The 195,000-nt window shown below is 59.8% G+C and carries 168 protein-coding genes, 2 tRNA genes, 2 rRNA genes, 1 other RNA gene and 1 riboswitch (2 of these 174 only partly in view); of the genes, 63 read left to right on the top strand and 110 right to left on the bottom strand.

What is annotated here, in order from left to right; genetic code table 11:
• The 11 genes from GXP70_RS02060 to rpoE all read right to left on the bottom strand — a co-directional run.
• Positions 1 to 72 carry the 5' portion of a YbaB/EbfC family nucleoid-associated protein gene (locus tag GXP70_RS02060; RefSeq protein WP_162354951.1) on the bottom strand. 240 nt of this gene lie to the left of the window's left edge, so the window shows 72 of its 312 coding nt (coding positions 1-72); the start codon lies at positions 70 to 72; its stop codon lies off the left edge, out of view.
• Between the two features lie 48 nt (positions 73 to 120).
• Positions 121 to 1,917: a DNA polymerase III subunit gamma/tau gene (gene dnaX, locus GXP70_RS02055; protein WP_162354950.1), complete on the bottom strand. Its 1,797-nt coding sequence runs from the start codon at positions 1,915 to 1,917 to the stop codon at positions 121 to 123.
• Between the two features lie 227 nt (positions 1,918 to 2,144).
• An RNA gene (gene ffs, locus GXP70_RS02050) (signal recognition particle sRNA large type) lies at positions 2,145 to 2,409 on the bottom strand.
• A gap of 63 nt (positions 2,410 to 2,472) precedes the next feature.
• A complete protein-coding gene (locus tag GXP70_RS02045) occupies positions 2,473 to 2,859 on the bottom strand; it encodes a hypothetical protein (RefSeq protein ID WP_162354949.1) in 387 nt (128 codons plus the stop codon).
• An 83-nt stretch (positions 2,860 to 2,942) separates the two neighbouring features.
• Positions 2,943 to 3,140, bottom strand: a complete 198-nt coding sequence (gene rpmE / locus GXP70_RS02040; protein WP_091225099.1) for a 50S ribosomal protein L31 — start codon at positions 3,138 to 3,140, stop codon at positions 2,943 to 2,945.
• Positions 3,141 to 3,279: 139 nt separating this feature from the next.
• Positions 3,280 to 4,539, bottom strand: a complete 1,260-nt coding sequence (locus tag GXP70_RS02035; RefSeq protein ID WP_162354948.1) for a radical SAM family protein — start codon at positions 4,537 to 4,539, stop codon at positions 3,280 to 3,282.
• A 52-nt stretch (positions 4,540 to 4,591) separates the two neighbouring features.
• On the bottom strand, positions 4,592 to 5,956 hold the full coding sequence (gene rho, locus GXP70_RS02030) for a transcription termination factor Rho (protein ID WP_162354947.1): 1,365 nt from the start codon (positions 5,954 to 5,956) through the stop codon (positions 4,592 to 4,594).
• 120 nt (positions 5,957 to 6,076) lie between these two features.
• On the bottom strand, positions 6,077 to 7,324 hold the full coding sequence (locus GXP70_RS02025; protein WP_162354946.1) for a UDP-N-acetylglucosamine 1-carboxyvinyltransferase: 1,248 nt from the start codon (positions 7,322 to 7,324) through the stop codon (positions 6,077 to 6,079).
• 319 nt (positions 7,325 to 7,643) lie between these two features.
• Positions 7,644 to 8,042: a response regulator gene (locus tag GXP70_RS02020; protein ID WP_162354945.1), complete on the bottom strand. Its 399-nt coding sequence runs from the start codon at positions 8,040 to 8,042 to the stop codon at positions 7,644 to 7,646.
• Positions 8,043 to 8,183: 141 nt separating this feature from the next.
• Entirely contained in the window at positions 8,184 to 9,788 is a 1,605-nt protein-coding gene (locus tag GXP70_RS02015; RefSeq protein ID WP_162354944.1) for a CTP synthase, read from the bottom strand.
• Between the two features lie 316 nt (positions 9,789 to 10,104).
• On the bottom strand, positions 10,105 to 10,677 hold the full coding sequence (rpoE, locus tag GXP70_RS02010; protein ID WP_162354943.1) for a DNA-directed RNA polymerase subunit delta: 573 nt from the start codon (positions 10,675 to 10,677) through the stop codon (positions 10,105 to 10,107).
• Positions 10,678 to 11,071: 394 nt separating this feature from the next.
• Here rpoE and GXP70_RS02005 point away from each other — a divergent pair, with 394 nt between their 5' ends.
• Entirely contained in the window at positions 11,072 to 12,205 is a 1,134-nt protein-coding gene (locus GXP70_RS02005; protein ID WP_225442635.1) for a S8 family peptidase, read from the top strand.
• A gap of 138 nt (positions 12,206 to 12,343) precedes the next feature.
• On the opposite strand, the gene argS is transcribed toward GXP70_RS02005, so the two are convergent.
• The 6 genes from argS to speE all read right to left on the bottom strand — a co-directional run bounded on the left by argS (position 12,344) and on the right by speE (position 17,939).
• On the bottom strand, positions 12,344 to 14,023 hold the full coding sequence (gene argS, locus GXP70_RS02000) for an arginine--tRNA ligase (RefSeq protein ID WP_162354941.1): 1,680 nt from the start codon (positions 14,021 to 14,023) through the stop codon (positions 12,344 to 12,346).
• A 53-nt stretch (positions 14,024 to 14,076) separates the two neighbouring features.
• Positions 14,077 to 14,526: a YwiB family protein gene (locus GXP70_RS01995; RefSeq protein ID WP_162354940.1), complete on the bottom strand. Its 450-nt coding sequence runs from the start codon at positions 14,524 to 14,526 to the stop codon at positions 14,077 to 14,079.
• 445 nt (positions 14,527 to 14,971) lie between these two features.
• Positions 14,972 to 15,475 (bottom strand): DNA-deoxyinosine glycosylase, encoded by a 504-nt coding sequence (locus GXP70_RS01990; RefSeq protein ID WP_162354939.1) that lies wholly within the window; start codon positions 15,473 to 15,475, stop codon positions 14,972 to 14,974.
• 131 nt (positions 15,476 to 15,606) lie between these two features.
• The gene (locus GXP70_RS01985) at positions 15,607 to 15,858 is read right to left on the bottom strand and encodes a DUF7667 family protein (RefSeq protein WP_162354938.1); all 252 of its coding nucleotides are present in this window, start codon (positions 15,856 to 15,858) and stop codon (positions 15,607 to 15,609) included.
• Positions 15,859 to 16,207: 349 nt separating this feature from the next.
• Positions 16,208 to 17,077 carry an agmatinase gene (speB, locus tag GXP70_RS01980; protein ID WP_162354937.1) on the bottom strand — a complete coding sequence of 290 codons (870 nt, stop codon included), beginning with the start codon at positions 17,075 to 17,077 and terminating at the stop codon, positions 16,208 to 16,210.
• Positions 17,078 to 17,111: 34 nt separating this feature from the next.
• The gene (gene speE / locus GXP70_RS01975) at positions 17,112 to 17,939 is read right to left on the bottom strand and encodes a polyamine aminopropyltransferase (protein WP_162354936.1); all 828 of its coding nucleotides are present in this window, start codon (positions 17,937 to 17,939) and stop codon (positions 17,112 to 17,114) included.
• A gap of 286 nt (positions 17,940 to 18,225) precedes the next feature.
• Here speE and GXP70_RS01970 point away from each other — a divergent pair, with 286 nt between their 5' ends.
• A complete protein-coding gene (locus GXP70_RS01970; RefSeq protein WP_162360257.1) occupies positions 18,226 to 20,256 on the top strand; it encodes a transglycosylase domain-containing protein in 2,031 nt (676 codons plus the stop codon).
• 243 nt (positions 20,257 to 20,499) lie between these two features.
• On the opposite strand, the gene GXP70_RS01965 is transcribed toward GXP70_RS01970, so the two are convergent.
• From GXP70_RS01965 to GXP70_RS01940, 6 genes are all read right to left on the bottom strand, one after another.
• Positions 20,500 to 21,801 (bottom strand): ankyrin repeat domain-containing protein, encoded by a 1,302-nt coding sequence (locus GXP70_RS01965; protein ID WP_162354935.1) that lies wholly within the window; start codon positions 21,799 to 21,801, stop codon positions 20,500 to 20,502.
• 232 nt (positions 21,802 to 22,033) lie between these two features.
• Positions 22,034 to 23,737, bottom strand: coding sequence for an ABC transporter substrate-binding protein (locus GXP70_RS01960; RefSeq protein ID WP_404822346.1), 1,704 nt, complete (start codon positions 23,735 to 23,737; stop codon positions 22,034 to 22,036).
• Positions 23,738 to 23,908: 171 nt separating this feature from the next.
• Positions 23,909 to 24,808 carry a carbohydrate ABC transporter permease gene (locus tag GXP70_RS01955; RefSeq protein ID WP_162354933.1) on the bottom strand — a complete coding sequence of 300 codons (900 nt, stop codon included), beginning with the start codon at positions 24,806 to 24,808 and terminating at the stop codon, positions 23,909 to 23,911.
• A 13-nt stretch (positions 24,809 to 24,821) separates the two neighbouring features.
• The gene (locus GXP70_RS01950) at positions 24,822 to 25,742 is read right to left on the bottom strand and encodes an ABC transporter permease (protein ID WP_162354932.1); all 921 of its coding nucleotides are present in this window, start codon (positions 25,740 to 25,742) and stop codon (positions 24,822 to 24,824) included.
• A 211-nt stretch (positions 25,743 to 25,953) separates the two neighbouring features.
• Entirely contained in the window at positions 25,954 to 28,191 is a 2,238-nt protein-coding gene (locus GXP70_RS01945) for a helix-turn-helix domain-containing protein (RefSeq protein ID WP_162354931.1), read from the bottom strand.
• Between the two features lie 70 nt (positions 28,192 to 28,261).
• Positions 28,262 to 29,665, bottom strand: coding sequence for an alpha-L-fucosidase (locus GXP70_RS01940; RefSeq protein WP_162354930.1), 1,404 nt, complete (start codon positions 29,663 to 29,665; stop codon positions 28,262 to 28,264).
• A 691-nt stretch (positions 29,666 to 30,356) separates the two neighbouring features.
• Between GXP70_RS01940 and GXP70_RS01935 the strand changes: the two genes are divergently transcribed.
• Positions 30,357 to 31,214: a class II fructose-bisphosphate aldolase gene (locus tag GXP70_RS01935; RefSeq protein ID WP_162354929.1), complete on the top strand. Its 858-nt coding sequence runs from the start codon at positions 30,357 to 30,359 to the stop codon at positions 31,212 to 31,214.
• Between the two features lie 148 nt (positions 31,215 to 31,362).
• Here the strand turns inward: GXP70_RS01935 and GXP70_RS01930 are convergent, their stop codons facing one another.
• From GXP70_RS01930 to GXP70_RS01910, 5 genes are all read right to left on the bottom strand, one after another.
• Entirely contained in the window at positions 31,363 to 33,150 is a 1,788-nt protein-coding gene (locus GXP70_RS01930; protein WP_162354928.1) for an ABC transporter ATP-binding protein, read from the bottom strand.
• On the bottom strand, positions 33,147 to 34,907 hold the full coding sequence (locus tag GXP70_RS01925) for an ABC transporter ATP-binding protein (RefSeq protein ID WP_162354927.1): 1,761 nt from the start codon (positions 34,905 to 34,907) through the stop codon (positions 33,147 to 33,149). The genes GXP70_RS01930 and GXP70_RS01925 overlap by 4 nt, the downstream gene beginning before the upstream one ends.
• A 90-nt stretch (positions 34,908 to 34,997) precedes the next feature.
• On the bottom strand, positions 34,998 to 36,200 hold the full coding sequence (locus GXP70_RS01920) for a macrolide family glycosyltransferase (protein ID WP_162354926.1): 1,203 nt from the start codon (positions 36,198 to 36,200) through the stop codon (positions 34,998 to 35,000).
• Positions 36,201 to 36,615: 415 nt separating this feature from the next.
• Positions 36,616 to 37,074 (bottom strand): flavodoxin, encoded by a 459-nt coding sequence (locus tag GXP70_RS01915; RefSeq protein WP_225442633.1) that lies wholly within the window; start codon positions 37,072 to 37,074, stop codon positions 36,616 to 36,618.
• A gap of 227 nt (positions 37,075 to 37,301) precedes the next feature.
• Positions 37,302 to 37,826 carry a YwhD family protein gene (locus GXP70_RS01910; protein ID WP_162354925.1) on the bottom strand — a complete coding sequence of 175 codons (525 nt, stop codon included), beginning with the start codon at positions 37,824 to 37,826 and terminating at the stop codon, positions 37,302 to 37,304.
• A 277-nt stretch (positions 37,827 to 38,103) separates the two neighbouring features.
• On the opposite strand from GXP70_RS01910, the gene GXP70_RS01905 reads away from it, so the two are divergent.
• The 3 genes from GXP70_RS01905 to GXP70_RS01895 all read left to right on the top strand — a co-directional run bounded on the left by GXP70_RS01905 (position 38,104) and on the right by GXP70_RS01895 (position 42,390).
• Entirely contained in the window at positions 38,104 to 40,104 is a 2,001-nt protein-coding gene (locus GXP70_RS01905) for a M1 family metallopeptidase (RefSeq protein ID WP_162354924.1), read from the top strand.
• A gap of 31 nt (positions 40,105 to 40,135) precedes the next feature.
• On the top strand, positions 40,136 to 40,954 hold the full coding sequence (locus GXP70_RS01900) for a hypothetical protein (protein ID WP_162354923.1): 819 nt from the start codon (positions 40,136 to 40,138) through the stop codon (positions 40,952 to 40,954).
• 773 nt (positions 40,955 to 41,727) lie between these two features.
• Positions 41,728 to 41,888, top strand: a riboswitch (cyclic di-AMP (ydaO/yuaA leader).
• 4 nt (positions 41,889 to 41,892) lie between these two features.
• Positions 41,893 to 42,390 carry a C40 family peptidase gene (locus tag GXP70_RS01895; protein WP_162354922.1) on the top strand — a complete coding sequence of 166 codons (498 nt, stop codon included), beginning with the start codon at positions 41,893 to 41,895 and terminating at the stop codon, positions 42,388 to 42,390.
• A gap of 121 nt (positions 42,391 to 42,511) precedes the next feature.
• Here GXP70_RS01895 and GXP70_RS01890 read toward each other — a convergent pair whose 3' ends face one another.
• Positions 42,512 to 42,931 carry a hypothetical protein gene (locus GXP70_RS01890; protein ID WP_162354921.1) on the bottom strand — a complete coding sequence of 140 codons (420 nt, stop codon included), beginning with the start codon at positions 42,929 to 42,931 and terminating at the stop codon, positions 42,512 to 42,514.
• 230 nt (positions 42,932 to 43,161) lie between these two features.
• On the opposite strand from GXP70_RS01890, the gene GXP70_RS01880 reads away from it, so the two are divergent.
• From GXP70_RS01880 to GXP70_RS01870, 3 genes are all read left to right on the top strand, one after another.
• Positions 43,162 to 48,135 (top strand): DEAD/DEAH box helicase, encoded by a 4,974-nt coding sequence (locus tag GXP70_RS01880; RefSeq protein WP_225442632.1) that lies wholly within the window; start codon positions 43,162 to 43,164, stop codon positions 48,133 to 48,135.
• 167 nt (positions 48,136 to 48,302) lie between these two features.
• Entirely contained in the window at positions 48,303 to 49,274 is a 972-nt protein-coding gene (locus GXP70_RS01875; RefSeq protein ID WP_162354920.1) for an acetylxylan esterase, read from the top strand.
• A 301-nt stretch (positions 49,275 to 49,575) separates the two neighbouring features.
• Positions 49,576 to 50,982, top strand: a complete 1,407-nt coding sequence (locus tag GXP70_RS01870) for a UDP-N-acetylmuramoyl-tripeptide--D-alanyl-D-alanine ligase (protein WP_162354919.1) — start codon at positions 49,576 to 49,578, stop codon at positions 50,980 to 50,982.
• A 559-nt stretch (positions 50,983 to 51,541) separates the two neighbouring features.
• On the opposite strand, the gene GXP70_RS01865 is transcribed toward GXP70_RS01870, so the two are convergent.
• On the bottom strand, positions 51,542 to 52,537 hold the full coding sequence (locus GXP70_RS01865) for an MBL fold metallo-hydrolase (protein WP_162354918.1): 996 nt from the start codon (positions 52,535 to 52,537) through the stop codon (positions 51,542 to 51,544).
• 155 nt (positions 52,538 to 52,692) lie between these two features.
• On the opposite strand from GXP70_RS01865, the gene GXP70_RS01860 reads away from it, so the two are divergent.
• Positions 52,693 to 53,496, top strand: coding sequence for an exodeoxyribonuclease III (locus tag GXP70_RS01860; RefSeq protein WP_162354917.1), 804 nt, complete (start codon positions 52,693 to 52,695; stop codon positions 53,494 to 53,496).
• Positions 53,497 to 53,659: 163 nt separating this feature from the next.
• Here the strand turns inward: GXP70_RS01860 and GXP70_RS01855 are convergent, their stop codons facing one another.
• Positions 53,660 to 54,319, bottom strand: coding sequence for an HD domain-containing protein (locus tag GXP70_RS01855; RefSeq protein ID WP_162354916.1), 660 nt, complete (start codon positions 54,317 to 54,319; stop codon positions 53,660 to 53,662).
• 15 nt (positions 54,320 to 54,334) lie between these two features.
• On the bottom strand, positions 54,335 to 54,841 hold the full coding sequence (locus GXP70_RS01850; RefSeq protein WP_162354915.1) for a CYTH domain-containing protein: 507 nt from the start codon (positions 54,839 to 54,841) through the stop codon (positions 54,335 to 54,337).
• Between the two features lie 238 nt (positions 54,842 to 55,079).
• On the opposite strand from GXP70_RS01850, the gene GXP70_RS01845 reads away from it, so the two are divergent.
• Entirely contained in the window at positions 55,080 to 55,892 is an 813-nt protein-coding gene (locus GXP70_RS01845) for a phytanoyl-CoA dioxygenase family protein (protein WP_162354914.1), read from the top strand.
• Between the two features lie 105 nt (positions 55,893 to 55,997).
• Positions 55,998 to 56,723 (top strand): hypothetical protein, encoded by a 726-nt coding sequence (locus tag GXP70_RS01840; protein ID WP_162354913.1) that lies wholly within the window; start codon positions 55,998 to 56,000, stop codon positions 56,721 to 56,723.
• Positions 56,724 to 56,965: 242 nt separating this feature from the next.
• On the opposite strand, the gene GXP70_RS01835 is transcribed toward GXP70_RS01840, so the two are convergent.
• The 4 genes from GXP70_RS01835 to GXP70_RS01820 all read right to left on the bottom strand — a co-directional run bounded on the left by GXP70_RS01835 (position 56,966) and on the right by GXP70_RS01820 (position 60,267).
• Positions 56,966 to 58,084, bottom strand: a complete 1,119-nt coding sequence (locus GXP70_RS01835) for a tyrosine-protein phosphatase (RefSeq protein ID WP_225442631.1) — start codon at positions 58,082 to 58,084, stop codon at positions 56,966 to 56,968.
• Between the two features lie 229 nt (positions 58,085 to 58,313).
• Positions 58,314 to 58,700 (bottom strand): ankyrin repeat domain-containing protein, encoded by a 387-nt coding sequence (locus GXP70_RS01830; protein ID WP_162354912.1) that lies wholly within the window; start codon positions 58,698 to 58,700, stop codon positions 58,314 to 58,316.
• Between the two features lie 25 nt (positions 58,701 to 58,725).
• Positions 58,726 to 59,586: an ankyrin repeat domain-containing protein gene (locus GXP70_RS01825; protein ID WP_162354911.1), complete on the bottom strand. Its 861-nt coding sequence runs from the start codon at positions 59,584 to 59,586 to the stop codon at positions 58,726 to 58,728.
• 249 nt (positions 59,587 to 59,835) lie between these two features.
• On the bottom strand, positions 59,836 to 60,267 hold the full coding sequence (locus GXP70_RS01820) for a universal stress protein (RefSeq protein ID WP_162354910.1): 432 nt from the start codon (positions 60,265 to 60,267) through the stop codon (positions 59,836 to 59,838).
• Positions 60,268 to 60,535: 268 nt separating this feature from the next.
• On the opposite strand from GXP70_RS01820, the gene GXP70_RS01815 reads away from it, so the two are divergent.
• Positions 60,536 to 62,014, top strand: a complete 1,479-nt coding sequence (locus GXP70_RS01815; RefSeq protein WP_162354909.1) for a copper amine oxidase N-terminal domain-containing protein — start codon at positions 60,536 to 60,538, stop codon at positions 62,012 to 62,014.
• A 72-nt stretch (positions 62,015 to 62,086) separates the two neighbouring features.
• Here the strand turns inward: GXP70_RS01815 and GXP70_RS01810 are convergent, their stop codons facing one another.
• Entirely contained in the window at positions 62,087 to 62,539 is a 453-nt protein-coding gene (locus GXP70_RS01810) for an SRPBCC family protein (protein ID WP_162354908.1), read from the bottom strand.
• Positions 62,540 to 62,670: 131 nt separating this feature from the next.
• Here GXP70_RS01810 and GXP70_RS01805 point away from each other — a divergent pair, with 131 nt between their 5' ends.
• Positions 62,671 to 63,495, top strand: coding sequence for a helix-turn-helix domain-containing protein (locus GXP70_RS01805; protein ID WP_162354907.1), 825 nt, complete (start codon positions 62,671 to 62,673; stop codon positions 63,493 to 63,495).
• 98 nt (positions 63,496 to 63,593) lie between these two features.
• Here GXP70_RS01805 and GXP70_RS01800 read toward each other — a convergent pair whose 3' ends face one another.
• A complete protein-coding gene (locus GXP70_RS01800) occupies positions 63,594 to 64,244 on the bottom strand; it encodes a DUF2306 domain-containing protein (protein ID WP_162354906.1) in 651 nt (216 codons plus the stop codon).
• A 473-nt stretch (positions 64,245 to 64,717) separates the two neighbouring features.
• On the opposite strand from GXP70_RS01800, the gene GXP70_RS01795 reads away from it, so the two are divergent.
• From GXP70_RS01795 to GXP70_RS01785, 3 genes are read left to right on the top strand one after another with little or no spacing between them, the layout of a single operon-like run.
• Positions 64,718 to 65,158, top strand: coding sequence for a MarR family winged helix-turn-helix transcriptional regulator (locus GXP70_RS01795; protein ID WP_162354905.1), 441 nt, complete (start codon positions 64,718 to 64,720; stop codon positions 65,156 to 65,158).
• A gap of 3 nt (positions 65,159 to 65,161) precedes the next feature.
• Entirely contained in the window at positions 65,162 to 66,937 is a 1,776-nt protein-coding gene (locus GXP70_RS01790; RefSeq protein ID WP_162354904.1) for a DHA2 family efflux MFS transporter permease subunit, read from the top strand.
• Positions 66,938 to 66,978: 41 nt separating this feature from the next.
• Positions 66,979 to 67,539 (top strand): NAD(P)H-dependent oxidoreductase, encoded by a 561-nt coding sequence (locus GXP70_RS01785; RefSeq protein ID WP_162354903.1) that lies wholly within the window; start codon positions 66,979 to 66,981, stop codon positions 67,537 to 67,539.
• Between the two features lie 73 nt (positions 67,540 to 67,612).
• On the opposite strand, the gene GXP70_RS01780 is transcribed toward GXP70_RS01785, so the two are convergent.
• The 3 genes from GXP70_RS01780 to aroC form a co-directional block, all read right to left on the bottom strand.
• Positions 67,613 to 68,170, bottom strand: coding sequence for a DUF2812 domain-containing protein (locus GXP70_RS01780; protein WP_162354902.1), 558 nt, complete (start codon positions 68,168 to 68,170; stop codon positions 67,613 to 67,615).
• Between the two features lie 4 nt (positions 68,171 to 68,174).
• The gene (locus tag GXP70_RS01775; RefSeq protein ID WP_162360253.1) at positions 68,175 to 68,495 is read right to left on the bottom strand and encodes a PadR family transcriptional regulator; all 321 of its coding nucleotides are present in this window, start codon (positions 68,493 to 68,495) and stop codon (positions 68,175 to 68,177) included.
• A gap of 291 nt (positions 68,496 to 68,786) precedes the next feature.
• On the bottom strand, positions 68,787 to 69,842 hold the full coding sequence (gene aroC / locus GXP70_RS01770; RefSeq protein ID WP_162354901.1) for a chorismate synthase: 1,056 nt from the start codon (positions 69,840 to 69,842) through the stop codon (positions 68,787 to 68,789).
• A 126-nt stretch (positions 69,843 to 69,968) separates the two neighbouring features.
• On the opposite strand from aroC, the gene GXP70_RS01765 reads away from it, so the two are divergent.
• Positions 69,969 to 70,844 (top strand): LysR family transcriptional regulator, encoded by an 876-nt coding sequence (locus GXP70_RS01765; protein ID WP_225442630.1) that lies wholly within the window; start codon positions 69,969 to 69,971, stop codon positions 70,842 to 70,844.
• A gap of 271 nt (positions 70,845 to 71,115) precedes the next feature.
• Here the strand turns inward: GXP70_RS01765 and GXP70_RS01760 are convergent, their stop codons facing one another.
• Entirely contained in the window at positions 71,116 to 71,709 is a 594-nt protein-coding gene (locus tag GXP70_RS01760; RefSeq protein WP_162354900.1) for a DUF3889 domain-containing protein, read from the bottom strand.
• 207 nt (positions 71,710 to 71,916) lie between these two features.
• Between GXP70_RS01760 and GXP70_RS01755 the strand changes: the two genes are divergently transcribed.
• The gene (locus GXP70_RS01755) at positions 71,917 to 72,381 is read left to right on the top strand and encodes a hypothetical protein (RefSeq protein ID WP_162354899.1); all 465 of its coding nucleotides are present in this window, start codon (positions 71,917 to 71,919) and stop codon (positions 72,379 to 72,381) included.
• Between the two features lie 163 nt (positions 72,382 to 72,544).
• On the opposite strand, the gene GXP70_RS01750 is transcribed toward GXP70_RS01755, so the two are convergent.
• The gene (locus GXP70_RS01750) at positions 72,545 to 73,444 is read right to left on the bottom strand and encodes a LysR family transcriptional regulator (RefSeq protein WP_162354898.1); all 900 of its coding nucleotides are present in this window, start codon (positions 73,442 to 73,444) and stop codon (positions 72,545 to 72,547) included.
• A gap of 120 nt (positions 73,445 to 73,564) precedes the next feature.
• On the opposite strand from GXP70_RS01750, the gene dapA reads away from it, so the two are divergent.
• The gene (gene dapA / locus GXP70_RS01745; RefSeq protein ID WP_162354897.1) at positions 73,565 to 74,446 is read left to right on the top strand and encodes a 4-hydroxy-tetrahydrodipicolinate synthase; all 882 of its coding nucleotides are present in this window, start codon (positions 73,565 to 73,567) and stop codon (positions 74,444 to 74,446) included.
• 1,861 nt (positions 74,447 to 76,307) lie between these two features.
• Positions 76,308 to 77,780: a methyl-accepting chemotaxis protein gene (locus GXP70_RS01740; RefSeq protein ID WP_162354896.1), complete on the top strand. Its 1,473-nt coding sequence runs from the start codon at positions 76,308 to 76,310 to the stop codon at positions 77,778 to 77,780.
• Between the two features lie 134 nt (positions 77,781 to 77,914).
• Here GXP70_RS01740 and GXP70_RS01735 read toward each other — a convergent pair whose 3' ends face one another.
• Both GXP70_RS01735 and GXP70_RS01730 read right to left on the bottom strand, forming a co-directional pair.
• Positions 77,915 to 79,015, bottom strand: a complete 1,101-nt coding sequence (locus GXP70_RS01735; RefSeq protein ID WP_162354895.1) for an ABC transporter substrate-binding protein — start codon at positions 79,013 to 79,015, stop codon at positions 77,915 to 77,917.
• A gap of 101 nt (positions 79,016 to 79,116) precedes the next feature.
• Entirely contained in the window at positions 79,117 to 80,958 is a 1,842-nt protein-coding gene (locus GXP70_RS01730) for a helix-turn-helix domain-containing protein (protein ID WP_162354894.1), read from the bottom strand.
• Positions 80,959 to 81,236: 278 nt separating this feature from the next.
• Here GXP70_RS01730 and GXP70_RS01725 point away from each other — a divergent pair, with 278 nt between their 5' ends.
• The 5 genes from GXP70_RS01725 (at position 81,237) to GXP70_RS01705 (ending at position 87,679) form a co-directional block, all read left to right on the top strand.
• Positions 81,237 to 82,316, top strand: a complete 1,080-nt coding sequence (locus GXP70_RS01725; RefSeq protein WP_162354893.1) for a FecCD family ABC transporter permease — start codon at positions 81,237 to 81,239, stop codon at positions 82,314 to 82,316.
• Positions 82,317 to 83,348: a FecCD family ABC transporter permease gene (locus GXP70_RS01720; protein WP_162354892.1), complete on the top strand. Its 1,032-nt coding sequence runs from the start codon at positions 82,317 to 82,319 to the stop codon at positions 83,346 to 83,348.
• Between the two features lie 146 nt (positions 83,349 to 83,494).
• The gene (locus GXP70_RS01715; protein ID WP_162354891.1) at positions 83,495 to 84,589 is read left to right on the top strand and encodes an iron-siderophore ABC transporter substrate-binding protein; all 1,095 of its coding nucleotides are present in this window, start codon (positions 83,495 to 83,497) and stop codon (positions 84,587 to 84,589) included.
• Between the two features lie 72 nt (positions 84,590 to 84,661).
• Complete coding sequence (locus GXP70_RS01710) at positions 84,662 to 86,335, top strand: helix-turn-helix domain-containing protein (RefSeq protein WP_162354890.1); 1,674 nt, start codon at positions 84,662 to 84,664, stop codon at positions 86,333 to 86,335.
• Positions 86,336 to 86,461: 126 nt separating this feature from the next.
• Positions 86,462 to 87,679 carry an MFS transporter gene (locus GXP70_RS01705; protein ID WP_162354889.1) on the top strand — a complete coding sequence of 406 codons (1,218 nt, stop codon included), beginning with the start codon at positions 86,462 to 86,464 and terminating at the stop codon, positions 87,677 to 87,679.
• Positions 87,680 to 87,965: 286 nt separating this feature from the next.
• Here GXP70_RS01705 and GXP70_RS01700 read toward each other — a convergent pair whose 3' ends face one another.
• The 4 genes from GXP70_RS01700 to GXP70_RS01685 all read right to left on the bottom strand — a co-directional run bounded on the left by GXP70_RS01700 (position 87,966) and on the right by GXP70_RS01685 (position 92,552).
• A complete protein-coding gene (locus GXP70_RS01700) occupies positions 87,966 to 89,177 on the bottom strand; it encodes a glycosyltransferase family 4 protein (RefSeq protein WP_162354888.1) in 1,212 nt (403 codons plus the stop codon).
• On the bottom strand, positions 89,164 to 90,171 hold the full coding sequence (locus tag GXP70_RS01695; RefSeq protein ID WP_225442819.1) for a lysylphosphatidylglycerol synthase domain-containing protein: 1,008 nt from the start codon (positions 90,169 to 90,171) through the stop codon (positions 89,164 to 89,166). Before GXP70_RS01695 ends, GXP70_RS01700 begins: the two co-directional genes overlap by 14 nt.
• A 173-nt stretch (positions 90,172 to 90,344) precedes the next feature.
• Positions 90,345 to 90,974: an acyl-CoA-like ligand-binding transcription factor gene (locus GXP70_RS01690; RefSeq protein ID WP_162354886.1), complete on the bottom strand. Its 630-nt coding sequence runs from the start codon at positions 90,972 to 90,974 to the stop codon at positions 90,345 to 90,347.
• Positions 90,975 to 91,007: 33 nt separating this feature from the next.
• Entirely contained in the window at positions 91,008 to 92,552 is a 1,545-nt protein-coding gene (locus GXP70_RS01685) for an MDR family MFS transporter (RefSeq protein ID WP_225442629.1), read from the bottom strand.
• A 248-nt stretch (positions 92,553 to 92,800) separates the two neighbouring features.
• Here GXP70_RS01685 and GXP70_RS01680 point away from each other — a divergent pair, with 248 nt between their 5' ends.
• Positions 92,801 to 93,613: a DUF6492 family protein gene (locus GXP70_RS01680; protein ID WP_225442628.1), complete on the top strand. Its 813-nt coding sequence runs from the start codon at positions 92,801 to 92,803 to the stop codon at positions 93,611 to 93,613.
• Positions 93,614 to 93,643: 30 nt separating this feature from the next.
• Entirely contained in the window at positions 93,644 to 95,050 is a 1,407-nt protein-coding gene (locus tag GXP70_RS01675; protein WP_225442818.1) for a sugar phosphate nucleotidyltransferase, read from the top strand.
• A 32-nt stretch (positions 95,051 to 95,082) separates the two neighbouring features.
• Here the strand turns inward: GXP70_RS01675 and GXP70_RS01670 are convergent, their stop codons facing one another.
• The gene (locus GXP70_RS01670) at positions 95,083 to 95,481 is read right to left on the bottom strand and encodes a VOC family protein (RefSeq protein ID WP_225442627.1); all 399 of its coding nucleotides are present in this window, start codon (positions 95,479 to 95,481) and stop codon (positions 95,083 to 95,085) included.
• A 239-nt stretch (positions 95,482 to 95,720) separates the two neighbouring features.
• Between GXP70_RS01670 and GXP70_RS01665 the strand changes: the two genes are divergently transcribed.
• Complete coding sequence (locus GXP70_RS01665; RefSeq protein ID WP_162354882.1) at positions 95,721 to 96,710, top strand: LysM peptidoglycan-binding domain-containing protein; 990 nt, start codon at positions 95,721 to 95,723, stop codon at positions 96,708 to 96,710.
• A 295-nt stretch (positions 96,711 to 97,005) separates the two neighbouring features.
• Here the strand turns inward: GXP70_RS01665 and GXP70_RS01660 are convergent, their stop codons facing one another.
• Positions 97,006 to 98,319: a hypothetical protein gene (locus GXP70_RS01660; protein WP_162354881.1), complete on the bottom strand. Its 1,314-nt coding sequence runs from the start codon at positions 98,317 to 98,319 to the stop codon at positions 97,006 to 97,008.
• Entirely contained in the window at positions 98,312 to 98,785 is a 474-nt protein-coding gene (locus GXP70_RS01655; protein WP_263864080.1) for a sigma-70 family RNA polymerase sigma factor, read from the bottom strand. The genes GXP70_RS01660 and GXP70_RS01655 overlap by 8 nt, the downstream gene beginning before the upstream one ends.
• 225 nt (positions 98,786 to 99,010) lie before the next feature.
• On the opposite strand from GXP70_RS01655, the gene GXP70_RS01650 reads away from it, so the two are divergent.
• The 4 genes from GXP70_RS01650 to GXP70_RS01635 all read left to right on the top strand — a co-directional run bounded on the left by GXP70_RS01650 (position 99,011) and on the right by GXP70_RS01635 (position 102,676).
• The gene (locus tag GXP70_RS01650) at positions 99,011 to 99,457 is read left to right on the top strand and encodes a VOC family protein (RefSeq protein WP_162354879.1); all 447 of its coding nucleotides are present in this window, start codon (positions 99,011 to 99,013) and stop codon (positions 99,455 to 99,457) included.
• Positions 99,458 to 99,752: 295 nt separating this feature from the next.
• Complete coding sequence (locus GXP70_RS01645; protein ID WP_162354878.1) at positions 99,753 to 100,691, top strand: aldo/keto reductase family protein; 939 nt, start codon at positions 99,753 to 99,755, stop codon at positions 100,689 to 100,691.
• 95 nt (positions 100,692 to 100,786) lie between these two features.
• On the top strand, positions 100,787 to 101,638 hold the full coding sequence (locus GXP70_RS01640) for an NAD-dependent epimerase/dehydratase family protein (protein WP_162354877.1): 852 nt from the start codon (positions 100,787 to 100,789) through the stop codon (positions 101,636 to 101,638).
• A gap of 66 nt (positions 101,639 to 101,704) precedes the next feature.
• A complete protein-coding gene (locus GXP70_RS01635; protein WP_162354876.1) occupies positions 101,705 to 102,676 on the top strand; it encodes an aldo/keto reductase in 972 nt (323 codons plus the stop codon).
• A gap of 1,036 nt (positions 102,677 to 103,712) precedes the next feature.
• Here GXP70_RS01635 and GXP70_RS01630 read toward each other — a convergent pair.
• From GXP70_RS01630 to GXP70_RS01610, 5 genes are all read right to left on the bottom strand, one after another.
• Positions 103,713 to 104,723, bottom strand: a complete 1,011-nt coding sequence (locus tag GXP70_RS01630; RefSeq protein ID WP_162354875.1) for a hypothetical protein — start codon at positions 104,721 to 104,723, stop codon at positions 103,713 to 103,715.
• Between the two features lie 32 nt (positions 104,724 to 104,755).
• Positions 104,756 to 105,541 carry an RNA polymerase sigma factor gene (locus GXP70_RS01625; protein ID WP_225442626.1) on the bottom strand — a complete coding sequence of 262 codons (786 nt, stop codon included), beginning with the start codon at positions 105,539 to 105,541 and terminating at the stop codon, positions 104,756 to 104,758.
• Between the two features lie 357 nt (positions 105,542 to 105,898).
• On the bottom strand, positions 105,899 to 108,175 hold the full coding sequence (locus GXP70_RS01620) for a glycoside hydrolase family 3 N-terminal domain-containing protein (protein ID WP_162354874.1): 2,277 nt from the start codon (positions 108,173 to 108,175) through the stop codon (positions 105,899 to 105,901).
• Positions 108,176 to 108,368: 193 nt separating this feature from the next.
• A complete protein-coding gene (locus tag GXP70_RS01615) occupies positions 108,369 to 108,749 on the bottom strand; it encodes a hypothetical protein (protein ID WP_162354873.1) in 381 nt (126 codons plus the stop codon).
• A 118-nt stretch (positions 108,750 to 108,867) separates the two neighbouring features.
• Positions 108,868 to 109,482 carry a hypothetical protein gene (locus GXP70_RS01610; RefSeq protein WP_162354872.1) on the bottom strand — a complete coding sequence of 205 codons (615 nt, stop codon included), beginning with the start codon at positions 109,480 to 109,482 and terminating at the stop codon, positions 108,868 to 108,870.
• Between the two features lie 168 nt (positions 109,483 to 109,650).
• Here GXP70_RS01610 and GXP70_RS01605 point away from each other — a divergent pair, with 168 nt between their 5' ends.
• A complete protein-coding gene (locus tag GXP70_RS01605; RefSeq protein ID WP_162354871.1) occupies positions 109,651 to 109,974 on the top strand; it encodes a 2Fe-2S iron-sulfur cluster-binding protein in 324 nt (107 codons plus the stop codon).
• Positions 109,975 to 110,441: 467 nt separating this feature from the next.
• On the top strand, positions 110,442 to 111,863 hold the full coding sequence (locus GXP70_RS01600) for a cytochrome P450 (protein ID WP_162354870.1): 1,422 nt from the start codon (positions 110,442 to 110,444) through the stop codon (positions 111,861 to 111,863).
• 129 nt (positions 111,864 to 111,992) lie between these two features.
• Here the strand turns inward: GXP70_RS01600 and GXP70_RS01595 are convergent, their stop codons facing one another.
• Entirely contained in the window at positions 111,993 to 112,694 is a 702-nt protein-coding gene (locus tag GXP70_RS01595) for a tyrosine-protein phosphatase (RefSeq protein ID WP_162354869.1), read from the bottom strand.
• A gap of 254 nt (positions 112,695 to 112,948) precedes the next feature.
• Between GXP70_RS01595 and GXP70_RS01590 the strand changes: the two genes are divergently transcribed.
• Positions 112,949 to 113,941, top strand: coding sequence for a DUF3895 domain-containing protein (locus GXP70_RS01590; RefSeq protein WP_162354868.1), 993 nt, complete (start codon positions 112,949 to 112,951; stop codon positions 113,939 to 113,941).
• Positions 113,942 to 114,335: 394 nt separating this feature from the next.
• Here GXP70_RS01590 and GXP70_RS01585 read toward each other — a convergent pair whose 3' ends face one another.
• The 3 genes from GXP70_RS01585 to GXP70_RS01575 all read right to left on the bottom strand — a co-directional run bounded on the left by GXP70_RS01585 (position 114,336) and on the right by GXP70_RS01575 (position 117,270).
• Positions 114,336 to 115,322, bottom strand: coding sequence for a sensor domain-containing diguanylate cyclase (locus tag GXP70_RS01585; protein WP_162354867.1), 987 nt, complete (start codon positions 115,320 to 115,322; stop codon positions 114,336 to 114,338).
• 26 nt (positions 115,323 to 115,348) lie between these two features.
• A complete protein-coding gene (locus GXP70_RS01580; protein ID WP_162354866.1) occupies positions 115,349 to 116,155 on the bottom strand; it encodes an alpha/beta fold hydrolase in 807 nt (268 codons plus the stop codon).
• 209 nt (positions 116,156 to 116,364) lie between these two features.
• Positions 116,365 to 117,270 carry an aldo/keto reductase gene (locus tag GXP70_RS01575; RefSeq protein ID WP_162354865.1) on the bottom strand — a complete coding sequence of 302 codons (906 nt, stop codon included), beginning with the start codon at positions 117,268 to 117,270 and terminating at the stop codon, positions 116,365 to 116,367.
• A 260-nt stretch (positions 117,271 to 117,530) separates the two neighbouring features.
• Here GXP70_RS01575 and GXP70_RS01570 point away from each other — a divergent pair, with 260 nt between their 5' ends.
• Positions 117,531 to 118,196 carry a phytanoyl-CoA dioxygenase family protein gene (locus GXP70_RS01570; protein WP_162354864.1) on the top strand — a complete coding sequence of 222 codons (666 nt, stop codon included), beginning with the start codon at positions 117,531 to 117,533 and terminating at the stop codon, positions 118,194 to 118,196.
• 670 nt (positions 118,197 to 118,866) lie between these two features.
• Here GXP70_RS01570 and GXP70_RS01565 read toward each other — a convergent pair.
• Positions 118,867 to 119,829, bottom strand: coding sequence for a D-2-hydroxyacid dehydrogenase (locus GXP70_RS01565; RefSeq protein ID WP_162354863.1), 963 nt, complete (start codon positions 119,827 to 119,829; stop codon positions 118,867 to 118,869).
• Between the two features lie 405 nt (positions 119,830 to 120,234).
• Between GXP70_RS01565 and GXP70_RS01560 the strand changes: the two genes are divergently transcribed.
• Entirely contained in the window at positions 120,235 to 121,785 is a 1,551-nt protein-coding gene (locus GXP70_RS01560) for a malate:quinone oxidoreductase (protein WP_162354862.1), read from the top strand.
• A 195-nt stretch (positions 121,786 to 121,980) separates the two neighbouring features.
• Here GXP70_RS01560 and GXP70_RS01555 read toward each other — a convergent pair whose 3' ends face one another.
• Entirely contained in the window at positions 121,981 to 123,552 is a 1,572-nt protein-coding gene (locus tag GXP70_RS01555) for an ABC-F family ATP-binding cassette domain-containing protein (RefSeq protein WP_162354861.1), read from the bottom strand.
• Between the two features lie 165 nt (positions 123,553 to 123,717).
• Here GXP70_RS01555 and GXP70_RS01550 point away from each other — a divergent pair, with 165 nt between their 5' ends.
• The 6 genes from GXP70_RS01550 to GXP70_RS01525 all read left to right on the top strand — a co-directional run bounded on the left by GXP70_RS01550 (position 123,718) and on the right by GXP70_RS01525 (position 129,000).
• Positions 123,718 to 124,083 (top strand): hypothetical protein, encoded by a 366-nt coding sequence (locus GXP70_RS01550; RefSeq protein ID WP_162354860.1) that lies wholly within the window; start codon positions 123,718 to 123,720, stop codon positions 124,081 to 124,083.
• Positions 124,084 to 124,122: 39 nt separating this feature from the next.
• Entirely contained in the window at positions 124,123 to 124,416 is a 294-nt protein-coding gene (locus GXP70_RS01545) for a transporter (protein ID WP_162354859.1), read from the top strand.
• 271 nt (positions 124,417 to 124,687) lie between these two features.
• Complete coding sequence (locus GXP70_RS01540) at positions 124,688 to 125,866, top strand: GGDEF domain-containing protein (RefSeq protein WP_162354858.1); 1,179 nt, start codon at positions 124,688 to 124,690, stop codon at positions 125,864 to 125,866.
• A 195-nt stretch (positions 125,867 to 126,061) separates the two neighbouring features.
• A complete protein-coding gene (locus tag GXP70_RS01535) occupies positions 126,062 to 126,826 on the top strand; it encodes a DeoR/GlpR family DNA-binding transcription regulator (RefSeq protein WP_162354857.1) in 765 nt (254 codons plus the stop codon).
• Positions 126,827 to 126,862: 36 nt separating this feature from the next.
• A complete protein-coding gene (locus tag GXP70_RS01530; RefSeq protein ID WP_162354856.1) occupies positions 126,863 to 127,639 on the top strand; it encodes an alkaline phosphatase family protein in 777 nt (258 codons plus the stop codon).
• A complete protein-coding gene (locus tag GXP70_RS01525; protein WP_162354855.1) occupies positions 127,627 to 129,000 on the top strand; it encodes an MFS transporter in 1,374 nt (457 codons plus the stop codon). Before GXP70_RS01530 ends, GXP70_RS01525 begins: the two co-directional genes overlap by 13 nt.
• Positions 129,001 to 129,744: 744 nt before the next feature.
• On the opposite strand, the gene GXP70_RS01520 is transcribed toward GXP70_RS01525, so the two are convergent.
• Positions 129,745 to 130,512, bottom strand: a complete 768-nt coding sequence (locus GXP70_RS01520; protein ID WP_162354854.1) for a YheC/YheD family protein — start codon at positions 130,510 to 130,512, stop codon at positions 129,745 to 129,747.
• A gap of 338 nt (positions 130,513 to 130,850) precedes the next feature.
• On the opposite strand from GXP70_RS01520, the gene GXP70_RS01515 reads away from it, so the two are divergent.
• Both GXP70_RS01515 and gdhA read left to right on the top strand, forming a co-directional pair.
• Complete coding sequence (locus tag GXP70_RS01515; RefSeq protein WP_162354853.1) at positions 130,851 to 131,837, top strand: diaminopimelate dehydrogenase; 987 nt, start codon at positions 130,851 to 130,853, stop codon at positions 131,835 to 131,837.
• Positions 131,838 to 132,025: 188 nt separating this feature from the next.
• Entirely contained in the window at positions 132,026 to 133,402 is a 1,377-nt protein-coding gene (gene gdhA, locus GXP70_RS01510) for an NADP-specific glutamate dehydrogenase (RefSeq protein ID WP_225442625.1), read from the top strand.
• Positions 133,403 to 133,650: 248 nt separating this feature from the next.
• Here gdhA and GXP70_RS01505 read toward each other — a convergent pair whose 3' ends face one another.
• The 5 genes from GXP70_RS01505 to GXP70_RS01485 all read right to left on the bottom strand — a co-directional run bounded on the left by GXP70_RS01505 (position 133,651) and on the right by GXP70_RS01485 (position 138,951).
• On the bottom strand, positions 133,651 to 135,453 hold the full coding sequence (locus GXP70_RS01505; protein WP_162354851.1) for an MBL fold metallo-hydrolase: 1,803 nt from the start codon (positions 135,451 to 135,453) through the stop codon (positions 133,651 to 133,653).
• A gap of 81 nt (positions 135,454 to 135,534) precedes the next feature.
• Entirely contained in the window at positions 135,535 to 136,503 is a 969-nt protein-coding gene (locus tag GXP70_RS01500; RefSeq protein ID WP_162354850.1) for a phosphotransferase family protein, read from the bottom strand.
• A 218-nt stretch (positions 136,504 to 136,721) separates the two neighbouring features.
• A complete protein-coding gene (locus GXP70_RS01495; protein WP_162354849.1) occupies positions 136,722 to 137,210 on the bottom strand; it encodes a DUF2798 domain-containing protein in 489 nt (162 codons plus the stop codon).
• 240 nt (positions 137,211 to 137,450) lie between these two features.
• Positions 137,451 to 137,954 (bottom strand): VOC family protein, encoded by a 504-nt coding sequence (locus tag GXP70_RS01490; protein ID WP_225442624.1) that lies wholly within the window; start codon positions 137,952 to 137,954, stop codon positions 137,451 to 137,453.
• An 85-nt stretch (positions 137,955 to 138,039) separates the two neighbouring features.
• Positions 138,040 to 138,951 (bottom strand): LysR family transcriptional regulator, encoded by a 912-nt coding sequence (locus GXP70_RS01485; protein WP_162354847.1) that lies wholly within the window; start codon positions 138,949 to 138,951, stop codon positions 138,040 to 138,042.
• 170 nt (positions 138,952 to 139,121) lie between these two features.
• Here GXP70_RS01485 and GXP70_RS01480 point away from each other — a divergent pair, with 170 nt between their 5' ends.
• Complete coding sequence (locus tag GXP70_RS01480) at positions 139,122 to 139,496, top strand: CidA/LrgA family protein (RefSeq protein WP_162354846.1); 375 nt, start codon at positions 139,122 to 139,124, stop codon at positions 139,494 to 139,496.
• Entirely contained in the window at positions 139,490 to 140,170 is a 681-nt protein-coding gene (locus GXP70_RS01475) for an LrgB family protein (protein ID WP_162354845.1), read from the top strand. The genes GXP70_RS01480 and GXP70_RS01475 overlap by 7 nt, the downstream gene beginning before the upstream one ends.
• Before the next feature lie 89 nt (positions 140,171 to 140,259).
• Here GXP70_RS01475 and GXP70_RS01470 read toward each other — a convergent pair whose 3' ends face one another.
• On the bottom strand, positions 140,260 to 140,574 hold the full coding sequence (locus tag GXP70_RS01470) for a TFIIB-type zinc ribbon-containing protein (RefSeq protein WP_162354844.1): 315 nt from the start codon (positions 140,572 to 140,574) through the stop codon (positions 140,260 to 140,262).
• A gap of 49 nt (positions 140,575 to 140,623) precedes the next feature.
• Positions 140,624 to 141,700, bottom strand: a complete 1,077-nt coding sequence (locus GXP70_RS01465; protein WP_162354843.1) for a hypothetical protein — start codon at positions 141,698 to 141,700, stop codon at positions 140,624 to 140,626.
• A gap of 201 nt (positions 141,701 to 141,901) precedes the next feature.
• Here GXP70_RS01465 and GXP70_RS01460 point away from each other — a divergent pair, with 201 nt between their 5' ends.
• Together GXP70_RS01460 and GXP70_RS01455 are read left to right on the top strand one after the other, a co-directional pair.
• On the top strand, positions 141,902 to 142,681 hold the full coding sequence (locus GXP70_RS01460) for a MerR family transcriptional regulator (RefSeq protein ID WP_162354842.1): 780 nt from the start codon (positions 141,902 to 141,904) through the stop codon (positions 142,679 to 142,681).
• Between the two features lie 56 nt (positions 142,682 to 142,737).
• Positions 142,738 to 143,556, top strand: a complete 819-nt coding sequence (locus GXP70_RS01455; RefSeq protein ID WP_162354841.1) for a VOC family protein — start codon at positions 142,738 to 142,740, stop codon at positions 143,554 to 143,556.
• A 128-nt stretch (positions 143,557 to 143,684) separates the two neighbouring features.
• Here GXP70_RS01455 and GXP70_RS01450 read toward each other — a convergent pair whose 3' ends face one another.
• The 6 genes from GXP70_RS01450 to GXP70_RS01425 all read right to left on the bottom strand — a co-directional run bounded on the left by GXP70_RS01450 (position 143,685) and on the right by GXP70_RS01425 (position 147,823).
• Positions 143,685 to 144,698, bottom strand: coding sequence for a hypothetical protein (locus tag GXP70_RS01450; protein WP_162354840.1), 1,014 nt, complete (start codon positions 144,696 to 144,698; stop codon positions 143,685 to 143,687).
• On the bottom strand, positions 144,698 to 145,480 hold the full coding sequence (locus GXP70_RS01445; RefSeq protein WP_162354839.1) for an RNA polymerase sigma factor: 783 nt from the start codon (positions 145,478 to 145,480) through the stop codon (positions 144,698 to 144,700). The genes GXP70_RS01450 and GXP70_RS01445 overlap by 1 nt, the downstream gene beginning before the upstream one ends.
• Before the next feature lie 274 nt (positions 145,481 to 145,754).
• A complete protein-coding gene (locus tag GXP70_RS01440) occupies positions 145,755 to 146,171 on the bottom strand; it encodes a VOC family protein (RefSeq protein WP_162354838.1) in 417 nt (138 codons plus the stop codon).
• Positions 146,172 to 146,421: 250 nt separating this feature from the next.
• Positions 146,422 to 146,724 (bottom strand): hypothetical protein, encoded by a 303-nt coding sequence (locus GXP70_RS01435; protein ID WP_162354837.1) that lies wholly within the window; start codon positions 146,722 to 146,724, stop codon positions 146,422 to 146,424.
• Positions 146,725 to 146,890: 166 nt separating this feature from the next.
• Positions 146,891 to 147,115 carry a hypothetical protein gene (locus GXP70_RS01430; protein ID WP_162354836.1) on the bottom strand — a complete coding sequence of 75 codons (225 nt, stop codon included), beginning with the start codon at positions 147,113 to 147,115 and terminating at the stop codon, positions 146,891 to 146,893.
• A 105-nt stretch (positions 147,116 to 147,220) separates the two neighbouring features.
• Positions 147,221 to 147,823 (bottom strand): hypothetical protein, encoded by a 603-nt coding sequence (locus GXP70_RS01425; RefSeq protein WP_162354835.1) that lies wholly within the window; start codon positions 147,821 to 147,823, stop codon positions 147,221 to 147,223.
• Positions 147,824 to 148,122: 299 nt separating this feature from the next.
• Here GXP70_RS01425 and GXP70_RS01420 point away from each other — a divergent pair, with 299 nt between their 5' ends.
• The 3 genes from GXP70_RS01420 (at position 148,123) to GXP70_RS01410 (ending at position 152,720) form a co-directional block, all read left to right on the top strand.
• Positions 148,123 to 149,736, top strand: coding sequence for a helix-turn-helix domain-containing protein (locus tag GXP70_RS01420; RefSeq protein ID WP_162354834.1), 1,614 nt, complete (start codon positions 148,123 to 148,125; stop codon positions 149,734 to 149,736).
• 99 nt (positions 149,737 to 149,835) lie between these two features.
• The gene (locus tag GXP70_RS01415) at positions 149,836 to 150,924 is read left to right on the top strand and encodes an ABC transporter substrate-binding protein (protein ID WP_225442623.1); all 1,089 of its coding nucleotides are present in this window, start codon (positions 149,836 to 149,838) and stop codon (positions 150,922 to 150,924) included.
• Positions 150,925 to 150,998: 74 nt separating this feature from the next.
• Positions 150,999 to 152,720: an ABC transporter ATP-binding protein gene (locus tag GXP70_RS01410; RefSeq protein WP_162354833.1), complete on the top strand. Its 1,722-nt coding sequence runs from the start codon at positions 150,999 to 151,001 to the stop codon at positions 152,718 to 152,720.
• Between the two features lie 187 nt (positions 152,721 to 152,907).
• Here GXP70_RS01410 and GXP70_RS01405 read toward each other — a convergent pair whose 3' ends face one another.
• The 3 genes from GXP70_RS01405 to GXP70_RS01395 form a co-directional block, all read right to left on the bottom strand.
• Complete coding sequence (locus GXP70_RS01405; RefSeq protein WP_263864078.1) at positions 152,908 to 153,243, bottom strand: MerR family transcriptional regulator; 336 nt, start codon at positions 153,241 to 153,243, stop codon at positions 152,908 to 152,910.
• Between the two features lie 72 nt (positions 153,244 to 153,315).
• Positions 153,316 to 154,044, bottom strand: coding sequence for an SDR family NAD(P)-dependent oxidoreductase (locus GXP70_RS01400; RefSeq protein ID WP_162354831.1), 729 nt, complete (start codon positions 154,042 to 154,044; stop codon positions 153,316 to 153,318).
• 294 nt (positions 154,045 to 154,338) lie between these two features.
• Positions 154,339 to 154,809 carry a flavodoxin gene (locus GXP70_RS01395; protein ID WP_162354830.1) on the bottom strand — a complete coding sequence of 157 codons (471 nt, stop codon included), beginning with the start codon at positions 154,807 to 154,809 and terminating at the stop codon, positions 154,339 to 154,341.
• A 259-nt stretch (positions 154,810 to 155,068) separates the two neighbouring features.
• On the opposite strand from GXP70_RS01395, the gene GXP70_RS01390 reads away from it, so the two are divergent.
• Together GXP70_RS01390 and GXP70_RS01385 are read left to right on the top strand one after the other, a co-directional pair.
• Positions 155,069 to 155,323: a hypothetical protein gene (locus tag GXP70_RS01390; RefSeq protein ID WP_162354829.1), complete on the top strand. Its 255-nt coding sequence runs from the start codon at positions 155,069 to 155,071 to the stop codon at positions 155,321 to 155,323.
• Positions 155,324 to 155,518: 195 nt separating this feature from the next.
• The gene (locus GXP70_RS01385; RefSeq protein ID WP_162354579.1) at positions 155,519 to 155,989 is read left to right on the top strand and encodes a DUF6790 family protein; all 471 of its coding nucleotides are present in this window, start codon (positions 155,519 to 155,521) and stop codon (positions 155,987 to 155,989) included.
• Positions 155,990 to 156,003: 14 nt separating this feature from the next.
• Here the strand turns inward: GXP70_RS01385 and GXP70_RS01380 are convergent, their stop codons facing one another.
• The 8 genes from GXP70_RS01380 to GXP70_RS01345 all read right to left on the bottom strand — a co-directional run bounded on the left by GXP70_RS01380 (position 156,004) and on the right by GXP70_RS01345 (position 167,316).
• Positions 156,004 to 157,374 carry an ABC transporter substrate-binding protein gene (locus GXP70_RS01380; RefSeq protein WP_162354828.1) on the bottom strand — a complete coding sequence of 457 codons (1,371 nt, stop codon included), beginning with the start codon at positions 157,372 to 157,374 and terminating at the stop codon, positions 156,004 to 156,006.
• 129 nt (positions 157,375 to 157,503) lie between these two features.
• Positions 157,504 to 158,889 carry a sensor histidine kinase gene (locus GXP70_RS01375; protein ID WP_162354827.1) on the bottom strand — a complete coding sequence of 462 codons (1,386 nt, stop codon included), beginning with the start codon at positions 158,887 to 158,889 and terminating at the stop codon, positions 157,504 to 157,506.
• A complete protein-coding gene (locus GXP70_RS01370) occupies positions 158,886 to 159,557 on the bottom strand; it encodes a response regulator transcription factor (protein WP_162354826.1) in 672 nt (223 codons plus the stop codon). The genes GXP70_RS01375 and GXP70_RS01370 overlap by 4 nt, the downstream gene beginning before the upstream one ends.
• A 258-nt stretch (positions 159,558 to 159,815) precedes the next feature.
• A complete protein-coding gene (locus GXP70_RS01365; protein ID WP_162354825.1) occupies positions 159,816 to 160,670 on the bottom strand; it encodes a sulfurtransferase in 855 nt (284 codons plus the stop codon).
• Positions 160,671 to 160,879: 209 nt separating this feature from the next.
• On the bottom strand, positions 160,880 to 162,004 hold the full coding sequence (locus tag GXP70_RS01360; RefSeq protein WP_162354824.1) for an ABC transporter substrate-binding protein: 1,125 nt from the start codon (positions 162,002 to 162,004) through the stop codon (positions 160,880 to 160,882).
• A gap of 139 nt (positions 162,005 to 162,143) precedes the next feature.
• A complete protein-coding gene (locus GXP70_RS01355) occupies positions 162,144 to 163,715 on the bottom strand; it encodes a helix-turn-helix domain-containing protein (RefSeq protein ID WP_162354823.1) in 1,572 nt (523 codons plus the stop codon).
• Positions 163,716 to 163,964: 249 nt separating this feature from the next.
• Positions 163,965 to 165,806, bottom strand: coding sequence for an alpha-galactosidase (locus tag GXP70_RS01350; protein WP_162354822.1), 1,842 nt, complete (start codon positions 165,804 to 165,806; stop codon positions 163,965 to 163,967).
• A 217-nt stretch (positions 165,807 to 166,023) separates the two neighbouring features.
• Positions 166,024 to 167,316, bottom strand: coding sequence for an MFS transporter (locus GXP70_RS01345; protein WP_162354821.1), 1,293 nt, complete (start codon positions 167,314 to 167,316; stop codon positions 166,024 to 166,026).
• Between the two features lie 191 nt (positions 167,317 to 167,507).
• On the opposite strand from GXP70_RS01345, the gene GXP70_RS01340 reads away from it, so the two are divergent.
• Both GXP70_RS01340 and GXP70_RS01335 read left to right on the top strand, forming a co-directional pair.
• Positions 167,508 to 168,020 (top strand): GNAT family N-acetyltransferase, encoded by a 513-nt coding sequence (locus tag GXP70_RS01340; RefSeq protein WP_162354820.1) that lies wholly within the window; start codon positions 167,508 to 167,510, stop codon positions 168,018 to 168,020.
• A gap of 116 nt (positions 168,021 to 168,136) precedes the next feature.
• Positions 168,137 to 168,340: a DUF378 domain-containing protein gene (locus tag GXP70_RS01335; protein ID WP_162354819.1), complete on the top strand. Its 204-nt coding sequence runs from the start codon at positions 168,137 to 168,139 to the stop codon at positions 168,338 to 168,340.
• Between the two features lie 162 nt (positions 168,341 to 168,502).
• Here GXP70_RS01335 and GXP70_RS01330 read toward each other — a convergent pair whose 3' ends face one another.
• The gene (locus tag GXP70_RS01330) at positions 168,503 to 168,817 is read right to left on the bottom strand and encodes a 4a-hydroxytetrahydrobiopterin dehydratase (RefSeq protein ID WP_192043409.1); all 315 of its coding nucleotides are present in this window, start codon (positions 168,815 to 168,817) and stop codon (positions 168,503 to 168,505) included.
• A 20-nt stretch (positions 168,818 to 168,837) separates the two neighbouring features.
• A complete protein-coding gene (locus GXP70_RS01325) occupies positions 168,838 to 169,131 on the bottom strand; it encodes a hypothetical protein (RefSeq protein ID WP_162354818.1) in 294 nt (97 codons plus the stop codon).
• A gap of 237 nt (positions 169,132 to 169,368) precedes the next feature.
• Between GXP70_RS01325 and motA the strand changes: the two genes are divergently transcribed.
• Both motA and motB read left to right on the top strand, forming a co-directional pair.
• Positions 169,369 to 170,169 (top strand): flagellar motor stator protein MotA, encoded by an 801-nt coding sequence (motA, locus tag GXP70_RS01320; RefSeq protein WP_162354817.1) that lies wholly within the window; start codon positions 169,369 to 169,371, stop codon positions 170,167 to 170,169.
• Positions 170,153 to 170,977, top strand: a complete 825-nt coding sequence (motB, locus tag GXP70_RS01315; protein WP_162354816.1) for a flagellar motor protein MotB — start codon at positions 170,153 to 170,155, stop codon at positions 170,975 to 170,977. Before motA ends, motB begins: the two co-directional genes overlap by 17 nt.
• Positions 170,978 to 171,088: 111 nt before the next feature.
• Here motB and GXP70_RS01310 read toward each other — a convergent pair whose 3' ends face one another.
• The 5 genes from GXP70_RS01310 to GXP70_RS01290 all read right to left on the bottom strand — a co-directional run bounded on the left by GXP70_RS01310 (position 171,089) and on the right by GXP70_RS01290 (position 177,491).
• Positions 171,089 to 171,757 (bottom strand): aspartate/glutamate racemase family protein, encoded by a 669-nt coding sequence (locus GXP70_RS01310; RefSeq protein ID WP_263864077.1) that lies wholly within the window; start codon positions 171,755 to 171,757, stop codon positions 171,089 to 171,091.
• Between the two features lie 81 nt (positions 171,758 to 171,838).
• Positions 171,839 to 173,341 (bottom strand): Mur ligase family protein, encoded by a 1,503-nt coding sequence (locus GXP70_RS01305; RefSeq protein WP_162354814.1) that lies wholly within the window; start codon positions 173,339 to 173,341, stop codon positions 171,839 to 171,841.
• A gap of 403 nt (positions 173,342 to 173,744) precedes the next feature.
• A complete protein-coding gene (gene rluF, locus GXP70_RS01300; RefSeq protein WP_162354813.1) occupies positions 173,745 to 174,452 on the bottom strand; it encodes a 23S rRNA pseudouridine(2604) synthase RluF in 708 nt (235 codons plus the stop codon).
• 9 nt (positions 174,453 to 174,461) lie between these two features.
• Positions 174,462 to 175,187 carry an NAD(P)H-binding protein gene (locus GXP70_RS01295; RefSeq protein ID WP_162354812.1) on the bottom strand — a complete coding sequence of 242 codons (726 nt, stop codon included), beginning with the start codon at positions 175,185 to 175,187 and terminating at the stop codon, positions 174,462 to 174,464.
• Between the two features lie 66 nt (positions 175,188 to 175,253).
• Positions 175,254 to 177,491 carry a sensor histidine kinase gene (locus GXP70_RS01290; RefSeq protein ID WP_225442622.1) on the bottom strand — a complete coding sequence of 746 codons (2,238 nt, stop codon included), beginning with the start codon at positions 177,489 to 177,491 and terminating at the stop codon, positions 175,254 to 175,256.
• 400 nt (positions 177,492 to 177,891) lie between these two features.
• Here GXP70_RS01290 and tadA point away from each other — a divergent pair, with 400 nt between their 5' ends.
• A complete protein-coding gene (gene tadA / locus GXP70_RS01285; protein WP_162360246.1) occupies positions 177,892 to 178,329 on the top strand; it encodes a tRNA adenosine(34) deaminase TadA in 438 nt (145 codons plus the stop codon).
• On the opposite strand, the gene GXP70_RS01280 is transcribed toward tadA, so the two are convergent.
• A complete protein-coding gene (locus GXP70_RS01280; protein ID WP_263864119.1) occupies positions 178,292 to 178,447 on the bottom strand; it encodes an aspartyl-phosphate phosphatase Spo0E family protein in 156 nt (51 codons plus the stop codon). The two genes, tadA and GXP70_RS01280, sit on opposite strands and share 38 nt — an antisense overlap.
• A 393-nt stretch (positions 178,448 to 178,840) precedes the next feature.
• Between GXP70_RS01280 and GXP70_RS01275 the strand changes: the two genes are divergently transcribed.
• Positions 178,841 to 178,917 (top strand) — tRNA-Arg (locus tag GXP70_RS01275).
• A 175-nt stretch (positions 178,918 to 179,092) separates the two neighbouring features.
• On the opposite strand, the gene GXP70_RS01270 is transcribed toward GXP70_RS01275, so the two are convergent.
• On the bottom strand, positions 179,093 to 179,830 hold the full coding sequence (locus GXP70_RS01270) for an Ltp family lipoprotein (protein WP_162354810.1): 738 nt from the start codon (positions 179,828 to 179,830) through the stop codon (positions 179,093 to 179,095).
• 275 nt (positions 179,831 to 180,105) lie between these two features.
• Here GXP70_RS01270 and GXP70_RS01265 point away from each other — a divergent pair, with 275 nt between their 5' ends.
• Positions 180,106 to 180,912: a class I SAM-dependent methyltransferase gene (locus tag GXP70_RS01265; protein WP_162354809.1), complete on the top strand. Its 807-nt coding sequence runs from the start codon at positions 180,106 to 180,108 to the stop codon at positions 180,910 to 180,912.
• A 192-nt stretch (positions 180,913 to 181,104) separates the two neighbouring features.
• Positions 181,105 to 182,997, top strand: a complete 1,893-nt coding sequence (locus GXP70_RS01260) for an S-layer homology domain-containing protein (protein WP_162354808.1) — start codon at positions 181,105 to 181,107, stop codon at positions 182,995 to 182,997.
• A gap of 114 nt (positions 182,998 to 183,111) precedes the next feature.
• Here the strand turns inward: GXP70_RS01260 and GXP70_RS01255 are convergent, their stop codons facing one another.
• The 13 genes from GXP70_RS01255 to GXP70_RS01200 all read right to left on the bottom strand — a co-directional run.
• Positions 183,112 to 184,026 (bottom strand): hypothetical protein, encoded by a 915-nt coding sequence (locus GXP70_RS01255; protein ID WP_162354807.1) that lies wholly within the window; start codon positions 184,024 to 184,026, stop codon positions 183,112 to 183,114.
• A 251-nt stretch (positions 184,027 to 184,277) separates the two neighbouring features.
• The gene (locus GXP70_RS01250; protein ID WP_162354806.1) at positions 184,278 to 184,430 is read right to left on the bottom strand and encodes a small acid-soluble spore protein P; all 153 of its coding nucleotides are present in this window, start codon (positions 184,428 to 184,430) and stop codon (positions 184,278 to 184,280) included.
• 24 nt (positions 184,431 to 184,454) lie between these two features.
• Positions 184,455 to 184,631, bottom strand: coding sequence for a hypothetical protein (locus tag GXP70_RS29480; RefSeq protein WP_192043408.1), 177 nt, complete (start codon positions 184,629 to 184,631; stop codon positions 184,455 to 184,457).
• A gap of 417 nt (positions 184,632 to 185,048) precedes the next feature.
• On the bottom strand, positions 185,049 to 185,396 hold the full coding sequence (locus GXP70_RS01245) for a hypothetical protein (protein ID WP_162354805.1): 348 nt from the start codon (positions 185,394 to 185,396) through the stop codon (positions 185,049 to 185,051).
• 182 nt (positions 185,397 to 185,578) lie between these two features.
• Positions 185,579 to 185,667 (bottom strand) — tRNA-Ser (locus GXP70_RS01240).
• Positions 185,668 to 185,765: 98 nt separating this feature from the next.
• Positions 185,766 to 187,046, bottom strand: coding sequence for a serine--tRNA ligase (serS, locus tag GXP70_RS01235; RefSeq protein ID WP_162354804.1), 1,281 nt, complete (start codon positions 187,044 to 187,046; stop codon positions 185,766 to 185,768).
• A gap of 173 nt (positions 187,047 to 187,219) precedes the next feature.
• Complete coding sequence (gene pdxT / locus GXP70_RS01230) at positions 187,220 to 187,804, bottom strand: pyridoxal 5'-phosphate synthase glutaminase subunit PdxT (RefSeq protein WP_162354803.1); 585 nt, start codon at positions 187,802 to 187,804, stop codon at positions 187,220 to 187,222.
• Positions 187,805 to 187,829: 25 nt separating this feature from the next.
• A complete protein-coding gene (gene pdxS / locus GXP70_RS01225; protein WP_162354802.1) occupies positions 187,830 to 188,711 on the bottom strand; it encodes a pyridoxal 5'-phosphate synthase lyase subunit PdxS in 882 nt (293 codons plus the stop codon).
• 204 nt (positions 188,712 to 188,915) lie between these two features.
• Positions 188,916 to 190,199, bottom strand: a complete 1,284-nt coding sequence (locus GXP70_RS01220; protein ID WP_225442621.1) for a D-alanyl-D-alanine carboxypeptidase family protein — start codon at positions 190,197 to 190,199, stop codon at positions 188,916 to 188,918.
• 151 nt (positions 190,200 to 190,350) lie between these two features.
• On the bottom strand, positions 190,351 to 191,808 hold the full coding sequence (gene guaB / locus GXP70_RS01215) for an IMP dehydrogenase (protein ID WP_162354801.1): 1,458 nt from the start codon (positions 191,806 to 191,808) through the stop codon (positions 190,351 to 190,353).
• Between the two features lie 138 nt (positions 191,809 to 191,946).
• Positions 191,947 to 193,260: a putative glycoside hydrolase gene (locus tag GXP70_RS01210; protein WP_225442620.1), complete on the bottom strand. Its 1,314-nt coding sequence runs from the start codon at positions 193,258 to 193,260 to the stop codon at positions 191,947 to 191,949.
• A gap of 138 nt (positions 193,261 to 193,398) precedes the next feature.
• Positions 193,399 to 193,515: ribosomal RNA gene (gene rrf, locus GXP70_RS01205) — 5S ribosomal RNA — on the bottom strand.
• Between the two features lie 106 nt (positions 193,516 to 193,621).
• Positions 193,622 to 195,000, bottom strand: a 23S ribosomal RNA gene (locus GXP70_RS01200) (it continues 1,547 nt past the right edge of the window).

Below are 195,000 nucleotides of genomic sequence, written 5' to 3'. Positions count from 1 at the left end.
CTCTTCTTGCGCTTTCAGCATTTGCTCCTGCATCTTCTTCACTTGCTTCATCATTTGATTCATGTTGTTCATTGTCTGATCACTCCTTGGGTTAGTTTATGCCGTTTACGATTAGCCGGCTTATTTGTCTTCGATGACGACAAGATCCTCGCCGAAGAGCTTGACGGCTTCTTCGACCCATTCGGGCTCCGGCGGCGGTCCGCCTCGCTCGTCTTCTTGCAGCAACGTCAATTCGTCGGCGGGAGCCGGCCCCTTCTCGGAGGCCGTCTGCCACTCCTTGAGCATGACGGTGGCGAGCCGAACCGGGCGATTATACACTTCGTGCAGAACCCGCTCGATCACTTCGCGGTTAGCGGGCTTCTCCGTCGTCTCGCGATGGATCGAGTTCTTGAACGCGACCAGAATGGTATTCTCCGCCGCGGACACGGGCTCGCCGTTCACGAACCAGGCATGCGTGGAAATATTGTGTCCTTTCACGCGCTGCAAAATATCGGCCCACTTCATGCGTACCTGCCCCGAAGCTTGACTCTCCGCCGCCGCAAGGAACGGATCCAGCTTCACCCGGGCAATCGAGCCGCCCATTCCTCCCGCGCCGCTTCGGGCTCCGAAATTGTTCGTGCCCTTGCCGCCGCCGCGCGATGCGGGGCTTGCTTGCGCCTGTCCCGCGCCGCCGCCTTCCGGGCGAACGCCGGACTGCAGCAGCTGCTCGATCTTGCGCTCCAGCGTGTCGATCCGCTGCTGCAGCCGTTGAACCTCGCCGCCGGGCGCTCCTTGCGAAGCCGCTTCGGGCGCAGGCGCATCCGCTGGCGCGGATGCCCGTCCGCCGCTCGTATCCTGCAGCGTGCAGATCTTCATCAGCGCGACTTCAAAAATCGTTTGCGGCAGCGCGGCATGGCGGATTTCCAGCTGATATTGATTCAGCACGTCAATCATCCGGAACAGCAGCTCCGAACTGAATGAAGCGGCCATCGATCGGTATTTGTCCTGATCGACTATGCGCTCGGTCGCCGCTCTCCCTTGCGGAGCCAGCTTCAGCACAAGCAAATCCCGGAAGTAGTATACGAGATTCTCCAAGCACTTGTCCGCGCTCTTGCCCGCCTGCATCAAGCCTTCGACAAGCGGCAGAATCGCGCCGGCATTGCGGTCGCGGATCGCTTCCGCCAGCTGCTCGAACTGCTCGGCCGCAAGTCCCCCCGTAACCTCTACCGCATCGCTCAGCGTGATATGTTCTCCGCCGTAAGCGGATACCTGCTCCAGCAGGCTGATGGCATCCCGCATGCCGCCGTCCGAAAGCCTCGCGATGTACGCCAGCGCATCCTCGTCCGCCGAAATGCCTTCTTCCGCGCAAATTCGACCCAGGCGCTCCGTCTGTTCCGGCAGCGAAACCTGCCGGAAATCAAAGCGCTGACAGCGCGATATGATCGTGGCGGGAAGCTTGTGCGGTTCGGTCGTGGCCAATATAAATATGACATGCGCCGGCGGCTCTTCCAGCGTCTTGAGAAGCGCGTTGAACGCTTCCGACGTAAGCATGTGAACTTCATCTATAATATACACTTTAAAACGAACTTCCGACGGGGCATACCGGACTTTGTCCCGAATATCCCGGATTTCATCGATCCCGCGGTTGGATGCGGCGTCGATCTCCACGACGTCCATCACGGTGCCTGCCGTAATTCCCCGGCACGCATCGCAGACGTTGCACGGTTCCGTCGCCGGTCCCCGTTCGCAGTTGATCGCCTTGGCCAATACTTTGGCCGTCGTCGTCTTCCCCGTCCCGCGCGGTCCGTTGAATAAATAAGCATGCGAAACCCGATCCTCGCGGATCGCGTTTTGAAGCGTTTGAATAATATGCTGCTGGCCGACCATGTCCTGGAACGTCTGCGGACGCCAGGCGCGATATAAAGCGATATGTGACATCGAGTCCGTTCCTTTCGGTGTTGATCGTCCCGGCCGTACAGGCCTTCAATCTATTATACACGATGCCGCCAGCCAAAAAAACCGTGCGCGTACCGGAATTTGCGATCTCTGCCGGCATGCCGACGCTATCGTTCCCCGCACGGGAACCCGGCATTCCGCGGCAACAAAAAAACACCCTGCATGACTCATAGAGTCAATTCGGATGTTAATGTCCTTATTAATTAGGACCGTGCACCAATCCTCGATTTAAGCGGCATGGGCGGAACGCCCGTTCCCAGCTCGGGCCAAGCACTCCTCCGGCACATGAACGGACCTGCTTATGGCTGCTTCCTTCCGGACCTGACCCGTTCACAAGCGTCCATTGCGGAGGACCCGGCCGTCAACACTGTTCCGGGGCACCAGCCCCACAACACAAAAACCTACGATTGGAATTCAACCTCGCTACAGCGGATTGCGAGTTACAGGGCACCGCTACCTCCCCGTCTAGCACGGCAGAGATAAGTATAGCTTGTTCGCCGCAAAAGTGCAACTGCCGATTCGCTGGAAGCCGCGTAATCAGCGCGTCATATTAACGTGGACGTTGTAGCGAGGCATATTCAGCCGCAAGACGGCAAGCGCTTCTTCCTTGACCTTCGCGCTCGAATAGCCCTTCTTCGGCGTAATCGTCACGTACATATCGGGTGCCTGGAAGACGATCATCACCTTGCCCACGCCCGGCACCTCCTTCACCTTCGTTTGCGCGAAATCGCCGTCGGAATCCTGATTCAAGAATTGGCCGTTGCGGTTCGGCAGATGCGGGTTGCTGTTCGATAACCCCATATATCCGTCATGTCCGTATGACTTCGCGTTGTAATTATTGGTCGCGTTCTTATTGCCGCAGCCGGCAAGCGCGACCGCCGCCGCGAGCGCGAGCGTGCCCAGCAGGAAACGTTGGCTTGACATAAAAAAACCTCCCTTTATCCAATAGGATGGCTGAGGGAGGTTCTTGTATTCTGCTAATTTCCGGCAATGAAGGCCGATTAGGCTTAGATACCGTATTTCTTCTTGAATTTGTCGACGCGACCGCCGGCATCCAGGAACTTCTGCTTACCCGTGAAGAATGGGTGACAAGCGGAGCAAATTTCTACGCGCAGGTTCTGTTTGATCGAACCGGACTCGAAGCTGTTGCCGCAAGCGCAAGTTACTGTCGTGACGTGGTATGTCGGATGAATACCTTGTTTCATCTCGTTCACCTCTTTCTGCCCTGGATCAACAGGCGGACCCAGAGTTCTGTTACAGACAAATTTGATTATAGCACGGCCGTTCCCGGGAAGCAATGACTTTTCGGTGCGTGTCCGGCCTTTGCGAATTGGCAAATAATCCTTACCGGGACTGGTTCAGCGGCGCCGGAGGCACGTGCGTGTACGATCCGATGACGACGCCCGGAAGCTCGTCCGCGAAGATCTCCAGCATCTGCTTCATGCCGTAAATTTCGCCCTGCGCCTTCGGTATAAGCGCCAGGTAGCTCTCGGGATCGATGTTCAGATTCCGCATCTGAATCAGCTTCAGCCCGGTACGCTTGACGAAGCCGAGCATCGCCTCGATTTCCTCCTCGCGGTCGGTGACGCCCGGGAAAATCAAATAGTTGATCGACGTGTAGACGCCCTTGTCCGCCGCGTAGCGCAGCGACTTCTCCACGTTCGCAAGCGTATAGCCGCGCGGCTTGTAGTAGGTGTTATAGTGGTCGTCCAGCGCGCTGATAGTGCTGACGCGCATCAGGTTAAGGCCGGCGTCCACGATGCCGCGGATATGGTCCGTCAAGCCGGCGTTCGTATTGATGTTGATATAGCCCATCGACGTGCGGCTGCGCACTTCGCGCATCGCGTCGATGATGATCCTCGCCTGCGTGGAAGGCTCGCCTTCGCAGCCCTGCCCGAAGCTGATGATGGAATCGGGCGCGTTCAAGTGCTCCATCATCACATCGACGAGCTCTTGCACGGTCGGCTTGAAATTCATGCGCGTCTGCGGCGCAGGGAATCCGCTGTCGTCCGGCTGTTCGGAGATACAGCCGTAGCAGCCGGCGTTGCAAGAGAACGAAACCGGCACGGCGCCTTCCCAGCGCTGCAGGAACGTATTGGACGCGGTCAGGCATTCATAGCCGAGCGCGCAATTCGAGAGATGCTGATACAGCCGGTTCTCCGGGTACTTGGCAAGCAGCCGCTCTACGCCGACGGTCAGCTCCTTCGGATCGCAATTGAGCGGATTCCAGCGCTCGGGATCGTCGCACTGCTGGGCGGCAACGTGAAATGCGCCGTCCTTCCATACGACGGCCGAATAGCCGAACAAAGGCAGCTTCTGCTCCTTGTCCGTCTTCATATAACCGGGAATGCACAGCCGGGTAAAGCCTTGCGGCAGCAGCGCGCCGACGGCCTGGTAATTGCCCGGCAGCGGACGCATTTCGCCTGACGCGGCATGGATGCCGATCGGCCGCGTATGCGGCAGGCCGACGAGCGTCGCGCCGTCCGGCAGCGGAATCAGCTCGTCTTCCATCAGCTCCACGACCATGTCGCCGCTGCGGCCGAGGGCGATCCAATCGGGATGATCGAACAGGTTGCCATGTTCGTCTGCATATACGAGATTCATGATGCACCTCCAGAAAACACAAACTGCAAGATCTAATTAAGTTAAATCCGTTCTAGGTCACCGTCGTGGAACGCGAGGCCGGACGCCGGGAAGTGCCGTTCGTTCCCCCGCCGGACGCGCTGCCGCCGGCGCTTGCGCCCGACCTGCCTCGCGGCGCAGGCGGCGTAGTGCCCGACGTATCGAGAGAAGCCAGAAACTCCTCGTTGTTCTTCGTATCCGCCAGCTTCTTCAGGAAGCCGTCGATAAATTCGATGGAATCGTTCATGTTCTTCCGGATCGCCCATACTTTGTCGAGCTGCTCCTTGGTCAACAGCATTTCTTCGCGGCGCGTACCCGAGCGGCGGATATCCAGCGCAGGGAAAATCCGGCGGTCCGCCAGCTTCCGGTCGAGATGCAGCTCCATGTTGCCCGTACCCTTAAATTCTTCATAAATGATATCATCCATACGGGATCCCGTCTCCACGAGCGCGGTTGCCAGAATCGTCAGGCTGCCGCCTTCTTCCACGTTCCGCGCGGAGCCGAAGAACCGTTTCGGACGATGGAACGCCGCAGGATCGATACCGCCGCTGAGCGTACGGCCCGAAGCCGGCACAACCAGGTTATAGGCACGCGCAAGCCGCGTGATGCTGTCCAGCAGGATAACGACGTCCTTCTTATGCTCGACCAGCCGCAGCGCGCGTTCCAATACCAATTCCGCTACCTTGATATGGTTCTCGGGCAGCTCGTCGAAGGTCGATGCGACAACCTCGCCTTTGACGGAACGCGACATATCCGTCACTTCCTCCGGGCGCTCGTCGATTAGCAGCACGAACAGCTCGATCTCGGGATTGTTAATCGAGATGCTGTTGGCGATTTCCTTGATGAGCTGCGTCTTGCCCGCTTTCGGCGGAGCGACGACCAGTCCGCGCTGTCCGAGACCGACCGGGGCGAGCAAATCCATGATGCGCGTCGAAAGTTTGGACTGAGCGGTTTCGAGAACGAGTTTCTTCTCGGGGTAGAGCGGAGTCAAGGCTGGAAAATGAAGGCGTTCCGCAGCATGTTCGGGGCTTTCTCCGTTAACGGCATTGACCTGGAGGAGGCCAAAATAACGTTCATTTTCTTTGGGGGCCCGGCATTTGCCGGAAACCACGTCCCCCGTGCGGAGATCGAACTTGCGAATCTGGGAAGCCGAAATATAAATATCCTCCGGGCTTGGCAAATAGTTGATCGGCCTCAGGAAGCCGAAGCCTTCCGGTAAAATCTCGAGCACGCCCTGCATAAACATAAGGCCGCTTTGTTCCGCTTGCGCACGTAAAATCGCAAAAATCAGTTCTCTCTTCTTCAGTTGGCCGTAGCCCTGAATTTGGTGCTGCTTGGCCAGCTTATAAAGCTCCGTGAGCTTCATCCCTTCAAGATCCGCGATCTGAAGTTCGGACATAATATGATCACCACTTCTTCTTATCAATATTCATGACAGTTAAGCTTCTTCCATCATTGCCGGAATCGGACCGCTCTATTCGGAGCGGCTCCGCGAATTGCTAGAAAAATAGAAACAGGACTACTCGCGCCAAACATCCCCGCCGAGCATGCGCAAGTTCTCGACCAAATTATCGTAACCGCGGTCGATGTATTCGACGCCCGTGATCTCCGTTACGCCGTCGTCGATGGTAAGCGCGGCCACGACGAGCGCGGCGCCTGCGCGCAGATCGGCGGCGCGGACTTTCGCGGCGTTCAATTTGCCGCCTTCCACGATAGCCGAACGGCCCTCGACCCGTATGTTCGCGCCCATGCGCGTTAGCTCGGGGACATGCTTGAATCGGCTGCTGTACACATAGTCGCTCAGAATGCTGACACCTGTCGTTTGCGTAAGCAGGCTGGTCATCGGAGATTGCAAATCCGTGGCGAATCCGGGGTAGACGAGGGCTTTCACGTCGATGGCTTCATATGCCGGCTGACCTACGATGCGGATGGATTCATCCATCTCGTACACATGGACGCCCATCTCTTGAAGCTTGGCCGTAATGGCCTCCAAATGCTTCGGAATGACGTTGTCGATCAGCATATCGCCGCGCGTGGCCGCGGCCATGATCATGTAAGTTCCCGCTTGAATCCGGTCGGGGATGATGGAATGGCGGCAGCCGTGCATCCGCTCGACGCCTTCAATCCGAATCGTTTCCGTCCCGGCCCCTTTGATTTTTGCGCCCATGGCGTTAAGAAGCGTAGCTACATCTATAATTTCAGGCTCTTTCGCCGCATTTTCGATAATCGTGAAGCCTTTGGCCCGCGAGGCGGCAAGCATAATATTAATGGTCGCTCCGACGCTGACGACGTCCAAATAAATTTTCGCGCCGCGAAGCTCTTCCGCTACGATGCGGATGGAGCCGTGATCGTTCGTAACCGTCGCGCCCAGCGCTTCAAAGCCTTTAATATGCTGATCGATCGGACGAGGTTCAAAGTTGCAGCCGCCGGGCAAACCGATCGTCGCTTCCCCGAAACGTCCGAGCATGGCGCCCATCAAGTAGTAAGAGGCGCGCAGCAGCTTGACTTTCCCGTTCGGCATCGGCTTCGATGCCATGGCCGATGGATCGATGACGATGGAGTCGCCGCTCCATTCCACGATTCCGCCGAGCTCTTCCAAAATCTCGCTGTACACCGCCACGTCGCTCAGATGAGGCAGGTTATCCAGCGTCACCGTTGATTCCGCCAATATCGATGCGGGCAGAAGCGCAACGGCGCTGTTCTTCGCACCGCTGATTTGCACGGTGCCGCGCAGCGGGCGTCCGCCGCGTATCATCAATTTTTCCATCGGTCTTCGTTATCCTCCCATCCGGTGAGAGCAATGAAACGATCAGCGGCGGATGCGGATGCTATAAAGCAAGCGCACCATCCTATCAAAACGTTCTTGAAAGGACGGGGCGCCTGCCCAATTACGCCTTCGCGGCTGTTCTATTCCCTTGACTATCGGAAGTTAAGCTTAGCAGCTGCTTGCAAGCGAAGCCATGCGCTTGACTACGCTTGCATCTCGCTTCTGTTCTCGCACCCGGTCATTATACCACATCCGGCATGCGTTTGGTACAAGCGTCGGCAATCCCCGGACGCCTCAATAAAAAGGCGGGACCCCGTCATTAGGATCCCACCGCGTACCAGCCGCCGGACTCTCCGCTGCGCAGCTGCATGTTGACAGCAAGACGCATTTCGTCGATGTCGAACGGCTTCGTAAAATGCATCAGCGCGCCGTGATCGGTCGCCTCTTTGATCATGTCCAGCTCGCCGTAAGCCGTCATCATGATCACCTTGATGTCTTTGTTAATCGCTTTGACATGCTTCAAAATCTCCAGTCCATCCATGCCTGGGATTTTCATATCAAGCAGCACCAGATCCGGAGACTCGTTGCGAACGATTTCCAGCGCGAGCTTGCCGTTCGGCGCCTGAAATGTCGTATACCCTTCGCTGCTGAATACTTCCATGAGCAAAATACGAATGCCGTTCTGATCATCGACAATCAAGACTTTCTTGTTTTCCAACTTGAAACCCTCCTAAGAATGCACGACAATCAATCGCCACGGTTGGATTGGAATATCAGCTTACTGAATTCGCCTCCAAGCATCCAGTTTCCTGCTTCAGCTGGAAATTTAGTCCTGACAGTCGATGTCAGTTCTGTCTTCTTAGCGCTCGGCCGTTTGAAGAGCGGCGCGAACGAAACCGCGGAACAGCGGCTGCGGACGATTCGGACGGGACGTGAATTCCGGATGGAATTGAACGGCCAGGAACCAAGGATGCTCCGGCAGCTCCACCATCTCCACGAGGTGCCCATCCGGCGACGTGCCGGTAATTCTCAAGCCCGAGGCGACGATCGTTTCCCGATACTCGTTATTAAACTCGTACCGGTGGCGATGACGCTCGTACACGAGCTCGTCGTCGTATTCGCGCTCCGCGAGCGAGCCGGGCGTCAGCTTGCACGGGTACAAGCCGAGACGCATCGTGCCGCCCATATCCTCGATATCCTTCTGGTCCGGCAGCAGATCGATGACCGGGTACGGGGTAAGCGGGTTGATCTCGGAGCTGTTCGCGTCCTTGAGTCCGGTCACGTGGCGCGCGTACTCGATCACGGCTACCTGCATGCCGAGGCAAATGCCGAAGAACGGCACCTTGTTCTCGCGCGCGTAACGGATCGCTTCGATCTTGCCTTCGATGCCGCGGTCGCCGAAGCCGCCCGGAACCAGAATGCCGTGCACGCCCTGCAGGTGGTCCGCCACGTTCTGTTCCGTCAGCTCCTCCGCGTTCACCCAGCGGATCTTCACGTCGGCGTCGGCGTCGAAGCCGGCATGGCTGAGCGATTCCACGATGCTGAGGTAGGCGTCGTGCAGCGCCACGTACTTGCCGACGATGGCGATCTCGGTCGTCCGGCTGAGCTGCTGCACGCGGCGGACAAGACTCTCCCATTCGGTCATGTCGGGCTGGTTCGTCGTCAGTTTCAGATGGTTGACGACGATTTCGTCCAAGCCTTCTTCGCGCAGGTTAAGCGGCACTTCATAGAGCGTCGACGCGTCGCGGCATTCGACGACGGCCTGCTCGTCGATGTCGCAGAAGAGGGCGATTTTGCGCTTCATGTCTTCGGCCAGCGGATATTCCGTCCGGCAGACGATGACGTTCGGCTGAATGCCGATGCTTCTGAGCTCCTTGACGCTGTGCTGGGTCGGCTTCGTCTTCACTTCGCCGGCCGCTTTGATATATGGAATAAGCGTGACGTGAATGTACATGACGTTCTCGCGTCCGATGTCGCTCTTGATTTGACGGATCGCTTCCAGGAACGGCAAGCTCTCGATGTCGCCGACCGTGCCGCCGATTTCAGTGATGACGACGTCCGCGCCGGTCTCCTTGCCCGCCCGGAACACGCGGTCCTTGATTTCGTTCGTAATGTGGGGGATAACTTGTACCGTCCCGCCCAAGTATTCGCCGCGGCGTTCCTTGGAGATGACGGTGGAATAGATTTTGCCCGTCGTGACGTTGCTATTCTTCGACAGGTTAATATCGATGAAGCGCTCGTAGTGACCCAAGTCGAGGTCCGTCTCCGCGCCGTCGTCCGTGACGAACACTTCGCCATGCTGATACGGGCTCATCGTTCCCGGGTCAACGTTAATGTACGGATCGAATTTCTGAATGGTCACTTTCAGTCCGCGGTTCTTGAGCAAGCGCCCGAGCGAAGCCGCCGTAATCCCTTTGCCAAGCGATGAAACGACACCGCCTGTTACGAAAATGTACTTAGTCACTGATGATACCCTCCACGCCTGTATGGTTATGATATAGGTTCTCCCAATTCCCGCAGAAAAATGGTCCATAAAAAAGAAAAAAGTGACACCCGTATAAACGGGGCACTTTCTAATTTTGGCTTATTGCCTTATGTCCGAACTTGAAGCCCAAACAATAGTTTAACCGCTGCGATACCGCCTGTCAAGGTGAAACGATCATGCCGCTTCGGGCGTCAAAATGCGCCCCCGGCATGGGAAATCCGGGTGTGCCGTCGGAGACGATACCGATGCCGGCCCGGGTGCCGGCGCTCCTTCGGCAGGCAGCCTGCGGCGCGGTTTACTTGCCTTCTTCCTCGTCTTCGTCGTCGAAGTCTTCTTCGCCCTCTTCTTCCGAATCGAGCTCCTCTTCTTCTTCCGCTTCGATGCCCTCTTCTTCGATTTCCTCGTCGTCGATGATGACTTCTTCGTCCACCTCGGCCTCTTCCTCGGCGTCGTCGAAGATCTCCTGATCCTCGTCGTACGAATCGAAATCGTCGTCATCGGACGTGTACGTATCCTCTTCCTCGTCCGTGTACGTGTCATCCTCGTCGTCTTCGTCGTTGATGATGCGCGAACGCTTCGCATTGCCGACCGGATCCTCGTTGCGCTCGACGGGATACCAGCGCTTCAGTCCCCACATATTGCTGCCGACGCAGGCGAAACGCCCGTCGATGTTGATTTCCGTATATACTTGCGCAATCACTTGGTTGATTTGATCTTGGGACAAGCCCCGGATTTTTGCAATTTCCATCATGATGTCGCGATAGTAAAACGGCGTATTCGCCGCTTTCAGCAATTCAAATGCCAAGTCGACCATCGGCATTTCCTTGATGCGTTCCGGATCGATTTTCAAGACGATCTCGCTGCTCATTAGGGACACTTCCTCTCATGTCAAATTGCCTGCCATTCGCAAGCAATCCATTATCAAACTATAGTAAAACCTATTTTATCTCAAAAAGCAAGCACGCCCTCCCCTAACGACGGCGACAGGCGGAATTGACGCGTTCCTCCAAAAAACAGCGCGCTTAAAAAAAAGAAAAAGCGAAGGGGAGCCCCTCGCTTCGACTGTATCCTTCCGGATTGGCGGCAAGCGCCGGCACCGGTGGCAAGAGTCCGGATGGACTCTTGATTTATACTATGTCCCCGTACGGCGAATGACACGGTTTGCAGCCTAATTCTGCGAAAAAAGGCAAGTTGCTCATACAGCTTGTTACCCTCCTTCATACAATACTTCAGCATGATTCGCCATGGAGGGGAAGCCAAATTTGGACAGATCCGCAATTCTCCGCCTGTTGCATAGCGCGACGTCTCCCGCCGCATCCGCCGCCAAACGGCGGATCGTCCGTTTCCGGCAGCACAGCGACTATGAGCGCTTCCTGCTGGAATGGTCGAACTTCGACAAGGATCCGGACGCTATGGCCGCCATCCGCCATCTGCCGTTCATTGAAGCCTTCTCTCTCCCCGTGACGAGCGAATTGCTGGCTGCCGCTCCTGCCGGCGGCATCTGGGTCGAGAACGATCCCCAGGTAGCCGTCCATGCCGTCGTCCATAAGCCCGCCTCCCGCGAGAAGGGCATTCCGTGGGGCGTGCAGGAAATCAGAGCGCCGCAAGCCTGGAGCTCCACGACGGGTCACCGCGTCAAGGTCGGCATCATCGACACCGGCGTCGATTTCAGCCATCCCGACTTGAAGCAGTCGCTTGGACGCGGCATCAACCTGCTCAACCGCGGCACGCTGCCGCATGACGATAACGGCCATGGCACGCATATCGCCGGAACGATCGCCGCCGCCAACCAGGTGCACGGCATGATCGGCGTTGCTCCCCGCGCCACGGTCCATCCGGTCAAAGCCTTCGACCATAACGGGAGCGCCTTCGTGTCCGACATCGTGCTCGGCATCGATTGGTGCGTGCGCAGCGGCATGGATATCGTCAATATGAGCTTCGGCATGAAGACCCGCAGCAAGTCGCTGCTGACCGCCGTCAACAACGCGTTCAACGCCGGCGTCATCATCGTGGCGTCCTCCGGCAACGACGGCAAACGAAAATCGATCGATTATCCCGCCCGATATCCGCAGACGATCGCGGTCGGGGCGACCAACCGGCTGCGGCGCATCGCTCCGTTCAGCAATCGCGGCATGTACATTGACGTCTACGCGCCCGGAGACAAAATCCTCTCCTCCTGGCTGCGCGGCAAATACAACGAGATGAGCGGCACGTCGATGGCCACCTCCCACGTCAGCGGCGCGATCGCGCTGCTCTTGGCGTATCGGCCCGGCATGTCGCCGACGGAAATCAAAGCGGTCGTCAAGCGCTCCATGCTGCCTTTAAGAGGCACGAAAGCCCCCCGGCTGACCGGAGAGCTTGACGTGATGCGCATGCTGCAGGCCGTGGAACGGTAGGTTCCCGGCCTCGCAGCGTTATTAGGCTTGCGGCGGACAAGCGGTCGGCTTGACGCGCGATGCGATGCGCGATGTAAGGAAAGCTTAGCTGGCGGAGGGGCCGTCTCATCGGCCTTTGGCTCCGCCGCCGCCGCTTGCTTACATGCGCTCCGGCGCGGATACGCCGACCAGCTTCAGCACGTTCGCGATCGCGACGCGCGTCGCGCCGAGCAAAGCGAAGCGCGCCTGGGTCTGCGCGGCGTCCTCGGTGATGACGCGGTCCGCGCGGTAGTAGCTGTGGAACTGCGACGCCAGCTCGTATACATAACGGATCAGGCGGTGCGGCGCGTACTGCGACGCTGCTTCCGCGATTTCAAGCGGCAGCTCGCCGATTTTGCGCAGCAGGTCGAATTCATGCTCGGTCGTCAGCTGGCTCAGATCGACTTGATCAAGCGGCAGCACGGCAATGCCCTGCTCCTCGGCCTGGCGGAAGATGCTGCAGATCCGCGCATGGGCGTACTGGACGTAGAATACCGGGTTCTCGTTCGAGGTCGAAATGGCCAAATCCATGTCGAAATCGAGATGGGAATCCATGCTGCGCATCGTGAAGAAGTAGCGGATCGCGTCCGTGCCGACTTCCTCCGTCAAATCCTCCATCGTGACCGCTTTGCCGGTTCGCTTGGACATTTTGACCTTCTCGCCGTTCTGGAACAGGCTGACCATCTGGGCGATCAGGACGACCAGCTTCCGCGGATCGTTGCCGAGCGCCTCCATCGCCGCCTTCACGCGCGGGATGTAGCCGTGGTGGTCGGCGCCCCAGATGTTGATCATTCGGTCGAAGCCGCGTCCGTATTTGTCGCGGTGGTACGCGATGTCCGGCGTCAAATACGTGTACGAGCCGTCATTCTTCACGAGCACGCGGTTCTTGTCGTCGCCGTACGGCATCGTGTTCAGCCACGTCGCGCCCTCTTCTTCGTAGACTTGGCCGCGTTCGCGAAGCGCCTCGAGCGCCTGCTCGACTTGGCCCGTCTTGTAAAGCGAGGTTTCGCTGAACCATACGTCGAAGTTGACGCGGAATTCCGAGAGGTCGCGCTTGATCTTCGCCAGCTCGCGCTCGAGGCCGTAATCGCGGAAGAACGCGAAGCGCTCTTCGTCAGACAGCGACAACAGGCGGTCGCCTTCGGACGCGGCCAATTCCTTCGCGAAGCCGACGATATCCTCGCCGTGGTAGCCGTCCTCCGGCATCTCGGCATCCAGCCCCAGCACCTGCTTGTAGCGCGCTTCGATGGAACGCGCCAGATTGGCAACCTGGTTGCCGGCGTCGTTGATGTAGTATTCGCGCGTGACGTCATAGCCTGCAAAATCGAGCAGGTTGCAGAGCGCATCGCCTACCGCCGCGCCGCGGGCATGACCGAGATGGAGACTGCCGGTCGGGTTGGCGCTGACGAACTCGACCTGGACGCGCTGTCCGCCGCCGGCGGCGACGCGGCCATAATCGGCGCCTTGCTCCGCCGTCTGGGCGACGACCGGATACAGGTAGCTGCGGTCCATGCGGAAGTTAATGAAGCCGGGACCTGCGATTTCCGCGCTCTGGATGGACGCCTTCGCCGTATCCAGGTTGGCGATGATCGCTTCCGCGACTTGACGCGGATTCTTCTTTGCCAGCTTCGTCAGCTGCATGGCCGCGTTCGTCGCGAGATCGCCGTGCGCCTTGTCCTTCGGCACTTCCAGCACGAACACCGGCAGGTCTTCGCGCGCGGCCAGCCCGGCCGCCACGGCGGCGTCGGCGATCGCGTCTCTCACTTGCTGGTGAAGCTGTTCAATTACATTCGGTTTCATTCGGAATCATGTCCCCCTGTATAATAGTAAATGATCGACTCGTCTCGTCCGGCTCAGTTCTCCTCGGCGCGAAGCCGGATCTTGAAATTGCCGATCGGCTCGCCGCCGACCAGCAGGCCGTAATGCCATTCCAGCAGAAGCGGCAGCTCCGGCTCCCGCCGTTCCTCGCCCGGACCGACGTTCAAGCCATCCCCGAACCGGACCTGCAGCAGGCTCGTATCCGTCTCCAGCGAGAACGCCGCATGCCGCGACTCGTACCGCCCGCTCCGGCGGACGCCGGTCGTGAACAGCTGCTCCGATTCCACGGCGCCGCGCCGGGTGATGCTGAGCTCGCCATCGCGCCATCGGACGATGGTCCGCACCTCGCTGCCGCCTTCGGTCTCCGCGTATTTCAGGAAGAACGCGCCGCCCTTGCGGTACCATTCCCCTTCAACGGCCGTACGCTGCTCTTCGCCGTCGATCTCGCTTTCGAGCGCAATGCTCACGTGCGCCTTGTCGTTCATCGCTTTCGTCCCCCCGTCCTTGGTTATACTTCACACTATAGCAGGCGGACTGTTAATTTCAACCGGCGCGCTCTTGCGGCAGCCCCCGTGCCGGCAGCGGCAATCGTTCCGGAGAACAAGAAAACCCCCGTCTCAATAAAGAGACGGAGGTTGGATTCCGCGGTACCACTCTTCTGGCTGCGCGATCCGGCATCATGACGGATCGAAGCGCGCCTCTCGAACACGATAACGGCGTGACCGGACCGGCCTAGCGCGGCTGCCTCGTGAAGGCTGATCGCGGTTCAGTCGATCGACTCCCGGGTGCGTTTCCCCTGCTCCGCTGCGCCGGCTTCCACCGTCCCGGCTCGCTGCTGTCAGCGCTGTGCAAGCTACTGTCCCGTTCTTCGTCTATGGCTGTTATTTTCCCTATTATATGCGACCTTGCAGAAAAAGCAAGCGGCAATTGTCACCGCAAGTACGGAAGCAGCGCGCGCCACGCCTCGATCCGGTCGGCGGTCGAACGCATCGTCTTCGTCGGGATCGGGCTCGTCGACGGCAGCTTCAGCTTCGTCAGCTCCGCCAAGGCGGGATGGGTCTTGAAATACTTCATGAACGTATCATGCGATTTCGTGCCGTTGAAGATCAAGCAGCGGATGCCGGGAAATTCCGCGATCAATCCCGGCAGGTCGTTCGGAACCTCCGCGCGGATATTGGCGTCCAGGCTGCCTTCCCGCTCGCAGGATTCGATAACGTCCCACATCGCGATGCCGTGCGAAGCCGCGAACGCAAGCCGATCCTCGTACGCCTCGTCCGGTTCCAGGCCGAACAGCCCGTAGAGCACTCCCCACATATGGTTGCGCGGATTGCCGTAATATTGGTTCGCGGCGATGGACGCCCGGCCCGGCATACTGCCAAGGACGAGAACCGCCGCGCCTTCGCGGACCATCGGCGGGAAAGAATGTACGCGCATCGGCGCATCGCCTCCTCTATCCTTCGAGCTTAACCGGAGAGCCCGCTTAAGCGCAACAGGCGCGCAATGCCGGCTATAGACTGTAGGCTTGTCCGACGCAAGCCGGCGCACCGGCCGCAGCCGAGCCGCGCTTACAATTGGGGCGAGCCCGGCGGGAGACCGCTCAGCTTCTCCAGCCGCTGGCAGATTTCATGCTGCCATTCGACGTCCCCGATCATCGAAGCGATCAAGGACAAGTTGTGCAAATTGGCGATCTGTCTGACGTGCATGGCGTTGACCGCGAGGCAATGCTCGAAATCCGCTTGTTCTTCCCCGGTCAGATGCCGGAATCCGCGAATCGTCCACAGCTCCGCAAGGCGTTCGTGTATGGGCAAAATGGTCATGCGCTTGCGCCTCCCTCTATCGTCTCACACTAGTATCCAGTATGACCAAAAAAGAAAGCTTCCAAGCGCCGTTCGAACGACTTTCGGGAACACGCGGCGAATTCGAACGGAAACAGGCGCTCTGCTCCATTCTATGTGGCGCGCGCCGGCGCGGCACGGCCGGCGGTCACAAAACTAGACGACGCTCGTATATCGCGGATCGCGATGAAGCGCCCGACAGCGAGCGTGTTCATGACGCGGGAACCGCATCGATAAAGCGCAAAGCGCGCAAAATGAGCGAAATCGAACGCAAACGGGCGCAAAAAACGCCGCAGCCGTGCATGAAGCACGACGGCGGCGATTCGCGATGTTACTTAATGAAGCCAAGCAGCATTTCGCGGATGACCTTCGCCGCGACGATCTGCGTTTGTTCGGTCGGATCGTAGGCCGGCGCGACTTCGACGAGGTCGCAGCCGATGACGTTCACGCCGGAGCGCGCGATCGCGTGAACCGCGTCGATCAGCTCCTTGGACGTGATGCCGCCGGCTTCCGCCGTACCCGTGCCCGGTGCCGCGGACGGATCCAGCACGTCGATGTCGATCGTCAGATAGACGGGACGGCCGGCCAGCTCCGGAAGCACCTTCTTCAGCGGCTCCAGCACTTCGAACGGATAGAAATGGATGTTCTCGCGGGCAAACTGCCACTCTTCGCGCGAACCGGAACGGATGCCGAACTGGTACACGTTCTTGCCGCCGATCAGATGGGCCGCTTTGCGCAGCGGCGTGGAGTGCGAGAGCGGCTCGCCTTCGTACTGCTCGCGCAGGTCGGCATGGGCGTCGAAATGGATGATCGCCATGTCCGGATACTTCTTGTACACCTCTTGGAAAATCGGCCACGAGCACAGATGCTCGCCGCCGAGGCCGATCGGCATTTTGCCGTCGGCCAGCACGCCGGAGACGAATTCGCCGATGATGTCGAGCGAGCGCGCCGCGTTGCCGAACGGCAGCAGCAGGTCGCCGGCATCGAAATAGACGATGTCTTCAAGGCTGCGGTCCAGGTAAGGGCTGTACTCTTCCAGGCCGATGGACACCTCGCGGATGCGCGGAGGGCCGAAGCGCGAGCCCGGGCGGAACGATACGGTAAAGTCCATCGGCATGCCGTAAATGACCGCTTTGGACGATTGATAGTCTTCCGAGCTTAGAATGAAGACGTTGCCGGAATATTTCTGATCTAGTTTCATGGTCGGTTGGGTTCCTCTCTTCCGCTTCGTCTGCTTACTTCACGAGGTCTTCTACAAATTTCGGCAGCACGAACGCCGCTTTGTGGAGACGCGGAGAGTAGTATTTGGTATCGATCTCAGGGATGCCGGACTCGTCGACCTCGAGCGGATCGTACTTCTTGCTGCCCATCGTGAACGTCCACAGGCCGCTCGGGTACGTCGGCACGTTCGCCCAGAACACGCGCACGATCGGGAACACTTCCTTCACGTCGCGGTTGACGTTGGCGATCAGATCCGGCGTGAACCAAGGGTTGTCCGTCTGCGCCACGAAGATGCCGTCTTCCTTCAGCGAGTCGTAGATGCCTTGGTAGAAGCCGCGCGTGAACAGGTTGACCGCCGGGCCTACCGGCTCCGTCGAGTCGACCATGACGACGTCGTATTCGTTCTTATGGTCATGGATATGCATGAAGCCGTCGTTGACGATCACTTCGACGCGCGGGTCGTCCAGGCCGCAAGCGATGTTCGGCAGATATTTCTTGGAATATTCGATGACCTTGCCGTCGATGTCGACAAGAACCGCTTTCTCCACGCTCGGGTGCTTCAGGATTTCGCGGATCACGCCGCCGTCGCCGCCGCCTACGACGAGCACCTTCTTCGGATTCGGGTGCGTGTAGAGCACGGGATGCGCCACCATTTCATGGTAGACGAACTCGTCCTTGTCGGTCGTCATGACCATGCCGTCCAGCACGAGCATCGTGCCGAACTCTTCGGTTTCGATCATATCGAGCTTCTGGAACTCCGTCTGCTCGCTTACGTACGTTTCTTTGATTTTGGCCGTGATGCCGTATGTCGGGGTTTGCTTCTCCGTGAACCACAACTCCATCGGTTAATCCCTGCTTTCTCTGTATGTATGGTTGCCTTGTTTCATAGGGTCAAATGTTTCAATCTGTATTATAAGTTAACGGGGAGAAAAAGCAACCGTCTGCCATTCCCGCACAAAAATTTCATACCCCGCTTCGTCCCGTTTGAATAGCATGCCGCTATGTTTTCCATACTAATTGGATAGCGATGGTAACTACGAGGAGGCATCAGGGATGGGCTGGTATCATTTCAGGCGGGGCGGCGGCGGTAAACGCGGGCTGCCTCTCGCCGTTTGGGCCGAGCGGTGGATGCCGCTGCTTCGCAGGCTGCGCAGAGGGCTGATCTATGCAGGCGGCATGCTGCTCGTTCTGTTCATGGCGGCCTTCGGCTTCTTATATTACTTGCGGGTGCAGGCGCTGCCCGCTTCTTCGGTCAGCCAAACGTCGCAAATGCTCGACGCGAGAGGGCAAATCATGGACACGTTCCATGCCGGGGAGAACCGGCAGTCGGTGCCGCTGAAGAACATCTCGCCGTATCTCGTCGAGGCGACGCTGGCGATCGAGGATCAGCGCTTCTACGATCATCTCGGTTTCGACCTGAAAGGCATGGCCCGCGCCGCGCTCGTCAACCTGGAGCACTTCTCGCGGCAGCAGGGGGCCAGCACGCTGACCCAGCAGCTCGCGCGGAATCTGTACCTCACGCACGAGCGGACATGGTCGCGCAAGCTGAAGGAAGCGATGTACACGGTTCAGCTGGAGATGCACTACTCCAAGGACGAGATCCTGTCCATGTATTTGAACCAAATCTATTACGGCCACGGCGCCTACGGCGCGGAGGCCGCGTCGGAGCTCTATTACGGCAAGCACGCCTCCGAGCTGACGCTGGCGGAGAGCGCCATGCTCGCCGGCATTCCGAAAGGGCCCAAGTACTATTCGCCCTACATGGACATGAAGAACGCGAAAGACCGGCAGCGGACGATTCTGCAGACGATGGCGAACCAAGGCATCATTCAGCAGAGCGACGCCAAAGCCGCGGGAGCGGAAATGCTCCAGTTCGTACCGCTCGGCTCGAGCAGGCAGACCGGCATCGCGCCCTACTTCCGCGATTACATCCGGTATGTCGCGGTCGACAAGCTCGGCATCGACGAGCGGCTGCTGAACGAGGGCGGCATCCGCATCTACACGACGCTGGATCCCGACGCGCAGCGCGCCGCCGAGGAAGCCGTCGCGGCCGGCATCCCGGAGGACTCCGAGCAGCAGGCCGCGCTTATCTCCATCGACCCCCGCACCGGCTACATCAAGGCGATGGTCGGCGGGCGCAATTACAAGACGAACCAATACAATCGCGTGTTCGCGACGACGCGGCAGCCGGGATCGTCGTTCAAGCCGATCCTGTACTTGACGGCGCTGCAGCAAGGGACGCTGACGCCGGTGTCCCAGTTCAAGAGCGCGCCGACCGTCTTCACCTACGACGACGGCCGTCTGACGTACGCGCCCAGCAACTATAACAACCAATACACGAACGGTCTCATCGACATGCGGCAGGCGATCGCGACCTCCGATAATATCTACGCGGTCAACGCCATCATGAAGGTCGGACCCGCGAACGTCATCGATATGGCGCGCAAGCTCGGCATCGACAGCTTGATGAAGCCGGTGCCGTCGCTCGCGCTCGGGACGTTCCCCGTCAGTCCGTTCGAGATGGCATCCGCCTTCGGCACGTTCGCCAACGGCGGCGTCCGCGTGGAGCCGACGGCGATCCTGCGCATCGAGGACAGCAAAGGGGAAGTAATCTACGAGGCGAAGCCGGCGCAGACCGCCGTCGTCGACGCGGCGCATGCCTACGTGCTGACGAGCCTGATGGAGAGCGTCTTCGACGCGGGCGGCACCGGCAACCGCGTCTCGGCGACGATCAAGCGGCCCGTCGCCGGCAAGACCGGCACGACCGCGACCGACGCCTGGCTCGTCGGCTACACGCCCGAGCTGGCCACGGCGGTCTGGGTCGGCTACGACAAGGGGCGCAAGCTGGCCCCGGTGGAAGCGCACCGCGCGGCGCCGATCTTCGCCTCCTACACGGAGAAGGCGCTGTCCGCGGTGCCGCCGAAGATCTTCCCGCTGCCGGACGGCGTCGTCTCCGTCTACGTCGATCCCGAGAGCGGCAAGCTGGCCGGCAAATCCTGCCCGAACCGGCGGCTGGAATCGTTCGTCAGCGGCACTCAGCCGGTGGAGGTATGCGGCGCGCACGGCGACACGGCCGCATCCGCGAACGGCGACGGCGACGCGAAGGCCGCGCAGACGAAGGGCTGGTGGAAGCAGTTCAAGCGCTGGTGGTCGAACTAGCCTATCTGCGAACGGCCGTACGTTGGCTGCTTGAAACCGACTATGCGGCGTATGAATAGGCGAATAAGGCGAATGAGCAGGCGTATGAATGGATGAAAAAGAAGGCTGCAGGCGGGATGACCGCTTGCAGCCTTCTTCGCGTCCCGGCCGTCGTCCGGCAGCCGACCCGCGATTGATCGGCATTCGCTCAGCAGCCATTCCCGGACAATGAGCGAATGCGGATCGCGCTTCGAGTCCGGCCTCTTACGCCGGCACGCCGTGCCGGACAAGGACGCGCTTCACGGATTCGCTGCCCGCCGCCTGTTCGGGCAATGGCACGCCCGCATCGACGAGAATCTCCGCCACCGCGGCGTAATCCCCTGCCGGATCTTGAAAATGAAGCGATCCCCAAATGCAGCTGTTCAGCGGCGTTCCCCCGAATTCATTGCGAATGGCGATCGAGGCGCCGCGTTCGGCCAGCAAGCGGACGATCGCCGCGTCGCCGTGCAAGGCGGCGCGATGAAGGGCGGTCATGGCGGAGCCTTCGGGACGCGCATCCGCGTCGAAACCGACATCCAGCATCAGCCGAACCGCATCCGCCCGGTGCTCCGCCGCGGCGTCCGCGAGCACGCCCCGGTCTTCCGGCTTCAAGGACCGGATGAGCTCCGGCTGCTTCCCTAGCAGGAGCCGGACGGTCTCCGCGTCCGCCTGCATGCAGGCGAACAGAAAGCGCTGCTCGTCGGAACTGTACGACAGCAGCAGCTCCGCTATCTCCTCCCGGCCGAGGCGGCCCGCAAGGAAGAGCGGCCTCGCGCCCGGGCCGATCGCGTACGCGTAGATATGCTCGCCGGGGGCGGTGAATTCCCCTTTCCCGACCTGCGCCTGAATGGCGTCCGGATCCTCCTCCAGCAGCCGGCGCACGAGCTCGGCGTCTCCCAGCTTGCACGCCATGAGCATATCCGGCTTGGCGCCGCGCGCGAGCAGATGCCTGCATTTGTCCGGCTGATTGACGGCATACTGCGCCGGCGTGCCGTTGTGATCGATATCGCGCATGTCCAGATCGGCTCCGCGTTCCAGCAGGAAGTCGATCACGTCCGGCGATACGGCCGCATGCAGCGGAACCTGTCCGTCCGGCCCGCGACGGTTGACGGCGTCCGGATCTTCATCGATCATCCGCCGCAGCGTATCCAGCAGCCCCAAGGCCGCCGCGGCATACGGATCGACGCGGGCTCCCCGCTCGATCAGGTACCGGGACAAGTCGTAATGGTCATGATGCAGCACGCCGAATCCGCCCGCCCACCAGCGGCTCCGGGCATTGATGTCCGCGCCGTGCGCCAGCAGGACGTCGACCATGGCGCGATGGCCCCCGCCCGCGGCAACGACGATGGCCGGCGCGTCGAAGCTGAACCAGGGCTCGTCAATCCGCCCGGCAAGCGGCGGATGCTGCCGCAGCAGCCGTTCAACCGCCTCCGGGTCGTTATGCTGGACGGCCTCCTTAAATTGCGCGATGACGGCGGCGTCCGGATTCTCCTGCGTAACCTTCGAGTCATCGTTCCTATCGGTCATCGTATGATCAAGCCTCCTTGTTCGGATGTCGCGCTGCGCCGAATAAAGCGGCTGCGCAGGCGTTATGTCCATGCCTGTTGTTACGTTCAATGATATGACAATTCATCCCGCAATGCCATCGAAAAGACGGACAGGCGTAATCGAGCCCTCGCTCCCATGCGGCGGCTCCGGCTCATAAATAAACGCCCCCGACCCGGTGTTCCGGTTCGGGGGCGAAGCGTACCCGCAGCGATTAGCCGTTGGCGAGCCCTTTCTGATAAATCTCGATATACTTATCCAGCTGCAGGCCGTCGAAGCCTTTCACGTAGCTGTCCCAATTCTTGTCGATTTCCTTGCTGCCCGTAATGAACTGAGCCATGTTCGAGTTCACGTAGCTCATGATCGTCGTCTTCAACTGGGCGGCCACTTCCGTATCTTCGAGCGGGATAAAGGTTCCGGTCGGGTACATTTCCTTGGATGCGTACGGTTCGTACTTCTCCGATTCCCGCTTCAGCCTTGTCTCATAGCCGCCTTCCGCGAGCGGATCCTGCTTCGACGTCCACGAATTCCGGTACTGGTACGTCCGCAGCGAAGGGCCGATTTGCTCCCAGCCGTCGTTATGCACCGTCTGGTTCGGATCTGTCGGGATGAGCGTATATTTCGCCTGCTTGCCGTCCATGTCCAGCTCGCCTTCTTTGGCCTTCACCCAACCCTTGCCCTCCACGCCGTGCTCTTCCAGCACGATTGCTTCTTCCGTATACAAGTAGTCGGCGAAACGGATCGCGGCGATCTGCTGCTCTTGCGTCGCCTTATTCGTAATCGCGAACTGCGAGTTGCCGATGCCTGCGAAGTTCGGCGTCTGCTGCACGCCGTTCGGCCCTTTCAGCGGCGGGACGGTGACGTAGTCCTTATGCCGCGGATGCTGGTCGTCCGGTCCGAAGGCATAGCTGATGAGCGCCGTCGTAATCGAGCCCATGATGTTCGGATCCTTGTTGCCGAGCTGTTGGATCGCGTCCGCGTTCTGGGTAAACGCAGCCGGATCGATCAAGCCTTCTTTGTACAATTTGTTCAGGAACGTAAGTCCTTGCTTCCACTCGTCCTTATTGGCGACGAAATCGACCTTGCCGTCCTTCACCTGCAAATAAGTGCCCGAGTCCTTGTCCGCATGGTCGTCGATAATGAAACTATCCATAATGAAGGCGGCGATATTGCCTGCCCACATCTCGTCGGAGCCGGTAAGCGGAATCTCGTCGGCTTTGCCGTTGCCGTTCGGGTCCTTCTCCTTGAACGCTTTCAGCACGGTATAGAGCTCATCCGTCGTCGTCGGCATTTTCAGGCCGAGCTTGTCGAGCCACGCCTGGTTGATCCACAGCTTCTGAGCGAAATTGCAGTGGTAGCATTCATTGATTTGCGGCAGCGCATAGATGTTGCCGTCCGGCGCCGTAACGGAGCCTTTCACGTACGGCAGCTCTTCCATGATCTTCTTGAAGTTCGGCGCGTACTTATCGATCAGGTCGTTAAGCGGCACGAGCACGCCTTGCTTGCCGTATTTCATCTGCTCGTCCTTCGTCAGGTTGCCGTTCAAGATCACTTCCGGATAATCGCCGCCGGCCAGCATCAGCTGTTTGCGGTCGTTCAGGGCATCGTTCGGAACGAGATCCCACTTGATTTGAACGCCTGTCTTGTCTTCCACGAATTTCGTGAACAGGTTGGTCTCCATATTCTCGATGCTCGGCAGCTGCGGCGCGAACATATTCAGCGTGATCGGTTTCTTCACGATCGGATAGTCGCCGACCGGATTGAACCCGTCGTCTCCGGCGCTTGCCGCCGCGTTGCCGGATGCGCCTCCGTTCGCGCTGCCGGACGCGTTCGCCGCCTTGTTCGCCGATGCGGACGAGTCATTGGATGAAGAATTCGAATTCGAGCCGCAGGCGCTTAATAAGAGTGTGCAGATCATAAGGGAAATGAGCGATACCGATACGGCGTGTTTTCCTTTTTTCAATGAAAGATCCCCTCTCTTGGTATGACAACCCATGTGCAATTGGTACTCGTCGATCCATTATTGCGGCAAGCCATCCTTCGGGCAAGCGGCCCCATCACCTCCCTTAATGGTACGGATCACGACCGATTACCCTTTGAGCGACCCGATCATGACGCCTTTGACAAAATGCTTCTGCACCAGCGGATAGATCACCAGCATCGGGCCGCTGGCGACGACGATCAGCGAATACTTGAGCAGGTCCTTCAGCCCTTGCTGCTCCAGTACCTTGTTCACGTTGCTCATCATCGACGGATCGATCGTATTGAGGATCAGAATGTTGCGCAGCACGATCTGAAGCGGGAACAGCTGCGGGTCCTTCAGGAAAATCAAGGCATCGAAATAGGCATTCCAATGTCCGACGGCGTACATCAAGGCCATGACGGCCAGGATCGGTTTAGACAGCGGCAGCACGATGCTCGCGATAAACCGCCAATCGCTGCACCCGTCCAGGCTGGCGGCTTCCGTCAGCTCGTCCGGAATCGTCGACTGGAAGAACGTGCGCGCCACGATGACCTGGAAGACCGAGAGCGCTCCGGGCACGATCATGGCCCAGCGCGTGTTCAGCAGGTGCAAGTTCTTGACGACCAAGTAATAGGGAATGAGCCCCGCGTCGAAAAGCATCGTGATCACGATCAGCACCATGATGAAGTTCCGGCCGACGAAAGTCTTCCTGGCCAGCGGATAGGCCAGCATCACCGTCATCGCGACGTTCAGCAGCGTGCCGACAGCCATATAGATGAGCGAGTTTTTGTAGCCGATCATGATATGCGGATCGCGGAAGATCGCCTTATAGCCATGCAGCGAGAAGTCGACCGGGAACAGCCAGACTTTGCCCGACGTGACCGCCAGCGGCGAACTGAAGGAGGAACTGACGATGTAGATCAGCGGCGCCACGACGATAATGAAGACGACGCTCAGGAATACGTAGATTCCGGCCAGGAACAAGCGGTCGCCCGCCGCCTCCTTGATTGCGATTTTTCGTTCCATATACTGCAACCCCTTACCATAGGCTGGAATTTGAAATCCTTCTCGCCGCGTAGTTCACTGCAACCAGCAGCACGACGTTGACGACCGAGTTGAACAAGCCGATCGCCGTCGAGAAGCTGAAGCTTGCCGTCAGCAGCCCGACCTTGTACACATAAGTGGAAATGACCTCCGAGGTGCTGAGGTTCAATGTATTTTGCATCAGATACACCTTCTCGAAACCGAGCTTCATCACGTTGCCCATATTCAGAATGAGCAGGATGACGGACACCGGAATGAGACCGGGAATATCGACATGCCGGATTTTCTGAATGCGCGAGGCGCCGTCAACCTTGGCCGCTTCGTACAGCTCCGGGTTGATGCCCGCCAAGGCCGCGATATAGATGATCGCGCCGTACCCCGTGAATTGCCATACGTCGGACCACACGTAAATCGATTTGAACAACCCCGGTATGCCCAAGAAATTGGTATCGTGCATGCCGAGCGCTTGCAAGCTCTTGCTGATCACGCCGACGTTGGGCGTGAGCGTGACGATCAGAATCGACACCATGACGACCGTCGAAATAAAGTACGGCGCGTAGGTGACGAGCTGGACCGTCTTCTTGAACTTGCCGTTGCGGATCTCGTTCAGCGCAAGCGCCAGCAGGATCGGCGCAGGAAACCCTACGAGCAGGCCGTAGAAGCTGATGCCCAGCGTGTTTTTGATCAGCAGCCAGAAGTTCGGCGAATCGAAGAACTGCTTAAAATATTTCAGCCCCGTCCATGGGCTTCCCCACACGCCCTTCACGACGTTGTAGTCCTTAAACGCGATGATGGCGCCCGTCATCGGAATGTACTTGAAGATGACGATGTAGAGCAGAGGCGGAATAACAAGCACGTACAGCTGCCAGTGGCGCGCGATCTGTTTCATCGTTTTCCAGTGAATATAGCCATGCATAGTCGATCGGCCCTCTCCTTTCAAATTCGTTTGGCCTTCCTGCGGTGCTACTCCATTAAGCCAGCAGAGATGCTGCTTGCGCAATAAACAAGAATCAGCGCTTAAACCGTATTCACAAACCTCGCAAAAAAGCGGTTCCGCTGTTGCCGGAACCGCTCGTTCACTCCCGTATCCATGCTCCCGATAAACCGTTTTCGCCCGCAAACCGTTTTCATCTGTCCGCTTGCGGCGCCAGTGCCGCCCGGAATTCGCTCGGCGTCATCCCCGTCACCCGTTTGAACACGCGGCTGAACGAAATATTGCTCGCATAGCCGACCCGTTCGGCTACGTCCTGCACGGTCGCCTGCGTCTCGGCGAGCAGCTTCTCCGACTCCTTGATGCGGATGGCGATCAGGAAGTCGACGAATTTCTGCCCCGTCTCCTCTTTGAACAGTTTGCTTAAATATTTGGCATTCAGATGGAAATGCTCGCTTAAATAATCGAGCGACAGGTCCGGATTGGCAAAATGCTGCTCCAGATATTTGCACACTTCCCGGATCGTCGCCGCATGCTGACGGCTCGTCTGGGCTTCCCGCAGGCGCTCGGCGAACGATTCGAGGATTGCCATCGACCGGTCGCGCATCTCCTCCAGCGTATGAAAGGCTTGCACGCATTCATTCATCTGCGGTAGCCCCTCCTCTTCCCACATCTGACGGTATTCGCGGCTCATCCCCGCCATTTCGCTGCCCAAGTAATAGATGCAATAATTCATCAGGCTGATGATCTCTTCTTTCGTGAGCACGTACTCCTTCATCAGGTCGAACAGTTCGCGGTAGCCGCTCTGCCAATCCTCCATCCTGCGGAACGACTGCAGGATTTTGCGGATGAAGTTCAACTGCGAGAACACGGCCTCTTGTCCGCTGCTGATTCGCTGCTCCGATGTAATGATGCGGTTCTCGCCAAGCACCGCTTTATAATTCAGCGCCCGAAGCGCTTCTTGAAACGCCTTCGGAATGTCCTGGAATTTGCAGGCTGGCTCTCCGACGCCGATGGTTACCGTGATCTTCAGATTGGTCGCCGTCCATGTCCGTATGTCGTCAAGCAGCTCCAGCGTTTGCCGCTCGTCCGGCCGGGCTTCCTCCTCCGTCCCGAACAGCATGACGCTCAGCTGCGAGGCGGACATCCATTCGCTCCACAGCCTGACGTCATGCTTCGAGGCGATTTCCTGTGCCACGCTTCGCAAAGCGAACTTCAGCAAGCTTTGATCGCGCAGGGAATAGCCGTCGTTGAACCGGTCGTATTGGTCCATCTCGATGACGAACACGCCCAGCAGCCGAGAAGGCTCGGGCAATTGCAAGTACGCCGCTTCTCTCAGCCACTCTTCGTTCGTAAGCGTGGATCCCCCTTCCATCAACCGCTGGAACAAGTAATACGCCCGCAGGGGCAGCCCTTCCTTATGCGACTGCTGGTACTGGCTGTTCTCTTCGATCATGTACTCCAGCGCCCGCTCGATGAACGAGAACTCGTCCCCGACGCCGCCTTTCGTCATCGTACCGGCGAGCGGGCTCGCAAAGGCGCGGATTTTAGCCGTCACCTGCTCGATCGGCTTGTAATTGCGCCTCGTTACATAGATCAGCCAGACAAACGCTCCGCTCAACATGATGATGCCGATCAGGAACCAGACCTTGTTCAGCTGCGATACGAGCTGAATCATCCGGCCGTGCACGACGCCGCTCTGGAACGTCCAGCCGGTATAACCCGATACGAAGCTGGCGGATAAGGCCCCTTGCCCCTGAAACCGCTTGAACACCGCGTTGCCCGCGGAGTCCTGGACCTGGATAAAGCTCGTCGTGCCGTCATATAACTCCGAAACCATCTTGGAGAGCGATTCCGTTGCCACATTAACGACGATCAGCCCTTTCTCCCCCGTTATGAACGGCGCGGACCTTACCAGGCTGACGACTTGCTTGCCCTCCTTGACGGAGAAAGGCCGGTAAATTCGCGGCCCCGTCCATTTTGGCGAAGGGCTGTTCAGGTATTGCTTGACGAACGGCTCGTCCGAGAAATCGCTTAGGCGCGCGCCCGTCGCATCGCTGAGCACCGTCTGGTCGCGAAAACGCACCAAATAGATCGAATCGATCAGCGGCTCGGACACCATCAAGTCCCGCATCGCCTCGACCGCCATCATTTTGGTATAGACGTCGGTATCGTTCGGAGCATTGAAATAGTTGAAAAACTCCCGATTGCTGTCGATCTCCATGCTTCTCAGCATCATCGTGTTGTCGATCGTTTTGAGCGACGAATCGGTCAAACGCACGGCCTGGATGGAGAGCGTTTCATTCGCCTTCAACGCCTCGTTCCGATTCTGTTCGTTCAGCAGCTGGAAAAAAATGAAGAACGTGAGCGTGACGGTGATGAACAAAATCGGCGAATACGAAAATAACAGCCGGTAGAACCATTTTTTTCGCATTGCTCCCCCCTCTTTCTGAAATGAAAGATCCTTAAGGGGCGTACGGCGACGCCCCTCAAGGATCTTTCAATTAAATCGTCGCGATTCGAAATCCGATTGCAATCGGCGTCTCTGCATCTTGATCCGGTTCCGGCAGCCGCACCCGGTATCCCTCGCTCGTGCGGGCGAAGGCAAGCGCCTCGCCGCCGCCCATGACCTCGATTCGCCGGACCTCCTCAAGGTAAGGAATCGTCAGCTCGCGGGCGGGCGTTGCCTGCGGATCGCGATAGATCCGAAACGCGTATACGGTATCCGCTTTGCGCGTGAATGCCCAGTCGCCCGTATAGTACGGAGCGCAAATCCGCGTGCCGTAGACGCCTTCCCCGTATACGTTCAGCCATGCGCCCAGCTCCCGGATACCTTTGATCGCGCCTTCCGGCAGGCGGCCGTCCGGCTGCGGGCCGACGTTCAGCGCCAGGTTCCCGCCTTTGGCCACAACCTCCAGCAGCAGACCGACAAGCTGCTGGGCCGATTTATACCGGTCCTCGTACTTGAACGAGAAGGACGTCCCCAGCGTAATGCAGCTTTCCCATGGAATGTTCATCGGTCCGTCGGGGATCGTCTGCTCCGGCGTCACGATATTCTCGTACGGGCCGCCGACCGTGCGATCCGCCGACAGCAGCCATGGCTGCCGCTCGCGGGCCCTCTCGACCAATTCCCCGAGGCGAATATCCTGGGGCACCCTGCCGCCGTCGCGAACCCATCCGGCATCCAGCCACAACACGTCGATGCGGCCGTAGTCGGTCAGCAGCTCCGTTAGCTGCCGATGCGTAAAATCAACGAATCGTTCCCACAGCTTCGGCCGCTCTGCCGGATCGTAGGATGGCCCGCGCCATGTCCGGTTTCCCCTTGCTGTCCCGGGAGCCCAGTAATGCGGAGTATGCCAGTCCGCCTTGGAGAAGTACGCCGATACGGCGAGTCCTCTGTTACGGAAGGCCTCGAACAGCGCCTTGCATATATCCGCGTTCGGATGCGCGTGAAACGGGCAGTCCGGCGACGTCACCCGGTAGTCGGTCGTCGCCGTATCCCACATGCAGAAGCCGTCATGATGCTTGGTCGTGAACAGCAAATATTTGAAGCCGTTGTCCGCGGCCAGATCGGCCCAGACATCCGGTTGGAACCGGATCGGATTAAAGGTACGGTTTAAATCGAAGTACTGCCGCTTGAACGCCTCGCCGTCCCGCTCCCAATCGATCCCTTCCCGGGACCAGTCCGCGTCGTCGTCGCTCAAGGCCCAGGACTCGACGATGCCGAGCTGCGAATACGGGCCCCAATGCATCATGAGGCCAAGCTTCTGATCCTTGAACCATTCCAGCCTCTCCAGCAGATACGCATCCGCCGGTTTCACATACTCTTCTTCCTTGCTGAAATTGTGCACGCCCGTCTGTACGACCTGCTCTTCTTGCCCGTTTGCGTGGCCTGTATTTTCGCTCATGAACGGTTATTGCCCCTTTGCCGGAATGTCGTTACGTAACCAAGGTATACCTGCCATTCCGCCCGGCGCAATAATCAATAATCGCATCGCTATCCGTTTTCATCCGACGCGCGAACTGCGGCGGTATTCGGGCCATACGCTGCGCCGCTCCCCCTAATGGAACGCGCTCGGGGGGAATTCGCAGCAGTTCGCGGCAGCCTCCGATTGAAAGCGCTTGTAGGATATGCCATATGCCGGATGTCGTATGCCGCCAGACCGGCCACGTTCATCATTGTATCAAGCAAGCTCCATTTGCACCATCACTTCTATCTAACGTACCGGCGAAATTCGACATGACCGTATTATAGCCCGGGAAGCCGGCCGGATGACGAACGGGAATGGTATGCCGGATGGCGTGACATGATAAATAAAGAAAGGCACCAAGTGGGGTGCCTGCCAGATTCCGGATTCCCGGTCGTTATGAAACGGCGATCCCTTGCAGCGCGCTCATGACGGCCTTGATGTCCGGGCAATGCATTGTCGGTAGTTGACGAATTTCGCCAAATGCGAGATTATAACATGTAGGGCTCTGAACGGGCTTGTTCCGCTCCGCCCGGGCGGAGACGGATCGGCTCCGGATCGGACCAACGGACGGCAGTACGTTGCTTTGCTATAGAGAACCAAATTGAATAGGTGTAGGAGGAAATTAAACATGGCATTGGAATCAATGAAGGGCATGCTTAACAAAGCACTCAAAGAAGGTTATGCCGTAGGCCAGTTCAACATCAATAACTTGGAGTGGACGCAAGCGATCCTCGCGGCGGCTCAAGAAGAGCAATCCCCGGTGATCCTGGGCGTATCCGAAGGCGCGGCTCGTTACATGGGCGGCTTCAAGGTCGTTACGGCCATCGTCAAATCCCTCATCGAAGAGATGAAAGTCACCGTTCCGGTTGCGATCCATCTGGACCACGGTTCAAGCGTGGACAAGTGTAAACAAGCGATTGACGCAGGCTTCACGTCCGTCATGATCGACGCGTCGCATGATCCGTTCGAAGAGAACGTTCGCATTACGAGCGAAGTCGTTGCTTACGCGCATGAGCGCGGCGTTTCAGTTGAAGCCGAGCTCGGCACTGTCGGCGGCCAAGAAGACGATGTCGTCGCGGACGGCGTTATCTACGCGGATCCGAAAGAGTGCAAAGAGCTTGTCGAGCGCACGGGCATCGATTGCCTCGCGCCTGCTCTCGGTTCGGTACACGGCCCTTACAAAGGCGAACCGAAACTGGGCTTCAAAGAAATGGAAGAGATCTGCCAAACGATCCAGCTTCCGCTCGTGCTTCACGGCGGCACTGGCATCCCAACCGAGCAAATCAAGAAATCCGTTTCGCTCGGCACGGCGAAAATCAACGTTAACACCGAGAACCAAATCGCGTTCACCAAAGCAGCTCGCGCCGCTCTGGCCGCCGACGCCGAAGTATACGATCCGCGTAAATTCATTACGCCGGGCCGCGAAGCGATCAAAGCAACGGTTATCGGCAAGATCCGCGAATTCGGTTCTTCCAACAAAGCCTAATTCAACCGCCTGCATATAAGCCCGACCGCAAGCTGCGACGGGCATGTCCAAGCCGCTTCGGCGTCATCTACGGATGACGCGGGGCGGCTTGTTTGTTAGGCCGCTCGCCGGATGGCCATGCTATCCGGTTCGTCGTGCATGACGGACCTTACGCATGCGACGGAGAGCCGTACCACAGCTCCCGGAACGTTTCGCTGGAAGCGAGCAGCTGCTCGACCGTGCCCTCGCTCTCGATCCGGCCGTCCTTCATGACGATAATACGATCGGCATTCGCCAGCGCGGAGCGGCGGTGGGAGACGACGAGGCAGGCGGCGTTCCCGCGCCCTTCGAACAGCCGCTCCCACATCTTCTGCTCCGTCTCGACGTCGAGCGCGCTCGACACGTCGTCGAATACGTAGAGCTCCGCTTCCCGCACGAGCATGCGCGCCGCGGCGGCCCGCTGCATCTGGCCGCCGGACAGCTTGACGCCCCGCGGGCCGACGACCGTCTCGAGCCCCCGATGCAGATGGGCGATGTCGTACTCCATGACGGAGTCGTGCACCGCGCGATCCAGCGCGCCTCCCTCGTCCCGGTGGCCGAGCAATATATTGTTGCGCAGCGTGTCGCTGTACAGCCGCGGGATCTGGGCGGCGTACGCGCTGTGCGCCGGCGTGAAGAACGTGCCGGGATCCTCGACCGGCTTCCCGTTCCACGTAATCGTTCCCGCGTCCTTCGGCAGCAGGCCGAGCAGCGCCCGGATGAGCGTCGTCTTGCCGGAGCCGATCGCGCCGGTCACGACGGTGAACGAGCCGCCCGCAAGCTGAAAGCTAATATCCTCGATTCCCCGGCCGGTGTCGGGGAACCGGTAGGACAAGCCCGATACTTCCAGCGCCTGCAGCGGCTCCTGATCATGCGGGCGCCGGTTCTCCGCGTCCGCCGTCTCCGCGTCCGCAGGCCGGCTGCCCTTGCGAAGCAGCAGCGTGCCCTTCGCGACGAGCGCCTTCGGAGATGCGCCCTGCAGCAGCTCCAGCATCCGCGCCAGCGCCACGGTCATCAGCTTGAAATACGTCATGAACTTGCCGACGTTGGAGATGACCTGCGTCACGAACGTCAAGTAGTACACGAACAAGGAGAAATCCCCGACCGTAAAGTCCCCGCTGCGCATCTTCGTGCCCGCGAGCAGCAGGATCAAGCCAATGCCGAGGTTGACGCTGTTCGAGAAGACGGCGTCCAGCGCTTCCCCGAACAGCTTATCCTTCAGCATCGTCTTGCGGCGGTCTTCGCCGAAGCGCCGGAACCGCTCGATCACGCGCTCCTCCGCGCCGGCGACCTGAATCGCCTGCACGTTGCTGAACATTTCGCTGATCGCGCCCGTTACGCGGGCCGTCGATTCCCGGCTGGCCCGCCGGTACTTCTGCAGCCTCGAGGTCGCCAGCTGCGCCACCGTCACGACGATGACGAGCGGCAGGAAGACGAGCAGCGTCATCTGCACGTCGATCTTCAATAGTATGTAGCTCGATACCGCCGCGAAGCAGGTCAAGCCGAACACGTCGACCGACCAGCTGACGGCTTCCTCCGTCTGATCGACATCGTCGCGGAAGTAGCTGATCGCCTCCCCCGGCGACACCGGAATCGCCCGCGCGCCGGGCTGCTTCAGGATATGCCCGAGCAGGTTGCGGCGCAGAATCATCGCCATGCGGAAGCGGTACTGCACGTCGGTAATGCAGCCGACGTAGATCATGGCGACGCGCGCCAGCGCTGCCGCAACGAGCAGCGCGATGAGGCCCCATGTGCCGATCTTCAGCGTATCGTCGCCCGTCAGCGAGTCGAAGAACTGCTGCAGGATCAGCCCGGGCGCGATCGGGATCAAATAATGAATCGTCCACGCCAGCGCGTTCAATGCATACAGCAGCGGCCGGAACGTGATGAGCCGGATCAGGAATTGAAACGTCGTCATGCGAGCACCTCCTCAAGCCCCGTCGCCAGCATCGCGCTGAAGCGCGACTTCGGATCGGCCGCCAGCGCCTCGCGCCGCCCCGACTCGATCACGACGCCGTTCTCGAGAATCGCGATCCGGTCGGCGCGCTGCACCGTCGCCAGCCGATGCGCGATAATGATGCAGGATCGGTTCGCGAGCAGCTTGCCGATCGCCTCTTCGATCCGCTGTTCCGTCAGCGGGTCCAGGCGGGACGACGCTTCGTCCATGATGATGAGCCCCGGGTCCGTCAAGAAGACGCGGGCGAAGGCGAGCAGCTGCGCTTCCCCGGCGGACAGCCTGCCGCCGCCCGAGGCCAGCATCGTGTCCAGTCCTTCGGGCAGCGAAGCATACCAGCCCCCGAGTCCGAGCTGCTCCAAGACGGCGACGATGCGCGCGTCGGGCACCGTCTCGTCGTAGAAGGTCAAATTGTCGCGGACCGTGCCTTCCATGATCTCGATATTCTGCGTCACCATGGCGACCCGCCGGCGCAGCCCGCTCAGCTTGTATGCCCGAATGTCGGTGCCGCCGAGACGAACCGTGCCCTGCTGCGGGTCGTAGAACCGCAGCAGCAGCCGCGCGATCGTCGACTTGCCGCTGCCGGTCCGCCCCAGCAGCCCCAGCACCTCGCCCGGCGCAAGCTGCAAGCGCAGCTCGCTCAGCGTCGGCTCCTCCGCGTTCTCCTCGTAGGAGAACGTGACGTCGTCGAACGCGACCGCGAGCGGCCCTTCCGGCAGCGGCGCGCCGGGGCCGTCTTCGATCCGGGAGCGCGTCTCGAACAGCGACCGGATGCGCGAAATGCTGGCGTCCGCCTTCTGGAGATCCTCCATTTGCGTGCGGATCTTCTCGATCGGCTTCGACAGCAGCTCCGTGTAGAAGAAGATCAAATACACGGTGCCGAGCGAGATCGCGTCCGTCTTCCATAGATACGCGCTGATCGCGAACGCCATCGCGTTGCCGAGCGTGAACACGATGATCGTCGTGTTCCACATGGAGGCGAAGCCGAGGAACGCCCGCTGCCGCACCCGCAGCATGCTCGGGAGCATGCCGTAGAACCGGCTCATCACGAAGCCGGCGGCGCCGTTGGCCCGGATGTCCTCCGTGCCTTCCATCTGCTCGCCGATGAACCCGTACAGCTCCGCGCTCGCCTGGCGCCAGTCCTTCCAGAACGCCCCGTTGTACTTGCGGATCTTCTGGATGATGAAGACCGCGGCAATGACGAACAGGGTCATGCCCGTTCCGATCAGCCAGCTCTCCCGGAACAGCAGCGCGATGATGCCGACCATGAGCAGCAAGTTGCCGAGCAGATGGATGATCATGCTGGAGAAGAAATTCGCGAGCGCGTTCACGTCGCCGTCAACCCGCTCGATAATGGCGCCCGACGTCTGCGACTTATGGAAAGGCATGTCAAGCGACAGGCAGTGCGCCGCCAAGTCGCTGCGCAGCTCGTTCGTCGTCTTCCAGCCGAGATTCTCGCTGAAATACGCCGCCAGCACGGAAATGCCGCCCTGCAGCACGGAGAAGCCGATGAACAGGCCGGCGGCGACGAGCAGCGGCTGGAGATCGCTGCCCGCCTGAGCCTTATCGATGAAATAGCGGATAATCTGCGGATTGACGAGCTGCAGGCCGATCATCAGGATGAGCAATGCCGCGAGAATCCATAAGGTTTGCCGCTGTGGCAGCAAATAGCGCCGGAGCAGGTCGGCGTATTGCCCGCGGACCTTCGATTGCCGGTTCATGCCGTATCCCCCTAAGTATAGAACATGCGTTCCTGTTGGATAACTATACCATAGATCGGCGTCATTCGAACAGGGGTCGCCGCGTACGCTTTACCTCCCCGGCCGGCCCGTATACGCGAATATAGCCTCCACCGCTTGACGATACCCGCCCGATCGCCGGAACGATTCCCCGATCGCCGCGGCGGCCGCCCGATAAGAAGCGCCGCTTGACACGCGATCCGCGGCCTCTCGCAGCTGTGCGGCCGTCAGGCCCTGCATCCGCAATTGAACGCCTGCCCCGGTACCGGCGACCTGCCCGGCGATGACCGGCTGATCCGCGCCTTGCGGGATGGCGACAAGCGGAACCCCGTAATACAGCCCTTCATGGACGCTGTTCATACCGCCATGCGTAATGAATGCGTCCGCGTGCCGCAGGACGTCCGTCTGCGGAACGTAACGGCTCACGATGAAGTTGGCGGGAATCTCCCCTAAATCGGATAGCCGGGTACGGCTTCCGACGGACATGACGACCGTATATGCCGTGTTCCCCAAGGCTTCGAAACAAAGCCGGTAAAAATCCGCCGCCAGGTTGAACACGGTGCCGAGCGAGATGTAGATGACGGCCTTCCCCTCGAGCGCGGACAAGTCGAACGGTTCCGGCGTGTAACGCGAAGAGATGGAGGGGCCGACGAACGCATACGACGGGTCGAACGCGTCCCCGTCGGGCTGAAACGCCCTCGTGGTATAGACGAGAGTAAGCGGCGCGGGATTGCACCACGCTTCATAGGGCGAACGGATGTCCGCGCCGTATTGCTCCTTCACCTTAGCGACAAGGCCGCGATAGGTATCATATAGAGGCTCGGCTATCGGCGCCGGGACTTCCTCCGCGAAGGATTGCATCATCGCCTCGAAGGAAGCCTCGGTCTGCGCGAACGACGTGCACGAGCAAATCGCGGGAAGCTTAAGGATTTGCGCGAGCAGGCGCCCGCAGCCGAACATGGAATCGTGGATGATGTAGTCGAACCGCTCCCCCCGGATTTGCGCAAGAACGGCCGGAATCACGATATCGGCCGTAAGCAGCAGGCCGTTGATGCGCTCGAGCACGTAATTTCTTCCGCCCGAGATGAACGCTTGAATAAACTTTTGGCCGTCAATGGTCAGCACGGAAGCGCCGGCCTTCTCCAGACGCTCCCGGAACGCCTCTATCGCCACGTACACGACCTCGTCGCCGCGCGACACAAGCTCCCGCACGACGCCGATCGTTGGATTGATATGTCCCTCCGACCCGCCGTTAATAAACAATACGCGCGCCATATCCATCACTCCTTTGGTAACAATTCGTTCTACTTAAGGTTTATACACGGGATCGCCGTTCCCTGCCATGAGAACCGGAATGGCATCCCATTCATCATAGTATACCGTTCGATTATCGCCAAACGGCCCTTGCCCGCGGCGCATCGTGCCTGCTCCTTCCAACACTTGCCGTCCCGCGGAGGCGCGCGCCGGATCTACTAATGCGCCCGGCGGCATAGCGCAAGCGAATACCCTCTTCGAAGCAAAACAAAGCCGCATCCACTGAGCGCGAAACGGATTACGCTCGATGATACGGCTGTTGCTTATCCCTGTCTATATATACCTATTGCCCGACGCGCGACTACCCGCTCCGCGATCCAGAACGAGCCGCAGCCTGCCTGGCCGGAGCGCCGGCCAGTCTCGCCTTCGCCGCTCGCTAGTTCAACTGCCGCTTGATGAAATCGGCGAATTCGATGCCGAGCTTCCTGCACGCATCGAAGTCCTCGATGCCCGGACACCGGTCCGCCTTGACGGTCCGCTGCATCACGGCGGCCCCCCGGTTCTCAAGGCGCTTGGACAGCATGTCGCCCGCCACGGCGAAATAGCGGTAAGAGGAGTCCCCGCAGCCGAATACGGCGGCCCGCTTGCCCGACAAATCCATGTCGCGCATTTCGTCGTACAAGTCCAGGAACTCATCCGGCAAATCGCCGTCGCCCCACGTGTACAAGCCGAACACGAAGTTATCGTAGACGTCCAGATCGGACGCCGAAGTATCGATCGCTTCCTTGACCTCCACGGCCACGCAGCTTTCCAGCAAGCCTTCCACGACGCTGTCCGCCATATCTCTCGTAGTGCCGGTCATGCTGGCATATACGAGCAGCACCTTAGGATCCAATTCGTTCACTCCTTCAGCAATTCTCAATTAATTGATACTGATAATCATTATCAATTAATTCATAAGCATTGTCAACGCGATCCATGCTCCGTCCTATATAAAAAAACGACTGCCCGCTCCAATCGGAGAACGGACAATCGCGTTCCTTCCTTGCCGGTAACCCCCGGGCTGCCCGCTCCGGTACAGCCGTTCCCCGGGAAGCCGCATCGTTCAAGAGCCGGCGGCCCTTATACGTTCAGCGCTTCCTTCAGCTTATCCGACGAGCGCTCCCACCATTCCGCGTTATGCGAGACGAGCAGCTTCTTGAGCGCCTGCTTCTCTTCCGCGCCCAGCTCATCGAGCATGAAGCGCCGCTTGATGGCGTAGTCGAGGTTGTTCACGTGCTGCGCGAGAATCTTCCAGCCGCGCCGCGCTTCCGAATCGACCAGCATCGGGCATGCCGTCGCCCCCGCATAGAAGGCGCCTTCCTCGTTCCGGTCCACCGCGACCCATACGATCCAGCACGGGCGGCCGTTCGGCACGTCTTCCTTGTTCGTGCTGAACTTGATGCCGCGTTCGATCTTGCTCTTCGCGTGCATCGCGCCGACGTCGATGTAGGCCTCGCCGTTATCGATCATGACGCAGGCGACGTCGCTCAGATCGATCGTCCCCGCGCCGAACCCTCTATGTTCCTTATTGCTCACCACGTTGAGGGAAAGCGACTTCTTCTCTTTCTTCTCCGGCGGCCGCTGATTATTGTCCTGCTCGCTCATCCTATCGTTCAACTCCTGTCCCAAGGTGAAACGGCTGTCGCCGTCCTGCTTGCGGCTTGCCGCGTTTCATTCCGGAGAAATACAAGCGTATCTATAAGCCGAAAACTTATAAAGGCTTATATTTCAAGCCTTCCTCGAAAGCCTTGAATTCCGCGTGCGGCGCGGCTTCCGCCATTCCTTCGAACCCGTCCGCACATTAATTCCATTTTAGCTAATAATCCCGGAAAAGCAAACATATACATGCTTTAGAAGCTTGTCAACGGGAGGGAATCATGTCATGAATCCACGTTACGCCAAACGTATTCTGCTCTTCGCCCTCGCCGCCGTCATTATCGGCGTCACGGCGAGGCAAGGGTTCGGGAATGCCTGGGTCTCGCAATATACGTTCGCTTCCGTCCCCGCGAAGCAAGATGGCGCCCCTAAGCAGGCAGCGCCGCCGGCCCCGCAGGAGCCGGACAACGTCATGCAGCCGAAGCCCGTCGCGCTCAGCAAACGCGTCACGGAGTACCACATCGACGTCACGCTGCAGGAGAGCACGCACATGCTGCAGGGCGAGCAGTCCGTCACGTGGACAAACCCCGGCAAACAGCAGGTGTCCGAGCTGTATTTTCACTTCTATCCGAACGCCTTCCGCTCCAAGGACACCACCTTCATGAAGGAGTCCGGCGGACAGCTGCGGGAGGACAAGGCTACCGCGGACAGCACGGGCTACATGAACCTGCTCTCGCTCCAGACGACGGAAGGCTACAGCCTCCTGCCGCGCCTGCACTTCGTCCAGCCCGACGACGGCAATCCGAGCGATCTTACGCTGGCCAAGCTTAAGCTGCCGACCCCAGTAGCGCCGGGAAAGAGCGTCACGCTGCGCATGAAGTTCGAGGTGAAGCTGCCCGAAGTGTTCGCGCGCATGGGCTACGCCGGCAATTTCGTCATGGCGGGCCAATGGTTTCCGAAGCTGGCCGTGTACGAGACGGCGGGCACGAGAGGCCGGACGACGGAAGGCTGGAACGTGCACCAGTACCACGGCAACTCGGAGTTCTACAGCGACTTCGGCATCTACAGCGTGAAAATCAACGTCCCTTCCGCTTACAAGGTGGCCGCGACCGGATTTCAAGCGAAGGCCTCCGTCGTGAAGGACGGCCGCAAGACGTATCAATTCTACGCCGACGACGTGCACGACTTCGGCTGGTCCGCTTCCCCGGACTTCGTCTATTACGAAGAGCCGTACTCCACGACGGGCGTACCCGGCGTGCGCATCAAGCTGTACCTCGATCCGCAGCACGCCGATTTGAAAGACCGCTACATGCACGCGGCCAAGTCGGCGTTGGCCAAATACGCGCAGTGGTACGGGGAATACCCGTATACGACGCTCTCCATCGTCGTCCCGCCCAAAGGCGGCAACGGCGCGGGCGGCATGGAATACCCGACGCTCGTCACGGCGTTCTCGGCGGAGAACAGCAACCCCGGCTACGACCTGGAGCGCACCGTCGTGCATGAGATCGGCCACCAATACTGGTACGGCATGGTCGCCTCCAACGAATTCGAAGAAGCGTGGCTCGACGAAGGCTTCACCTCCTACGCCGAAGACAAAGTGATGGAGAGCGAATACGGCGTGGCGCCGAATCTGCCCGTGGAATCGAGCTATATGACCGATCCCGCGCCGCTGAAGCAGCTGTCCTGGTCGTATCAAAGCAACAACCACTACGCCGAGAACGTGTACATCCGCGCCAAGCTCGTGCTGATCGGCATCGAGAAGCAGGTCGGCGAAGCGACGATGCGCAAGATCATGCGGACGTATTTCCAGAAGTTCAAGTTCAAGCACCCGTCCACCGCCGATTTCCAGAAAGTCGTGGAGTCGGTGACGAAGACGAAGTGGAACGACTACTTCAGCCATTTCGTCTACGGCGACGCCATGTCGGACTACTCCGTCGCTTCGATTCACGTCAATCCGGTCAAGCAGGACGGGAAGCAGCTCTTCGAGAACGTCGTGCTCATCAAGAAGAGCGGCGGCAGCGTTGGTCCCGTGACGATCATGCTCCATTTCGCGGACGGTACCGTCATGCCGAAAGTATGGGACGGCCAGGACGCCCACATTCAGATCAAGATCGTGCACAGCGCGAAGCTGCTCTGGGCCGCGGTCGATCCGCAGAACGACAACGTGCTCGACAACAAGCACATCAATAACTTCATGAAAGCCGATCTGGACGCGAAGACGCGCACCCGCTGGAGCGTCGGCCTCTCGAAGCTGCTCGAGACGCTGTTCTCCTCGCTTGCCTGGTAATCCACTATGAATGAAGGAGGTGACCTCACGAATGAAGACGCATATCAAGCAAGGCTGGCAATTGACGACCAAGCACTTCTATATCATCATCCTGCTGTTTCTATATGAGCTCATATGGGGCTTCTTCCTCTACCGGACCATCGAAGGAATCGCGGTTCCGCTGCTCAAACGGTTCCCCGACTCGTATGCGGCCAGCAGCAGCGCGATCTCCCTCTTCTTGACGGAAGCGCAGTTTCAGCTGATGAAGACCGATCTGATCCGCCCGTACGCCCTGCTGTTCTGCGGGCTGCTGGCCGGGCGGATGATCGTCACGCCGTTCCTGAACGCCGGGCTGTTCCACTCGCTGCATCATGCGAACGACGAGAAAGGAACGACCTTCCTGAAGGGCATCCGCAAAGCATGGAAGCCGGTCGCCCTGCTCTACCTGGCGGAAACGGCGCTCACGCTCGCGCCCGCCGTCTGGCTGCTGCCGAATGCGCTGAAGCTGCTCTTGTCGAGCGGATCGCTCATCCAATTCGCGCAAGCCGCCGGGCCTTGGGCAGGCGCCTGGCTCCTCTGGGCCGTTCTCGTGCACCTGCTCTTCCTCGCCATGCAGTTCGGCGCGGTGACCGGCAGCGGCTCCATGCGGGCGCTCTGGAGCGGCATCGCGAACCTCGTCCCGTTCGCCTGCATCTCGTTCCTGATGTGGGGCATCGGCGCCCTGCTGAGCGTGACGGTCGCCTCCGTCTCGCTGCTGTGGGCCGGCTTGCTTGCGCTCATCCTGCATCAAGGCTACCAGCTGCTGCGAACGATCATGAAGGTGTGGACGGTCGCCGCCCAGTACGACGTCTGGCAGTCGAAGCAATCCTGAGCGGATGCTTGCCCTCCGGGTAGCTCGCCGGACTGGCCGCCCGCAACCGCCGGCACCGCCCTTTATGCGGCTGAGCCGGCAAGCCATTATGCGTCCAACGCACCATGCGCCTATGAGCCCCTTCGGTCCCGAAGGGGCTCATTCATTGTAGAGAAATCCAGGTTTGATGACACGGAATGGCTCGTAAAACCGGAACGGCAGTCCTCGGGCTTCTGGCGGCCGCCTCCACATTCCCCAGCTTAGATTAAGGAGAGTTGGCAGCAGCACTGTCTTCGAAGCATTGCATCCGGACAGGAAATCCGCTATCGGCCCCTATTCATGGTTTTTTTATATGTTCGCGGACATAGGATCCTTTATTTCGTCAAAGAGGCAGACCTTCGATGCCCTCCGGAGACAATAACGAATTCTGTGTCCTTTCGCCAGCCCAAACCTACCGATTTCCACCAAATAACGGATTCTGTGTCCGTTGCCCATGAAGACGATCTAGACGGCATGGGCAACGTCGAAGAAACGTATACTTTCCCGACAGCCTGTAGCCCCTTCGGTCCCGAAGGGGCTATTTTGGCAGTTCGCGGAGCGGCGGCCGCAGACAAGATGCAACAGAACGTCTCCAACGATCCGACATCGTGACGAACGCTTCAAAACATCCCGAAAACGGCGCTATTATACGAAAATGAGAAATAAAAGGTTGCACTCTAATAATTTTAATTTGTGAACAAAAGGTGAACTCGGAAGGAGATGCGACAAAATGATCGAATAATTCTCCCTGTGAAATGAAAATTTTGCCGAATTCCCATATCGGGAAACGGGGGAACCATTCTGGGTGAATTGATCCCGACAGGCGCATGAGCTCGAGCGCGCCTGCCAGAGGCGATCATAGGGAGCCTTCAACCGAACCCCACAGCTAACCTCGTAGGCACTGGAAGGAGTTTCCCGTTTTGAAGAAGTTCTCCGCACTTTTGATCGGACTCGCGATGCTATTCGTATTCCAAGCTGGCAGCGTTTTCGCCAATTCGAAGATGGATGGCGTCATCAGCGATCTGATCGGCACGCCCTACGTTTACAGCGGCACGACCACGAAAGGGTTCGACTGCTCCGGATTCACGATGTACGTGTTCAAGAAACTCGGCGTCGACATTCCGCATGCGTCCCAATCGCAGGCTCGGCTGGGCAAGAAAATCGCCAAGGGCGATCTGATCCCTGGGGATCTCGTATTCTTCAATACGACAGGAAACGGCATCTCGCATGTCGGCATTTATGTCGGCGACGGCAAATTCGCGCACGCTTCTTCCAGCAAAGGCGTTACGATCAGCGGCCTGGAAGAATCTTATTATTCGAAGCGCTACGTAACCGCGCGCCGCGTCATGAGCCCGCAGACATTCGATAAATATGCCGACGATCCTTCCGACGAACCGGGCGACAACGATTCCGATTAATGCAAGACGATGAATTACATATGTTCGGCGGAAGGGCAGCCCTCTCCGCCGGCAATGCAGGCAAAGCCGCAGCCGCTTCTCTCCCGGGACAAGCAGCCGCGGCTTTGCTTGTTGACGGCGCCTAGGCCCGCTCGTAGCGGACCCACCAGAAGGTCGGGCCGACCTCGACGTCCAATGCCCTGGCGTGCGGCATGAACAAGTCGCGCAGCTGATCCGGCGTCTCGCAGCCTTCGCCCCGGCGGTCCGCCAGCACGACGGTCGCCCCGGACTCGAGCCGGTCATGCCATGCGTTCAGGAACGACGCCCGCTCCTCGCCCGTCAGCTCCCCCAGGCAGAAGCAGGCCAGACCGGCCTTGAACTTCTCCTCCACCGCACTCAATTCCGCCTGCTTAACCGCCACCGATACCGGCGTCTTCAGCCGCGGCGCCCTCGGCCCCGCGACGCGCAGCACGCGCCTGCCGGCAAGCGTATCTTCCACCGCGTCCTCCAGTCGTCTCCATTCCGTGAACCGCTTCTCCAGGCTGTCCCGCCATTTTGCCATCTTCTCGTTACCTCCCGCAGCCTCAGCACCGTCGCTGATGTAAAACTATATGTATGCGCATGAGCTTGCTTATTGACCTGTCAATTGGCTGCGTCGCGGTTTATTCGGGCGTCTAGAAAGGAATCGATTGCGACATGATGAATACTAGCATGATAGAGTAGGCACTGTGATCTCGCCCATCGGTTCTTCCCATCGGTTCTTCCATGAACAAATAAGGAGCTGTTATCCGCATGAACTCTTCTTCCGATGCCCTCGCGGGCTTCCATACGACGCTGGCCGGCTGGTTCACCCGGACCTTCGGCGAACCGACTCCCGTCCAGCAGGACGCCTGGGCGTCCATCGCCGCCGGCCGGCATACGCTGATCGCCGCTCCGACCGGCTCGGGCAAGACGCTTGCGGCGCTGCTGCCCTGCCTCAGCCGGCTCGCGCTGGCCAAGGAGCAGGCCGCGGCGCAGGACGAAGCTTGGTCCGCCGGCGTGCGCGTACTGTATATTACCCCGCTTAAGGCGCTGAATAACGACATCCAGTATCATTTGGTCGATTTTATGAACCGCATCGAAGCGTACGCCGCCGAAGAGCCGGGCGGCGCCTGGCCGGGCATGCGGACGGCCGTCCGCACCGGCGATACGCCGCCGCGCGAACGGGCCCGCATGGCCAATCGGCCGCCGGATGTGCTTGTGACGACGCCGGAGTCGCTCTACCTGCTGTTGACGTCGGACAAGGGCCGCCGCATGCTGCGGATCGTAGAGACGGTCATCGTCGACGAAATCCACAGCCTCGCCGGCGACAAGCGCGGCGCGCATCTGTCGCTCTCGCTGGAGCGGCTGGCTGCGCTGTCGCCGCATGCCGTGCAGCGCATCGGCGTATCGGCGACGCAGAAGCCGCTGTCGCGGGTCGCCCGGTTTCTGGGCGGATGGGCGCCGGAACCCCGCGGCGGGTTCGGGAACGGTACGCGGGATAGCGCTGCGCTTGAGGCCGGCGCGAAGATGAACGAAGAGACGGCATTGCAAGACGTTTCACTGGACAGTGCTGCCCGTGGAACCGGCGCGATGAGCGGCGAGAAGACAAGCTCCGGCTTGACGCGGGCGGAGACGGGCATGCGGGACGGTGAGCAGGATGACGCTGCACGCGAGGCCGCCGACATGCGGTCCGCGGCCGGGGTTATCCATCCGCTTGGCTACAAGCCGCGGCCGGTCGCCATCGTGGAGAGCGCGATGGTCAAGTCCATTCAGGTGCGCGTCACGATGCCCGACCTGAGCCAGCCCGTGCGCTCCCGCGACGGCATCTGGCAGCCGATCGTCGAGCGCATCGCCTCGCTGATGGAGGGCATGCGCTCCGTGCTGCTGTTCGTGAACAGCCGCCGGCTGTGCGAGCGGCTCGTGCTGCGCCTGAACGAGCATGCCGGCCGCGAGCTGGCCCGCGCCCACCACGGCAGCCTTGCCCGCGAGCGGCGGCTCGAGGTCGAGCGCATGCTGAAAGCCGGCGAGCTGCGCTGTCTCGTCGCCACCTCGTCGCTCGAGCTCGGCATCGACGTCGGCCACGTCGACCTCGTCATTCAGGTCGACTCGCCCAAAGCCGCCGCCGCGGGCATCCAGCGCATCGGCCGGGCGGGCCACGGCGTCGGCGACGTCAGCCGCGGCTATATCCTCGCGCGGCAGCGCAGCGAGCTGCCGGAAGCGGCCGTGCTATGCCGCAATATTACGCGCCGCGACATTGAAGCGATCGAGCTCCCGCACGAACCGCTTGACGTGCTGTCGCAGCATATCGTCTCCATGACCGCGGCGGCCGAGACGACGGCGGAGGCGCTGTACGGCCTCATCGTGCAGAGCGAATGCTACCGCACGTTCCCCCGGGAACGGCTCGTATCGGCGCTGAAGGTGCTGGCCGGCTTCTACCCGTTTGCCCGCCCGCTCGTCGACTGGGACAGCGACACGGACAGGCTGCGCAAGCGCGCCAATACGGCGATGGCTTCCGTGACCGGGGCCGGCACGATTCCGTCCACCTCCAATTACCCGGTCCATCATGCCGACAGCCGCGTCCACCTCGGCGAACTGGACGAAGAATACATCACGGAAAGCCGCCCCGGCGACGTGTTCCAGCTTGGAACGAGCTCGTGGATGATCAGCCGGATCGAGAACGACCGCGTGTACGTGCAGGAAGCGCCGAACCGGTTCAGCGAGATCCCGTTCTGGAAAGCCGAGGCGAGCAGCCGGAGCGTGGAAGTCGGCGTCCAGCTCGGCGCCTTCCTGGAGCGGCTGGCCGACCGGCTCGGGCCGGCGCTCCCGTCGGAGGAGCCGGACCCCGCGTCCGGCATGAACATGGAGCGCGAACGCGAAGAAGCCGCCATCGCCTGGCTGGATACCGAGTACGGGCTCGATCACGCTTCCGCCGGGCAGCTGATCGACCTGGCGCGGGCGCAGCAGCGGACGGTCGGTCTGCCGACCGCGCGCCGGATCGTGATCGAGCATTACCGCGACCTGTCCAACCAGACGCGCATCATCATTCACAATCCGCTCGGGCGGCGTTTGAACCGGACATGGCTGTTGGCGATCCAGCGGCATTTTCAGCGGCTGCTGCCCTATTCGATGTACGGCAACGCCAAGGACAACGGCATCGAGCTCGTCGTGCCGGAGTGGGACGCCTCCTGGCTGCAGACGCTGTGGCAAATTACCGCGGCCAGCGCGGAGCCGCTGCTGACGGAGGCGATCACGGGCTCGCCCCTGCTCGCCGTCGCGTTCCGCCGGATCGCGGAAACCTCGCTCCTGCTCTCGCGCAGCTTCACGCGCACGCCGATCTGGCTGAAGCGGCTGCGGAGCGAGGAGCTGCTGAAGCAGGCGCTGCCGTATGCGGCGCATTTTCCGTATTTGGAAGAAGCCATGCGGGAATGCCTGCATCACTACCTGGACACGAACGGACTCGTCCGGCTGCTGGCGTCCATCGCCGCGGGCGATGTCGCCGTGTCGGTCAAGGAAGTGAACGCGCCTTCGCCGTTCGCCGTCCATTACATCTCGGATTACGCGACGGCGATGGTATACGAGGGCGACGGATTAAGCGAAGCGACGCAGCTGCAGCTGCTCAGCGTCAGCAAGTCGCTGGCCGGAGAATTGTTCGGCCAGGACGCGGTACGGCAGGCGGTCGATCCCGCCGTCGCCCGCGAGGAGGAGGCGCGGCTGGAGGCGGTGCGCCAGCCGCCGGCCAGCGCGGACGAGCTGTTCGGGCTGCTCAAGCGGCGCGGCGATCTGTCGCGCGAAGAGCTGGCCGCGGCGGCAGGCCGCGATGCGGACGCCTGGCTGGCGGCGCTCGGCTCCACCGGGCGGACGCTCGAGCTCGACTTCGGACGCGGGCAGCGGCGCTGGATCTGCGCGGAAGAGCGCGAGCTGTACGCGGCCTTCCCGCAGAGCGAGGCTTCGATCGCGTTCGTCGCCGGCCGCTTCGCGGATCATCGGCTCTCCTTCACCGAAGCAGAGCTGCGGGAGCGCTACCCGCTGCTCTCCGCCGAGGACGCCGCTCGCGTCGCGGATACGCTGCTCGCGCTGGACCGCACGGAGCACGCGCCGTTCGCGGACGACGCGGAGCGGATCTGGACGAGCCGCAGCGTCGCGCGCCGGCTCATCCGGCTGACGCTGGAGCAGGCGCGGAAACAGGCGGAAGCGATCGATCCCGTGGACTGGATGGCGCATATGTCGCGGCTGCAGCATGCGCTGTCGGGGACGCAGCTGAGCGGCATCGACGGCTTGCGGCTCGTCATCGAGCGGCTGCAGGGCTTCTTCCTGCCGGCCTCGCATTGGGAAACGCTCATCTTCCCCGCGCGGGTGACGGGTTACCGCAAAGATGACCTCGACCTGCTCTGCGCCTCCGGCGAGGTCATCTGGCTCGGCCGCAAAGCGGACGGCGAGAAGGAAGGGCGGATCGCCTTCTTCCTCGCGGAAGCGAAGCCGCTCTACGCGCCGGTCATGCGGCAGGCCGACCGGCCGGACGAGGCGTCGAAGCATCCGGAGCTGCTTCGGCTGCTCCGGACGGGCGGCGCGAGCTTCCTGACGAAGCTGAGCCGCGAATACGGCAAAGTCCCGTCGGAGCTGCTGGCCGACCTGCTCGACCTCGTCTGGGAAGGCGCCGTCTCCAACGACCAGTTCGCGCCGCTGCGCCTGCAGCTCGCGACCAAGGGCAAGCAGCTCGCCCGGACGGGCTCCGGTCTCGGGCGCTGGTATTGGACGGGATCGCTGGCGGATGCCGCCGAGGAGGCCGAAGCCGAGCCGGGCCGCTTGGGCGGCATGAGCGGGCCGGGCGGGCTGGACGGCATCAACAATCCGGGCGGCAAGGCAGATGCCGCCGCCGGCTTCGGGCGGGCGGACGCCGTGACGGGCGGCAGTCCGCTCGGCACGGCGGCATCGGCGAACGGGCTGCCCGCCCCGGGCGGAAGCCCGCACGGCGCAGAGCGGGCGGACGCCGGCGGCACGTACTCGCTGGCGAGCGACGGCGGCGACGGCATGGCGGCTCGCGAGCTCGGCGCCGAAGCGCTGCGCGCCGTCAGCTCCGACCTGTCGGAGTCGGCGCTCCACTGGACGCAGCATCTGCTCGACAGCTGCGGCATCGTGTCCAAGGAGCTCGTGCAGCAGCTGTCGCCTTTCGCCTGGGACGAGCTGATGCCGGTGCTGAAGCAGCTCGAGCAGTGGGGCGTCGTGACGCGCGGCCTGCTCGTGGAAGGCGCGGGCTCGCTGCAATTCGCGAGACGCGCGGGCCTCGACGCGGCGCGCCTTCCGCCGCCGGAGCAGGATGGCGCCGCCATCACGATGCTTGCGGCGACGGACCCGGCGAACCCGTTCGGGCTGGCCGCGGACTGGCCCGCCGCGCGCGGCTCCGGCTTCGCTCGCAAGAGCGGCAGCTTCCTCGTGCTGCAGCGGGGCGAATGGCGTTACTGGCTGGAGAGCAACGGCAAGCATATCATCGAATTGACGGCCGGGCCGGAGCCGCCGGACGAGCTTCCGGCCGGGGCTTCCGCAAGCCGACGACAGGAAGAGGAAACGGCCGCGGCCCTGAGAGAGGTATTCCGCACGCTGCTGCGCCAACAGAAGCTGAGCAAGATCAAGATCGAGCGCTGGAACGGCGTGCCCGTTGCGGAATCGCCGGCATCCGGCATGCTGCGGGCGCTGGGCGCGGAGCGCGATGGCCGCTCGCTCGTCATCTGGCCGAGCGGCCTGCGGTAGCCGGACCGCCGCCAGCGCCCGGGACGGGCCATCCCCCGGCAGCCAGGCATCATCCGTACAGCGGGAAGGCTGCCTGGCCGGCCTGTTTTATACGTCTATATACGCTTATAACAACCGGGGGCATTCGCCTTAATCGCACGACTTACCAACCTAAGGAGGAATCATTCATGAATCATGCCATCGCCCAACGCAAAAGAGAGCTCGAAGCCTACCTCGCTCCGACCACGATCGATCACGCCGAGCTGAACGCCTTCTGGGACGCCGCCCTCAGCCGTTATGACGGCAAGCCGCTTGACGTGCGGCGCGAGCGAACGGAGTCGCCTTTCAACGGCGTGACGGTCGATCATCTGACGTATCAAGGCTTTGACGATACGCCGATCCATGCCTGGTTCATGGTGCCGGATGTCGGCCGCGGCGCGGACGGGGCACGGAACCCGCTCCCCTGCGTCGTTCTCTTCCCCGGCTATACGGACGACCGCGGTTACCCCGAGCGCCATGCAGGCTGGCTGCTTCAAGGCTATGCCGTCCTGGCCGTGGACGTCCGCGGGCAAGGCGGCGAAACCGGCAATCACCTGCCGCTTCGCAGCGGCGCCGTCAAAGGCTGGGTGTCCGGCAATGTGCTGGAGCCGGAGCGCTCGTACTACCACGCCATGACGATCGACGCGGTCCGCGCGGTCGACGCCGCCGCGGCGCAGCCCGAAGTCGACGGGGCGAGGCTCGCCGCCGTGGGCGCCAGCCAAGGCGGCGGCCTGGCGCTCATCTCCGCGGCGCTGAATCCCAAAGTTACGGCAATCGTCGCGGATATTCCGAACCTGTGCCATATGGATTTCGGCGTGCTCAACTCCAGCAGCTCGCTCGCGGAGCTGGCCCAGCATCTCAAGCGCTACCCCGAGCGGCTGGAGGCGGCGCTGCATACGCTCGCCCACTACGACATGCTGAATCTCGCTCCGCGGATCAAGGTTCCCGTGCTGATGTCCGTCGGCTGGAAGGATCCCGTCTGCATGCCGGAGACGGTCTATGCGGTCTACAACCGGATCGAGGCGGACAAAACGATCAAGGACTACCCGTTCAGCGGCCATGAAGTGAGCGAGGCACAGAACAGGGAACGGATTCTTTTCCTCCGCGAGCGGTTTCGCTAGAACCCGCCAAAACTAGCGATAGACGGGGTTTCCCGTTCCGCTATAATGGAAGTAATCGCCTGCCTTGCAGCGGGAAGAACCTCCGATGTCCGCCGTGCGCAGCGGGCAGCCGAGGTTCTTCGCCGCTTGATGGCAGCCGCATTAACGGCTCGCAGCGAACGGCTGTCATCCCGCCATTCTGCAATGCCATCAGCGCATGAACGGAAATGCTGAATGGCCAATGTACGGCATCGGGATGCCGATCGCGAACCAATAAAATAAGCCGGCAGCGGCCGGCAGGAGAAACGTGAGGAGGGATTCCGTGATCAAGCGCACGCTCGGCGAAATTTCATCCATGGCCGGCGGCATTCCGGCGGTTCCCGGCTCCGCGAACGTGGGCATCCAAGGCGTATCCATCGATACGAGAACGCTGCGGGCGGGCAGCTTGTTCGTGCCCATCGTGAGAATCGACGACGGCCACAACTACGTGAGGAAGGCATTCGAAGAAGGCGCGGCCGCTTCGTTGTGGCAGGCGGACCACGGACCGGCGCCTGAAGGATATCCGGTCATTGTCGTCGAGAATACGCTATCGGCCCTGCAGCGTCTTGCGCGGTCTTACCGGGAACGGCTCGGCTGCACGGTCATCGGAATTACGGGAAGCAACGGCAAGACGACGGTGAAAGACATGGCCGCTTCCCTGTTAAGCTCCGCCTTCCGCGTCCACAAAACGCAAGGGAACTTCAATGGCGAATACGGACTCCCCCTGACGCTGCTGAGCGTGAGGGAAGATGCGGAAATCGTCGTACTGGAGATGGGCATGAGCCAAGCGGGAGAGATGCGCGCGCTATCGGAAATCGCGAGGCCGGATATCGGCGTCATTACGATGATCGGCGTGTCCCATCTGTCGAACCTCGGGTCGCGGGAAGGAATCGCCGCCGCCAAGCTGGAATTGCTCGCGGGTCTGAATCCGGACGGAGCCTTGCTTATCAACGGCGACGAGCCGCTGCTGACCGGGCCCCTTGCAGGGATGGACTTGCCGGAGACGCTGTCCGTCATTCGCTTCGGCGAGTCGTCCGCCAACGATTATTACCCGCTGACGATCGACCCGCAGCCGTCCGGGTATTCGTTTACCCTGAACGACTCCGAGATGCTCTATTCCGTACCGCTGCTCGGAAGGCACAATGTGCTTAACGCGATTGCGGCGATCGCCGTGGCGGATCGCTTTCGGATTGCGCGTCAGGACATTCAGTCCGGCCTGCTTCGGCTGGAGGTTACCGGCATGAGGATGGAGCGAATCCTCTCCCCGAATGGGTTCTTGATTATCAACGATGCCTGGAATGCGAGCCCCGTATCCATGAAGGCCGCGATCGACGCCGTATCGGATCTGGAAGGCTTTCGCCGCAAGGTGCTGGTGCTTGGCGACATGCTGGAATTGGGCGGGCAAGAGGTCGAATTTCACGAAGCGGTCGGCAGGAGCATCGACAGGACCAAGATCAATGCCGTGCTTACCTTCGGCACCGTCAGCCGCCATCTGTCCGGCGTTCTCGCCGCATCGCAATTCGACGGCGTTCTGCAGCATTTCACGTCCAAAGAGGAGCTGATCTCGGCCTGCAGACGGCTCTTGCGGCCCAATGACGTCGTGCTCGTGAAAGGATCGCGCAGCTTGAGGCTGGAGGAGGTTTGCGACGCGTTGACCAAGCCGTGGCCGGGAGCGGACCCTAAGCCCTGACGGCCCGCCAAATCGTTCACGCTGACGGTCGATACGCGAGAGATACGGGACGGAATCGTGCACATTCCCGGCGGTGACGAAGGCATGGGTAATCAGGCAGGCTCGTGCCAAACTGCGTCCTGGAGCACGAACCGGGGGCCTGTTGGCGCTTCGCCTGCGTGGCATGGACGGCTGTTACCGTTCCGAACCAGCCGGCTTCATGACGGCTGGTTCACGATGCGTCCGTTGATGCAAAGAAGCGGACAGGAGATCCGTTATTCGCTGCTTGATCACGTTTTTCCGTGTGCCCGCGGACAGGAGATCCGTTATAGCGGCTGATTAGTATGTTTTCGCGATCATTCGGAGGCATTAACGGATCCTGTGTCCGTATGCTGCCCCGAAAGCCCGATATTGCCAAAATTAACGGAACCTCCGTCCGCTAGCCTTCGAGAGGGGAACTTTTCCTTTCCATAGATCTGGTCCATAGATCTGGTCCACAGATCTGATTCATAGATCCGGCATAGGCGGCGTCGAACCTTCCCGACAGCCTGGCCGGACTCCCGTCGGAGTCCGGCTTCTTTCATTTATCGCGCCGTTCCCGCCACCACGCCGTCTGCGGATAGCGGTCCGCCATGGCGTCGACCGTCTCTCCGATCCTCGGTGTCGCAATCCGCACGCCGCGCGCCTCTGCAGCCTTGACCGCGCGCTCGACGGGATCGTCCCATGCATGGAAGCCGAGCGTAAATGCCGCCCAATGAATCGGAACGAGCAGTCCGCCCCGGACGTCGAGATGCGCCTGCACGGTCTCCTCCGGCATCATATGAATGGCCGCCCAGCGCTCGTCGTACTGGCCGCACTCCATCAGCGTCAGGTCGAACGGCCCGTATTTGTCGCCGATCTCCTTGAAATGCGGGGCATAGCCGCTGTCGCCGCTGAAGAACACCCGGCGGCGCTCGCCGAGTATCGCCCATGAACACCACAGCGTGCCGTTCCGGTCGAACAGCCCTCTTCCCGAGAAATGCCTCGCCGGCCCGCAGGCCAGCGTCAGCCCGGCGACCTGCGTCTCGTCCCCCCAGCCGTGCTCCGTGATTTTGCCGGGGTCCACGCCCCACCGGACGAGCCGCTGCCCGACGCCGAGCGGAACGATGAACCGGCGGGCTTTGTCGCGCAGCTTGCGAATCGACGCTTTGTCCAGATGATCGTAGTGGTCGTGCGACAGCACGATCGCATCCAGCATCGGGAATTGCTCCGGCGCGAGCGGCAGCCGCTGTCCGCTGTACCTTTTGCTGCCGACGAACGGCACCGGCGAGGGCGATGCCGAGAGCATCGGATCGAACAGCAGCCGCTTGCCCTCGAGCTCCAGCAGAAACGCGGAGTGGCCGAACCAGGTAGCCCGTACGCCGTCTTCCGGCGTCTCCGCGGACGGCGACAGCGGAACGACCGGGATCGGACCCGGCGGCCGGCGCCGCGCGTCCTTGCGGAGCGCGTCCCGAAGCATGCTGACGGTCGACCGGAAACCGGCCCCCATCGAGGTTGGCACTAAATTCTCATACTTCGCTTTGCGTGTGGATGCCATATCCGTTCAGTCCCCTATCTGCCGTGGAATGCCTAATGGAAGCAAGTATAGAGGAGCCGAATCGGGGAGTCAACGGACGCCGGACAAGTTGACACCTCCCCTGCATCCGGGTACAGTAAACCCAACATGGCATAGAGTAGAGGAGCTGTACGGGAATGAAGCTGGTGTCTTGGAACGTCAACGGGCTGCGCGCCTGCGTGACGAAAGGATTCATGGATTATTTCGCGGCCGCGGACGCGGATATCTTCTGCCTGCAGGAGACGAAGCTGCAAGCCGGCCAAATCGAGCTGGAGCTCGGCGAGGCGTACCATGCGTACTGGAATTACGCGGAGAAGAAGGGCTATTCCGGCACGGCGGTATTCACGAAAGCCGAACCGCTGTCGGTCCGCTACGGCATGGAAGAGGATTACGAACCCGAGGGCCGGATGCTCACGCTGGAGTTCGAATCGTTCTATCTCGTCAACGTCTACACGCCGAACGCCAAACGCGATCTGGCAAGGCTGGATTACCGGCTGGAGTGGGAAGACCGTTTCCGGAGCTATCTCGTGGAGCTGGATGCGAAGAAGCCGGTCATCGTCTGCGGGGATTTGAACGTCGCGCACGAGGAGATCGACCTGAAGCATCCGAAGCCGAACATGGGCAACTCCGGGTTCACGCCGGAAGAGCGGGGCAGGATGACCACGCTGCTGGAGGCGGGCTTCGTCGACTCCTTCCGCCATTTCTATCCCGATCGCGCCGACGTCTATTCGTGGTGGTCGTATATGCCGAAGGTGCGGGAGCGGAACGTGGGGTGGCGGATCGACTATTTCCTCGTATCCGCACGGCTTGCATCCGCGCTGACCGACGCGCAGATCCACTGCGAAGTCATGGGCAGCGACCACTGTCCCGTCGTATTGGAGCTTATGGATCAGGCGCTTACGGATCAGGCGCTCGCGGATCAAAGCGCGGCGGCCCAATAGAAGCGTCAGGCAAGCACACACGTCCGTCAGACAAAAGGCCCGCCGATGGCCGCGGTATCGTACCGCAGCCCGGCAGGCCTTTTATATTTGGCATCACGGACACGGCATCGAAGCGGACACCGACAATACATGGCCCGCTCCGAAGGCATTCGCGTCGTTCAATTTAATCGCCGGCGCCGTCCCACTCCCGCATGAATCGCTCCACGTAATCCGCCATATAAGCATGCCGCTCCTCGGCGATGGCTTTCGCGGCCGCGGTGTTGATGCGATCCTTCAGCTTCAGCAGCTTCTCGTGAAAATGATTGATTGCCGTGCTTTTCCCCGTCCGGTACTCGCTTGGCGTCATCGCATCGCGCGGCTGCAGCGCCGGATCATAGATCGGATCGCCTTTCCACCCGGCATAGAGGAACGTTCTGGCGATCGCGATCGCGCCGATGGCATCGAGCCGGTCGGCATCCTGCACGACCTGCCCTTCCAGCGTCCGCATCGGGGGATTGGCGCCGCCGCCAAAGGACATGTTCGCGATAATGTCCATGACATGCGCGCGGTCTTCGCCGCTTATCGGCCGGGCGTCAAGCCAATCCCGAACTTTGCGCAGCCCGCTCTCCTTGGAGTCGTTCAGCTTCTCGTCCGCCACGTCATGCAGCAGCGCCGCGAGCGAACAGACGAACCGATCCGCTCCTTCCCGCTCGGCCAGATGATTCGCCATCCGGACGACGCGGTGAATATGCCACCAATCGTGGCCGGTGACATCCCCGCCAAGCTCATAACGCGCGTACTGCTCCGCCGCCGCGAGAATCTCTTCCTTCGCCTCCGTTGTCATTCCGGCATGCCTCCTTTATTCCGCTAGGCCGCGGTTCTGAAGCTCGCGCCATACCGTCTTGTTGCTGTACTGCCGCTCGGAGCTGATGTCTCTGCCGAACCATGCCGGCGGAGCGAATGCATGCGCCTCCTCGATGGAATCGAATTCCACTTCCAGCACGGTCAATCGGATCTGGTCGTAGCAGTCGATTTCCACGACGCGGTCGCCCCATCGCGCCGTAATGCGATCCTTCGTCAAGGGGACGAGCTCCCGGCCGCTCGTGAGCTGCTCATAGATTCCCGGCGTAATCCCGTACTCGATCTCCTCCCGGGACAGCCCGTTCCCCGCCTTGAACGTATGCGTGTATTCAACGCCGCCCGTCGCCGCGTCCACGAGCCGCCGCACGCGCACCTCCTGCTGCTCGTCGATCGCCAGATACGTCTGATCGATCCGCTGTTTGGACAGCACCGTCAGCACGCCTTCCCGGATCAGGCCGTCCGGGACATCCGGCAGCAGAAACTTCCGTTCGATTTCCAAACCCATACCCTACAACTCCTTGCCAACCATAGAATGAGCTTATTATACCATTCGGGCAGAGAGCGCACACGGAGCGCGGATAACGGATTGAACTGTGAAACCGGATGCCGTCAAAGCTCCCGATATCGGCCGTCCGACAATCGGCGATTCCTATCATTTACAATTGCGGCGCGCGGTATATACTAGTATTGCAAACGCATTCATACCGAAACCAAGCGCTGGAAGAAAGGGGACTCATGAAGCGATGAAGCTTTCGCGGCAGCAAGTCGATTTTTTCAATGTATTCGGTTTTCTGAAATTGCCCGGTCTGTTCCGGGAGGATATTCAAGCGGTCACGGAACAGTTCGAACAGGTGCTGCAAGCCTATGAGAAAGTGATGGGGGCCCACGACGGGACGAAGCGATTGATGGTGCCTTGCGTCGATTCGAGCTATTACCTGTCCGGCCTGCTGGACGATCCGCGCATCGTCGGCGCCGCCTCTTCGCTGCTCGGGGACGACTTCAATTACTGGGGAAGCGACGGCAACTACTATACGGGCGACACCGGCTGGCATCCGGACGGGAACGAGCCCAAGTACCTGCATATCAAGCTGGCCTTCTACCTCGACGAATTGAACGGCGAGAACGGCGCGCTTCGCGTCATTCCCGGCAGCCACCGCGAGACCGACCGTTACGCGTTCGATCTGATGCGGACGCTGCGCAGCCCCGAGGAGCACTTCGGTCTGCACGGATCCGAAATTCCGGCGCAGGTGCTCGATGTCGTGCCCGGCGATCTGCTGATCTTCAATCATCGCACCCTGCATTCGGCGTGGGGAGGCGGAACCAAGCGGCGCATGTTCACGATGAATATGTGCGAGCGCTATAAGGAGGAGGATCTCGGCTTCCTGCGCAAAATGATTCTTCCGCATGTCGGCGCCAACGTCAGCCGCTACTACGGCGACGCGATGCTCGAAACGGCCGGACCGGAGCGGATGAAGCATCTGGAGCAACTCATTCACCTCTGGGACTGGGACGCCGTGACCAAGGATAAGCCGGCCTTCCAATACTTGAAAATATAATTACCCGGATGCCGGCGCCGACGCGTTTCCCGCTTCCCGTGACATGTACCCCTCCCGCCCGGCATATGCTTTCTTGAATGCCACTGAAACGGGGGGGAAACGAGGATGAACAGCAATGTGCAATATGCGGTCTCGGTCGTTCAGCAGTTTATACCGTACGGCGCAGAGCTGGCGGCGCTGTCGCGGCATGGCGGCATGCCGGCGGTCTTGTTCGCCGACATCGATTACGACTTCAACGTGGAGCTACTCGCGCTTTACCGTTATCAGGGCGAGCAAAGCCTGATCGTGCTCAAGAACAACGGCGGCCATTGGCGGATGTTCGCGCATGCCGACGGCAAAGGCGTCTACGTCGCGGATGTGTCGGCGGCTCCCGTCGCCCGGGCCGGGCAGAACAGCATTCTGATCGGCTGGCAGCATGAAGACGGCGAGGTCGAGCTCGATATTCTGCACTGGACGGGGGCGGGCCTGAAGCGCATCGTGCCGGACGGGATCGCGTACGACTGGCTCGAGATCGAGGATATGCCGGCCGCGAACGGGCCCGACGGCAAATGCGAGCTGGCGCTCTGGCTGCAGGACTCGGAGCAGTCGTACCGGATCGAGACGTACCGCTGCGAAGAGAGCGGCGGTCTGGTGCCTGCCGCCGACGTCCACCCGTACTATTTCAGCAAAGTGGCGTATTACTACGAGCAGCTCGCCCATCAGCAGCCGAACGTGCCCCTGTACCGCAGCGTTCTCGACGATGCGCTGCAGAGAGCCGGCGGTTCCGGCGCCGATTCCGATCCCGCGCCCGCTCCCGAACCTGCTGCGGCCTTCGCTCCGGAAGGCGATTGAGCGCCCGCTTGGCGCGCAAGGACTGCCGGCCGCTCGTCTTCGACTGGCAGCGGCGCTTGCATGCGCCTTACATGCGGCCTGAATGGACTCCCTGGCCCCCGGCCGGCTCCCGGCCGTCGTCCAACGCGAAGAACCTTCAACCCTGCGCTGTCACGGGGCTGAAGGTTCTTCGTCGTTCATGCAGCGGACGCGCAAAGGCGCGGGGGATCTTGTCCGCCGCGCCCTGCCTTACGCTGCTCCGACTATTCCAGGTACATGTTCTTCAGGTTCGCGCGCTCTTCCTTCGTTACGCCGAGCCCCTTCTCGATGAACGCGTCGATGGAGCCGTACTTCGTTTTCATTTCGTCCAGGCCGGCTTGCAGGAATTCCTTCTGCACGCCCATCAGCGCCGTGAGCGCCTCGATCACGTCAGGATCCTGGATTTGCTTCTTCATGGCGTCGATTGCCGCCTTGTTGGCGTCGGCGCGGTATACGTTGCTGAGCAGGTAGTCGTTCATGACCGTCTGCTCGTCCACGCCGAGCGTAAGCAGGATCACGGCCGTGCCGAATCCGGTGCGGTCCTTGCCGGCCGTGCAGTGCTGGACAAGCCCGATGTTCTTCGGATCGTTCAGCAGCTCCATCAGCTGCTTGTAGAACTTCGGATTGTCGACCATCTGCTTCTCGCCGGCTACCATCATGGCCACGGCGGACGCCTTGTCCTTGAGCATGCCTGACGCGATCATGTCGTTCAGGTTGTAGCCTGCGCCCGGGTTGCCTTCGTCGGTGCGCACGTAGCTCATGCCGGCGATCTTCGGATCGGCCAGCGCGTTCACTTCGGCGTCGGTACGGTAGTCGACGTCCGTCTTGATGCCCATGCGCTGGATGTAGGCCAAGTCGGCCGTCGTCAGGTGGCCAAGCTCTTCGCCGCGGAACAGCTTGCCCCATTTGACGGTATGGCCGTCGGTCGTCTTGTAGCCGCCAAGATCGCGGAAGTTGAACGCGCCCTGCAGGTTGACTTTGCGCTCGGCGGTCGTAATCGTGTCGCCGTTGCCGCCTTTGACCAAGAAGTACACGCGATAGCCCGGCTTAGGGTCGGCCGCGACGTATCCGCCGAATTTCGTATAGGTGCGGGCAAGCAGCTTGCCGTTCTTCTCGATATTGTCCGGTGAAGTGCTCCAGTAGACTTTGGCCGCGCCGAGATCGGCGTCGGTCTTCCAGTGAAGAACGAGCTGGCCTTTCGCGTTGCGATCCACCGTCGCGCTTTGGAACTGGCCTGCTTGAACCGGCGCTGCGGCTGCGGCGGATGCGGACAAAGGCAAGGCTGCGGAAAGCAGGATGGATGCACCCAATACGGCTGCGGAAACTTTTTTGACTTTGGACACGAATAATTCCCCCTCGTAAATTACTTGTCCAAAGTATACGAACCGACTGTTCGCCGAGCGTAAAGGTTTGATGTAGTTCTTATTAAGAAATGGAAAAGGAATTGAAATCCATGGAATCCGCATCCATGCGAGGCTGACGGCCGCCATGCGCCGTCACGCCTCGCGCGGGGAGCCGCGCGAGGTGCCGGACGTACGCGAGCGAAGGAAGCCGCCCGCGCGGCCCTTCGTCCTACTGCAGCAATGCAGCCACGGCGGACGCTTCCTCGCCCCCGGCGACGGCATGCGCAAGAAGCGGAATGCCGTGCGGTCCGAGCGCTTGCTTCAGCTCCGGCCGATCGGCGATCATCGCTTCGACGATCGCCAGCTTGCCCAGCATCGCGGCCGCGAACAGATCGAGCCGCGCGCCGCGTTCCAGCAAGTACAGCGCGATATCCCGCCGGCCCATATGGGCCGCGGCGCCGAGCGCGGTTTCCCAATCGCCGCCGCCCCAGTCCCAGGCCGCGTTAAGCAATCCCGGCTCCTGCTCCAGCAGCTGCTGGACGCGGTTCAAATCCCCATGCGCGCTGCCGACGAACTCCTTGACCCATTCAGGCGCGATTCCTTGGTTTGGTTCCATGTGCGTCTTCTCCTTTAACGTTGGATTAAGCTTGCAATAATGCGGCCGTATCGGGATGCTCCCGCATCACGGCCAGCTCGGCGGCCGTGCGGCCCTCGTCCGTCAGCGCGGCACGGTCCGCCCCCGCCGCCAGCAGCAGCGGAATCATGGCGTTGCGTCCGAAATACGCCGCGACATGCAGCGCCGTATAGCCTTGCCGCCACTTGCCTCGGCATACGGCGTTCACGTCAGCGCCATGGGCGAGCAGCAGCTTGACCACGGACTCGTAGTTCCCTGCGATCGCCGCATGAATCGCCATGTTGTTCAAATTGCCGTCGCGGCTTCTTGCGTTGACGTCCGCCCCCTGCGCCAGCAAATACTGCACCGTCTCCTCGCTGCCGAAATGCGCCGCGAGTCCGAGCAGCGTATAGCCGTCGCCGCTGTAGCTGCCGAGCAGCTCGGGCGATTGCGCGAGCCATTCCGCGACCCGCTGCAGGCTGCCTACGGCCGCGGCCTCGTGAACGGAGAGCTCCGCGCCGTGATCGAGCAACAGCTGTTTGATCGCTGGCGCCCGGTAGTAAGCGGCCATCAGCACCGCGGTCTCGCCGTCGTCGTTGCGCGCATTCGCAAGCGATGCGTCTTGGCCGAGCAGCGCGGTAACCTTCTCCAGCTGGCCGCCCTTGACCGCATCGACCATCTCGCCGCGCAGCCGCTTCACCTGGTCGGCCAGCGACCGCGCCTTGACCAGCAGCTCCTCCGACGCGCCGAGCCCGACGTTCAGCAGATGCGACACCGCGCGCGACCGGTTGGACTCCAGCCCGGATTCGACGAGCAGATCGACCGCCTCCAGCGCGGCCGCGTCCAGCCGGATGGACAACACCATGCTTTTCTTGCTCTTCGGTGACATTGGTTTCTCCTGCCTATATTGTTTGTAATTTTTATTACAAAATTACAATAACATAGATTCCCTCGTTTTTCCATACGCAAGTTTGTTGCTCTCCTTGCGCGTTCATCGCATCGATCAGCTCCGCAAGCAACGCGCCGACTGGCATAAGCACGCCAAAAAGCCCGCGAACGCGATGCCGGCGAGGCATGTCCGTTGCGGGCCATTGACTCCGCCTGCCGAGACAGGCAGATCCTATAGACTACGAATGAATTACTTCACGATGAGCAGCGGCAGCTTCGTATGCTGCAGCACGTAATGGCTCACGCTGCCGAGCACCATTTCGCGGAACGCGCCGAGCCCCCGGCTGCCCGCTATAATAAGGTCGCATTGATTGCGCTCCGCATAGCCCACGATCGTCTCGCCCGGGCTGCCTTCAAGCAGCTCCGACTTCGCGGACGGCAGCGACGCGATCCGCTCGTTCACCGCTTTAAGCCGTTCCTGGGCCTCGCCCAGCAGCTCATCTTGAACCGCGGCCGGCAGTGCCATGACGGAATCGGCAACCGCGATCGGCGTTACGGTATACACGTAGAGAACCGTCAGTTTCGCTTCCGGATAATGCCGCACCATCTCCATCGCGTGGTCCAGCGCCCGTTCGGACGGCTGCCCGCCGTCGTATGCAACCAGAATATTCGTAAAACCCATCGTAACCCCTCCTTCGAACAATGCTATCCGATATATATTACCCATCCTTGGAACGACTTTAAACACGCCCCGCGCGGCCATTTCTCCGTCCGATCGCATGGCCTCCGGACTCCAAGAAGACCGGCCATCCCTTCACCGCCCCCTTCGCGCGTCGTCTCGATTCGCGCCGGAAAACCGCTTGCCGCTCCACGGGCTTGGCCTCATAATGGAAAATAGTTCTAGGCAATTATTCGATAAAGAGCCATTATTCCAGGGAGGCATTCGCGTTATGAGGTTCATTCCATCCGCAATCATCGCCATTCTGCTCTGCTGCTCGGCTGCTTGGCCGGCCGCTGCCGGCGAAGCAGCGCCCGCGCCCCCCGTGGCGCTGTACATCGACGGGACGAAGCTGGCCGTCGAGCCGATCTTGAACGATAATTCGGCGTACATTCCGGTTCGCGCCGCTATGGAGTATATGGGCGCACAGGTTAGCTATGCCGGCAGCACGATCACGGTAACCCGCGGGACAACGACGGTCGCCATGCAGCCGAACGCGCCCGCGTTCACGATCAACGGCATAAGCATGCTCGCCACGGCCTCGCCCATGATCATCGGCGGCAGCACCTACCTGCCGATCCGCATGTTCGGCAGCGCGTTCGGTTATGACGTGGAGTACCAGCCGGCGGCGCGCGCAGTCGTGCTGCATACGCCGGGCGAAGACGCCGTCGTCTACGGCTTCGCCGGCGATGCCGACGGCAGCCCCATTCGGAACGGCATCCTGCATCTTCAGCCTTCGGCGGCCGGCGCTCCGGTCATCGACGCGCCGATCCATAACGGCTTCTACCGCGTGAAGGCAGCTCCGGGCGCGTATGCATTCGCCGGCTTCGAAGACCTCGCCTCGGGGGAGAAGCTGAAGACCGACGCCGCCCCCTTCACCCTCGCGGCGGGTCAAACGGTATTCTATCCGCTCGCTCCTTCGCAAGCCGGATTCAAGGTGACGCTGTACAAGACCGACGGAATGCCGGTCCGGAAAGCGACCGCGACGTTCAACACGTCCCACGGCGCGGTGGACGTGAAGATCCGCAACGGCATCGGCTATTTGGATTTCCACGAACCGGGCAGCTATACTTTCAATTATTTAACGATCGATGACGGCTCATCGGAGCTTCTCGACATTTATTACCCGTTCAAGATCGAAGGCGACGGTACGGCCGGGCCGCTCGATCTCACCGCGCATACGCCCAATATCGTCGGCCAAGTGTCGAACGAGGCCCCGTCCGGATACGGCAGCATGGGAATCTTCGACGACAGCGACAGCAGCGAGCCGGGCAGCAATTTCGTGCAGCCCGCGCCCGGCGGGGCGTTCGCCTTCTACTTGCCGGACGGCCGCTATGAATGGTCGGACTATTACGACGGCGGTATCCGGGAGCACTTCGACGTGCGGCAATCGTTCATCGTCGCGAATGGCGTTCCCGACCGCGCGCTTGCCTGGAGCAAGCCGGCGATCAATCTCCAAGGGACGGCGGCAACCGGCGAAGGCGAGCAGCTAAGCGGCGGGTACCTCTATTTCCGCGATGCCGCGGCCGGCAAAGAATACGGCGCGTGGGTGCAGGACGGCAGGTACGCCTGCTATGTTCCGGACGGCACGTACGACCTGGTCTACGAGCAATTCTTCGATGGCCGCTTTCAACTGCGCCGGAGCGCTCCGGTAACCGTTGCGGGCGGCAAGCTGAGCGTGTCCCCCGATCTGGTGTTCGATATCGCATAGAGACGGGTAAACGAAGACGCGTCTCTTTCCTTAAGCAGGAAGAGGACGCGTCTTCGTTTCTGAGCGGCGGCGCTAGTAGCCGAAATCGAGCGTTTTCCCCGTCTCGGCATACGTCTTGATATTGCTCAGAATCATCGGCCAGCTTTGCTTCGTGTTCTCGTAGGACGGATGGCCGTCCGTCCAGCGGTCGTTGACGAGCGTCAGCTTCGTAACGGCGCCGACGGTTTCCAGCGTCAGCGTGACGCGCGTTTCCAGTTCCGCGTGGTTGTCGCGGTAGGAGGGACCCGGATGCTCCGTATAGCTCATCCGCTTGTTCGCCTCGTACTCCAGCACCTCGCCGTAGACATGCACGGTCCGCTCGCCGTCATTGCCCGGTCCGACGTAGGCGTAAGGCGAACCGATTTCGAACGTGGACTCCAGCACGCTGCCGAAGAAAATCGCTCTCGTGCCTTCCGGCGTAACGAGCGCGTTCCATACGTCCTCGGGCTTGGCCCCGATATAAATGTCATAGCTTAGATCGTTCATCCTTGCAGCCTCCATTCGTCAATTGAATTGCATTGTGCGGATTGAAGCGAGCCGATAGTGTCAAGTGTAGACGAGAATGGGACGACGCGTATTGTAAAAACGCGACAGCCGTTCCAAAAGGAGGCCATAGCATGAGCGAAAGCGAAATCCCGCCGACCGACCGCGGCATCTTGAAAGCCGATGCGGCCCGCAGCAAATTCACGCTGCGGCGCTTCGAGCCTTCGCCCGACCTTGCCCCGTTTATTGAACGGTTCTGGACCGTCCGCTGGGATCTAACCGGGCTGGCGCCGTATTCGCAAGTCATTCTATCGTATCCGAACATTAACGTCTCGTTCGAGCGCGACCATAACGGGCCCTTCGCCGGCGTGTACGGCATCCCGCAGAGTACGTATACCCGCCATCTGCAGGACGAGGGCGAGGTGCTGGGCGTCAAATTCAAGCCCGGCGGCTTCTATCCGTTCTGGAAGCAGCCCGCGGTGCTGCTGACCGGCAAGACGCTCGACTTCGCGGCGGTATTCGGCGCGGACGCGCGGGCGGCGGAGACGCTGCTGTTCGCCGAGGAGACGGACGAAGGGAAAGTACGGCTGGCGGAAGACTTCTTCCGCTCCCGCATGCCCGAGCGCGACGAAGCCGCCGAGCTCGCCGGAGACATCGTGCAGCATGTGATCGACCACCGCGATGTCGCGAAGGTCGAGATGCTGGCGGATCGGTTCGGGCTGAACAAACGGTCGCTGCAGCGCTTGTTCAGCCGCTACGTCGGCGTCAGCCCGAAATGGACGATTCAGCGCTTCCGCCTGCAGGAGGCGGCCGAGCTGATCGAGAAGAACGGCGTACCGGACTGGACCTCCTTGTCGCAGAACCTCGGCTTCTATGATCAAGCGCATTTCATCAAGAGCTTCAAGGCGATCGTCGGACGATCGCCGGAGGAATATAGCCGGGAGCTTGGGCGCGGGTAGCCGGACGCGGCATCGCAGCCCGACAGCCGCGCCCAAGCGGTGCCCGGCCCTTCCCTCGCTGCCTCGCCAGCTCTCCCTCCCCCCGCCGCCTGCTCCCGCTACGGGAGCAGGTCCGGCTTCACCGGATCCCTGAAGAACAGCCGCATGACAAGCTCCGCCAACAGCAGGAGCAGCGCGATCGTGCCGTAAATGGCGGCGGTGTAGCCCGCCTCGTACGATAAGCCCATCCACTCGCGCAGTACATACGCCAGCAAGTGCGTCGACATATTGGTGAAGCAGAACGCATAGCTGCGCACCATCCAGCGCCGATGCGCCATGACCCGCTTCCTGCGGATGCTGATGATGGCCAGCACCGTAAAGGCCGGCCAAAGGATGTTCAGCATATTGAATGCGATGCTGGCCGGCTTCCCGCCCGTCGCATAAGGCGCCATATAGCCGGACGTGACGGATACGGCGAGCACGGAGACGAGATACGCGTAGCCGTTCCCCTTGTGGAAACGCCGATATCGGCGCAGCACCCATGGCGAGAAGTTAACCAACCCCGATATCATCGCCAAACAGGCGAAACCGAGATGAACCCGCATGACGCTCAGCCAGACGGGCAGGTCGACGAGACGGGCCGGATTGTTCTTATGGCTGAGGAATCCCGCCGCCTTGGGGTCGGAGATCACGTTCGCATACAGGGCGTAACCAATGAAGAGCGCCGCAACAAGGAGCAGCAGCAAGTAAGGCAGTTTTGTTTTGGGCATTGAATGAGACAACCTCGCTTAAGATGATGGGTAATCGACGATGAGCCGGCATTGCGGCGCATGGCGGAACGGTGAAGGCGATAGCCGCGCGAATAGAGCCGCCCCGATTAAACGGCGCAAGATCAAGATAGCCCTCCCTCTCCGCAAGCGCCCTTCGAACCGCAGCCATCCGCTGCCTGTTATGGCATCCAATCTTATGCTAACACAGTTGCGGGCTAGGGAAACTAGACCTCCGCACAGGCCCGCTTCCGACTTAAGCCTGAACGCAAAGATCAATCGTTGCCGCCATCTTAACACCGCTTCGCATTATTTGGAAGAACGCGCCGTGGCTGCGGTTACAGGATGAATGGCAAAGCGATTGCGGATACTAACGGACGTTGGGGATTCGAGACAACCAATATGTCTGTATTGACATAAAATATAGTTTGGGTACATAATAATTCGCATGCGAATTAGTTACGGAGGAAGCCGAAATGGAAGAACAGCGGATCGTGGACATTTTTCAAACTTATCGCGAGATTAATCAAGCCTTCTTCCAAATCTTATCCAAAGCGGCGAGCAAGCATAACTTGACCGCCCTCCAGCTCGTGGTGCTGCGCGTCCTGCATGAGTATCCCGAAATCCGCGTGTCCGAGCTCGCCGAGAAGCTGAATCTGGGCAACAGCACGACGAGCGGCATCGTCGACCGGATGGTGAAGGCCGATATGGTGGAGCGCGAACGGACGAAGAAGGACCGCAGAGCCATGACGCTGACGCTGACGGATAAAGGCAAGGCGCTTTGGCGCGAGACGGACGCGACGCGGTTGAACATGATGCGTCCGCTGCTGTCGCTGTCCGAGCAGGATCATCGCGAGCTTAGCCGGCTCCAGAACGAAGTTTTGCGCTTATTAAAACAATCCAAGGAGGAAGCTTAAGCCATGACAAGTATGGTATCCAATCAATTGCGCAAAGGGCCGATTATGGCCTCCTTGCTTATCGCGGCGTTCGTGGCGCTGCTGAGCCAGACCGTGCTTAACGTCGCGCTGCCGAAAATGATGGCGGACCTTAAAGTGGGCGAAAGCACGATTCAATGGCTGTCCAACGGCTACATGCTGGTGAATGGCGTGCTCGTCCCGATCAGCGCTTATCTCATTAACCGCTTCACGACCCGGAGGCTGTTCCTGGTCGCCTCGTCCTTATTCGCCATCGGAACGATTATATGCGCCCTGTCGGGCGACTTCAGCTCCCTGTTGGCCGGACGTCTCGTGCAGGCATGCGGCGCCGGCATTCTGATGCCTCTGATGACGATCGTCATCCTGACGATCTTCCCCGTCGAAGAGCGCGGCAAAGCGATGGGGCTGATGGGCGTCGCCATGATCTTCGCGCCGGCCGTCGGACCGACGCTCTCCGGCTGGATCGTCGAGCACTACGACTGGCATGTCCTGTTCTACATCGTGTTGCCGCTCGCGATTGTCGCCGTCGTGTTCGGCGCGTTCTCGATGAAGGACGTCATCGTGACCTCCCGTCCGAAGCTGGACATTCTGAGCGTCATCCTGTCCACCCTTGGCTTCGGCGGCCTGTTGTACGGCTTCAGCGAGGCCGGGACGGCAGGCTGGGACGCCGTCGAGGTTATTACCTGCCTGACCGTAGGCGCCATCGCGCTCATCTTGTTCGTCGTCCGTTCGATTTTCCTGAAGGCTCCGCTGCTTGAGATGCGCGTCTTCAAGTATCCGATGTTCTCGCTGACCGCGCTGATCAACGCCATCATTACGATGGCGATGTTCTCCGGCATGATCCTGCTGCCGATCTTCCTGCAGAACATCCGCCACTTCACGCCGCTGGAATCCGGCCTGCTGCTGCTGCCGGGCGCCATCCTGATGGGCATCATGTCGCCGATCACCGGCATGGTCTTCGATAAAATCGGCGCGCGCTGGCTGGCCGTTATCGGCCTCGCGATTACGACGGTCACGACGTACGAATTCAGCCATCTGGAAGCCGATTCGTCGTACAATCACATGATGCTGTTCTACACGCTGCGGATGTTCGGCATGTCCATGCTGATGATGCCGATCCAGACCGCCGGCCTCAACCAGCTGCCGCGCCGCCTGAACGCGCACGGCTCGGCCATGTCGCAGACGCTTCGGAACGTTTCCGGCGCGCTCGGCACCGCCATTCTCGTGACGATCATGACGAACAGCGCGGCCAATCATGCCAAGTCGCTGGCCATCGCGGGCAACGTCGATCCGACCGATCAAGCGAAGATGGGCGAAATCGCGCAGCAAGCGACGATTTACGGCATTAACCAATCATTCGTCGTCGCGACGTGGCTGACGGTCGCCGCGCTCGTGCTCGCGTTCTTCATCCGCAAGGTGAAGCCTGCCGAGGAAGGGGTACAGATACCGGCCAAGTCTGCTGCGGCTGCGGAAGCGGCGCCTGCGGCGGAGGCAGCACCGGCTGCGGAGCCGGCCGTGAGCCCGGTCCGGCCAAGCGCGGATCAACATAGCGCGGACGGCGAATTCCGCAACGCCATTCGCGGGTTTATCAAGACGCCCGAACCGGAGCAAGACAACGAACAGTTTAACGATGATGAGTATCGGAATGCGATTATTCGGTTAAAGGGTAATGCTAAGGATGACGACCATCCGGAAATGAACGACAAAGCCTATCGGGAGTCGCTTAAGAAGCTGAACGGATCTCTGAAAGAAAACGAGTGAGGATCGACGCTTGATTTCCTAACCATGAGAGGAGCTTAACGATGAAAATTTATATTGTCTACGACAGCGAAGCCGGTCACACGGAACAACTTGCCCGCTCCATTGCCAAAGGGGCGGAACGCGTTGAAGGGGCAGAAGTTTTCATTAATCACGTCAAGAAAGCGAACGTCAAGGATCTCGAACAGATGGATGCGATCATATGGGGATGCCCGGGACACTTCGGCACGATCAGCTCCGGCATGAAAGAATGGATCGACAAGCTCGGTTATTTGTGGGCGCACGGTACGCTGGTCGATAAGATCGGCGCCGTGTTCTGCACGACGGCAACCATTCACGGCGGGATCGAGGCGACCTTGCTGAACCTGATCACGCCGATGCTGCACCAGGGGATGATGATCGTCGGCCTGCCGGCCAATATTCCCGAGAACGCGCTGTACGGCAGCTATTACGGCGTAGGCGTGACATCGCCCGTCGAAGATACGCATGATGCGCTGAGCCACTCGCTTTTCTCGAAGGGGCTCGCGCTCGGAGAAGCGCTGGGAACGCGCGTGGCCAATACGGCCGCCGTTTACGCGGCAGGCAGAAAAACGCAGACCACCTAAATTAAACGACGCAAGAGCGCGGTCCTCCGAGAGGGCCGCGCTCTTGTTCGTTTCACGCTGCGGTTGAATTCGCTTATTGGATCGATTTGATTTTGCGGCCGAGCTTGACGATTCCGATGCCGAGCAGCGCGAAGACGAATGCGTAGATCGCCAGCACGGGCAGGACGATGCCCCATAAATGGGTAGTGATGCGCGGCACCAGATTAATACCGTTCACGCTCATCAGCATCAGGTTAACGAAGAGCATGACGACCATCAGACGGCGGATGCGGTTGTAGTAGTCGACAAGCGAATCCCGGTCCGAATACAGCAGCTGCTCCTCGTCCGGCGCCCAAGGCTTGCGAAAATAGAACCACATCGCGCCGCAGTTCCCCGCGTATTCCCAACCGGCGTCGCGGTAAAGCGCCATGTAGTCGTCCCGCTTCTCGCCTTTGCCCAGACCTGGCTGGTAATCGAGGCGGTACGTATACCGGACGGTCTCGTCGCGTTCGAACATGCCGTGAATCAAGCCCGCCTTCTTCAACTGCAGGCCCTGCCGGGACAAGTCGTTGATCCACTGCTCTTCCTTCTCGTGCTGCCAGCTGAACCAGATACGATACCGTTTCTCCGTTGTTCCCGTTGGCTTCCTCATGCCCTTACGCCTCCCCCGCATTCACGATTCGCCGCCCGGCGGCGAGGAGCTCTTCCAGCCGCTCCAGCTCGGCGGCCACGACCTGCTTGCCGTCGACCGTGACGGCATACATTTTACGTCTCGGGTCCGTCCCGTCCGGGACGGGATAATGCTCGATCAGCCCTTTGCCAAGCAGCGTGTTGAGCGCGGTATACAGCGTTCCCGCGCCGAGCTTCACCCTGCCCCCGCTCATCTCCTCGGCGTCCTGCATAATGCCGTAGCCGTGCGAAGGCTTCGCATAGAGCGCGATCAGAATGTAATAGAACGCCTCCGTAAGCGGAAGCATGCTTCTCGAATCTGCCAATTCGGATGCCCTCCAATTGTATCGAGTATCGATATATCGTATATTGATACATTATCAAATGATATATCGAGTGTCAATATAGTTTTTGGAAAAAGGCGGCTGCGGATACAACACCTGCCCGCAGTGTCTTGCTCATGCAAAAAAGCACATTCCCTCTCGGCGATCCGGCCGGCTGTCGCGCGGATCGGAACTCGAGAGGAAACGTGCTTATGACGAATCGGTAACCGTTTATTCGATTGGCAAACCTGTCGGCACCCCTGCGGCAGATGCGGTTTAACCGTGCAGCGCCGCCTGGCGCTTATAATGATCTTCCAGCACGAGGCAGGCCATCGCTTCGATGACGGGAACGACGCGCGGACAGATGCACGGATCGTGCCGGCCTTCGGTGCGGATCACCCGCTCCTCCCCGCCGACGGTCACCGTCTGCTGCGGCACGGAAATCGAAGACGTCGGCTTGACCGCCACGCGGAATACGATGTCCGCTCCCGTACTGATGCCGCCCAGGATGCCGCCCGCGTGGTTGCTCGTGAAGCCGTCCGCGTTCATGCCGTCGTTATGCTCGCTGCCGAGCATGCCGGCCGACGAGAAGCCCGCGCCGAACTCGATGCCCTTCACGGCGCCGATGGACAGCATCGCCTTGGCCAGGTCCGCGTCCAGCTTATCGAATACCGGCTCGCCGAGGCCCGCCGTCGCGCCGCTGATCCGGCATTCGACGATGCCGCCGACGCTGTCTCCCTTGGCCGCAAGCGTCTTGATGTAATCCTCCATCCAGACGGCCGCCTCGGGATCGCATGCCCGGACGTTGTTCTGCTCGATGATGTCCGGCCGGAACGTCCGGCAGGCAATGCCCCCGATCTCCTTCGTATACGCGACGACGCTGACGCCCCTGCCCTCCAGCAGCTTGCGGGCGACCGCGCCTCCGGCTACGCGCGCCGCCGTTTCGCGGCCCGAGGCTCTGCCGCTTCCACGGTGGTCCCGGATGCCGTATTTCTTCAGATACGTATAATCCGCATGCCCCGGGCGGAACGTCTCGTCCATGCCGTCGTACGCGCTCGGCCGCATGTCCTTGTTGTCGAGCATGATGCACAGCGGCGTCCCCGTCGTGCGTCCTTCGAACATGCCCGAGACGATGCGAATCTTATCGTACTCCTTGCGCGGCGTCGTAACCGCCGACTGCCCCGGTTTGCGCCGGTCCATCTGCGTTTGAATATACGCCTCGTCGAGCTCGACCCCCGGCGTAACGCCGTCGACGATCACGCCGACCGATATGCCGTGCGATTCTCCGAACGTCGTGATTTTGAAACGATCCCCAAATGTACTTCCCGCCATCTTCCGGCACCTCCGCAACGATTTCCCTTTCGATTAAGGTTGATTATAATGAATGGGGAATAATAAATGAAATCGTAATTTCGATAGTTTGCCATAGAGGTGATTTATATCAGCATCCGACTTCATTTGGAGTGGTACCGGATTTTCCTGCATACGGCGCAGGCCGGCAATCTGACGAAAGCGGCGCAGGAACTGCATATCACGCAGCCCTCGGTCAGCTACGCCATCAAGCAGCTGGAGGACGGACTCGGGGTCAAGCTGTTCGACCGGCTGTCCAAGGGCGTCGCGCTGACGCCCGAAGGCGCGGACTTGCTCAAGTTCGTGGAGCAGTCGCTGTCGCTGCTCGATGCCGGCGAACGCAAAATGGCCTCGCTCCGCGACCGCGCCTCCGGCGAGCTGCGCATCGCGTCCAGCGGCCCGATGATCAAGCACCTGCTGCTGCCTTCGCTCGACCGGATCCGCGACGAGACGCCGGGCATCGAGATTCGGCTCTATCAAGGCAAGACGGCCCAGATCGCCGCCTGGCTGCGAGAGAACCGGATCGATATCGGCCTCGTCCATCTGCCGATGGGCGACCCCGGGCTGGACGTGCGGCCGCTCGCCGCGATCCAGGACTGTTTCGTCGCGGGGCCGCGCTACCGGCATCTCGCGGACCGGCCGCTCTCCGCCGCGGAGCTGGCCGCGCTGCCGCTGCTGCTGCTCTCCGGCGGCAGCAGCACGCGGCAGTTCGCCGAGCGCTGGTTCGCCGCGCACGGGCTTGCCGTCGATGCCGCGTTCGAGCTGAACAGCACCGACATGCTCGTCGAGTTCGCCCGGCGCGGTTACGGCGCGGCCTTCGTGACGCGCGCGTTCGTCCGGCGGCAGCTGCAGGACGGCGAGCTGTTCGAGCTTCGCGCGGCGGAAGCCATCCCCGAACGGCGGATCGGCCTTGCGACCCGGCGCGGCATGTCGCTGCCGGTGATCGGGCAGCATTTTGTCGCGCTGCTGATGGAGCAGATGTAACCGGAATAAGGGAGCCTCGGCGATACCGTACGGATGTAGCCGGGACGAGCGACCCCGGCGAGGCCGTTCGGATGCGGCAGGGACGAGCACCTCCCCGGCGAGGCCGTACAAATGCGGCAGGGACGAGCGCCTCCCCGGCGAGGCCGTACAAATGCGGCAGGGACGAGCGCCTCCCCGGTGAGGCCGTACAAATGCGGCAGGGATGAACGCCCAATGACGCCGTGCCCTGTTTCGCGCGGAGACCCGCATCCGTTCACGCGCGCCATGCGGTTCAGAAGCCGCGGAACGGCTCGAACGCCACTGACAGCGGCTTGCCCGTCCGAACGTCGTAGTCTACCGACACCAGCAGCACCTCATTGCGGCCGCCGCGCACGATCCAGAAGCGAAAAGCCTGCCTTGATGCCTGCTTGCTCAAACACGAACAGCCGAACGGTTTGTACCCGCGAATTTCCGCATCCGGATATCTGCCCTTCGTGGCGTCGGCGGCATAGCGCCCCCATCGCCCGTAGGCCGGAATAAGCGCATCGGCTCTCTCGACGAGCGAAGCATGCGCCCGCTTCGGGCTATCCGCCGTGTCGACCGTCACGTATACGCCGAATTCCCTGCCGGCTTCCCGCATCCAGAATTTATAGACGAATTGCTTGGGCGACGGCCATTCCGACTTGCAGCCGACGTACAGCAGATCGACCATGGAAGCATTCGGGTAACGTTGTCTCGCCGCCTCTCTCGCCGCGCCGATCCAGCGGATGTATTGATGGTAGCCGTCGTCGGGGTGATATTTAGCCGGAGCCGAAGAATGCACCGATGCGGGGAATGAGACAGCCAGCAGCAGCAGCAAGAAGACGAAGGCGATCATACGCCGCATGCCGATCTTCCTTTCCTGGTTATTTGCGGCTAGTATGCCACCCGTGGACGCCAAATATCGGCCTTCAGATGCACGCTCCTTGCCCGCCCCGTCTAACAAGCATAATGGAAAGATAAAAAATCGATTTGGCTGTATACAAATGTATACCTATCGATTAAAATAAGAACTGTATACATGTGTATGCAAAATCATAATGGAGGTATTCATATGACCAATCAGGATAACGGCCAGCCGGACAACGACCGTAACGACGACGGCGGATTTCAGCGGGAAGACGAGCGCGGATTCGACCGGGAAGACGAGGGGCGCAGCCCGGCAAGCGAGGCGGCGGTTGAAGGCAGAGGTTCGATGCCGGATATGAACGGCCTGCGGCACGGACACCGGGGCAGAGGGCATCGTCACGGCGAGCACGACGAACATGGCGGCCGCGGCAGGCATGGCGGCCACGGTCACGGACGGGGAGGACATTACCAAGGCGCCCAGACGTTCCGCCGAGGCCGCGCGGTCGCGTTTCTGGAGGAATTGCGCGTCAAGCGCGACGTTCTGCGCGCGCAGTTGAACGATCCCGACATGGGCATCATCAAGGAAATCGTCAGCGGCGAACTGAAGGCCGTGGATGAAATCATCAAGCGCTTCATGCATACGTTCGAACTGCATGAGACGGTTGAATGAGGATAGACGAGGCCGCGGCGGCATGCGGGCTCGATCCGATCGGACCGCGGCGCGCTCGGCTTGATCGAAGGCCCGGACATGGCAGCCTCGCATTCAAGGCGCCGGCGAGCGTCAGCGGCGCGCTCGATTCTCACGACCGGCACTCGCCGCCCCCGGGCGATAATCAGCCGCCTCCCTCTGTTGGCACGGCGCTTCCGCTCTGCAGCCGGTCGATGAACTCGCGCAGCGCGCGCGAAATCCACTTCTTCGGATGCATCACCAGCTGGAGCGCCAGCCGAATCTCGGGATGGGCGAAAGGCAGCGCGGTCAGCTCGCCGCGGCGGATCTCTTCTTCCGCCGCCATCCGCGGCAGCAGCGCAATGCCGTCGCCGGCCATCACGCAGCGCTTGATGGCCTCGGGATTGCCCAGTTCCAGACCGATGCGGAACGGGACGGCATTGGCCCGCAGCACCTTCTCCAGCATCAGCCGGTAATTGCAGCTCGCTTCGCTCATGAACCATTCCATGCCGGCCAGCTCCTCCAGCCCGACAATGTTCAGCCGCGTCAGCGGATGCCGCGGATTCGCAATGAGCACGAGCGGCTCCTCCCGGAACGCGCGCCATGCCAGCTGCGGATCGGCAGACGCGCCGGCGAGCAGCAGCCCCGCGTCCAGCTCGCCTTCCCGGACCTGCTGGACGATGACGTCCTCGCGATCCGGCTGCAGCCGAATCGTCAGCTCGGGATACGCCCGCCGCATGGCCTGCACGTACGGCGGGAGGCAATACGACGCGACGGAATCGATCGTCCCGATCGACAGCGTTCCTCCGCCCTGGCGGGCCAGCCGCTCCTTCGATTCCTGGTACAAGTCCAGCATCTGCACGGCCAGCTTGAGGAGCTCCTCCCCCGCCGACGTCAGCCGCAGCCCCCGGCCGAACCGTTCGAACAGCTCCACGCCGTATGCCTTCTCCAGCTTCTGAATTTGGGTCGTCACGCTGGACTGCGCATAGCCAAGCTCCTCCGCGGCCCGGGTGAAGCTCTGGCGAAGCGCTACTTCGCGAAAGGTTTGCAAGTACACCAAATCCATGTTCACACCGCCCAATCATCATTAATATTGATTCCAACTATCATTTATTATAGATAACTCCGATGCCCATGCGCCATGCTATAGTGAAGCTGCAACTCCATCACGAAAGGTGCGGATCGTATGAAAGCAGCGGAATTACAGGGGATTTTCGTCCCGGCGGCAACGCCGTTCACGCAAGACGGAGCGCTCGACGAGGCGTCCTTCGACCGTTATGTCAGGCATTTGCTCGCGCATGACATACAAGGCATCGTCATCAACGGCACGACCGGCGAGTCGCCTACGGCAGCCTGGGAAGAGGTCGAACGCTTAGTTACTCGCGCCAGAGCTGTCATGGCGGAGACGGGGCACGCTCTTCCGATTATCGTCGGCACCGGCACCAACGACACGCGGACGACCGTACGGCGAACGGAGCTGGCCCGAAGGCTTGGCGCGGATGCCGCCCTCGTCGTCGTACCGTACTACAGCAAGCCGTCGCAGGCCGGCATCGTCGAGCACTTCCGGCGGGCATCGGAGACGGGCCTGCCCGTCATCGCGTACGAAGTTCCTTCCCGGACGGGCGTGCGTCTGCAGCCGGACACGGCCGCGTCCATTCTGGCGCTGGACGGGGTCATCGGCCTGAAGGACAGCTCCGGCGGAACGGAGCTGCTCGAAGCGCTGGCCGCGCGCACCGGTAAGCCGGTCCTGTGCGGGGAGGACGCGGATTTCCTCGCGATGCTGCGCCTCGGCGCGGCCGGCGGGATGCTCGCGTCGGCCAACGTGCGGACGGACGCGTTCGTCCGCGTGTACCGGCAGATTCGCGGCGGCAGCGCCGAACAGGCGGAGAGGACGTTCGGCGCCCTGCTCCCGCTCATCCGGCTGCTGTTCGAGGAATCGAACCCCGCGCCGCTCAAATGGCTGCTCGCCGCCCAAGGCATAATCGCGTCCGATACGCTGCGCTTGCCGCTGATGCCCGTCTCGCCCGCTCTTCAAGCGAAGCTGGCGCAAACGCTGCGGGAGCTGTAGCCTGCGATGGGAGTGCCCGCGAATTCCGGGGGCGGCCGCCGGAAGCGCACCCGGGCTTCCGCCGCATTCAATGGGCGGAATGGACCGTACGAATTCGCGGGCTGCCCGTTGGGACTCGCGAATTCCGGGAATCGGCCGCCGGAAGCACCCGGGCTTCCGCCGCATTCAATGGGGCGGAACAGACCTTATGGACTCGCGGGCTGCCCGTCGGGACTCGCGAATTCGAACCAAGAGGTGTACCTAGTACACTACATTGGCTGGATCTCGGCGGCGGATCCGAGCCATGTGGTGCATCCCGTGCACTACATTCGCGGGATTTCGGCGGATTCGAGCCAATGTGGTGCACTCCGTACACTACATTGGCGAAATCACGGCGGATCCAAGCCATGTGGCGCATCCCGTGCACTACATTCGCGGGATTTCGGCGGATTCGAGCCAATGTGGTGCACTCCGTACACTACATTGGCGAAATCCCGGCAGATTCGAGCCATGTGGTTACCCAACTGGCCCCGGCTGCCTGTAAAGCTGCCCAAAGGCAGAAATTCAGCGCCCCTAGCGGCCAACTGTTCTCGACCGCCCGTAAAAGTGCCCAAAGGCAGGATTCCGGCGCCCAACTGGCCCCGGCCCAGCAGACTTGCAAAAATCCTTACACACTACATTTCCAAGTGGGGAACTCTCCTTTCGTCGGCGTTCGCGCAATCACGCCTCAAGAGAGCTCTCATTGGTTATAAAGTTTTTCCACGCTTCGTGGCAGGCTCTTTGCAAAGCTACTGCCACGTGGTGTACCTCGTGCACTTCATTGAGGAATATCGGCTGATTCGAGCAACGAGGTGCACCCTGTGCTAACTCCCCCACGAATAACTAGCGATACGCTGTCTGAGGGAGGTAAAGCTGTCCGAATGACAACTTTATCGGCATTTTTGCCAATCTGCAGCGGATAAAGCTGCCCGAATGGCAACATTATCTGTATTTTTGCCAGTCTGCAGCGGATAAAGCTGCTCGAATGACAACTTTATCGACACTTTTGCCGGTCTGTGGCAGGTAAAGCTGCCCGAATGACAACTTTATCGACACTTTTGCCAATCTGCAGCGGATAAAGCTGCTCGAATGACAACTTTATCTGTATTTTTGCCAGTCTGCAGCGGATAAAGCTGCTCGAATGACAACTTTATCGACACTTTTGCCGGTCTGCGGCAGGTAAAGCTGCCCGAATGACAACTTTATCGACACTTTTGCCGGTCTGCGGCAGGTAAAGCTGCTCGAATGACAACTTTATCGACACTTTTGCCGGTCTGCGGCGGGTAATGCTGACCGAATGGCAGCTTTCAAATTTAGCCAAGACGTTTTTGCTATTCTGCAGCAGGTGTGTGAGGTTCTTTGCAAGTCTACTGGCGATACGCAACTTTCAGCTGGAGTATGGATCCCCTGCAATTAAGCTTACAGCTTCTCGCGGCAGCGTCATTCCCCGCCTACAATCACATAAGCGAACTCTACAGCCCGCATGCTTCGCACGAATTACGGTATTGCGCTCTGCTCTCCCCCGTGGCAGGGATAGCCTGCATGGGGCACGGACTAACAAGGCGCCTTAGCGGCGCTGCTCATGCCAAGAATGTGGAGGCGCTCGGAGCTGCAGCAGCAGAGGCCCGTCCACCGCCGTCCGCTGCGTCAACTACTGCCCCACTCGCTGCAGAACGCTCTCAACAGGCTGCCATTAACGGTACCGGCAGGGCCGGGCAGACCAGCGACATCGGGCCGTCAGCCCTCGTCCCCCCCATTCGACAAAATCCCCCGCATGATTGTCGAACGATAGACCATGTGGTAAGATCTTCCTAAAATCTACTACTTGGAGCGTGGGTCTGTCTTGAAACAATCAGAAACGCTGCACAGCCGCAACAAATTACTCGTTTATATCATATGGGCGATGCTCGCGCTCGGCATCACGGTCGATGTCCTAACGGGCGCCCCTATGCGTTCGATCGTCATTCTATCGCTCGTCGGCGGTATCACCGGCGCCGCCGCGACGGTGCTGACCTTCAAACGATGGCTGTCCGGCTACATCATGTACATGATCTCCGCCATCGTGACCGTGCTGACCCTGCTTCTGATTATGACAGGACCGATCTGGAGCACGTACCTGCTGGTCTACGTCAATCTCGGAATCATGACTTTATACAGCAACTCCCGCCCTATCGCGTTCTCGGCAGTTTCGGGCGCGGGCATGACGGTTTACCTGTTCCTAAGTCCTTATTCGGCCGACCTCTTCGGCGATCAGGACATGTTCTCGCTCCTCATGTATCTTGTTCTGTTCGCGGCGCCGCTCTATGCCTCCGCCCGGTTCAGCGAGCGGCTGCAAACCGAAGTATTCGCCCAGCGCGAAAGCGCGATCCAGGAGAAGAACCGCACGCAGGCCATCGTCGACCGGGTCGCAGGCTCGCTCGGCACGCTGAATGCCTTCAGTTCCGGCTTGAAAACGAACATCGCCGCCACAAGCGCCATTTCGGGCGAAGTGACGTCGTCGTTCGGCGATATTACGGGCAGCATCGAGACGCAGACGGCCAACGTCACGGATATCAGCGCGTCGATGCAGATGTCCCGGCAATCCGTCGCTTCGCTTGCGGACCTGTCGACGGAGATGCGGGAGCTGTCCGCCAGCTCGGCGCAGCTGTCCCATGAGGGCAGCGGCAAAGCCGAAACGCTGGAGAAGCGGATGAATGAGGCCAGCGATACGATTCGCGCGTCCGCGGACTTGATGATCGAGCTGCGCGGGCAGACGGCGGCGATCGGCGATATCGTCGAGGCGATCAAGCATATTTCGGCGCAGACGAATCTGCTCGCGCTGAACGCCGCCATCGAAGCGGCCCGCGCCGGCGAGCACGGCAAAGGATTCGGCGTCGTATCCGCCGAAATCCGCAAGCTTGCCGAATCCTCGCAGCATTCGACCGAGGAAATCGAGACGATTCTGGAGATGATCCGCGAGAAGGCCGGCGATGCCGCGGAGCAGGTGGATCACGGCCGGGCCGCTATCATGGAAAGCAGTTCGGCAGCCATGCAGGTCGCGGCCGCCTTGCAGGCGATCGCCGGCAATTCGGGCGAGGTCGAACGCCAGTCCGAGGAGGTGGCGAACGCCGCGGGCGACCTGCATCTGCGTTATGCCGGCATGGCCGACCAAGTGGCGGTCATCGCGGCGCTCACCGGCCAGAACATGAAGGCCATCCAGGATATCGCCGGCAGCATGGGAACGCAGGATGCCCGTATCGCCGAGGTCATGAACAGCTTCCTGCAGCTGGATCAGCTGACAACGGAGCTCAGCCGCATGGCCGGGCAGGAGAAGTAGGCTCCGGCAGCGATCGGCCGGACTGCCGCGAGCCTTCAATAGAACGAGCAAGCAACGAACAAGCGCCAGCCGCCGGATCGATTCCGGTGACTGGCGCTTGCTCTTCGTTACTTCGTTATTCACTGTCGGCTCAACTATTTTATTTCCAGCAGCTTGTCGGACAGCGTGTCGATCTGGCCGAGAATCGAGACGGGATCGAAGTAGAAATAGGTTTTGTAATCGACCGGCACGACATGGCCCTGCTTGACGGCCGGCAGGCTCTGCCAGACCTTGCTGTCCGTCAGCGCCTTCAGCTGCTCCTCCGTCGTCTCGGTGTAGCTCGAGAGGAAGATATAGTCCGCGTTCGCGATTTCCCCCAGCTTCTCCATCGACACTTCCTGGTACTGCACGCCGTTGTCGATGACGTTCTTCTGAATCCAATCCGGCGCCTTGAATTGCAGCGCGTTATAGATGACTTCCCCGCCGCGGCCGTAGTTGTCGCCCATGACCGCAAGCGTCTTGCCGTCGATTTCGACCAGCGCCGCCGTCGTGCCCGGCTTCAGCTTGTCTTTGAGCTTCTCTCTGGCCTGCGCGGCCTTATTGTCGTATTCCGCCTGCCAAGCGTCCGCTTCCTGCTTCCGGTTCAGCAGCTCCCCGAATTTCTGCACTTCCTCGTGAATGTTCTTGGTTGAACCGTATTCGACGAACAGCGTCGGCGCGATTTTGGACAAGCTGTCGTATTCATCAGCCAGCGTATCGTTAATGACGATCAGATCGGGCTTCAGCGACAGGACCTTCTCCACGGACGCAGGGGACCCGATATCGGTCATGGCGGCCTCCTTCTCCTTGAGGAACGGGCTGCCCATCCACCACTCCTTGCTGCCCCCGATCGGCTGGATGCCGAGCGATAGCAGCGTACCGTGATAGTAGCCCGCTACGACACGCTGCGGGTTCGCCGGGATTTCAATATCGCCCTTAACGGTATGTACGATACGGGTAGCCGCTTCATTGGCAGCCTCGTTGGCAGCTTCCTTATTCGCAGATCCGTTGTTCGCACTCGCGCCGTTGCTGGCACCGTTGTTGGATGCGTTGCCCGCGGACGCATCATTCGCGGATTTATTATCCGTCTGTGCGGCTGCGCCCCCTTGCGCGGCATTGCCGTTCGACCCATTATTGTTGTTCCCGCAAGCGCCAAGCAGCGCAGCCGCCCCGACCAGCGCGACCGCCAGCATGGAAAATCGTTTGAACTTCGACATAAACATGTTGCTCCCCTCGGTATTGATAATCATTCTTGACTGAATGATAACAATTCTCAATTGGATCGTCCATGCACGTTCATGACGAATGATGCGCACGATTATGATCTCAGCAGCCGGAAGGCCTCCTCCAGCTGGACTTCGAGCGAGAGGGCATCGCAGCCGTAGAAAATTTTCGGATCCGGCATGTATACCCTCCCGTTCCGGACCGCATCAAGCCCAAGCCATGCGTCGGAGCGCATCCATGCATAGCCGTCCGGATACCACTGCGTCCGGTAATCGAACACGAAGATGCGGTCGGCGGCGAAGCGGGGCAGCTCTTCCGGCGCGATCGGCTTATTCGGCGCCTTGCGGTCGATCAGCTCGCGCATGACCGCTTCCGGCGGACGCAATCCGAGCGCGTCGTACAGCACGAAGCCGCTCATGCTGGTCGTGCGGCCGTAGACGTACAGCCGTTCGGAGACGATCTTGAGAATCGTCGCCGTCTCCTTGCGCGCAAGCAAGGGAGCGAGCGCTTCCCGGCACGCCGCGGCGCGCGCATCGAACCGGCGCACCCACGCTTCCGCCTCGGCGCGCCGGTTGACGGCGTCCGCCAGCAGGAAGAACGACTCGCGCCAGCCGTCGTCCGTATCCGGCAGGCGGAACACCGGCCCGTAACGCCGCAGCCGCTCGAGCTCCTGCTTGTCCGCCGGACGCGCCAGAATGAGATCCGGCGTCCTTCCTTCCGAATCGCGAACCGCCGGCGGCTCGAACGCCTCGAACTCTCCGATCGTTCGCATCCCCGACAGATCCCCGCGGGCTTCGTAATGGCCGCGCATCCACAACTCGAGCGCGCCGGCCGCCGGCACGATGCCAAGCGTCAGCAAATTCGACGTAATGTGGCCGGAGAGCGAAATATACGACTTGGGGCTGTCGCGGTATGCGGAAGGCGCGTGGCCGGTGAGCTGTTTGAATTTGCGGCTGAAATAGGGCTCGCTGCGGAAGCCGCACAGCCCGGCGATTTCGCCGATCTGCTTGCGCGGGGCAAGCTGCAGCAGCTCCTGCGCCCGCCATATCCGCACCCGGCGCAAATAATCGACGAAGCCGAGCCCCGTCTCGCGCCGGAACGCGCGGGAGAAGTGCGCCGGGCTGACGCCGATCGTCGCCGCCAGCCGATCGCGCGTCACGTCAAGCCCATAATGGTCGTGTACGTGGCGGATGGCCGTCCCGATCCAGCCCGAACCTGGCGCTTCGCCCGCCGCCGGTCTCGGCTGGAAGAGCGAGGCCAGCAGCTGGCAGCATGCCAGCTGCACCCGCAGCGGCTCGCAGGCATGCACGCCCGGCTCCGTCGCCGAGCGAAGCTCGTCGGCCAGCCGTCCGATGCGGCCCGGCGAGGCTGCCGGGATCTCGCCTTCCGTCCAATACGGACCGGCAATCCGGGCATAACCGGCGCCGGCGTTCATGCTGTCCGCCTGCGCGAACGACGCGAACGAGATCCGGTCGAGCAGCAGCGGCTCGTCGTACGGATTGGCGACATGCATGCCGGTCCCGGCCGTCCAGTAGAAAGCGGCGCCGGCCTCAAGCGCATACGCGCGCCATCCCAGCTGCAGCTCGCCGCGCCCCCCGCGCACGAGCAGGATCATATCGGCATCCGTCACGTTCCATTCGCTCGGCGAGCCGGGCGCATGCACGAGCCGATGCATCCCCAGGAACGCGAAGGCGGGAAGCGCCGTCGCGGACAATCCCTCCGCAGGCGCGCCTTGCTGCGCCGCGGGCGAGGGGCCGGGATATTCGCCGGCGCGCAGCACCGCCCGGATCCGATCGGCTTCCGCGTCGGTCAGCGCGCCGAGATGCTTCTCGATCCGATGCTTCACGCGGCCGTTCTCGTCCCGGTACGCCGAAACGATGCGATAGTAGACATAGACGCCGCCGCGCTTGCGGATGATCTGTTTCTTTAAGAACATACGATGCCTCCTGCACGTAAATGGTTAGGGACTTTCTTCGAGACATCTCGAGACATTACGTAGGGACTAAATCGTAAGGGCTAACTCTACTTTGCCACATCAGACGGGGGGAAAGTCAAGTTAAAGCCGTTGAACCGTTCCGATACGCCTTTGTATACCATGCCCGATATAATATTTTTCATTGACGTTGAGAATCATTATCAATACAATGGGTAAAAAGCACTTTCCCCGCAAAGCGGAAAGTGCACACCCTATTGATAGACTGGAGAGCGGCAAACGTGAAATTATCGACGCATTCCCCTCAGCCCCGCGCAACCGGGGCGTCGCAGTCCGCACAGGACAACCCGCTGCAGGACATCCATTCCCGGCCGCGCACGGCCATTGCGACCATCGTCCTGGGCCTGCTGCTCCTCGTCGCCGGCATCGGGATTTCCGTCTCGTTCGGCGCCGCGGACATCGGCTTCCTGACCGTATGGGACGCCATCTTCCACTATAATCCGGATCTGACGCCGCATCAGATCATCCAGGAGCTTCGTCTTCCGCGGGTGCTCGGCTGCGTCATGGTCGGCGCCAGCTTCGGCGTGTCGGGGGCGATCATGCAGGGCATGACGCGCAACCCGCTCGCGGATTCGGGCTTGCTCGGCTTGAACGCGGGCGCGGGCTTCGCGCTGGCGATCTGCTTCGCCTTCTTCCCGGGGCTGCCGTATGCCTACCTGATCCTGTTCTCGTTCGTCGGCGCCGCGCTCAGCGCCGTCGTCGTATTCGCGCTCGGCTCGCTGGCGGTCGGCGGGCTAACCCCGATCCGGCTCTTGCTCGCCGGGGTGACGCTGACCGCGCTACTTACGGCGTTCAGCGAAGGCCTGCAGCTGTATTACCGCATCGGCCAAGACATGGCCTTCTGGTTCGCCGGAGGCGTGGCCGGCACGAGATGGATTCATCTCAAGATCATGTTTCCGTGGATCGCGATCGCTCTCGCCGGAGCGATCGCCCTGTCCCGGTCCATCACGCTGCTCAGCCTGGGCGAGGATATCGCCAAAGGGCTCGGGCTCCGCTCCGGTCCCGTGAAAGCGGCCGGCACGATCATCGTCGTCGTGCTGGCAGGCTCCGCTGTATCGGTCGTCGGCGCCGTCTCGTTCGTCGGCTTGCTCGCCCCGCACGTGGCCCGCAAGCTCGTCGGCATCGATTATCGCTGGATCATCCCGGCATCGGCCGTTCTGGGCGCGGTGCTCGTCACGTTCGCGGATCTGGCCGCGCGCACCGTCCGTCCGCCGTACGAGACGCCGATCGGGGCGCTCATCTCGCTCATCGGCGTTCCCTTCTTCCTGTATCTCGCGAACAAGGAAAGGAGGGAGCTGTAAATGCGATCCATCGAATTGTCACCAGCCGAGCTGCATAAGCGCAGAAGGAATACGATTGTCGTGCTGACGCTGTTCGTCTTGATCATCCTGACCTTCGTCCTCAGCATGGATACGGGCTTCATTCGGCTCTCGCCGCTCGATCTGCTGCGCACGCTGTCCGGTTCCGGCACGGATCAGCAGGACCTGATCCTGTTCGACTTCCGCCTGCCGCGCATCGTCATCTCGATCCTGATCGGGGCCGGGCTGGCCGTCTCCGGCTGCGTGCTGCAGGCGATTTCCCGCAATGCGCTCGCCGATCCCGGCATTCTCGGCATCAATGCCGGCGCCGGACTGGCCGTGCTGACGTTCGTCGCCTTCTATTCGTCGACATCTTCCGCCCCGGCGTTCATGCTGCCGATTCTGGCGTGGATCGGCGCCGGAGTCGCGGCGTTGCTCGTGTTCCTGATTTCGTTCCGCAAACACCAGGGCTTGTCCTCGAACCGTCTGCTCATGAACGGAATCGCGGTCAACTCCGGCATCTCCGCGCTCACCATCGTCATCTCGCTGCGGCTCAATCCGGAACAGTTCCAGTTCGTCTCGACCTGGATGGCCGGCAGCATATGGGGCAAGGACTGGAACTTCGTGCTGTCGCTGCTGCCGTTCATCGTGGTCCTGCTGCCGTTCGTCTTCTACAAGGCGCATACGGCCAATGTGCTTAACCTGGGGAACGCGATGGCGACGGGGCTTGGCGCCTCCGTCAACCGCGAGCAGCTGCTGCTGCTCGCGGCGGCGGTCGGCCTCGCGGGATCCTGCGTCGCGATAAGCGGCAGCATTGGCTTCGTCGGCCTCATCATTCCGCATTTGGCGCGCAGGCTCGTCGGCGCGCGGTACCAGATTCTGCTCCCGACGACCGCGCTCGCGGGCGCGCTGCTCGTGCTCGCGGCCGATACGCTCGGCAGATGGGTGTTCCAGCCGTCGGAAATTCCGGCCGGGCTCGTCGTCGCCGTCATCGGCGCGCCGTACTTCATGTACCTGCTTGTCCGCGCCAAGTAATTACCGCTGCGTTTGCGGCATGACAAATATGGACGATCGCGCGTTTCCCCGTGTCCATATTTGTCATGGCTCCCGCGTTCGGTTTTTCGTATAATCTAACCGATAATGATTATCATTCTTTATAGAAACGAAGGGGACTCGAAATCATGCGAACGAGAAACAACCGCACGCTGCTGTTCGGCGCGCTAATCCTGCTGTTTACGTTAGTGCTGTCCGCCTGCGGGAGCGGCAACAACGTCAATAACGAGACCGGCGGCAGCCAAGCGGCCGACAATACGAATGCAGGCAATGCCTCGGCGAGCGGCAATGCCGCGAACGAGACCGAAGCCGGCAATGCCGCGAATACGTCGGCATCCGGCAATACCTCGAATACGCCGGCAGCCGGCAATGCCGAAACGACCGTTTTCAAGGATGCGCTCGGCCGGGAAGTGACGATTCCCGTGCATCCGCAGCGCGTCATCACGACGCAATATTTGCCGGAAATGATCGCTGTCGGCTTTAAGCCCGTAGGCGCGGCATCCCACCTGCTGACCGGCTTTACGTCGATCAAGGACCAAATCGCCGGCATCGAGGACATCGGCGCCGCGAACGAGCCGAACGTGGAGAAAATGCTCGCGCTCAAGCCCGATTTGATCATTGCGGCGGAGTGGAACAAGGACCAGCTTGATAGTTTGAGCAAGATCGCGCCGACAATCGTCATTCAATGGGACGGGAAGGACGCGTTCCAGCACATGACCGATGTCGCCGGCGTGCTGGGCCTGAGCGACAAGGCCGACGAGTTCAAGCGGAATTTCGACAAGAAGACGGAAGACGCCCGCGCGAAGCTCGCCGAATACGTCAAGCCTGGCGAAACGTTCGGCGTCGTCGTTATCGGCGGCTACGAGCAGAAGCAGCTGCGCGTGTACGGCAGCGGAAACGTCGGGTATACCCTATTCGACGCCCTGAAATTCCCGATGACGGACGCCGTCAAGACGGAATGGGCGAAGGGCGATAACGGCCAGGGCCTCAGCATCTCGCTCGAGAAGCTGCCCGAATTCGCTTCCGCGGACCGCTTGTTCCTCGTTCAATTCGATAACGATCCGGACTTCATCAAGGAAGTCGACGCAAGCAGCTTGTGGAAGAACCTCCCTGCCGTGAAGAACGGCAAGGTGTATACGCTCGATGACGGATTGTGGTTCTCGTACGACGTCATGTCGATCAGCGCCCAGCTTGACGATGCCGTCAAACTGCTGGCAAAATAACCGTTTGGAAACAAGGAACAGGTTCTTCGGCGATGCCGGAGAACTTCTTTCTTTACGGGGAGGAATCGGAACATGCTGCCGTATATCTACGTCTGGAACGGGACGAATCGCATCGCCGGCGAGGAGCTTCGCGGCATGCCCGCCGCGGAAGAGAACCGTTACCGGCTGCTCATCGCGGTGCGGGGAACGGGCGCGATCCGCGCTGGCGGACGGGAATATCCGCTCGAGCGGGGAGCCTGCATCGTCCTGATGCCCGGGTGCGGCTGGCTGGCGTCCGACCCGGCGGAAACAGGGCTGATCGTGCTGGCGACAGCGTTCGAGCGAATGCGCATGAACGTCGAAGCAGGCCCGCGCGCCAGGCAGGATGAACGGCAGCCGTCGGGAGCTGCGGCGTCCGACGACCCGGCGGAAGGCGTACCCGAAGACGCCGCGTTCGACTGGGAGCCCGCCGAAGGCGCATGCTTCCCGAAGTCGTTCTCCCGGATGGAGGAGCTGGTTCTGGCGCTGTACGACAACGGAGCGACGGCGCACGGCGTTCGGCTATACGGCAAACACGCTCTATTCCAGGAGCTGATCTACCTGCTGATGTCGGAGGACGCCGCGTCCGGCGAACGCCGGGCGGTTCAGGCCGTGGAGCGGAGCATCGGGCTGCTGCGGCAGTCGCCGTCGCCGGATTTCACGCTGGCGCAGCTATCCGAGACGGCTTCCCTGTCCCCGCGCCGCTATTCCCGCATTTTCCGCAGGCTGACGGGCCAGAGCCCGATCGATTATCAGAACGGCCTGCGCATCGAGCAGGCGAAACGGCTGCTGGCGACGACCGATGCCGCCGTCCACCGGATCGCGCACGACATCGGGTTCCGCGACCCGTTTCACTTCAGCCGAAGCTTCAAACGGCATACGGGCGTTCCCCCGCGCCTCTATGCGCGGCTGAGCAAAGCGGACGCCAAGCTCGTGTCCCTGCAATACTTGGGCGACATGCTGGCGCTCGGCATCAAGCCCGTCGGCGCGCCGAGCCAGCTGCTGGCTTGCCGCTTCTATGCCGATCGTACCGAAGGCATTCAGGTCGTCGGCGAAACGGTCGTCACGCCGGATTTCGACAAGCTGGCCGCGATGAAGCCCGACATTATCGTGACGTTCGACGGCCATCATGCGCGCGAATACGCGCAGATCGCGCATACGGTCGATATTTCGTGGCAGCTTCCTTTCTTCGACCGCTTCCGCCTGCTTGCCGACAAAGTCGGGAAGGCCGAAGACGCCGAGCGCTGGGTAGAACGGTACATGCAGCATACGGCGGCATGCAAGGCGCAGCTCAAGCCGCAGCTGGAAGCCGGTCATACGGCTTCGCTGCTCTGGATGCAGGGCCTCCCCGCCACGTTCCAGGCGTATCTCGACGTCGGCGTGCTCTTTCGGGATTTGGGCATGCAGGCGCCGCCGGCTATCGCCGCGATGCGGCAGAAGCCGAATCATCCGTTCAAGACGGACATGCCCCTCGACATGCTGGCCGCTTGCGCCGGGGATCATTTATTCGTGGCGGTATCCCCGGACGCCGAATCGGAACGCGAATTCCGCAAGCTTGCCGCCTCGCCGCAGTGGCAGTCGCTTCGAGCCGTGCGCGAGGGAAGGGTATACCGCCTGAGCAGCGACTGGATCCGGGAAGATCCGCTGTCAATGATCGCCCAAATGGACGACGCGGTACGCTGGATGACGCAGCGCCCTGAGGCAGAAGCGGCCGCATCCGTATATTGACACGGCCGCAGCCGCAGTAACTACTGGTTGCGCCGGGCGGATAGCTGTTACAATGAAAGAAAAGGCGCCCCTGCCCGGCATCGATCCGGCAGGGGCGCCGGAGTGAAGAGAGGATTCATCGTTACCATGTCCCAGCAAGCACTATCGTCGTCGCTGTCCCATTCCCCTGCCGCGCTTTCCAGAGGCCTGCTCCTGCTGATGGCGCTGGCCGCCGGCATGTCCGTAGCCAATCTGTACTACAACCAGCCGCTGCTGGCCGACGTCGGCCGCGACTTCGGCGTCGGTCCCGATGCCGTCGGCTTCATCTCGACGTGCACCCAGATCGGCTACGCGCTCGGCATGTTCCTGTTCGTCCCGCTCGGCGACATCAAGGAACGCAAAGGACTCATCACCGTTCTCCTGTCCCTCGTCTGCGTCTCCCTGATCGGGGTCGCGACCGCGCAAAATCTGCCGTGGATCTATATCGCCAGCTTCGCGGTCGGCATCACGACGGTCGTGCCGCAAATCCTTATTCCGCTTGCCGCGACGCTCGCGGCGCCCGGGGAGCAGGGCAAGGCGGTCGGCACCGTCATGAGCGGCCTGCTGTTCGGCATCCTGCTGACGCGGACCGTGTCCGGCCTGATCGGCGGCACATGGGGCTGGCGCTTCATGTACGCGGTCGCCGCTGCCGCGATGCTCGCGCTGCTCATGCTGCTGCGGATGAAGCTGCCGCAGAACCGCCCGATGGCCAACATCCGCTACGGCCAGCTGCTCGGCTCCATGGGCAGCCTCGTGAAGCGCTATGCGACGCTGCGCGAGTCGGCCCTGATCGGCGGGGCCAACTTCGCCGCCTTCAGCGTGTTCTGGACGTCGCTGTCGTTCTACGTCGAAGGCGAGCCGTACCGCTACAGCAGCCAGATCGCCGGCCTGTTCGGCCTCGTCGGCGCAGCCGGAGCGCTCGGCGCGCCGGTGATCGGCCGCATCGCCGACCGGCTGCCGCCGAAATGGATCATCGGCCTGCTGCTCGCGCTCAATCTCGTCTCCTACCTGCTCTTCGGCGCATGGGGCGGATCCCTGTGGGCGCTCATCGTCGGCGTCATTCTGCTCGATCTCGGCGTGCAAGGCGCCCAGGTCGCCAACACGGCGCGCATCTATGCGCTGGAGCCGGCGGCGCGCAGCCGGATCAACACCGTGCAGATGGTGACGACCTTCCTGGGCGGCGCCGTCGGCTCCACCTTGGGCAGCTATGCATGGCGGCACGGAGGCTGGCACGCCGTCTGCCTCGCCGGGGGCGGCTGCGTCCTGTTCGGCTTCGCCGTCTGGGCGCTGCATCGGCTGCGCCGGGAAGCGCCGGCCGTCTCGTAAGACGGCGGCATGCGCAGGCGCTGCCGCTCGATATTGGCGGCTGGACGATTAGAGTAACCGCCCTACCGCGCATCGCACGCGTCCAAGCGCATGCAGCAAAGGCTCCCGCACGCAATCGATGCAATCGCACCGGTTCCTGCGGGAGCCTTTCTATATGATCGATCAATTAGCAAGATGTCGCTTCTGCTATGCCGCTATCGCCGGAACGCCGCTATATCGCTTATCGCTGTCTCCGCTTTTGCTAGGCCATTGTCGCTAGATCACCTACATCGCTATGCCGCGCTCCCTACCGGGCATTCTCCCGGGCGGCCTCTCTCGCCAGCCGGCGGCGCACCGCCCCGAGCGCCGGAAGGGCGCAGATCCGCACCACGTAGCGGTCGAAGCCCTCCGCCAGCACATCGTGCTGGAACTCCGTCTTCGCGCGCTTGTAGCCGGCGCGGGCAAGCCGTTCCCGCAGGATGGCGTCCTTCGCCAGCCGAACGATGCTGCCGGCGATTTCGCCGACGGATTCCGGGTCGACCAGAAGGCCCGTCACGCCGTCCAGCACCGCTTCCGATGCCCCGCCCGACCGGCCGGCTATGACCGGAACGCCGGCGGACGCCGCTTCCAGATAGACGATGCCGAAGCCTTCCGCATCGCCCTTCTCCAGCTCGCGGCTCACCATGATGAATTGATCGGCCAGCCGGTAATAGCCGTTGACCCGCTCGCTTCCCTGCACGCTTCCCGCGAACACCACCGCGTCCGCGACGCCCGTCGTCCGGGCCAGCTGCGCAAGCCGCTCCCGATCCGGTCCGTCCCCGACGATAACATAGACGGCATTCGGAATTCGCTTCAGCACGTCCGGCAGCGATTGAATGACCCGGTCATGGCCTTTGCGCGTGACGAGCCGCCCGACCGACAGGATGACGTACTTGCCCTCCAAGCCGTGGGCGCGCATCAGCGCCTCGTCGGCCGGCCCCTTCTCGTACGCGCTCTCGACGCCGGGATTGACGATGCCGATCCGGCGGGGATCGACCCCGTACTCCTCCACGAGCCGCTTCGTGAACCGGCTGTTCGTCAGCACGCCGTCGGCTTTGCGCATAATGAGCTTCACGACCGCGTTCAGCCCGATAAACCGGCGGAACATCAGCATATCCATGCCATGGGTCGAAATCATATACCGCCTTCCGGCGAACACTTTGAGCAGCAGCCCGATGAACCCGATGAGCACGTACCCATAGATGGTGACGTCCGGATCATGGCCGCTCACGGTCTTCCGCACCTGCCGGAACAAGCGTCCCCAGCTGGCAAAGTCGACGCGCTCGTCCCGGAGGAAGCGCCCGCGCACGACGCGGTACGGCTGCCCTTGGTCGAAATCGGCGCAGCCGTCGTATTCCGGGGCGACGACGGTCATGTCGTGCTTCGTGAACTTCGACAGATTGTAATAGTAGTTCTGCATGCCGCCGATGCCCGGCGGGAACACGCCCGTGACGAGAACGATTTTTCTACGGTTTCTCATAAGTCTTCACCCTTCCCGTCATGTGGCTGACCGCTCTCGCGATCGCCCAGAACACCGCTTCGGCCATCATGTTCCACAAACGCGCGATGACGGAGATATACAATGCGGTTTCGGCGCCAAGCTTCAGGGACAAGAAATACACGAGGAATCCTTCCCGTACCCCAAGCCCGCCGGGAAGCGGGCTGAACAAGCCGAGCAGCCAGGAAGTCGCGAACGTCCCGGCGGCGTAGAGCAGCCCGATGCTGCCTCGGCCGAAGCTGTTCGTCAGCATCCAGAATGCGATGCCCATAATGAAATGGCTGCCGAGGAAGCAGAACAGATAACCGAAGAACCGGCTGCGCGATAAGCCGGCGTCCGAGCGGAACGCTCCCGTTCCCGATCCCCGCGCGAAAGCGGCCGTCATCTTGCCTGCCGCCCGCTGCAGCCATCTCTGGCGCGAGGCCCGCATGAACAGCCCGCGAACGATAGCCGAGCTCTTGTCATAATAGACGTATGCCAGGACGAACGCGGCAAGAACCAGCGCGATGCATAGAGCGGGGGCTATATCCAGGCTGACGAGCAAAATGAGCGCATAGCAGAGCGCCGCGGAGACGAGCAAAATGTTCTCGTAGACGATCGCCGCCAGCTGCGCGTCCAGCGGGACGCCCGCGCGCGAGGCAAGCACGACCCGGCCCGCGTAGTTCCAGAATCCGCCGGGGAGATATTTGCCGAACTGCGAATCGATAAAGATCCGCAAGCCGTTCAGCAGCGGCAGCTTCGCGCCTTCCCCGTTCCGGACCGCCTGTTCCCCGGCCGCGTTCACGATCAGCACCCAGATGCCGGCTTGCAGCATCAGGAATAAAGCAAAGACGACCATGGAAGAATAGAACTGTAGGTTGGCATGGATCAGAAACGACTCGAGATCCGCCAATTTGAGCGGAATGCTCCGTACGACGAAGAAGAGAACAAGTCCGACAAGGGCGGCTTTGACCGCCGTCGGCAGCAGCCTCCGCATAACCGCCACTTCCTCACCACCTCCCGGCTGGGCAGACGCCATCCTTCAATGATAAACCGGAACTATTTGCGTAATGTCATCCGAAATGCCGACTCCAATTAAATTCAGACCGCCCGCTTCGAATGCATAAAAAGCCGCCGCGGGAACAGGTCCGCGACGGCTTGCGAATGCTTCTATTCTCTGGCCTGGCCCAGCACGCCGAGCGGCAGCCCGGCTTCGTACAGCGCCAGCGCCTCGTCGACGACCGCGAAGAAATCCGCCTCGGGATGATCGGCGCAATAGAGCTGCACCGCCATCATCGCGCCCACGATAGAGCCGGCGAACAGCATCACGTCGAAGTCTTCGCCGGATCGTCCGAGGCGGTTCGCCGACAGCTTCGCGATCATGATCAGCATTTCGTTCATCTGAATGAGCGAAGCGGCGCGCAGCTCGGGGACGGTCATCATGAGTCCCATCCGTCCGCTGAGCGATTCCTTCGCTTCGGGCGACATGCTGCCGAAGCCCTCTTGTATGGCTAAGCGAAGCGCCCGGATCGGACTTAATTCGGCCGGCTGCCGCAGGAACGAATCGATCATGATCCGATCGTCGTCGTCCTCGAGCACGAGCGCTTCCTTCGTCGGGAAATAGCGGAAGAACGTGCTCGGCGAAATATCGCTCGCTTCCGCGATCTGCTCGATCGTCGTCGCCGCGTAGCCCTGCTCGCGGAACAGCCGCAGACCTTGCTGCTGCAAGGTCAGGCGGGTCCTTAATTTCTTCTTCTCGCGCAGCCCCATCTTCGCGGGTTCCGGTCGTTCCGCAGACATGGCTTTTCACCTCTTATCTCATAGTGCCCGAATTTAGCCTTGAACTTCCGCTACAGGTCCGGATTCGTCCGCTGCCGCCGCTTCCGTCTCCTTGTCGGTCGATACCTTCAGCACTTCCCGCTTCAGGAACAGACATACGACGACGACGAGCAGCGCGAAGCCGAACGATACCCAGTACAGATGCTGGAACGCTTCGGAGAAGATGCCCTTGATCTGATCGATCAGCGTCGGATCGAGATCCTTCGGAATGCCGCCCTGCGCGGCATGACCGATCGCCTGCGCCTCATCGGCAGGCAAGCTGCCGGCAAGTTTGCCGACGCCCGAACTGATGTTGGCGGCCAGCAGGCTGCCGAAGATGCTGACGCCGATCGTCATGCCGAACGATTGGAACAGCGTGACCGACGTCAGAGCGACGCCGCTGTTTTCTTTGGCCACCGACTCCTGCACGATCAGATTGTTATTGAACAGTACCCCGAAACCGAGTCCGAGGATAACAAAGTAGCCGACAAGCGCAATGATGGCCGTATTCATGTCGACGCCGGTCATCAGGAAGAACGCCAGCGCCGGCAGCAGCATCGATACCGCAAAGATGTTGCGGTACGGCACTTTGGTCATCAGCCGTCCCGAAATGACGCTGGCGATTACGGCGCCGACCATGAGCGGAAGCGTCAAATAACCGGAAGCGATCGGCGTCAGGCCGAGCACGTTCTGAGCGAAGAACGGGAACGAGGCAAACGCACCCATGACCCCGCAGACGAGAATGAAGACGATGATGGACAGGACGACGAACGTCCGGTTCTTGAACAGATGCATCGGCAGGATCGGCTCCTTGGCCTTCCGTTCGACGAAGACGAAGACGACGAGCAGCGCAGCGCCGAGGACCCACAGGCCGATCAGCGTCGGCGAGCTCCAAGCGTACCCTTCCGTCTCGTGCAGGACAGGCGTCAGCAGCAGCGATACGATCGAGCAGACGAGCAGGAACGCGCCCGCCCAGTCGATGCTCGCGTCCTTGTTGCCCTTCGATTCCCGAAGGCCGGCGGACAAGACGAACGCGGCCAGGACGCCGACGGGAATGTTGACCCAGAATATCCAATGCCACGAAATATGCTCCGTCAGATAACCGCCGATAAGCGGACCGAGCAGCTGCGGCACGAACATGATCGCGCCGAACACGCCTTGAATCTTGGCCCTCTGCTCGACGGTGAACGTATCCCCGAAGATGACCATCGCCAGGGGCATCAAGCCGCCTGCGCCAATACCTTGAATACCGCGCCCCAGGAGCAGCACCGGCATATTCTCCGCGAAACCGCTAATGACGGAGCCGGCGATAAACAAGCCCATGCTCAGAATATAAATTTTCTTGCGGCCGTACAGATCGGCCAGTTTGCCGAGAATCGGCATGAAAGACGTCATGGTCAGCATGTAGATGCCGGCCACCCAGCCATACAGCGATAAGCCGTTCAAATCGCGGATGATCGTCGGCATCGCGGTGCTGACGACCGTCTCGTCGAGCTCGGCGAATATGATCCCGATAATCAGGCCGATCATGATAAGCGCTTTGTTGTTCGTTCGCGTCAAACGAAATCCTCCTCTTGGTTCGCTTAATGACAGTCTATGCAAAATGATAGTTACTGTCAATTGGAATAATGTTTTAAAATCATTCATGCTGGCTGCTTGCGATACGGTTGAGATTACCGGATATTTATGAACGGAAAATGAACGCCTTCATCCGAATCCGCGAAGCCCGCGTACGCTGACGCCGATGCCGTTCCTGCCCCTGCGGCATATCATGATCTCATTACGTCTGCCGAATGGAGTTGAAGCGGTTGTCCGTCCCCATCCAAGCCGGGATAAGAAGAAGCAGCACCCCGATCGATGTCGTGATCCCCGCCATCGAGAAAGATTTAGTCACGCTCCCTCACGTCATAGACGCCGTTAGAAGCCAGGTCAAGCATCCCATCGGCAGCTTCATGATCGTCGCGCCGAACCGGCCGCGGATGCGGAATTTATGCGCGCGCAAGCGGTGCCGGTTCGTCGACGAGAACACGGTGCTCCCGATCACGAAGCGGAATATCCGCTATGGCTCGAAGAAATGGGAACGCTCCGGCTGGCTGTTTCAACAATTGCTGAAGATGGGCGGCGATAAGCTGGGCAGGTCGGGCTACTTCCTGGCGATCGACGCGGATACGGTGCTCGTTCGCCCGCATGTATTCCGAAGCGGCGGTAAGACGCTGTTCTATTGCCGCCATTGGAGCCAGCCCGAATATTTCCGGACGTATCGGAAGCTGATGGGCAGGAAAGCCTCCGCCCCCGTCTCCTTCGTCACCCACTACATGCTGTTCGACAAAGCGAAGCTTCGGCGAATGAAGCAAGTCATCGCGGCGAAGCACGGGATGAGCTGGTACGGCGCGATATTGAAGAAGATGGACCGCACGAAGCCGTTCGCGTTCTCCGAGTTCGAGACGTACGGCAACTTCCTCTATTCCCGGAATCCGGGCGGCGTCGCGCTCCGAAAGGCGCTGAACAAGAGCCTGTCGACAAGCATCTCGCGGCTCACGCCGCAGCGGAGGAAGGCGCTCGCGCGGAAGTACCGCTCGGTTTCGTTTCATAAGCGCAAGGGCTACTCAAAGAAAAACTGAAAATGGGAGGGGGGTTGCGGCTTGCGGATTGTGCTGCTCAGCGGCGGCTCCGGCAAGCGCCTGTGGCCGCTGTCGAATTCGATTCGCTCGAAGATCTTCCTTAAGCTCCTCCCGTCGGAAGACGGTGGCAAGGAGTCGATGATTCAGCGGGTATGCCGGCAGCTGGACGATGCCGGCCTGCTTACCTGCACGTCGATCGCCGCTCATCGCAGCCAGGCGGAAATCATGCAGAACCATGTGGGCGGCCGCATTCTCTATCATGCGGAGCCCGAACGGAGAGGGACGTTCGCGGCGGCGGCGCTGGCCGCAAGCGACTTGCACGCCAAGGGATTGGCGGCGGCGGACGAGACGATCTGCGTGCTTCCGGTCGACCTGTTCGTGGAACCGGCATTCTATCGCATGCTGCGCCAATTCCCCGCGGTCCTCGCGCAATCGGGCGCGGACCTGGCCTTGCTCGGGACAAAGCCCAAGCATCCCTCCAGCCAATTCGGCTACATCGTGCCGCGGCCAACGGACGGGAGCGAGCCTTCTTCGCAGGCCTATCGCGACGTGGAGCAATTCGTCGAGAAGCCCGAGGAAGCGCTGGCGCTTCGCCTGATCGAGCGGCAAGCGCTATGGAACTGCGGCGTGTTCGCCTTCAAGCTGTCGTTCCTGCGGGCTCATATGGAACGCGCAGGCCTGCCTTTCGATTATGAGCAGCTGATTCGCCGTTACGGGCAGCTGCCCGACGTCAGCTTCGATGTCGCGATCGCGGAGAACGCGCAGCGCCGCGTCATGCTGGCCTACGGCCGCGACTGGCGGGATCTCGGCGATTGGAATACGCTCCCCGACTATATGGGAAGCCGCATCGTCGGGCCGGGCTACCTCTCAAGCGACTCCGACCATACGCATATCGTCAATGAGCTGGCTTGCCCGATTCGCGTCATCGGCCTCTCCAATACGATCGTCGCGGCAAGCCCGGACGGCATACTCGTCGCGGATAAAAGCCAATCCAACCGGATCAAGCAGCTGCTGCAAGACGAGCTGCCGACCCGTTACGGGGAGAAACGATGGGGCAGCTGTCTCGTGCTGGACGAAAGCCCGGCCGGCGGCAGCGACGCCGGCGGGACCGATGGCATGCCAGACGGACGGCCAGAAGCGGAAACGTACACGTTGACGAAGAAAGTGGACCTGCTGCCCGGGCGAAATACAAGCTATCACCTGCATCGGCGGCGGCGCGAAATAAGTATCGTTCTCTCCGGCACCGGCGAGTTCATCCTGGAGTCCGCGCACAGGCATATCCAAGCCGGCGACGTGCTGCAAATACCCGCCGGAGCCAAGCACGCCGTCAAAGCGGTTACGCCGCTGACGTTCATCGAAATCCAGTTCGGAACGCCGGCGGCCGAAGAAGACATCGAGCGCTTCGCCATGACTTGGGCGGACATCCTTCAGGCGTGACGGAAGCGGCCGATGGGCGGCGTCTTCCGCTTCTATTCTAGCCGGCGGCCGACCTCCCAGTGATAACCGAACGGATCGGCGAGGCGGCCGATGCGCCAGCCATGCCCTTCGCCGACCGGCACGATCTCGGAAGCGCCGGCCCGGATGGCCTGCCCGAAGACGGCGTCCGGGTCGGCGACGGTCAGAATGAAGCGTATCGGCCCGCCTCCGTTTCCGATGCCGGCGCCGGCATCCGCCTGGACCCAGAATCCCGCCTCTCCCACGGCGAGCTCGGCGATGACGGGCCGACCCTCCCCGTCATCCAGCCGGTACAGCTCGGCCGCGCCGAAGGCGGCTTGGTAGAAATCCACTGCTTTGGCCGCATCATCGACCGCGAGCCACGGGGCGATCGAGCTTTTGAACGGCCTATTTTCCTTATCGTCTTTCATCATGTTCATATCCCTCCTACTGAACTTAAACGCATATGGGCGCGCTATTCGCGGTGCGGCTATGCTATAGGGTACATTCTACGCCGACGGTGCGATAGCCTGCGTATGAAGCCCATCGATCTTCCATCGATCTTATAGATAGGGCCAACGGACTGATTTTGCCGGCGGCACGCTCTCGGTCAGGGAAATATAGTAAACTTAGGAGGCGATGACGGACAAGCATTACGCGAAAGGATGATAATATGCAGGAGAACCGACCTACCGAAACCAGACAGCGATCCAGAGCCGCGCGAGCGCGGGAGAAGAAAGCCGGATCCAGCGGGATTATGCTGACGACCGGCGCTTTTCTGATCGTCGTATGCGTCATTTTGTACGGCGTATACGCTTCCCATAAGAATTCCGGGCCGAAGCAGCTGGAGGCCGCCAAGCCGCCTGCGGCGGACGTCGGAACCGGATCCGGTTCCGGCTCCGGCAAGGCGGAACAACAAGGGCCATCCGGGCAGGACGCCGGCTCGAACGCCTCGGGCGGCTCGGGCGGCTCGAAGCCGCAGGATACGTCCGGCGGCTCCGCTGACGCGGATAATGCCGGGCAGCCCGACGCCGCATCAGGTGCCGGCGGCGGCGCTGAAGGAAGCTCGGCGGGCGACGATGGCGGCGCGAACGCCGGCGGGCAGCCGGATGGCGCTTCGGATGGCGCCGGAGGCGCGAACGGCAGTTCCGGCGCCAAGGACGCCGCCGGCGGAACCGATGCGGCCAAACCCGATGAACCGGCGAAACAGCCGGCGGAGACAGCGGGCGGCAAAGCGTCTTCGACATCCGGCCAAGCGGCGCAATCGAAGCTGCCGACGACCTACGTGGTGAAGAAAGGCGATACGCTGTCGACGATTTCGCTTAAATTTTATCATTCCAAGCAGTACGTCGCCTTCTTGGCGCAGCGCAACGGCATTGCGTTCGTGAACGACATGAAGGTCGGGGACACGATCCGGATTCCCGCTTTGACCGCCGGCGCCGGCTCGGTGAAGGAAGGCTCGAAGAGCGGGGATTATTCCAAGGTCAAGCTTCCGGCCACGTACCTCGTCCGCCCCGGAGATACGCTGTACCGCATATCCGTGCTGTTCTACCAATCGGGCAGCTACGTAAGCTTCCTTGCGAAGCAGAACAATCTCGACGAGAAGGAAGGCTTGAAAGCCGGCGTCTCGCTTCAAATTCCGGCCAAGCCGGCCGCGAAGTAACCGGCGCTGCGCACCGCGGGTGAACCGCGACGTACCGCGGCGGCTTGCGCCAATCGAACGCCCTCGCTCTCCAATCGGGAGCGAGGGCGTTGCCTGTCGAGGGGCCGCGCCAGCACTGCCCGCCTCCCTGCAGCGTAGTCAGCGCGGCCATCCGTCATTTGCCGAATTGGCCGGAATGGAGGCCGGTAATGTTAACGCAGCCGCTGGCGCCGTTCCGTGCTGCCGGGTAACCGAACGCAGCCGTTGCGGAGCGAATCGGAACGTACGCCGCATTGCTTCGCGCCTTCGTCCCTCTTCATTCGGAGGCCTGCGATGCACGCTGCACGCCCTGCAGCTGCTCCGCTTTGATATGGAAGGTCCACGGCCCCCGAATAACGACATGCGGCCGGACGAGCTTCAGCTTCACGTAGCGGCTGCCTGGCTCGGCTTGAAATTCCATATATACGATTGCGCCTGTCTTCTCGTCCAGCTTCGCCATGCTGCTCAAGGCGTCCACGCTGAAATCATACAGCGACGCGGGGGCATGCTCGTCATAATGCAGATCGAGATAGAGACGAATCCCGTTCGGATCGCCGGCCGTCCGCTCGACCTTCGTAATCGTGACCGGGAATCCGGCGATCTCGAACGTTTGGTTTAACCGCTCGTTCGCGGCGGTCGGCACGCGTATATCGACCTCGTCGTCATACGTGGCGCTGACCTCGGGCAGCGTCACCGTATAGCCGCTGGCTTGCGCCGACAGCGGGAAATCGAACTTATCGGCCGGGCTGCTCAAGCCCGGGATTTTCTCGATCGCGGCCTCCTTGCCGGTATCGTCCGCGACATGAAGCTTCAAGCGCTCGTCGTGCATGTAGACGCCGTCAATGCCGTAATCGAGCATGCGATAGTCGGCGCGCGGCGGCGTGACCATCGAGATCAGCGCTTTATCGCCCTGCCTGTCGGCGATAAGCGTTATCGGCAGCCCGTTCGCCGTGACCGTCTCGCCCAGATCGGCATAGCTGCCCACCGACTTCGCCCGCTCCAGCGTCACCTGCACGTCGATGTCGGGATTGACCGGGAGCCGCATGACGATATGCCCCTTCAAGTCCAGCTTGCCCTTCTGCCAGAACGAAGCATTCCACTCGGAACCGCCCCATGTCGCCATCGAGCGGCTCACCTGGAAAGTCGCGCCCTGCTCGTTGATTAAGGTGACCGATTCGAACTGCCGCGCATTGCTGCCCGCCATCGTGATATAGGTCATGTTGGCATCGGATTGGAATCCGGTAATCAGAATCCGGCCGCCGCCCGTCTCGACGGTTATCGGCTGCTTCAGCACATAACGCTCCGCTTCCGCGTTCTCCTCCTCGACGACGCCGATTCCGGGGACGAACTGCAGCGCCTTCTGGATGGACGCCCATACTTTCGTATGATTCATCAGCAGCGCCGTCAGTATCAAGATGGCTGCCGCCGCCAGGACCGCCGCTGTCCGGCGTTTGGACCGGCTCCTCCCGCGAAGCCTGCTCGCCCGCTTCTCCCGCGCTGCCTGCATGACGCCGAGCCGGCTCCGCTCGCCGAGCTCCGGCGGAATCGGAACGGCATTCAGCCGCTTCTTCAATGGATTGTCGTCAGGCATATGCATCCTCCTCGTCCTCCGCCCGCTTGCGCAGCTTTCTTAACGCCCGGTAGAGCAGCGACTTGCACGTGCCGAGCGGGATGTCCATCATTTCCGCTACTTCGCGGATCGTGTAATCGTAATAGAAGCGTAACAGAATCACATGCTTCTCGTCCGCATTGAGCGCCTCGATCCAAGCCTGCAGCGAAAGCGAGAGCGGCAGATCCTCGTCCTCGCCGGCAACGGCCATCGCCTCGGCGTACTCCGGCCTCAAGACCGCCTCCTGCTTGCGCTTGCGGAGCAGGTCGACGGCGCAGCTCATGGCGATTTTGATGAGCCATGTCTTGAAATAGTTCGGCTCCTTCAAGCCTCCGATTGCTTTGAAGGAGCGATAGGCCGTCTCCTGCACGATATCGAGCGCGTCCTCCGGATTGCCCGCATACGCGTACGCCGTGCGGTACAAATCCGCCTCATAGTGTTGAAACATCGCCAAGAACGCCGTTTCGTCGCCCCGCCGGGCCCGCATGACCCGATCAATGATTGCAACCACCCTCTTCGCTTGTACGTCTGCATCTAATCATTAGACGCGGGAACGTTCCGTTTGGCTTCATTCGATACCAACTTTTCGTACGCCGGGATCGTTCCCCGCACTCGCCCAACAATTGGAATGGTTGTGGTATACTGGCATCACCATTACGCGGAGGTGCTGATCATGCTCCACAATCGTTCCGTTCCGGCAAACATTATACTGCCTCATATTTACTATGAAGACGTGGCTGCGGCCTCGGCTTGGCTGCGGGAGGCGTTCGGTTTCGCCGAACGCTTCCGCTTCGCGCTGCCGGACGGCACGCCGCATGGCGCGCTTCTCTATCTCGGCGAGGCGTGGGTCATGCTCAAGAGTCCGGGGCAGGGGGCGACCAGCCCCGCCAGGCTGGGCGGCTGCACGCAGCAGACGATGATTCTCGTGCCGGACGTCGATGCGCACTACCGGCAAGCGCTCGGCGCGGGCGCCCGTATCCTGGAGGAGCTCCGGGATACGGAGTATGGCGAGCGGCACTACGTCGCCGCCGATCCCGAGGGGCATGCGTGGATCTTCGCGAAGCATGTGCGCGACGTCCATCCCGAAGCGTGGGGAGCCGTGCTCGCCGAGTCGCCGTAAGCCCGTCTGCGCGACGTGACGCAAGGACGGCCGCAAATTACTGGCCGGATGCCCGGGGCATCCGGCTTTTTGTCATGCCGCGCTCCGCCTGCCCCGATGTCATGCCATACTCGGCTTCCGCCTGCCCGATGCCAACGTTCCCCTCTCCGTCTACTCCGACATCAAAGTATAGTAGGTATCCCTCGCCTCATTAATGCAAGATATATTCACTACTTTCAGAGATTTCAGGGAACTTCTATACTAGAACTGGGCTTTCACGAAGCCGACAATTCAGATGAAACGAGGCGAAGTTGCGATGCAATATCGGAGATTGGGCGGCAGCGGTCTGAAAGTAAGCGAGATCAGTTTGGGCAGCTGGCTGACCTACGGCGGCTATGTCGAGAAGCAAAACGCGGTGAAGGCGATCGAAACCGCCTACGATCAAGGCATTAACTTCTTCGACACCGCAAACGTGTACGAGCGCGGCGAAGCGGAAATCGTCGTCGGCGAAACGCTGCGGAACTATCCGCGCGAATCGTATGTACTGGCCACGAAAGTATTCGGCAAAATGGGCGAAGGCCCGAACGACCGCGGCCTCTCGCGCAAGCATATTACGGAACAGGCGAACGCCAGCCTGAAACGGCTTGGATTGGACTATGTGGACATCCTGTACTGTCATCGTTTCGATCCGGAAACGCCGGTGCAGGAGACGCTTCGAGCCATCGACGACCTGGTACGCCAGGGCAAAGTGCTCTACGTCGGCATCAGCGAGTGGACGGCGGCGAACATTGCCGAAGGCTTGGCGGCGGCGGATCGTTATTTGCTCGACCGGATCGTCGTCAACCAGCCCGTTTACAATATGTTCAACCGCTATATCGAGAAGGACATCATCCCGATCAGCGCGCAGAACGGTATCGGACAAGTCGTCTTCTCGCCGCTCGCGCAAGGCTTGCTGACAGGCAAATACAACTCGGCGAACGACATGCCGGCGGACAGCCGCGCGGCCAAGCTCGATTGGGTGCGCAAGAGCATCAGCGAATCGGCCATCGCCAAAGTGCAGCAGCTCGGCGCCGTCGCGTCCGAGCTGCAAATCACGGTCAGCCAGCTGGCGCTCGCATGGATTTTGCGTCAGCCCAACGTCTCCAGCGCCCTGATCGGCGCAAGCCGCCCGGAGCAAGTGACGGAGAACGCCGCGGCGTCGGGTATCGTGCTGCCGGCCGAGGCCCTGGAACGGATCGAGAGCATTCTGGCCTAGACGAAAGGCCTTCGGCATTCCACATACGTATTGTGCATGCAATATTCAGGAACACAACAAGAAGCGGCAGAAAAGCCCGCAAGGAGGAATAACCTATGGCGAAAGTCGTCGTGACCGGCGGCAGCGGCATGCTCGGCCGTTGGGTCGTCCACCATTTCGTGGAGCAGGGCTACGAAGTCGTGAACGTGGATTCGGTCCGTCCGCAGGAAGAGGCATGCCCGACGCTGCTCGTGGATTTGAACAATCTTGGCGAGGTTTACAACGCGCTCGCCGGCGCGGATGCCGTCGTGCATCTGGCCGCCATTCCCGCCGCGCATATCCGGACAAGCGACGTGACGTTCCAGAACAACGTCATGTCCACCTACAACATTCTCGAAGCGGCCGCGGGACTCGGCATCCGCAAGGCGGTCATCGCCTCCAGCGAATCGTCCTACGGCGTCGTGTTCGCGGTCAACCGGTTCGGCCCGTCCTACGTGCCGGTCGACGAGGACCATCCGCAGCTGCCGCAGGACAGCTACGGCTTGTCCAAGGTCGTCAACGAACAGACGGCGGACATGTTCCACCGCCGCACCGGCATGCAGGTCGTCTCGCTGCGTATCGGCAACGTCATTCCGCCGGAGCGCTACGCGCTGTTCCCGTCCTTCATCCACGACTCGGCCCAGCGCGACCGCATTCTGTGGAGCTACGTCGATACGCGGGACATCGCGGAAGCGTGCCGGCTTGCGATCGAGAAGGACGGGCTCGGCTCGGTCGCGATCAACCTCGCGGCCGACGATACGAGCATGGCCATTCCGAGCAGGCAGCTGCTTGCCGAGCAGTTCCCGGAGGTGAGCGAATTCCGCGAGCCGATGAACGGCTTCGAATCGCTGCTCAGCAACGCGCGGGCCAAAGCGCTGCTCGGCTGGACGCCGAAGCATGCCTGGCGGAATTACGTGACAGAAGCATAAGACAGGCAGCACGAGGATAGGACGCTGACAGTTCAACGGGGCTACGATACGGAGGAGGAATACAGGATGAATTATCGCACACTAGGGAAGACGGGCTTGAATATCTCGGAAATCGGCTATGGCGCATGGGGCATCGGCAAATCGAGCTGGATCGGCGCTTCCGATGACGAGTCGCTGCAAGCGCTGAACCGCTCGATCGAGCTCGGGCTCAATTTCATCGATACCGCGCTGGCATACGGCGACGGCCACAGTGAGCGGCTGGTCGGCCAAGCCGTCAAGGCGCACTCGCAGCCGATCTACGTTGCGACCAAGATCCCGCCGAAGAACGGCAAATGGCCGGCGCCATCCGGCATCTCGCCGGATGACGCATTTCCGGCGGAACATATCATCGCCTGCACCGAGCGAAGCCTGAGCAACCTCGGCCTGGAAACGATCGACGTGCAGCAGCTTCACGTCTGGTCCGACGAATGGGTCGGCCGCGGCAGCTGGCTGGAGGCCGTGCAGCAGCTGAAGGAACAGGGCAAAATCCGCAATTTCGGCGTGTCGATCAACGACCACCAGGCAAGCAACGCCATCAAGCTGATCGAAACCGGCGTCGTCGACACCGTCCAGGTGATTTACAACATTTTCGACCAAAGTCCGGAGGACGGGCTGCTGCAAGCGTGCGAGAAGCATAACGTGGGCGTAATCGTCCGCGTGGCGCTCGACGAGGGCGGGCTGACGGGGCGCATTACGCCCGATTCGACGTTCGACGCGAACGACTTCCGAGGCAGCTACTTCCGGGGCGATCGCAAGCGCGAGGTGTACGACCGCGTGCAGGCCATCGCTTCCGATCTCGGCATCGCCGTCCACGAGATGGCCGAAACCGCGCTGCGCTACGTGCTCAGCAGCCCGGCCGTCTCGACGGTCATCCCGGGCATGCGCACGGTCAGCAACGTCGAGCGCAACATGCGGGTCGGCGACGGACAAGGACTGTCCCAAGAGAAGCTGAGCAAGCTCAAGGGACATCGCTGGGACCGGAATTTCTATCAGGGCTAGCATGCTGCGGCTGGTGTCCGAGGGGGAAGGGACTGCCTGGGTGGGCGCTTGCGCCGCTTCGGGTGGGAATTCTTCCCCGGCGGGAGCTTTTGCGGGCGCTTGCGCCGCTTCGGGCGGGAATTCCTTCCCGGCGGGAGCTTTTGCGGGCTTTGCACCGCTCCGAGCGGGAATTCCTTCCCGGCGGGAGCTTTTGCAGGTGCTTGCGCCGCTCCGAGCGGGAATTCCTTCCCGGCAGGGGTAAAGTTGTCAGAATAACAATTTTCCAGCATTTTTGCCCGTCTGGAGGCGGATAAAGTTGCCGGAGCAGCAACTTTATCCGTATTTTTTCAGTCTGTGGCAGGTAGAGTTATCAGAATAGCAACTTTTCCGGTGTTTTTACCCGTCTGAGGCGGGTAAAGTTGTCGGAGTAGCAACTTTTCCGGTGTTTTTACCCGTCTGAGGCGGGTAAAGTTGTCGGAGTAGCAACTTTTCCGGTGTTTTTGTCCGTCTGAGGCGGGTAAAGTTGTCGGAGTAGCAACTTTTCCGGTGTTTTTACCCGTCTGAGGCGGGTAAAGTTGTCGGAGTAGCAACTTTTCCGGTGTTTTTACCCGTCTGAGGCGGGTAAAGTTGTCGGAGTAGCAACTTTTCGACTGATTGCTTTTCTGCGGCAGGTGCGAGAGATTCTTTGCAAGTCTACTGCTGGGCGGGAGCTTTTGCAGACGTTCTCGCCCCTTCGGGCGAGAATTTCTGCCGCCCGGGAGCTTTTGTGGGCGCCGCGCCCCTTCGGGCGAGAATCCCTGCCCAGCGGCAGCTTTTGCGAGCGCCCGCGACGCTTTGAGCAGGAATTGCTGCCGGACGGCAGCTTTTCGGCCGCCCACGCCGCTGCAAACGGAACCGCTTGCCCGCCCAGCCGGGTCAGGCCGCACGCAGCCTAATAAGCCGAGCGAGAACGGGAGCATGCTCCCGATTTCCCGCTCGGCTTGTTGGCTTCCAGAAGCTCCGCTGAACTAACGCGCCTGCCCCCCGGCTCTCCATCCGCGCCCTGTTCCGCCCCTAATCAGTTAATCCAGGTTTCCGACCAGTACGCCTTCATGAAATCGAGCAGCCGTTCCAAGACTTTCACCCCTAGCGCCTCGGCTTCCTTGGCCGTGCTGAGCAGCTGGACCGCCTGTTCGGCGACTGCCGGGTCGCCCGGCTGCCCGCCCTGGGGAAAAGGGAACAGCTCGCGCATCTCAACCAGAGCCGCAGCCGTCTTGGCATAATGCACCGCCGCCTCCGCAGCCAATTTTCGTACCGTGCGCTCGATCACGTTCGCTCCATTCCAGCGGATCGCGAGCTCGCTTAGAAATTGCGCGGCATATTCGCGGGCATCGCTGACGACCGCGATATTGTAGGCATTGCCGAAGGGATCCGCTCTCTTGCTCTCCATGCAGGCGATCCAGGCATCGTATCCGGCAAGGCCGATCCGGTACTTCCCTTCGAAAATATGCTGCCACTCCCGTCCCCGCGCATGATCCGCGATCATATCGAGCGCCATGCGCAGCGTCTCGTATTTGGAGTGGGGGAGACTCTCGTTGATGGTCGTCACCCAGAGCATATCCCGCTTCTCCACGAAATCGGTATACGATATCGTCCCTTCCGTCGAGACATCCTTGGCGTGAAAGACCTGCTGCTCGTCATCGTAACCGTAGATGAGCCCGAACTCCGGCAAGAAGAGGTCGAACCCGATGGCCGGAATTCCCCGATCGATCGATTGCTGAATTAAGCCAAGCACCTTCTCGACCGTTTCCGGCATATAAGGCTTCACCGTATCCGAGAGATTGCTGATAAACCCCAGGTTGCACAGATTGCGCCGAATCAGATAGCCGCCCGGAAACATGGTGGGACCCGCGACATCGATATGGTCGGGATCGATGTTGATTCGGAAAGCATGCCCGGTAATGCCCATGACGTCGACTAAGGAGTAGTGCTGCTTGTCCGTGTAGGAGACGGCGCCGTGGATCGCGGCCGCGGCGCTCGTCCATGTCTTCGTCCAATCCTTTAATGCAGGGCCGTTGGCTTCATTCATGCCGCTTCTCCTTCCAATCGAAATTTGCGGGTTCACATTTGCGGGCTGCGCAAAATATGGACCCGCCTCTGCCCCGTCTCGGCCCGATGCTTCACATACAGCCGAATGGCGAAGCGGATACGCTCCTTCTGAACCTTCGCCCGGGAACGGGACAACAGATTGTACACGTTCGCGGTCGTCGTGTCGAACAATCGGGCAATCTCTCCGGGCGGGAGCTCGCCGAAGAAATGCGCTTCGAAGACGTGACGCTCGCGCTTGGTGAGACCGTGCAGCAGCGCCCGCAGCTGCTCCATTAATTCCATGCGAAGCATGCCGCCGGCCATATCTTCGCTGTTGTACGCTTCTCGGACGGCGGACCGGGACATCCGGAACAAGATCCGGTCGATATCTCCCCAGTCCATGGCATCGCTTTCCCCGGCAGCGTGATCGTCCGAATAACCGCTTTGCGCGGCGAGACTGGCGAAAGTCCGTTCTTTGCCGTACGGCCCGCCGCGGCGAAGCTTCATATACGCCTGATTGCGGATAATCGTCTGCAGCCAGGGCAGAAACCGGCGGGTATCCGCCAGCGTGCCGATGTGCAGAAAGGCGCGAATAAGCGCATCCTGTACGATGTCCTCGGCCAAATACGCGTCCCTCGCTATGCGGTTCGCCCACCCGTAGGCTTCGGCCCGGTGGGCCCGAACCAGCTCGCCGAACGCCTCTTGGTCCCCTCCGCGCGCCCGCTCGACCAGCTCGCGGTCGGCATGCTTCTTGGCCGCGTTCGCGGCCTCGGTCATTGGTTTCGTTCCGATCAACCCATTCATCTCGACATGCGGCATCCTACTCCTCCTGTCCCGGATAATGCATAGATGCCATAGGAAGCGGTAACCTATCATCTTGAGCATGGAAATAAAGAATCCGCGCAAATCGCGGATGGAGTGGAAGTATGCCCTGTCGTCCCTGTCGTCCCTGCCGTTCCTGCCGTTCCTGCCGTTCCTGCCGTTCTCGCCGTTCTCCGAGCTCGCTCTCATGGCTCCGCTCGATGCCTGTCCATTAACGGCGCCACCTGTTACATTCTCTTGCGCCGCTGCAAATCCTGCATCATAGGCAAAGACCGGCCGAGCCCCGAATAGGAGCATTGGCCGGTCCGATTCCGTTCGCTTCGTTCCGATTCGATATGTTGCCTTACCTGCCGCTTAGGAAGCGACGGGCAGCACGCCCCGTGGCTCCAGCTGGCCGAGCAGCGCGCGTACGGCCGCAGCCGTATTGGGCGCTTCTTTGCCATAGACAGCAAGGGCCGATTTCACATGGTTCACGTACTGCAGCTCGTACGGATTGCCGAGCGACAGCAGCGCGTAGCGCTTCTCCCGCTTGTTCAGCTCGTCGATGACTGCCTGCGTATCGCCCCAGCTGAACTGGCTCGCCGCGTTGCGGAACTGATAGGACGCCGCAACGACATAATCCGCCGTGTCGATCGCAGACAGCGCCGACGCATTCGACGCGCCCGGCTTCATGATGACGGCTTGCGTCTTCAGCCGCATCGAAGCGCCCGCCTGCGCCAGCTGGCTCTCGAGCTGTTGCGCCTGCTCTTCGTCGGCCGCGACGATAACCACGCGATCTCCCGTTCGAATGAGATCCGCAAGTTTCCCGTCGCGACCGGCCAGCAGCGTCACCGCGCGTTCCGCGATCGTCCGCTCCACCTGCCGGTGCACGTCCGACCCGATGACGGTTTTCACTGCCGCAAGCCTGTCGGACAAGCGCTCTCGCTGCTCGAACAGCCCGTACTTCGCCTTGAGCGACAGGATGCGCTTCACCGATTCATGTATGCGATCCGCCGGAACGGAACCGTTCCGAATCGCCTTCACCAGCGCTTGCTGCGCGGCGGCCGGGTCCTGCGGCATGAGAATGATGTCCACGCCCGCATTCACGGCCCGTTCCACGGCCTGCGATTCGCCGAAATGCTCCGCGATGCCGTTCATCGTGAAGGCGTCGGAGATGATAATCCCTTTGAAGCCCAGTTCCTCCCGCAGAAGGCCCGTCAGCACTTTCTTCGACATCGTCGCAGGAATCGGCACGCTGCTGCCGTCCTTCAAGGAGGCGACATGCGTGTCGTCCACGGCGGGAAAAGCGATATGCGCGGTCATGATCATATCCACCCCGCCCGCAATGGCGGCTTTGAACGGCTTCAGTTCCACTGCGTCCAGCCGGTCGCGGTCATGCATCAGCACGGGCAGACCCAGATGGGAGTCCACCGTCGTATCCCCGTGCCCCGGAAAATGCTTCACCGCCGCGATAACGCCCGCTTCCTTCAGCCCCTTCATCGCCGCAAGGCCGAGGCGCGACACCAGGTCCGGGTCGGAGCCGAACGAACGCTTACCGATGATCGGGTTGTCCGGGTTGCTGTTCACGTCCAGATCCGGCGCAAAATTCAGCTGCACGCCGAGCGCCTTCAGCTCCTCGCCCGTCAGCTTGCCCGCCTGCTCGGCGAGCTCCGCGTCGCCAGTTGCGCCTAGCGCCATTTGGCCGGGCAAATTGGTGCCGCCGGGAATGCGCTTGATGACGCCGCCCTCCTGGTCGACGCCGAGGAAGAGCGGAATGTCGCCCGCCTTCGCTTCTTCCGCTTGCAGCCCGTCGGTCAGCGTCGCCATCTGCTTCGCGTCGACGATGTTCTTGTCGAACAGAATAAAGCCTCCCGGCGCCTGCTCATGGACGATCGCCTTCAGCCCGTCGTTGACGGACGTCGTCGGCTGCCCGTTCCACATGCGGATATCCGGCATCAGCATCTGTCCGACCTGTTCATTGAGCGTCATGTACGACAGCAGCTTATCCCAATCCTTCGCTTGAATGGCCGTCTCCCGTTCGAAACGGATGATCCGCGTCATGAATACCGTGAACTCCGCCCGCGTCACGGACCGATTCGGGCGATACGTGCCGTCCGCGTAGCCGCCGATCAGGCCGTTCGAGCTCATGAGGCGAATCGGCTCGGCCGCCCAGGACGTCTCCGCGTCGGAGAGCGGCATCGCCTGATTGCCTGCCTTCAGCGCGTAGGCGCGGGCGAGGAAAGCCGCCGTCTCCGCGCGGGTGACCGGCGCTTCCGGACGGAAGGTGCCGTCCGGGAATCCTCCGGCCAGCCCTCGTGATGCCGCCGCCGCTATCTCCCGATAGAACGGATGCGACGGCGGGACATCGGTATAAGCGGCGCCGCTGCCGGCTGCCGGGAGTCCCTGCGGGTACAGCTCCCGCACCATGAACGCGATCGCCTGGGCGCGGGTAACCGCTCCGTCCGGGTTGAACCGTCCGTTGCCGTAGCCGGCCACCGTTCCGCGATTCGATAGATACTGAATGCTGTCCTCCGCCCACTGCGCGTGCTGCAGATCGGTAAACTTCTCCGCCGCGGAGGCGCCTCCCGCCCAGATGCATAACGAGCCGAACAGCACTGCGGCTATCCCGACCGCGGTTGTTTTGAATGTCATCTCGCTTCTTTCACTCCTAATTACGATAGATTGCCGTGTACCTTATACGCCGGCAAGGAATGAAAGGTTGCTCGGGCGGAATGATCTGCCAATGGGATCGGACCGCGGACATGACAAAAAAGCCGCAGCGGCATTCCGCTGCGGCTTCCTGTGCGAAGCGCCGAAGCTCGCACGCTTCCTCTGACGGCCGGACTTACAACGCGCCCGCCGCCCGGACGATCTCGTCCGCCCGCTCGTAGTCTTCTTCCTCCACGATCGCGACGAGCATGATATCCCGCCCCGTGACCCGATTCTCGGGACCGCCCGAGCTGTACCCGCTTGCGCTGACGCTGGAGCCGGCCAGGATGCCGGCATCGGGACCGTCGAAGTCGCCGCCGAGCGTCAGATAGCCCAAGCCGGGAAAATCGCCGGTAATGGTCGCGCCGAGTTTATCCAGGCTCTGAATGCCGAGGCCCGCATAGCCGTCGATCCGTTCGATCGCATAGTCGACCAGCTTCAGCCCGCGAAGCTGCTCCAGTGCCGCTTTCGCTTGGTCGGGCGTATTGAAATAGGCGAATACCGTTCGTTCTGACATGATAATCCCTCCGGTGCGCGATGATGGCATACTTGGCAAATGACCCCAATAGTGTGCGCCCCGCTCCGAAGAACTATGCGCGGAGGACAGGACGGCGCATCGGACGGCTGCCGGCAAGCTAAAGCCGCCCGGCAGCCTGCAAAATCGCGATCGCCGCACGCTCGCGTCGTTCCGGGTCCCCGCTCCGCATCGCCGCTTTCAGGATGTCCAGCGCTTCTCGAATCGTAGCTTCGTCGATCGGCATCGTGCCCCCTGGCGCCGCAGGACGCGTCAGCAGCCGTTCCAGCTCCTCCATGTCCAGCGCCCGTCCGAATTGGCCGATCTCTCCGTCCTCGGCGAGGAAGGCGAGCAGCTCCGGGTGCAAGTCTTCGCGCTGCAAGCTCCGGATCCATGTCACGCCGCGCCGATGGCCGCTGCGATCCTCGTCGTTGTCGAATTGTTCGATGTAGTAGTAGTCGCCAAGGTCGCCGAGCGCCATCCGCTCGCCGTCGTAGGCAATGATATGATCGCCGTCCTGCATGACTTGCGCGAAAGCAAGAAGCTCCTCCGCCCGCCGCTCCAGTCCCTGTACGCCCGGGCTCGGCGCCTCTGCCATTCGCCTGACGATCTCCTCCAAGCCCAGCGAGCCGGCATCGCCGATGCCCGGCATTCCGCAGCCGATATAGCAATGTTCCAAATACTCCGCTAAGCCGCCCGCCCCCGCAGCGCCGGCTTTGATCCGAAACAACCGCATGCCTGTCCCTCCTTCTGTATCCGTTCGCCAGTACCCTTTGGTGGCATAGAGTGTATCGCAATAAGCCTTCGGGAGCAACCTTCCTCTTCCTAATCGCGCCGCGGAATGGTTTAATAGACAAGCAATCCGGTAACGATGAATGAAGTATGCCAAGAGGAGGAAATCAACATGCCAACCGTACAAATCGAAGGCAGAGCGCCCGTTGAAGCTCAGGAAGGCCAGAAGCTTGTCCTTGCGCTGGAGGACGGCGGAATCGATATCCTTCACCGCTGCGGCGGGAATGCCCGCTGCACGACGTGCGCGGTGGAGATCGTCTCCGGAAACGCCGGCGGCATCGGCGAAGCGGAAGCGGCCGTTCGCGCGAACAAAGGCATCGAGGACGCCTCCGTCCGGCTGTCCTGCCAGGTTCACGTACATGGCGACCTGACGGTCAAGCTGATCAAGACGACGGCTTCGACGGGCTTGGACGCCGGCCCGCGTCCTCAAGACTAAGGCGCGGCGCTGCAGTCAAGGCTGCCTTGGCTGCGGGCAGGCAAAGCAGGCCGAGCGCTCCCCGCCCGGGGAGGCCGGCTTTTATCGCATGATCAGGTCAGCCGGAGGATTCCTGGCTGGCCTGTTTTTGCGTTGGCGGGGCGGTCGGACCGTCGGGCCTGGTGGCGGCCGTGGACGCCAAGGCGGTATGCTGGGCGGCGGCCGTAGGCGCCGTGGCGGTATGCTGGGCGCGGCCTCTGGCCTGCGGGCCGGCATCGGGTGGCCTTCATCAGCGGCGGGCCCCGCCCGGCAGCGCCGTTTGAACCTCGCCGGCCGGCGTGCTAGACTCGAATAAGCAGCATGCCTATGCGTTTGTTAACCTTTTACAACCCATAACCGATCTTCTGCCCGATACGGTTGCGCGACGGCATAACGGCCGCTCGCCCTACGAATCGGCATCGAGCTTATAAGGAGGCTGCCTTAACGTCATGACGCGCATCGTCGATATTCCTTCTTCCCGGGTTTCGAACTTTTTCCGGTTCCAGCGCGATCCGCTCGGCTTTCTCGTCGACGCCTTCCCGCTCGGGGACGTCGTCTCGCTGCGTACCAGCTCGTTCCAGCCGACGTACATTATCAACTCGCCCGACTTCGTGCAGGAAATCCTCGTTCTCCAGGAAGACAAGCTGCGCAAAGGCCGCAGCGCCGGCGTGCTGCGGCGCACGATCGGCGACGGCCTCCTTACGGCCGAGCGCGAGGCGCACAGGCACCAGAAGCGGTATCTGACGCCGGCCTTCTACAAAGAACGGATCAACCGCTACGCCGAGGTCGTCATCGAGGAAACGGAGCGCCTCGCCGACTCCTTGACGGACGGCGCGCCCGTGCCGATCCATGACGTCATGATGCAGCTGACGCTCGGCATTATCGCCAGAACGATGTTCCACACCGAGCTGGCGCGGGACAAAGCGGCGCTCGCCGACGCGGTCGACGTCACGATCCGCCACACGGCAAGCACGATTTTCTCGCCGGTGATCCTGCCGTTCGGTTGGCCGACCCCGGGCAACCTCGCGCACCGGCGGGCGATTCGGACGCTGGAGGGCATGGTATACGGCGCGATCGGCGCCGCCCGCCGCAATCCCGGGGCCTATGCGGACAGCCTGCTCGGCCTGCTGCTCGACACGACGGACGAAGACGGCCGGCCGATTGCGGATACCGAAATCCGCGACCAGATGATGACGATGCTGCTGGCCGGCCACGAGACGACGGCCAACGCGCTCGTGTGGGCGTGGTATAGCTTGGAGCGCACACCGGACGCCGCCGGCAAGCTTCGCCGCGAGCTGGATGCCGTCCGCATGCGGGAGCGTAGGGACGGGGAGCGGCGAACGGGTTCCGATCTCTATCGGGAGCTGACGTACGCCAGGCACGTCATTCAGGAGACGCTGCGGCTGTACCCGCCGGCGTGGGCGATTCTCCGGGAATCGGCATCCGGCCTGGACATGCTCGGCGACCGCTTCCCGGAGAGGAGCAGCTTCTTGATCAGCCCCTATGCGATTCACCGCAGCAAGGCGGTATTCGGGGACGCGGAGGCGTTCCGCCCCGGCCGGTTCGAAGACGGCGCGGCCGGCTGGGCGCGCTTCGCGTACTTCCCTTTCGGCGGCGGGACGAGAGGGTGCATCGGCTCGCAGTTCGCGCTGATGGAGGCGGTGCTGATTCTCGGCACGCTCGCGGAGCGGTTCGACTTCGTCTCCGTGCCGGGACAGGGCGACGCCGTGCCCGAGCCGCTGGTCTCGCTTCGCATCAAGGGCGGCCGCATGATGATTCCCCGCCGCAGAACCGCAGGCGGGTCCGTAAGCCGAGCGGCTGCGGCATCCGCGCCGGCCGAAGAAGCCGCGGATGAGTCTTCCCCCGAGTAGAAGCAAAGGCCGGGAACGGCCGCGTTGCTCGAACGCGGCGATTCCCGGCCTTCCTTATTCCGGTGTCGTCTCCGGCCTTCTCCGACGAACGATCCCGATTCTGAACCCCGCATGCATCTTCCTTCCGGTTTACACGATGCTGTTCATCCGGGCCTCGAGCGCCGCCCGCGCTTCGGTGCCGGCGATCTCCTCGAACACCGCCATCCCGGCGCTCAGGTTCGGCTTGCGGTTCACGTTATGGGCATCGGTCGCGAGCGTGTGCGCCAAGCCCGCTTCGATCAGCCAGCGCCCGAACTGCTGCGCTTCCGGCCCGTTCACCCCGATCAGGCTGTCCGCCGACACCTGCGTCCAGATGCCGAGCTCGATCAGCCGCTGCAGAAGCGCCGGATCCTCGCGGAAGAAGAAATGCCGCTCCGGATGCGCCAGCACCGGCCTGACGCCGGCATCCAACAGCCGCTCGACGATCTCCGGCGAATCCGCTTCGTAGTCTGTCCAGCGCTGCTCCATGAGGAGATGGCTCTTCTTTCTGCCCAGATGCCGGTAGTCGCCTTGCTTCAAATGCGCTTCGATGAATGCCTTGTTCTCCAGCCGAAACTCGTTGCCCGGATGAAGCCGGATAGCGACCCGCCGGCGATCCAGCTCCGCCTGCAGCTCTTCCAGCTTGCGCTCGACGATATCCGCCGTGATAAGAAACAGCTCGTTGAAATGCGGCGTTGCGATAATGTCCCGAATGCCGTCCTCATATGCGATACGAGCCATGGCAACCGACTCTTCCAGATCCTTCGCGCCGTCGTCGACGCCGTGCAAAATGTGGCAATGAATATCGATCATAGCAGACACCTCATCCCTTTGTTATCGACAACGCGCACTCCCGCCCGGGAGGCGCGCTGCCCCTGAATGCTCCCTTGCGCTTGCAGCCTACCTTCGTTTTCTCATCATATACCAATTCCGGCAAGGACTTAATAGATCGCCGAAAAAATAATCCGTTCGCGATTCGCGGCTCTATCCGCCAGAACGGATGTTTGGTAATATGGGGTCAACGAAAACGCGGAAATTCATTCCCATGTAAATGCAGGTGAGCGCGCATGAAGACCATGACCATTGAGGAACGGGACCGGATCTTGGCGACCATGAACGACGAACAGCGCCATTTCATCCACCACACGCTTGAGCGAGGGCGCAAAACGGTGTTCGCCCGCTTGCTGGCCAAGCGAAAAAGCCAATTCATTCCGGACGACGCGACTTACGAGGAAGTGGAAGCGTTTCTCGACGAGTGGGATTACCTGGGGTTTACCGACGGCGGAGCCGTGTCGGCGGCAACCCGCTGCGAGTGCGGCCATCCGCTGCGCTACCAGCATCACGTCTTCCACCGGCCGACGAACACGACCCGCCACTTCGGCATTACGCATCTGCAGATGCATACCGGCATCGACGCCAAGACGATCACCGCCATTCAAGCCGGCTTCGACGTGCTCGACGAGGAGATGAACGAGATCATCGTCAAATTCAGGGACGGCTGGCAGCTGGCCGACGCGGTATTCCTGCCGCTGCCGGAAGGTCTGGAGCTGCCTGGCGATATGCAGGCGCATCTGAATATCGGGCTTCCGCTGTTAGCCAGACAAGCGCTGCGGCTGCGCAACAAGATCCGCCAGCACACGAGCGAACGGGAGACGGCCAAGCAGGCTTCCGGAACGTCCGCTACCCGCTCGTCCTTGAACAGGCTATACGAGACGCCGTCCGGTATCAGCGCGGAGAACGATCAATTCTCGCTGCTGTTCGACGAACTGCCGTCCCCCGGCCAGGCGGCGCTTGAAGCGGTACGGTCGAGCGATCCGCTGTTCCTGCCGCCGGCAGCGAGGGAAGTCGTTGACCGCGCGCTGGGCATGCGCATGCGCATCAGCGCCGCGGCCGTGTGCGAAAGCTTGATCGAACGGCGCTTGGCGGACGATACGCGCTTCCTGAGCGGCAAGCCCCATATCCATACCGCCGTCTCCGCGTACCTGGATCTTCAGGTCGAGGCAGGCAAAGCCCGCCTATTGGAACGCTCGTGGGAGGATCGCATCTATATCGGGCTGTAGCCGCCAGCCCGACGTCCAAGGCGCCAAGGCGCAGGCTGGCGCCGCGCTTGGCTGACGGGGTTGACCGAGCTCGATGCCCGCGGCGGACGGCATTCTGCCGCCCAGGCAGCGCCCGCCTGACCGCACATGCCGCCTGGCTGCCCGCCCGCCTGCCTGCACTTACCGCCGGCTATCCGTCCGCCTGACTACATATGCCGCCGGCTATCCGCACACCTGACTACACATGCCGCCGGCTATCCGTCCGCCTGACTACACATACCGCCAGCTACGCGCTCACCTGACTACACATGCCGCCGGCTATCCGCACACCTGACCGCACATGCCGCCGGCTATCCGCACACCTGACCGCACATGCCGCCGGCTATCCGCACACCTGACCGCACATGCCGCCTGGCTACCCGCCCGCCGGCATGTGGTCGGCATGCGTCGACCGGTTGCGCCCGCCATGCTTGGAAGCATAGAGCGCCAGATCGGCGCGATGCAGGATCGTCTCCTCCGTATCCGCCGCCGACGCGGTCGCCGCGCCGATGCTGATCGTGATCCGCTGCGCTTCCCATGCCGCGTCGGCGGCTGCGGCACGGTACGCCTCCGCCCGAAGCATCGTCTCCTCGCGGCCGGTTGCCGGAAGGATGGCCACGAACTCCTCGCCTCCGAACCGCGCGACGATATCGCCCGCCCGGGACAGCGATTGCAGCAGCCCGGCCAGATTCACAAGCATCCTATCGCCTGCGGGATGCCCGTACGTATCGTTGATGTGCTTGAAATGATCGATATCGAAGATCAGCAGCGAGAACGGCTCGCCCGAAGCCCGGAAGGACGCGAGATTCGCAAGCAGGCTCTCCTGGAAATGCCGCCGGTTGCGAAGTCCCGTCAGCGGATCTGTCGAGGCCATCGCTTCCAGCCGTTCATTGACGAGCATCAGCTCTTGCTGCTTGCGTTCATACTCTGCATGCAGCTGCTCGAGCCGCTTGTTCGCTTCGTTCGTCGCCCGATACAGCTCTTCCAGCCGGCTCTTGGTCAGGAGCATGTCCTTCTCGTATTCCATCCGCTTGCGCATCAGCAGCACGACGCAGTCGATCACCGCGACGCCGCCGCGTTCCTGCCGCACGCCGTTCAACAGCACGGGCACCTCTTCGCCCCCGCCCGTCCGCAGCGAGAAGCACATTTCGTTCACATGCCCGTACAGCCGGATGTACGGGTAGAAGTACGTATGGAAGAACAGCTTGTTCGTGACGGACATCGCGGATTCGATATGGCGGCCGAACAGCTCGTCCCGCTCGCAAGCGAGCATATGCGCGAACGTCTGGTTCACCGACAGAATAATGCCCGCATCCGAGAGCGAGACGTAGCCGCAAGGCGCCGTGTCCAATTGTATATCCATGTTGGCGACCGCCTTTCTATCCCGCCCTATGCGCCGGCCAAATACGCATGGATGACGCGGGCGGTTTCTTCCGGATGGCTCAGATGCGGATAATGCCCTCTGGCCGACATCCGTTCAAGCTTGCTGTTCTTCAAATGGTCATGCAGGTACTCTCCGACCTCCGCCGGCGAGATGCTGTCGTCCGCGCATTGCACGATGAGCGTCGGCACCTCGGACTGCTGCAGGCTGAGGCGGCAATCCGACATGAACGTCACCTCCGCGAACTGCCTGGCAATCTGCGGATCCCGGGAGCAGAAGGCTTCCTCCAGTTCCGCCGCCAGCTCTGTCCGTTCCGCATTCTGCATGACGATCGGCGCCAGATAACTGGCCCAGCCGATGAAATTCATCTGCATCATCGCGAGCAATTCATCGATATCGCGCTTGTCGAAGCCGCCGTAATAGTCCGGCAGGTCGTTCATGTACCGCGGAGATGGCCCAAGCATGACGATGCGCTCGAAGTAGCGCGGCTCGCGGATCGATGCGAGCATGCCGATCATGCCGCTGACCGAGTGCCCGACGAAGATAACGTCGCGCAGCTCGAGCGCTTCCATAACATCCAGCACGTCCTGCGCGTAACCGTTCAGGTCGCCGTATTTTGCGAGATCATACGCATCGAGCCGGGATTTGCCCGAGCCCACGTAATCGAACAGCACGATCCGGTACCGTTCTTCGAACCGCGGGACGACCAGGCGCCACATGGCTTGATCGCAGCCGAAGCCGTGGGCGAAGACGATCGTTTGGCTGCCGTGGCCGAAGATGTTGACATTGTTGCGTTCCAAGACATTATGCGTCATGGCGCAGCCCCCCATCTCTTGAACTTCACATTGTCTCTATTATATCGGGATATGGCGAATTTTGTTGAACCGACTGCCTGTTTTGTCGATCTTCAACTTGAACGCCAGCCCGCTTCGGACCCTATCGATCCGGATATCACGCCGAACAAAAGAAAGAAGGGCTGCCGCGAGCAGCCCTTCATCCTTCAGCTCTTCTTCATGTTCTTACCCTACTCGCGGTGCAGCGTATACTTGTTCGCTTTGCTCAAGCGCCGCACGAGCGCGATTTCTTCCTCGGACAGCGGCGGCGCGCCGGCAGCGGAAATATTTTGCAGCAGCTGCTCGCGCGAGCTGGCGCCCGGAATGACGGTGGCGACAGCCGGATGGCTGAGCGAATAGCGGATCGCCAGCTGAGTCAAGCTCCGATCTGGGCCGGTCAACCGCCCCAGCTGCTCGCGAAGCGCCGCGAGCTCCCCCGGCTCGTAATCCGTAACGGGCTTCGACGGCTCGCGGCCGGCCGCCAATGCGCCGCTCGCGAGCGGCCCTCGGGCGATGACGCCGATGCCCTTCTCCTGCAGCAGCGGATACACCGTCTCCTCGCCGCGCCGATCCACGACGCTGTACGGGCTCATGACGCTGGCGATGCCGGAACGCGCGGCGTATTCACGGATCACGTTCGGGCGGATCGACGAAATGCCGTAGGCACGGATGACGCCCTCTCGTTTCAGCTGCTCGAATGCCTCGATCGTCTCGTCGACGGAATCGTCCAGCGTGCCGCCATGCAGCTGGTACAGATCGATGTAATCCGTGCCGAGCCTGCGCAGGCTGTCCTTCACCGCCGACAATATGTACGCCTTCGACGGATCCCAGCTCCAGCCCGATTGCCCGGGTATCCGCCGGTTGCCGACTTTGGTAGCGAGCACGACCTGCTCGCGCCGTCCCCGGATGGCGCTGCCGACAAGCTCCTCGTTGCGCCCGCCGTCATAGAGATCGGCCGTGTCGAGCAGATTGACGCCCCGTTCCAGCGCCTCGTGAATGATCGCGACGGCCTTCTGTTCCTCCGTCCCCAGCGACATGCAGCCTAGCCCGATCTCGCCGACGAGCAGGCCGGACCGGCCGAGTTGGTTCATTTTCATGCAGGGTTCCTCCCTCTATCAATGGATGATTCATAGCTATATTGTAGCCGATTGCGAGGCGCGCGGTCAGCCGTTCCTCCTTCCGCCTTCTTAGAACCTCCCCATGAATGAAAGCCGTCATGACCGCATTGGCCGATTTGACCATTTTCTAACGGATGGAAACGCATTACAATAGATTGGAAACGCATTCACGGGAGCAGTAGGCTAACCGGACTGAATGCAAGCTTGATAACTTGATAATCGAGAAGGAGGAGACGGACATGGCCACGGCCAAAGAAATGTTCGAAGAGCAAGGGTATGTGATCCTGAGAGGGCTCTACAGTCCGGAAGAGGCCGATGCGCTCAAAGCGGAAGCGGCGGCCATCATGGCGCGGCACGGCGTCGACAAGAGCGGCGTGTTCCTCGGCTTGACCGCGGAGAGCCCCCTGTTCAAGGAAGCCGCGCAGACGCCGGAGCTCGCCAAGGCGTTGAAGGAGATTATCGGATCGTCCGTCGTGTTCATGAACGACAAGCTCGTCTTCAAGAACGCGAGCACCGATTTCGGTTCGCCGTGGCATCAGGACTATTCGTACTGGCACGGCAGTCACAAGCTCTCGGTCTGGATCGCGCTGGACGACGCCGATGAGTCGAACGGCTGCCTGCGCATTCTGCCCGGCTCGCATGCGGAGACCGCAAGCCACAACGGCGAAGTCGCGGACGATAACGGATTCATCTATCGCCTGAACGAAGCAGATATCGATGCGGAGCGCATCGTCGATTGTCCGGCTGCCAAAGGAGACGCCATCGTGTTCCACGACTTGCTGCTGCACGCTTCCTATCCGAACCGCTCCGGAGCCGACCGTTGGGCGCTTATATCCACGTACAAGGACGGCACCCAGCCCGATCCCGAATACGGATGGGCCAAGGCCGCTTTCGTATTAGAATAGACAGAAGGCACGGCGGTATCCCGTCGTGCCTTCTTCGTTAAAGATAGAGGAACCCGTGCGTCAGCGGAACAGGCGTCAAGAAGCAAGCAAACGGACAAGGGATTCGTTATTAGCCGGATTGCATTGATTTTCGTGCGACTTGCGGACAGGAGATTCGCTATTTCGCCTGAATGGCCGCGTTATAGCGCATTCCAGCGACAATAACGGATCCTCTGTCCGGTCGCCAGCCCCAAAACACCGTTTTCGACAAAATAACGGATCGTCTGCCGCTTCCCATAGAGACGAGCTTGCTCAAGCAGCCTAAGCGGCATCGCAGGCGAACTCGCGCCCGGCAGACTGGCAGACGCAGTGGTGACGCGGTGGTTTTCGCGCCCCGCAGAACAGCCGGCGCGGGGCTATCACGCCCCCCGCAGACTGGGCGGACGCGGCTTTCGCGCCTCGCAAAACGGCAGGCGCGGGGCTATCACGCCCCGCAGAGCGGGCAGGCGCGGGGCTTTCGCACCCCGCAGACTGGGCAGGCGCGCGGCTATCACGCCCCGCAGAAGCGGCAGGCGCGGTGGTCGCGCCATGCCTTCGGTTTCTGCGTCGGAAACGCCGGCAGAACGGCCGGCCCTGCCATACGGGTTCGCGATTCAAGCGCCGCCTGATCGGCACGCTCTCCATTCGCTAATCAATAGCTCTTCCGGTAATCCACCAGATTCCGCAATTCGCCGGCAGCGCCCGAGTAATAAATCCGCAGGTTGGAGGCGAAGAGGTTGACGAGCCGCTCCGTGTTGCGAACGGTCAATCCGCCCGAATTATGCGGCGTCAGAATGACGTTCGGCAGCGCCCAGAGCGGATGATCGGCCGGCAGCGGCTCCTGCTCGAACACGTCGAGCCCGGCGCCGGCGATAACGCCGCGCTTCAGCGCCTCGACCAGATCTTCCGTGCGCACCGTGGCGCCGCGGCCGACGTTGATGAAGTACGCGCTGCGCTTCATCGCGGCGAATCGCTCCGCATGGAACAGGTGGCGCGTCTCGTTCGTGAGCGGCAGGATGTTGACGACGTAGTCCGCCTCCCGTAACGCATCGTCAAGACGCGACGTATCATAGACGACATCCGCTTCCGGCATGCCGCCGCCCGAACGGCGGACGGCGACGACGCGCATGTCGAACGCGCGCGACAGCCGGGCCACCTCGCGGCCGATCTCGCCCGCGCCGACGATGGCGACCGTGCCGCCGTTCATCTCGGCAAGCGTCTTCGGGCTTTCCCACAGGCCTGTCCGCTGATTGTTCACGGCGGCGGCGATGCCGCGCGACAGCCCCAGCATCATGGCGACGGCCGTCTCGGAGACCGAACGGGCATGAACGCCGCTCGCGTCCGTCAGCAGGATACCGTGCGATTCCAGCGCGTCCAGCGGCAGGTTGTCGATGCCCGAAGACATGCTTTGCACCCAGCGCAGCTTGCCGTCCTCCGCCTTGGCCGCCTCCAGCACCTTCGCATGCCAGCCGAAAATCACTTCCGCTTCCCGGAACAAGCGGTCCTCCAGCTCGGACGCCCGGCCGAACACGACCGAAACGCCCTCGGGCGCGGCCTGGCGGATCGTCTCTTGTTGCTGCGCGGTGAATACGTCTAAACAAAGCATCACTCTCATCGGTTGGTAGACCTCCTCTTATGCGGTCGGAACGCCGGATGCTCTGGCTGCCCTCTACCTCTATTAGAAGCGCCGGTTCCGCCGCTGGTTCATAATGCCATTCTGTTCGCAGTATACGTTGCCGGCCGGAATTGTTCAATGCCTCATTCGGCGGCGGCGCGCATCGAAGCGTCCGCGCTAATGCGCGCTAAGTATGTCTAGGATGTGGAAACGCCGGTAACAAAAACAGGCGGAGGAAACATAGAATGATTTTAATCTATATCTAATAGTGATACACTAGGAAGGAGCATTGATCCAGAAAAGATGTTTGACCTGATCGCGCCCCGGCTTGCTGCGGCGCTTGAAGCACGATTACGCCTAACATCCTTTCTGCAAATCATAGGATATAAGGACGGTAAACATGAAATGAGCAACTCACAAAAGAAAACTGACGTTATCTTAATTGGCGCGGGCATCATGAGCGCGACGCTTGGCGCGCTGCTGAAGGAATTGGCGCCCCACTGGGAAATCACCGTGCTGGAGCGGCGCGCAGCCGCGGGAGAAGAAAGCTCGAACGAATGGAACAATGCCGGAACGGGACACTCTGCACTATGCGAGCTGAACTACACCGTCGAGAAACCGGACGGTTCCATAGATATTAGCAAAGCGATCAAAGTCAACGAAGAGTTCCAGGTATCGCGACAGTTCTGGTCTTACCTGGTGAACAGCAATCTGATCAGCAACCCGCGGGATTTCATCGTGCCCGTGCCGCATATGAGCTTCGTGCAAGGAGAGAAGGACGTGGCCTTCCTGCGCAAACGGTTCGCGGCCTTGTCCGCCAACCCGCTGTTCAACGGCATGGAGTTCACGGAAGATCCGGAGAAGCTGAAAGAATGGGTGCCGCTCATGATGAAGGACCGCGCGGTGAACGGACCGGTGGCGGCAACGCGAAGCGAATCCGGAACGGACGTCAACTTCGGCGCGCTGACGCGCATGCTGTTCGACCACTTGAAGAAGCAGAACGTCGAGATCAAATATAACCAGAACGTCGACGACATCAAGCGCGACGGCGACGGCGGCTGGACATTGAAGGTACGCAACGTCGAGTCCGGCGGCATCGAACGCCGCACGGCGAAATTCGTCTTCATCGGCGGCGGGGGCGGAAGCCTGCACCTGCTGCAGAAATCCGGCATCGCCGAGGGCAAAGGCGTCGGCGGCTTCCCGGTCAGCGGCCTGTTCATGGTCTGCCAGGATCCGGCCATCGTTGCGCAGCATCGCGCGAAAGTATACGGCCAGGCGCCGGTCGGCGCACCGCCGATGTCCGTGCCGCATCTGGATACGCGGGTTATCGACAACAAGGAATCGCTGCTGTTCGGACCGTTCGCCGGCTTCTCGCCGAAGTTCTTGAAGAACGGCTCCATGCTCGATCTGATCAAGTCCGTCAAGCCGCATAACCTCGTTACGATGATGGCGGCCGGCGTGAAGAACATGCCGCTTACGACCTACCTGATCAAGCAGGTCATGCTGTCCAAGGAGAAGCGCATGGAAGCGCTCCGCGAATTCGTTCCGAATGCCAAGGGCGAGGACTGGAGCCTGCTCGTCGCCGGCCAGCGGGTGCAGATCATCAAAGACACCGCCGCGGGCAAAGGAACCCTGCAATTCGGCACGGAAGTCATCAGCGCGGCCGACGGCTCGGTCGCGGCGCTGCTCGGGGCTTCTCCGGGCGCATCCACTGCCGTTTCCGTTATGTTGGAAGTCATAAGAAAATGCTTCCCGCAGCATATTAAGGGATGGGAACCGAAGCTGATCGACATGATTCCTTCTTACGGCATGTCGCTGCTGAAGAATCCGGAGCTCATTCGCGAGAGCCATATCGCAACTGCAAGGGCGCTCGGCTTGAACGGCGCCGAGGCTGGCGAAGCCGGCCAGAACAACGGCGGCGGATCGGAGAAGAAAGTCCGCAGAACGGTATCTTAGGTTCGCTTGCGCGAAACGGCGATTGCACGAATCGGCGATTGCATAACGTTAATTGGCTAATAGCAATGATTAAATAAGCGGCAGCCGGGACGAAGGGACTTTCCCCTTTGCTCCATGGCTGCCGCTTTGTCGATCGCGTCTGGTCAATCGGGCGAGCTTCGCTCTGAACCCGGCTGACGCCGACTTATGCCCGCGTTATATGGCCTGCTCGATTACGCCCTTCTCCGGGTCGAAGATCAGCATCTTCGTACCGACCTTGTCGATGAAGAAGCGGTCATGGCTGACGGTCACGACCGCCCCGGGAAAGTGGATGAGCGCCTGCTCCATCACCTGGATGCTCGTCAAATCCAGATGGTTCGTCGGCTCGTCCAGAATAATAACGGCCGCGCCCGACAGCAAGCATTTGGCCAGCGCGACCCGCGCCTTCTGCCCCCCGGACAGGCTGCCGATGAGCTTGCTCAGGTCCGCCTCCGAGAATTGAAGCATGGACAGGAACTTATGAACCTTCTTGCGCGGCGCTTTCAGCCCGAGTCCGAACGTATTCACCGCATGGCTGACGGTATCTTCCGGATCGAGCTCCTCCCACATCCGGTTGAAGTACGCGTAGTCGACGCCCCGTTCCCAGACCACCTCGCCGGACTCCGGCTTCTCCTGGCCCGTGAGCGCCTTGATGAGCGTCGATTTCCCGCTTCCGTTCGGTCCCGTAATGACCAGGCGGTCCTCCTTCTGAATGTCGAAGCTGACGCCCCGAAAGATCTGCCGTCCTTCGTAGGTCTGCCCGATGCCGATCACGTCGCACAGCTTGTCCGGGAAGCGCAGCTGCTCGTAAATATCCGTAATGAGGACGTTGACGGGGTAAGGCTCGATCCGCTTCTTGCTGTCCGCCAGCTTGCGGGACAACCGGTCCTGGGACGACTTCCGGCTCGCGCGGCCGTCGATGGCATCCGCCTCCATGAGCAGCAGCTCTTCTTCCCACTCGAACTGGCGTTCCAGCTCCTTCCGGCGCATTTTCTTCTTGCGGATGTAGTCGGTGTAATTCCCTTCGTACTCCTGAAAATGATAATTCTCGATCTCGATCGTACGCGTTATCACCTTGTCGATGAACTGCCGGTCGTGCGACACCAGAATCATGGCGCCCTTGAACCGGTACAGCCATTGCTCCAGCCACGCGATGCCCTCGATATCCAAGTAGTTCGTCGGCTCGTCGAGCAGGACGACGTCGGGCAGCTCGATCAGCATCTTCGCAAGCGCGGCGCGGTTGCGCCAGCCGCCCGACAGCTCGTCGACCGGCTGATGACGCGAACGGTCGTTAAATCCGAGCTTCGTCAGCACCGTGTTGATCTCCACGGAGACGTTCCACCCGTCCAGATGATCCATCTGCTCGAACAGCTCCGCCTGCCGGGCGAGCAGCGACTCCATCTCGCCGTCGTCCTGAACCGAGCCGAGCCGCTCGCCAACCTCCTGCAGCTCCCGCTCGATCAGCGCCACCTGCTCGAAGCATGCCTCCAGCTCCTGTTGAACAGACAGCCTTCCGCTCAGCTCCGAGAACTGCGAGAAGTAGCCGATCTTCACCTGCGGATCGACCTCGACCTTCCCCGACGTCGGCTCCTCCTTGCCCAGGATCAGCTTGAACACCGTCGATTTGCCGGCGCCGTTGCGGCCAACCAGTCCGACCCGCTCGCCCCCGCTCAGGCGGAAATACACCTCGCGGAATACAAGCGCGTCCTCGTATTTCTTCGTTACGTTCTCCAATCGGATGACGCTCATCGGAGGATCCCCTTTCTCTTGCCGGCTCTTTTGCTCTATTATACCATTCGCAAGGCGCGCTTCCGAATAGCGCTTGAGAAGCGGCAGCTAACCTCCCTCCCGTGTAACGCCGAGGTGGGCGGCTGCATAGGATACTCCATGTTTACCTATGGAGGTTTTCCGACCATGAGCTCAAAAGCAAACACGGCTCCTCAAGAAACGAAGCCGATCCACCATGAAGTGAAACCGTCCCATCATCCGATGAAGCCGATCTATCAATGCGACGACAACGTTCATCAAACGCTGCGGAACGTCCACGATCAGCTGCATCGGCTTTGCACGAGCCACATGCACCGGCTCGTGAAGGTGGAGCTGATGGACGGCGACGTCTTCGAAGGCCACATCGTTCACTGCGACAAGGGCATTCTCGTGATCTGTTTGAACAATGAGTACGGCCACCGCGGCTTCTTCCCGGGTCCGGTCGGACCGAATTTCAACAACTACGTCCTGCCGCTGGTGTTGTTCAACCTGCTTGCCATCTCGCTGCTCTAATAAGCGGCGGGCAGTCAACTTACCGAAGGAGTGATCAGCATGGCCTTTATGCCGCCGACCGGACCGCAAGGCGCCCAGTCGCCGCCTTCCTCGCCGCCGCCGCAAGCGCCTCCTCCGCGTCCGCTGGGCGCATCGACGCTTGCCGTCGATCCGGGCGCCATTTCCCGCTGCATGTTCCGCATGACGTACGTTTGGCCGCGCAGCGGACCGGGCTTCTGGTTCTTCCCGACCTTCGTCGGCCGGACTTCCGTCGCGGGCTTCCGGTGGAACGGGTTCTTCTGGATGTTCACCGGCATCGATCTGCAGCGCATCGATGCGTTTACTTGCGTCTGAGGCGCACCGCCCGAAATCGGAAGCCCCGCCGCTGCCGGCGGGGCTTCCGGCCGCAAGGGCCTCCCTTAGCCAGGGAGTGACAAATAGGCCAATAGTCCTATATTTCAAAGGAAGTTTATGGGGTAGATTGATTATTAGGAATATGCGCCTGCGTTGGTTGGATCGAACGTCGAATCGGCTCTGTTCTTCCCGAATGATGGACAAGCCGCGTTCCCAGGTTATACGAAAGGCAGCATGATATGTCATTTCAAGGCAAAGCCGGTGTAGCTTTATGTCCATATTGCTGGATTCCAAAACCATCATGTTATCGCTTGGGGGCGGATACCTCTTCGCCTTGATTCTCGTCGTCGCTTATTGGAATAATCGTACGAACGCCTCGTATGCCAACGCGTTTATCGGGGCGAAGTTTACGCAAACGCTTGCCTGGTACGCGTTTATTCTTCGTGGCTCCATTCCCGATCTGGTCTCCGTCTCGCTCGCCAACTCCGCCCTGCTTATCGCAACGCTCTGGGAAGTCATCGTGCTCATGCGCCTGCAAGAGCCGCTGCATCAACGAATCAAGCTCGCTTATCTGACCATGGCGATCCTGGGCATCGCCGGGTTCGTGCCCGTATCGTTCACGCAGCCCGAATTCGTCCGTATCGCATACTGCTCTGCCGTGATGCCGCTCATCCTGGCGCCGGCTTGCCGCTTGGTGTGGCGCCGTTCGTCGACGATGCTGATGCGCTTCATGGGTCTGCTCTACCTGCTCTTCATCGTGGTGAATGTAAGCCGCGGCACGGCTGCGCTGCATGCCGCCGACTGGACAAGCTTCTATACGCCGAGCGCCTACCAGCCGCTGATCGTCGCCGGGATGATTATCGTCATCGTGCTGGGGAATACAGGCTTCGTCCTTCTGCTCAAGGAGCGGGACAACCAGGATCTGCTGCGCCTGGCCAGCTATGACGATTTGACGGGCGCCCTGAACCGCCGAACGTTCACCTCCCGCGCCGAACGGCTGCTCGCCATGTGCGCCGGCAAAGGGCAGGCGGTCTCCTACCTGTTGTTCGACATCGACAATTTCAAAGCCATCAACGATACGTACGGCCATCATGCCGGGGATCTGGTGCTGCAAAATCTCACGGCGGCCGTCGAGCCGCATCTGAGCCGGACCGATCTGTTCGTGCGTTACGGGGGAGACGAGTTCGGCATCCTGCTCCCCGGCATGGACGAGTCCGAATCGAGCGAGCTTGCGGAGCGGATTCAGCATTCGCTCGCGGCGACGCCCGAGCTCAGCCTGCCGACCGCGTACACGATCAGCATCGGACTGATTACGGTCGTTCCCGGGCCGGCTACGCGTCTGGAGCTGCTGTACACGTCCTGCGACAAGGCGCTCTATGCCGCCAAGCGTAATGGCCGCAACGGCATTGCCCGAGGCCAGACGACCGAGCGGAACAGCGTATTGGCATGACGATGCAAGCCCCGGCCTTCGATGAAGGCCACCGTTTCGAACCGAATAAGCACCGCGAATCGTTCAGCGTTTGAACGTTCGGCGGTGTTTTTTCGTTTTTCCGCGTCCGGTCGGCAAGATGTTATTGACAACCGGGCAGCCAGCGCCTATGCTGGGTTTGTGTATTTATGTTGATTTGTATGGAGATGATTGCATTTGTTTGCAAACGAACGCTATGCAGCGATCGTGGAGCTGCTGGAGAAGCAATCGTCGGTCACGGTCGCCGAGCTTATGGAGCTGTTCGGCGTCTCGATCGAGACCGTGCGCCGCGATTTGGCGCACCTGGAGCGGCAGCAGGCGCTCGCGCGCGTGCATGGCGGCGCGGTGTCCCACAAGCAGCGCAAACCGTTCGCGAAGCTTGAAGCGCGGATCACGGATAATACCGCGCTTAAGAACCGGCTCGCCGAGATTGCCGCACGGTATATCAGCGAGAACGACATGATCGCCATCGACTCCGGCAGCACCGCCATGGAGCTGGCCGCCGTCATCAAGGGCCGGTTCCGCCAGCTGACGGTCGTCACGAATTCCCCGGAGGTGTTCGGCTGCCTGAGCGGCGCGGAAGGCATCGAGCTTATTCAGATCGGAGGGCGCTACCACAAGGACGAGAAGGCGTTCTACGGGCATATGGCGCTCGACGCGATCCGCCGGCTTCATTATGCCAAAGTATTCATATGCCCCTCCGCCATTTCGCTTCGGCACGGCGCCAGCGAGTTCGTGCACGAGCTGTTCGAGATTCAACGGGCCTATATGCGCAATGCCGACGAGATCTTCCTGCTGGCCGACAGCTCGAAGTTCGAGACCGTCGCCGCCGTCAAGCTGTGCGACTTGTCGCCGTCCCTCATGCTGATCACGGATGACCGGCTGCCCGAGAATGTGCTTACGCTGTATCAGAAGCAATCGCTGCGCATTATCAATCACTGATTTCGCATGATCAAACACGAATAAGGAGTGTGCATGATGAACGAAAAAGTATTGCTGATCCTGGTTGACGGCATGCGCCCTGACGCCTTGGCCGCCAGCGGCCATCCCTTTATCGAAGAATTGAAGGCGGCCTCCGGTTATACGCCGCAAGCGGCGACGGTCATGCCCAGCGTCACGCTTCCCTGCCATATGTCGCTGTTCCACAGCGTTCCGCCCGAGCGCCACGGCATCCTGGACAACGTCTATACGCCCCAGGTCCGGCCGATCGCCGGGCTTTGCGAGCAGCTTCACGCGCACCGGAAGGCATGCGGCATGTTCTACAACTGGGAGCAGCTCCGCGATCTCAGCCGCCCGGATTCGCTTGCGTTCAGCTGCTTCATCGCCGGCGGCGCCTATACGTACGAAGCGACCAACGACATGCTGACCGACCAGGCGATGCACTATATCGAGACGCAATCGCCCGACTTCGTCTTCTTGTACCTGGGCCTCGTGGACGAGGTCGGCCACAGGCACGGCTGGATGTCCGACGCCTATATCGAATCCGTGCACGCGTCGTGGTCTTCCATCGAGCGCATCGTCCGCTCCTTGCCGCCGGAATACGCCGTCGTCGTTACGGCGGACCATGGCGGCCATGACCGCACGCACGGCACGACGATGCCGGAGGACATGACGATTCCTCTATTCATCAAGAGCCGCCGGATGCCTCCCGGAACCGTAATCGAACAGGCGAGCATTCTCGATCTTGCGCCGACCATCGCGAGTCTGAACGGCGTGCCAAGCCATAAAGACTGGGAAGGCCGATGCCTGCTGTAGCCTTGTCGCGCCGCCGATCGCTGGCCTTCAGCCTGCTGTGCTGCCTCGTGTATTTCACGAGCTACATGACGCGGCTGAATTACGGGGCCGCGATCTCCGAGATCGGCGATGCCCTGCATGTGTCCAATCAGCTCGCCGGCATGGCCTTGATCGGCAGCTCCGTTGCCTACGGAATCGGGCAGCCCTTATTCGGTTTCGCGGGCGACCGGCTCTCTCCCAGGCATATGATCGCCGTCGGGCTTGCCGGCACCGCGCTGCTCAATGCGGCGGTCGCCTGCACGGACAGCATCGGCCTCATCACCGCGATCTGGTGCCTCAACGGCCTATTCCAGGCGATGCTGTGGCCGCCGCTCGTGCGCATCATGACGCAGACGTTGTCGCGCGAAGCCTACAACAACGCGAGCGTCGGCATCGTCGCCGCGGCTTCCGCCGGCACGATCGGCGTCTATTTGCTCGTTCCGCTGTGCATCGTGTTCGCCGGCTGGCGCCTGTCCTTCGTCATTCCAGCCGCGCTGTCCATGCTGGTCGCCGCGGTCTGGTTCGCGGGGGCTGGGAAGTTCTCGCCTTCAGTGAGCGTCAGCAAGGCGGCCGGCGAAGCTGCGGCTAGCGGAATGGAAGCCGCCGCGATAGAGATTGAGGCGGCGGGAACCGCCTCGGCGCGGGGCGACGCGGCTCAGGAAGGCACGGCGACCGCCGACGCGATGCCAGCCGCCGCGAATCCGATCGACGCAAGGCCGGCATCGGCGAAGGCCATTACGCTCATCATGGCATCGGGGCTGCTGCCGATTCTGCTGGCGATCACGCTGCAGGGCGCATTGCGGGACGGCATCACGACATGGATGCCGACCTTTATCGGCGACACGTACGGCTTCGGCAACTCCTCCGCCATTCTGAGCACGGCGATCCTGCCGCTCTTCACGATCGTCAGCGTATCCGCCGCCTCCTTCGTGCAGCGCATCCTCCGGAACGAGGTTCGCACCTCCGCGCTCCTCTGGACCGCCGCCTGTGCCGCGGCCGGCCTCCTGGCCGCATTCTACGACGCGAACGCCGCAATCGGCATCGCGCTGATCGCGGTACTGACCGGCTGCATGCATGGCGTGAACATGATGCTGATCAGCCTGCTGCCGATGCATTTCGCCAGCGCCGGCAAAGCGTCGACGATTTCGGGCATCCTTAACGCGTTCTCCTACCTCGGAAGCGCAAGCTCCATATACGGCATTGCCGCGCTAAGCGAGGGTTACGGCTGGCGCATCACGATTTGCGCCTGGTGCGTAATGGCCATCGCGGGCATGATCCTATGCGGGGCGTGCGCCAAGCGCTGGAACCGGTTCGCCGCCGAGGCAGCCGGCAGCCGCCTCTGATTCACCGGCTCCCTCTGCTCGTCCGGCAGCAGAGGCATGCCGTACAGCCGGCAGCGCGCACTTTCGCCGCTGCGCCCATCCGCACCAAATCAAAGAGCAACGGGGACTCCCCGTTGCTCTTTGATCAGATTGTTGAGCACTATGCGCTGGCTGCTTCGAGCAGGCTCGTGGCAAATTGCGCCTGGAGCACGAACGGCTCCTGTTGCCGCTTCGCCGGCGTTGCATGGACTGCTGGCACCGTTTCGAACTAGCCGGCTTCATCACGGCTGGTTCATGGTGCGTCCGTTGATGCTGAGGAAGCGGACAGGATTCCTGATAGCTATTCACTTGGGCCGTTTTATTCGTCTTTTGATCACGTTTTTCCGTATGCCCGCGGACAGGAGTTCCGTTATTCGCTTCTTAATCACGTTTTCCCGTATGCTCGATGCTCGCGGACAGGAGATCCCCTATTCGCCTCATGATCACGTGTTTTCGTGTGCTCGCGGACACGGAATCCGTTATATCGGCCGATTAGCCTGTTGTCGATGTCATTCGGGGACAATAACGGATCCTGTGTCCGTGCGGTGCCCCAAAAGCTCGACTTCGCCCGAATAGCGGAACCCCTGTCCGTTAGTCTTCGAGGGGAATCCTTTCCTTTCCTTTCCGTACATGCGACATAGGCGGCGTCGAAATTCCTCGACAGCCTGGAAGAGCAGCGGCCCCCCCCCGCTGCTCTTTGGCTCAAGACGGAACAAGCCCGGCCGCTTATCGCGTTCTCCCATACTGCTTGCCGTAACGGACGATGGTCCGGTACAAGCTCTTGTCCTTCAGCGACTTCAACGCGCTGAAGCCCGGCCGGGTATTGACCTCCAGGATCCACAGCCGCCCGTCGCGGTCCAGCGCCACGTCCAGCCCGAGCTCCTTGAAGCGGCCGCTGCGGCGTTCAAAGCAGCGGGCCGTCCGCATGCCGAGCGCGGCAAGCCGTCTTTTGTACCGATTAATTTGCTTCGGGGTGCATCCCGTGCGGCGCAGCGTCGGATCGATCTTCGCGAGCGTGCCGCCTTGATGATAGTTTGTGACGATTTTGTTCGGCTTGCCCAGCTTCACGAACATGACGCTCGGCACCCATTTCCCGTTTCTCGTTCGCTGCACCACCATTCGCAGGTCGAACGGCCGGCCGCGCGAGGTCTGAAGGGCGATCCCCTTCTGGAGCAGGTAGCTCCGGCCGCGGGCGATCCGCTTCAGCCTTGCATACAGCGCACGCGGCGATGACGCCTCGAACGTGCTCAGATCCTTCCGGATCTGGAACCTGCCGGGCCCCAGCCGCTTAACGCGCGCGATCCCGTTGCCCCCGGTTCCGCCCGTCGGCTTGAAATACACCGTCTTATAGCGGGCGGTCATCACCTCCAGCGACGAACGGGTGAAGCGCTTCGTATCCGGAACGGACCGCCGCAATACGCGGTCCGACCTTAACCATTTGGTCTTCGTCCATTTGCTCTTGACCGACATGCTGCCGGTGGCTCTTCTACGCATCGTGTCCCTCTCTCCTTCGCGCCTTACGGGATAGATTACTTATATCCCGCCTTAACGGACACGGCGGCTGTCATGGCCGCGAAGGAACCCACCGGCCTATATTTATCCCCAGCTCGTTCGGCGCCCGGCAGACGGGATACCGCTCGTCCCTTCGGTTGTCGTCCCGGGTGTCGTCGAAACGGCCCGTTTGTGACCAAGCGGTCCGCATGCCGCCAAAAAGAGACGGCCAACGCAAAATTGGCTAGTTTACACCGGATATCATACCTCTGTATACTGAATAGAGATTTTCCGCGCATACTGAATACTGGACAAACCCAAATCCTAGGAGGAATTTCAACGTGCAACAGAAGACGATCAAAATCGGCATTGTAGGATACGGAAACCTCGGCAGAGGCGTCGAGAAAGCCATCGCCCAGAATCCGGACATGGAACTGACAGCCATCTTCACCCGCAGACAACCGGATCAAATGAGCAGCGCATCCGGCGCCCGCTTCGAACATATTTCGGCGGCCGAGCAATTCAAGGGCGTCATTGACGTGATGATCCTGTGCGGCGGCTCCGCGACGGACCTTCCGGAACAAACGCCTCCGATGGCCCGCTTGTTCAACACGGTCGACAGCTTCGATACGCATGCGAAAATTCCGGAATTCTACGAAGCCGTCAATGCGGCGGCGCAGGAAGCCGGCACGCTCAGCATCATCTCCACCGGTTGGGATCCGGGCCTGTTCTCGCTTAACCGCCTGCTGGCCGAAGCCATTCTGCCGGAAGGCAAAGACTATACGTTCTGGGGCAAAGGCGTCAGCCAAGGCCACTCGGACGCGATTCGCCGCGTGCCCGGCGTTAAAGCCGGCGTGCAATACACCGTGCCGGTGCAAGACGTCATTAACCGCATCCGTTCCGGCGAGACGCCTGAACTGGCGACGCGCGAGAAGCATCTCCGCGAATGCTTCGTCGTAGCCGAGGACGGCGCGGACCAAGAAGCGATCACGGCAACGATCGTCAACATGCCGAACTATTTCTCCGATTACGATACGACGGTAACGTTCATTACCGAAGAACAGCTGAAAGCCGAGCACCAAGGCATGCCGCACGGCGGCTTCGTCATCCGCAGCGGCGTTACCGGCGAAAGCACGAAGCAAATCATCGAATTCGGCTTGACGCTCGAGAGCAACCCGGAATTCACCGCAAGCGTGCTGGTTGCATGCGCTAGAGCCGGACACCGCCTGAGCCAAGAAGGCCAGAAGGGCGCCAAGACGATCTTCGATCTTCCGATCGGCTATTTGTCGCCGAAATCGGCTGATCAGCTTCGCCGCGAGCTGCTCTAATAGCATATTTCAGACGAACTTGCCATTCATTAATGGCAAGTTTTTCTTTTTGTTAGGATAAATGTATTTTATTATCCCTGAAAAAATATATTGATTGGTATTCTCGTTCTCTCTTGATTACAATGTTTAAAAATACAAAGAATGTTGAGAAAAATGCAAACCCACACCACAAAGGAGCGTTGTTTATATTGACCACCGTCATTTCCGAAACACAATTGGCAGCCGCAACCGAGTATGTTCATGCCGTGTACGACGCAGTCGTGAAACGCAATCATCATGAGCCGGAATTTCATCAAGCCGTCTTCGAAATCCTGGAATCCCTTATTCCTGTCATCGCCAAACGTCCGGAGTATCGCAAGAACAACATCCTGGAGCGTATCGTAGAGCCGGAACGCGTCGTGTACTTCCGCGTCCCTTGGGTAGACGACAACGGCAACGTGCAAGTAAACCGCGGCTTCCGCGTTCAATTCAACAGTTCCCTCGGCCCTTACAAAGGCGGCCTCCGTTTCCACCCTTCCGTAAATGCCAGCATCATCAAATTCCTCGGATTCGAGCAAATTTTCAAAAACAGCTTGACCGGCCAACCGATCGGCGGCGGCAAAGGCGGCTCGGACTTCGATCCGAAAGGCAAGTCGGATAACGAAGTCATGCGCTTCACGCAAAGCTTCATGACGGAGCTCTTCAAGTACATCGGTCCTGAAGTGGACGTTCCTGCGGGCGACATCGGCGTAGGCGGACGCGAGATCGGCTATATGTTCGGACAATACAAGCGCATCCGCGGCGGCAACCCGGCCGGCGTTCTGACGGGCAAAGGCGTCGGCTACGGCGGCAGCCTAGCGCGTACGGAAGCAACCGGCTACGGCTGCGTGTACTTCGTAAACGAAATGCTGGAAAGCAAAGGCCTGTCGTACCAAGACAGCACCGTCGTCGTATCGGGTTCCGGCAACGTCTCCATCTACGCGATCGAGAAAGCGCAGCAGCTCGGCGCTAAAGTCGTAGCGTGCAGCGACTCCAACGGCTACATCTACGATCCGCAGGGCATCAACCTGGAGACCGTGAAGCAGCTGAAAGAAGTGAACCGCAAACGGATCAGCGAATACGTGAACGAGCACCCGCATGCGGTATACACGCCGGGCTGCGAAGGCATCTGGACGATTCCTTGCGATATCGCCCTGCCATGCGCAACGCAGAACGAAATCGACGCGGACGCGGCGAAACTGCTCGTATCCAACGGCGTGAAAGCGATCGGCGAGGGTGCGAACATGCCATCCACGCTGGATGCGATCGAAGTGTTCCTGGACAACGGCGTGCTGTTCGGACCGGCGAAAGCGGCCAATGCCGGCGGCGTTGCGGTATCCGCGCTGGAGATGGCACAAAACAGCATGCGCCTGCACTGGTCCTTCGAAGAAGTGGACAAGAAGCTGCATGACATCATGAAGAACATCTACAACCAAAGCGTGCAAGCAGCCGAAGAATTCGGCCATGCAGGCAACCTGGTCGTAGGCGCGAACATCGCCGGTTTCATCAAAGTGGCTGACGCGATGTTGGCCCACGGCGTTGTATAAATATACATTCGGCAATTAGAAAGACCGCTTCCCGATTTTCCGGGAAGCGGTCTTTTTTTGAGGCATGCGATGAATGCGAAGAGAGGGACGAATGAAGTTCATGTCACGATTTCCACGCTGCTAATGTGATTCCTGCAATGGATGAGGTTCTTTGCAATGAGTGGGGTCCTTGCAATGAGTGGGGTCCTTGCAATGAATGAGGCTCTTGCAATGAATGAGGCTCTTGCTGGCTAAAGCGATTCATCCGGCTAGAGAATGGTCACCAGCGCTTCGGCCTGCTGGCCCAGTCTTCGCTCGCCGATCGCAATATCGGCGGCGATCCGAGCCCGTTTCACGCGGATGCCTGCCGGCGCCGTCAGCGCGAAACGCACCGTCGCCGTCTCATGCGGCTCGATCTCTTGCTGCAGCGCCTCCATGTCCAGCTGCCAGTCCGCCGGCACGATGAGCTGCACGGTCGCCGGCTCCCGGCGCGGGAACGGATTGCGTACCTCCACCGCGATCTCGACCGTCTCCCCGCCGCGCGCTTCGATCTGGTACGGCCTGATCCAGGCGCCGGCCCCTTCGGCTCCCAGATCGAACGTATCGAGCGGCAGCAGTTCTTGATGCACGCGTTCCAGCCGTTCTCCGTTCGTTCTCAACTGCTCGATATACCCCTCTTCCACCCACAGCGGATCCCAATGACCGGAAATCAAGACATCCGGCTTAAGCTTGGCATACAGCTCCGCGCTCCGTACATAATCGCCCGAACGAAACCGGTTCATATATACGTAGTTATTCAAATCCGCGTTGTCGCCCTGCTGATCCCCGATCGCGAGCACGCGTTTGCCGTCGGCCTCGAACGAAATCGCGACCGCGTACAGCGTATGGCCCGGCTGCTCATGCAGACGGAGCTCGTACTCCTCCCATACGATCGGCTGATCGAGCGGCAATCTGCGATCTACCGGAATCGGGTCGTACCAGATGCACGGCACGTCAAAGCGCGAAGGGGTTTCGAAGATGTCGGCGAAATTGTCGGCGACCCACGTCTCCGTGCCTTCCACGTCGCGGAGCAGGTTAAACCCGGCGATATGATCGTCATGGTAATGCGTCGGAATGACTACGTCGATCTTGTCCACGCCGTAGCGCTCTTTCAGGTAAGCGATCGGGAGCAGCGAGGGCCGGCGCGAGGCCCGGTCCGCCCCCGCATTGAAGATGCTTAAGAGGCCGGTATAGCCGTAATCGATCAAGAGCGCTTTGCCGCTGTCCGAGAGGAGCACGTAGGAATTGGCGAAGCTGCGCGCGTTCCACAGCAGATGCGGCGTAATTTCCCGGAACTCCGGCTCCCGGTACCGCTCGAGCTCGCTATATTGGCCGCGGACGCGCAGCAGCTCCTCCATCCGTTCGATCAACGGATCGATGGCGGAATACGGCTCCGGCATGATGGCGCCATGGGACGGGAGCAGCATGTCGAGCCCCTTGCCGCGCAGCGCCGACAGCGAGACGATCGAATGGATAACGCCCTCGCAGCCGTTATACGACCATTGCGTCGCGGACATGGACCAAACCTTGCCGGGACCGGCGATCAGATCGCCCGTGAAGGCGATACGCTTGCCGTCCAGCTCCGTCTCGAGCGTAATCGAGCCCGTCGTATGGCCCGGCGTCGGAACGACGTCGAACGCATATCCGCCGAAGACGTGGCGCGAGTGGTCCTTCAGCGTGCCGGCGATCGGGATCGGTTCGAGCAGAGAGAACTTGTCCTGGCGTACATTATAATTGTTATAGATGCCCCGTCCATGCCAGTGAAGATCGACCTGCGCGGACAAATCCTGCTCGTGGTGGGGAACCCAGACGCGCGCCCCGGCCGCGATCGCAAGGCCCAAGCCTTGACCCTGGTCCCGGTGATGGTGCGTCATCAGCACGTCCGTCACGTTGTCGACGCCGATCGACGCCAATTCATCGAGCACCGCGCCCGATCCGAAATCGATCAGCACGGCCTTGCCGCCAGTCTTCAACACATACACATGGCATATGTCCTCCAGCTGATAGACATGCGCGGAAATTTGCTTCAACATCGTTTATTCCCCCTGAACGTCGTTTAGTCGATCGGTCATATAGTCGGTTAGTCGATCGGGCCGTTCATCGCCCGGCTGCCGTTAGCCGTCAGATTGCAGCATACGCAGCGTCTTCACGATCTCCTCGTCGAGCGCGCCGCCCCACCCGTCCGGAATTTGCGGTTTGTTGATCAGATGAAGCATGGTCGATACGTCGGCCAGCCTGGATAGCGCGTACCAAGCTTCAGGCAAAGGCTCCTTCGCCTCGCTGCTGTAGCCTTCATAGAAGGCGGCGATTGTATCCTCGCCAATATAGCGCTCGACCTTCGTTCTCGTTCGGAAGAACTTGCCGATATCGTAGAAGACCGGCGCCGAGAAACAATATTCATAATCGATAAAGCAGGGCTCCATGGAAGGCGTAACGATAATATTGGAGAAAATAAAATCGCCGTGCGACAGCACATGCTTGGCGGCGATTCGCTCCGCCATCGCGGCATGATCGTCCAGGAACGCGAAGCATGCCTCTCTCGTCGAAGGCTGAATATGCGTGCCGGCAAAGCCGTCCAGCAAGGTGCGGTACTGGTTCGCGAACGGCTCGAACAACCGCGTCAATTGCAATTGCTCGTCAAGCAAGCCCGTATCCGGATATTCCGTACGATGCAGCAGCGCGAGCGAACGGCCGATCCGATGCGCGAGGCGGTCGGGAAATCTGCCGTTCCCGGCAACGAAATCGCCCAGCGTCGATCCCTCGATATACTCCATGATGAGGTAGGAATACGGAATCATTCGTTTGCTGTCGTCGAAGCGATAGATCCGCGGAACGCGCAGCCACGCCTTCGCATAGTCGTAAGCCGCCGCTTCCAGTCGGCCGTGATCGTTATTGGCGGGGTAAATCCGCAGGACGTACTTCGCGCCGCCGTCTGTCTGAACGGCGTAATTGCTCGTGCTCATGCCCTTCGTCAGCGGAGCGATTCGTACAATGCGCGCTTGCCGGTCCAACGAGGCAAACAGCCGTCTCACGGTGTCTTCGGTTAACGCTTGAAAGTCGAACAGCCTGACCGTATCGCTCACTCCTGGCTTCCTCCTTGGCTTATAGCCTGCAGCGGCGCATCGGAACTGCTCCGCGGCCGCCTCTTTAACTATTTCGCAAAACCCTGAATTTTCCTTCCAACCTGTGCGAAATCTTATCCGAATTGCGATCCCTCCGCGCACGCAAATAACCCTCCCGAGTGTTCGGAAGGGTTCTTGCTAATACTAATAACGCCACTGCAACGATCCGCGGATTCGGATTATCCGTTCGCAGCCGCGGAGCCGCTAGCCGGCATATCCGCCGGCTTCGCGACGAGCATGCCGACGAGGCGGCCAATGCCTTGCGGCAGGAAGAAGTTCAAGACGAAGACGACGCAGAAGGCGACGGGCCATGCGGTCATCCAATGGCCGGCGAAGCCTGCGCCGAAGCCGCCCATGGCAACGGCGGTCATGACGAACGAGAGAATGAAGGTCATGATCAGCGACATGGTGAAGACATAGGCAACGAGCGACGCCAGCTTGGAGCGGGCCAAACGGCTTGCGAACCGCCTTACTCTGGCCGGAAGCACGACATTCAGCGCCAGCGCGACGACGAAAGCAACGCCCCAATCCTTCATCCATGCGCGCGCGAAATGCGAAATGAAGCCGCCCTCGAGCACGTAGGTCATAATGCCGGACATAATAAACGTCAACGTGACGGTCATGACGAGAATAAAGGCAAGCTGGCGGTGCTTGGCATGGATCCTCATGGTGTGTACCCCCCTCGATTCATGGAACGTATGATCAGATCACTATAACGTACTCCTTTTCAAAGTTCCAGTGACAATTTTATCGATGAACGCGCATGCATGCCCATCCCGTTCGCTCTCCTGCGCACTTGCCCGCCCGCTCGACGGCGGGCATGCCAAACACACCGCCAAGCCGCATGGTTGCTTAGCGGTGTGTGCATTGGTCTTGATCCCCGGCGCATTACGCCTTGCGTTCGGCGCTCATATGGCGCAGGCCATCAGCACGTTCCCGTCGGGATCCCGGAACCAGATCACTTCTTCGTCGCGGTACACGACCTCGACGTTGAGCTGTGCAAGGAAGCGCTGCGTTGCTTCGATATCCGGGGACGTCAGGCTGAAGAGCGGCTGAGACGTCGGTTCGGCCTTATCCGCGCGGCGCAGGAACAGATTCGAGCATTGCCGATCCTGCAAGCTGAAGATATGGATATCCGTGCGGACGGTATCCGGGACCGGCAGGCCTAACAGGCGGCAGTACCATGCGGTGGATGCCTTCACATCCGTAACGCTTACGAACACGGCGGGAATAATCGGTTTAATCGGCGTTCGAATGCTCGTCTGATCGCTCATTGCATCGTCCTCCCCGACAGAATCAAGTTTGCCGTTCAGCACTTTGAATGCTTGCGGAACCAATAGCGGTCTATACCCTTCGGAATCCTTCACGAAGCGGCGATCATGCCGATTCGACCTGTTCGCATGTCCAGCCACGAGTATCCTCCTATCGCCCTCGAGTCTAGCTTCATTATACCGGATATTCCCAAATGCTTTGTGTCCTTTTTTATCAATTTGCCGCTTACCGATTTGCCGTCCCGGAGCCGGCGCCGTCCGCGAACAGTTCGCGCGTGAACCGGATCCACTCCCTCGTCGCCATGGACAGGTACCCGTCCTTCCGCCAAGCCATCGCAAGGCGCCATGGAATCACCGGCCGGGTGAGCGGGATCGCCCGCGCCAGGTCCGGGCCGAGCCGCCGGCACATCGTGTCGGGAAGCATGGCGACGCCGAGCCCCGCGCCGACGAGTTCCCCGATGAAGTCCCATTGCGAGCTCTCATAGGAGACGCGCGGCTCGAAGCCCGCGTTCCGGCATTCGCCGATGATTCGGTCATGCAGCGCGAAATTGTCGTTGAACAGAATGAACGATTCGCCCGCAAGCTCCGCGAGCTCGACCGCCGGCCTGCCGGCAAGCGGATGCGAAGGCGCCACGAGCACGTTCATCCGGTCGTCCACGATCGGATACGTCTCGAACATGGCGGCATCGACGGGAAGCAGGACGACGCCCGCTTCCAGCGAGCCGTCCGCGAGGCTTTCCTCGATCTTCTTGGCCCCTTCCTCCACAAGGCGAAACGCGATGCCGGGATAACGCTCCTGGAACCGCTTAATGACGGCCGGGAAGAATCGCGCCCCCGCCATCGGAGGCATCCCGATGCGAACGGTGCCCTTATCCAGATAAACCAGTTCGTTGAGCTCGGTGACGAGCCCGTCGAACAGCTGGAGAATCGGGCCGGCATGGCGGTAGATCGTATCGCCCGCGTCCGTCAGCTTGACCTGCTTGCCGTCCCTGACGAAGAGCTCGACGCGCAGCTCCTCCTCCAGCGCTTTGACGATTTTGCTGACGGACGGCTGCGTGAGGTGAAGCGCCTCGGCGGCCTTGGTGAAGCTGCGCCGGCGTACGATCTCGGTGATGCATTGCAGATGACGGATATCCACGGCTGCACCTCCCTTCTATGTATTCCGATTATGAATGTAAACAATTCAATATATTCATTTTACGCATAGATAGCCAAAGCGTATACTGTCCTTCATAAGCGATAAGCACCGGGTTCGCGCCGTTCAGCGGTTCTCGGCATAATGGCAAACAAGCAAGGGGAAGGTATGCAATGGTTCGAAAATGGCTGCTAACGCTGGCGCAGGTCGTGCTGTTCATCGCGCTCGCCCGCCTGTCCGACGCGCTGGTTCATTGGCTGCGGCTTCCGGTGCCGGGTGCAATCGCGGGTATTCTGCTGCTGTTCGCGCTGCTGAAGCTGAAGATCGTCAAGCTGCACTGGATCGACCGCGGGGCCGATTGGCTGACGGCGGAGATGCTGCTGTTCTTCATTCCGGCGACGGTCGGCGTCGTGAAGTACAAATCGCTCGTCGTCCACAGCGGACTCCGCATTGCGGCGGTCATTCTGGTCAGCACGCTCGCCGTCATGGCCTGCGCCGGCTGGATCGGCGAGAAGGCCGCCCGGCAGAGGGGGAACGCGGAATGTTAAGCGCCGTCTGTTGGCTTCTGTTCACCTATATGGTGTATCGGGGAGCCAAGCGTTTATACCGCCTTTATCCGAAAATCTACTTGACCCCGCTCATCATAACCCCCGCGGTCGTCATCGCCGTCCTTGAATCGTCCGGCGTCCGGTTCGACGATTACGACCGGGGGGCCGGCTGGCTGAGCGACATGGTCGAGCCGGCCACCATCGCGCTGGCCGTGACGCTGTACCGGCACTTCGGCGCGCTGAAACGCAACGCGTTCGCCATTTTGGCGGGCGCAGGCACGGGAGCGATCGCCGCGATCGTCTCGTCGGCGGGCCTCGCCTGGCTGCTCGGGCTGAAGCCGAGCCTTATCGACAGTCTCGCCCCCCGCTCCGCGACGACGCCGATCGCGATCGCCGTCGCCGGTTCGACCGGCGGCGTGCCGACCATCACGGCCGTCGCCACCCTGGTCACGGGCATCCTCGGGCTCGTCTTCGGGCCGCTTGTCGTCCGGCGATTCCGCATCGAGAACCCCGTGGCGCGCGGTATCCTGTTCGGGACGAGCGCCCACTCGGCAGGCATCAGCAAGGCGCTTGAATACGATGCCGTATCCGGCTCGGTGGCATGCATCGCCATGATTCTTACCGCGTTCGTCACCCTGCTCGCGACGCCATGGCTGCTCGCGCTGCTGCCATGACTTGCATGTACGGCAAGGGAAATGAAAGCAGCAGCATGAGCAAGAAGCCTCGGCGCGCAGCCCAGGCTTCCATCTGTCCTTAACCGCCCTCAATCCCCGCCGAACAAATCGCCGAAGACGTCCATGACGCTTTTCTTTTTCTTCTTATGCGGGTAATGGCCGCGGCCGGCTTGCTTGTCGTCGTAATGCGGCTGCCGCGACGGGTACCGGCGCTTCCGATCATCGTCGTCGTCGCTGTAGTACCACTGATTGTAATCCTGACGAGCCTCCTGCACGCCTTGCATCAGCTTATCCAACTCTCCGCGATCCAGCCATACCCCTTTGCAGGTCGGGCATATATCGATGAGAATGCCGTCCTTCTCCACTTCCCTCATGCGGGTCGCTTCGCACACCGGACAATTCATGCGGGCCTGCACCTCCCTCATCCGTCTCGTTTACTCTCCTTCATACGGATCAATCGGCGCGCGGTTCCACGCTTCGCCGCAGCAAGGCGTGCCATTCTCTCAGCATTCGCAAGGCTGCCGCCTCCAGCTCCATGATCTCTCTCAGCCTGCCCGCGCATTGCTCATGATGCCGAACTTCAAATTCCCGCGGTTCCGTGTACGGGTAAGCATGCTTCAATACGTTGAACTTCTCCGAAATCTCGCTATATACGCGAACGAGATCATCCAGCGGCTCCTGCTGCGCGCCGGCTCGCTTGCCTTTCATCTCGGTCAAGAACAGCACGGCATGACTCCTGGCTTCACTGAGGATTTCGACGAAGAGGCTGAAATAATACTTGTCCAGCCGGCCGCTCTCCAGCGCCGCCAGCCAATGCGCGTATGCCCGGGCGCCAACGAAATACGTTTGGCCGAACGATTCATACGACCCGCCGTCGTTCAACCGAATGACGAACGCGAGCGCTTCCGTCAGCGATGCCGTCTCGTCCGCCGCTTGGATCGGCTTGGCCCAATGGAGAGAAACCAGCCCGCTTGCGCGATCCGCATCCGTTCCGGACGATCGCCGATCGGTTACGCAATGGACGCACGGGCATAGGCTTAAGCCCAGCCGATCCCATGGGATGACGTCCTCGCTGTGCTCGTACCCCGTATGCCATGTGTACGTGCAATAACCGCGGTCGTCATGCGCATAGACGATCGACGTTTGGTTGCCGATGTCGATATTCTTGGCGAAGACCGGCTGTCCCGCGCCGATCGCCCGTTTCGCCTGCGTCCATGCCTCGGCTTGCAATCGGCGGAAAGCCTCGCCTTCGGCATACGCGTGAAGCCCTGCGACGTCCACGCCGATATGGCGGGCAAGGCGAAACACCTCCGGCTCCGGCGGCCCCCCGTTCGGTTCGTCCATATTCGCGTTCAGCACATGCAGAAAGGCGAGGCCCGTCATGCCATAGATCCGCGCTGCGGTTACGGGCAGACGATAATAGTCGGCAACGGATTTCATCGCCCCGACCAGCGAGGCATCCAAACCGCTGAACGCGTAGTGGTCCAGCTTCACGATCGAATCAGATTGAACCGCTTTACCCTCTTGCACGAGCACCCCTCCACTGTTGGCATCCTATCCTATTGTTGTGTTGCGGTTGAAAGCAGTTTAATCATAGCATAGCCGCTCTGACATTATTTGTCATACCGTAATAATTTCATAGAACGGTCGCGGCAGGGAGACGCGCAGAAAGGGATAGCGGCAGGCCCCCGATAGTGATATAGTAGGGGGCAAAAAGTAGGCGGATCGCATATGCTCAGTATCGCCGATTTTGCGGCATGCACGGGGTTGAACCCGAGCGCCCTTCGATTCTACGAGTCCAAGGGGCTCCTCGTCCCTGCCGAACGGCTGGACAACGGTTATCGCCGTTACGCGGCCAGCCAAATCAGCCAGGCCAAGATGATCAACAGTCTCCGCCAATCCGGTATCGGCTTGCACGAGATCGGCCGGTTCCTGCATGCCGACGAAGCGAGCCGGGCCGTCTTGCTCAAGCAGTGGCGCAGGGACACGGAAGCGCGAATGCTGTCCGTTCAGATCGCGGCCTCGTACTTGAACGGCATTCATCCGAGCATCGGCAGTCTGCACTTGGCCCGCTGGGAGGAACCCGTCTCCGTTCTATGGCAGCCGTTCCTGTTGGACAAGCCGGTGCGCTCCTACTCGGAGGCGCTGGAGCAGGCGTCCGCCGGGCTTCGCGCCTGTAAGGTTCAACCTCAAGGCGCCAGCGTCATCCGGGTCGCCGAGTCTCTCCGGCATGCCATCCGGCTCGAGGTCGGCTTCCCGGTCAAATCGGCCGGCCACCCGCAGCTCCCTCCCGGTTCGTGGATCGAAGTCATCCCGCCCACCTTGTTCGTGACCGTCGATTGCGCCTGGGACGACATGCATGTCTGCATGCGAACGATCCGCTATCTGGCGCGATTCGGCTTCGAACCTTCGGGCAGGCGGCTGGAACGGCATTTCCCGCAATTGCCGACGTACGAGCTGATGATTCCCGTATCGCAGTCGCGTTTTCCGCTTGACCTTCAAGCAACTTGAAGGTTTATACTGCAGCTAAGAAATCCCATTTCAAGCCTAGTGGAGGTATCGTCGGTATGGTTGCATTGCAGTTGGATGATTTTGACGGGGGCTTCATCATTGCTCCCTGGGAGCGATTCAAGGAACTGGTAACGTGGTATCGGACTCATCTCGATCTAGAGGTTACGTACCAGGAGGATCATCCGGTCGAGCGCATGGCCACGCTCAAATTCCCGGCAATCGGGGCCATTCACGTGAAATCCGTCGAACACGACCATCCGCATTATGCGGTCGATTGGGGGCGGAACGGCAACGTTCGCTTCTGCTTCACGGCGCCCGACCTGGAGGCGGCTCATGCCTATATGCGCGCCCACAATATCGAAACGACGGACATCGACAGCTCGGGATTCGGCCGCCGATTCGACTTCTATGACCCGATCGGCAACCGGCTGACCGCGATCGAGCCGGAACCCGGCACGGAAGATTTTCTCGCCAAGGCCCCCCATGCACGCTTCGCTTTCCAGGCCCTCCCGCGCTTCGGCGTCGGGAACTTGCAGGAAGCCATCCGATGGTACGAGGCCAACCTTGGCGCTAAAGTAGAGCAGCTAAGCGAGGACGGCGAGTCGGCCGCCATGGTCATCTGCCGCGAGGGCTGCCCGGTCTTCCTCGAGACGCTGCCGCCGGATTCGGATGCTCAGTCAGACAAGCTGACCGTCGCCGCGAGGCCGTACTGGGTCATTCGCAAGAAGGCCGACTTCTACGCGTCGCACAATCGGCTGAAGGAGCAGGGCCTTGACGTCACGGACGTCGCGGGCAACCCGAAATACTTGGTGCTCTTCCATACCTATGACCTCTACGGCAACCAGATCAATGTGTGGAGTTACGAGGACTGTTAACCCCGCTAACCATGCATGCCATAAAAGGCCAGCGCTCCCGGTATGGAGCGCCGGCCTTGCTAACCTTGGCGTTCCTTCTGCTGCGAGGTGCCTTATCGGATTAATCGCTTGCTAGCGAGCCTGCGCCTTCATTCCCGTTCCAGCAGCTCCAGCATTCGGGCAAGCAGCGCGACGCCCTCCGTCTCCGCTGCCTTCGCTTCCTGCAGCAGCGCGATCGCCCGGCTTGCCTCCGCCTCGCTGCCCGGCTCGCCGCCGTGCGGGAACGGGAACATCTCGCGCATGGCCGACAGGCTGCCCGCGACCACGGCATACCGCTCCGCCGCTTGGCGGGCCAAGTGACGCAGCGACTCATCATCCTGCCCTTGCCCTTGCCCCTGCTCCGGCTCCAGCTCCGTCCCATTGTCCGCCAGCTCCCGGAGGAACTGCACGGCGAACTCGCGCGCATCGCAGACCTTGCCCGTATTGACGGCATTGCCGAACGGATTGGCGGTTCTCCGCTCGAAGGCGTGTATCCAGGCGTCGAACGCGGCCAGCCCGTTGCTGTGTCCCGCGCTCTCCTCCTCGCGGAACTGCTGGACATGCGCATGCTCGAGCGCAAGCTTCAGCGCGCCCTTGAGCATCGTGCGGCGATCGACGGACTTCGTGTCCGTAATCGTCAGCACATACAGCTCCGTCACCTCGCCGCGGCCCAGCTTCTCGTAGGGCAGCTCGCCGTCCCTGCGGACATCGCGGCATTGCAGCATGCGGGCCTCGTCGTCGTACCCGTAGATGACGCCCCACTCCGGGATGAACAGATCCCAGCTTAATGCCGGAACCCCCGCGTCCAGGCTGGCGTGGATCATCTCCAGCGCCGTCTCGAGCTCCTCGGGCGTCGGCGAGACATGATTCTGCCTGCCTGTCGTCCGGACGGCATACCCCAGATTGCGCAGCGCTTCCGCATGCCGCAGCTGCCAGTCGAAGAAGGAGTAGCTGCCTACCTCGACTTCCTCGCGATCGATGATGATGCGGAACGCATGCGCGGTCAGACCCATAATATCGGTGTGGGATAACCCCTTATTGCCGGTGTACCGCACCAGACTGTAAATGCTCTCCGTATCGGTGTTGCGGCTCCATGTGAAATCGTGTCTTGGACTTCCTGCCACTATTCATCACCCTTCCATGCGATTCGAATACCCGGGGGAGCCAGAAGCTTCCGCTTCGGCTTGCCGAGTGCCCTTCGCTGCTCAATGTACATGCTGACGTGGACGCGGATTCGCTCGTGCTGCATCTTCGTCCGGGCACGGGATAGGCTGTTGTAGATGCTGGCCACCGAGGTATGGAGAAGGGCCGCGATGTCCTGGGGCGGGAGCTGATCCAGGAAGAACCGCTCGAAGACGTCCTTCTCGCGGCGCGTCAGGCAGCGCAGCAGACTCCGTATGCCGTCGACCAGCTCCTTGCGCAGCAGAGCCTGCGTCGGGTCGGTTGCCTGCCGCGCCGACTCGAGCGCGCTTTGGCCGAGACGAAACAGCACGTCGTCGATCGTGCGCTGCTCCGCTTCCCCTCGTGCGGAGCGGACTGCCGCGGCATCGCTCGCCCGAGCGGGCACCGTCCCGCGCGCGGCGGACCCCGCCCAGGCCGTGAACGGCCGCTCCTTGCCATGGGGCCCGCCCCGGCGCAGCTTCATATAGGCCTCGTTGCGCACGATCCGCGACAGCCAAGGGGCGAACCGCCGTTCATCCACGAGCGAGCCCAGCTTGAGGAATGCTTTCACCAGCGCCTCCTGCACGATATCTTCGGCCAAATGCGTATCCTGCGTCAGTGTCCGCGCCACGCCGACCGCCCTTGCCCGATGCCGGCGCACCAGCTCGCCGAAGGCGTCCGGATCGCCTTCCCTTGCCCTGGCCACGAGCTCCTGGTCGCGCTGAGGCTGGTTGTCCGCTTGCAACTGATTCCCTCCTTTGTCCACATTATTGTAGATGCCGGGGCGTCGGCATTTCTAACCGGACGGTGGCTTATTTGCATTGGCTATCGAAGCAGAGAACGCAAAGAGGGCCGCAACAGGCCGCTTGCTCCCGGCTTGTCGCAGCCCCTATGCCCGCGTCCGGCGCGGTCTCCCGGTTCAGTCTTCCCTCTCGCGATCGGACAGGCCCTCGCAGGAGACCCTATCGCCTTAGGTCGCCTTAGATCGCCTCAGATTGCCTCAGCTTCGATGTTCATCGTCAGTCGCCGCCGCCGAATACAAGTACGTATCCGTCCGGGTCCTTCACCGCAAACTCTTTCCACTTCATGCTCCCCATGTCCTCGATGACCGGTTCGTAGGCGATGATGGCGCCGCTTGCTTTGAACTCGTCATACAGCGCTTGGACGCCGTTCGAATCCGAGTAAGCGTAGGTATCCCAGCCCGATGGCGGGCCGGTCCAGCCGTGCGGATAGTGGCGCGGCGACGGATGCGCGTTCGGGCGGACGTCTTCCGCATTCGCCGCTTGCTGCAGGATGAATCCTACGCCTTCGCGTTCCGTATGTCCCCATTCGTCGACGGTAAATCCCAGCACGTTCGAGTAATAAGCTTGTGCCCGTTCGTAATCGGAAACCAGCCTGACCTGCAGCGCGTGCTTAATTCGTGCGCGTTCAACCAATGGAATCAGCTCCGTTTCAAGGGATGAGTGATGCTAACCCATCTAATGAAGGCAAGAATCCCTTCACCCAAATAAGTTCTACCCCGACCATAAATATCCTCTCCGGCGCCAGCCGCATTCCTCGTCCCTTGTTGGCGCGCCGTTCGCGGGAACGCCGAAGCGGTCTGCGGCAGCCGCCCCCCCGGCACCAGTCGCAGACCCCCCGCATCCGCGATTGAACGCGGATATTCGGTTTTGCTTCACTCGTGGATCAAGCAAACTCCCCGATATCATGCTGGCCGACGATCAGTTTCGTCGGTTCCAGATACACGCGCGTGACCACCGGCTGCGTGATCAGGTCGATCTCGATATCGACGACTTTGAATCGGGCGATCTTGCCCTCTCTTTTGTCGTAGACAACGTCGAACTCCTTCAACCCCAATTGATGAATCACGACGGAGGAGCCGATCGACAGCGCTGCCGTCTCGTATTCCCCATGCTCGAATACCACTTCCGAGATGATTTCCTCGTCCATATCCACGATCTTGACTTGCTGGCAAACCTGGTAGTGCATGCTTACCCTCTCCTTCCATTCCTCGATGTCGACGAACCCTATGTATCATTCCGTCACTCATCTCTATTATCGGAAGGTCCGGGCGCGCTTTACAGACTTATCCAGCATAGTCGAGCGCTCGTGCGGCATGTTGATTCCATGTTGGCCTTGTACCAAGAAATATCGCTTACTCTTCCGTTCCCTTGTCTGTGCCGCGTATGGCTAATCGATACAGACCAAGAACAACGGGATTAGCCTGCGCAAGTCCTTCGCGCAGAAGGTCTTTTAGCGCCTGATTGACGTCAGTCGGATTCACCGAAGCATCGGGAAGCCGTTCGGCAATCTGCACCGGTGTCTGCCATTCGGCAGTCAATGCCGATAATACGGATTGCTGCAGCGGGGTTAAGCTCATCTCGTTCTCCCCTCCTTTCATCATCCTTATAAACGGCGATGACCGCGACCAACCAAGCGACAGTATGCAGCACATATTATGGTTTTGTTAGTTTACCATATTTCGCTACGCGGCCTGTTGAACGGCTTCAAGCTCTTCGCGGATCGATCGGAGCTCCTGGATCACTTGGTTAAGAACGGCTTGCGGCGGATTGAATCGAATGTGTACCTTACTCCCATTCCTTCTGATCATCCAATCCCGCAATGCCTGATCCATGTATAAATCGCAGATTGCATCCATATGTTTGGCGGCTGCCGCCAGTTGTTCCTTATTCATGAACGGCAGCTTCGTTATGAAGCCGTCTACGACGCCCTTGTACTCGCTGTCGAATTGCTGCAAGAATGCGAGATCATCGTCATACGGCTCGTATTTCGCCCGGAATTCGTAGGTGGGACTCATGATGGTCGAATCTCCGGGCGACGCCAATAGCCGATACGCGCTCAATTGTTCTTGGCTAACAGGAGCAAGCTTATCGCTCTTGGCCGCCAATTGAACGACGAGGGCTCTGAAATTGCCCAGCTTCTTCTCCCTGTCGATGAACTCGTTCATCAGGATGCCTTTTTCAAGCGCGACCCGGTTCGAGCGGCCATCGAAATACGCCTTCGCCAAATAGGCGTTTACAATAAGCGATAGAAAAAGGCAACACGCGATCACGCCGTTCTTGCTCATGCTCTCTACCTCCTCCCGCCATTCCTGTGCCCTCGCCGGGCTTGTCGGATAGCTGATTCGTTGACGGACGCTCGCTCGGCAAGCGCTCCCTTCAATCGGCCGGGAAGCCTCATGAACGCTTGAACGATGTCATCTGCATCCCGGCATTACGGCATGCCCCCGCCTGGAGTGGGAGCCTTCTATGTCTATTTCGATAACGACTTCTATGTACCCTTTCTCGGCTGCTTGTATCTGTTCATTGACACTGAGAATAATAATCAATTAGGATCAAAGCAGAAGGTAATGAGAGGGGTACCCGCATGGCGTTACATGACATGAAAGCAATCGGGGCGAAGGGGGCGGACGAAGCATCGCCCGGGAACGCCTGGTTTCTATTGCAGGAGGGCATTCGCGAGCAAGAACGCAAGGCAAGCCGGATCATCTATCCGAACGCGCCTTCTTATATGCTGTTCGTGGCCGGGGAATCCCGCGGCCAGATCGTGATCGACGGCGTGCTGTATCCGCTGCAGCCGGGAGCGGCCTTCATCGCGGTCCCGGGGCAGCGGGTGGAGACGCATTACGAGATCGACGGCGCCTTGCAATACCGCTTCCTCTTCGACGTCGTCGGTTCCGATGAGGACGTACGGGCTGCCGGGGCGTGGCTGGCGGAGCGCCGGAAGTGCGGCGTGCCGGGGGATGCACGCGTGCCGGCGCTGTGCGAGCAGACGGCCGAAGGCTGGCGCGCGGCCGATCCCGTCGACAAGCTGGCCGGACAAGCCGGATTCCTGGAGCTGCTGCATGTCCTGCTCAAGAAGCAAGGGGATCAAGGCGAGGCGCTTGAGCGTGCGCACGGCTATCTTCGGCGGCATTACCGCGAAGCGATGACCGTTGATGATCTGGCGGGCGCAGCGGGCATGAGCCGCTATCACTTCATGCGCTCCTTCAAGGAGCGATTCGGCCAGAGCGTGATGGAGTTCCTGGCCGAGCTGCGGACGAACGAAGCGAAGCAGCTTCTGGAGACGGGCATGCCGCTGCGGCGGGTAGCGGAAGCGGTCGGCTACAAGGACCCGCTCTATTTCAGCAGCCAGTTCAAGAAGCAAGTCGGCCTCTCGCCGCGCCGCTATCTGGCGAGCCGGGAATGCCGGGTAGCCGCCTATAGCTGGCCGAATATCGGCCAGCTGCTGACATTGGGCATCATTCCGCATGCCGCGCCGATCGACCAGAATTGGTCGGACGACTATCGCCGCAAGTATCGGTTCGACGTCAAGGTGCCGCTCAGCCACGACTACGAGTTCAACTGGAAGGCGCTGCTGCGCGTGCGGCCGGACCGCATCGTCGCGCTCGACGAAATGATCGTGCCGGAGGAGAAGGCGAAGCTGACCGCGATCGCGCCGACGCTGTTCCTGCGCTGGCACGGGGACAGCTGGAAGGCCCATCTCACTCAAGTGGCCCGGTTCATGGAACGGGAGACGGAAGGAGCGCACTGGCTCGCCCGTTACGAGGAGCAGGCGGCCGAGGCTCGGGAGCTTGTCCCCCTGTCGTTGCGCCGGGGACCGCTGCTCATCCTGAACGTATGCGCCCGGGGCATGCAGGTATGGGGCAAGCGCGCGGGAACGGTGCTGTACGACGACCTGGGTATTCCGCATGCGCCGGGCGTCGAGCGAATCGAGTCCACCGAATTCGTAACGGCGGCGCAGCTGCAGGCGTTCGATGCCGACGCGCTGTTGGTGACGGTCATGAAGGACCGCCAGTCGCAGGCGGAGTGGAACCGGCTGCAGCGTACGCAGGAATGGGAAGCGCTGAAGGCCGTGCGCGAGCGCAATGTCTGCCTCGGTCCAGACTGGAACTGGCTGCAGGAACCGATTCTGGAATATACGGCAAACCGGCAGGGGCAGCTGCTGCAGGAGCTTGTCATGTCATTTCGTGCGCTCTAGATCGGCAAACACGGCATCATATCGTATTCCAATGGAGGCGAAAGCTTCTTATACTAATTAAGTGATAATGATTCTCAATATCAATTTGGAGGGATCACCTTGTTTCAAACAGAGAGAGCCGCTGGCACGCGCCGAAGCGGCGTTAACACCCGTATGCCGCTGCGCGGCATTGCGGCACTGATCGTCGTCGTGCTGGTCGCGCTGCTCGCCAGCGCATGCGGAAATAACAACAGCAACAGCAATGCGGGCGGAGCGAACGCCGGCGAATCCACGCCTGCGCCCGCGAACGCCGGCTCAAGCGGGCCCCCGCCGGCTGAAGAAGCGGCGACGAAGACCGTTAAGCACTACTACGGCGAGACGGAAGTGCCCGCGCATCCGCAGCGCGTTGCCGTTATCGGTCTCGAAGACATCGCACTGTCGCTCGGCGTTCCGCTCGTGTATGCGTACGGCTTCGAAGGCTACTACTTGTACGACCGGCTTAAAGCGACGAACGTTACGCTGTCCGACAGCCCGGACACGAAACCGAACCTGGAGAAGATTCTGGCGGCTCACCCCGATCTGATCATCCTGCAGGGGTATTTCACGGATGAAGCGGGCTACAAGGAATTGAGCAAAATCGCGCCGACGATTGCTTACACGCCGGCCGACTGGAAGGCGAACATCGTCGCGATCGGCGATGTTCTCGGGCTGGCGGACAAGGCGCAAGAAACGATTGCGGCTTACGACGACAAGCTCAAGCAAGCGAAGGACGCGATCGCGGCCGCAGCCGGCGACCGCAACTCCGTGGTCTTCCTTCGTCCGTCGGATAAGGACCTGCAAGTGTTCTTCCCGAGCTTCGAGCCGCTCCTCTATAACGATCTGGGCTTGAAGCCGGATGCGAGCATCGACGAGTTCCAGAAGGAATCGGAGGACGATTGGGGCATCAATACGTCGCTTGAGAAGCTCCCTTCGATTACGGCCGACTATGTATTCGCCATCTACGGCGGCTCCATCAGCTCCGAGGACGAGTTCCAGAAGGAAATGGCGGCTTCCACGGAAGTCGAGAAGCTGAGCGTATGGAAGGCGCTGCCTGCCGTCAAGAACAATCACGTGTTCAAAGTATCGGCCAGAACCTGGATGTCGTCCGGCCCTATCGCCAATGGCTACGTCATCGATGACGTCAAAGCGGCGGTGACCGGCGCGAAATAAGCGAATAGCCTACCGAGAGGCCCCGTACCCGCGAAGGGGCGGGGCCTCTCGACGGCAGGAAGGAGAATGACCGCATGGTACGCAAGTTTTTCGCTTATTATAGACCCTATCGAACGCTGTTCCTGGTGGATTTCTGCTGCGCCGTGTTCTCCGGGCTGCTGGAGCTCGGGCTTCCGCTGGTCGTGAACAAATTCGTGGACGACCTGCTTCCCGGCGGGGACTGGTCATTCATCTTCTGGGCGTGCATCGGCTTGCTGGCCATGTACGGCTTCAACAGCGTACTCCAATATATCGTCACCTACTGGGGCCATCAGCTTGGCATCAACATCGAGACGGACATGCGGCGCAAGCTGTTCAACCATGTGCAGAAGCTGTCGTTCCGTTTCTTCGACAATAACAAAACCGGGCATCTCATGGCGCGCATGACGAACAATCTGATGGATATCGGGGAGATGGCGCATCACGGTCCCGAGGATCTGTTCATTGCCGTCATGACGCTGGTCGGGGCGTTCTCGCTCATGCTTGCAATCAACTGGAAGCTGGCCGTGCTGTCGGTTATTGTCATTCCCGGGCTGATCTACTTGTCGCTGTACTTCAACAAGAAGATGATCCGCTCCTTCCAGCGAATGTTCAAGGACATCGGCGAATTCAACGCGCGCGTAGAAGACAGCATCGGCGGCATTCGCGTCGTGCAGGCGTTCACGAACGAACGGTACGAGAACGCGAAGTTCGAGGTTAACAACGAGGCTTACCGGCAGACCAAATTCGAATCGTACAAAATCCAGGCCAAAAACATCTCGACCAGCTACCTGCTGATGCGCTTCGTCATCCTGTTCGTGCTTATTTGCGGGACTTGGCTGGTCATTCAGGGCGAGATGACAAGCGGCGATTTCGTCGGCTTCCTGCTGCTGTCGAACGTCTTCCTCAGTCCGATCAACAAGATCAACGCCGTCATCGAAAGCTATCCGAAGGGAATGGCCGGGTTCAAGAGCTACCTGGATCTGTTGGAGACCGAGCCGGACATCGCCGACCAGCCGGATGCGATCGAGATCGGACGGCTGCGCGGGGACATCCGCTACGAGGACGTCTCCTTCGGCTACGAGAACGAAGCCAAGGTGCTGAACGGGATTAACCTGTCGATTCGCGCAGGCGAGACCATCGCGTTCGTGGGACCGTCCGGCGCGGGGAAAACAACGCTGTGCAGCATGCTGCCGCGCTTCTATGACGTGCAGGATGGCGCCATCTTGATCGATGGCATCGACATCCGGCGGATGAAGCTGGAGTCGCTGCGCAGGCAGATCGGCATCGTGCAGCAGGATGTGTTCCTGTTCGCGGGCACGATTCGCGAGAATATCGCCTATGGGGACTTGGACGCCGACGAGACGGCGATCTGGGAAGCGGCGCGGCGCGCCAGGCTGGACGACTTCATCCGCTCGCAGCCGGAAGGCATGGATACGGTCGTCGGCGAACGCGGCGTGAAGCTCTCCGGCGGACAGAAGCAGCGCATGGCGATCGCGCGGATGTTCCTGAAGAACCCGCCGATTCTCATCCTGGACGAAGCCACGTCCGCGCTCGATACGGAGACCGAGCAGGCGATTCAGCAGTCGCTCGCGGAGCTGTCCCAAGGCCGTACGACGCTGATTATCGCCCACCGGCTGGCGACGATCAAGAAGGCCGACCGGATCGTGGTCGTGAACGAGCAGGGCATTGCCGAAGAAGGCATGCACCGCGAGCTGATTGCGGCGGGAGGCGTGTACAGCCGGCTGCATCAGGCGCAGTATGAAGGTGTTGAATAGCAAGGGCACGAGGCTGCCGGCCGGGGATGAATGACAGGCTGGCAGTAATCGCAAGAGCCTTGAATCCGCCGTAAGGCGGGTTCAAGGCTCTTTTTGCAAGGGACGCGGCATGACGCCGGCGAAAGGCCAAGTGAAGCGAGGCAGCACCCTACGCATTGTAGGTGGCTGAGGCTGCACGTTCATGGTACTAATGCTTGAGAAGGCTCTGCTTATTCGCGATTTTGTAATCGAGCACGTTCAACACTTTCTGCAGCTGATCTATCTGACTTTGGAGCTTTGTCCTGTACGCCAGCACTTTCTCGTATACTTCGGGCGTGGACACGATATCTTCCGCGTAAGAGAGCGAAGCAAACGCTTTGATATCCTTGAGCGGAACCCCCATCTTCTTCAAGCAAATGATGAGCTCCATCAATTGCAGGTCTTCCTCGCGATACATTCGCCGGCCGTTCTCCCGCCTCTTCGCCCGTGGAAGCAGTCCGATCTTCTCGTAATAGCGGAGAGCATCCTCGGTCAATCCGGTCATTCTGGCCGTTTCCTTAATTGAAAACGTGGCGTCACCGCTCATTCATTACCACCCTACCCAAACGAAATAACCTCACCAAGGGATAGCGCCTTGCTCGTTGAAGAAGCCGCCTGTCGATCCGTCCTCCGCAAGTGTAGCATAGCGGACAATGATCCGGGAACCTTGTTCCGGCGTCAGATCGCCGTAACCATTATTGAAATCGGTCGCGACGAAGCCAGGGCAAACGGAATTCACTTTAGCAGGCGTATGCTTCAACGTAAAAGCAAGATGGGTGGTGAGCTGATTCAGCGCGGCTTTGGAGCTGCTATAAGCCAGTGCCTTGAGCGGGTAGACGCCGCTGTCCGGGTCGCTATGCAGCGCGATCGAACCGATGGAGCTGGAGAGATTGACAATTCGCGGGGCATCCGAACTTTCGAGGAGAGGAAGCATCGCCTGGCTGACGGCAAATGCGCCAAAAAAGTTCGCAGCGAAGGATTGCTGCAGATCAGCCAAGCTTAAGTCCGCGAATGGATGCCGGTCGCCAATGCCCGCGTTGTTAATCAGCACGTCCAGTTTGCCATAGTTCGTTGCGATTGTCCGGGCGGCTGCATCGATGGTTGCCTGAACGGTGACGTCCAGCTCGATAAAATGCGCATCCATATTCAGCGCCTGCAGCGCCGCTGCCGCTTGCGTCCCCTTCTCCTTGCTTCTCGCTCCAATCAGAACGGTATAGCCCAGACCTCCCAATTGACGGGCCGTTTCGTAGCCAAGCCCTCTGTTGCCTCCAGTAATCAAGGCTACCTTACTCGCGTGTACAGGCATTCACTCTCACCTATCCTTCCCCATTGTGGAGCGCAATGACGGGTATCAATACGCTCTTGTTCATCGCAAGGCTCATGTTACAACTTGGTGCGAACACCAAGTCAAGCGATGAATGAACAGGACGGGAAAGATTATTTGGAGAAAGGTTTGTTCGCTAATCTCTCCGTACGCTCGTCTCGAATCGGGTTGATTAATAGCGAAATCAAGGAAATATGCGGCTCCTGCAGCGAGGCTGTCATGGAGGGATCCTCCTCCGCCAGCCGGTCGTTATTTTCATTCAATGATTGATAAATGCTATACAGCAGTCCCATTTGAACTCTCCTTCGCAATAGCCTGCACCAACTGTTCGCCGAAGCTTCTGCAGACGGTTTTCTCTTCCGCGTTCGGCGATAATTCCACTTTCAGCCCCTCCAGAACGACATCGGATCCCCGCTCGGACAATTTGCGAATCAGAATATCGACGGCGACGCCGTACTCCAAGTAGTTTGAATCGCAGGAACCGAATACTGCAGATTTCGTGCCGGACAGATCCACCCCGTTCATGTCCGCATAGAAATCGAGGAATTCATCCGGCAGCTCTCCGTCTCCCCAGGTATAAGCGCCAAGCACGATGCCGTCGCAGCCGAGCAGATCGGAGACTTGAGCATCCATTACCATTTTGACGTCCAGCTCGCCGCCGGCCGAACGTATCCCTTGCGCAACGGCCTCTGCCATTTCTTCGGTGTTTCCCGTCATGCTTGCGTAAATCATAACGATTTTCGCCACGTTGATAACGCTCCTCTCCTAATCGCGTGAAAAGACGATGGTTCGGGCTCTTGTTGATTAGACCTGCTGTCTCGATTGCACTCACAGTATAATTGATAATGATTATCATTGTCAATTACTACACATGCAGTGAAAATTAATTTACCAGCGCCGCAGCATAATGTCATTTTCTGCTTGCCGAGCGAAGCCGTATCCCCTATAATCATTAATTGATAATGATTATCATTATTAATAACGATTCAAGAACAGGAGCGTCATCATGAACAAATCCATTCCGCTCGTGCTTGCACTCGTGCTGCTGGCCCTGCTGGCATCGGCATGCGGACAAACGCATAAGCCCTCGGATACCAACGCATCGTCTGCGGGAACCGACTCCGCTGCTTCGGCAAACGAAGGGACGGCGGCGGAGCCGTCCAGTTCCACTCATACGTATACGGACTACAAGGGCCGGACCGTCGACGTACCGAACGATCCGAAGCTGCTGGATGAAATCGTCAGCGTCATGGGACGCTGATCGCTCCGTTATATACGGTATTAGCCATCTCCCTATCTTCACGTTGACTCGGCTCATAACGAAAGGAGCAGCGGACGTTAACGTCTCCGCTGCTCTCTTTGTTGAACTAACGCTCGCAATACCATTTGACATCATCTTCTCAATTTCCAATAATCCCCTTACAATAAGATAGAACAAGAAAGGGGGATTTTACCGATGAAATATTTCTACTTATATGTCGTGCTTGCATTCATGCTCATCCTACCTGTCGCCTCCATAGGTATCGAGTTGGCGGGCCGTGAATCCGTCGCTTTCGATATGTCGCTGATCGGCAAATGGTTCTTGTTCTGGGCTGTCGGCGTCCGGTTATTTACGGCCGGATTGCGGCAAGCGCTGAACCCGTCCTTTACCGCCGAAGCTATCTTCCATATCAAGAATGCGGAGGCTCATCCGATTGTCCGCGAACTCGGCTTTGCCAATCTCTGCATAGGGCTCGGCGGCGTCCTCTCGCTATGGCACCCAGACTGGCGAATGGCGGTAGCCCTTATTGGTGGCTTATACTTTGCACTTGCCGCGCTCTTGCATATCGTCAAGCGCCCGGTTAGCGCGAACGAGACGATTGCGCTAGTATCGGACTGGTGGATCACACTGCTGATGGATGCCTACTTGATCTATCATTATCAATGACAAGGTAAAGGTTCTCAAGTGCCGTCAATATCAAGGGTGAGGCCCGCTGACGCCTCCTGCTCCAGGCGCTCGCTTGCGGCTTTCTCGCGCGCTAGCGCCTGATCCAATTGCTGGGCGATCTCGTGCAGCTTGTCGGGAATGTCCTCGTCTTTGGCGTCAAGAAGCGCGTCGAACCGCTGTTCCAACGGCGCATCCCACGCTTTATAAATATATGGACTGTTGCTGAGAGACGTAATTGCCGCGTAGTCCATTTCCCCCATGAATACTTGTTCCATCGCATGTTCTCCACGATTGCCGGCTTGTTCAATCGTCTTGCTCGTCGGGTAAAACCCCTTGGCTAGTTCCTTCGAATCCGCATTGTCCGTCAGCAGCAAGTAGGCCATGAACTTCCACGCTTCCGCCGGGTGTTCGCTTTTGGCGGAGATGCCATATCCCAATACATCGAGCGGATTCACCCGCTTCCCGTTTTCGAAGTACGGCAGCGGCGCAACGCCGAGCAGCGACTGGCTGTCTCCTTGGAACCCCCGATACTGTACCCCCGCACCGTTAACGGTCATTCCCGTGCCATAACTTCCGAATTGCTCGAAGGCATCGACGGCCGTCTGCGGACCCCGCTTGTTCGGATCGTCCTTGTAGTAAGCATTCAGCCACTGAACGGCGCTAGCGGCCGCCGGGCTGTCGAGATAACCGACCGCGGTCGTTCCGTCCTTGGACAGCAACCCCGTTCCCAAGCTTCCGATCAACTCGTCGAGCGTCCATATGTCGTACGGCAAGATAGAGCCGAACGGAGCCTTAAGCTTCTTCGACGTTTCTTTGAACTGTTCCCAGGTCCACTCCCCTGTCGGATAAGGAATTTGCGCATTGTCGAACAGTTGCTTATTGTAATACACCACCACCGGGAACGCCGCGTAAGGAAGCAAAAGCAGCTCTCCATTCACCGTCGTCGTATCCAGCAATCCCTGCGGGATATCGATTTTGACTGACGAATCGGCAGACTGCAGTTGCCGCAAATCTTTCAACAATCCTTGATTCGCCACGGATGCAAGCCTGAACTGGGGCAGCGGCATGATGTCCGGCGGATGGTCGCTTTTCAGCAGCTTGGTCGGATCCAGATCGACAGATTCCGAGCCGGGCTTCAACGACGCGTATGCCAACTCGATGGTCATGTTGGGGTTCAGTTCGTGAAAGTGTCGTGCCGCGTTCTCATACGTAATGCTGGTCGGATCCTTCTGGATAATCGGTAATTGAATGCGTATCGTGACGGGATCGTCATTCCGGGCCGTCAGATTGCCGCCGCTGCATGCGGATAAGAGCAGCATCGCCGCAATCGGGGGAAACAGGATTCTATACGTCCGGCCACCGGCTTGGGAAGGGTTTTTCGACATAGGCTAGCATCATCCTCCGTAATCAAGGTATTGATTCCAGGCCTACTGTATAAGATTTCCATGAAATGCGCATGAAAAAAGAAAAGAAGCGGCGCTCGCTCGCCCGCTCCTGCTCCTTGAATGCTGCAGTCATGCACGTACCGGAAGCTGGACCGTGAACGTGCTTCCGACGCCGATCTCGCTTCCCGCCGTCAGGCTCCCTCCGTGGGCGTTCACGATCCATAGGGCGATGGATAATCCCAGTCCTGCGCCTTCGCGCGACCTGTCACGCGATTTATCCGCGCGGTAGAACCGGTCGAAGATGTTCGGCAAATCCTCTGCGGCTATGCCGATCCCGCTGTCCCTGACAATGATCGTCACGCGATCCATTCCCGGCTGTATGAACAGATCGATCATGCCGCCGGGCACGTTGTATTTAATCGCATTATCCAACAAGATGACGAGCAATTGTTTGATCCGCTCCCTGTCTGCCGTCAGACACACTTCACCGACTGTTTGCGCGGCCGCTGCTTCCGCCGAACTTTCGGCCTCGCGGACTCGCAGCGTAATTCCTTGCATCACTGCCGCCGTTCGCATCGTCGCGGCCGTTTCCCGAACAATCCGCGCCACATCGATCCGTTCCGGAAGAAGTTCAATCACGCCTGCGTCGCTCCGCGCCAGCGTAAGCAAATGATCAACCAGAGTTTTCATTCTCCTGATTTCTTCCTTCGCGCAGCGCAAAGCTTCTTGATGGAACGGCGACAGCCGCTCCTCCTGCTCTTGCACGATTTCCACAGAAGCGTTCAACACCGTAAGCGGAGCGCGAAGCTCGTGAGAAGCGTCCATCGTAAAATCGCGCAGTTTCCTGTACGCATTCGCGATGGGGATCATGGCTCTGCCCGCGAACAGATACCCCAGTAGAACGGCGACGAGCAGCATTCCGCCGCAGAGCGCGAGCAGTATCGCGCGCATTTGACCGAGCACGCGGGTATCGTCCGTCGTATCCTTGCCCATATATAAATAACCGAGTTGGTTGCCGTATTCACGAACGGAAGCAACAATCATCTCGTAGGTCCTGCCCTCGTACGAAGTATGCGAGAATCGTCCGTAATCCGGCGATGCCGCGCCGGGCACACGCAAACTCCAGCTCGCAATATCTTCCCCCGCCCACTCCTTCAATGTTGCGACGAACGATTCCGGCACGTCGGAGCCGCTTGAAGGGGCTGCCCCCGTGCGGGTCACGAGCGCGAATTCGTCATTGGACAAGAAGCTCCAGTCCACGTACAGGGTAGAGGAGAAAGCGAAATGCATGCGTTCGCCGGTCCGCAAATCCATCCACTCGATCCGGTCTTTCGAAAAGTATCCGAGCGCCCGGTTGTACGCCTGAGCCAGCGAAGCCTCGGTTCGCTGCTCGAAGGTATGGACGAGCATATAATAGAAAAATCCCGCCAGGCTTATGAGCGTAATCGCGATCAAGGCGCTGTAGAGTACCGTCAACCGCAGCCGCGACTGTCGAAAATGACTGAATCCCTTCATGGCGCCATCCTGTACCCAAACCCGCGCACACTCTGGATAAGCTGCCGTCCATGCGTATCGCGGATTTTTTTGCGAAGCAGCTTGATCGAGGCATCGACGGCATTCGGAGTCACTTCGGCATCAAGCCCCCACACCTGATTGAGCAACTGCTCGCGGTCAAGCACGTTGCCGGCATTGCTCATAAGATAAGAGAGCAGCTGGAATTCCCGCCGCGTCAATTGAATCGGCGTACCGCCGCGTTGCGCCTCGAACGTGCGCATATTCAGCGTAAGATCCTGGACTTGCTTGATCTCTTCGCGCCAATCCGCAGCCTTTCTTCTTTCCAGCACGTGAAGGCGGGCGAACAGCTCGTCGAAGTCGAACGGCTTTATCACATAATCGTCCGCCCCGGCCATTAAACCCTCTACCCGATCGGAAACCGCATCCCGCGCAGTCAACATCAATATCGGCGCCCTATCGCCCTTGCTTCTGATTAATCCGCACAACTCGACTCCGCTATAGGAGGGGACCATCCAATCCAAAATATAAAGTTCGTAAGGACTAATGGAGAGCCTCTCCAGCGCCTCGGCACCGTCCATTACCCACTCCGTCCGATGGTATTGTTTGTTCAGCTTGTATTGAATAAGGTTTCCAAGCCGGCGGTCGTCCTCAACCAATAAAATTCGCATGGCGGCTCCCTCCTGCGCCTATAGTCGTCCTTTCCATTGTATACGAATTAAATGAAACGAACATGAAAGTTTCGTGGTACTCTTCGTGTAAATAAGGAGGTGAAAAGCTATCGACGGGCGTAACGGTCGCTCCGCTCTGAAAGTACTTCCAGAGCGACTGTCACCAGGGTTGTTGACCTCGCGTTGACGCCATGAATAGAAAAATACATCGCCGGGGCTCGCGGGCCACTTGACGATGTATTCACAATCTGTATAGTGTTATGCCTTACTCGGTTGTTCTTCATTTCCGATGGATATTGGATTGTCACCGTAAGAAATCCAATCGCTCCAGCTCCCCGCATACAACCGCACATTGCTAAAGCCCGCTTCCTGCAGAGCAAGCACGTTCGGGCATGCCGTCACGCCGGAGCCGCAGTAGACGATGGTCTCCCGGTCCTTCGGCAGGCCTTCGAAACGAGCCGCCTGCTCGTCCGCGCTCTTCCATTTGCCGCCTGCTCCCTTGCCATCGGACCAGAGACGGTTGATCGCGCCGGGAATATGACCGGCTGCCTTGTCGAGCGGCTCGACTTCGCCGCGATAGCGCGCGCCGTCGCGGGAATCGATTAGCGTCACGTGCTCATGGCCCAGCTTCTCGCGGACCTCGTCCATCTCGACGAGCATATTATGCTGTACCGTGGCCAAGAACTGCGCCGGGATGAGCACCCGCTGCTCGGCATTCACCGGGAATCCGGCGTTCACCCACGCCGAGAACCCCTCATCCAGCACGTACACCTCTTCGTGGCCGAGGTACTTGAGCAGCCACCACAGGCGCGAGGCCATCGCGCCGCCTTGGTCGTCGTACGCGACGACGCGCGTGTCGTTGCCGATGCCTGCGCGGCTGAACGTGCCCGTCAGCTGCGCGATATCCGGCAGCGGGTGGCGTCCGCCGTGCTCCTCGATCGGCGCGGACAGATCCTTCTCCAAGTCCAGGTACACCGCGCCCGGAATATGGGAAGCCTCGTAGGCCTCCCGTCCAAAATCCGGCTTGCCGAGCTGGAAACGGCAGTCGACGATCACGACGTCGGATTCATACATGCGGGCCAGCAGCCATTTTAACGATACGATACGATTCAAGCGTTCATCCGCCTTTCATAACGAGTTTGCTATAGCTGCATTATACATCATTCCGCGGCGGAGCGCCTTTCGCAGGACGAGATCGCGTTCATAGCCTTGCTATAACGAGCCATGGCCGCCCGCTAGGAACCTCATACACGCAAAAAGCCCCGGCTCCCTTCCAGCCGAGGCTTGCGCATGTTCGATCCTTGTATCATACGTCCCGCGCCCTACTTCTTGAACGCCTCCAGCAGCATTCGCGCCTGCTCATCCAGCTGCTTCTCGATCGAAAGCGGATCGCCGGGGAGGAAGTCGTTGACGTTCACATGAAACACGTGACCTTGCTTGACGGCCGGCAAACTGCGCCATACCGGCTCCTTCTCGAATTCCTTCTGCAGCTTCGCATTGTCGCCGCCTTCCTGCCAATCGAAGACGCTCAGGAAAATATAGTCGGCCGCGTAATCCGGCAGCGTCTCCAGGGACAAGCCCAGGTAGGACGGCTCCTTATCCATCACCGCCTCCTGCACCTTCGCCGGCGCTTGCAATTGCAGCGAGTTGTACAGGCTGAAGGTGCCCCGGCCGAACAAATTGCCGAAGAGCTCGATCTGGCCTTTAGGCCATGCTTCCATGACCGAGAACGTCGTATTCGGCGGGATGAGGCCGGCCAGCTCCTCGCGGTATTTCGCCGCCTTGGCCTCGTACTGCGAGATCCACTGCTCCGCTTGGTCAGGCACGCCCGCGATATCGGCAATCTCGCGCAGCTGCTCGAACATCGTCTTGGAACCGTAGCTGATCACGACGGTCGGGGCGATCTTGGCGTATTGATCGTAGTTTTGGACGCCGCCCTGATCGTTCGACTGAAGAATGATCAGATCCGGCTTCAGGCTGAGCGCTTTCTCCAGGGAGATCGTATCGCCCAAGTCTTCGATGCCCTCGGTCAGCCCGAGCGGCTTCAGGAACGAGGATTCGCTCAGCTGGCCCAACTGGCTGGTAGTCGTGCCGACCGGCTTCACCCCCACCGCCAGCAAATGCCCGACCAGCTGGTTGGCCAGAATACGCTGCGGATGGGTCGGAATGGTTACCTCATGCCCCTCGTAATCCTTGAACACCCGGGTAGTCGCCTCGGAAGCGGCCGTATCGGCACCGGCAGAAGCGGCCGTATTCGAGGTTGCTTCCCCATTCGAGGCAGTCTCGGTTTTCGGATCAGCCGCCGCGTTCGCATTGGCTTGGGCATTCGCAGCCTGTGTGGAATTAGCTGCGGTATTCGCATCGTTCGAAGCGCCGCAGGCGCTCAGCACGACGGCCAGCAGGAAGCAGGCCGCGATGAGGATGGTGAATCGGGAATAGGTTTTCATTGACGAACGCCCCTTTTTATTGATAATGATTTTCATTTTCAGTTATGAATTATAGCCGATCCCTTGCCCTCTGAACATGGACGATGATGCTCGATCTTCATGGATAATGATGCCTAGCGCAGCTGCCCGCCGGCCGGGCTTACGCCGTTCCGAAAATCGCCGGAACGGCGCGGAGGAATTTCTCCTGCGTATAGGCGGAATAATCGAACCACGGCCATGTCGGGATCGGCGTAACCCGGCTGCTTAGCGAAGCGCAATGCCGCTTCCATTCTTCCGAGCCGGAGAAGCGCTCCCAAGCCGCCTGGACATCCTCGTTGTCCGAAAGCATGAGCAGAATCCGGTCTGCCTCAAAGCTTGCCAGCTCCCGAACCGGCACTTCTTCCCGGCGGCGAATTCCGGCGGCACGGTCCGGCTGGACAATCCCCAAATCCTCGTACAGCACGCCGGCAATCGTCTGACGCCCATAGACATAGCAGCCGTCCTTGCCGCAATGCGCCACCAGAACCGTGTCCCCGCCTACAAGACGCTCCGTCTGCTCACGCGTGCGGGCGGCCAGATGATCGTATCGGCGCAGCCAGCTCTTCGCCTCTTCCGGCATACCCAGAAATTCCGAGACCAGATGCAAATGGCTTCGCCATTCCTCCCCCTGCCACGGGATAAACAGCGACGGCGCGATTTCCCGTAGCCGCTCCTGCTCCTCGGGCGGCAGAAAAGCATCCACGCCGATGATATAATCCGGCCGCGCGGCACGAAGCGCGGCGAAATTAAACTCGTATTCGTGGCTGAGCGTCGTGACCACGTCGGTCCGGTATTTGCACCGGTACTGGTCCGTCCAGCCGTGGTCCATCGGCGCGATGGCCGGAACGATCTGCAGCGCCAGCAGCTGCCCGATATTGGGGAAGCTGTACGCCGCGATTCGCCGCTGGCGGTTGCGGATATAAGTAGCCGGCGGGATGCCGACCTGCTGCTTGAATTTGCGAATAAAATAAAACTCGTCGTGGTAGCCGACCTGCCTGGCAAGCTCGCGCATCGTAGGCTTGGCTTCTTCCAGCAGCCGCTTCGCTTGATCGATGCGAAGCTCCGTTAAGTATTCCATGACGCTTACGCCATAACAGGCCTTGAAGAGCCTCATATAGTAGTAACGGCTGAGACCGGCCAGCTTGGCCAGCTCGTCGATCGTCAGATTCCGGTCGAAGTGTCGCTCCATGTACGCTTTCGTCCTATTCAGCGCGGCATCGGCCGCCTCCTGTACCCGGCCGGCGGCTTCTTGCATCAGGCCCAGCAGCCCGTAGAACGCCGCTTCCGCCCGGAGCTTTCCCGGCGCATCGCCATTCCGCCAATTCCGTAACGCCAGCTCGCATAGCCGGATCGCCTCGCCGGCATCGGAGAACCGAACTTCCCCGGCCAGGGGAAATGGGCTGTCCCCCTCGGTCAGCCGGGGTCTGCCGTCGTTCCCGGTCTCATCGACCACATCGAACCGGAATACGGCCAGCTCGCTCCTGCCGTTCGGGTCGGACTGCATCAATTGGCCCGGCAGACAGACGAGCGCATGGCCAGGGCGTAGCTGCAGCAGGCGCCCGTCCAGGGTCAAACGCGCCTCGCCCGCGACGGCAAGCAGCAGCAGATGCGATGGCAAATAGCCCAGCGGGTGGCTCCACTCCCCGGGCCCGATCTCTTCAACCATGCGGAGCTTCAACCATAATCCGTCCAATGCCGTCCACGCTTCCTTTTGATGTAGTCGTTGTCTAGGAAGATTTTAAATGATAATCATTCTCAGTGTCAACGCAGTTCTCCAGTTCCAGTTCCAATACCAGTCCCCGCCCCAGTTCACCGTTCCTGTTATTGCCCCACGACAAAAAGATACATCCCACGGATATCTATCTATCCGCATGATGTATCTCTCGTTACCTGCATTTTCGTTGCCTGCACGAATGAAGCGTACGGCAGCGCCAGCCTTCAGCTACTCCGCGTTCAGCGTCGCGGCTGGCCGGAACACCAACACCCGCGACTCCACCGGCTGCAGGTCGTCGAACGACAACCCCTCGCCCATCAGCTCGGCGCCCGTACGGACGATCGTCGCGCCCGTATCCGCATCCTGCAAGGCGTACCGCTGATCCGCTTCCAGCCCCTCGAGCACGATGCGCGCCGCTGCCTCGCCGTTCGAAAGCCGGAAGACGAACAAGCAGCCCTCGCCCGTCTCGTCCCGCTTCGCGTATTGGAAGGCGTTCCAGCCTGCGCCCTGTCCGCTCCGGTCCGCCTGCGGCGTCAACCGATAATACGCCCCGCCGCGTATCGCGTCCCGCACATGCTCCTTATAGAATGCGATCTGCTCGCGCATCGCATCGAGCGTCCGCGCGTCGTACTGCTCCAACGGATGCGAGTAGCCCGTCGTATGCAGCATCGCCACGCGCATGTGGAACTTGAAAGCAGCCTCGCTCAGGTCCGGATTGCTGAAGTCCATCGTCGGGAACGGACGCGCGTCGCCTTCCCCGCATGTCGTGGACCATGCCCAGTGCAGGCAGCGCTGCGGCGGCAGAATAAGCGATGCGCCCCAGAATACCTGCAGCTGATGCTCGGAATAATCGGGATCGCTGAGGAAGCTGACATGCATCTGCTCCATCGTGCCGAGATCCGTGCGCAAGCCGCCCGAGCTGCAGCTCTCCAGAACGACTTCGGGGAAGCGCTCGCGAATCTGCTCAAACACCCGATAGAGCCCTTGATAATGCGCGTACAGCCCGTCCTCCGGCCCGTGGCCGTGACCGGCGCAGTTGCAGCCCTCGCCCGGATCGAGGTTAAAATCGATTTTGATCCAGTCGCAGTCGTAGTCCCCGATCATGCCTGCCAGCGTATCGTACGCCCAGCGCTGCGCTTCCTCCCCGCCCAGGCACACATAGCCCAGGAACGCGCCGTCCCGCTCCGCCACGAACTGCGGATGCGAGCCGCGCAGATCGGCTTTCACGCCAAGGCCCTCGATCTCGCACCAGAGGCCGAACTTCATGCCCTTCGCGTGTACGTAATCCGACAGCGAACGAATCCCGCTCGGGAAGCGTTTCCGGTTCACCTTATGCCAATCCCCGCGCACGTCGTACCAATTCTCGCTCTCGTCATCGGAGCCGAACCAGCCCGCATCGAGCGTGCACACCTCGACGCCGATCTCCGCCGCACGGTCGACGTTGCGTTTGAACACCTGTTCGTTGATCAGCTTGTCCTCGTACGACCACCAGTGATTCCATTCCACGGGCAGCAGCTCGGAGAGCGCATTGCGCGGCGCAACCGACTCATACCACGCGTGGAACTGCGCGCTGATCTCGTTCAGCGAGCCTGCTGCCGACGCCGCCCCGATCACCTTCGGCGTCTCCCACGTCTCCCCGGCAGCGAGCCGCTTGGCAATGGAGTTCTCGGCGAGGCCGCCGCGAACGGCGAACCCGTCCCCGGACGCGGAAGGCTCGACCTCCAATGTCCAGTTGCCCGACCAGGCCACGGTATACGCGTACACCGCCCCGCTCTGACCGTAGACCAGCAGCAGCGGGTGTACGTCGGCGGATGAACGCCCTTTGCGGTTCTCGATGCGAACGCTTCCATTCACCTCGACGCTAACGGGCGTATGCTCCTTCCCCCAGCCGCCCGTATAATAGACGGCCCGAACCGCGGCATCGCTGACGAATTCGTCAAGGCTGTATGCCTCGCGCACCTCGCAGCCTGCCGAAGCAAGGCAGGTGAATGACGCCGTATAGACCGTAGCGCCCTCTGCATGGCGCACGGCCGTATACTCGCGTTTCATTTCTTGCTCTACTATCGTCACTTCACAGCACCTCCGCATAATCCTCTCACAAGGCAACGCTGAAATCCTAAGATAATCCCAACAAATACCAGCACGCAGAAGACAGCCCGCATGCACCCAGAAGGCGGCCCGCATGCAGCCGCGGGCTTCGCCGCCGAACCGCGGACGGCAGCGGCCGCGCCGGCCGCCGTCCCATGATCCCCCTCATTGTACACTGCGGCATTTGAGAACGCTATACTTATCCGTTCGGCTGCGCCGCCATGTCCTTACGCCGCCGGCGCAGCCTTCCCTGTTCGCCGACGATCAGCCCCATGAGCAGCAGCAGCACGGCCGCGAAGCCGGTGAATTGCCACATGGCGGTGCTGATATCGTAGGCATCGAGCAGCCAGCCGGTCAACTTCGGCAGCAGCGCACCGCCCAGACCGCCGCACGCGATGAGGATGCTCGTCGTCCGGTCCACCTTGTCCGGGAACGCTTCGTTCAAGTAGACGAGCGCCATTGCGAAAATCCCCGCCATCGACAAGCCCGTCGCGATGATCAGGACGGTTGCGCCGACCGCTTCGTTCAGGAGCGATAACACGGCAAAACCGGCCACCGTGAATACGCAGCACGCAAGCAGGAAATTCCGGTAGCCTACCCGCCCCGTGATCCGCCCCACGAACAGCCTGCCGAAGGACATGGCCGCCCAGAACAAGCTGAGGCTGATCGTAGCCGAAGACGCGCTCATGCCCGCTTTCCGTCCCATGATCGTCGGCAAGTAATTGGCGAAGCTCATTTCGAGCCCGACATAGACGGCGAAGAACGCCGCTCCCAGCAGCAGGAGCCGGAGATCCAAGCGGGCATAGCCGAATCGCGGCGCCTTCGCGGGCTGTGCAGCGGCCGCGATCTGCGCCGCCGCAGTCTCCGCTGCCGCCCCGACATCCTTGCCGGCCTCCTTGCCGGCGGCCAAGGCGGCTTCGCGCTGGCGCCGGTTGCCCATATGCGCCTCCGCTTCGCCCAGCGGCGTGAACAGCCACAGCGCCAGTACGACCGCGGCCAGCACCGCAACGGTTCCGAAGGTCAGCAGCCAGTGGCCCCGAAGTATGAGCCACGCCGCTGCAGCCGGAAGCGCGAACGCCCCGACGCCGAAGAATACCTCCAGCAGCGACATCGTCGAAGCCTTGCGGTCTCCCAGGGTATCGATGACCAAGGCCCCGATGCACGCCTCTCCCATACCGAAGCCGAAGCCCGCGATCAGCGCCAGCACGAGCATGACCCACCAGCCCGGTTCCAGCGTATAGCCCGCTTCCGCCACGGTGAATCCGACGAAAGCCAGTACGATCGAAGCGCGCCGGCCCATATTGCCGATCAGCCATGGCGCGAGCAGCACCCCTGCCAGGAAGCCGAGGAACTGATTCGTGATCAGTTGACCGCCCGTCTCGTAATTAATCCGATAGTTCAGAACAAGCTGTTCCATCACGGCGCCTACCGCGACATGTCCCAGGCCGATGGCCAGATAGGACAGACAGCCGAGTATAATTAATTTGCGCATCGTCAACCACCTCTCAGCGCAACATTATAGCACCCGTCCATTGCTTTTGGATAGCGCCGCGGACGGACTTTTGCCTCGAACCGCCCCTCCTCCGCCAAGCGCAAGCTCACCGCGGAAATCGCGCTTGCTAATTGTCCGCGTTTCGCCGACAATGTGTTCGAACGATAATCACCGATCAAGGAGAACGCGATATGTCCCATTCCGGCCGAACGGTCCCGCAGCAGCGCTTCAACGTCATTCCCCTCTCGGAAACGCTGGCCGAGCAGCTGTCCGCCTGGCGGTACGAGCCGCCCTTCGATTTCTACAACTGGACGACGTGGCAGGTGATGCTGGAGCTCGGCATTGAGTTCGGCGATCCCGATATCCGCAACCGGCAATATGCCGCCGTAACGGACGCGGACGGCCAATTCATCGGCTTCGCGCAGTTCTTCCCGCTGCTTGGGCTGACGCGGATCGGGCTTGGCCTTCGGCCGGATTTATGCGACCGCGGACTCGGCGTCCCCTTCGTACAGGCCATTGTGGCGGAAGCCGTGCGCAGGGCGCCGGCCGACGAGATCGACCTCGAGGTGCATACGTGGAACGTACGCGCGATCCGTACTTACCAGCGGGCCGGTTTCGCGATCACCGACACCTACGCGAAAAAGACCCCTGCGGGATTAGTCGACGTATATTGCATGTGCTATCTCCCGGACGAGGCGCATTAGCGGCGTTCGGCACCCGTTTACAATTTCTTCGGACGGCATCGTGCTAAATGCCCGCGCAGGCGCATATCCGTAATAGTGTCAGACGCGTCGTCAAGACACTCAAGGAGGCGGATCCAATGAAAGTTTTGAACATCATCAGCTTGATTGTTCTCATTCTCGGCGGTTTGCAATTGCTAATTGTGGGGCTTTTTGAGTATGATGTCGTTTCGGAGATTTTTGATGGGTCAGATTCCGTCGGAGCCAAAATCGTGTTCATCATCATCGGTCTCGCCGCGCTGTACAGCCTGTCCTTCTTCTCGAAAGTTACCGCAGAGGAATAACCCCTCACGCCGCCCATGGCTGCGATGCCGTCCATCCCCGCGGCAGTTCCCATATTCGCAAGCCCGCTCCCGGCGCCAGCGCGCGGCGAGCGGGCTTTTCTTATGCCTGCCCAATCGCGCTGGCGCCGGAGCGGCAGCAACGAGCAACGGCAAAAACGCCGATTACCGGTTTCCGGCAATCGACGTTCGATACGCTTCGTTATACCGCTCGGCGGACTGCATATCCAGCTCCGTCAGCCCGCCCGCATGCCAGGTCGTGAGCCGCAGCGTCACTTTCTTGTAATCGATGGCGATGAACGGGTGATGGTTCATCGCTTCCGCGATCTCGGCGATCCGCGCCACGAACGCGATTGCGGCAGGAAAGCCGGCGAACCTGTAGCTGCCCGCGATCCACTTCTCATCCTGCCGCGACCAGCCCGCGAGCGATGCAATCGCGGCGTCGGCCGCCTCGGTCGTCATTTTCTCCAGCTTCAACATACCCGCCCGCCTTCCGCGCGTCAGATTAAGCGGATGATCCGGCTCTCCTTCTCATCCACCGACACTTCAATGATATGATGCTTCGGACGATAGGTCACGACGCCTCTGCCGACATGAAGCACCGGGTCCTCGCCCAGCGCGTAGAACACGTCGTCTGCCAGCGCTTCCATCAATTCCAGCTGCTGCGCCCGCTCGAGCTCCTCCCACTCCGTCGTGTCCATTTCGAAGAACAGGTAGCCGTCGCCGATATCGTACATCGCGTCCTTCAGTTCAACCAGGATATCCTCGTACTCTCTCGCATGCTTTACGCCCATAACCGATTACTTCCTTTCCGCTTCTATTCCCTTCCTCATACTCTCTATTCTACACGAATTGGGACGAAAACTCCTAAAACATCCAATTTGCTCTAATCTACGGACGTTTTCTGACGATAATAAAGATGTGTGCACAATCGCGAGATTCGCCATCCGCACGATCCCGTTCTCCAGGGCTTGAACGGCGACTGCCGGTTCATCATAGTCTTCATTCTCAAATACTAGACGAGGTGTGTCATGGAAAAATCTACTGTTATTGGTATCGTTCTCGGACTAATCGCCGTTCTGCTCGGTATGACGCTGAAGGGAGCGCCGATCGAAAGTCTAGTGAATCCGGCGGCATTTACCATCATTATCGTCGGAACAGCAGCCTCGTTATTCATCGGCTTCCCAATGAAAGAGCTCAAGAAGTTTCCGAAACTGATCAAAATGATTTTCGTTCAGCAGAAAATGCTGCCGCGCGAAGAAGTCATCGCGCTCTTCATGGAGTGGGCAACGATCACGCGCCGCGAAGGCTTGCTCGCCTTGGAATCGAAAGTCGACGAAATCGAAGACCTGTTCCTCCGCAACGGCATGCGCATGATTATCGACGGCAATGACCAGGATCTCGTTCGCGACGTGCTGCTCGAAGACATCGCCGCGACGGAAGAACGCCACCGCGCAGGCGCGCTGATCTTCTCGCAAGCCGGCATGTATGCGCCGACGCTCGGGGTGCTCGGGGCCGTTATCGGCCTGATCGCGGCGCTTGCCGATATGAGCGACATGGGCAAGCTCGCCCACGCCATCGGTGCGGCATTCGTCGCTACTCTTCTAGGTATATTCACCGGATACGTTTTGTGGCACCCGATCGCCAATAAGCTGAAGCGCCTGTCCAAGAACGAGATCGAGCTTCGCCTCATGATGGTAGAAGGCCTGCTGTCCATCCAGTCCGGCGTTTCCACCATTGCCATCAACCAGAAGCTGTCCGTCTTCCTGACGCCGACCGAACGTTACCAGTTGAGCCAGAGAGGAGCGGAAGCGGTTGAGCAAAAAGCATAAAAAAGAACATCACGAGGAACATGCCGACGAAACCTGGCTCATTCCGTATGCCGACCTGCTGACGCTGCTGCTTGCGCTGTTCATCGTGCTCTACGCCATGAGCACCACCGATACGAAGAAATTCCAAGACATGAGCAAGGCCTTCAACATCGCGTTCAACAGCGGAGTCGGCATATTGGATAAGTCCTCCGTCGTCTCGGACGCCTCGATGATGGAGAACAGCCAGAATACGAGACGCCACGAGGACACGAAGGACATGTCCAAGGAGAATCGCGAAGCGCTCATGAAGAAGGAGCAGGAGGACCTGGAGCAGCTGAAGAAGCAGGTCGACAAGTACATCCAAGCGAGCGGCCTGACTTCGCAGCTGAACACGAAGCTCAATCAGTCGCAGCTGACGATTACGATCAGCGACAGCTCCCTCTTCGCGCCGGGCAGCGCGAAGGTCAAACCGGAATCACGCAAGCTGGCCAATGAAATCTCCAACATGCTGACGAAGTATTCGGATTACGAAGTCGTCGTCTCCGGCCATACGGATAACGTACCGATCAACAACGCCGAATTCGAATCCAACTGGGAGCTCAGCAACATGCGGGCAACGCGTTTCATGAACATCGTGCTCGAGAACAAGAAGCTGAATCCGAAGAACTTCAGCACGGTCGGCTACGGCGAGTACCACCCGATCGCCAGCAACGACACGGCGGACGGCCGCGCCAAGAACCGCCGCGTCGAGGTGTCGATTATCCGAAAATTCACCGACGCGTCCAAAGCCGTGTCCGTCTCGACCGCGACTACAACGGCCAAGTCCTAGAACGGCGTAAGCGAACGCCTACGGCACGCGCAATGCATCAACCTATACGCACTACATGCAGAAAACCCGCCAGACGCAGTCTGGCGGGTTTTCTTATTCGGAGCTAACCGATTACCGGGGCAGCGACAGCTCGATCGATTTGCGGACCAGCACGTCCATCGCGTCGATGCTGACCTTCCTCGTCTCCTCGCTCAGCTTAATGATCGACAGCTCCGTGCAGGCAATGATGACGCAGCTGCAGCCGTCCTTCTCGACCATTTCGCGAATGATGCCTTCCAGCTTCGCAGGGTCGCTTGCAATCCCGCGTTTAATGTCTCCGTAAATGATATTCATGACCTGCCGCTGCACGTCCATGTCCGGCTCCTGCGGAATCATGCCGTACCTCCGGGCCGACTCGCTGTAGATGCCGCTGCGGAGCGTGCCGTTCGTCGCCAGAATGCCGACCTTGATGCCGCTGCCGAACGTATCCGCAATCTCCCGCATCGTCTCTTCGATCATGTCGATGATCGGAATCGTCGTCATGGCCTGCATTTCGTTGATGTAATAATGCCCCGTGTTGCATGGCATGACGATATTCGCGACTTCCGCGTATTCCAGCAGCCGGATATCCTTCTCGATTTCCCGCAGAAACAGCTCGCCGCTGTTCTCCAGAATGACATGGGTCCGATCCGGCAAAGAGGCATGGTTCAGAATAACCATATCGATATGGTCCTGATCCCTGTCGGCCGGCGTATTTTCGATAATCTGATCGATGAAGACAGTCGTGGCTTTCGGTCCCATGCCGCCCAGAACACCTAACCGTTTACGTTCCATGTTTCAACCTACTTTATTCTGAAATATCGTTCGTTTGTGACCTGTAACCTAGCGGCCTTCGTTTGAATCAACGCGCTCCAGCAGCCCAAGCGCGATTTCCGCGCCCGGATCCATGCCCTGGCAGCCGGCGAGCAGAATGAGATCGCCGCGTCCCGCTTGCGCCAGCGCCTGGCCGATCGCATCCGGCAGCTCATCGTACAGCTTCACTTCGATGCCGGCTTCGTTCATGACGTCCATGAACATGTCGGCTTCCTCGTCCGAAACCGTATTGTGACGGTTCACGTGCGATTGGCTTCGCGTGGCGATCAGCTCGCGCTTCTCCAGCCGCTTCAGCCAGTGCACGATCGACTCGGCGTTCTCGCGGTTGATGATCGGTCCGCGCGCGCCGCGGATGGCGTACACCAGATGGAACTGCTCGTAATCCATATACTTCAGCGTTTCCAAGGTCACGTCGATATTGCCGGGATTGGCAAAATGATCGTCGACGATCGTAAATCCGTCCTCGTAGATGAACTCGAACCGGCGCTCTACGCCGCCGAACGTGCGCAGCGTCTCTTGAATCGTCTCCACGGATACGCCGCACAGCAGCGCGATGGCGATCGCCGCCATCGAGTTATAGACGGAATGCAGCCCCGGAATGCGCAGCTCCACGCGGAATGCGCCGGGCGCGATCGGCACGCCGCTCTTCGTGTGGAACGGCTTCAAGACTTCCACGGTGAATTTCGCCCGTCCGGTGGACAGATCCAGATCCTTGCAATGCAGGGTGCCTTCGCTGCTCTTCATGCCGAAGGTCACGACTTGCGCGCGCGTCTGCGTGACGAGGGAAGCCGCATGCTCGTCATCCAGGTTCAGCACGGCGAAGCTGCCTTCGCCCGCTTCCCGGATCAAGCGCGACTTGGCCGCGAAATACTTCTCGAACGTGCCGTGCGAATCGATATGCTCGCGGCTTAAATTGTTGAAGCAGACGATATCGTAGTTCACCGATTCGACTCGGTGCGTCTCCTGCGCAGCCGAGGAGACTTCCATGCTGACGTGCGAGACGCCGCGATCGGCCATCTGCTTCAGGTACGATTGCAAATCAAGCGATTCCGGCGTCGTCAGCTCGGACGGAATGCGCTCATCGTCGATCTTGATGACGACCGTGCCGATCATGCCCGTCTTGAAGCCGTGCCGCTCCAGAATGGCGTTCGTCATATAGGTCGTGCTCGTCTTGCCGTTTGTGGCCGTAATGCCGATCATCGTCATCTTATCCGCCGGATGGCCGTAGAACGCGCTTGCCAGCTGCGCCATCGCGATCCGGCTGTTCGGCACGACGTATTGCGGCACGTCGATGTCGGGCTGTATGTATTCCACGATGGCCGCGACCGCGCCCCGCTTCGCCGCATCGCCCAGAAATTGATGGCCGTCGGTGACATAGCCCTTGATGCAGATGAACAGGTCGCCAGGCGATACCTTCTGCGCATAATAGGAAATACCGGCGATCTCCGTCTCGCCGGCGCGATAAGCTTCCGTTACTGTCGTTGCATGCAGCAAATCCTGCAGTTGTGTCATAGCAATGGTCCTTTCTTCGAAGGCTGAACGCCTTGCGCCTTGTTCCCGGCGTCTAGTAGAACCGCCCGTCGGGGCGTCCTCTTGAAGCAGGACTCGACTGCATGTCCGAACCGCCAGCCACCTGATGCGAGCCCGGCTTCGAACCGCCGGCGTCAACGCTTATCCGGTCTCGTGATGCGTATTATTATTTTCTAAAAACCTCTATGCAAAGTGCGGACAATCCTTTATAATTTTACTTCATGTTTTATAGGATGGCAAGATTGAACCCGCCCTCCCCGCTTGTCCGGCGGGCTTCCCGTCTCTTGCAAATCGCCTGCCGCAGGCAACTAAAAAACCAACATCACAAAGACGATGAACGTCGAACCGATGTTGGTTTTGTCGTTATTTCCCGGGAAAAGACGGGCTAGCGCTCGCTCATTTGATAATCCAGCAATTCAAACAGCTCGTTCAGCTCGCTCTTCGTCAGGTCCCGCCACTTGCCGTTCGCCAGCTGGCCCAGGTGGATATTCATGATCCGCACCCGGCGAAGCTTGCGGACGTTATAGCCGAAGGTCTGGCACATGCGCCGGATTTGGCGGTTCTTGCCCTCCGTTAGCGTAATCCGGAAGACGCGGTCGGATTCCTTCTGCACCTTGCAAGGCAGCGTCATGGAGCCGAGAATGCGCACGCCTTCGCTCATCGCCTTCAGAAACCGCGGCGTCACGGGCCGGTCGACCGTCACGATATATTCCTTCTCATGCTTGCCTTCGGCGCGAAGAATTTTATTCACGATATCGCCGTCGTTCGTAAGCAGTATGAGGCCTTCCGAATCCTTATCCAATCGGCCGATCGGGAAGATCCGTTCCTCATGCGCGATGAAATCGACGATGTTGCCTGCAACTTCCGCTTCCGTCGTGCTCGTAATGCCGACGGGCTTGTTCAGCGCAATATACACGTGGCGCTTATGCTCCCCGATCGGCTTGCCGTCCACGCGTACGTCATCGCCATGCTCCGCCTGGCTGCCGAGCTCGGCAACGGCGCCGTTAATCGTCACTTTCCCGCTTTCCACGAGCTTGTCGGCTTCGCGTCTGGAGCAGTAACCCGTTTCGCTAATAAACTTGTTAATCCTCAACTGACTTATTCACCCCGCACTTTGGTGCCTCGTCTTTCGGCGACTTGTTGTTATTGTATCATTTTCGTAAATTCTGACGTAAGGTGCAAGCGTTTCTTGCGGGACAGACGCAATATTGCGCATGAAAGCGGCGACGTCCTCGGCATGAACCGGCCGATAGCCCCGCAGCGGACCTTGCATCAGCAGGCTGAGCGCCGGACCGAGCAGGACGGCTATCTTCTCGCCCAAGCGAAACTCCTCCCGCTTCCCCAGCAGCAGCGAAGGCCGGACAATGTGCAGCTCGGGCAGCCCGATGACCCTTAACGCCGCTTCCGCTTCGCCTTTGACCCGATTGTAGAACACGGCCGATTTCTCGTTCGCGCCCATCGCGGAGACGATGATCATTTTGCTCGCGCCGTGCGCCTTCGCCCATTCTCCCAGCGCGACCGGGTAGCCCAGATCGACTTGGCGGAACGCCTCCTGCGACTTCGCTTTCTTGATCGTCGTGCCGAGGGCGCAGAATACGACGTCCGCTTGGATATCGTTCAGCGCTTCGTCCATGCGGTCGAAGTCCGCCGTAATGACATGCAGTTTATCGCGCGGCATCTCCAGTCCCGGCAGCTGAGGCAGCGGCCTGCGCGCGAGTACCGTCAGCGACCTGCAGCGGTCTTCCTGCAGCAGCTGCTTGAGCAGCTGAAACCCTACGAGTCCGGTTGCGCCCGCCAGAACCGCGCTGTAGCCCTCCGCTTGCGGCATGCCCTCACCTCATCTGTATCTATTGTACATGAACAAGCGAATCCCTGCTTGATCGCTATTTTCATATTATTCCTTGTACAGAGGGAGCGTAATCAGCACCGTCGTGCCTACGCCGACTTTGCTCTCGATTTCAAAATGGCCTTGGTGGCTCTGGATAATGCGCTGGCTCACCATTATGCCGAGGCCCGTCCCCGCATCCTTGTCCGTGTAGAACGGATCGCCGAGCTTGGCGATCTTCTCCTCCGGGATGCCGACTCCCTCATCCGTAATGGATACGCATACCTGACCTGCCTGATGATGAATCGCGATGGCGATCTGGCCGCCTTGCGGCATCGCCTCCATCGCGTTCTTGAGTACGTTGATGAACACCTGCTTCAATTGGTTCTCCTCGCACGCAATCCGGCAGTCCCCGTCCCCGAACTCGGTCGCGAACACGACGTTGCACAGATGCGCCTGGCTGTCGAGCAGCGAGATCACGTCGCCCAGCGTGAAGCGGATGTCCTTCACCTCGAACCGCGTTGCCTGCGGTTTCGCCAGAATCAAGAACTCGCCGACGATCAGATTGATCCGGTCCAGCTCCGACAGCATAAGATCGACATGCCGCGTATTCAATTTCGACGTCTCCAGCTGCAGCTGCAGGAAGCCGCGAAGCGTCGTCAGCGGGTTACGGATTTCATGGGCCACGCCGGCGGCCAGCTGTCCGACGGTCGTCAGCTTCTCCGAGCGGCGCAGCAGCTCTTCCATCTTATTGCGGCTCGTCATATCGCGCGTAATGCTGGCGATCGCGTGCACATTGCCCAGCCGATCGCGGATCGGCGATGTCGTGACGCTGACGGAAATCCACTCGCCGGACTTCGTGACGCGCGTCGTCTCCCAAGCGGACAAGGGCTTGCCGCATTTCAGCTGTTCCATCGCCTGCTGCTCTTCTTCCCGCAAATGCTCCGGCGCCAGCGGGAGCGCCCGGCCTACCGCCTCTTCCGTCGTATAACCGTACAGCTGCTCGAACGCCCGGTTGACTTGGGTGATCCGGCCGTCCAAATCGACCACATGGATCGCATCGGTCGTATGATTGATGAACGATTCGAGGTACTCCTTCATGGAGCGGTTCTCTTCGAACGCCATTTTGAGCTTCGTCATGTAAATATTCAAATTCTTCGACATCGCATTGACGCGCTGCGCGAGCTGGCCGAGCTCATCCTTCCGTTTGACCTCGATCGCGCTTTCGAACCGTCCGACGGACACCTCGTTCACCTTCCATAGAATCGAACGAACGGGACGCAGCATGATATTGGACAGCCAGTAGCTGCAAATAATAACGATGCATAATAAGGCGGCGGAGATGTAAAGCTGATTGGAGCGCTGTTCGTCCATCAGCCGCATAAGCGGCTTTTTGTCGAGCACAAGGCCGATGACGTAGGGGCTGGGATCCTGAACGAGGATGAAGCTTTTGATCACATCCCGGTTATGTATGGTGGTATAGCGGAATATCCGCTTCTCCTTGGTCACTTCCTTCACGTCGGACGCATCCCGCTCGCTGCCGTAGGTGTAGGTGCCGAACGGCAGCGGCGATCCTGTAAGCTCCTTGCTGCTGATGAAAGAAGGAATGTCCGCGTTCGTCGCATCCCCGCCGAACAGCGCCGGGTTAAACCCCGTTACTTCCAGGATCGTCGGGTTGGCGGCTTTCATATCGTCCAGAAAAGCCGTCGTGCTCGCCATTTTCTCATAATCGCTTAGACGATCGCTCTCCATGTAGCATCGTATGATGTAATCGAGATTACCATTGGTATAGAAGGACTCCTGTCCCAGCTGGACGGCTGTTCCGGCAACCGAATGACTGCTCGGTCCCGACCAGAATTCGAAATTGCCGTCGTTCTGATCCCGCGCGACTAACTCGCGCTTCGGCCATGTCGAGCTGATGGCGCCGATTTCGCGGGGGTTGGTGGAATTCACGATGGCGTAGCTCTCGCCGTTTCCTTGCATAACGGACAGCCCGGATACGCCAATGCGGGACGCGACGAGCTGAAGCCGTTCGGGGGTGATGTCCCTGGCATGCGGCGGGAGCTGTTCGGCAGCGGAATAGGAGGTCATTCTCAATTTATCGAGGAGGACCGACAGTACGAACTCATTCTCGCTCGTATTCTGCAAGACATCGGCGGCGATCTGTTTCGTAATGGAAGTCATATCGCGCTCGACATCGGATCGCAGATTGACCTCCGTGGAATATTCATTCAAAATAACATTGAGCAAGAGCAGGACGAATACAATCAGCGAAATCATAAGCGATAACTTAATCTTGACCGACAATATGCGACACATCCCTTATTCCAAGCTTGTGGATACTCTCTTCTTTTGGATCATACCATACTTGTAAAAAAATGAAAGCAAGCACTGCGCTATTCCGTCGAAGCTTGTCGCGCTAGGCATTATCCACCTGTTGATAAGAGAATGGATCCTACTTTATTTCGAGTTATACACAGTTTTCGGTGATATTCACAGCTATAATTAAGGAGTTGTGGGCAAACTTGTGAATAATCCGAACTTATCCACAATCTTATGCACATGCTGTTAACAACGAATATTTGTTCGCGGCACAATTCGCGTTTTATCGACAGTCGATGCAGGTCGAATGTGCGCCATTCTACGCTTAATGGAGGAATACCACTTGAATGAAACGGACTATTTCCGCGAGGAAGACTACATTTGGATGCAGGCTGCCATCGCAGAGGCCAAGAAGGCGGAAGCGCTCGGCGAGGTTCCCATCGGCGCCGTCATCGTGAAGGACGGTGCCATCATCGGCAGGGGCCATAACTTGCGGGAGACCAGCCTGGACCCGACCGCCCATGCGGAAATGATCGCGATTCGTGAAGCAAGCAGGCACCTCGAAGCGTGGCGCCTGCTTGATTGTACGTTATATGTCACGCTTGAACCGTGCCCCATGTGCGCGGGCGCGCTCGTTCAAGGCCGGATTCGAAAAGTAGTGTACGGCACAATCGACCCGAAGGCCGGTTGTGCCGGTACATTAATGAATTTGCTTCAAGAGCCGCGCTTCAATCATGAGACCGAGCTCGTCGGCGGCTTAATGAAGCAAGAGTGCGCGGATTTGCTTACCCGGTTTTTCCGTCGTTTGCGAGGGCGCGCCTAGCATCGTACCGAAGCCGTTCGTCCTTCTGGATTTGCTGCAGCATCACGATCAATTGATCCGCCTCTTCGCTTATGGCCAGTACCTCAGGGTCGGTTAAACTTCCGCGTGCCTCGGCCATCTCAAACAACCGCATGCGAAGCACCTGTAGTTCGTGGAGTAACGTGATTTTGTCGTTCATGACGCCCTCGGGACAGCTCCTATCGCATCATCGTATGTTACAGTTAGTAACAACTCCATTATATACGCTTACGGTTGTAATTTTTGTAAAAACTTGTCGATTCGATTCGCCGATATTCACGGAATATATCGACACCCTTCAACATCCTATGTGAATAAAAGCCTATTCCACTCGTTCTCAGGATCTATTCGCCATCGTGACGATGCCTATGGCATAGAGCATGAGGTCTAGGCGGTTCCGCCTGGCTGCATGTCCCCTCTACTCCGCTTCCATCCTCTTCCTGCATGGATGTTGCGCCATCCTCGCCCTTCATGCTATTATTAACCTTGCCGCGCGCCCGTAGCTCAGCAGGATAGAGCGACAGTTTCCTAAACTGCAGGTCGTACGTTCGAATCGTATCGGGCGCGCCATTATTACAAAGCCCGCTTCCATAATCCATAACGGAATATCGGTGGAACTGTTCGCCTTGCGCGGAGAGCATATAAAGTGAAGGACGATCTCCTGCGGAATAAGCGCAGGAGTTTTTTTTTCGCTTCGATTAGCAAAAGGCGCTTCCCGGAATCCGGGAAACGCCTTTTCGTTCGATTAGTCCGTATAGGCCTTATCGACTCCATATGCAGCCTGTTCGCTTGTGAATCCATCAAACTCCAGCTGGTTGATAAGCTCCTTCTTCGAGAATGCCGTTAAATCAAGGTAATCTTTCGCTTTTTTCGCGGCTTGCTCGTTCCAATCCGCACCTGCTTGGTCAACCGCATATTTGGCGTCTTCATCAGAAAATCCGTCGAACGCTAATTGTTTTATTAAGCCGGTTCTGGAGAAGGAGGTTAAATTCAAGTAATCGTTCGCCTTACGAACAGCATTACGCTGGCTCGCCGTTTCCTTCGGCGCTGCGTCGGCTTCGGCTTTTGCCTTTGCATCAGCGTCCGCTTTCGCTTTCGCATCAGCATCGGCTTTTGCCTTTGCATCAGCGTCCGCTTTCGCTTTCGCATCAGCATCAGCTTTTGCTTTTGCATCGGCGTCCGCTTTTGCTTTCGCATCTGCATTCGTTTTGTCTTGCGCCTTAGCTTCAGTATCGTCAGCATTCGCAGAAGACGCTTCTACAGGAGGCTGAGCCGCTGCTCCGCTAGCACCGTCTGCGACGCCTTCTTTAGCGTCAGGGCTGATGATGCCCCCGATAATTATGACCACGAACGCTATCACCGCAAATAGAAGCGTCCTCTTGCGTGTAAGGTTTGCAGTAAGCTTACTCATCTTCGGGTTAATCGTAACAATCAGCGATACGATGAATCCGATACTACCGATTGCAATTAATACTCCGCCCATTATATAAATCCCCTCTCAATCGTGTAAGGAAATGGTAGCATATTGTCCCAGAAACATACAATAAAAATTGTGTAAAAAGTCGTGTATTTTTGTAGAACCTTGGAACCAGTAACGGCCGATTGAGCAGATTGGCCTAATCGATTCATTCATGAATAGGCAGCATTTACACTAGAACATATGTACGGTATGATCGTCTTGCATAGATATCCCAATACAGAATCCGGATTGCACGATTAGGTGACAGTAGGTGAATCTTATTCGGGGAGCGTGTCTATATGGACAAGAATGCCGTTCATCGTACAAACATTATAGGCGGCAGTGAGGTTGCCGCGCTATCGGTCGACATGGATAAGCGCGTTATTCATGAAACCAACAGCTTATTTTGGGATACGAAAGGAACTGAAGTTCTAGGCGCAACCTCGCTTCCCTTCTACGGGGCCTTTATCTCGGAAGACAGCTGCCGGCTTCTAGGCGATGTCTCGGGGAAGCGGATGCTGGAAATAGGCTGTGGCAGCGGTCACTCCTTGCAATACCTGGGGAAGCGCAACGCCTCAGAGCTATGGGGTATGGACATATCCGAAAATCAAATCGAAAAAACAAGGGAATATTTGAAGGCGCACGGTCTTTCCGCGAAATTGATCTGTTCGCCCATGGAAGAGGAATGCGGCATACCCGAGCATTATTTTGACGTTGTTTATTCGGTTTATGCGGTAGGCTGGACAACCGATCTTGAGGGGACGTTTGGCCGGATTGCTGCTTACTTAAAAAAAGACGGCGCGTTTATTTTCAGCTGGTCCCACCCGATACACAAATGCGTGGTTGAAGAAAATAATACGCTTGTTTTTAAAAAATGTTATTTTGACGAATCGTGGTATTCGTCGTCTCTTGACGAAAGTACGCTGACGCTATCGGACCGTACACTATCAACCTATGTGAATGCCTTGGCACAAGCGGGCTTCGTAATCGAGCGGATGATTGAGCAATCGGAGGAGGAGCTTCTCCAAGCACACAATAACAGTACATTTGCCCAAAAGGCAAAGATGCTCCCCGTGACTTTTGTCATCAAGGCAAGAAAGCCGTAAATAGTTGACAACGCAATGGGCGCTTCCGCCTTGGCGGGCGGTTCGAAATTTGCCGATATGGCAGCGACAATCGCGAAGCTGAACGAATGAACGACAAAACACGACCTCTAGCGGATTGAAGAAATTCCAACTATCGCCAAACGGCTAGATTCATAGTAATATAGTCCCTGTATGAAATAAGGAGGGGACAAAATGAAGAAATGGAAAACAACGATCGTTACAGCCTTCCTGGCCGTCTTGCTTATGATTCCGGCCGTGGCTTATGCCGACAATGCTCCTGATTTCACCGATGTGGATGGTACATATTGGGCTAAGGATGCTATCGACAGTCTGGTTCAGTTAGGGGTGGTCAAAGGGTTCGAGGACAACACCTTCAAACCTGGACAGCCCGTCACGCGCGAACAGTTCGCGCAGCTGATCGCCCAGGCCTTCTATCTCGATCTGCCAGGGAAAGACGCCCCGCAGACGTTCCGCGACGTCTCTTCGACACGTTGGTCCTTTCAGGCCGTCGAAGCGGCCAAGGACTTCCTGACCGGCTATTATCCGCCGAATGGCAAAGCATTCTTCGATCCAGCAGCCAAGGCGACCCGCGAGGATGTCGCCGTAGCGCTCGTCAAAACGATGAACTACCAGCCGGACGATCTCGAAAATCCGTCTATACTGGATCGTTTCTACGACGGCGACGACGTTTCGCCGAACCTGCGTACCTACGTGGGCATCGCCATCCAAGAGAAGCTGATGTCCGGCTATGAGAACAATACGATTAAGCCGGGCAGCCCGGTCACGCGCGCCGAAGCGGCCGCACTCATCTACCGCGTCATAAAAGGCGCCTCCAGCGACGGCCAGGCTGCTCTGGAACTGAACGTCGACGCCCCGGAGACGACGACGTCTCCAACATTCTACATCACCGGCGACGTAACCAAGGGCGCGAAAGTCTTTATCAACAGTAAGCAGGTCGACGTTGTCCAAGGGCAATTCCGGGTAGGCGTCCAATTGGAAGAAGAGGGAACCTACACGTATACGATCTCGGCCCGGATGGCAGGCGGCAAGACGGAGACCGTCAACAAGAAGGTCGTGTTCGAGAAAGGAGCGCCGACGCTTGAAGTATCGGGCGTTCCCGAGCAATCGGACAAGCAGACGATTAACGTATCCTGGAAGGTTAAGGATGCCAACGACAGCTATCCGACCGTCTATCTCAATGGCAAGGAGCAATCGCAATATTCCAGTTCTGCCAGCGTTGAGCTTGTCGAAGGAGATAATGTTATTATCGTCAAGGCGGAGAATGCCGCCGGCAAGACGACCGAAGTGGTCAAGCACGTCACCTTCAATGTTGGCGGCCCGACTTTGAACGTGGGCGATCTGCCGGAGACGACCGACAAGGAAACGGTCACCGTCACGTGGACGACATCCGACAAGAACGATTCCTACCCGGATGTGTATGTCAACGACGTACAGCAGTCGACCTACAGCAACTCGACTACGGTCAAATTGAAAGAAGGCAGCAACACGATCGTCGTCAAAGCGACGAACGAACTCGGAAAATCGACGAAAGTAACCAAGACCGTTACCTTCAATCCCGGCACGTCTACACTGAAGGTTGGCGATTTGCCGGAAACGACCGATAAGGACTCCGTTGCCTTGACATGGACGATCAGCGATACCAACGACTCCTCGCCAACCGTATTCGTGAACGGCGAAGAACAAAGCTACTATTCCAATAGCAAAACCTTTGCCCTGCAGCCTGGCGCGAACACCATCACGGTACGCGCAGTCAATAAGCTCGGGAAGGCAACGGAGATCACGAAGACGGTGACGTTTAATCCGCCGGCGCCAACCCTGACGCTCATTCATGCGCCGGAGACCGCTTCCGCGAACAAGGTAACCGTCAGCTGGACGGTATCGGACAAGAACGACTCCGGTCCGGTCGTCTATGTAGGCGAAGAGCAGCAATCGTACTACACGAATTCGACAACGCTAAATCTGAACGAGGGCACGAATACGTTCAAGCTCTCGGCTACCAATAAGTACGGCAAGACGACCGAAGTTACGTATACGGTAACGTACGCGCCGGCCGCAACATCCTAATGCCTGAACGGCCCGACGGGCCAGACAGTGGGCATCTGATAAACAACAAGAGAGAACCGCGTGATTCCATTCACGCGGTTCTCTCTTGTTACGGCGGGTGAACATGAGCCGGGATCACGGCGCCAGAGAATCGACGGGCACGGCATCTTTCGGCAGCTCAAACTCAAAATCAACTTCCTTATTCAAATTCTCTTGGTAGAGTTGAACATGCATATCCAGTTTCATCCCCCCAGCACTATCGGTCGCCTCCACTTGTACATCGCCCGTCTCGGATGTGAGGTAACCATCGATTAAGCCCGCGGTCAGCTCGGCCTTCCGGATCGTATACCGCTGTTTTACGGTTTCCGCCGTCAGTTCCTTCTTCGCGGCCTCAAGCTTCTCCTTGCTCAGCCCGAATGAGCCAAGGACCGCCTCATTCCGGAGCAACAGGTCGAGTACCTGCGGAATCGCCTTGCCGGCAATGGCGCTAAGCGCCGCATCCGCATGCTGGCCGTCAATGGCGACGCGCACATAACGATCGGGCTTATACCCGGATGGCGCATCATGCACCTCGGAGGCGTCCGGCTCACTGAAGTACGTGTTCGCATCCAGACTGCCTGCAATAGCTGCGAATGCTTCGGTCCCCAGCTTCGGAGCGCCGCCGTCCAACGGATTCGCCCCACCCTGTTCTGCCGCCAGCTTCTTCGCATCGATGGCGACGAACCGGCCGGCAATCGTGTCGGGAATCGGCATGCCCGGTATCTGCGGTACCTTCACATAGATACGCTCGGCCGTTACAATGACCGGTATGTTCAGCGTCAGCTTGGCGTCGCCTGTGCCGAGCGTAACGTCCAGCACCATGTCGGTGCGCGCAGGATCCTGCTGGACTGTGCCATGGACCTTGATCACCGCTCCTTTCAACAAGATCGGGAGCGCCATCATCAGCATCGCGTTCTGGTTCGAGACGGTTCCCGCCGCCCGCGGCAGCTGGATATCGTTAATTGTGAGTGTACCCTGGTATGTGTATGCGCTCGCTTGGCTGGTCTTCATAATGGCGTCCGTTAAGGCTTCCTTCGGCGAGCTCGATGAGCTGCAGCCCGCAGCCGCCGCCATTGTCGCGATGAGCAGCACAAGCGTGCCGCGTTTCCACCTTGTCATCCGCTGCGTCCCCTCTCCTTGTACCTCCTCTCATTTTACCTAATCCGGCAAGGACCCGAAAGGACCAATCCGGGCACACACTAAAAAAGCCCGCTGCGCCGGGGACGTTCGGCGGCAGCGGGCCACATGTAGGAATAATGGCTTCAGCCTTGCGGATTATGATGGCTGACGTGATTCGCTTGCTTCGTCTTCTTCGAACCCGACAGCGGCTCCTGCGGCTGCGCGGAACGGGACTTGGCTTGCTGCCCGTCGCCTTCGAACGGATTTTGCACCGGCACGGCTTTCGGCTTACCCATTAGCGTTCATCTCCTTCGGCTTCGTTAACTGCGGGAGTGGAACAGATCGGATGGTTCGTCATGGTTCAGCTGATCCTGATGACGGCGGTCATTCGTATCCTGCTGCAGCTGCTGCGCATGGTGGCTGTTCACCGGATTTTGATCCAGGTCCTCGACGACGTTGCTTAGATTCTTATCGGCGGTTCCTTTTGCTTTCGTCACGCTTCGCACGCTCCTGTCCAGGCTAGAGGTAGGTTGCATACCCGAGCAGTCAGCGCAGCTGACGACCAGGGTTGGTTGCATACCCGAGCAGTCAGCGCAGCCGACGACCAGGGTTGGTTGCATACCCGAGCAGTCAGCGCAGCTGACGACCAGGGTTGGTTGCATACCCGAGCAGTCAGCGCAGCTGACGACCAGGGTTGGTTGCATACCCGAGCAGTCAGCGCAGCTGACGACCAGGGTTGGTTGCATATCCGAGCAGTCAGCGCAGCTGACGACCAGGGTTGGTTGCATATCCGAGCAGTCAGCGCAGCTGACGACCAGGGTTGGTTGCATATCCGAGCAGTCAGCGCAGCTGACGACCAGGGTTGGTTGCATATCCGAGCAGTCAGCGCAGCTGACGACCAGGGCTCGGCCAATCTAGGCATGCGTCAGTTCATGCAGCGCCTGCGCACATTCATGGATGTGACGCGTATAATCTTCCACCAGCTGCTGAATGATATCGGTACGTTCGTCGATCGACTTGCCGTCCTTCTCCACATCGACAAGCGTCGTTTGGATTTCGCGGCTGTCGACATACGTCACTTTAAAGTCAAAGCTGTACATCTGATGCCCCGCCGTATGAATCGTCACGCGCAGCGCTTTAGGGTCGGCTTCGTCGGCCATGACTTCGGCACGGTCCGCCTTCTGCATGGTGTCCGGCAGCGTACGCTGCCAGGCCGCGGTCAATTCCTGCTGATTGATGGACAATTCGTCGCGTTTACTCATTTGACTCACCACCTCCATGCGGATAATATGCGGTTTCGGCGCCCTTTTTATGCGGTCCGGGAACGATGCAAGAACTGCATAAATCAGCGGTTTCACAGCGCGCGAGCCGCCCGGTAACGACATACCAAAAAGCGCTCCTGCGAATTCCATTCGCAAGAGCGCTGTGCGTGTCCGTATAGAGGTGGCGGAGAGAGTGGGATTCGAACCCACGTGGGCTTGCACCCTAACGGTTTTCAAGACCGCCCCGTTATGACCGCTTCGGTATCTCTCCATCCATAATTCGACCTGTTGCAAGGTCACAGGAGGTATTGTACCATAGGCCAAATTGATTAAGCAACTCGAAAATCAACAACCCGACATTCGAGCAGCCTACCGGAAGCCGATGACTTCGATACCGCCCATGTACGGACGCAGCACTTCCGGCACGACGACCGTCCCGTCCGCCTGTTGGAAATTCTCCAAGATCGCAGCGACCGTGCGGCCGACAGCCAGACCCGAGCCGTTCAGCGTATGCACGAATTCCGGCTTTCCTTTCGCTTCCGGACGGAATTTGATATTGGCGCGGCGTGCCTGGAAATCCTCGAAATTCGAGCAGGACGAAATTTCGCGGTACGACCCGCCGCTTGGGATCCAGACCTCCAGATCGTATGTCTTGGCCGACGTAAAGCCCATATCGCCCGTGCAAAGCGTCAGTACGCGGTAGGGAAGGCCCAGCAGCTGCAGCACCTTCTCCGCGTTCGCCGTCAGCTTCTCCAGCTCCGCATACGATTCCTCCGGCTTCACCAGCTTGACCAGCTCAACCTTGTTGAATTGATGCTGGCGGATCAGCCCCCGCGTGTCGCGGCCGGCCGAACCGGCTTCCGAGCGGAAGCACGCGCTGTAAGCCACGAAATTCTTCGGCAGCTCCTCGGCGGATAGAATATCCTCCCGATGGATGTTCGTAACCGGCACTTCGGCCGTCGGAATCAGGTAGTACTCCGTACCCGCCACTTTGAACAGATCCTCCTCGAACTTCGGCAGCTGCCCCGTTCCGATCAGGCTGTCGCGGTTAACGATATACGGCGGAAGCACTTCATCGTAGCCATGCTGATCGCTATGTAAATCCATCATGAAGTTAATGAGCGCGCGCTCCAGACGGGCACCGAGACCGCGGTAGAATACGAAGCGCGAGCCCGTTACCTTCGCTGCGCGTTCGAAATCGAGAATGCCCAGATCCTGCGCCAGCTCATAATGAGCCTTCGGCTCGAACGCAAACGCCGGCACCTCGCCGTGGCGACGAATTTCCACATTATCTTCCTCGGATGCGCCGACCGGCACGCTCTCATGCGGCACGTTCGGGATCGCCAGCATCAATTCGGCGGTCTCCGCTTCCACCGCGCGGATTGCTTCGTCCAACACTTTGATCCGGTCGCCTACCTCGCGCATTTCGACGATCAGCGCTTCCGCATCACCGCCGCTTTTTTTCAGCTTCGCGACTTCTTGGGAGACGACGTTACGACGATTCTTCAGCTGCTCCGTCTCCTGCAGCATATCGCGCCATTTGCCGTCCAGCGCTGGGAAGTTGGCAATCAGATCAAGCGGCTTCCCCCGGTTTACGAGCGCCTGCTCCACCTTGGCAAAATCATTCCGTAGCAGTTTTACGTCAAGCACGATTATAGTCCCCTCTCGACTCATCTTTATCTAGTATCATTGTTTCCAACATGGCGGGCCCTCCAAACCGTCTCCCTGCTGAAACCCACCCGGCTATCGGGGCGGCAAGCGGCAGCCTAATCCGGAAAGCGGCCATTACGGCAAAAAGACTGCGCTCCCGCAGTCTTCAGCCTTTATTCTTTTGCCGCAGCGGCTTCTTTCGCCATGTCCAGGAAATACGCATGCAGACGATAATCGTCCGTCAGCTCGGGATGGTACGACGAGGCCAGCAGATGGCCCTGCCGCGCGGTCACGATTTCGCCGTTGTAAGTCGACAGCACGTCGATGCTCGGCGACACCTCCGTAATCAGCGGCGCACGAATGAATACCGCGCGTACCGGTTCATCGATGCCTTTAACGGGCAGATCCGTCTCGAAGCTTTCGCGTTGACGGCCGAAGGCATTGCGGGCAACGGTCATGTCCATCAGCCGCAAATGCGCTTCCTCCTGACCTTCAATCCGCTCGGCCAGGACGATCAGCCCGGCGCAGGTGCCGAAGATCGGCTTGCCCTGCTCCGAGAACGCGCGAATCGCTTCGATAAAGCCGTACTTGCGCATCAGCTTGCCGATCGTCGTGCTCTCGCCGCCGGGAATGATCAGCCCGTCGAGGTCCTGCAGCTCCTCGGTTCGCTTGACGGCAACGCCTTCGCCGCCTGCCGCTTCAATGCTCCTAATATGTTCAGCAACGGCGCCTTGCAGCGCCAATACGCCAATCTTCATCGCTTTACCGCCTTCTTGGATGATCTTACAGACCGCGGTCCTGCATGCGTTCGGAAGACTGCAGTTTCGAAATTTCAATGCCTTTCATCGGCGTGCCCAAGTTCTTGGACACTTCCGCGATCAGCTTGTAGTCCGTGTAATGCGTCGTCGCTTCGACGATCGCGCGAGCGAATTTCTCCGGGCTATCGGATTTGAAAATACCCGAGCCTACGAACACGCCGTCAGCGCCCAGGTGCATCATGAGCGCGGCGTCCGATGGCGTTGCTACGCCGCCGGCAGCGAAGTTCACGACAGGCAGCTTGCCTGTTTCATGTACGTCGAGCAGCAGCTCGTACGGTACGCCAAGGGTCTTCGCTTCATGGTACAGCTCGTCCTTGGACAGGTTTTGCACTTTACGGATTTGGCCCGTAATCAGACGCATATGGCGAACGGCTTCAACGATGTTGCCCGTTCCCGGCTCGCCTTTCGTACGGAGCATCGCAGCGCCTTCTTGGATCCGGCGGAGCGCCTCGCCCAGGTCCTTCGCGCCGCACACGAACGGAACCGTGAACTCGCGCTTCGAGATATGGAACACTTCGTCGGCAGGCGTGAGCACTTCGCTCTCGTCGATGTAGTCCGCGCCAAGCGCTTCCAGCACGCGAGCCTCTACATAGTGGCCGATACGCGCTTTCGCCATAACCGGGATCGATACGACCTTCATGACTTCCTCAAGAATCGTCGGATCGGCCATGCGGGCTACGCCGCCGGCAGCGCGAATGTCGGACGGTACGCGCTCGAGCGCCATAACGGCCGTTGCGCCTGCCGCTTCGGCTACCTTAGCTTGCTCGGCGTTCATAACGTCCATGATGACGCCGCCTTTTTGCATTTCAGCCATACCGCGTTTTACGCGCGAAGTTCCTGTTTCCATGGTGAATCCTCCTAAAAGTTATTGCGATGCTTCGCCTTGATGAAGGGCTTCCGCGAGCGAACACGCCCTCCGCAAGCATACGCGTCGATTTATGCTTACCTCCGAGATCCGGACTAGCTCTAACCATTAATTTTACAGCATCCGCGCCCAATCGACAACCATGAAATCATACTAAAACGGTTGCCTATACCGCATCACGACGGCTTAAAACAAATCCATGATGCCTTTGAACAATCCGGAAATAAAGCCGCCCAAGCCGCGGAACATCAAGCGCCACCAGCTGGCCTTCTTCACATCCTCGGACGTGACCAGATTAACCGTTTTCTCCAGCGTCTGACCGGTATCCGGATCCTTGTAGGCATACGTCGCCGTACCGACAACCGTGCCGCTTGCGATCGGAGCCACCAGCTTGCCGTCGTCCTTCAGCTTCACTTCGCTGACCGTTACGTTAGGCGTGCTGTTCTTCTTCACCAGAAGCGTTACGTCGGTTGCTGTCATAATCGGCACTTCTTTCGAAACGCCCTTCTTTATTTTGACCGTCTTGTTCGTTTCTACAACCGATTTCGGCGCAACGAGCGTCTTTTTCTCGAAATTATCGAATCCGTAGTCGAACAGCTTGGCCGTTTGAATGAAACGGGCCGATTTCGAAGCGGTATCCATCACGACGGAGATCAGACGCAGATCGCCGCGCTTCGCCGTCCCCGTGAAGCAGTAGCCCGCAGCGCCGATATAGCCGGTTTTCATGCCATCCACGCCCGGATACGCATATTGTTTGAAGTTCGGAATCGATTTGTTCGTTTCGAGCATCCAGTTCAGGTTGGTCATCTTGTCCTTCTGACGGAACATGTAGCTCGGCGTCTTGGCGAAGTCCAGGAATTCCGGATGCTTCTTAATGAGGATGCTTGCGAACTTGGCCAAGTCGCTTGCCGAGATGACCGTCGTATCCGCAAGACCCGTCGCGCTCGTGAAATGCGCCGTTTTCAGTCCGAGCGCCTGCGCCGTCTCGTTCATCTTCTCGACGAAGCCTTGCTCGGTGCCGCCAATGCGGTCGGCAAGAGCGATCGTAGCATCGTTCGCCGATTGAACGGCCATCGCCATATATAAATCCTTCACCGTATGCTGGTCGCCTTCGGCCAAATAGATTTGGGAGCCGTCCGGCGGAATGGAAGCCGCTTCTTTCGTCGCCGTCACCATATCCGTCAGGCTCAAGCGGCCTGAGGAGATCTCTTCCAGCACCAGGTATTCCGTCATCAATTTCGTCATGCTTGCCGGCGGGAAGGCTTTCTCTGCATTAACCGCGTACAGTACCTGTCCCGAGTCGGCATCTATGAGAATCGCTGAACGAGCCTCTACGCCAAGCGGGTTGGGCGTGACTTCCACTTTGTCTGCGTACGCGGCACGCGTTCCAATATTCGTCGTAAGCATCATGGCAATAACTGTCGCGCAAATGGTCGGTACAAAGAGTACCCGTCCCTTCTTTCGTTTCAACGTCTTCTCTCCTCTTCTATCATGAATATCATAAAATCACTCTAGTATTGTAACACAAAGCGAGCCATATATATAAAAAGAAAGGCAGGAAAGCGGCGAAATCCACCATCTTCCTGCCTTGTTGCGACTTATGTCCTATGAAAGCCGAAGCTTACAGAGAGTAGTTTGGCGCTTCCTTCGTAATTTGCACGTCATGCGGATGGCTTTCGCGCAAGCCCGCGTTCGTGATACGAACGAACTGCGTATCGTTCTTCAATTGCTCGATGTTTTGCGCGCCGCAATAGCCCATGCCGGAGCGCAGGCCGCCGATCAGCTGATGAACCGTATCGGCAAGCGGCCCTTTGTAAGCGACGCGGCCTTCGATGCCTTCGGGTACGAGCTTGTTCTCGTTCTCCTGGAAGTAACGGTCCTTGCTGCCTTCTTTCATGGCGCCAAGGGAACCCATGCCGCGGTAAACTTTGAACCGGCGGCCTTGGTAAATTTCCGATTCGCCCGGGCTTTCTTCCGTACCGGCGAACAGGCTGCCGATCATGATCGCGCTGGCGCCGGAGGCGATCGCCTTCGTTACGTCGCCGGAGTACTTGATCCCGCCGTCGGCGATAATCGGAATATTGTATTCGCGGGCCACGGAGGCACAGTCGTAAATCGCCGTGATTTGCGGAACGCCGATCCCTGCGATAATGCGCGTCGTACAGATCGAACCGGGTCCCATGCCGACTTTAATGACGGAAGCGCCGGCTTCGATCAGCTCGCGCGTGCCGTCGCCAGTCGCAACGTTGCCCGCGACAATCGTCAGATCCGAATATTTGCTGCGAAGCAGACGAACCATCTCGATGACGTTCTTCTGATGACCGTGCGCCGTATCGATGACGAGCACGTCAACGCCGGCGTTAACGAGCGCTTCGGCACGTTCGGGCGTATCCTTCGCGATACCGACGGCCGCGCCGCAGAGCAAACGTCCCTGCGGGTCCTTCGCCGCATTCGGGAACTGGATCGCCTTCTCGATATCCTTGATCGTGATGAGGCCTTTCAGCGTATTCGTCTCGTCAACGAGCGGCAGCTTCTCGATCTTGTGCTTCTGCAGCACGACTTCCGCTTCCTGGAGCGTCGTTCCCACAGGCGCCGTGACGAGGTTTTCCTTTGTCATCACTTCGCTGATTTTCATGGAGAAGTCATGAATGAAACGAAGATCGCGGTTCGTGATGATGCCGACGAGCTTCTGATTGCCGTCCACGACGGGCACGCCGGAAATCCGGTATTTGCCCATCAGCTCTTCCGCATCGTACACGTGGTGATCGGCCGTAAGCGAGAACGGGTTCGTAATAACGCCGCTCTCCGAACGCTTGACACGGTCGACTTCCTCCGCCTGCCCCGCAATGGACATGTTTTTATGAATAATGCCGATGCCGCCTTCGCGAGCCATGGAAATCGCTAATTTCGCTTCCGTTACCGTATCCATGCCGGCGCTGATCAACGGGATGTTCAGCTTCACTTTCGAGCTAAGCGCAACCGACACGTCGACCTCTCTTGGCAGTATCTCCGACTTTCGCGGAACGAGCAGTACGTCATCAAAGGTCAAGCCTTCTTTGGCGAATTTATTTTCCCACACAGATCTGTTCCTCCTCAAACGTTTGCGTGCCTGATTCAAGCGTCCAACCACACGGTTTCGAACGGGCCCCGCGTATATTATTAGAATAGTAGCAGAGGGGTTGTAGGCTGTCAAGGTTGCGCCCATGACAGAATGGTGTCATGACGACGAACGATATTCGTACCTGCAATTGGAGCTCCACAGCAGAAAGTCATATATCCCCTGATCGCGTGCAGCCTGCACCTGTTTGTTTATCTGTTCCGCTCCATAGGTCTGATGAGGGTGTACCCACTTCGCCGTAAAGCTTTGCAGCCATGGCCGTATTTGCGCCGTCGACGCATTGCCGCTCTGCCGCAAAAGGGCGTTCCGGCGGTTGGCGTCTTCCATCGCTTGATGGATAATGGCGTACGGGCTTAGATCCGGCTGCTTCACGCCGTACATGCCCGATGAATAGTGGGATGGATACGTCATCGGCGAAATGACGTCCACCGATCCGGAAATCAGCCGCCACGACTGCCCGATCCCCATATCATTCGTCGCAGAGGTAACAAGTCCGAATACATCCGCAGAGACTCGGGCGCCTTGGGCATGAATCTGCTTGCGTGCACCGCTCAGGAACGAAGCGATCACTTGCGCCTTCGTCTTCCCTTGCGGATCATGATACTGAACCTCCCGGTCCACCTTGCCTCCATTATCGGGAAACCGCACATAATCGAATTGGATCTCGTCGAATCCCATCGCTGCCACTTCTTCCGCTATGGCAGCGTTATATGTCCGAACCTGGCGTTGGAACGGATCGAGCCACACCTTCCCTTGCACGTCGCGCCATACGCCGCCGGCCTTCTTCTGGAGCGCCATCGCCGGATACTGCTTCGCGTAAAGCGGATCCTTGAACGTTACGATTCGGCCGATGACATAGATGTTTTTCGCCTTCAATTTGCGGATTAGACCGGCAATATCATTGATTGCCACATGGCGATCCGCACCAATAGCCTTAACGGCAGGCAGAGCTGAACGGTACGTGAGCTGTCCGTAGTCGTTCTTCACATCGATCACCATCGCGTTCAGATCGGTGTGATCGATTAATGCAATCAAGCGGTTAAGCCGCTGCGGACTGCCCGCGACCCAACCGGACACATAGATGCCTCGGACCGGCTGCTTTCGCTTGGCTGCGAAGGACCGGCCTGCAATGGCCTGCTTGGAATCGCCTTCAATGGCTTGATGAGGCGTTTCTCGACTAACCGGGCGGCTGGAAGCTCCGCCGCTTGACGCATCTTTGAATTGAAATTTCGTTATAGGCGCAGCCTCGCGCGTCTTCAACGGATGAATGTGAAGAGACTTCGACGATTCAGTCGAAGGCTGTGACGGTAATGGCGGCAGCATTTCATGGCCCTTGTGAATCTGGCCGCTGCAGCCCATAATGCCAACGATGCCCGACATGACCAGCATGACACCTTGTAGACGCTTCAACATCCTCATGCTCAACTCCCATCACCATGCATTACCTGTAGTATGTTCTCTCGAATGGGTAGTGTTGTGAAGGAGTTATCGCCAACAATGGATGAAATAAACAACAAAAAACCGACTGCAATCATGCAGTCGGTTCATCGTGCTTGGCAACGTCCTACTCTCCCAGGACCCTGCGGTCCAAGTACCATCGGCGCTGAAGGGCTTAACGGTCGTGTTCGGGATGGGTACGCGTGGTTCCCCTTCGCCATCGCCACCAAACGGGCGTCTTCCTTATCGGAATGCGCGATGTAACTCAGAGCTTTACACCCTGAAAACTGGATACGAACCTTTGCGAAGGTCTTTCATTAGCTGAAGAGCATGCATGTTGGATAAGCCCTCGACCGATTAGTATTCGTCAGCTCCACGCATTGCTGCGCTTCCACCTCGAACCTATCAACCTCGTCGTCTTCAAGGGGTCTTACGTACTGGGAAATCTCATCTTGAGGGGGGCTTCACGCTTAGATGCTTTCAGCGCTTATCCCGTCCGCACTTGGCTACCCAGCGGTGCTCCTGGCGGAACAACTGGTACACCAGCGGTGCGTCCATCCCGGTCCTCTCGTACTAAGGACAGCTCCTCTCAAATTTCCTGCGCCCACGACAGATAGGGACCGAACTGTCTCACGACGTTCTGAACCCAGCTCGCGTACCGCTTTAATGGGCGAACAGCCCAACCCTTGGGACCTACTTCAGCCCCAGGATGCGATGAGCCGACATCGAGGTGCCAAACCTCCCCGTCGATGTGGACTCTTGGGGGAGATAAGCCTGTTATCCCCAGGGTAGCTTTTATCCGTTGAGCGATGGCCCTTCCATGCGGTACCACCGGATCACTAAGCCCGACTTTCGTCCCTGCTCGACTTGTAGGTCTCGCAGTCAAGCTCCCTTATGCCTTTGCACGCTTCGAATGATTTCCAACCATTCTGAGGGAACCTTTGGGCGCCTCCGTTACATTTTAGGAGGCGACCGCCCCAGTCAAACTGCCCACCTGACACGGTCCCTGTACCGGATCACGGTACCAGGTTAGAACTCCGATACGATCAGGGTGGTATCCCAACGATGCCTCCACCGAAGCTGGCGCTCCGGCTTCCTAGGCTCCCACCTATCCTGTACAGATCGTACCAAAGTCCAATATCAAGCTGCAGTAAAGCTCCATGGGGTCTTTCCGTCTTGTCGCGGGTAACCTGCATCTTCACAGGTATTAAAATTTCACCGGATCTCTCGTTGAGACAGCGCCCAAGTCGTTACGCCATTCGTGCGGGTCAGAATTTACCTGACAAGGAATTTCGCTACCTTAGGACCGTTATAGTTACGGCCGCCGTTTACTGGGGCTTCGGTTCATAGCTTCGGGTTGCCCCTAACCACTCCCCTTAACCTTCCAGCACCGGGCAGGCGTCAGCCCGTATACTTCGCCTTACGGCTTCGCACAGACCTGTGTTTTTGCTAAACAGTCGCTTGGGCCTTTTCACTGCGGCCCCCTCGGGCTATTCACCCTACCGAGGCACCCCTTCTCCCGAAGTTACGGGGTCATTTTGCCGAGTTCCTTAACGAGAGTTCTTCCGAGCGCCTTAGCATACTCTGCTCGCCTACCTGTGTCGGTTTGCGGTACGGGCACCTTCGCCTGGCTAGAGGCTTTTCTTGGCAGCCTGAAATCATGACCTTCGCTACTGCAATTTTCGCTCCCCATCACAGCCCAGCCTTACGATGCGC

It is taken from the genome of Paenibacillus lycopersici (assembly GCF_010119935.1).
Taxonomy (GTDB): domain Bacteria; phylum Bacillota; class Bacilli; order Paenibacillales; family Paenibacillaceae; genus Paenibacillus_Z; species Paenibacillus_Z lycopersici.
Note: the sequence above shows the minus strand (reverse complement) of the source record. Positions and strands in the feature narration are given on the sequence as shown.

What these genes read in the sequence shown, in the direction of transcription:
- dnaX (WP_162354950.1), bottom strand. Translation starts at nt 1,917, where the DNA reads ATGTCACATATCGCTTTATATCGCGCCTGGCGTCCGCAGACGTTCCAG.
- GXP70_RS02045 (WP_162354949.1), bottom strand. Translation starts at nt 2,859, where the DNA reads ATGTCAAGCCAACGTTTCCTGCTGGGCACGCTCGCGCTCGCGGCGGCG.
- rpmE (WP_091225099.1), bottom strand. Translation starts at nt 3,140, where the DNA reads ATGAAACAAGGTATTCATCCGACATACCACGTCACGACAGTAACTTGC.
- GXP70_RS02035 (WP_162354948.1), bottom strand. Translation starts at nt 4,539, where the DNA reads ATGAATCTCGTATATGCAGACGAACATGGCAACCTGTTCGATCATCCC.
- rho (WP_162354947.1), bottom strand. Translation starts at nt 5,956, where the DNA reads ATGTCCGAACTTCAGATCGCGGATCTTGAAGGGATGAAGCTCACGGAG.
- GXP70_RS02025 (WP_162354946.1), bottom strand. Translation starts at nt 7,324, where the DNA reads ATGGAAAAATTGATGATACGCGGCGGACGCCCGCTGCGCGGCACCGTG.
- rpoE (WP_162354943.1), bottom strand. Translation starts at nt 10,677, where the DNA reads ATGAGCAGCGAGATCGTCTTGAAAATCGATCCGGAACGCATCAAGGAA.
- argS (WP_162354941.1), bottom strand. Translation starts at nt 14,023, where the DNA reads ATGAAACCGAATGTAATTGAACAGCTTCACCAGCAAGTGAGAGACGCG.
- GXP70_RS01995 (WP_162354940.1), bottom strand. Translation starts at nt 14,526, where the DNA reads ATGAACGACAAGGCGCACGTGAGCATTGCGCTCGAAAGCGAGATCGAC.
- GXP70_RS01990 (WP_162354939.1), bottom strand. Translation starts at nt 15,475, where the DNA reads ATGCGCGTACATTCTTTCCCGCCGATGGTCCGCGAAGGCGCGGCGGTT.
- GXP70_RS01985 (WP_162354938.1), bottom strand. Translation starts at nt 15,858, where the DNA reads ATGACCATTTTGCCCATACACGAACGCCTTGCGGAGCTGTGGACGATT.
- speB (WP_162354937.1), bottom strand. Translation starts at nt 17,077, where the DNA reads ATGAAACTAGATCAGAAATATTCCGGCAACGTCTTCATTCTAAGCTCG.
- speE (WP_162354936.1), bottom strand. Translation starts at nt 17,939, where the DNA reads ATGGAGTTGTGGTTCACGGAGAAGCAAACCCCGACATACGGCATCACG.
- GXP70_RS01970 (WP_162360257.1), top strand. Translation starts at nt 18,226, where the DNA reads ATGCCGCTGCTTCGCAGGCTGCGCAGAGGGCTGATCTATGCAGGCGGC.
- GXP70_RS01965 (WP_162354935.1), bottom strand. Translation starts at nt 21,801, where the DNA reads ATGACCGATAGGAACGATGACTCGAAGGTTACGCAGGAGAATCCGGAC.
- GXP70_RS01960 (WP_404822346.1), bottom strand. Translation starts at nt 23,737, where the DNA reads ATGATCTGCACACTCTTATTAAGCGCCTGCGGCTCGAATTCGAATTCT.
- GXP70_RS01955 (WP_162354933.1), bottom strand. Translation starts at nt 24,808, where the DNA reads ATGGAACGAAAAATCGCAATCAAGGAGGCGGCGGGCGACCGCTTGTTC.
- GXP70_RS01950 (WP_162354932.1), bottom strand. Translation starts at nt 25,742, where the DNA reads ATGCATGGCTATATTCACTGGAAAACGATGAAACAGATCGCGCGCCAC.
- GXP70_RS01945 (WP_162354931.1), bottom strand. Translation starts at nt 28,191, where the DNA reads ATGCGAAAAAAATGGTTCTACCGGCTGTTATTTTCGTATTCGCCGATT.
- GXP70_RS01940 (WP_162354930.1), bottom strand. Translation starts at nt 29,665, where the DNA reads ATGAGCGAAAATACAGGCCACGCAAACGGGCAAGAAGAGCAGGTCGTA.
- GXP70_RS01935 (WP_162354929.1), top strand. Translation starts at nt 30,357, where the DNA reads ATGGCATTGGAATCAATGAAGGGCATGCTTAACAAAGCACTCAAAGAA.
- GXP70_RS01930 (WP_162354928.1), bottom strand. Translation starts at nt 33,150, where the DNA reads ATGACGACGTTTCAATTCCTGATCCGGCTCATCACGTTCCGGCCGCTG.
- GXP70_RS01925 (WP_162354927.1), bottom strand. Translation starts at nt 34,907, where the DNA reads ATGAACCGGCAATCGAAGGTCCGCGGGCAATACGCCGACCTGCTCCGG.
- GXP70_RS01920 (WP_162354926.1), bottom strand. Translation starts at nt 36,200, where the DNA reads ATGGCGCGCGTATTGTTTATTAACGGCGGGTCGGAGGGACATATCAAT.
- GXP70_RS01910 (WP_162354925.1), bottom strand. Translation starts at nt 37,826, where the DNA reads ATGAGCGAGCAGGACAATAATCAGCGGCCGCCGGAGAAGAAAGAGAAG.
- GXP70_RS01905 (WP_162354924.1), top strand. Translation starts at nt 38,104, where the DNA reads ATGAATCCACGTTACGCCAAACGTATTCTGCTCTTCGCCCTCGCCGCC.
- GXP70_RS01900 (WP_162354923.1), top strand. Translation starts at nt 40,136, where the DNA reads ATGAAGACGCATATCAAGCAAGGCTGGCAATTGACGACCAAGCACTTC.
- GXP70_RS01890 (WP_162354921.1), bottom strand. Translation starts at nt 42,931, where the DNA reads ATGGCAAAATGGCGGGACAGCCTGGAGAAGCGGTTCACGGAATGGAGA.
- GXP70_RS01880 (WP_225442632.1), top strand. Translation starts at nt 43,162, where the DNA reads ATGAACTCTTCTTCCGATGCCCTCGCGGGCTTCCATACGACGCTGGCC.
- GXP70_RS01875 (WP_162354920.1), top strand. Translation starts at nt 48,303, where the DNA reads ATGAATCATGCCATCGCCCAACGCAAAAGAGAGCTCGAAGCCTACCTC.
- GXP70_RS01865 (WP_162354918.1), bottom strand. Translation starts at nt 52,537, where the DNA reads ATGGCATCCACACGCAAAGCGAAGTATGAGAATTTAGTGCCAACCTCG.
- GXP70_RS01860 (WP_162354917.1), top strand. Translation starts at nt 52,693, where the DNA reads ATGAAGCTGGTGTCTTGGAACGTCAACGGGCTGCGCGCCTGCGTGACG.
- GXP70_RS01855 (WP_162354916.1), bottom strand. Translation starts at nt 54,319, where the DNA reads ATGACAACGGAGGCGAAGGAAGAGATTCTCGCGGCGGCGGAGCAGTAC.
- GXP70_RS01850 (WP_162354915.1), bottom strand. Translation starts at nt 54,841, where the DNA reads ATGGGTTTGGAAATCGAACGGAAGTTTCTGCTGCCGGATGTCCCGGAC.
- GXP70_RS01845 (WP_162354914.1), top strand. Translation starts at nt 55,080, where the DNA reads ATGAAGCTTTCGCGGCAGCAAGTCGATTTTTTCAATGTATTCGGTTTT.
- GXP70_RS01840 (WP_162354913.1), top strand. Translation starts at nt 55,998, where the DNA reads ATGAACAGCAATGTGCAATATGCGGTCTCGGTCGTTCAGCAGTTTATA.
- GXP70_RS01830 (WP_162354912.1), bottom strand. Translation starts at nt 58,700, where the DNA reads ATGGAACCAAACCAAGGAATCGCGCCTGAATGGGTCAAGGAGTTCGTC.
- GXP70_RS01825 (WP_162354911.1), bottom strand. Translation starts at nt 59,586, where the DNA reads ATGTCACCGAAGAGCAAGAAAAGCATGGTGTTGTCCATCCGGCTGGAC.
- GXP70_RS01820 (WP_162354910.1), bottom strand. Translation starts at nt 60,267, where the DNA reads ATGGGTTTTACGAATATTCTGGTTGCATACGACGGCGGGCAGCCGTCC.
- GXP70_RS01815 (WP_162354909.1), top strand. Translation starts at nt 60,536, where the DNA reads ATGAGGTTCATTCCATCCGCAATCATCGCCATTCTGCTCTGCTGCTCG.
- GXP70_RS01810 (WP_162354908.1), bottom strand. Translation starts at nt 62,539, where the DNA reads ATGAACGATCTAAGCTATGACATTTATATCGGGGCCAAGCCCGAGGAC.
- GXP70_RS01805 (WP_162354907.1), top strand. Translation starts at nt 62,671, where the DNA reads ATGAGCGAAAGCGAAATCCCGCCGACCGACCGCGGCATCTTGAAAGCC.
- GXP70_RS01800 (WP_162354906.1), bottom strand. Translation starts at nt 64,244, where the DNA reads ATGCCCAAAACAAAACTGCCTTACTTGCTGCTGCTCCTTGTTGCGGCG.
- GXP70_RS01795 (WP_162354905.1), top strand. Translation starts at nt 64,718, where the DNA reads ATGGAAGAACAGCGGATCGTGGACATTTTTCAAACTTATCGCGAGATT.
- GXP70_RS01790 (WP_162354904.1), top strand. Translation starts at nt 65,162, where the DNA reads ATGACAAGTATGGTATCCAATCAATTGCGCAAAGGGCCGATTATGGCC.
- GXP70_RS01785 (WP_162354903.1), top strand. Translation starts at nt 66,979, where the DNA reads ATGAAAATTTATATTGTCTACGACAGCGAAGCCGGTCACACGGAACAA.
- GXP70_RS01780 (WP_162354902.1), bottom strand. Translation starts at nt 68,170, where the DNA reads ATGAGGAAGCCAACGGGAACAACGGAGAAACGGTATCGTATCTGGTTC.
- GXP70_RS01775 (WP_162360253.1), bottom strand. Translation starts at nt 68,495, where the DNA reads ATGCTTCCGCTTACGGAGGCGTTCTATTACATTCTGATCGCGCTCTAT.
- aroC (WP_162354901.1), bottom strand. Translation starts at nt 69,842, where the DNA reads ATGGCGGGAAGTACATTTGGGGATCGTTTCAAAATCACGACGTTCGGA.
- GXP70_RS01760 (WP_162354900.1), bottom strand. Translation starts at nt 71,709, where the DNA reads ATGCGGCGTATGATCGCCTTCGTCTTCTTGCTGCTGCTGCTGGCTGTC.
- GXP70_RS01755 (WP_162354899.1), top strand. Translation starts at nt 71,917, where the DNA reads ATGACCAATCAGGATAACGGCCAGCCGGACAACGACCGTAACGACGAC.
- GXP70_RS01750 (WP_162354898.1), bottom strand. Translation starts at nt 73,444, where the DNA reads ATGGATTTGGTGTACTTGCAAACCTTTCGCGAAGTAGCGCTTCGCCAG.
- dapA (WP_162354897.1), top strand. Translation starts at nt 73,565, where the DNA reads ATGAAAGCAGCGGAATTACAGGGGATTTTCGTCCCGGCGGCAACGCCG.
- GXP70_RS01735 (WP_162354895.1), bottom strand. Translation starts at nt 79,015, where the DNA reads ATGTCGAAGTTCAAACGATTTTCCATGCTGGCGGTCGCGCTGGTCGGG.
- GXP70_RS01730 (WP_162354894.1), bottom strand. Translation starts at nt 80,958, where the DNA reads ATGTTCTTAAAGAAACAGATCATCCGCAAGCGCGGCGGCGTCTATGTC.
- GXP70_RS01720 (WP_162354892.1), top strand. Translation starts at nt 82,317, where the DNA reads ATGCGATCCATCGAATTGTCACCAGCCGAGCTGCATAAGCGCAGAAGG.
- GXP70_RS01715 (WP_162354891.1), top strand. Translation starts at nt 83,495, where the DNA reads ATGCGAACGAGAAACAACCGCACGCTGCTGTTCGGCGCGCTAATCCTG.
- GXP70_RS01710 (WP_162354890.1), top strand. Translation starts at nt 84,662, where the DNA reads ATGCTGCCGTATATCTACGTCTGGAACGGGACGAATCGCATCGCCGGC.
- GXP70_RS01705 (WP_162354889.1), top strand. Translation starts at nt 86,462, where the DNA reads ATGTCCCAGCAAGCACTATCGTCGTCGCTGTCCCATTCCCCTGCCGCG.
- GXP70_RS01700 (WP_162354888.1), bottom strand. Translation starts at nt 89,177, where the DNA reads ATGAGAAACCGTAGAAAAATCGTTCTCGTCACGGGCGTGTTCCCGCCG.
- GXP70_RS01695 (WP_225442819.1), bottom strand. Translation starts at nt 90,171, where the DNA reads ATGCGGAGGCTGCTGCCGACGGCGGTCAAAGCCGCCCTTGTCGGACTT.
- GXP70_RS01690 (WP_162354886.1), bottom strand. Translation starts at nt 90,974, where the DNA reads ATGTCTGCGGAACGACCGGAACCCGCGAAGATGGGGCTGCGCGAGAAG.
- GXP70_RS01670 (WP_225442627.1), bottom strand. Translation starts at nt 95,481, where the DNA reads ATGATGAAAGACGATAAGGAAAATAGGCCGTTCAAAAGCTCGATCGCC.
- GXP70_RS01665 (WP_162354882.1), top strand. Translation starts at nt 95,721, where the DNA reads ATGCAGGAGAACCGACCTACCGAAACCAGACAGCGATCCAGAGCCGCG.
- GXP70_RS01660 (WP_162354881.1), bottom strand. Translation starts at nt 98,319, where the DNA reads ATGCCTGACGACAATCCATTGAAGAAGCGGCTGAATGCCGTTCCGATT.
- GXP70_RS01655 (WP_263864080.1), bottom strand. Translation starts at nt 98,785, where the DNA reads ATGTTTCAACACTATGAGGCGGATTTGTACCGCACGGCGTACGCGTAT.
- GXP70_RS01650 (WP_162354879.1), top strand. Translation starts at nt 99,011, where the DNA reads ATGCTCCACAATCGTTCCGTTCCGGCAAACATTATACTGCCTCATATT.
- GXP70_RS01645 (WP_162354878.1), top strand. Translation starts at nt 99,753, where the DNA reads ATGCAATATCGGAGATTGGGCGGCAGCGGTCTGAAAGTAAGCGAGATC.
- GXP70_RS01640 (WP_162354877.1), top strand. Translation starts at nt 100,787, where the DNA reads ATGGCGAAAGTCGTCGTGACCGGCGGCAGCGGCATGCTCGGCCGTTGG.
- GXP70_RS01635 (WP_162354876.1), top strand. Translation starts at nt 101,705, where the DNA reads ATGAATTATCGCACACTAGGGAAGACGGGCTTGAATATCTCGGAAATC.
- GXP70_RS01630 (WP_162354875.1), bottom strand. Translation starts at nt 104,723, where the DNA reads ATGAATGAAGCCAACGGCCCTGCATTAAAGGATTGGACGAAGACATGG.
- GXP70_RS01625 (WP_225442626.1), bottom strand. Translation starts at nt 105,541, where the DNA reads ATGCCGCATGTCGAGATGAATGGGTTGATCGGAACGAAACCAATGACC.
- GXP70_RS01620 (WP_162354874.1), bottom strand. Translation starts at nt 108,175, where the DNA reads ATGACATTCAAAACAACCGCGGTCGGGATAGCCGCAGTGCTGTTCGGC.
- GXP70_RS01615 (WP_162354873.1), bottom strand. Translation starts at nt 108,749, where the DNA reads ATGTCAGAACGAACGGTATTCGCCTATTTCAATACGCCCGACCAAGCG.
- GXP70_RS01610 (WP_162354872.1), bottom strand. Translation starts at nt 109,482, where the DNA reads ATGCGGTTGTTTCGGATCAAAGCCGGCGCTGCGGGGGCGGGCGGCTTA.
- GXP70_RS01605 (WP_162354871.1), top strand. Translation starts at nt 109,651, where the DNA reads ATGCCAACCGTACAAATCGAAGGCAGAGCGCCCGTTGAAGCTCAGGAA.
- GXP70_RS01600 (WP_162354870.1), top strand. Translation starts at nt 110,442, where the DNA reads ATGACGCGCATCGTCGATATTCCTTCTTCCCGGGTTTCGAACTTTTTC.
- GXP70_RS01595 (WP_162354869.1), bottom strand. Translation starts at nt 112,694, where the DNA reads ATGATCGATATTCATTGCCACATTTTGCACGGCGTCGACGACGGCGCG.
- GXP70_RS01590 (WP_162354868.1), top strand. Translation starts at nt 112,949, where the DNA reads ATGAAGACCATGACCATTGAGGAACGGGACCGGATCTTGGCGACCATG.
- GXP70_RS01585 (WP_162354867.1), bottom strand. Translation starts at nt 115,322, where the DNA reads ATGGATATACAATTGGACACGGCGCCTTGCGGCTACGTCTCGCTCTCG.
- GXP70_RS01580 (WP_162354866.1), bottom strand. Translation starts at nt 116,155, where the DNA reads ATGACGCATAATGTCTTGGAACGCAACAATGTCAACATCTTCGGCCAC.
- GXP70_RS01575 (WP_162354865.1), bottom strand. Translation starts at nt 117,270, where the DNA reads ATGAAAATGAACCAACTCGGCCGGTCCGGCCTGCTCGTCGGCGAGATC.
- GXP70_RS01570 (WP_162354864.1), top strand. Translation starts at nt 117,531, where the DNA reads ATGGCCACGGCCAAAGAAATGTTCGAAGAGCAAGGGTATGTGATCCTG.
- GXP70_RS01565 (WP_162354863.1), bottom strand. Translation starts at nt 119,829, where the DNA reads ATGAGAGTGATGCTTTGTTTAGACGTATTCACCGCGCAGCAACAAGAG.
- GXP70_RS01560 (WP_162354862.1), top strand. Translation starts at nt 120,235, where the DNA reads ATGAGCAACTCACAAAAGAAAACTGACGTTATCTTAATTGGCGCGGGC.
- GXP70_RS01555 (WP_162354861.1), bottom strand. Translation starts at nt 123,552, where the DNA reads ATGAGCGTCATCCGATTGGAGAACGTAACGAAGAAATACGAGGACGCG.
- GXP70_RS01550 (WP_162354860.1), top strand. Translation starts at nt 123,718, where the DNA reads ATGAGCTCAAAAGCAAACACGGCTCCTCAAGAAACGAAGCCGATCCAC.
- GXP70_RS01545 (WP_162354859.1), top strand. Translation starts at nt 124,123, where the DNA reads ATGGCCTTTATGCCGCCGACCGGACCGCAAGGCGCCCAGTCGCCGCCT.
- GXP70_RS01540 (WP_162354858.1), top strand. Translation starts at nt 124,688, where the DNA reads ATGTCCATATTGCTGGATTCCAAAACCATCATGTTATCGCTTGGGGGC.
- GXP70_RS01530 (WP_162354856.1), top strand. Translation starts at nt 126,863, where the DNA reads ATGAACGAAAAAGTATTGCTGATCCTGGTTGACGGCATGCGCCCTGAC.
- GXP70_RS01525 (WP_162354855.1), top strand. Translation starts at nt 127,627, where the DNA reads ATGCCTGCTGTAGCCTTGTCGCGCCGCCGATCGCTGGCCTTCAGCCTG.
- GXP70_RS01520 (WP_162354854.1), bottom strand. Translation starts at nt 130,512, where the DNA reads ATGCGTAGAAGAGCCACCGGCAGCATGTCGGTCAAGAGCAAATGGACG.
- GXP70_RS01505 (WP_162354851.1), bottom strand. Translation starts at nt 135,453, where the DNA reads ATGTTGAAGCAAATTTCCGCGCATGTCTATCAGCTGGAGGACATATGC.
- GXP70_RS01495 (WP_162354849.1), bottom strand. Translation starts at nt 137,210, where the DNA reads ATGAGGATCCATGCCAAGCACCGCCAGCTTGCCTTTATTCTCGTCATG.
- GXP70_RS01480 (WP_162354846.1), top strand. Translation starts at nt 139,122, where the DNA reads ATGGTTCGAAAATGGCTGCTAACGCTGGCGCAGGTCGTGCTGTTCATC.
- GXP70_RS01475 (WP_162354845.1), top strand. Translation starts at nt 139,490, where the DNA reads ATGTTAAGCGCCGTCTGTTGGCTTCTGTTCACCTATATGGTGTATCGG.
- GXP70_RS01470 (WP_162354844.1), bottom strand. Translation starts at nt 140,574, where the DNA reads ATGAATTGTCCGGTGTGCGAAGCGACCCGCATGAGGGAAGTGGAGAAG.
- GXP70_RS01460 (WP_162354842.1), top strand. Translation starts at nt 141,902, where the DNA reads ATGCTCAGTATCGCCGATTTTGCGGCATGCACGGGGTTGAACCCGAGC.
- GXP70_RS01455 (WP_162354841.1), top strand. Translation starts at nt 142,738, where the DNA reads ATGGTTGCATTGCAGTTGGATGATTTTGACGGGGGCTTCATCATTGCT.
- GXP70_RS01435 (WP_162354837.1), bottom strand. Translation starts at nt 146,724, where the DNA reads ATGCACTACCAGGTTTGCCAGCAAGTCAAGATCGTGGATATGGACGAG.
- GXP70_RS01430 (WP_162354836.1), bottom strand. Translation starts at nt 147,115, where the DNA reads ATGAGCTTAACCCCGCTGCAGCAATCCGTATTATCGGCATTGACTGCC.
- GXP70_RS01425 (WP_162354835.1), bottom strand. Translation starts at nt 147,823, where the DNA reads ATGAGCAAGAACGGCGTGATCGCGTGTTGCCTTTTTCTATCGCTTATT.
- GXP70_RS01420 (WP_162354834.1), top strand. Translation starts at nt 148,123, where the DNA reads ATGGCGTTACATGACATGAAAGCAATCGGGGCGAAGGGGGCGGACGAA.
- GXP70_RS01410 (WP_162354833.1), top strand. Translation starts at nt 150,999, where the DNA reads ATGGTACGCAAGTTTTTCGCTTATTATAGACCCTATCGAACGCTGTTC.
- GXP70_RS01405 (WP_263864078.1), bottom strand. Translation starts at nt 153,243, where the DNA reads ATGACCGGATTGACCGAGGATGCTCTCCGCTATTACGAGAAGATCGGA.
- GXP70_RS01400 (WP_162354831.1), bottom strand. Translation starts at nt 154,044, where the DNA reads ATGCCTGTACACGCGAGTAAGGTAGCCTTGATTACTGGAGGCAACAGA.
- GXP70_RS01390 (WP_162354829.1), top strand. Translation starts at nt 155,069, where the DNA reads ATGAACAAATCCATTCCGCTCGTGCTTGCACTCGTGCTGCTGGCCCTG.
- GXP70_RS01385 (WP_162354579.1), top strand. Translation starts at nt 155,519, where the DNA reads ATGAAATATTTCTACTTATATGTCGTGCTTGCATTCATGCTCATCCTA.
- GXP70_RS01380 (WP_162354828.1), bottom strand. Translation starts at nt 157,374, where the DNA reads ATGTCGAAAAACCCTTCCCAAGCCGGTGGCCGGACGTATAGAATCCTG.
- GXP70_RS01375 (WP_162354827.1), bottom strand. Translation starts at nt 158,889, where the DNA reads ATGAAGGGATTCAGTCATTTTCGACAGTCGCGGCTGCGGTTGACGGTA.
- GXP70_RS01370 (WP_162354826.1), bottom strand. Translation starts at nt 159,557, where the DNA reads ATGCGAATTTTATTGGTTGAGGACGACCGCCGGCTTGGAAACCTTATT.
- GXP70_RS01360 (WP_162354824.1), bottom strand. Translation starts at nt 162,004, where the DNA reads ATGAAAACCTATTCCCGATTCACCATCCTCATCGCGGCCTGCTTCCTG.
- GXP70_RS01345 (WP_162354821.1), bottom strand. Translation starts at nt 167,316, where the DNA reads ATGCGCAAATTAATTATACTCGGCTGTCTGTCCTATCTGGCCATCGGC.
- GXP70_RS01340 (WP_162354820.1), top strand. Translation starts at nt 167,508, where the DNA reads ATGTCCCATTCCGGCCGAACGGTCCCGCAGCAGCGCTTCAACGTCATT.
- GXP70_RS01335 (WP_162354819.1), top strand. Translation starts at nt 168,137, where the DNA reads ATGAAAGTTTTGAACATCATCAGCTTGATTGTTCTCATTCTCGGCGGT.
- GXP70_RS01330 (WP_192043409.1), bottom strand. Translation starts at nt 168,817, where the DNA reads ATGTTGAAGCTGGAGAAAATGACGACCGAGGCGGCCGACGCCGCGATT.
- GXP70_RS01325 (WP_162354818.1), bottom strand. Translation starts at nt 169,131, where the DNA reads ATGGGCGTAAAGCATGCGAGAGAGTACGAGGATATCCTGGTTGAACTG.
- motA (WP_162354817.1), top strand. Translation starts at nt 169,369, where the DNA reads ATGGAAAAATCTACTGTTATTGGTATCGTTCTCGGACTAATCGCCGTT.
- GXP70_RS01310 (WP_263864077.1), bottom strand. Translation starts at nt 171,757, where the DNA reads ATGGGACCGAAAGCCACGACTGTCTTCATCGATCAGATTATCGAAAAT.
- GXP70_RS01305 (WP_162354814.1), bottom strand. Translation starts at nt 173,341, where the DNA reads ATGACACAACTGCAGGATTTGCTGCATGCAACGACAGTAACGGAAGCT.
- GXP70_RS01295 (WP_162354812.1), bottom strand. Translation starts at nt 175,187, where the DNA reads ATGCCGCAAGCGGAGGGCTACAGCGCGGTTCTGGCGGGCGCAACCGGA.
- tadA (WP_162360246.1), top strand. Translation starts at nt 177,892, where the DNA reads ATGCAGGCTGCCATCGCAGAGGCCAAGAAGGCGGAAGCGCTCGGCGAG.
- GXP70_RS01280 (WP_263864119.1), bottom strand. Translation starts at nt 178,447, where the DNA reads ATGGCCGAGGCACGCGGAAGTTTAACCGACCCTGAGGTACTGGCCATA.
- GXP70_RS01270 (WP_162354810.1), bottom strand. Translation starts at nt 179,830, where the DNA reads ATGGGCGGAGTATTAATTGCAATCGGTAGTATCGGATTCATCGTATCG.
- GXP70_RS01265 (WP_162354809.1), top strand. Translation starts at nt 180,106, where the DNA reads ATGGACAAGAATGCCGTTCATCGTACAAACATTATAGGCGGCAGTGAG.
- GXP70_RS01260 (WP_162354808.1), top strand. Translation starts at nt 181,105, where the DNA reads ATGAAGAAATGGAAAACAACGATCGTTACAGCCTTCCTGGCCGTCTTG.
- GXP70_RS01255 (WP_162354807.1), bottom strand. Translation starts at nt 184,026, where the DNA reads ATGAAGACCAGCCAAGCGAGCGCATACACATACCAGGGTACACTCACA.
- GXP70_RS01250 (WP_162354806.1), bottom strand. Translation starts at nt 184,430, where the DNA reads ATGGGTAAGCCGAAAGCCGTGCCGGTGCAAAATCCGTTCGAAGGCGAC.
- GXP70_RS01245 (WP_162354805.1), bottom strand. Translation starts at nt 185,396, where the DNA reads ATGAGTAAACGCGACGAATTGTCCATCAATCAGCAGGAATTGACCGCG.
- pdxT (WP_162354803.1), bottom strand. Translation starts at nt 187,804, where the DNA reads ATGAAGATTGGCGTATTGGCGCTGCAAGGCGCCGTTGCTGAACATATT.
- pdxS (WP_162354802.1), bottom strand. Translation starts at nt 188,711, where the DNA reads ATGGAAACAGGAACTTCGCGCGTAAAACGCGGTATGGCTGAAATGCAA.
- GXP70_RS01210 (WP_225442620.1), bottom strand. Translation starts at nt 193,260, where the DNA reads ATGTTGAAGCGTCTACAAGGTGTCATGCTGGTCATGTCGGGCATCGTT.